The organism is Nonomuraea sp. NPDC049750 (genome assembly GCF_040659625.1).
Taxonomy (GTDB): domain Bacteria; phylum Actinomycetota; class Actinomycetes; order Streptosporangiales; family Streptosporangiaceae; genus Nonomuraea.
Window position 1 is genome coordinate 520622 of sequence record NZ_JBFANB010000001.1, and the last position, 223944, is coordinate 744565.

General features: G+C 69.2%; 226 protein-coding genes, 3 tRNA genes, 4 pseudogenes and 1 riboswitch (2 of these 234 only partly in view). Of the genes and pseudogenes, 107 read left to right on the forward strand and 126 right to left on the reverse strand.

Annotated elements, in window-relative coordinates:
* The 3 genes from AB0J16_RS02435 to AB0J16_RS02445 form a co-directional block, all read right to left on the reverse strand.
* Positions 1-1261, reverse strand: the 5' portion of a protein-coding gene (locus AB0J16_RS02435; protein WP_358533737.1) for a chaplin family protein. Its footprint begins 716 nt before the window's first position; the window shows 1261 of its 1977 coding nt (coding positions 1-1261); its start codon is at positions 1259-1261; its stop codon lies beyond the left edge, outside the window.
* Positions 1262-1455: 194 nt separating this feature from the next.
* Positions 1456-2133, reverse strand: coding sequence for a hypothetical protein (locus AB0J16_RS02440; protein WP_358534818.1), 678 nt, complete (start codon positions 2131-2133; stop codon positions 1456-1458).
* A 123-nt stretch (positions 2134-2256) separates the two neighbouring features.
* Positions 2257-3528 (reverse strand): M20/M25/M40 family metallo-hydrolase, encoded by a 1272-nt coding sequence (locus AB0J16_RS02445; RefSeq protein WP_358533740.1) that lies wholly within the window; start codon positions 3526-3528, stop codon positions 2257-2259.
* A 130-nt stretch (positions 3529-3658) separates the two neighbouring features.
* Here AB0J16_RS02445 and AB0J16_RS02450 point away from each other — a divergent pair.
* Positions 3659-3747: transfer RNA gene (locus tag AB0J16_RS02450), tRNA-Leu, on the forward strand.
* An 84-nt stretch (positions 3748-3831) separates the two neighbouring features.
* Here AB0J16_RS02450 and AB0J16_RS02455 read toward each other — a convergent pair.
* Positions 3832-4059: a hypothetical protein gene (locus AB0J16_RS02455; RefSeq protein WP_358533742.1), complete on the reverse strand. Its 228-nt coding sequence runs from the start codon at positions 4057-4059 to the stop codon at positions 3832-3834.
* 171 nt (positions 4060-4230) lie between these two features.
* Here AB0J16_RS02455 and AB0J16_RS02460 point away from each other — a divergent pair, with 171 nt between their 5' ends.
* Positions 4231-4401: a hypothetical protein gene (locus tag AB0J16_RS02460; protein WP_358533744.1), complete on the forward strand. Its 171-nt coding sequence runs from the start codon at positions 4231-4233 to the stop codon at positions 4399-4401.
* Positions 4402-4432: 31 nt separating this feature from the next.
* Here the strand turns inward: AB0J16_RS02460 and AB0J16_RS02465 are convergent, their stop codons facing one another.
* The 6 genes from AB0J16_RS02465 to AB0J16_RS02490 all read right to left on the reverse strand — a co-directional run bounded on the left by AB0J16_RS02465 (position 4433) and on the right by AB0J16_RS02490 (position 10744).
* Positions 4433-5944 (reverse strand): FAD-dependent monooxygenase, encoded by a 1512-nt coding sequence (locus tag AB0J16_RS02465; RefSeq protein ID WP_358533747.1) that lies wholly within the window; start codon positions 5942-5944, stop codon positions 4433-4435.
* A 171-nt stretch (positions 5945-6115) separates the two neighbouring features.
* Positions 6116-7009 carry an RNA polymerase sigma factor SigJ gene (sigJ, locus tag AB0J16_RS02470; protein ID WP_358533750.1) on the reverse strand — a complete coding sequence of 298 codons (894 nt, stop codon included), beginning with the start codon at positions 7007-7009 and terminating at the stop codon, positions 6116-6118.
* Positions 7006-8205: an FAD-dependent oxidoreductase gene (locus tag AB0J16_RS02475; RefSeq protein ID WP_358533753.1), complete on the reverse strand. Its 1200-nt coding sequence runs from the start codon at positions 8203-8205 to the stop codon at positions 7006-7008. The genes sigJ (AB0J16_RS02470) and AB0J16_RS02475 overlap by 4 nt, the downstream gene beginning before the upstream one ends.
* A 200-nt stretch (positions 8206-8405) precedes the next feature.
* Positions 8406-9257: a universal stress protein gene (locus AB0J16_RS02480; RefSeq protein ID WP_358533756.1), complete on the reverse strand. Its 852-nt coding sequence runs from the start codon at positions 9255-9257 to the stop codon at positions 8406-8408.
* Between the two features lie 243 nt (positions 9258-9500).
* The gene (locus AB0J16_RS02485; protein ID WP_358533759.1) at positions 9501-9833 is read right to left on the reverse strand and encodes a DUF1918 domain-containing protein; all 333 of its coding nucleotides are present in this window, start codon (positions 9831-9833) and stop codon (positions 9501-9503) included.
* Complete coding sequence (locus AB0J16_RS02490; protein WP_358533761.1) at positions 9830-10744, reverse strand: universal stress protein; 915 nt, start codon at positions 10742-10744, stop codon at positions 9830-9832. Before AB0J16_RS02490 ends, AB0J16_RS02485 begins: the two co-directional genes overlap by 4 nt.
* A 297-nt stretch (positions 10745-11041) precedes the next feature.
* Between AB0J16_RS02490 and AB0J16_RS02495 the strand changes: the two genes are divergently transcribed.
* Positions 11042-12193 carry a site-2 protease family protein gene (locus tag AB0J16_RS02495; protein WP_358533764.1) on the forward strand — a complete coding sequence of 384 codons (1152 nt, stop codon included), beginning with the start codon at positions 11042-11044 and terminating at the stop codon, positions 12191-12193.
* A 563-nt stretch (positions 12194-12756) separates the two neighbouring features.
* Here AB0J16_RS02495 and AB0J16_RS02500 read toward each other — a convergent pair.
* Both AB0J16_RS02500 and AB0J16_RS02505 read right to left on the reverse strand, forming a co-directional pair.
* The gene (locus AB0J16_RS02500) at positions 12757-13617 is read right to left on the reverse strand and encodes a universal stress protein (protein WP_358533766.1); all 861 of its coding nucleotides are present in this window, start codon (positions 13615-13617) and stop codon (positions 12757-12759) included.
* Positions 13618-13874: 257 nt separating this feature from the next.
* On the reverse strand, positions 13875-14750 hold the full coding sequence (locus AB0J16_RS02505) for a universal stress protein (RefSeq protein ID WP_358533769.1): 876 nt from the start codon (positions 14748-14750) through the stop codon (positions 13875-13877).
* A gap of 678 nt (positions 14751-15428) precedes the next feature.
* On the opposite strand from AB0J16_RS02505, the gene AB0J16_RS02510 reads away from it, so the two are divergent.
* The 3 genes from AB0J16_RS02510 to AB0J16_RS02520 are packed head-to-tail and all read left to right on the forward strand — an operon-like array spanning position 15429 to position 16893.
* Positions 15429-15827: a metalloregulator ArsR/SmtB family transcription factor gene (locus tag AB0J16_RS02510; protein WP_358533772.1), complete on the forward strand. Its 399-nt coding sequence runs from the start codon at positions 15429-15431 to the stop codon at positions 15825-15827.
* The gene (locus AB0J16_RS02515; RefSeq protein WP_358533775.1) at positions 15824-16546 is read left to right on the forward strand and encodes a cation transporter; all 723 of its coding nucleotides are present in this window, start codon (positions 15824-15826) and stop codon (positions 16544-16546) included. Before AB0J16_RS02510 ends, AB0J16_RS02515 begins: the two co-directional genes overlap by 4 nt.
* Complete coding sequence (locus tag AB0J16_RS02520) at positions 16543-16893, forward strand: DUF3703 domain-containing protein (RefSeq protein ID WP_358533778.1); 351 nt, start codon at positions 16543-16545, stop codon at positions 16891-16893. The genes AB0J16_RS02515 and AB0J16_RS02520 overlap by 4 nt, the downstream gene beginning before the upstream one ends.
* Before the next feature lie 124 nt (positions 16894-17017).
* Here the strand turns inward: AB0J16_RS02520 and AB0J16_RS02525 are convergent, their stop codons facing one another.
* Positions 17018-17524 (reverse strand): hypothetical protein, encoded by a 507-nt coding sequence (locus AB0J16_RS02525; protein WP_358533781.1) that lies wholly within the window; start codon positions 17522-17524, stop codon positions 17018-17020.
* 194 nt (positions 17525-17718) lie between these two features.
* On the opposite strand from AB0J16_RS02525, the gene AB0J16_RS02530 reads away from it, so the two are divergent.
* Positions 17719-18750, forward strand: coding sequence for a cation diffusion facilitator family transporter (locus AB0J16_RS02530; protein ID WP_358533783.1), 1032 nt, complete (start codon positions 17719-17721; stop codon positions 18748-18750).
* A gap of 56 nt (positions 18751-18806) precedes the next feature.
* Here AB0J16_RS02530 and AB0J16_RS02535 read toward each other — a convergent pair whose 3' ends face one another.
* The 5 genes from AB0J16_RS02535 to AB0J16_RS02555 all read right to left on the reverse strand — a co-directional run bounded on the left by AB0J16_RS02535 (position 18807) and on the right by AB0J16_RS02555 (position 21890).
* Complete coding sequence (locus AB0J16_RS02535; protein ID WP_358533786.1) at positions 18807-19067, reverse strand: hypothetical protein; 261 nt, start codon at positions 19065-19067, stop codon at positions 18807-18809.
* A gap of 127 nt (positions 19068-19194) precedes the next feature.
* Complete coding sequence (locus tag AB0J16_RS02540) at positions 19195-19809, reverse strand: vitamin K epoxide reductase family protein (protein WP_358533791.1); 615 nt, start codon at positions 19807-19809, stop codon at positions 19195-19197.
* Positions 19806-20483, reverse strand: a complete 678-nt coding sequence (locus AB0J16_RS02545; RefSeq protein ID WP_358533794.1) for a DsbA family protein — start codon at positions 20481-20483, stop codon at positions 19806-19808. The genes AB0J16_RS02540 and AB0J16_RS02545 overlap by 4 nt, the downstream gene beginning before the upstream one ends.
* A gap of 112 nt (positions 20484-20595) precedes the next feature.
* Complete coding sequence (locus tag AB0J16_RS02550) at positions 20596-21531, reverse strand: M56 family metallopeptidase (protein WP_358533797.1); 936 nt, start codon at positions 21529-21531, stop codon at positions 20596-20598.
* Positions 21528-21890, reverse strand: a complete 363-nt coding sequence (locus AB0J16_RS02555) for a BlaI/MecI/CopY family transcriptional regulator (RefSeq protein WP_357938573.1) — start codon at positions 21888-21890, stop codon at positions 21528-21530. Before AB0J16_RS02555 ends, AB0J16_RS02550 begins: the two co-directional genes overlap by 4 nt.
* Positions 21891-22019: 129 nt before the next feature.
* On the opposite strand from AB0J16_RS02555, the gene AB0J16_RS02560 reads away from it, so the two are divergent.
* Both AB0J16_RS02560 and AB0J16_RS02565 read left to right on the forward strand, forming a co-directional pair.
* Entirely contained in the window at positions 22020-22433 is a 414-nt protein-coding gene (locus AB0J16_RS02560; protein WP_358533800.1) for a metalloregulator ArsR/SmtB family transcription factor, read from the forward strand.
* 201 nt (positions 22434-22634) lie between these two features.
* Entirely contained in the window at positions 22635-24179 is a 1545-nt protein-coding gene (locus AB0J16_RS02565; RefSeq protein ID WP_358533803.1) for a CARDB domain-containing protein, read from the forward strand.
* Between the two features lie 134 nt (positions 24180-24313).
* Here AB0J16_RS02565 and AB0J16_RS02570 read toward each other — a convergent pair whose 3' ends face one another.
* Together AB0J16_RS02570 and AB0J16_RS02575 are read right to left on the reverse strand one after the other, a co-directional pair.
* Positions 24314-25057 (reverse strand): TIGR03943 family protein, encoded by a 744-nt coding sequence (locus AB0J16_RS02570; protein WP_358533806.1) that lies wholly within the window; start codon positions 25055-25057, stop codon positions 24314-24316.
* A complete protein-coding gene (locus tag AB0J16_RS02575; protein WP_358533809.1) occupies positions 25054-26082 on the reverse strand; it encodes a permease in 1029 nt (342 codons plus the stop codon). Before AB0J16_RS02575 ends, AB0J16_RS02570 begins: the two co-directional genes overlap by 4 nt.
* Before the next feature lie 107 nt (positions 26083-26189).
* On the opposite strand from AB0J16_RS02575, the gene AB0J16_RS02580 reads away from it, so the two are divergent.
* On the forward strand, positions 26190-26678 hold the full coding sequence (locus AB0J16_RS02580) for a hypothetical protein (RefSeq protein ID WP_358533812.1): 489 nt from the start codon (positions 26190-26192) through the stop codon (positions 26676-26678).
* Positions 26679-26698: 20 nt separating this feature from the next.
* Here the strand turns inward: AB0J16_RS02580 and AB0J16_RS02585 are convergent, their stop codons facing one another.
* Positions 26699-27862, reverse strand: coding sequence for a tetratricopeptide repeat protein (locus AB0J16_RS02585; RefSeq protein ID WP_358533815.1), 1164 nt, complete (start codon positions 27860-27862; stop codon positions 26699-26701).
* Between the two features lie 293 nt (positions 27863-28155).
* On the opposite strand from AB0J16_RS02585, the gene AB0J16_RS02590 reads away from it, so the two are divergent.
* Positions 28156-28728, forward strand: coding sequence for a helix-turn-helix domain-containing protein (locus tag AB0J16_RS02590; RefSeq protein WP_358533818.1), 573 nt, complete (start codon positions 28156-28158; stop codon positions 28726-28728).
* A gap of 57 nt (positions 28729-28785) precedes the next feature.
* Positions 28786-29808, forward strand: a complete 1023-nt coding sequence (locus AB0J16_RS02595; RefSeq protein WP_358533821.1) for a hypothetical protein — start codon at positions 28786-28788, stop codon at positions 29806-29808.
* 62 nt (positions 29809-29870) lie between these two features.
* On the opposite strand, the gene AB0J16_RS02600 is transcribed toward AB0J16_RS02595, so the two are convergent.
* Positions 29871-30239: a YbaB/EbfC family nucleoid-associated protein gene (locus AB0J16_RS02600; protein WP_358533824.1), complete on the reverse strand. Its 369-nt coding sequence runs from the start codon at positions 30237-30239 to the stop codon at positions 29871-29873.
* A gap of 19 nt (positions 30240-30258) precedes the next feature.
* On the reverse strand, positions 30259-30648 hold the full coding sequence (locus AB0J16_RS02605; protein ID WP_358533827.1) for a YbaB/EbfC family nucleoid-associated protein: 390 nt from the start codon (positions 30646-30648) through the stop codon (positions 30259-30261).
* Between the two features lie 214 nt (positions 30649-30862).
* Here AB0J16_RS02605 and AB0J16_RS02610 point away from each other — a divergent pair, with 214 nt between their 5' ends.
* Genes AB0J16_RS02610 through AB0J16_RS02620 form a run of 3 tightly spaced genes read left to right on the forward strand, consistent with a single transcriptional unit; the run spans position 30863 to position 32934 of the window.
* Positions 30863-31174 (forward strand): hypothetical protein, encoded by a 312-nt coding sequence (locus AB0J16_RS02610; protein ID WP_358533830.1) that lies wholly within the window; start codon positions 30863-30865, stop codon positions 31172-31174.
* Entirely contained in the window at positions 31171-32250 is a 1080-nt protein-coding gene (locus AB0J16_RS02615) for a hypothetical protein (RefSeq protein ID WP_358533833.1), read from the forward strand. The genes AB0J16_RS02610 and AB0J16_RS02615 overlap by 4 nt, the downstream gene beginning before the upstream one ends.
* A gap of 3 nt (positions 32251-32253) precedes the next feature.
* A complete protein-coding gene (locus AB0J16_RS02620) occupies positions 32254-32934 on the forward strand; it encodes a hypothetical protein (RefSeq protein ID WP_358533836.1) in 681 nt (226 codons plus the stop codon).
* Positions 32935-33015: 81 nt separating this feature from the next.
* Here the strand turns inward: AB0J16_RS02620 and AB0J16_RS02625 are convergent, their stop codons facing one another.
* On the reverse strand, positions 33016-34443 hold the full coding sequence (locus AB0J16_RS02625; RefSeq protein WP_358533839.1) for a DHA2 family efflux MFS transporter permease subunit: 1428 nt from the start codon (positions 34441-34443) through the stop codon (positions 33016-33018).
* Positions 34444-34548: 105 nt separating this feature from the next.
* Positions 34549-35145, reverse strand: coding sequence for a TetR family transcriptional regulator (locus AB0J16_RS02630; RefSeq protein WP_358533842.1), 597 nt, complete (start codon positions 35143-35145; stop codon positions 34549-34551).
* A 100-nt stretch (positions 35146-35245) separates the two neighbouring features.
* On the opposite strand from AB0J16_RS02630, the gene AB0J16_RS02635 reads away from it, so the two are divergent.
* A complete protein-coding gene (locus tag AB0J16_RS02635; protein ID WP_358533845.1) occupies positions 35246-35848 on the forward strand; it encodes a DUF2218 domain-containing protein in 603 nt (200 codons plus the stop codon).
* An 18-nt stretch (positions 35849-35866) separates the two neighbouring features.
* On the opposite strand, the gene AB0J16_RS02640 is transcribed toward AB0J16_RS02635, so the two are convergent.
* Positions 35867-36445 (reverse strand): TetR/AcrR family transcriptional regulator, encoded by a 579-nt coding sequence (locus tag AB0J16_RS02640; RefSeq protein ID WP_358533848.1) that lies wholly within the window; start codon positions 36443-36445, stop codon positions 35867-35869.
* A gap of 112 nt (positions 36446-36557) precedes the next feature.
* On the opposite strand from AB0J16_RS02640, the gene AB0J16_RS02645 reads away from it, so the two are divergent.
* Positions 36558-37040 carry a DUF4396 domain-containing protein gene (locus AB0J16_RS02645; RefSeq protein WP_358533851.1) on the forward strand — a complete coding sequence of 161 codons (483 nt, stop codon included), beginning with the start codon at positions 36558-36560 and terminating at the stop codon, positions 37038-37040.
* Positions 37041-37080: 40 nt separating this feature from the next.
* On the opposite strand, the gene AB0J16_RS02650 is transcribed toward AB0J16_RS02645, so the two are convergent.
* The 5 genes from AB0J16_RS02650 to AB0J16_RS02670 all read right to left on the reverse strand — a co-directional run bounded on the left by AB0J16_RS02650 (position 37081) and on the right by AB0J16_RS02670 (position 44093).
* The gene (locus AB0J16_RS02650; RefSeq protein ID WP_358533854.1) at positions 37081-39291 is read right to left on the reverse strand and encodes a heavy metal translocating P-type ATPase; all 2211 of its coding nucleotides are present in this window, start codon (positions 39289-39291) and stop codon (positions 37081-37083) included.
* Between the two features lie 16 nt (positions 39292-39307).
* A complete protein-coding gene (locus AB0J16_RS02655; RefSeq protein WP_358533856.1) occupies positions 39308-40237 on the reverse strand; it encodes a hypothetical protein in 930 nt (309 codons plus the stop codon).
* A gap of 99 nt (positions 40238-40336) precedes the next feature.
* Complete coding sequence (locus tag AB0J16_RS02660; RefSeq protein ID WP_358533859.1) at positions 40337-42622, reverse strand: xanthine dehydrogenase family protein molybdopterin-binding subunit; 2286 nt, start codon at positions 42620-42622, stop codon at positions 40337-40339.
* Positions 42619-43578: a xanthine dehydrogenase family protein subunit M gene (locus tag AB0J16_RS02665; RefSeq protein WP_358533861.1), complete on the reverse strand. Its 960-nt coding sequence runs from the start codon at positions 43576-43578 to the stop codon at positions 42619-42621. The genes AB0J16_RS02660 and AB0J16_RS02665 overlap by 4 nt, the downstream gene beginning before the upstream one ends.
* Positions 43575-44093: a 2Fe-2S iron-sulfur cluster-binding protein gene (locus tag AB0J16_RS02670; protein ID WP_358533864.1), complete on the reverse strand. Its 519-nt coding sequence runs from the start codon at positions 44091-44093 to the stop codon at positions 43575-43577. Before AB0J16_RS02670 ends, AB0J16_RS02665 begins: the two co-directional genes overlap by 4 nt.
* Positions 44094-44249: 156 nt before the next feature.
* On the opposite strand from AB0J16_RS02670, the gene cseB reads away from it, so the two are divergent.
* Positions 44250-44948: a two-component system response regulator CseB gene (gene cseB / locus AB0J16_RS02675; protein WP_358533866.1), complete on the forward strand. Its 699-nt coding sequence runs from the start codon at positions 44250-44252 to the stop codon at positions 44946-44948.
* A gap of 1 nt (position 44949) precedes the next feature.
* Complete coding sequence (locus AB0J16_RS02680; protein WP_358533869.1) at positions 44950-46179, forward strand: HAMP domain-containing sensor histidine kinase; 1230 nt, start codon at positions 44950-44952, stop codon at positions 46177-46179.
* Here AB0J16_RS02680 and AB0J16_RS02685 read toward each other — a convergent pair.
* On the reverse strand, positions 46167-46661 hold the full coding sequence (locus AB0J16_RS02685; RefSeq protein WP_358533872.1) for a carboxymuconolactone decarboxylase family protein: 495 nt from the start codon (positions 46659-46661) through the stop codon (positions 46167-46169). The genes AB0J16_RS02680 and AB0J16_RS02685 overlap by 13 nt on opposite strands.
* Before the next feature lie 30 nt (positions 46662-46691).
* Positions 46692-47045, reverse strand: coding sequence for a DoxX family protein (locus AB0J16_RS02690; RefSeq protein WP_358533875.1), 354 nt, complete (start codon positions 47043-47045; stop codon positions 46692-46694).
* A 200-nt stretch (positions 47046-47245) separates the two neighbouring features.
* Between AB0J16_RS02690 and sigJ (AB0J16_RS02695) the strand changes: the two genes are divergently transcribed.
* The gene (sigJ, locus tag AB0J16_RS02695; RefSeq protein ID WP_358533877.1) at positions 47246-48157 is read left to right on the forward strand and encodes an RNA polymerase sigma factor SigJ; all 912 of its coding nucleotides are present in this window, start codon (positions 47246-47248) and stop codon (positions 48155-48157) included.
* 99 nt (positions 48158-48256) lie between these two features.
* Here sigJ (AB0J16_RS02695) and AB0J16_RS02700 read toward each other — a convergent pair whose 3' ends face one another.
* From AB0J16_RS02700 to AB0J16_RS02710, 3 genes are all read right to left on the reverse strand, one after another.
* Complete coding sequence (locus AB0J16_RS02700; RefSeq protein ID WP_358533880.1) at positions 48257-48877, reverse strand: hypothetical protein; 621 nt, start codon at positions 48875-48877, stop codon at positions 48257-48259.
* Positions 48878-49064: 187 nt separating this feature from the next.
* Positions 49065-51857, reverse strand: coding sequence for an AAA family ATPase (locus AB0J16_RS02705; RefSeq protein WP_358533882.1), 2793 nt, complete (start codon positions 51855-51857; stop codon positions 49065-49067).
* 146 nt (positions 51858-52003) lie between these two features.
* The gene (locus AB0J16_RS02710) at positions 52004-52828 is read right to left on the reverse strand and encodes an NAD(P)H-binding protein (protein WP_358533884.1); all 825 of its coding nucleotides are present in this window, start codon (positions 52826-52828) and stop codon (positions 52004-52006) included.
* Positions 52829-52928: 100 nt separating this feature from the next.
* Here AB0J16_RS02710 and AB0J16_RS02715 point away from each other — a divergent pair, with 100 nt between their 5' ends.
* Positions 52929-53318, forward strand: a complete 390-nt coding sequence (locus tag AB0J16_RS02715; protein WP_358533887.1) for a helix-turn-helix domain-containing protein — start codon at positions 52929-52931, stop codon at positions 53316-53318.
* A gap of 192 nt (positions 53319-53510) precedes the next feature.
* On the opposite strand, the gene AB0J16_RS02720 is transcribed toward AB0J16_RS02715, so the two are convergent.
* Entirely contained in the window at positions 53511-54146 is a 636-nt protein-coding gene (locus AB0J16_RS02720; RefSeq protein ID WP_358533890.1) for a nucleoside deaminase, read from the reverse strand.
* Between the two features lie 41 nt (positions 54147-54187).
* Here AB0J16_RS02720 and AB0J16_RS02725 point away from each other — a divergent pair, with 41 nt between their 5' ends.
* Both AB0J16_RS02725 and AB0J16_RS02730 read left to right on the forward strand, forming a co-directional pair.
* The gene (locus AB0J16_RS02725; protein ID WP_358533892.1) at positions 54188-55156 is read left to right on the forward strand and encodes an antibiotic biosynthesis monooxygenase; all 969 of its coding nucleotides are present in this window, start codon (positions 54188-54190) and stop codon (positions 55154-55156) included.
* Between the two features lie 124 nt (positions 55157-55280).
* On the forward strand, positions 55281-56081 hold the full coding sequence (locus AB0J16_RS02730; protein WP_358533895.1) for an IclR family transcriptional regulator C-terminal domain-containing protein: 801 nt from the start codon (positions 55281-55283) through the stop codon (positions 56079-56081).
* 13 nt (positions 56082-56094) lie between these two features.
* Here AB0J16_RS02730 and AB0J16_RS02735 read toward each other — a convergent pair whose 3' ends face one another.
* From AB0J16_RS02735 to AB0J16_RS02750, 4 genes are all read right to left on the reverse strand, one after another.
* Entirely contained in the window at positions 56095-56454 is a 360-nt protein-coding gene (locus AB0J16_RS02735; RefSeq protein WP_357938508.1) for a hypothetical protein, read from the reverse strand.
* Complete coding sequence (locus AB0J16_RS02740; RefSeq protein ID WP_358533898.1) at positions 56451-57314, reverse strand: extradiol ring-cleavage dioxygenase; 864 nt, start codon at positions 57312-57314, stop codon at positions 56451-56453. The genes AB0J16_RS02735 and AB0J16_RS02740 overlap by 4 nt, the downstream gene beginning before the upstream one ends.
* Positions 57307-58125, reverse strand: coding sequence for a citryl-CoA lyase (locus tag AB0J16_RS02745; protein WP_358533900.1), 819 nt, complete (start codon positions 58123-58125; stop codon positions 57307-57309). Before AB0J16_RS02745 ends, AB0J16_RS02740 begins: the two co-directional genes overlap by 8 nt.
* A 76-nt stretch (positions 58126-58201) precedes the next feature.
* Entirely contained in the window at positions 58202-59341 is a 1140-nt protein-coding gene (locus AB0J16_RS02750; RefSeq protein ID WP_358533903.1) for a CoA transferase, read from the reverse strand.
* 157 nt (positions 59342-59498) lie between these two features.
* Between AB0J16_RS02750 and AB0J16_RS02755 the strand changes: the two genes are divergently transcribed.
* The 7 genes from AB0J16_RS02755 to AB0J16_RS02785 all read left to right on the forward strand — a co-directional run bounded on the left by AB0J16_RS02755 (position 59499) and on the right by AB0J16_RS02785 (position 67748).
* On the forward strand, positions 59499-60935 hold the full coding sequence (locus AB0J16_RS02755) for an amidohydrolase family protein (protein ID WP_358533906.1): 1437 nt from the start codon (positions 59499-59501) through the stop codon (positions 60933-60935).
* 196 nt (positions 60936-61131) lie between these two features.
* Positions 61132-61290 carry a hypothetical protein gene (locus AB0J16_RS02760; protein ID WP_358533909.1) on the forward strand — a complete coding sequence of 53 codons (159 nt, stop codon included), beginning with the start codon at positions 61132-61134 and terminating at the stop codon, positions 61288-61290.
* Positions 61291-61310: 20 nt separating this feature from the next.
* Positions 61311-63344: a B12-binding domain-containing radical SAM protein gene (locus AB0J16_RS02765; RefSeq protein WP_358533912.1), complete on the forward strand. Its 2034-nt coding sequence runs from the start codon at positions 61311-61313 to the stop codon at positions 63342-63344.
* Positions 63341-64360 carry a DUF692 family multinuclear iron-containing protein gene (locus tag AB0J16_RS02770; protein ID WP_358533914.1) on the forward strand — a complete coding sequence of 340 codons (1020 nt, stop codon included), beginning with the start codon at positions 63341-63343 and terminating at the stop codon, positions 64358-64360. Before AB0J16_RS02765 ends, AB0J16_RS02770 begins: the two co-directional genes overlap by 4 nt.
* Entirely contained in the window at positions 64357-65121 is a 765-nt protein-coding gene (locus AB0J16_RS02775) for a hypothetical protein (protein ID WP_358533917.1), read from the forward strand. The genes AB0J16_RS02770 and AB0J16_RS02775 overlap by 4 nt, the downstream gene beginning before the upstream one ends.
* Positions 65122-65160: 39 nt before the next feature.
* Positions 65161-67095: a RiPP maturation radical SAM C-methyltransferase gene (locus AB0J16_RS02780; protein ID WP_358533920.1), complete on the forward strand. Its 1935-nt coding sequence runs from the start codon at positions 65161-65163 to the stop codon at positions 67093-67095.
* Entirely contained in the window at positions 67092-67748 is a 657-nt protein-coding gene (locus AB0J16_RS02785; RefSeq protein WP_358533923.1) for a DUF5825 family protein, read from the forward strand. Before AB0J16_RS02780 ends, AB0J16_RS02785 begins: the two co-directional genes overlap by 4 nt.
* Here AB0J16_RS02785 and AB0J16_RS02790 read toward each other — a convergent pair.
* Both AB0J16_RS02790 and AB0J16_RS02795 read right to left on the reverse strand, forming a co-directional pair.
* Positions 67745-68521: a Stf0 family sulfotransferase gene (locus tag AB0J16_RS02790; protein WP_358533926.1), complete on the reverse strand. Its 777-nt coding sequence runs from the start codon at positions 68519-68521 to the stop codon at positions 67745-67747. The two genes, AB0J16_RS02785 and AB0J16_RS02790, sit on opposite strands and share 4 nt — an antisense overlap.
* A 32-nt stretch (positions 68522-68553) precedes the next feature.
* Complete coding sequence (locus tag AB0J16_RS02795; protein WP_358533928.1) at positions 68554-72144, reverse strand: lantibiotic dehydratase; 3591 nt, start codon at positions 72142-72144, stop codon at positions 68554-68556.
* A gap of 487 nt (positions 72145-72631) precedes the next feature.
* Between AB0J16_RS02795 and AB0J16_RS02800 the strand changes: the two genes are divergently transcribed.
* From AB0J16_RS02800 to hypF, 6 genes are all read left to right on the forward strand, one after another.
* Positions 72632-74011 carry a cytochrome ubiquinol oxidase subunit I gene (locus AB0J16_RS02800; RefSeq protein WP_358533931.1) on the forward strand — a complete coding sequence of 460 codons (1380 nt, stop codon included), beginning with the start codon at positions 72632-72634 and terminating at the stop codon, positions 74009-74011.
* A gap of 12 nt (positions 74012-74023) precedes the next feature.
* Positions 74024-75007: a cytochrome d ubiquinol oxidase subunit II gene (gene cydB / locus AB0J16_RS02805; RefSeq protein ID WP_358533932.1), complete on the forward strand. Its 984-nt coding sequence runs from the start codon at positions 74024-74026 to the stop codon at positions 75005-75007.
* Between the two features lie 140 nt (positions 75008-75147).
* A complete protein-coding gene (locus AB0J16_RS02810) occupies positions 75148-75729 on the forward strand; it encodes an SIS domain-containing protein (RefSeq protein ID WP_358533934.1) in 582 nt (193 codons plus the stop codon).
* Positions 75726-76022, forward strand: coding sequence for a HypC/HybG/HupF family hydrogenase formation chaperone (locus tag AB0J16_RS02815; RefSeq protein WP_358533937.1), 297 nt, complete (start codon positions 75726-75728; stop codon positions 76020-76022). The genes AB0J16_RS02810 and AB0J16_RS02815 overlap by 4 nt, the downstream gene beginning before the upstream one ends.
* A gap of 50 nt (positions 76023-76072) precedes the next feature.
* Complete coding sequence (locus tag AB0J16_RS02820) at positions 76073-76717, forward strand: SIS domain-containing protein (protein ID WP_358533940.1); 645 nt, start codon at positions 76073-76075, stop codon at positions 76715-76717.
* A 15-nt stretch (positions 76718-76732) separates the two neighbouring features.
* Positions 76733-79168 (forward strand): carbamoyltransferase HypF, encoded by a 2436-nt coding sequence (gene hypF, locus AB0J16_RS02825; protein WP_358533945.1) that lies wholly within the window; start codon positions 76733-76735, stop codon positions 79166-79168.
* 15 nt (positions 79169-79183) lie between these two features.
* Here hypF and hypE read toward each other — a convergent pair whose 3' ends face one another.
* The 12 genes from hypE to AB0J16_RS02885 all read right to left on the reverse strand — a co-directional run bounded on the left by hypE (position 79184) and on the right by AB0J16_RS02885 (position 89004).
* On the reverse strand, positions 79184-80257 hold the full coding sequence (hypE, locus tag AB0J16_RS02830) for a hydrogenase expression/formation protein HypE (protein WP_358533947.1): 1074 nt from the start codon (positions 80255-80257) through the stop codon (positions 79184-79186).
* A complete protein-coding gene (gene hypD / locus AB0J16_RS02835) occupies positions 80254-81381 on the reverse strand; it encodes a hydrogenase formation protein HypD (protein ID WP_358533950.1) in 1128 nt (375 codons plus the stop codon). Before hypD ends, hypE begins: the two co-directional genes overlap by 4 nt.
* 21 nt (positions 81382-81402) lie before the next feature.
* On the reverse strand, positions 81403-81675 hold the full coding sequence (locus tag AB0J16_RS02840; protein ID WP_225301603.1) for a HypC/HybG/HupF family hydrogenase formation chaperone: 273 nt from the start codon (positions 81673-81675) through the stop codon (positions 81403-81405).
* The gene (locus AB0J16_RS02845; protein WP_358533952.1) at positions 81653-82048 is read right to left on the reverse strand and encodes a hydrogenase maturation nickel metallochaperone HypA; all 396 of its coding nucleotides are present in this window, start codon (positions 82046-82048) and stop codon (positions 81653-81655) included. The genes AB0J16_RS02840 and AB0J16_RS02845 overlap by 23 nt, the downstream gene beginning before the upstream one ends.
* A gap of 166 nt (positions 82049-82214) precedes the next feature.
* The gene (locus AB0J16_RS02850; RefSeq protein WP_358533954.1) at positions 82215-82997 is read right to left on the reverse strand and encodes a hydrogenase maturation protease; all 783 of its coding nucleotides are present in this window, start codon (positions 82995-82997) and stop codon (positions 82215-82217) included.
* Entirely contained in the window at positions 82981-84009 is a 1029-nt protein-coding gene (locus tag AB0J16_RS02855; protein ID WP_358533957.1) for a hypothetical protein, read from the reverse strand. Before AB0J16_RS02855 ends, AB0J16_RS02850 begins: the two co-directional genes overlap by 17 nt.
* Before the next feature lie 3 nt (positions 84010-84012).
* Positions 84013-84690: a DUF6084 family protein gene (locus AB0J16_RS02860; protein WP_358533960.1), complete on the reverse strand. Its 678-nt coding sequence runs from the start codon at positions 84688-84690 to the stop codon at positions 84013-84015.
* Positions 84687-84899 carry a hypothetical protein gene (locus AB0J16_RS02865; RefSeq protein ID WP_358533963.1) on the reverse strand — a complete coding sequence of 71 codons (213 nt, stop codon included), beginning with the start codon at positions 84897-84899 and terminating at the stop codon, positions 84687-84689. Before AB0J16_RS02865 ends, AB0J16_RS02860 begins: the two co-directional genes overlap by 4 nt.
* Positions 84896-85615: a DUF5947 family protein gene (locus tag AB0J16_RS02870; RefSeq protein WP_358533966.1), complete on the reverse strand. Its 720-nt coding sequence runs from the start codon at positions 85613-85615 to the stop codon at positions 84896-84898. The genes AB0J16_RS02865 and AB0J16_RS02870 overlap by 4 nt, the downstream gene beginning before the upstream one ends.
* An 11-nt stretch (positions 85616-85626) precedes the next feature.
* A complete protein-coding gene (locus AB0J16_RS02875) occupies positions 85627-86142 on the reverse strand; it encodes a NifU family protein (protein WP_358533969.1) in 516 nt (171 codons plus the stop codon).
* 9 nt (positions 86143-86151) lie between these two features.
* Positions 86152-87945: a nickel-dependent hydrogenase large subunit gene (locus AB0J16_RS02880; protein WP_358533972.1), complete on the reverse strand. Its 1794-nt coding sequence runs from the start codon at positions 87943-87945 to the stop codon at positions 86152-86154.
* Positions 87946-87963: 18 nt separating this feature from the next.
* Positions 87964-89004 carry a hydrogenase expression protein HypE gene (locus AB0J16_RS02885; protein ID WP_358533975.1) on the reverse strand — a complete coding sequence of 347 codons (1041 nt, stop codon included), beginning with the start codon at positions 89002-89004 and terminating at the stop codon, positions 87964-87966.
* Positions 89005-89286: 282 nt separating this feature from the next.
* Here AB0J16_RS02885 and AB0J16_RS02890 point away from each other — a divergent pair, with 282 nt between their 5' ends.
* Positions 89287-90192: a hypothetical protein gene (locus tag AB0J16_RS02890; RefSeq protein WP_358533978.1), complete on the forward strand. Its 906-nt coding sequence runs from the start codon at positions 89287-89289 to the stop codon at positions 90190-90192.
* A 20-nt stretch (positions 90193-90212) separates the two neighbouring features.
* Here the strand turns inward: AB0J16_RS02890 and AB0J16_RS02895 are convergent, their stop codons facing one another.
* Both AB0J16_RS02895 and AB0J16_RS02900 read right to left on the reverse strand, forming a co-directional pair.
* Entirely contained in the window at positions 90213-91175 is a 963-nt protein-coding gene (locus AB0J16_RS02895; RefSeq protein WP_358533981.1) for a sulfotransferase, read from the reverse strand.
* A gap of 105 nt (positions 91176-91280) precedes the next feature.
* Entirely contained in the window at positions 91281-92255 is a 975-nt protein-coding gene (locus AB0J16_RS02900) for a Gfo/Idh/MocA family oxidoreductase (RefSeq protein ID WP_358533984.1), read from the reverse strand.
* Between the two features lie 159 nt (positions 92256-92414).
* On the opposite strand from AB0J16_RS02900, the gene AB0J16_RS02905 reads away from it, so the two are divergent.
* Positions 92415-93032 (forward strand): TetR/AcrR family transcriptional regulator, encoded by a 618-nt coding sequence (locus tag AB0J16_RS02905; RefSeq protein ID WP_358533987.1) that lies wholly within the window; start codon positions 92415-92417, stop codon positions 93030-93032.
* 144 nt (positions 93033-93176) lie between these two features.
* On the opposite strand, the gene AB0J16_RS02910 is transcribed toward AB0J16_RS02905, so the two are convergent.
* Complete coding sequence (locus tag AB0J16_RS02910; RefSeq protein ID WP_358533990.1) at positions 93177-93500, reverse strand: hypothetical protein; 324 nt, start codon at positions 93498-93500, stop codon at positions 93177-93179.
* Between the two features lie 586 nt (positions 93501-94086).
* Between AB0J16_RS02910 and AB0J16_RS02915 the strand changes: the two genes are divergently transcribed.
* Positions 94087-95643 (forward strand): hypothetical protein, encoded by a 1557-nt coding sequence (locus AB0J16_RS02915; protein WP_358533993.1) that lies wholly within the window; start codon positions 94087-94089, stop codon positions 95641-95643.
* Here the strand turns inward: AB0J16_RS02915 and AB0J16_RS02920 are convergent.
* Complete coding sequence (locus AB0J16_RS02920) at positions 95640-97775, reverse strand: tetratricopeptide repeat protein (protein WP_358533996.1); 2136 nt, start codon at positions 97773-97775, stop codon at positions 95640-95642. The two genes, AB0J16_RS02915 and AB0J16_RS02920, sit on opposite strands and share 4 nt — an antisense overlap.
* Positions 97776-97856: 81 nt before the next feature.
* On the opposite strand from AB0J16_RS02920, the gene AB0J16_RS02925 reads away from it, so the two are divergent.
* Together AB0J16_RS02925 and asnB are read left to right on the forward strand one after the other, a co-directional pair.
* Entirely contained in the window at positions 97857-98225 is a 369-nt protein-coding gene (locus AB0J16_RS02925; protein WP_357938432.1) for a hypothetical protein, read from the forward strand.
* A 155-nt stretch (positions 98226-98380) separates the two neighbouring features.
* A complete protein-coding gene (asnB, locus tag AB0J16_RS02930) occupies positions 98381-100195 on the forward strand; it encodes an asparagine synthase (glutamine-hydrolyzing) (protein ID WP_358533999.1) in 1815 nt (604 codons plus the stop codon).
* Positions 100196-100207: 12 nt separating this feature from the next.
* Here the strand turns inward: asnB and AB0J16_RS02935 are convergent, their stop codons facing one another.
* From AB0J16_RS02935 to AB0J16_RS02985, 11 genes are all read right to left on the reverse strand, one after another.
* The gene (locus AB0J16_RS02935) at positions 100208-102442 is read right to left on the reverse strand and encodes a polysaccharide lyase 8 family protein (protein WP_358534002.1); all 2235 of its coding nucleotides are present in this window, start codon (positions 102440-102442) and stop codon (positions 100208-100210) included.
* A gap of 7 nt (positions 102443-102449) precedes the next feature.
* Positions 102450-103547 (reverse strand): serine hydrolase domain-containing protein, encoded by a 1098-nt coding sequence (locus AB0J16_RS02940; RefSeq protein WP_358534005.1) that lies wholly within the window; start codon positions 103545-103547, stop codon positions 102450-102452.
* A gap of 110 nt (positions 103548-103657) precedes the next feature.
* Positions 103658-104392: a YcnI family protein gene (locus AB0J16_RS02945; protein WP_358534008.1), complete on the reverse strand. Its 735-nt coding sequence runs from the start codon at positions 104390-104392 to the stop codon at positions 103658-103660.
* 67 nt (positions 104393-104459) lie between these two features.
* The gene (locus AB0J16_RS02950) at positions 104460-105038 is read right to left on the reverse strand and encodes an MFS transporter (protein ID WP_358534011.1); all 579 of its coding nucleotides are present in this window, start codon (positions 105036-105038) and stop codon (positions 104460-104462) included.
* Between the two features lie 2 nt (positions 105039-105040).
* Positions 105041-105562 carry a DUF305 domain-containing protein gene (locus AB0J16_RS02955; RefSeq protein WP_358534014.1) on the reverse strand — a complete coding sequence of 174 codons (522 nt, stop codon included), beginning with the start codon at positions 105560-105562 and terminating at the stop codon, positions 105041-105043.
* Between the two features lie 235 nt (positions 105563-105797).
* Positions 105798-106622: an anti-sigma factor gene (locus AB0J16_RS02960; protein ID WP_358534017.1), complete on the reverse strand. Its 825-nt coding sequence runs from the start codon at positions 106620-106622 to the stop codon at positions 105798-105800.
* Positions 106619-107146 (reverse strand): ECF RNA polymerase sigma factor SigK, encoded by a 528-nt coding sequence (gene sigK, locus AB0J16_RS02965; protein WP_357938417.1) that lies wholly within the window; start codon positions 107144-107146, stop codon positions 106619-106621. Before sigK ends, AB0J16_RS02960 begins: the two co-directional genes overlap by 4 nt.
* Before the next feature lie 411 nt (positions 107147-107557).
* Positions 107558-108373 (reverse strand): SAM-dependent methyltransferase, encoded by an 816-nt coding sequence (locus AB0J16_RS02970; RefSeq protein WP_358534020.1) that lies wholly within the window; start codon positions 108371-108373, stop codon positions 107558-107560.
* Positions 108374-108597: 224 nt separating this feature from the next.
* On the reverse strand, positions 108598-109284 hold the full coding sequence (locus tag AB0J16_RS02975; protein WP_358534023.1) for a PaaI family thioesterase: 687 nt from the start codon (positions 109282-109284) through the stop codon (positions 108598-108600).
* A gap of 248 nt (positions 109285-109532) precedes the next feature.
* On the reverse strand, positions 109533-110255 hold the full coding sequence (locus AB0J16_RS02980; RefSeq protein ID WP_358534026.1) for a glycosyltransferase family 2 protein: 723 nt from the start codon (positions 110253-110255) through the stop codon (positions 109533-109535).
* Entirely contained in the window at positions 110252-110599 is a 348-nt protein-coding gene (locus tag AB0J16_RS02985; protein WP_214635395.1) for an STAS domain-containing protein, read from the reverse strand. The genes AB0J16_RS02980 and AB0J16_RS02985 overlap by 4 nt, the downstream gene beginning before the upstream one ends.
* A gap of 223 nt (positions 110600-110822) precedes the next feature.
* Between AB0J16_RS02985 and AB0J16_RS02990 the strand changes: the two genes are divergently transcribed.
* Positions 110823-111224 carry a hypothetical protein gene (locus tag AB0J16_RS02990; protein ID WP_357938409.1) on the forward strand — a complete coding sequence of 134 codons (402 nt, stop codon included), beginning with the start codon at positions 110823-110825 and terminating at the stop codon, positions 111222-111224.
* Between the two features lie 65 nt (positions 111225-111289).
* Here the strand turns inward: AB0J16_RS02990 and AB0J16_RS02995 are convergent, their stop codons facing one another.
* Both AB0J16_RS02995 and AB0J16_RS03000 read right to left on the reverse strand, forming a co-directional pair.
* Entirely contained in the window at positions 111290-112402 is a 1113-nt protein-coding gene (locus AB0J16_RS02995; protein WP_358534029.1) for a HAMP domain-containing sensor histidine kinase, read from the reverse strand.
* Positions 112399-113151, reverse strand: coding sequence for a response regulator transcription factor (locus AB0J16_RS03000; protein ID WP_358534032.1), 753 nt, complete (start codon positions 113149-113151; stop codon positions 112399-112401). Before AB0J16_RS03000 ends, AB0J16_RS02995 begins: the two co-directional genes overlap by 4 nt.
* A gap of 94 nt (positions 113152-113245) precedes the next feature.
* Here AB0J16_RS03000 and AB0J16_RS03005 point away from each other — a divergent pair, with 94 nt between their 5' ends.
* The 3 genes from AB0J16_RS03005 (at position 113246) to yidC (ending at position 114343) form a co-directional block, all read left to right on the forward strand.
* The gene (locus AB0J16_RS03005; RefSeq protein ID WP_358430709.1) at positions 113246-113419 is read left to right on the forward strand and encodes a hypothetical protein; all 174 of its coding nucleotides are present in this window, start codon (positions 113246-113248) and stop codon (positions 113417-113419) included.
* A complete protein-coding gene (locus AB0J16_RS03010) occupies positions 113416-113637 on the forward strand; it encodes a DUF6412 domain-containing protein (protein WP_357938401.1) in 222 nt (73 codons plus the stop codon). Before AB0J16_RS03005 ends, AB0J16_RS03010 begins: the two co-directional genes overlap by 4 nt.
* A 106-nt stretch (positions 113638-113743) precedes the next feature.
* Positions 113744-114343: a membrane protein insertase YidC gene (gene yidC, locus AB0J16_RS03015; protein ID WP_358534034.1), complete on the forward strand. Its 600-nt coding sequence runs from the start codon at positions 113744-113746 to the stop codon at positions 114341-114343.
* Positions 114344-114346: 3 nt separating this feature from the next.
* On the opposite strand, the gene AB0J16_RS03020 is transcribed toward yidC, so the two are convergent.
* Complete coding sequence (locus AB0J16_RS03020; RefSeq protein ID WP_357938397.1) at positions 114347-114778, reverse strand: ATP-binding protein; 432 nt, start codon at positions 114776-114778, stop codon at positions 114347-114349.
* A 142-nt stretch (positions 114779-114920) separates the two neighbouring features.
* On the reverse strand, positions 114921-116789 hold the full coding sequence (locus tag AB0J16_RS03025; RefSeq protein ID WP_358534037.1) for a PAS domain-containing sensor histidine kinase: 1869 nt from the start codon (positions 116787-116789) through the stop codon (positions 114921-114923).
* Positions 116790-116885: 96 nt separating this feature from the next.
* Between AB0J16_RS03025 and AB0J16_RS03030 the strand changes: the two genes are divergently transcribed.
* Positions 116886-117452 (forward strand): methylated-DNA--[protein]-cysteine S-methyltransferase, encoded by a 567-nt coding sequence (locus tag AB0J16_RS03030; protein ID WP_357938393.1) that lies wholly within the window; start codon positions 116886-116888, stop codon positions 117450-117452.
* Between the two features lie 9 nt (positions 117453-117461).
* On the opposite strand, the gene AB0J16_RS03035 is transcribed toward AB0J16_RS03030, so the two are convergent.
* From AB0J16_RS03035 to AB0J16_RS03045, 3 genes are all read right to left on the reverse strand, one after another.
* Complete coding sequence (locus AB0J16_RS03035) at positions 117462-118805, reverse strand: cytosine permease (RefSeq protein WP_358534042.1); 1344 nt, start codon at positions 118803-118805, stop codon at positions 117462-117464.
* A riboswitch (TPP riboswitch) is annotated at positions 118796-118908 on the reverse strand. (Overlaps the previous gene by 10 nt.)
* A gap of 25 nt (positions 118909-118933) precedes the next feature.
* Entirely contained in the window at positions 118934-119257 is a 324-nt protein-coding gene (locus AB0J16_RS03040) for a rhodanese-like domain-containing protein (RefSeq protein WP_357938389.1), read from the reverse strand.
* 7 nt (positions 119258-119264) lie between these two features.
* The gene (locus AB0J16_RS03045; protein ID WP_358534044.1) at positions 119265-119705 is read right to left on the reverse strand and encodes a helix-turn-helix domain-containing protein; all 441 of its coding nucleotides are present in this window, start codon (positions 119703-119705) and stop codon (positions 119265-119267) included.
* A gap of 75 nt (positions 119706-119780) precedes the next feature.
* Between AB0J16_RS03045 and AB0J16_RS03050 the strand changes: the two genes are divergently transcribed.
* On the forward strand, positions 119781-121202 hold the full coding sequence (locus AB0J16_RS03050; protein WP_358534048.1) for an MFS transporter: 1422 nt from the start codon (positions 119781-119783) through the stop codon (positions 121200-121202).
* Positions 121203-121234: 32 nt separating this feature from the next.
* Here AB0J16_RS03050 and AB0J16_RS03055 read toward each other — a convergent pair whose 3' ends face one another.
* Together AB0J16_RS03055 and AB0J16_RS03060 are read right to left on the reverse strand one after the other, a co-directional pair.
* Positions 121235-122113, reverse strand: a complete 879-nt coding sequence (locus AB0J16_RS03055; RefSeq protein ID WP_358534051.1) for a DNA-formamidopyrimidine glycosylase family protein — start codon at positions 122111-122113, stop codon at positions 121235-121237.
* A 43-nt stretch (positions 122114-122156) separates the two neighbouring features.
* Positions 122157-122762, reverse strand: coding sequence for a transcriptional regulator (locus tag AB0J16_RS03060; protein ID WP_358534054.1), 606 nt, complete (start codon positions 122760-122762; stop codon positions 122157-122159).
* A gap of 211 nt (positions 122763-122973) precedes the next feature.
* Between AB0J16_RS03060 and AB0J16_RS03065 the strand changes: the two genes are divergently transcribed.
* Together AB0J16_RS03065 and AB0J16_RS03070 are read left to right on the forward strand one after the other, a co-directional pair.
* A complete protein-coding gene (locus AB0J16_RS03065; RefSeq protein ID WP_358534057.1) occupies positions 122974-124572 on the forward strand; it encodes a hypothetical protein in 1599 nt (532 codons plus the stop codon).
* Positions 124573-124581: 9 nt separating this feature from the next.
* Complete coding sequence (locus AB0J16_RS03070) at positions 124582-125244, forward strand: GPP34 family phosphoprotein (RefSeq protein WP_358534060.1); 663 nt, start codon at positions 124582-124584, stop codon at positions 125242-125244.
* A gap of 99 nt (positions 125245-125343) precedes the next feature.
* Here AB0J16_RS03070 and AB0J16_RS03075 read toward each other — a convergent pair whose 3' ends face one another.
* Positions 125344-126591, reverse strand: coding sequence for an LCP family protein (locus tag AB0J16_RS03075; protein ID WP_358534063.1), 1248 nt, complete (start codon positions 126589-126591; stop codon positions 125344-125346).
* Positions 126592-126851: 260 nt separating this feature from the next.
* Here AB0J16_RS03075 and AB0J16_RS03080 point away from each other — a divergent pair, with 260 nt between their 5' ends.
* Entirely contained in the window at positions 126852-128198 is a 1347-nt protein-coding gene (locus tag AB0J16_RS03080) for a hemolysin family protein (RefSeq protein ID WP_358534066.1), read from the forward strand.
* The gene (locus AB0J16_RS03085; protein ID WP_358534069.1) at positions 128195-129211 is read left to right on the forward strand and encodes a hemolysin family protein; all 1017 of its coding nucleotides are present in this window, start codon (positions 128195-128197) and stop codon (positions 129209-129211) included. The genes AB0J16_RS03080 and AB0J16_RS03085 overlap by 4 nt, the downstream gene beginning before the upstream one ends.
* A gap of 500 nt (positions 129212-129711) precedes the next feature.
* Here AB0J16_RS03085 and AB0J16_RS03090 read toward each other — a convergent pair.
* Positions 129712-129794 (reverse strand) — tRNA-Leu (locus tag AB0J16_RS03090).
* Positions 129795-129994: 200 nt separating this feature from the next.
* Here AB0J16_RS03090 and AB0J16_RS03095 point away from each other — a divergent pair.
* The 7 genes from AB0J16_RS03095 to pknB all read left to right on the forward strand — a co-directional run bounded on the left by AB0J16_RS03095 (position 129995) and on the right by pknB (position 138785).
* Positions 129995-130735, forward strand: a complete 741-nt coding sequence (locus tag AB0J16_RS03095) for a DUF3662 and FHA domain-containing protein (RefSeq protein WP_214635378.1) — start codon at positions 129995-129997, stop codon at positions 130733-130735.
* Between the two features lie 17 nt (positions 130736-130752).
* Positions 130753-131223, forward strand: a complete 471-nt coding sequence (locus AB0J16_RS03100) for an FHA domain-containing protein (RefSeq protein WP_214635377.1) — start codon at positions 130753-130755, stop codon at positions 131221-131223.
* Entirely contained in the window at positions 131220-132521 is a 1302-nt protein-coding gene (locus tag AB0J16_RS03105) for a Stp1/IreP family PP2C-type Ser/Thr phosphatase (protein ID WP_358534073.1), read from the forward strand. Before AB0J16_RS03100 ends, AB0J16_RS03105 begins: the two co-directional genes overlap by 4 nt.
* Complete coding sequence (locus AB0J16_RS03110) at positions 132522-133910, forward strand: FtsW/RodA/SpoVE family cell cycle protein (protein WP_358534075.1); 1389 nt, start codon at positions 132522-132524, stop codon at positions 133908-133910.
* Positions 133907-135370 (forward strand): penicillin-binding protein 2, encoded by a 1464-nt coding sequence (locus AB0J16_RS03115; protein ID WP_358534077.1) that lies wholly within the window; start codon positions 133907-133909, stop codon positions 135368-135370. Before AB0J16_RS03110 ends, AB0J16_RS03115 begins: the two co-directional genes overlap by 4 nt.
* 21 nt (positions 135371-135391) lie before the next feature.
* Positions 135392-136840, forward strand: a complete 1449-nt coding sequence (locus AB0J16_RS03120; RefSeq protein ID WP_358534080.1) for a serine/threonine-protein kinase — start codon at positions 135392-135394, stop codon at positions 136838-136840.
* An 82-nt stretch (positions 136841-136922) separates the two neighbouring features.
* Complete coding sequence (gene pknB / locus AB0J16_RS03125; protein WP_358534083.1) at positions 136923-138785, forward strand: Stk1 family PASTA domain-containing Ser/Thr kinase; 1863 nt, start codon at positions 136923-136925, stop codon at positions 138783-138785.
* A 260-nt stretch (positions 138786-139045) separates the two neighbouring features.
* Here pknB and AB0J16_RS03130 read toward each other — a convergent pair whose 3' ends face one another.
* The 3 genes from AB0J16_RS03130 to AB0J16_RS03140 are packed head-to-tail and all read right to left on the reverse strand — an operon-like array spanning position 139046 to position 140398.
* A complete protein-coding gene (locus AB0J16_RS03130; RefSeq protein WP_358534086.1) occupies positions 139046-139618 on the reverse strand; it encodes a gamma-glutamyl-gamma-aminobutyrate hydrolase family protein in 573 nt (190 codons plus the stop codon).
* The gene (locus AB0J16_RS03135) at positions 139615-139773 is read right to left on the reverse strand and encodes a hypothetical protein (protein WP_358176611.1); all 159 of its coding nucleotides are present in this window, start codon (positions 139771-139773) and stop codon (positions 139615-139617) included. The genes AB0J16_RS03130 and AB0J16_RS03135 overlap by 4 nt, the downstream gene beginning before the upstream one ends.
* A 1-nt stretch (position 139774) precedes the next feature.
* Entirely contained in the window at positions 139775-140398 is a 624-nt protein-coding gene (locus tag AB0J16_RS03140; RefSeq protein WP_357938357.1) for a class E sortase, read from the reverse strand.
* A 159-nt stretch (positions 140399-140557) separates the two neighbouring features.
* Between AB0J16_RS03140 and AB0J16_RS03145 the strand changes: the two genes are divergently transcribed.
* Positions 140558-140803, forward strand: a complete 246-nt coding sequence (locus AB0J16_RS03145) for a cell division protein CrgA (protein WP_225301770.1) — start codon at positions 140558-140560, stop codon at positions 140801-140803.
* A gap of 33 nt (positions 140804-140836) precedes the next feature.
* Here the strand turns inward: AB0J16_RS03145 and AB0J16_RS03150 are convergent, their stop codons facing one another.
* Positions 140837-141706 (reverse strand): rhomboid family intramembrane serine protease, encoded by an 870-nt coding sequence (locus AB0J16_RS03150; protein ID WP_358534088.1) that lies wholly within the window; start codon positions 141704-141706, stop codon positions 140837-140839.
* A 172-nt stretch (positions 141707-141878) separates the two neighbouring features.
* A complete protein-coding gene (locus AB0J16_RS03155; RefSeq protein WP_358176617.1) occupies positions 141879-142415 on the reverse strand; it encodes a peptidylprolyl isomerase in 537 nt (178 codons plus the stop codon).
* 158 nt (positions 142416-142573) lie between these two features.
* On the opposite strand from AB0J16_RS03155, the gene AB0J16_RS03160 reads away from it, so the two are divergent.
* Both AB0J16_RS03160 and AB0J16_RS03165 read left to right on the forward strand, forming a co-directional pair.
* The gene (locus AB0J16_RS03160; RefSeq protein ID WP_358534090.1) at positions 142574-143074 is read left to right on the forward strand and encodes a YtxH domain-containing protein; all 501 of its coding nucleotides are present in this window, start codon (positions 142574-142576) and stop codon (positions 143072-143074) included.
* A 166-nt stretch (positions 143075-143240) separates the two neighbouring features.
* Complete coding sequence (locus tag AB0J16_RS03165) at positions 143241-144317, forward strand: hypothetical protein (RefSeq protein WP_358534093.1); 1077 nt, start codon at positions 143241-143243, stop codon at positions 144315-144317.
* An 85-nt stretch (positions 144318-144402) separates the two neighbouring features.
* On the opposite strand, the gene AB0J16_RS03170 is transcribed toward AB0J16_RS03165, so the two are convergent.
* Complete coding sequence (locus AB0J16_RS03170; protein ID WP_358534096.1) at positions 144403-144888, reverse strand: hypothetical protein; 486 nt, start codon at positions 144886-144888, stop codon at positions 144403-144405.
* A 123-nt stretch (positions 144889-145011) separates the two neighbouring features.
* On the opposite strand from AB0J16_RS03170, the gene AB0J16_RS03175 reads away from it, so the two are divergent.
* Genes AB0J16_RS03175 through AB0J16_RS03185 form a run of 3 tightly spaced genes read left to right on the forward strand, consistent with a single transcriptional unit; the run spans position 145012 to position 147612 of the window.
* Positions 145012-145683, forward strand: a complete 672-nt coding sequence (locus tag AB0J16_RS03175; protein WP_357938343.1) for a response regulator transcription factor — start codon at positions 145012-145014, stop codon at positions 145681-145683.
* A complete protein-coding gene (locus AB0J16_RS03180) occupies positions 145680-147185 on the forward strand; it encodes a HAMP domain-containing sensor histidine kinase (RefSeq protein WP_358534099.1) in 1506 nt (501 codons plus the stop codon). Before AB0J16_RS03175 ends, AB0J16_RS03180 begins: the two co-directional genes overlap by 4 nt.
* A gap of 37 nt (positions 147186-147222) precedes the next feature.
* Entirely contained in the window at positions 147223-147612 is a 390-nt protein-coding gene (locus tag AB0J16_RS03185) for a Rieske (2Fe-2S) protein (RefSeq protein WP_358534101.1), read from the forward strand.
* A gap of 170 nt (positions 147613-147782) precedes the next feature.
* On the opposite strand, the gene AB0J16_RS03190 is transcribed toward AB0J16_RS03185, so the two are convergent.
* The 3 genes from AB0J16_RS03190 to AB0J16_RS03200 form a co-directional block, all read right to left on the reverse strand.
* On the reverse strand, positions 147783-148160 hold the full coding sequence (locus AB0J16_RS03190) for an SgcJ/EcaC family oxidoreductase (protein ID WP_358534104.1): 378 nt from the start codon (positions 148158-148160) through the stop codon (positions 147783-147785).
* Between the two features lie 111 nt (positions 148161-148271).
* The gene (locus AB0J16_RS03195; RefSeq protein WP_358534106.1) at positions 148272-148871 is read right to left on the reverse strand and encodes a PadR family transcriptional regulator; all 600 of its coding nucleotides are present in this window, start codon (positions 148869-148871) and stop codon (positions 148272-148274) included.
* Between the two features lie 72 nt (positions 148872-148943).
* Positions 148944-149750 carry an MBL fold metallo-hydrolase gene (locus tag AB0J16_RS03200; protein ID WP_358534109.1) on the reverse strand — a complete coding sequence of 269 codons (807 nt, stop codon included), beginning with the start codon at positions 149748-149750 and terminating at the stop codon, positions 148944-148946.
* A 358-nt stretch (positions 149751-150108) separates the two neighbouring features.
* On the opposite strand from AB0J16_RS03200, the gene AB0J16_RS03205 reads away from it, so the two are divergent.
* Complete coding sequence (locus AB0J16_RS03205) at positions 150109-150960, forward strand: glycerophosphodiester phosphodiesterase family protein (RefSeq protein ID WP_358534111.1); 852 nt, start codon at positions 150109-150111, stop codon at positions 150958-150960.
* Between the two features lie 47 nt (positions 150961-151007).
* On the opposite strand, the gene AB0J16_RS03210 is transcribed toward AB0J16_RS03205, so the two are convergent.
* Entirely contained in the window at positions 151008-151946 is a 939-nt protein-coding gene (locus AB0J16_RS03210) for a lysophospholipid acyltransferase family protein (RefSeq protein ID WP_358534114.1), read from the reverse strand.
* Positions 151943-152671: a GNAT family N-acyltransferase gene (locus tag AB0J16_RS03215; protein WP_358534116.1), complete on the reverse strand. Its 729-nt coding sequence runs from the start codon at positions 152669-152671 to the stop codon at positions 151943-151945. Before AB0J16_RS03215 ends, AB0J16_RS03210 begins: the two co-directional genes overlap by 4 nt.
* A 272-nt stretch (positions 152672-152943) precedes the next feature.
* Here AB0J16_RS03215 and AB0J16_RS03220 point away from each other — a divergent pair, with 272 nt between their 5' ends.
* Positions 152944-153198: a hypothetical protein gene (locus AB0J16_RS03220; protein ID WP_358534119.1), complete on the forward strand. Its 255-nt coding sequence runs from the start codon at positions 152944-152946 to the stop codon at positions 153196-153198.
* 29 nt (positions 153199-153227) lie between these two features.
* Here AB0J16_RS03220 and AB0J16_RS03225 read toward each other — a convergent pair whose 3' ends face one another.
* Entirely contained in the window at positions 153228-154085 is an 858-nt protein-coding gene (locus tag AB0J16_RS03225) for a DUF72 domain-containing protein (protein WP_358534122.1), read from the reverse strand.
* Between the two features lie 223 nt (positions 154086-154308).
* On the opposite strand from AB0J16_RS03225, the gene AB0J16_RS03230 reads away from it, so the two are divergent.
* Positions 154309-155208, forward strand: coding sequence for a M23 family metallopeptidase (locus tag AB0J16_RS03230; RefSeq protein WP_358534124.1), 900 nt, complete (start codon positions 154309-154311; stop codon positions 155206-155208).
* 117 nt (positions 155209-155325) lie between these two features.
* On the opposite strand, the gene AB0J16_RS03235 is transcribed toward AB0J16_RS03230, so the two are convergent.
* Together AB0J16_RS03235 and AB0J16_RS03240 are read right to left on the reverse strand one after the other, a co-directional pair.
* Positions 155326-156057: a dienelactone hydrolase family protein gene (locus AB0J16_RS03235; RefSeq protein WP_358534127.1), complete on the reverse strand. Its 732-nt coding sequence runs from the start codon at positions 156055-156057 to the stop codon at positions 155326-155328.
* 127 nt (positions 156058-156184) lie between these two features.
* Positions 156185-156346, reverse strand: a pseudogene (locus tag AB0J16_RS03240) (hypothetical protein); the annotation flags it as partial.
* On the opposite strand from AB0J16_RS03240, the pseudogene AB0J16_RS03245 reads away from it, so the two are divergent.
* The 3 genes and pseudogenes from AB0J16_RS03245 to AB0J16_RS03255 all read left to right on the forward strand — a co-directional run.
* Positions 156316-157119: pseudogene (locus tag AB0J16_RS03245) on the forward strand (CU044_5270 family protein); the annotation flags it as partial. The pseudogenes AB0J16_RS03240 and AB0J16_RS03245 overlap by 31 nt on opposite strands.
* A 77-nt stretch (positions 157120-157196) precedes the next feature.
* Positions 157197-158057: a hypothetical protein gene (locus AB0J16_RS03250; protein ID WP_358534130.1), complete on the forward strand. Its 861-nt coding sequence runs from the start codon at positions 157197-157199 to the stop codon at positions 158055-158057.
* Positions 158058-158233: 176 nt separating this feature from the next.
* Complete coding sequence (locus AB0J16_RS03255; protein WP_358534133.1) at positions 158234-159073, forward strand: integrase; 840 nt, start codon at positions 158234-158236, stop codon at positions 159071-159073.
* 106 nt (positions 159074-159179) lie between these two features.
* Here the strand turns inward: AB0J16_RS03255 and AB0J16_RS03260 are convergent, their stop codons facing one another.
* Positions 159180-159368, reverse strand: coding sequence for a hypothetical protein (locus AB0J16_RS03260; protein ID WP_358534849.1), 189 nt, complete (start codon positions 159366-159368; stop codon positions 159180-159182).
* Between AB0J16_RS03260 and AB0J16_RS03265 the strand changes: the two genes are divergently transcribed.
* A complete protein-coding gene (locus tag AB0J16_RS03265) occupies positions 159336-159494 on the forward strand; it encodes a hypothetical protein (protein WP_358534136.1) in 159 nt (52 codons plus the stop codon). The genes AB0J16_RS03260 and AB0J16_RS03265 overlap by 33 nt on opposite strands.
* A 112-nt stretch (positions 159495-159606) precedes the next feature.
* Here AB0J16_RS03265 and AB0J16_RS03270 read toward each other — a convergent pair whose 3' ends face one another.
* Positions 159607-160059 carry an NUDIX domain-containing protein gene (locus AB0J16_RS03270; protein WP_358534138.1) on the reverse strand — a complete coding sequence of 151 codons (453 nt, stop codon included), beginning with the start codon at positions 160057-160059 and terminating at the stop codon, positions 159607-159609.
* A 675-nt stretch (positions 160060-160734) separates the two neighbouring features.
* Between AB0J16_RS03270 and AB0J16_RS03275 the strand changes: the two genes are divergently transcribed.
* From AB0J16_RS03275 to AB0J16_RS03290, 4 genes are all read left to right on the forward strand, one after another.
* The gene (locus tag AB0J16_RS03275) at positions 160735-160992 is read left to right on the forward strand and encodes a hypothetical protein (protein ID WP_358534141.1); all 258 of its coding nucleotides are present in this window, start codon (positions 160735-160737) and stop codon (positions 160990-160992) included.
* Between the two features lie 110 nt (positions 160993-161102).
* Positions 161103-161450: a YciI family protein gene (locus AB0J16_RS03280; protein ID WP_358534143.1), complete on the forward strand. Its 348-nt coding sequence runs from the start codon at positions 161103-161105 to the stop codon at positions 161448-161450.
* Positions 161444-162631, forward strand: a complete 1188-nt coding sequence (locus AB0J16_RS03285) for a DUF6596 domain-containing protein (RefSeq protein WP_358534146.1) — start codon at positions 161444-161446, stop codon at positions 162629-162631. The genes AB0J16_RS03280 and AB0J16_RS03285 overlap by 7 nt, the downstream gene beginning before the upstream one ends.
* 169 nt (positions 162632-162800) lie before the next feature.
* Entirely contained in the window at positions 162801-163559 is a 759-nt protein-coding gene (locus AB0J16_RS03290) for a class I SAM-dependent methyltransferase (protein WP_358534149.1), read from the forward strand.
* Between the two features lie 37 nt (positions 163560-163596).
* On the opposite strand, the gene AB0J16_RS03295 is transcribed toward AB0J16_RS03290, so the two are convergent.
* Positions 163597-164424: a hypothetical protein gene (locus AB0J16_RS03295; RefSeq protein ID WP_358534152.1), complete on the reverse strand. Its 828-nt coding sequence runs from the start codon at positions 164422-164424 to the stop codon at positions 163597-163599.
* Positions 164425-164739: 315 nt separating this feature from the next.
* Here AB0J16_RS03295 and lgt point away from each other — a divergent pair, with 315 nt between their 5' ends.
* Positions 164740-165687 (forward strand): prolipoprotein diacylglyceryl transferase, encoded by a 948-nt coding sequence (gene lgt, locus AB0J16_RS03300; protein ID WP_358534154.1) that lies wholly within the window; start codon positions 164740-164742, stop codon positions 165685-165687.
* 108 nt (positions 165688-165795) lie between these two features.
* Here lgt and AB0J16_RS03305 read toward each other — a convergent pair whose 3' ends face one another.
* Positions 165796-167049, reverse strand: coding sequence for a cytochrome P450 (locus AB0J16_RS03305; RefSeq protein WP_358534157.1), 1254 nt, complete (start codon positions 167047-167049; stop codon positions 165796-165798).
* Between the two features lie 198 nt (positions 167050-167247).
* On the opposite strand from AB0J16_RS03305, the gene AB0J16_RS03310 reads away from it, so the two are divergent.
* From AB0J16_RS03310 to AB0J16_RS03325, 4 genes and pseudogenes are all read left to right on the forward strand, one after another.
* Positions 167248-167847 (forward strand): TetR/AcrR family transcriptional regulator, encoded by a 600-nt coding sequence (locus tag AB0J16_RS03310; protein ID WP_358534160.1) that lies wholly within the window; start codon positions 167248-167250, stop codon positions 167845-167847.
* A 176-nt stretch (positions 167848-168023) separates the two neighbouring features.
* Positions 168024-168302, forward strand: coding sequence for a hypothetical protein (locus tag AB0J16_RS03315; protein ID WP_358534163.1), 279 nt, complete (start codon positions 168024-168026; stop codon positions 168300-168302).
* A 12-nt stretch (positions 168303-168314) separates the two neighbouring features.
* Positions 168315-169538: pseudogene (locus AB0J16_RS03320) on the forward strand (MFS transporter); the annotation flags it as partial.
* A 207-nt stretch (positions 169539-169745) separates the two neighbouring features.
* Entirely contained in the window at positions 169746-170231 is a 486-nt protein-coding gene (locus AB0J16_RS03325) for a hypothetical protein (protein ID WP_358534166.1), read from the forward strand.
* Positions 170232-170311: 80 nt separating this feature from the next.
* Here the strand turns inward: AB0J16_RS03325 and AB0J16_RS03330 are convergent, their stop codons facing one another.
* The gene (locus AB0J16_RS03330) at positions 170312-171004 is read right to left on the reverse strand and encodes an alpha/beta hydrolase (protein ID WP_358534169.1); all 693 of its coding nucleotides are present in this window, start codon (positions 171002-171004) and stop codon (positions 170312-170314) included.
* 49 nt (positions 171005-171053) lie between these two features.
* Here AB0J16_RS03330 and AB0J16_RS03335 point away from each other — a divergent pair, with 49 nt between their 5' ends.
* Both AB0J16_RS03335 and AB0J16_RS03340 read left to right on the forward strand, forming a co-directional pair.
* Positions 171054-171749, forward strand: a complete 696-nt coding sequence (locus AB0J16_RS03335) for a WYL domain-containing protein (RefSeq protein WP_358534172.1) — start codon at positions 171054-171056, stop codon at positions 171747-171749.
* A 183-nt stretch (positions 171750-171932) separates the two neighbouring features.
* Positions 171933-172466, forward strand: coding sequence for an RICIN domain-containing protein (locus AB0J16_RS03340; protein ID WP_358534175.1), 534 nt, complete (start codon positions 171933-171935; stop codon positions 172464-172466).
* A 149-nt stretch (positions 172467-172615) separates the two neighbouring features.
* On the opposite strand, the gene AB0J16_RS03345 is transcribed toward AB0J16_RS03340, so the two are convergent.
* The 8 genes from AB0J16_RS03345 to AB0J16_RS03380 all read right to left on the reverse strand — a co-directional run bounded on the left by AB0J16_RS03345 (position 172616) and on the right by AB0J16_RS03380 (position 180596).
* The gene (locus tag AB0J16_RS03345; protein ID WP_358534178.1) at positions 172616-172954 is read right to left on the reverse strand and encodes a MiAMP1 family antimicrobial peptide; all 339 of its coding nucleotides are present in this window, start codon (positions 172952-172954) and stop codon (positions 172616-172618) included.
* Positions 172955-173248: 294 nt separating this feature from the next.
* Positions 173249-174247 carry an ABC transporter permease gene (locus AB0J16_RS03350; RefSeq protein WP_358534182.1) on the reverse strand — a complete coding sequence of 333 codons (999 nt, stop codon included), beginning with the start codon at positions 174245-174247 and terminating at the stop codon, positions 173249-173251.
* Positions 174244-175731 carry a sugar ABC transporter ATP-binding protein gene (locus AB0J16_RS03355; protein WP_358534185.1) on the reverse strand — a complete coding sequence of 496 codons (1488 nt, stop codon included), beginning with the start codon at positions 175729-175731 and terminating at the stop codon, positions 174244-174246. The genes AB0J16_RS03350 and AB0J16_RS03355 overlap by 4 nt, the downstream gene beginning before the upstream one ends.
* Complete coding sequence (locus AB0J16_RS03360; RefSeq protein WP_358534188.1) at positions 175728-176699, reverse strand: sugar ABC transporter substrate-binding protein; 972 nt, start codon at positions 176697-176699, stop codon at positions 175728-175730. The genes AB0J16_RS03355 and AB0J16_RS03360 overlap by 4 nt, the downstream gene beginning before the upstream one ends.
* A gap of 14 nt (positions 176700-176713) precedes the next feature.
* The gene (locus tag AB0J16_RS03365) at positions 176714-177085 is read right to left on the reverse strand and encodes an RbsD/FucU domain-containing protein (protein WP_358534191.1); all 372 of its coding nucleotides are present in this window, start codon (positions 177083-177085) and stop codon (positions 176714-176716) included.
* The gene (locus AB0J16_RS03370) at positions 177075-177956 is read right to left on the reverse strand and encodes a ribokinase (protein WP_358534194.1); all 882 of its coding nucleotides are present in this window, start codon (positions 177954-177956) and stop codon (positions 177075-177077) included. The genes AB0J16_RS03365 and AB0J16_RS03370 overlap by 11 nt, the downstream gene beginning before the upstream one ends.
* Positions 177949-178974, reverse strand: a complete 1026-nt coding sequence (locus tag AB0J16_RS03375) for a LacI family DNA-binding transcriptional regulator (protein WP_358534820.1) — start codon at positions 178972-178974, stop codon at positions 177949-177951. The genes AB0J16_RS03370 and AB0J16_RS03375 overlap by 8 nt, the downstream gene beginning before the upstream one ends.
* A gap of 482 nt (positions 178975-179456) precedes the next feature.
* Positions 179457-180596: a serine hydrolase domain-containing protein gene (locus AB0J16_RS03380; RefSeq protein WP_358534822.1), complete on the reverse strand. Its 1140-nt coding sequence runs from the start codon at positions 180594-180596 to the stop codon at positions 179457-179459.
* A gap of 91 nt (positions 180597-180687) precedes the next feature.
* On the opposite strand from AB0J16_RS03380, the gene AB0J16_RS03385 reads away from it, so the two are divergent.
* The 4 genes from AB0J16_RS03385 to AB0J16_RS03400 all read left to right on the forward strand — a co-directional run bounded on the left by AB0J16_RS03385 (position 180688) and on the right by AB0J16_RS03400 (position 184855).
* On the forward strand, positions 180688-181083 hold the full coding sequence (locus AB0J16_RS03385) for a hypothetical protein (protein ID WP_358534197.1): 396 nt from the start codon (positions 180688-180690) through the stop codon (positions 181081-181083).
* Between the two features lie 255 nt (positions 181084-181338).
* Positions 181339-182796, forward strand: coding sequence for a pentapeptide repeat-containing protein (locus tag AB0J16_RS03390; protein ID WP_358534200.1), 1458 nt, complete (start codon positions 181339-181341; stop codon positions 182794-182796).
* A 185-nt stretch (positions 182797-182981) separates the two neighbouring features.
* Positions 182982-184022 (forward strand): ATP-binding cassette domain-containing protein, encoded by a 1041-nt coding sequence (locus AB0J16_RS03395; RefSeq protein WP_358534203.1) that lies wholly within the window; start codon positions 182982-182984, stop codon positions 184020-184022.
* Complete coding sequence (locus tag AB0J16_RS03400; protein WP_358534206.1) at positions 184019-184855, forward strand: ABC transporter permease; 837 nt, start codon at positions 184019-184021, stop codon at positions 184853-184855. Before AB0J16_RS03395 ends, AB0J16_RS03400 begins: the two co-directional genes overlap by 4 nt.
* Before the next feature lie 1689 nt (positions 184856-186544).
* Here AB0J16_RS03400 and AB0J16_RS03405 read toward each other — a convergent pair.
* The 3 genes and pseudogenes from AB0J16_RS03405 to AB0J16_RS03415 form a co-directional block, all read right to left on the reverse strand.
* Positions 186545-188002 (reverse strand): annotated as a pseudogene (locus tag AB0J16_RS03405) (BTAD domain-containing putative transcriptional regulator); the annotation flags it as partial.
* Between the two features lie 195 nt (positions 188003-188197).
* Entirely contained in the window at positions 188198-188716 is a 519-nt protein-coding gene (locus tag AB0J16_RS03410; protein ID WP_358534208.1) for a hypothetical protein, read from the reverse strand.
* 36 nt (positions 188717-188752) lie between these two features.
* The gene (locus tag AB0J16_RS03415; RefSeq protein WP_358534211.1) at positions 188753-189187 is read right to left on the reverse strand and encodes a hypothetical protein; all 435 of its coding nucleotides are present in this window, start codon (positions 189185-189187) and stop codon (positions 188753-188755) included.
* Between the two features lie 348 nt (positions 189188-189535).
* On the opposite strand from AB0J16_RS03415, the gene AB0J16_RS03420 reads away from it, so the two are divergent.
* Complete coding sequence (locus AB0J16_RS03420) at positions 189536-190057, forward strand: hypothetical protein (RefSeq protein WP_358534214.1); 522 nt, start codon at positions 189536-189538, stop codon at positions 190055-190057.
* 331 nt (positions 190058-190388) lie between these two features.
* Here the strand turns inward: AB0J16_RS03420 and AB0J16_RS03425 are convergent, their stop codons facing one another.
* Positions 190389-190706: a helix-turn-helix transcriptional regulator gene (locus AB0J16_RS03425; RefSeq protein ID WP_358534217.1), complete on the reverse strand. Its 318-nt coding sequence runs from the start codon at positions 190704-190706 to the stop codon at positions 190389-190391.
* Between the two features lie 195 nt (positions 190707-190901).
* Between AB0J16_RS03425 and AB0J16_RS03430 the strand changes: the two genes are divergently transcribed.
* The 4 genes from AB0J16_RS03430 to AB0J16_RS03445 all read left to right on the forward strand — a co-directional run bounded on the left by AB0J16_RS03430 (position 190902) and on the right by AB0J16_RS03445 (position 193461).
* Positions 190902-191222 (forward strand): prevent-host-death protein, encoded by a 321-nt coding sequence (locus AB0J16_RS03430; protein WP_358534220.1) that lies wholly within the window; start codon positions 190902-190904, stop codon positions 191220-191222.
* Entirely contained in the window at positions 191219-191641 is a 423-nt protein-coding gene (locus AB0J16_RS03435) for a type II toxin-antitoxin system VapC family toxin (RefSeq protein WP_358534222.1), read from the forward strand. Before AB0J16_RS03430 ends, AB0J16_RS03435 begins: the two co-directional genes overlap by 4 nt.
* A 177-nt stretch (positions 191642-191818) precedes the next feature.
* Complete coding sequence (locus tag AB0J16_RS03440; RefSeq protein WP_358534225.1) at positions 191819-192763, forward strand: ADP-ribosylglycohydrolase family protein; 945 nt, start codon at positions 191819-191821, stop codon at positions 192761-192763.
* Positions 192764-192918: 155 nt separating this feature from the next.
* Complete coding sequence (locus AB0J16_RS03445; protein ID WP_358534228.1) at positions 192919-193461, forward strand: GNAT family N-acetyltransferase; 543 nt, start codon at positions 192919-192921, stop codon at positions 193459-193461.
* Between the two features lie 630 nt (positions 193462-194091).
* Here the strand turns inward: AB0J16_RS03445 and AB0J16_RS03450 are convergent.
* Positions 194092-194529, reverse strand: a complete 438-nt coding sequence (locus AB0J16_RS03450; RefSeq protein ID WP_358534231.1) for a DUF86 domain-containing protein — start codon at positions 194527-194529, stop codon at positions 194092-194094.
* Positions 194519-194815 (reverse strand): nucleotidyltransferase family protein, encoded by a 297-nt coding sequence (locus AB0J16_RS03455; protein ID WP_358534233.1) that lies wholly within the window; start codon positions 194813-194815, stop codon positions 194519-194521. The genes AB0J16_RS03450 and AB0J16_RS03455 overlap by 11 nt, the downstream gene beginning before the upstream one ends.
* A gap of 811 nt (positions 194816-195626) precedes the next feature.
* Between AB0J16_RS03455 and istA the strand changes: the two genes are divergently transcribed.
* The 6 genes from istA to AB0J16_RS03485 all read left to right on the forward strand — a co-directional run bounded on the left by istA (position 195627) and on the right by AB0J16_RS03485 (position 200654).
* Entirely contained in the window at positions 195627-196868 is a 1242-nt protein-coding gene (gene istA / locus AB0J16_RS03460) for an IS21 family transposase (protein WP_358534235.1), read from the forward strand.
* Positions 196868-197746 carry an IS21-like element helper ATPase IstB gene (gene istB / locus AB0J16_RS03465; RefSeq protein WP_358534237.1) on the forward strand — a complete coding sequence of 293 codons (879 nt, stop codon included), beginning with the start codon at positions 196868-196870 and terminating at the stop codon, positions 197744-197746. Before istA ends, istB begins: the two co-directional genes overlap by 1 nt.
* 40 nt (positions 197747-197786) lie before the next feature.
* Complete coding sequence (locus AB0J16_RS03470) at positions 197787-198110, forward strand: hypothetical protein (protein ID WP_358534239.1); 324 nt, start codon at positions 197787-197789, stop codon at positions 198108-198110.
* On the forward strand, positions 198086-199528 hold the full coding sequence (gene proS / locus AB0J16_RS03475) for a proline--tRNA ligase (protein ID WP_358534241.1): 1443 nt from the start codon (positions 198086-198088) through the stop codon (positions 199526-199528). The genes AB0J16_RS03470 and proS overlap by 25 nt, the downstream gene beginning before the upstream one ends.
* Positions 199529-199802: 274 nt before the next feature.
* Entirely contained in the window at positions 199803-200126 is a 324-nt protein-coding gene (locus tag AB0J16_RS03480; RefSeq protein WP_358534243.1) for a tyrosine-type recombinase/integrase, read from the forward strand.
* 294 nt (positions 200127-200420) lie between these two features.
* Positions 200421-200654, forward strand: a complete 234-nt coding sequence (locus AB0J16_RS03485) for a hypothetical protein (protein ID WP_358534245.1) — start codon at positions 200421-200423, stop codon at positions 200652-200654.
* Between the two features lie 553 nt (positions 200655-201207).
* Here AB0J16_RS03485 and AB0J16_RS03490 read toward each other — a convergent pair.
* The 5 genes from AB0J16_RS03490 to AB0J16_RS03510 form a co-directional block, all read right to left on the reverse strand.
* Positions 201208-201280: transfer RNA gene (locus AB0J16_RS03490), tRNA-Ala, on the reverse strand.
* 19 nt (positions 201281-201299) lie between these two features.
* Positions 201300-202028, reverse strand: a complete 729-nt coding sequence (locus AB0J16_RS03495; protein WP_358534247.1) for an HAD-IA family hydrolase — start codon at positions 202026-202028, stop codon at positions 201300-201302.
* Positions 202029-202044: 16 nt separating this feature from the next.
* Positions 202045-202164 (reverse strand): DLW-39 family protein, encoded by a 120-nt coding sequence (locus AB0J16_RS03500; protein ID WP_214635294.1) that lies wholly within the window; start codon positions 202162-202164, stop codon positions 202045-202047.
* 186 nt (positions 202165-202350) lie between these two features.
* The gene (locus AB0J16_RS03505; RefSeq protein WP_358534249.1) at positions 202351-203604 is read right to left on the reverse strand and encodes an MFS transporter; all 1254 of its coding nucleotides are present in this window, start codon (positions 203602-203604) and stop codon (positions 202351-202353) included.
* A gap of 38 nt (positions 203605-203642) precedes the next feature.
* On the reverse strand, positions 203643-204092 hold the full coding sequence (locus AB0J16_RS03510; protein ID WP_358534251.1) for a carboxymuconolactone decarboxylase family protein: 450 nt from the start codon (positions 204090-204092) through the stop codon (positions 203643-203645).
* A gap of 67 nt (positions 204093-204159) precedes the next feature.
* On the opposite strand from AB0J16_RS03510, the gene AB0J16_RS03515 reads away from it, so the two are divergent.
* Positions 204160-205527, forward strand: coding sequence for a PLP-dependent aminotransferase family protein (locus tag AB0J16_RS03515; RefSeq protein ID WP_358534253.1), 1368 nt, complete (start codon positions 204160-204162; stop codon positions 205525-205527).
* 298 nt (positions 205528-205825) lie between these two features.
* Here the strand turns inward: AB0J16_RS03515 and AB0J16_RS03520 are convergent, their stop codons facing one another.
* Positions 205826-206344, reverse strand: coding sequence for a universal stress protein (locus AB0J16_RS03520; protein ID WP_358534255.1), 519 nt, complete (start codon positions 206342-206344; stop codon positions 205826-205828).
* Between the two features lie 113 nt (positions 206345-206457).
* On the opposite strand from AB0J16_RS03520, the gene AB0J16_RS03525 reads away from it, so the two are divergent.
* From AB0J16_RS03525 to AB0J16_RS03535, 3 genes are read left to right on the forward strand one after another with little or no spacing between them, the layout of a single operon-like run.
* Positions 206458-209799 (forward strand): BTAD domain-containing putative transcriptional regulator, encoded by a 3342-nt coding sequence (locus tag AB0J16_RS03525; protein ID WP_358534257.1) that lies wholly within the window; start codon positions 206458-206460, stop codon positions 209797-209799.
* A 59-nt stretch (positions 209800-209858) separates the two neighbouring features.
* Complete coding sequence (locus AB0J16_RS03530; RefSeq protein WP_358430534.1) at positions 209859-210020, forward strand: hypothetical protein; 162 nt, start codon at positions 209859-209861, stop codon at positions 210018-210020.
* 48 nt (positions 210021-210068) lie between these two features.
* Positions 210069-212660, forward strand: coding sequence for a LuxR C-terminal-related transcriptional regulator (locus AB0J16_RS03535; RefSeq protein ID WP_358534259.1), 2592 nt, complete (start codon positions 210069-210071; stop codon positions 212658-212660).
* An 89-nt stretch (positions 212661-212749) separates the two neighbouring features.
* Here AB0J16_RS03535 and AB0J16_RS03540 read toward each other — a convergent pair whose 3' ends face one another.
* The 3 genes from AB0J16_RS03540 to AB0J16_RS03550 form a co-directional block, all read right to left on the reverse strand.
* Entirely contained in the window at positions 212750-213478 is a 729-nt protein-coding gene (locus AB0J16_RS03540) for a hypothetical protein (RefSeq protein WP_358534261.1), read from the reverse strand.
* Between the two features lie 136 nt (positions 213479-213614).
* Positions 213615-213989, reverse strand: coding sequence for a VOC family protein (locus tag AB0J16_RS03545; RefSeq protein ID WP_358534263.1), 375 nt, complete (start codon positions 213987-213989; stop codon positions 213615-213617).
* Positions 213986-214582, reverse strand: coding sequence for a TetR/AcrR family transcriptional regulator (locus AB0J16_RS03550; RefSeq protein WP_358534265.1), 597 nt, complete (start codon positions 214580-214582; stop codon positions 213986-213988). Before AB0J16_RS03550 ends, AB0J16_RS03545 begins: the two co-directional genes overlap by 4 nt.
* 107 nt (positions 214583-214689) lie before the next feature.
* On the opposite strand from AB0J16_RS03550, the gene AB0J16_RS03555 reads away from it, so the two are divergent.
* The 3 genes from AB0J16_RS03555 (at position 214690) to AB0J16_RS03565 (ending at position 216927) form a co-directional block, all read left to right on the forward strand.
* Positions 214690-215232 carry an MFS transporter gene (locus AB0J16_RS03555; protein ID WP_358534267.1) on the forward strand — a complete coding sequence of 181 codons (543 nt, stop codon included), beginning with the start codon at positions 214690-214692 and terminating at the stop codon, positions 215230-215232.
* Positions 215233-215305: 73 nt separating this feature from the next.
* Positions 215306-215833 (forward strand): copper chaperone PCu(A)C, encoded by a 528-nt coding sequence (locus AB0J16_RS03560; RefSeq protein WP_358534269.1) that lies wholly within the window; start codon positions 215306-215308, stop codon positions 215831-215833.
* Positions 215830-216927, forward strand: a complete 1098-nt coding sequence (locus tag AB0J16_RS03565; protein ID WP_358534271.1) for a Dyp-type peroxidase — start codon at positions 215830-215832, stop codon at positions 216925-216927. Before AB0J16_RS03560 ends, AB0J16_RS03565 begins: the two co-directional genes overlap by 4 nt.
* A 33-nt stretch (positions 216928-216960) precedes the next feature.
* On the opposite strand, the gene AB0J16_RS03570 is transcribed toward AB0J16_RS03565, so the two are convergent.
* Positions 216961-217455 carry an MSMEG_6728 family protein gene (locus AB0J16_RS03570; RefSeq protein ID WP_358534273.1) on the reverse strand — a complete coding sequence of 165 codons (495 nt, stop codon included), beginning with the start codon at positions 217453-217455 and terminating at the stop codon, positions 216961-216963.
* Positions 217456-217524: 69 nt separating this feature from the next.
* On the opposite strand from AB0J16_RS03570, the gene AB0J16_RS03575 reads away from it, so the two are divergent.
* The 3 genes from AB0J16_RS03575 (at position 217525) to AB0J16_RS03585 (ending at position 220984) form a co-directional block, all read left to right on the forward strand.
* Entirely contained in the window at positions 217525-217812 is a 288-nt protein-coding gene (locus AB0J16_RS03575) for a hypothetical protein (protein WP_358534275.1), read from the forward strand.
* 116 nt (positions 217813-217928) lie between these two features.
* Entirely contained in the window at positions 217929-220211 is a 2283-nt protein-coding gene (locus AB0J16_RS03580; protein WP_358534277.1) for a xanthine dehydrogenase family protein molybdopterin-binding subunit, read from the forward strand.
* Positions 220208-220984: an SGNH/GDSL hydrolase family protein gene (locus AB0J16_RS03585; RefSeq protein WP_358534279.1), complete on the forward strand. Its 777-nt coding sequence runs from the start codon at positions 220208-220210 to the stop codon at positions 220982-220984. Before AB0J16_RS03580 ends, AB0J16_RS03585 begins: the two co-directional genes overlap by 4 nt.
* Positions 220985-221077: 93 nt before the next feature.
* Here the strand turns inward: AB0J16_RS03585 and AB0J16_RS03590 are convergent, their stop codons facing one another.
* Positions 221078-223876, reverse strand: a complete 2799-nt coding sequence (locus tag AB0J16_RS03590) for a DUF5682 family protein (RefSeq protein ID WP_358534281.1) — start codon at positions 223874-223876, stop codon at positions 221078-221080.
* Positions 223873-223944: the 3' portion of an AAA family ATPase gene (locus tag AB0J16_RS03595; RefSeq protein ID WP_358534283.1), read on the reverse strand. It continues 1041 nt past the right edge of the window; the window shows 72 of its 1113 coding nt (coding positions 1042-1113); its start codon lies beyond the right edge, outside the window; its stop codon occupies positions 223873-223875. The genes AB0J16_RS03590 and AB0J16_RS03595 overlap by 4 nt, the downstream gene beginning before the upstream one ends.

Here is a 223944-nt window from a genome sequence, read left to right on the forward strand (position 1 = left end):
TGCCACCCGCGCCCGAACCGCCGTTCTTGACCACCGAGGCGCCGCCCTTGCAGCGAGCCCCGGACAGCCCGAGCACGGCCACGGCGTTGCCGCAGACGTTGACCGGCGCGGTGATCGGGGCGACCACCTGGTTGCCACCGAGCACGGAGCCCTTGCCCGAGGTGTGGTTGCCCCCGGCGCCGCCCCTGCCACCGTTCTTGACCGAGGCGCCGCCCTTGCAGCCCGCGAACGCCTTGCCGATCACGGCCACAGCGTTGCCGCAGACGTTGACCGGCGCGGTGATCGGCGCGATCACCTGGTTGCCGCCGAGCACGGAACCCTTGCCGGACGTGGTGTTGCCGCCAGGGCCACCCTTGCCGGTGTTCTTGACCGAGGCGCCGCCCTTGCAGCCGGCGTGCGCGTTGCCGACGGCGTTGCCGCAGGCCACGATGGGCAGGCTGATCGGTGCGATGACCTGGTTGCCGCTGCCGACCCCGAAGCGCCCGTCGGTGTCGTTGCCCGTCGAGCCGTGACCGCCCCGGTAGTGGGTGTGCCCGCCGTTCTTGACCGTGGCGCCGCCCTTGCAGCCCGCGAACGCCCTGCCGAGCACGGCCACCGAGTTGCCGCAGATGTTGATCGGGGCGCTGACCGGCGCGATCACCTGGTTGCCGCCGAGCACGGAGCCCTGGCCAGAGGTGTGGTTGCCACCGGCCCCGCCCTTGCCGGCGTTCTTGACCGTGGCGCCGCCCTTGCAGCCCGCGTCGGACTTGCCGATCAGGGACACGGCGTTGCCGCAGGCGTTGATCGGGACGTTGATCGGCGCGTTGACCTGGTTGCCACCAAGGACGCTTCCCTTGCCAGAGGTCTTGTTGGAGCTGCCGGCCCTGCCGGTGTTCTTGACCGAGGCGCCGCCCTTGCAGCCCGCGTCAGACCTGCCGATCACGGCCACCGCGTTGCCACAGGCGTTGATCGGGACGTTGATCGGCGCGTTGACCTGGTTGCCACCAAGGACGCTCCCGTCGCCGGAGGTCCTGTCGGAGGTGCCGCCCTTGCCGGTGTTGACGACCGTGGCGCCGCCCTGGGAGCTCGCCTCGGACTTGCCCAGCACAGCGGCGGAGTTGCCGCTGATGTCGATCGGCAGCGAGACAGGCAGGTTGACCTGGTTGCCACCGCCGACGGAAGAGTCGCCGGAGGTGTCGGCCAGCGCGGTGCCGCTGCCGAAGGACATGACGGCTACAGCTAGAAGAGCCGCGGGGGCCGAAGCCTTCGCCCACGTACGCATGATGAATGCTCCTACTTGGTTCATAGGGGGATACCTGACGGTTCGCGGGCAGCCGAGGGCATGCGAGGTCGCAGTGCGCCGCGCACAGCGGAGACCTCGGGGAATCGCGAACCAAGATGACTGACATGTCACCCGCTGGCGGAGGGGATCTAGCCGCGCTCCGCCGCCGTACTCATCGGAATCTGTGGCGGGGGTCAGTCAGGTGAGAAAGAAGGGTCATCCGCCGCTGTGCGGACGACCGGAGGAAGCACGGACGCCAAGGGGGCGCGCCGAGCCTCGATACGCGGGTCGAAGTAGGACCGCGCGACATCTCCCATGCTTGGCCCGAACGGGCCACTGCCACCGCCGCTGGGCACCAGACCATTGGTGTCCAGGATATCGGTCGCAGGAGAAGCAGGCGGCAGGCCGGGATCGGACTGGCTGTTGAGCCCGTCGACCGTCCGCCCCGCCATCGCCTCGGCATTGTCCGACGCCGAGACCTTTCCGATCATCTCGGCGTTGTCCCACGCCGAGACCTTTCCGATCATCTCGGCGTTGTCCGACGCCGAGACCCTCCCGTCAGCCGTGGGGAAACCGTCCGTGATGGACCCGGTGACGGTGCGAGAGGTGCCGGCCGCTGTGGCCGTCCCTGTCGCCGCGGTGGAATCCGCGGCCGCCGGAGCGGCGAAGAGCAGTCCGAAGAGAACGGCGAGCAGCCATCCCGCGGCCAGCAGGACGCCGGCCGCGACTACTCGTGCGATGACCTGGCGGGCGCCGGCCGCGAACCGCGCCATCCGGGCGGCCCGATCGGCGATCGCATCCTCCGCGAAGATGATCACGGGCACGCGCCGGGAAGCGAGGGCGGGCATTGCCCGCCACCACCGCACCGGCATGCGTGCCACGTGAACCCTCCTTCAGAAGCACCAGGACCGACCTCACAATGTGAGGCCGGTCCGTGGACTCACCCCTCAACGATCCGTAACCGTAGCATCACTCAAGGTTGCCGCAAGGGGTTTTCAGCAGTGATCCAGGAAGCGGTCAAGCACTCGCACCCCAAACCTGAGCGAATCCACCGGCACCCGCTCGTCAACCCCATGGAACATCCCAGAGAAGTCCAGGTCCGCAGGCAACTTGAGTGGCGCGAACCCGTAGCCCCGGATTCCGAGCCTGCTGAACGACTTGAGGTCCGTCCCTCCGGACATCGTGTACGGCACGGCGCGCCCGGCCGGGTCCTCGGCCAGCAGCGCCTCCACCATGGCCGTCACCAGCGGCCCCTCGAAGCCGAACTCCAGCGCCACCTGGTGCTGCACGAACTCCCTCGTGACGTTGGGCCCGAGCAGCTCGTCGACCGTGGCGAAGAACTCCTCCTCGAACCCCGGCAGGAACCGCCCGTCGATGGTCGCCGAGGCCGTCTGCGGCACCACGTTCGCCTTGTAACCGGCCTCCAGCATGGTCGGATTGACCGTGTTGCGCAGCCCCGCGCCCAGCATCCTGGCCACCGGCCCCAGCTTGGCGATCGCGGCCTCGGGATCGCCGCCGCCTATTTCCTCCAGGAACCTGCTCATGGTCGGCGTCAGTCGTACCGGCCACTCATACCGCCCCACACGCGCCACGGCGTCGGCGAGCTCGGTCACGGCGTTGTCCAGGTTGAGCATCGACCCGTGCCCGGCCCGGCCGTTCGCGGTCAACCGCATCCACGCCATGCCCTTCTCCGCGGCCTCGATCAGGTAGAGCCGTTGATCCGCCCCGATCGACACGCTGAACCCGCCGACCTCCCCGATCGCCTCCGTGACCCCCTCGAACAGCTCCGGGTGCTCCTCGACCAGGAACTTCGCCCCGTACTCCCCACCCGCCTCCTCATCGGCGGTGAACATGAGCACCACGTCACGCTCAGGCCGGCGCCCCTCCCTGAGCCGTTGCCGCACGACCGCCAGGATCATCGCGTCCATGTCCTTCATGTCCACGGCCCCGCGCCCCCAGACGCATCCGTCGGCCACTTCCGCCGAGAGCGGATGATGCCGCCAGTCGCCCGCGTCGAACGGCACGACATCGAGATGCCCGTGCAACAGCAGCGCGTCACGGCCCGGATCGGTGCCCTCGATACGCGCGACGACGTTCGCCCGCCGATCGTCGCTCTCCAGGATCGTCACTTCGAGCCCTACCTCGGCCAGCTTCTCCCCGACATACTCGGCCGCCGCCCTCTCCCCGGGCCCCGCGTTGTCGCCGGCGTTGGTCGAATCGATACGGATCAGATCACGGCACAGCTCGACGACCTCGTCCTCGGCCATGAAGGCTCCTTACGATCGGGTACGTATTGCCGTCTCATCCTCCCTCCGGAATCCTGGTATGACGCACCCCTCAGAGTTTGCTAACCTTACGGAGCCGACGCGGGATGACGGTCCCACGTGCAGGCACCAAGTCCGGGTGGCGGAATAGGCAGACGCGCTAGCTTGAGGTGCTAGTGCCCTTTGCGGGGCATGGGGGTTCAAGTCCCCCCTCGGACACCATTTGGTACATGATCGCCTGAGCTGAGCTCTGGCGATCACTGTTTTCTGGCCCGGGTCGTGGGTCGGACGTAGGCCGAGCGGCTCCTACACATCAGCCTTGTCCTGCGGATCCGCGCTGTGGAGCAGTTTTCGAAGGTCGCCGAGCTTCGTAACCATCGCAGCGATCTCCTCCTCGGTGAGTCTTTTAGGAACTTTGGTGATCGCCTGGTCCAGGCGCATCTGCTCGGCCTTTCGCTTGGCCTCTGTCTCGGTGATCCAGCCGGCGACCACCACCGGGTCGATCCCGGCATCAAGAACCGCGCGATAACCCACCAGCTTGCGCTCACACTCGGTGACGGCTTGGCGGGCGGCTTCAACGGCGGCCAGCCGATGGTCACTCGCGAGTTGCGAGTCGGTCAGGGCCTGGATCGTACTGGGCCAAGAGCCAGAAGAAGATCAAACCACCGCTGGATGGCTACACCCTTCGCCTGCTCGCCAAGCAGGATGGTCGCTGTCCACTCTGCGGCGAGCAGCTCCTCACCTCCGATCAGCCGCCACAATCCCCGATGCTTCTTCGGCGTCATCACTGTGGATGTCGAGCCGGAGTTGGCCAAGCTGGACGGTGGCGGCTGGCGGCCACCGCGCCCGGGCGTCACCGACGCGGCGCTGTTGTGATCGGGAGGTGGCTTGTCCGCGCAGAGTCGTGCTAGTCCGGGTTTCGCATGGGCGGCAGGGCGGGCCGGTGGCGTACCTGCGCACCGTGAAGACCAGCTGGGCCGAGCCACGTTGTGAGGGCGGCCCGGAGAGCGTCCAGGTCTGGCTGCTCGCCGGCGCGGGTGACCCAGGCGATGTGTCCGTCGGGACGAATGAGTACGGCGTCCGCACCGAGGTCGGAGCCCTCAGCAGGGCGGGCGCGGGCGAGATCGACTCGGTCCGCCCAGCCGGTCACGACGGCGGCGACCGGCGGGAGACCACCGAGATCCAGCAGAATCGCGCGAGCGCGGTGCAGCAGTTCGTAGACGCGACCGTGTTCGAGGTCGAGATCCGGCATCCGCATGCCGAGGAGGTCGTCCGTCCCCTCCATCGGATACCTGATGTCGGTCGCCGTGATCATGCCGGCCAGACGCAGCCGTACCTCGTCGATGCCGATGAGGTCGCCCAGCACCTCGCGCAGAGCGGAGGTGTGATCGTCCACCCGCCAGAGTGCGGTCTGGGCGCGGGTGTTCTGCAGGACGCGGGCGGCGATCGGGTGGCGTTCGGCCTGGTAGGTGTCGAGCAACAGGTCTGGGGCCTGGCCGCGGACGACGGCGGCGAGCTTCCAGCCGAGGTTGACCGCGTCCTGCACGCCGGTGTTCAAGCCCTGACCGCCCGCCGGGAAGTGGATGTGCGCGGCGTCGCCGGCCAGGAGAACCCGGCCCACGCGATAACGGTCGGCCTGGCGTGCCGCGTCGCCGTGCCGGGAGAGCCATCGCGGTGAGTGCATCCCGTAATCCGTCCCGGCGATCTTGAGCAATGACTTGCGGAGGGTCTCCAGGGTCATCGGTTCGTCCCGGCCGACGACGTGATCGAACTCGTTGGTCAGCACCCGGTACCAGTCCGGACCGTACGACAGCACCGAGAATCTGCCGTGCTCGCGCCGCTCCTGGAAGATGTCGGCCGCGGGCGGCTCGGCGAGCTCGACGTCGCCGAGCATCGCGGTCATCGTGGCCTGGGTGCCGGGGAACTCGATGCCGGCGAGCCCGCGCACGGTGCTGCGGCCCCCATCGCAGCCGACGAGGTAGTCCGCCCGGACACGCGACCCGTCCGCGAGTTCCACCGTGACGCCAGTTTCGTCCTGGGTGAACCCCGTCACCTCGGCGTCGCGGCGCAGCCGTACCCCCAACCGCGCCGCGCGCTCATCCAGCAGTTGTTCCACCTCGGCCTGCAAGATGAGCAGAGCGTACGGATATCGCGTCGTCATATCGGATAGGTCGAGACCGAGCCCGGAGAAGTGCACGTCCTGTCGCGGCCGTCCGCGCTCGAGGAACCCGGCGAGCAGACCCCGCTGATCGAGCATCTCCAGCGTGCGGATGTGCAGGCCTCCGGCCCGCGATTCCACCGTTCGAGGCTCCGGGAGCCGCTCGAGGACGAGCACATCGATCCCGGCAAGCCCCAGTTCGCACGCGAGCATCAGACCGGTCGGCCCTGCCCCAGCGATCACTACCTGTGTATCGGTCATGGTCAGCTCCTTGGTCATCCTTGAATCGAATTGGTCAACACACGCGAAGGGGGGAGGCGCGTTCGTCGATCGCCACAGGACATGTCACCTGCCGCGCCGCATCTGCAGCGGCAACTCCGCTTGCGCGAGACTCGCGCGATCGCGACCTACTGCGCTGTGGCCTGCCGACTCCTACCGGCTGATCTGACGCGGAACCGTCAGCGCGAGGAGTTTGTCCGGGTTGCGGATGACGTAGAAGTTGGTGATCTTCCCGTCGCCGATCTCGAACAGGCAGACGCCTACCAGGTGATCGCCGTCGTAGGCGGCCATCGCGGGCGCGTTGTTGCAGTTGACCATCTCGATCCGCGCGTTCGGCAACCGCCCCACGCGGAACAGTTCCATGACGAGCACGGCCACCTTCTCCGCGCCCACCACCGGCTGGCGCGCCGCGGTGACCTTGCCGCCGCTGTCGGCGGTCCACGTGGCGTCCGGCGCGAGCAGCGAGAGCAGCCCCACCATGTCACCGGTCGCCGCCGCGGACATGAACTGCTCGGTGATCCGCGTGGTCGTCCCAGCGTCGACGGGGTCGAAACGTTTACGCCGCGCCTGTACGTGCCCGCGGGCGCGGTGCGCCATCTGGCGCACCGTCACCACGGACTTGCCCACCGCTGCGGCGATCTCGTCGTGGTCGAATCCGAACACCTCGCGCAGCACGAACACCGCGCGCTCATCGGGGGTGAGCGTTTCGAGCAGCACAAGCATCGCCATCGACACCGACTCGGCGAGCACCACATCGGCCGACGCGTCATTCTCCTCCAGCAGCAGCGGCTCGGGCAGCCAGGAGCCGATGTACTCCTCGCGACGGCGCGTGCTCGCGCGCAAGGCGTTGAGCGCCTGACGGGTCACCAGCCGCGCCAGATACGACTTGGTGTCCCGCACCGCCGCGAGATCCACCTTGGCCCAGCGCAGATAGCTGTCCTGCAGCACGTCGTCGGATTCGGTCGCCGAGCCGAGGATCTCGTACACGATGGTGAACAGCAGCGGCCGCAACACGGTGAATCGCTCGGCATGCTCGTCGGCGCTCACGGGGAGGTGACCGTCCGTGCGGCGGAGGCCGGCTGTTCGGGGCGCGGACCGCCCTTGGGCCAGCCCATGGAACCCGGCTTGCCTGCCTCCAGACGGATCCTCTTCGATACCACGAACTTGCAGGTCACTTCCTTGATTAATGCGCCCATGCGGCCGGGGATGTAGATGTTCACCGCGGTGTCGTCCTTACCGGCGATCTGCCTGATGCCGGCGTGCCGGCCGAGGCTGACGCATGCGCCGGTGAAGGCCAGGTTGATCGCCGCCGGTTCGGTCCCCGCGATGCGGCTCAGCACGGTGTCGGCGGCCTGCGCCCCGAGCGGCCCGGCGGCGTAGCCGCTCATCCGCAGCGGCTGGCCCGACGGTGCGGCGGCGTCGCCGGCCGCGACGATGCGGTCGTCGTCGATGCTGGTCAGCGTCTCGTCGGTGAGCAGCCGGCCGAGCGCGTCGGTGCGCAGCCCGCTGGTCGCCGCCAGCTCCGGCAGGCCGAAACCGGCCGTCCAGATGGTCAGTGCGCTCGGACGCACCACGCTGTCGGCAGAACCGTCAGCGAGGACGACCGCGTCCGCCCGGACCTCGGTCACCGCGCCGCCTTCGAGCACGGAGACACCATGGCGGGTCAGCCATTTGGTGACGTATCGGCGCCCCCCTGCGCTCAGGTAGGGCGCCAGGGTTCGGCCACACACCAGCGTGACCTTGCGCCCTTGTTCGGCCAGTTCGGCGGCCGTCTCGACGCCGGTCAGTCCGCCACCGACCACGGTGACCGGAGCCTCGAGGGGCAACTCCTCCAGCCTGGCGCGCAGCCGCTGCGCGGACTCCAATTCCGCGATGGGCCAAGCGAATTCGGCCGCGCCTGGCACCGAGGGGACCGCGCCGGTGCTGCCGACGGCGTAGATGACATAGTCGTAGTCGAGCGCGCGGCCCGACGCCAGTCGCACGGTGCGGGCAGCGGTGTCGATGCGCGTGACGCTGTCGACGACGAGGCGGATGCCCTCGCCGAGCAACGTGCCGTAATCGATCGTGGCGTCGCCGGTGCCGGCCACAAACTGGTGCAGCCGGATGCGTTCGACGAACTCCGCGCGCGGATTGACCAGAGTGATGTCGACGTCGTCGCGCTTCCGCAGCCGGTTGGCCGCCAGCGTCCCGGCGTAACCGCCGCCGATGACCACGACCTTGTGGGATGTGTTGTGTTCGGTCATGGCCTCAAGACACCGGGGATCGCAGAGACGTGACAGGGCGCGACGTGACGTGCGTCACTCCACTTAAGGGCGCGGAACACGTGCTCGCGGCAGAGCCCTCGGCCCATCATTGATCGTATAACCGGCTCTACGCATCCAACCTGTGATAGGCGGCGCGGCCGGACCGGTGACGTTCGACGGAGCACATGGCTCTTGACCGGTCATCCCTGATCGTCGCCGCTGCCCCGCACCACGACCAGCGGGCAGGGCGAATGATGCAAGAGCGCGTGACTCACCGATCCGAGGACCATCCCGGTGAGCGTTCGGTGTCCGTGTGATCCGACCACGAGTAGATCGGCTCCCATCGCCGCCTGGCGTAGAACCTCGACGGGATGCCCATGCACGACCTCTTCGATCATCTCGACATCCGGGTGCTGTGGATGGTGACCGGCGAGCGTTTCCTTGAGCACGAGCAACTCTTCCTGCTCGCTGGCGACGTCTGCCGGCTCGAAGCCGCCCAGCCGAGGCCAGGCCCACGCGTGTACGGTACGCAACCGCGTTCCCCTCAGCTCCGCCTCGGCGAAAGCGAAGTCCAGCACGGCGTCGAATCTGGGCGAGCCGTCCACACCCACCACGACCTCGCCGCGCGGCAGCGAAGGCAGCGCGCGTACCACGACGACGTCACACGCGGCGTGTCCAGCGACACCATAGGCCACCGATCCAATGAGCATGCCGCGTACGCCTCCGAGTCCATGACTGCCGATCACCAGGAGTTCGGCGTCCTGCGATGCTCGTATCAAGGCCGGACGCGGATCCCCTGGCAGCGCAAGGGTCTCCACCTCGGCCTTCGGCTGCTCACGGACCGCCCGAGACTTGCCCTCGGCAAGCACGGTCGCGCAGCCCTCACGCATCCACTTGGTCGCCTCCGCAAGGCGGCCGTCACGGGTCTCGCAGGCCCATCGGGGCATGGCGTGTGCCACGACGAGCGGCACCTCGCGAAGCGCGGCTTCCCTCGCCGCCCAGCTCACGGCCTCGAGCCCGGCCAGCGATCCATCGACTCCGACTACGATCACGACACACCTCCTGCGTTCCGCTGGAAGCTCGACTTCTACGGTCGAAGCGGCACTTCTGGCACTGGATCTCCCCATAGGGATGATGCGTCTTCGTCTCTTTCAGTTTGGGAAGTGTCCAAGCCAAATGAGCATGGCAAAGGTCCTGACATCCTGGCCATGGTCCCTATTCGGCAGCCTGCTCGCATCTCGGCGCGGAGCGGCCGGACGACGTCCGCGTGCCGTGGCCCGTATGGGCATGCGCGCTCACGGAGGCGGAAGCGATGCCTCCCTCTCCTGTTTGCTCACCACACGAGCGTCCGGCCCCGGGAACACGAGTGTTTCGTGTTCAGAGTCGATCCAGTGCACAACATACGGCGGGGAACCATCATCATGGCGCAACTCCGTGATCACGCCGATCCGCCGGGGCTCATGATTGTAGGTGCCCTCGACGATCAACCGGTCACCTACCGAAGCCTTCATCGCGGTCTTCTCCCCTCGACCGCGGCCGGCGTCCATCTGGGCGCTGGCGCGCGAATCGCTCTGTGGCTCTGGCCGTCCGGCCCTTTGATCGGTCGGGAACCATGGATTCGAGATCATCTCTCCTGAATGGAGAGGGCTTCTTCATCCTTCATCTCCTCGTGCGGCCGGTCAGCGTAGCCGGGGACGACGGCGACGGGGCAGGTGGCATGCTCCGCCATTGCCCTGACCACCGTGCCCAGATGACCGTGATGCCGGGTTCGCTCCGCACCGACAATGAGCAGGCTCGCCTGGCTCGACGCGGTGCGCAGGGCTTCCTTGGCCGGAGCGATGACGACATGCCCCTCCACATGGACCTCCGCATGCCGGTCGCGCCAGGGAGTCAGGCGTTCCTCCATCCGTTTCTGTCCGGCCCGGGTAAGAGCTTCGACGTCGGGTACGGGTGCCATCGCCACTCCCCACGCCATGATCTGCAGATGGACGGCATGCACGACCACCAGCCGAAGCCGGCGCAGAGCGGCCTCGTCGAAGGCGAACTGCAGTGCCGCATCCGGCGTGGTCGGACTCAGACCCAGGACCACAGGGCCCGGATGAGCCGTCACCGGTAGCGGGCCAGGGCCGCGCACGATGACCACCGGAGCCTGCGCGTGGGCCGCGACATAAGCGGTGACCGAGCCGACTACCGACCTGGCCAGGGCGCCCAGGCCCCGCGAACCGACGACGACGAGGTCCGCGCCGACCGATAGCTCAACGATGCGTTCGGCGGGTGAACCCTCGTACAGATCCGCCTTGACATCGGTCAGCGTGCTGGAGGAACGCGCGCAATCGGCGCCATGGTAGAGCACATGCTCGGCGGCGTTGCGCAGATGCAGCTTGACCTCGTCGGCCGCCTCACCGTAGGGCCAACGCCACGCGTGGGTGACGGTCAGCGGCAATCCCCTCAACTCGCACTCGTCGAGCGCCCAGTCCAAGGCCTGCATCGAGAAATCCGAGCCGTCATAACCCACGACCACCCGGTGAAACTCAGCCATGGCTCTCACCTCGCACCCGTCGCCGGAGACGGCGACGCTAGAGGCCAATCGGAACGTCCGCTTTCGTGAAGACCATCCCCCGGATCCCGCAGAGGCTCCCGATGGACCGCTACCCTGGCACAGCGGTGATATCCACTTAGACCCGTGCAGCCTCACGGTTGGCCGTTCCCGCCACGATCCCGACGAGCTGATCAGTCGAGCACGTTCTACGGCCGGTAGGCCCGGCAGACCAAAGTCCTGCCGTTAAGGGCCATATGGCCCTGCTCGGACGGGATGTCACCGCAGGATTATGGCTAAGTGAAGCAGACTCTTCCGCTGGGCAGAGTGGCAGGCATCCCGGTGCGTGCGCACTGGTCGGCGCTCGGTATCGCGGCGCTCATCGTGGTACTGCTCGGCGCTACCGTGCTGCCGCAGGCTGTGCCGGGATACGGCCAGAGGCAGTACTGGCTGGTAGCCGTGATCACGGGCACGCTGTTCATGGCTTCGCTGCTGACCCACGAGATGGCCCATGCGCTGATCGCCCATCGGCACGGGCTCAGGGTCGGCTCCATCACGCTGTGGGTCCTCGGTGGCTACACCGAGTTGCAAGAGGAGGCGAAGGGTCCGCGGATCGAGTTGGCGACGGCGGTGGCGGGCCCGTTGGCCAGCCTGGGCATCGCCGCCGTGACCTTCCTCGCCTACCTCTTCTTGCCCGGATCGGCTCTAGCGGCGTCCGCCGCCGCGTGGCTGTTCACCATGAACCTGATGCTCGGCCTGTTCAACCTGCTTCCTGGCGCTCCTCTGGACGGCGGGCGCGTACTGCACGCGCTGCTGTGGTGGCGGTTCGGCGACGCCATCCGAGCGGATCGAGCGGCAGCACGAGCGGGGCAGATCCTCGGTACGACGCTGATCTCATTCGGTCTCCTAGCTACGTTCCTCTGGAACTGGCTGGGCGGTCTGTGGCTCGCCTTCCTTGGCTGGTACATCGCCGCGAGCGCACGCCAGGAGCTTGCCGTCAAGCTCGCCCGCGCGGGGTTGCGCGGCCTGCTGGTGCGTGAGGTGATGACCCCGGCGCCGGACATGGCGCCTGCCTGGATGAACGTCGAACAACTCGTCGAGAAGGTCGTGCTGAACTCCCGTCAGACGGTCTTCCCGGTGGTGACCCTCACCGGCGCCCCGGCCGGCTTCGTCTCACTGGACACCCTGGCGGCAGTGCCCACGGAGCGCCGGAGCTCCACGCGGGTGGGGACGCTCACAACCATGCAGCCACCGCTGCGAACCATCGCGCCGGACGAGGAGGCCACCTTGCTGTTGGAGCAGGTCGCGCAAGGGCAGCCGATCGCCGCCGTTGTCGTCGACGGTGACCGCTTGGTCGGCATGGTGACCGGTGCCGACCTGAGCCGGGTGTTGGGACAGGCGCTGCTGCGGACCAGCGCGTCACCCCGGCTTGCGGACCACGATCACGTCTAGCTTAACCGCCGCTCTCAACGTCGGCCAGGAAGTGACGCTCGTCTGTTCGAATCATAAGCATTGCTTTCAGCAAGGAGGCTTTGGGATATGGACAGACGATGGCAAGGCGGCAACCTGGCAGGCCGGATCGAAGCCCTGTCCCAGTCGTGCGGCCCACTGCGAGTAACTATGCAGTTGTCTGAGAGAGACCGTGATAGCGGTTCGCACCCGCCATCTCTATGGAGCGTGGATTACCCGTCGATGTCCAGCACCAGCTTGGCTCGCGAACGAATCCGTTGATATCCGTCGCACGTCGCGGTTGCAGCTTTGGGCCGTTGGCGCGTCGACCACGAACCGGAATGTGCTCCGCCTCCGTGATAGCTGAAGGTCCTGAGTAGAGATCTTCAGAGCTGTCCCTGCCGCTTGGACCGAGGACATCATGATTGTGGTGGGAGTTCGACGGCTCGCAGGCCAGCCCGTGCAGCCCCGCAATGAGGTGATCGTCGGCGTCAGCGGGTCGGCCGGCGACCAGGCCGTGATTGGGTACGCTTTGGCCGCTGCCATCCTGGGCATCAGCATCCGAGTCACGCCGGGGTGGGCGCGTCCTGGGCGCGCACCACGGCGACAGTGCAGTGTGCATGGTGCAAGACGCCGCGGCTGACCGAGCCGAGCAGCATCGCGCCCACCGTGCCGTGGCCGTGCGAGCCCACCACCAGCAGGTCGGCTCGGGCGGAGGCGTCGGTGAGTGCTTCCACCGGCTGCGCCGGCTGGACTTCCTCGACGACCGTCACCTGTGGGTACTCCTTCGCGAACGCCCCCACCCGATCCTGGACGATCTGGTGCTGCGCGATGCGGACGTCGTCCATGTCGTACGGCACCCCGGAGGCGAACACGTGCACCGGCTGCCAGGCGTGCACCACCCTCAGCACGGCTCCGCGCAGCTTGGCCTGCCGGAAGGCGTAGGCCAGCGCGGGCTCGCATGCGGGCGAGTCGTCCACGCCGACCACGATCTCCCCGTGGACCGGTTGGTGATCGCCGCGTACGACCACGACGGGGCAGTCCACATGACCCGCCACATGCGTGCTGACCGAACCCAGCAGCGCTCCGGCGAACCCGCCGAGACCGCGGCTGCCGAGCACGATCTCGCTAGCTTCCTTGGCCTGTTCGCGCAGCACCTCAGCGGGCGCGCCCTCGATGTCCCGCGTCGTGACCTCGACATCGGGCTGACGCTCGTTGGCCAGGGCCAACCCTTCGCGCAGGATCCGCTGCCCCTCGCGCAGCAGCGGGTCGGGCAGCGCGGCGTTGGGGAACTTGCCGATCTGGTACGGCGAGCGGTCCACGGCGTGCACGATCCGCAGCGGCTCCTTCATCCGGAGAGCGTCGTTGGCCGCCCACTCCACCGCAGCGCGCGCGGTCGTCGAGCCATCCACACCTACGATGATCATGATCCGTCCTCCTTCGTCATCTCCATTCGACCCGCTCACAGAGCGTTGTCGTAGGGCCGGAAGTCCGTCGGACAGGAACCGAAGGACCCTGTTTTCCCTGGTGACGCGGTGCGTAGCGTCGGTGGTGCGGCACCAGGTCGGCGTCGCTCATCTGGCGGGCGCCCGTACCGGCGCACCGAGGAAGGTCCCCATCGGCGGGTGCCCGGAAGGGAAGCCGTAAGACTCGGGATGATCGGAGATACGGCCGAGCCGCAGTTTCATGGCCTCTCCTGGTGGGGCCGTACGACCGCGACCGGGCAGGTGGCGTGGTGCAGCACGGCGCGGCTGACCGAGCCCAGCACCGCGGAGGCGAAGCCGCCCAGCCCACGCGACCCGACGACGACCAGGTCGGCCGTGGTCGCCGCCTTGATCAGAGCGCCGGCCGGGTGCTCGCACAGTTGCTCGTCGCTGATCTCGATGTCGGGGTACTTCTCGCGCCAGGGGATCACCCGCTCGCCGGCTATCCGGACCTCGTGCTGGAATGCCTTCTCCAGCAGGCTGCCGTAGGCGGCCGCGTACGGGGAGAACATCGGCAGTTGCCAGGCATACAGGACATGCAGCCGCGCGTGGCGAGCGCGGGCCTGCTCGATGGCGTACTCCATGGCGGCTTCCGACTGCTCGGACCCGTCGTAGCCGACGACGATCCGGCCGTGCTCTTCCTGACCGGGCTCTTCCTGGCCGTGCTCTTCCTGGCCGGGCCCGCGGACGATCACCACCGGGCCCCGCGCGTGGCCCGCGACGGCCGTACTGACCGAGCCGAGCAGCAGGCCGCTGAAACCGCCGAGTCCTCTGCTGCCCAGCACCAGGCTGTCGGCCGACGCCGACTCGCCGATCAGCTCGTCGATCACGTTCCCAGCGCACAATTCCGTCGTCACCTCCACGCCGCCTGCCAGCTCACGCGCCCGGTCTGCGGCCGCCTCGAGCGCACCCGCGCAGTACTCCGCGCTGAACGCGGCGAGCCCGTGCGGCCACTGCTCACAGACGTGCACGATCCGCAGAGCCAGTCCCCTGCGCCGCGCGTCGGCGGCGGCCCACCGCACCGCCGCTGTCGCCGGCTCGGACCCGTCCACGCCGACCACGATCCGTCTGGTCATCACGTATCCCCTCCCTGAACGGTCCCATCCCTGAACGGTCCCATCCCTGAACGGTCCCATCCCTGAACGGTCCCATCCCTGAACGGTCCCATCCCTGAACGGTCCCATCCCTGAACGGTTCCATCCCTCAACGGTCCCATTCCCGAACTGGAACACCCCAGCTCCAGCCTCGCGAAACAGGCGGCCGACCACCGGAGGACGAAGTCCCGAATACCAATGCCATTGGTCCCAAAGTCAGCAATTCCGCAAACCGATCGTGGGAGGACACTCCCAATACACGGCTGATCGGACCCACCGACGCCGTCGTGCGCGTGGAGCAGGCATTCGGCTCAAGGAGGAACGCCCCAGAACAGGCGAGCGGCGAGCGATCGGCGTCTGGGCTTGGCATGGATTTGTTGTTGCTGCCCGAGGTGGAGCAGGGGCTCACGTGGGGGTGTCGCCTGGATCGCTGTTGTGGTCCTGGTCGGCATCGTGACGGCGTTGGCGTTGTGCCGGCTCGTGTGGTCGGGCGCGGTGTGGTGGGCGCGCAAGGCGGCATCCCGTCGCCGCCGGGGCGATGGCGCAGGGGGCGAACGGTGAACCAGGGGCAGGAGTTGGCGCCGGGGCGGGGATTGTCGGCCGGACATCCGAAACCAGTCCCCTTGCGCTGGCATGCCTACATCGGGCTATCATCGCCATATGGCGATTGATTCTGAAGGTGGCCGGTGCGTCAGCGCTGACATCGCCGCCGGCATCTCCCCGGCGGCGGCGCTGTTCCACTCCCTTGCCGATGAGACCCGGCTGCGCATCGTGCAGCGGCTCGCGCGCGGCGAGGCCCGCGTCGTGGATCTGACCAGCCGGCTCGGGCTGGCCCAGTCCACGGTGTCCAAGCATCTGGCCTGCCTGCGCGACTGCGGCCTGGTCGACTACCGGGCCGAAGGACGGCAGTCGTTCTACAGCTTGACCCGGCCCGAGCTGATGGATCTGCTGGCCTCGGCCGAGCACCTGCTGGGCGCCACCGGCCACGCCGTGGCGCTGTGCCCGACCTATGGGGTGGAAACCGGCGACGGGGACGCCGAACTGGAACCGATGTCATGAGCGCGGTGAACCTGCCCGGCATCGGCATGGCCCGGCGCGCCGTGCTGCGGCGCCGAATCCGGCTGCTGGTCGCGGCGACCATCACCTACAACGTGATCGAAGCCGTCGTGGCGATCACCGCGGGCACCATCGCCTCCTCCGCCGCGCTCATCGGGTTCGGCCTGGACTCGATCGTGGAGGTCGCCTCGGCTGCCGCGGTGGCCTGGCAGTTCTCCGTCACCGACCACGAGCGGCGGGAGAAGGTGGCTCTGCGGGTCATCGCGGTCTCGTTCTTCGCGCTGGCCGCGTACGTGAGCTTCGACGCCGTCCGGGCGCTGCTCGGCGTCGGCGAGGCCGAGCACTCCACGCCCGGCCTCATCCTGGCCGCGCTCTCTCTGGCGGTCATGCCGTTCCTGTCGTACGCCCAGCGCCGCGCCGGCCGCGAGCTCGGCTCGGCCTCGGCCGTTGCCGACTCCAAGCAGACCCTGCTGTGCACCTACCTGTCCGCGGTGTTGCTCGTGGGGCTGGCGCTCAACAGTCTGTTCGGCTGGTCCTGGGCCGATCCGATCGCCGCTCTGGTCATCGCCGCGGTCGCGGTCAAAGAGGGCCGCGAGGCCTGGCGCGGCGATACCTGCTGCGCCATCCCCGCCACCACCATGCTCACCCCGGCCGCCGACGTCGCCGAGCCCGGCGGCTGCGCCGGTGGCTGCTGCTCGTCTACGCAGGAGGAATCCCGATGATCGGCCGTCCGATGCCCGTCCGCGTGCGGGCCGCCTACCGCGCCGAGATGCGCGCCGCCCGCACCACCACCGACCCCGAAGCCAGGTGGCGGCACTTGGAACGGGCGCACATCGTCTCCCAGCCCTGGCCCTGGCCGCACACGGCCAACCACATCGCCATGTTCGCCCTGGCCGTCCGCCTGCGCGACCGGCGCGAAGCCCTCGGGCAGGTCGCGCGCATCATCGTGGCCGCGCCAGGCTCGGCGCTGGGCCGCTACCCCGAGGGCAACACCGGGCGCGCCACAGTGGGACTGACCCAGCCCATGCCGATGCCCGCCGACCTGGCCGAGCTGCTCCAGAGCGCCTGACCCGGCCGGAGACGCCGATCACGGACACGACGCGGGCACTTCGCCTCCACCGTGGCGGCCTCCCGGCCGGACTGACTCGGCTTCCACCCTGGGCTCCCGTACGTCATGGCGCGCCGTGCGGAAGTCATCGGCTCGGGTTCGCCGGGGCCTCGCCGAGAGCGGTGAGAAGAAGGTGGCGCTGGCGCAGCGTGAGGTCGCCGATGCTGGCATCAGCGTCGATCTTGGCCTGCCGTAGTGTTCGGTCGATCTCGGCGGGCGTGCGCCCGGGCAGAGCGCGCAGCATCGGCTCCAGGTCGGCGCGGATGGTGGTCGCCTCCCTGCGCGACAACAGCGCCTCCAGGCCGAGTCGCCCGGTCGCCAGCGCGGCGCGCAACTGCGCGGTGGTAGTCGGTTCCAGCGAGGTAGAAGGTGAGGGCTTGGCGGGGCGAGGGTGCTGAGTGGGCAGCCGCCCCTGGGCCGCGGCGACGGGTACGGCCGACTGGGGCAGATCGTCGGCGAAAAGCGTTTCGGCCATGACCAGCACGCCTCCGATCGCCACCACGGCGGTGGCGGTGACGATGAAGTGGCGGCGCGAGAGCCGTCGGCTGTCCCTGGCTATCGTCAGCCCGATCACCGCGGTGCGTAGCAGCACGCCGGTGACCATGACCCATGCCGACTTCTACGGAGAGTAGTTGAAACGCTACGAAGTGGTTATACATCTGATGTGATGTTCATATGTAGAAGCGAGACAGTTTGGCGCCCTGACGTATTGACGGGGATCTCTGGAGTCGCAATCATGTGCACATATGAACACTTGGGCAGATGTCAGCACAAGGAGCTCAGCGCATGTCTGATCAACACACGCACGACCGAACCCATGGGCATGGGCATGGGCATGCGGTCAGCGCGCAAGCGGACCGGCGCTATCTGAGCGGTGCGCTCGCCCTGATCGTCGGGTTCATGGCCGTCGAGGTGGTGATCGGCGTGATCGCCGGCTCCCTGGCGCTGATCTCCGATGCCGGTCACATGCTCACCGACGCGATGGCGCTCATGTTCGCGCTGATCGCGATGCGGATCGCGGCCCGCCCACCCCGCGGCGGCTTCACCTACGGCCTCAAGCGCGCCGAGATCGTCTCCGCCCAGGTCAACGGCATCACCCTGCTGCTGCTCGCGGCCTACTTCACCTTCGAGGGCATCCGCCGCCTGATCGAACCGGGCCAGGTCGAGGGCCTGTTCGTGGTGGTCACCGGGCTGGCCGGCATCGCCGTCAACGTGGCAGCCACCTGGCTGCTGTCCAAGGCCAACCGCTCCAGCCTCAATGTCGAGGGCGCCTTCCAGCACATCCTCAACGACCTGTACGCCTTCATCGCCACCACCCTGGCCGGGCTCGTCGTCTGGCTGACCGGCTGGACCCGCGCCGACGCCATCGCCGCCCTGGTGGTCGCCGCCCTGATGCTCAAGGCCGGCTGGGGGCTGGTCCGCGACTCAGGACGGGTGTTCATGGAGGCCGCACCGCCCGAACTCGACCCGGCCGAGGTCGGCCGCCAGATCGTCGCCCTGGACGCCGTGGTCGAGGTCCACGATCTGCACATCTGGGAGGTCACCTCCGGATACCTCTCCCTGTCGGCCCACGTGCTGGTGACGCCGGGAGCCGACTGTCACGCCGCCCGCATGGCCGTCGAGGGCTACCTCAACGACGAGCACGGCATCGAGCACACGACCCTGCAGATCGACCACGCCACACCCGACACCCACGCCTTCGACGACGACGGAGCCCTGCGCCGCCTCGTCGAGCACTGCGCCGACCCGCACGGCCCCACCCACCACAGGCTGACGCCCGGACCGGTGGCGAACGCGGACGGCCACGCCGGTCACTGAAGAACCGGGCACGGTCGGGGCGGCGACGCGATCCCGGCCCTTACCCGGAAGAGAGATCACGTGCCCGAAGCGCGGCTGGAGCCGCTGCCGTCACTGCTCTGGAGCTCGCCGCCCAGTTTCTTGCGCAAGGTCTCCAGCACGGGAGACTCGGCTGTGACGACCCACTGGCGTCCGACGAGATGGGTGCCTTTGTACATCAGCGCATAATCCAGCCAGTCTTTCCGCCCCTTTTCCGTCGTGAAGCTGGTGACCGCGTAGTTCCCGTCGGCCGTCTTGCAGATCCCCTGGCGAAGCTCGGCGGAGTGGTGATAGCGCATTTCAACGGAGCAGACATGACGTAGCCTCCCAAACTGCGATCGATGGGAGATACGTCGAGGGACGATCGCCAGTTCGGCGCCTGAGCATAATTTTCTACAAGCTATAGAAGTTCATGCGTGCACCCTGTCAAAGGCCGCCTGCCCACAGTGTCCAGTACATCCAGAATCGCTGGAGAATGAGCCCGGCGATGACGAGCCCCCAAGCCATCACCACGACCGTGTGATAGCGCGCGGCCGCCGCCGCGAGGTTGTGCATGGCGGAGGGAAGCCGGATCCGGCCCGCCTCGACGTTGGCCAGGCTTATGTACCAGAAGACGACGACTGTGGCCACCCAGACGAGCATGCAGTACGGACACAGCGCGCCGATCCGGTACAGCGATTGGAAGATCAGCCAGTGCACGAAGACGACGCCCGCCCCGGTGCCGAGGTGCAGGCCTTGCCAGAACCAGGCGTGGAAGCGGGCACCGGCCAGGAGGGCCATGCCGACGGCGAGGACCAAGGCGAACGCGGCGATGCCGATCAGCGGGTTGGGGAAGCCGAAGACCGAGGCCTGCTCGGTTCTCATCACCGAGCCGCAGCTGATGATCGGATTGATGCTGCAGGCCGGGACATAGTCGGCGTTCGCCGCCAGTTTGAGCCGCTCGACGGTGAGCAGGAACGCCGCGCCGAATCCCAGCGCCCCGCCCAGGACGAGAACGTACGGCAGCGAGCGCATGACGATCGAGCCGGGAACCGCCGTCATGACGTCAGGGCCGCGTCGATCTTGGCCTTGAGGTTGTCGTAGCTGGGCTCGACATCCAGCGGCGCGCCGTTGAAGAAGATCGTCGGCGTGGCCTGGACGCCGAGCGCGAGTCCGTCACCCTGGTCCTTCTTCACCCGTTCGGCGGTCTTCGCGGCATCGAGGTCGCGCTTGAAGACAGTCATGTCGAGGCCGGCCTGTTTCGCCAGATCGAGGAAGAACGCCTCCTTCGATGCGCTTGCCTCACCCCACTGCGCCTGGGTTTGGAACAGCTTGGCGTACATCACCTCGAGCTTGCCCTGCTGGGCCGCGGCCTCGGCGACGCGTGCCGCCAGTTCGCCATTGCGGTGGCCGGGCATCGGGAAGTAGCGGACGACCAGGTTGATCCGCCCGGCGTACTCGGCACGGATGCGTTCCATGTGCGGAAAGACCGCGCCGCAGGCCTCGCACTCGAAGTCGAGGAACTCGACCAGCGTGACCTTGCCGTCGGGGGCCGTTGAGAGCCGGTGGCTGTCGTCTCGTACCAGGAACCGCGCCGGGACGGTATCCGTACCGGATGCGGACGTCGGTGTGTTGGCGGGCTCGGGACCGAACATCGCGACCGCTCCCACGATCAGGGTCACGATCAAAGCCGTGACCGCGCCCATGCCGAGGGTTACCTTCAGGTTCTTCGTCATCTTCCGCTCTTCGGGACGGTGCGGGTTTCCGCGGCGCCGCGGGCCGCTAGATTCTACGCTTTGTAGAACTTCTACCGTACGTCGAATATAGGGGTCATAAGGCGAGACGCGGTCAGAGCGTGATGCACACCAGCGGCGCGACCAGCACGGTCACCGGGCCGCTGAGCAGGAGGCCGGCGGTCGAGTACGCCGCCGCGGGCACCCAGCGAGGCTGCGCGCGTTCGCCGAGCAGCCGTTGCAGGCGCTCGACGACTCCCGCGTCGGCCAGGGAGAGTGTGGCGAGACCCGGGCCAGATGCGGAGGTGGTCGTCATGCGGACAAGAGCGCGCGCCAGAGGCAGCGCGCCGTGCGCCCGGCACGCGTGATCGTCGGCGATCATCTCCACCAGCACCGCGACCGCTTGCCGCGCCGTCTGGGCGGAGGTCAGCCACGGGAACGCGTGCGCCAGCGCGGCGAAAGGCAGCAGCGCCAGATCGTGGTGGCCTCGGGCATGCGCACGCTCATGCCCGAGAACGGCCTGCAGCTCCTTCGGACTCAGCAGCTCCAGAGTGCCCCGGCTCAGCACGATCCGCCGGTCTCTGCCCGGTACGCAGTAGGCGACATGTTCGGCGACAGGCAGCACATAGACGTCATGCGCCGGTGAATGATCGGCGACCACGTCGACCAGCCGGCGCTGCCGGCCTCGCTCCCGGATCGTCTTGGTGGCGACGCGCACCGTGTGGATGACGAGCCAGCCCATCAGGCCCGCCGACCAGGCCAGGGCCAGCAGATGCACCGGCCCGAGCCCGTCGAGGCCATGCCCGCTGACGATCTGGCTGACCAGGGTGTGCGCTCCGTGCGGAAACACCGCGGCCAGCGGCGCGACGGCGCCGACCAATCCGAGACCGACCGCGCCCAGACCGGCGGCCAGCCCGATCGCCTGCCACAGCGCCAGCGCCGCGCGGGGGCAGCGGTGCGTCCACGCCGCCCCGGCCAGCCTGCGCGCGGCCCGGTCGCCGAGCGCCACCGGCAGCAGCGCGATCCCGGCCGCGACCAGCCAGGCGATCATCGCGCCGATCCGCCCCGCTCGCCCAGGGCCGCACGCAAGGCGGCGGCCACCTCCGGCGTCACCGTTCCGACGAAGCGCTGCACGGCTGCCGCGACGTCGCCGGCCTCGTTCAGGGCGGCGCGCATGGCCTCGGCGACGAAGGCGTCCTTGTCCGCGGTAGCCCTGTACAGGTGCGCTCGTCCGATGCGCTCGCGGGAGACCATGCCCTTGTTCGAGAGCCGCATCAAGACGGTCAACACCGTCGTGGTGGCGGGCCGGGACGGTAGCTCCGCGGCGAGGACGTGGGCGAACATGCCCTCGGGATGCTCCCACAGGGCTTCCATGACCGATCGCTCCAGGTTGCCGAGCTGCACCGTCACCCCTCCTGCCCGTGTTCTACTCAAAGTAGAAGAGTACCGGCACTGCTCTTCACGGCCGCGCTGTGCGACATATGCCGACAAAGACCGCACGCTTGACATGCCGTCCAGGCGACGCCCTATCTTGCTCATATGAATGCTTCTTCAGATGATGGTGTGATGGCGGTGGACGGTTGTGCCGCCAAAGTGGTCGACGCCGATCGCGTAGCCGCCGTCTGTGAGCGGATGCCGGCCGCCGAGGATCTCACCGACACCGCCGACATCTTCGGGCTGCTGTCGGACCCGAACCGGCTGCGGCTCCTGGTCGCCTTGCTGGACGGCGAACTGTGCGTGTGCGACCTGGCCGCCGTGACCGGCCAGAGCGAGTCCGCCGTCTCCCACGCCCTGCGGCTGCTGCGCGCCCACCGCATCGTCGCCGCGCGCCGCTCCGGCCGGATGGCCTACTACCGTCTGGAAGACCCGCACGTACGCATGCTGCTCGACCTGGCGCTCGCCCACACCGAGCACACCGACGCCATCCATCCCGAACGCGGCGGGAACACTTGATGGGCGCGTGACCCGCCCCAGGCGCCCAGCGGCGCCGAGGGTCGTGTACGCGCTGAACAAGATCAAGCCAACTGTTGGTGCGACCGTACGTGTCGCGTGCCGCCGCGTGCCCTCGTCGGGCGAGGCTGCCATCCGGCGCCGGTGCCGGTTTCCCCGGCCCGGTGGATGAAGGCAGTGCTCTGCGACGAGAGGAACATCACGATGAGGCGCATCCGAGGGATGTGTTACCCGGTCGCCGCCCTCGCGGCGGCGGCCCTTCCGCTGACTCTGTTCGGTGCGGTCCCGGCCGAGGCCGCACCTGCCGTCACCGCCCCGGCGCTTTCGCGGGTCGCGCCGGATCCCGCCTCATGCCCCGACCAGGTGTCGCTGGTCAACGGCGGTTTCGAGCAGCCGGTCGTCAGCCGCGGGACGTGGGCCTCGTTCCCCGACGCCTCGCAGACCGGAGCGCCGAACCACGTGCCCGGCTGGCTCACCACCGCCACCGACCACATGATCGAGCTGTGGGCCAGCCCGCCGAACCCGGCCAACACCCCGCCCAAGGAGGGCAGGCAGCTCGCCGAGCTGAACGCCAACCAGGTCTCGACCCTGTACCAGGAGCACGCGACCACCCCGGGGGCGAAGCTGTACTGGCGGCTGTCCCACCGCGGCCGGCTGGGGGTCGACACGATGGCCTTGGACATCGGCGATCCGGCGTCCCCGGTGCAACAGAAGGTCATGTCGGACGGCACCGGGAGCTGGGGCACCTACTCCGGCATCTACATCGTGCCCGCGGGCCAGACGACCACCAGGTTCGCCTTCCGTTCCGTCTCGGCGGCCGGAGGGAACGCTACCTTCGGCAACCTGCTCGACGACATCTCCTTCGCGACCGCGCCGTGCGTCGTCGTCAGCAAATCCGCGAGCCCGCAGGGGCCGGTCGACGTCGGCGACGTGATCACCTACCGGCTCACCGCGGTCAACAGGGGCGGCGCCCCGGCGGAGAACGTGCGCCTCACCGACACCGTCCCGCCGGGGACCACTTACGTGCCCGGCTCGCTCCGGGTGGTCGACGGCCCCGGCAGCGGGGACAAGACCGATCAGGCGGGCGACGACCAGGGCGACTTCAACGCCGCGGCCGGCAAGGTCTCCTTCGCCCTCGGGAACGGCGCCACCGCCGCGGGCGGCGGCTCGCTGCCCAACGCCGCGAGCCTACCCGGCGGCACCACCGTGGAGTTCAAGGTCAAGGTCGGCCGGGACGCCGCGGGCGGGGAGGTGACCAACCAGGGAACGGTCGGCTACGAGAACCGGCTCGGCCCGGAGCCGGAGCTGCTGACCTCCACCAGCGGCGACGCCGTTACCAAGGTCAACCCGGCCGTGGACCTGAGTGTGGTCAAGTCCGCCGATTCGACCAAGGTGACCGTGGGCCAGACCGTCACCTACCGCGTCACCGTACGCAACGCCGGCCCGAACGACGCGACGGGGGTCACGGTCAAGGACATGCTGCCGGCCAACCTCACCTTCGTGTCCGCCATGGCCTCCAACGGGACCTACGCGCCGGCGAGCGGGATGTGGACCGTCGGCACGCTGGCCAGCGGCGCCTCGGCCACGTTGACCATCCAGGCCAAGGCCACAGCGGTCGGAGAGACGACCAATGCGGCCACGGCCGACGGCAAGGAACTGGATCTCGATCCCGCCAACGACTCCGACAGCGTCAAGGTCTGCGTCGACCCTGAACCCTTCTGCCCGTACTGCGTCAAGGCGAAGAGCTAGCGGCAGGACGCCGGTCGACGCATTCGACCGGAAAGCGTCCCTGCCACCGATCGCCTCGTGGCAGGGACGCGGTCGCCCAGGCCGGGCATCGGTGACTCTGGCGTTCCCGAGGTCGCTCCTGCGCGGCCGCCGGTTCACTCGTACGGCTCGGCCGGTTGGTCGATCTTCGTGACGTCAGTAACGGTCATGGCGGGGATCACGTAGCCGTTGGGGATCTTGCCCTTCCACGGGATCCAGGTGCCGGTGACCTCCACCCAGCTGTTCTCCCTGGGGGCGGGCACGCCTTCGACGGCCACCTTCAGGGCGAGCGCGTCGGCGGCGCAGCAGCTCATCTGCATCCTGGCGACGTACCAGCGTTTCTTCTTCGCCGAAGTCACCACGAAGCCGGTCAGTTTGACCTTCTGGCCGGCCAGCGAGGTGTCGGACGGGTCGTAGGCGCGCCCGATGAACTCGCCCATCGCCAGCGGGGCCACCCCGCCGGCGGCCAGCGGGCGGTAGGGAACGGCCTTGGCCGGGGGCGGCGCGGACGGGGAGTCCTCGCGCCCGGCCGCGAACGATCCCAGTGCGGGCGGCGCGATCGTCACTATCGCGAACACCGGCACGGCCAGCAACCACGCCACCCGCGGCCCACGCCCGTGATCATGCCCGCCCTCGTCCTCGTGCGCGGCTTCGTGTGCGTGATCGTGGGTTGTGGCGCGCCCGCGCACCGCCCGGACGAGCGACACCAGGGCCAGCACCACCAGGACCGCGCCGGCCCCGATGAGCAGCGGCCGGAAGCCCGGCTTGACGTAGTTGACGTAATCCGTGGAAAAGGCGGAGATGTTCAGCAGCGCCCCGCCGAGTATCAGCAGGAGCAGGCTCTGCGTCTGGCGGTTCACAGCAGCACCCATCCGGTGACGAAGCTGACCCCGATGGCCAGCGTCAGCGTGAGTGGCACGAAGCGCAAGGTGAACGCCCGCCCGAACGTTCCGGTCTGCAAGGCGATCAGTTTCAGGTCCACCATGGGCCCCACCACGAGGAACGCCAGCTTGGCCGTCGGTGAGAACGCCGTCAGCGACGCCGCCACGAACGCGTCCGCCTCCGAGCAGATCGACAGCAACACCGCCAGCAGCGCCAGCACCAGCACCGACACGACCGGCACCCCCGCCACAGTCGTCAGCCAGGGCTTGGGCACCAGCACGTTCAGCGCCGCCGCGGCCAGCGCGCCAACGACCAGGAAGCCGCCGGCGTGCAACAGATCGTGGCACATCGCGTCCACGAACGCGCTCCACCGGCCCTGCCCCGGCGAGCTCGTACGGCGAGGCGTCCGCAACCACTCCCCGCGCCCGAACCGCGCCCACACCCAGCCCACCAGCACCGCCACCGCCAGCGAGGCGCCGAACCGGGCCAGCACCATCTCAGGATTGGCGGAAAAGGCCACCGCGGTCGCCACCATCACCACCGGGTTGATGGCGGGTGAGGCCAGCAGGAACGCCAGCGCCGCGGCCGGCGGCACACCCCGCGACATAAGCCCCGAAGCCACCGGCACCGACGCGCACTCACACCCCGGCAGCACCGCTCCGGCCACCCCGGCCACCGGCACCGCGGCGTACGTACGCCGCGGCAGTGCCCTCGTCCAGAACGAGGCGGGCACGAACGCGGTGATCGCCGCCGACAACGCCACCCCGAACACCAGGAACGGCAACGCCTGCACGCACACCGCCACGAACACGGTCGCCCACGTCTGCAACGCCGGAGCCGTCAGGTACGGCGCCAGCAGGAACCGCCCCGCCACCAACAGCCCGACCAAGACGATGAACGCCCACGGAAACGGAGAGTCGGCCGACTGTCTACGCCCCCAGGTATCGGGGGGAAGCTCGTCCTCCTGGCGGCCCGGCCAGTTCGTTGCGGTTGGCTGCGTCATGGCTCATTTCGACCGGTTCTTAGGCAAGTCTGCCGCAGCACAGTACCCGAGTCACGAAGGAACGGCGTGGAACGCCTAAAGGGCAAGACTGCCTTTCAGGGGGATCCATGCGCATCTCAAGACCGCGTCTCTTCACCGTCGCCGCGATCGTCTCACTCACGGCCATGCTCGGCATCCCAACCCCAGCCTCCGCCGACGCCGCCACGGACTCCAGGATTCTGTCGCTCACATCGAGCTCACTCTTCGCGCGAGGGGCGTTCGGCAGCCCGTGGAAGGTCGGGGACTGCCATCTGGAGTTTCCCAGTTACGTCTATATCGAGAGCGGCACTACTCGTGTGCACGTGCACGCCGTGAGCGATACCGACTTCACCAGGCACGCCGACGTCTGGCACAGCCAGCTCGTCTTCATGGACGCCCAGCAGCGGGTGGTGGCCAGCGTGGGCAGCACGGGCACGAGCCCCCTGGACTCGCCCGACATGGTGCCCGCCTCAGGCGACGAGGGACCGAGCGTCGTCTACGAATGGGACCACGTCGTGGTGGTGCCGAACGGCATCCCGTCCAGGGCCGTGTCCGTCAGATGGCTCTCAGCCTGCTGACCACCACGCATCCAGGAACCTCAATGGCCTGAGTTGTCCTTTGTGCGCTGCGCCCTCAGCGTCGCGAGTCGCTCCCGTGTGGCCACGGTGTACGGGTGAGCCTCCCCGAGGAGGCTCGTCCTGCTCGCCAGAACCGCTTCGTACTCGGCCTCCGCCTCCTCGATCTGCCCCAGGTCACGCATGACGTTGGCGAGGTTGTCCCGGCTGATCAGGGTGTCGGGATGCCGGGGCCCGAGGAGGCGAGTACGCTCCGCGATCACCGCGCGGTGCTCAGCGGCGGCTTGTTCAGGCTGCCCGAGTTTGCGCAGCGCGCGGGCGACGTTGTTGCGTCGTGTAAGCGTGTCGGCGGGGGTTTCTCCGGCTAGGGCGCCCGCAGCCCGCCAGCCGGCCACCGCGATGTCGAATCGGCCCCGGTTGTAGGCGGTGATGGCGATGGCGTCCGCATCGGAGGGTCCACAGTGAGGCAGCGCGGCCGGCAAGACGTCGGCGTCGACCTCGCGTCCGGGGCGGGCGTCACGCTGTACGACGTCGACGAGGTAGTCGAAGACCTCGACATGTTCACCTCCGATTGGCTGCAGCAGCGCGGTGGTGGCGCGGCGCGGCTGTGTCGCCCACTCCCAGGCATCCTGAAGGGGATCGGGACGCAACCGTGTTCCTCCTCTGATCGACAGGTGGTGCCCGTGGAGCTGATCGAGCAGGGTGCATGGGACCACGGCGGAGTGCCCGGCACGTCGCAAGTCGATCGCCGCGGTGATGAGGGCCGCAGCCCACGGGTGGCTTGGAGCTCTGGGATCGGTATTGGGACTCCAGGCGTTCTGCCAGTCCCGGAGGAGCTCCGGTCCGGCGGCCAGGTATTCCGCTATGCCGTAGTCGGCGGCATGGTCGAGAGCGTCGGCGATGCGCCGGTCCCAGGCCCTGACGCGGGCGCGCTCCTGTTCTGAACCACTGAACATGCGGCGGAGATAGATCCTGCGCGCCTGCGCGAGGGTCTCGGTGACGTCTTTGACGGCCTGGCGGCCTTCCTCTGTGGTTCGTGCCGTCAGGCGCGCCTCCTCGGCCGCACGCAGAGTGGCGATGACGACGCGGTGGTGATCCTTTCCGTTGATCAACCGCAGCACATCGTTGCGGCGGAGCCCGCCGCTGCCAAGATGGGTCTCGGCGTCGTCGAGCCACAGGACGCACATCGCGGGGAATGTAGACCGGGACCGGTTGCCGCGGTTCCTGCCCGCGACCGTCCGGCTCGCTCGCCCTGATGTTCCTGTCGCGAGCGTAAGGGCCTACCTGTCGCCATCGAGCCGCTCCCTGTCCCCGCTCCATGCCGACCAGCCCATCGTCGATACTCCGGACTTCTGGTTACAGTCGCGGCGTTCTCATAGGTCGTCAAGACCGCGACCGCGGGACCGGACTTCACCCTTTGCCATGCCCGCGCCAACAACCTACGCTACTCCGTAATAATGGAATAACGTAGGAGAGCCCGATGAGCGAGGACAGACTCGCCGCACTCGAACGCCGGATCGCCCACCTGGAGAGTCGGCTCGACACCACAGGCCCATCGCGACGCTCGCCGGAGTCGCCGTCACTCAGCGCGGCGGCCACTGGCATGCTTCGCCAGGCGAAGAAAGAGGACAAGCTCGGGACAGTGGGCTACATCGGAGCCTCACGGCTGGCCGCCGGCGAAACTCTCTGGGACCGGCAGCTCTCCCTCGCCGATTTGCTGTCGGCCGATTGGGCGCCGGTGGCCCACATCCTGGAGACCCTCGGCAGTCAGCCGCGGCTGGCCCTGCTCGCCGCGCTCCTAAGACAGGGGCGGCGGACCAGCACCGATCTCCAAGAGTCCCTTGCCGGAAACGGTGAGCAGACCACCAGTGGCCAGCTCTATCACCACCTCCGCGCGCTGCAGAGCGCCAGGCTGATCACGCAACGGCGGCGCGGCGAGTACGAGCTGGCGCCTCAGGCCATGCCTCAGGTCGTCAGCATCCTCGCCGCCGCGTTCGACCTGGCCAACGACCCCCCGCTCTTCCCACCTATCGATCTCCCCAGCATGGAATGATCCGGGTTTGCCTGACGGTCGCGGGGTGCTCTCAGCGTCGATCGTTACCCTGCGATCATGTCGTTCATTTATCGATCATCCGGCGCGCTCGCGCTCGCGGCCGCCGCCGCACTGGCCACCACCACGACCTCCATCGCGCAGGCGCAAGCGGCGCCCACGGCCGCGGCCGACCGGGTCCTGCGCGTCTACAACAACAACATCGAGAACCTGGTGCGGAACAACGCCGACGGCTCCTGCACCCGGATCTCCGGGCCGGACCACCTCACGTCGATGCTGGTCGACGACAACGGCAAGACGGGCACCTCCGGCGTGCAGGCTCCCGATCTCCTGATCGTGCAGCAGGTACGCGGCACCGGACAGGCCACGGCCTACGCCGACCAGCTCTCGGCCAAGTTCGGATATCCGGCGGGCACCTACAAGGCGATCGTGGCCTGGGACGACCCCGAGGTGTGGGGCTCCACGCACAAGTGCTCGCAGCAGGCGCTGGGCGACCTGAAGAAGAAGCAGACCAACGGCATCGTCTACAACACCAGAACGCTGAGCCTGGCGACGGGCGACACTTCCGCGTATTGGAGTGCGGGCTGGTTAAAGCCCGGGACATCGTACGGTGGCGGAGCCGGATGCACGCTGTACAAGCCGCCGAGCAACGACGACGGCAGCACCAACGCCTACAAATGGAAGCGTACGAGCGCCATCGCGGCGAAGTTCACGATCAAGGAAACGGGCACCACGGTTTTCGCCGCGACCATGCACCTTCCGGAACAGAACGGAGCGAACGCCTGCGCGGGCGCCGGCGACACGGGCATCGCCAACTCCGGCATCCACGTCGGCGCGGACGCCACCAGTCTGATGAACGCCTCGACGATCCGGGTGATCGGGATCGACGCGAATCGTACGAACATCGCCCCCACGACGCTCAGCGGCTTCGGCATGACCGGCTATGGGGCGAAGGTGACGTCCGGCTCCAGAAAGATCGACTATCTGTTCGTCAAGGGCGCCGTGCAGCCGTCGAGCATCGATCACACGGTGAGCGGCACGAAGTCGAACCATATGGCGCTGTACGGATTCATCACCTACTGAACCCACAGAGTGTGGGCGGCCTGACCCCGCTCGTGTCGAGGTCACGCCGCCGGCGTCGTAGGTCAGCGCCAGTCGCCGATGACGCGCCGGAGGTCGGCGGCGGCCTGCTCCAGGTCGTACCCGGGAAGGGTGTCGCGCAGGAGGGCGTCGGCCTGGCGCTGGGCGTCGGCGCCCGCCAGGTCGAGGGTCGCCATGACCTCCTCCGCCAGATCCTGGCTGCCCATGCGCAGAGCGCGGGGGCCGAAGGAGACGTTCAGCACGCGGCCTTCGGGGTTCACGGATGCCTCGACGTGGCCCGACCGGCTCTTGGCCGTACCGACGATCTTGTCGAGGTCCTCCTGGGCCGCCTCCAGGGCGGCCATCATCCGCGCGCCCTCGCGGGCGGGCCCGTCCACGTCCCGGACGCCGAAGTCGTTCTCCGGAAAGTACACGCTGTGCCTCCTGGATGAGCTACATGAGATCACGGATGGCCTGCTCGCCCCGTGCGCGGACGAAGGTCTCGTCGAGCGGCTCCGGCAGGGCGTCGGCACGGCTCGACGCCTTGTCCACGACCTCCCGCGCCTGCCGCGCGGCGTCGTTCTGGGCCGCCTGGAGCACCTCGGTCACCTCGCGGCCGAGCTCCCGCTCGTTCTTTCGCAGCGCCCGCGGGTTGATGCTCAGCCGTGTCACCCGGCCCTGGCCGTCAGCGGTCGCCCACACCAGACCGTCGGCGCTCTCCGCCTGGCCTTCGAGCCGTCCGATAGCCGTCTGCGCGGCGTACAGGCCACGAATGACCTCCCGGCAGCGGTCCACGTACTCGGCCAGGAACGCCGCGTCCTGCTCTGGGGTGGGTACAGACACGTCGACTCCGTGCGGGTTCGGTGAAGGGGCCCGCCGCGATGGCACAAAGCGCGGGCACTCGGTTATCGCTTTCCTAACTGGTCGTGACCGACGTCGGAGAATATTAAGAGATCGCTCTTCCGTTTTTCTTCCGCTCTTCTTCCGTACCGATGACCGATGAAAACTTTCAGCGCCGCGCGCATTTGGGAAAAATGTCGAGGTATGGTCATCCGGCATGACGGGATTGGAGATCAGCCTGGGGGCAGTGGGACAAGACGCTTCCCGGCTCAGAACCCACGCAGAAGAGCACGATGCCGCGCTCAACCCTCTCGTACAGCGAGGGGACGGCGTTTCGTCCTGGGGGGACGACGGCATGTTCGGCATGTTCGCCGGCATTTACGCCGATGCCCGCGAGACCTCGATGGCCGCGCTCACCGCCCTGTCCACGGCGCTCGGCGAAACCGGCGACGGACTCCACCGCGTGGTCAGGAACAACTCCGAAGCCGAGGCCGCGAACGCGCGGAACGCCGGTGACATATGGCGGTGATGCTCGACCCGGCCGCCGCCGGGATGATGCAGATGATCGGCCACTGGCCGAACATCAACGAAGACGAGATGCGGGCCGAGGCCAACGCCATGCGCGGCACCGCCGCGACCGCGCTCACATCGGCGACAAAGGCGGAGACAGCGGTCCGCGGCGCGCAGCAGAACTACCACGGCGGCTCCGCCGAAGCCATGCAGACCCAGTGGAACAGGCTCGGCGTCAACGGCGGATCCCTCGCGCAGGCCAGTCAGGCCTTATCCGTGGCGCCCGCGACCCTGGACGGCGCCGCCTCCGTGGTCTCGGCGGTGAAGGTCGTCTCAGGCATGCAGGCGGCGGCCACGGCGGTCACCGTGGCGAAGCTGCTGGCGGTCGGGGGCGTGACCGGAGTCTCGTTGGCCCTGGTACGGATGAGACTGGCCCGGGCCCAGCTCAGGAGAGCCCAGGCCGAGGGCATGGAAATCACGGGCAAGCGAGTGGGGGAGGTGGTCATCAGGAGGCTGAAGGAGCCGATGCGCCGCATCCTGGACGATCTCCCGCGCCGCGGCGGCGGGTCCGGCGGGCGCCTGGCCTTGGCCGGCCCGCGCGGCGGAGTGCCCGTGCGGCCCGCCGGCATGAGGGCGTCGTCCGGCCCCCGCTCGGCCGAGAACGGCATCGCCCGGATGTCCCCCCGCAACAACAATCGAGGGAACGGGGGCAACCGAGGTAGAGGCCGCGGCTTTCTCGGCAGAGGAAGAAGCAACAAGAGCTACCGCGTGGAGAGAGACGGAAGAATCCATGAGGAGACCCCGACCAGCGCCAGGGGCATGACAGAGGCGGAGGCGAGGAAGGCCCTGTCCGAGATGAAGAGAAGCGTCAATGTCAGAAAGAAAGAAGAGGAGGTCAAGGGTTATGAGGTCGGGCACGCGCAGCGAATCGAAAGGGAAGAAAAAAATATCAAGAAATTAGAGGAGAGCATCCAACGGCGGGAGTTCCACCAGGATTCCGGGAGCGGACCCAGCGCCGGGGGGAGCCCGGATGCCAGCGAGTTCGAGAGAACTATGGGCCGGAAGCCGTACTGGAACGGCGAATACTGGGAGTAGTCGATGCAGACGCAAACAGGCGACGATCTGATCGAGCGTATTCGTACGCATCCGGCCGACGACGAGATCATGGGCGAGGCCGCCAATGACCTGCTGAGCGAGTTGTACGCGGGATACCCCGTCGAGAACCTCGCAAGGCTCCTTCACAGCGGCGAAGAGGTGGTCGTCGGCGTGGCCTCCTGGCTGCTCTCCGAGCTGGCCGAGCTCGCGGCCCCGATGATGGACGAGCTCCCGGCCCTGCTGTCCAGCCCGGTCCGCAACACCCGGTACAACGCGATCACCGTCGCGCTGGCGAGCACTGACGGGCGGCACGGGCCCATCCTCGCGCAGGTCATCAACCTGAGCCTCGACCCCGATCGCGCCATCCGCTGGAAGATCCTCGAGTTCCTGACCGAGGCCTCGATCGAGCAGCTTGAGGCAGGGGCGTCATGTCTGCCCCCGGGTCAGCTCAAGGAACTGGTGGAGTGGCTGATCCTCCAGGACGAAGAGGAGTCTGACCGGACCGGCATCGTCATCCGAATGGAAGAAGGCGACCCGCTGACCCGGCTGTTCGCCGGGGCGGCCGCCGCGAGCCTGTCCCACAAGGACGACACGGACCTCCTGGCGCACGCGGCCATGGCCAGGGATGAGGCGATCCGCTCGTTCGCCCAGACTCGGCTGGAGCGGCTCCGCGAGGACGATTAGCGGCCCTCGGGGTTCATCAGGCCCGCGAGCTGGGCGCCGGCCTCGACGGCCTGGCCCCCCGGCCCACGCGCGTCGTACCCGTCAGTGGCCGTGTCCGTGGCCGTGGCCGACGAACGCCGCCGCGGGCTTGCCCGGCGGCACCAGCCACAGCGCGATGGCCGCCGCGGCGCCCGCGGCGACGACGCACAGCGTGAGCCCCGAGACGAAGCCGCCGATGCCCGCCGTCGAGCCGGGTACGAGGCTGGACGCGGCGACCGTGGAGACGACAGCCACCCCGATCGAGCCGCCGAGTTCGTGGAAGGTGTTGATGACGCCGGAGGCGACGCCGTTCTCGCCGGGCGGGATGTTCGCCATGGTCGTGGTGGTGGCCGTCACGAACGCCGGCCCGATCCCCAAAGCGGCCAGCACGAAGCCGGGTAGCAGCGTGGTGTACGCGCTCGCGTCGGGCGAGATGCGGGTCATCAGCGCCGCCCCGGCCGCCGTCACCACGAAGGACGCCACCGCCACCGGCCGGCCGCCGATCCGGCCGATGAGATGCCCGCCGAGCTGTGCGCCGATCGTGATCGCGATGGCCACGGGCAGGAACAGCAGCCCGGTCTCCAGCGCGCTGAACCGCAGCACGTTCTGGAGGTAGAGCGAGCTGAGGAAGAACAATCCCAGCATCAGCCCGGTGGCCATCAGCATGACGAACGTCCCCGAGATCACCGGCCGCCTGGCCAGGGTCTCGGCGCGCATGAGCGGTGCGCGTACCGACCGCTCGACGACCACGAACAGCGCGTACAGCAGCACGGCCCCCACCAGCGGCAGCACCGTGCCCACCGCGCCCCAGCCCGCGTCGCCCGCTGTCACCAGCCCGTAGATCAGCAGTGCCGTCGCCAGTGTGACGACCAGGGCGCCGGGTACGTCGACCCGCTCGCTCCGCCCGGGCGTGGGCGGTACGACGGCGGGCACGGTGGCGAGCACCACCAGCCCGATCGGTACGTTGACGATGAACACCCAGGTCCAGCCCGGCCCGGCGGTCAGCACGCCGCCGAGCAGCACGCCCAGGGCCGCCCCCGTACCGCCGATGGCCGCCCAGACGCCGAGCGCCCGGCCGCGCCGTTCGCCCTGGTAGGTGCTGGTGATGACGGCCAGGGCCGCCGGGGAGAGCAGCGCCGCTCCGATGCCCTGGAGCGCCCGCCCGGCGATGAGCATCACGCCGCTCCCGGCCAGCCCGCACACCAGCGAGGCCGCCGTGAACAGTCCCAGCCCCATCATGAGCGTGCGACGGGCGCCCCACGCGTCGGCGAGCCGCCCGCCGAGCACCATGAGGCCGCCGAAGCAGAGCGTGTACGTGGTCACCACCCAGGTCAGCGACTCGCGGTCGAGCGCGAGGTCCGTACCGATGGTGGGCAGCGCCACCTGCACCACCGTGATGTCGACGATCAACATGAACTGGGCCAGGCACAGCAGCACGAGCAGGCCCCACCCGCTCGTGCGTGTCTGGGCGGAAGGCGTGCCAAGACTCATCCGAAGTCTCCTTAACTCGAACACTGATGTTCAAGTTAGCACCCGTGAACCATACACAGGTAGGGTTTTTTTTCGGGACGCGGAGCCTGCGGAGGCAGGCCGGGGTCAGGCGGGCTTGGAGAGCAGCGCCAGCATCGTCTTGATCAGCACCGGCTCGACCTCCTCGGCCGCCAGCCGCCCGGTCTCACGCTCCTGCGCCGCGCTGTGGATGATCGAGAAGAACGTCGTCACCAACCAGGCCAGCGGCAGGTCGGTGCGGAAGTCGCCCGCGCGCTGACCGCGCGCGATGAGCCGCTCCACCCGCTGCAGCGGCCGGTCGTGGTGCTCCCTGATCCGCTCCGTGGCCAGTGTCCGGTCGGCGGCCAGGAACAGGCGGCGGTGCCGTTCGAGGATCTCCCAGGACGACCGCAGGAGCTTGGCCATGGCCTCGGGCGCGGGTGCCGTGTCGATCGAATCGTCCGCCAGCACCGCCTCCGCCACGCCGACCGCGTGGTCGAGCACCGCGTCCACCAGCGCCTCCCGCGACGGGAAGTGGCCGTAAAGGGTGACTCTGCCCACCCCGGCGGCCTTGGCGATGTCGGCCACGCTGGCCGTGTGGTCGGCGCTGAGCAGCCGGGTGCCCGCTTGGAGGATCGCGGCGATGTTGCGCTCGGCGTCCGCACGCCGGGCGGGTACCGGCTGCCGTGCTGCGGTCTTCACCATACGACCAGCCTACGACCCGCCGTTCCGCGCTCCTCACGATTTTTCGAGACATAGTGTATATATCATAGGCATGCTGTACTGAAACCTTGAAAGGACAGCCATGCAACGCGCCGACGCTCACATCACGACCGATCGCGCCAGTCGCTACCTCGTCCAGCTCTGCCGCCATGCCGACCAGATGAGCCGCGGCTTGCCCACCGGCCCCGGCCACGGCCCGCACATAGGCGGCGAAAGACCCAAAAGCGTCAAAGCAGACTGGTCCGAGACAGACGGCACCATCAACCTCGACTGGGGCACCTGCACCCTGCGGGCCACCCCGGAAGGATTGACGGTGCGTGTCGAAGCCGTGGACGAGGACCGGTTACAGCGTGTGCAAGCCCTTCTCACCAGGAACATCACCAGGATGGGCAGGCGTGACCACCTGAGCGTGGACTGGCGCCGCCCTGACGGAACCACGAGCCCCGTCCCGGCCACGGCCCCGCCGCGCCGGAGCCGTTACCTGACGCTCGGCCTCACGCTGGCCGCCGTCCTGGCCGTGGCCGTGCACGTGGGGCTGGCCGCCGGAGTGCTGGCGATCCCGCAGTGGGCGGGACTGGGTTCGGACGCCGTCCTGGGGATCATCCTGGTGATGGCTCTGGCGAAAGCCGTCCTGATCATCGGCCATCTCCGGCGCCGCCGCCGGTCTTCCGCAGGCCCTCACTGAATCCCGCTGAAGGCAAGCTCAGCGCGGTCGCAGCCCGGTCAAGGTAAGGGAGACGAGGCGCTTGACCGCGGCCTCCGAGGACAGGTCGACGGCTGCCTGCAGCGCGTGGGTGCAGAAGGCGGCGAGCTCGTCCGCCGCCATGTCGTCACGTACGTCACCGGCCCGCGCGGCGGCTGTCAGCGCGTCGCGCAGCATGTCATGCAGCCGCCGCTGGGCGCGGCCGGCGTCCTCGGACCGGTGCAGGAGCATGACGAGATCGGGGCTGAAGCCATGCCGCGCCATTCGCCGATGCATCAGGGCGTACGTCTCCAGCATGGCTTCGAGCCGCAGCCGGGCGTCGCCCTCGCGCTCCACCGCCTGGGCGAGGTGCTCCAGATGCCCGGCGACCATGCGGCCGTGCCAGGCCAGCAGGATGGTCTGGACGTCGGGAAAGTATTTGTAGAGCGTCGCGCGGCCGATGCCGGTTTTCTCGGCGATCTGCGACATCGTCACCGCCAGGAGCCCGCGCTCCCGCACCAGCTCGACAGTGGCGTCCAGGATCGCGTCATGCACGGTACGGCGGTGCGTCTCGATCGTCTCGTTCCACAGCTTCGGCACCCGGCCAGTTTACGAATCGGCGAGCTGGATACACGCCGCCGTACCCGACAAATGCGGCGAGATACCCCCTATGAGTATGCTCAAGGCTCGACGCCGGCTAAGGAGCAACATCATGGACCACAGCGATCACCCGGCTACTGGTCACCACGCCCCGCCCGCGGCCACGTGGACGGTGGCCGCGCAGGCGACCCTGCACTGCCTGACCGGATGCGCCATCGGCGAGGTGCTGGGCATGGTCATCGGCACCGCCGCCGGCCTGTCCAACTTCACCACCGTGGTGCTGTCGGTGGTGTTGGCCTTCGTGTTCGGCTACGGGCTGACCATGCGTGGCGTGCTGCGGGCCGGACTCGGCTTTCGCGACGCGTTGAAGGTGGCGCTGGCCGCGGACACCGTCTCCATCGTGGTGATGGAGATCATGGACAACGCGGTGGTCGTGGCCGTGCCCGGTGCCATGGACGCGGGTCTGACCAGCTGGCTGTTCTGGGCGTCGCTGGCCGGGTCGTTGGTGGTGGCCTTCGTGGTGACGACGCCGGTGAACAAGTGGCTGATCTCCCGGGGCAAGGGCCATGCGGTGGTGCACCAGTACCACCACTGAGTGGCCGAAGGCGGTGAGCGCCTTCGGCCACGCGAATGGATTACTTGAAGCGGCGCAGGCGCAGGCTGTTGCTCACCACGAACACGCTGGAGAACGCCATCGCGGCTCCGGCGATCATCGGGTTGAGCAGGCCGATCGCGGCCAGCGGCAGGGCGGCCACGTTGTAGGCGAACGCCCAGAACAGGTTGCCCTTGATGGTCGACAGCGTGCGGCGGGACAGGCGCAGCGCGTCGGCCGCCACCCGCAGATCGCCCCTGACCAGGGTCAGGTCGGACGCCTCGATGGCCGCGTCGGTGCCGGTGCCCATCGCCAGGCCCAGGTCGGCCTGGGCGAGCGCGGCGGCGTCGTTGACCCCGTCACCCACCATGGCCACGACCTTGCCCTCGGCCTGCAGCTTCTTGACCGCGTCGACCTTGTCGGCGGGCAGCACCTCGGCTATGACTTCGTCGATGCCCACCTCGGCCGCCACCGTACGGGCCACGGCCTCGTTGTCGCCGGTCAGCAGCACCGGCGTCAGGCCGAGTGCCCGCAGGTCGGCGATGGCTTGCTTGCTGGTCGGCTTGACCACGTCGGCCACCACCAGCACCGCGCGGGCCTGGCCGTCCCAGCCGACCGCGACCGCGGTGCGACCCTTGGCCTGCTCGTCGGCGAGCTCGCGTTCCAGGTCGACGGGCAGGTGCTGGGACCACTCCGCCAGCAGCCGGGGACGGCCTACCAGCACCGCGTGGCCGTCGACGATGCCCTGTACGCCGAGCCCTTCGACGTTGGCGAAGTCCTCCACCGTGGCGTCGGATCGGGCCTCGCGGGCGATGGCCTGGGCGATCGGGTGCTCGGAGGCGTGCTCCAGCGCGCCGGCCAGCCTGAGGACCTCTTCGCGGTTCTCCCCCTCGGCGAGGTGGACGGCGACCAGGGTCATCTTGCCCTCGGTGACCGTGCCGGTCTTGTCCAGCACGATCGTGTCGACCTTGCGGGTCGACTCCAGCACTTCCGGGCCCTTGATCAGGATGCCCAGCTGTGCGCCCCGCCCGGTGCCGACCAGCAGCGCGGTCGGCGTGGCCAGGCCCAGCGCGCAGGGGCAGGCGATGATCAGCACGGCGACCGCCGCGGTGAACGCCGCCGCCGCGCCGTTGCCCGTGCCGAGCCAGTATCCGAGTGTCCCGACCGCCAACGCGATCACGATCGGTACGAAGATCCCGGAGATGCGGTCGGCCAGCCGCTGCACCTGCGCCTTGCCGGTCTGCGCCTCCTCGACCAGTCTGGCCATCTGCGCCAGCTGGGTGTCCGCGCCCACTCGGGTGGCCTTGACGATCAGGCGGCCGCCCGCGTTCACCGTCGCGCCGGTGACCGCGTCGCCGGGCTTCACCTCGACGGGCACGGATTCGCCGGTCAGCATCGAGGCGTCCACCGCGGAGCTGCCCTCGGTGATCACGCCGTCCGTGGCGATCTTCTCGCCCGGCCGGACGACGAAGGTGTCGCCGACCTGCAGTTGCTCGGTGGGGATGCGGCGGCCGTCGGCCAGTTCGACCTCTTTGGCGCCCAGTTCCAGCAGCGCCTTCAGTGCCGCGCCGGCGCGGCGTTTGGCGCGGGCCTCGAAGTAGCGACCGGCCAGGATGAACGCGGTCACCGCCGCCGCCGTCTCGAGGTAGATGTTGCCCGAACCGTCGGAGCGCTCGATGGTGAACGTGAAGGGATGCGTCATGCCGGGCGTGCCGGCGGTGCCGAAGAACAGGGCCCACAGCGACCAGCCGAGCGCGGCCAGCGTGCCCAGCGAGATCAACGTGTCCATGGTCGCGGCGCCGTGCCGGAGGTTGGTCCAGGCGGCCTTGTGGAAGGGCCAGCCCGCGTACACCACCACCGGCGCGGCCAGCACCAGCGACAGCCACTGCCAGTTGGCGAACTGCAGCGCCGGGACCATCGCCATCGCCACCACCGGCACGCTCAGCACCAACGAGGTGCGCAGGCGCTGACGCAGCGGCCGCAGCTCGTCCTCCGGCTCCTCCTGCCGCTGCGCCTCCGTCTTGGGCGGGGCGGGCAGGGCGGCGGTGTAGCCCACCTTCTCCACCTCAGTGATCAACTGCTGCGGATCAATGCCCTCGGGGAAGGTGACCTTCGCCTTCTCCGTCGCGTAGTTGACGGTCGCGGTCACGCCTTCAAGCTTGTTCAGTTTGCGTTCGATGCGGTTGGCGCAGGATGCGCACGTCATGCCGCCGATGGTGAGTTCGACAGCTCTGCCTTCGGTGAGGGAAGACATCACTCCCCCTTTCTGCTCAGTGCTTGTGGTCGTCGCCGTGGGACGGGCTGACACTCGGCTCCGCCGCGGGCTTGGGCTGTCCGGCCCCTGCTCGGGCGGTGAAATCGGCGGTGCGTACCTTGCCGGCGTGCTGGAAGTCCAGGAACAGCCGGTAGTCGCCGCCGCTGGGCACTTCGGCGTAGAAGGTGATCTCGGGCCCGGCCTTGTCGCTTTCTTCCGGATGTACGTGGAGGTAGGCCAGGTCACCGGCCCGCAACGCCACCAGGTGGCCGTACGCCCCCAGGTATGGCTGCAGATCCGTCACCGGCTTGCCGTCCTTGCTCACGCTCAGCGTGAGCTTGCTCGCCTGGCCGGGAACCAGGTCGCCCGTCAGGGTAACCGTGTAGCCGTCCACCTGCGCCGTACGACTGACCGCAGGCAGGGCCCGCGGCGCGTAGTCGCCCGCGACCGGCACATCCATACCAAGTGTCAGGCCACTTCCGCCCGCGGGGGCGAAGTCGGCGAAGGCCCGGTAGGCGCCAGGGGCGTCCAGCGTCAGCTTCACCGACCACACCCCGTCGCCGGCCTGTTCGGGGTGCAGGTGCTGGAACGTCGCCAGGTCACGAGAGACCACGATGAAATGGAGCTTCTTGTCATGCTGAACCTGATAGTCGGTCACCGGCTTGCCATCGGGCCCTGTCACAGTGAACCGGAAATCGGTGGGCTCGCCGGTCTTGACAGTGGTCAACGGATTGAGGGTGTAGCCGTTCTGGGACACCTGCAGCCCCCCGGGGGTATCGTCCTGCGGTTTTGCGCCGGCCTGAGTGGGAGTGGTGTGGGCGCTCCCATGGCTCGGGGGCGCCGGTGCGGGGGTGCCCTCCCCGAACGCGTTTCCGACGCCCAGGGCGCCGCCGAAGACGACGGCCAGCCCCACAGCGTAGGCACCTAGCTTGCTCGCGGTGTTCATGTCGTACCGCCTCCTCGGCGAGGTCATCGGGAACGCGTGGGTCGCGCGATCTTTCGACTTCCTCAACGTACTATACCCCCCTACCGTATTCCAATCCGGCTACATGAGTTTGTCCGGAGTGATGGGGAGGGAGCGGACGCGTTCGCCGGTCGCGTGATAGACGGCGTTCGCGATGGCGGCGGCCACGCCCACGATGCCGAGCTCGCCGATGCCCTTGGCACCCAGCGGGGTCTGCGGGTCGGGCTGGTCGACGAAGTGGATGTCGATGTCGGGCACGTCGGCGTGCGTGGGCACGTGGTACTCGGCCAGGCCGCGGTTGACGATGAGGCCGGTGCGCTCGTCGAGCAGTGTCTCCTCGGTCAGTGCCATGCCGATGCCCATGATGATGCCGCCGCGCATCTGACTGGTGGCCTGCTTGGGGTTGACGATCCTGCCGCCGTCGAACGCGCCGACCCAGCGCGTGACGCGCGCCTCGCCGGTCTCCTCGTCGACCCGCACCTCGCAGAAGTGCGCGCCGTAGGAGTAGGTGCCCCGCTTGACGGTCTGGTACGGCAGCGCCGACTTCCCCGCCACCTCCACGGCCTCCGTCTCGGCCCTGGCCAGAATGCGCTCATAGCTCTCACCCCCACGGGGCCCGAACAGGCCACCGTCGCGGGTCTCCACCTCCTCGAACGACCGTCCAGCCAGCGGTGAGTCGGTGTCGCGCACCAGCTTCAGCAGCTCGCGGACGAGGTTGTCGCGGGCGGACCAGACGGCCGAGGCGAGCGTCGTGGTCGCGGCCGAGGCACCGGGGATGCGGGTCCTGGCCACGTTGGAATCGCCCTGCTCGAAGCGGATCCGGTCGAGAGGCAGCCCAAGACGGTCGGCCGTGACCTGGCTCTGCGCGGTCGAGGTGCCGGCGCCCAGTTCGTTGGTGCTGCTGCGGATGGTGACGGTGCCGTCGGCGGACAGGCGCAGCTTGACTCCGGCGATGAGCACGGCGTCGGGGTTGATCGCCGCGGCCATCCCATACCCGATGAGCCAGCGGCCGTCCCGCGTCGCGCGGGGCGCGGGCGGGCGCCGGGACCAGCCGAACGCCTCGGCGCCCAGGGCGTACGCCTCGCGCAGGTGGCGGCTGGTGAAGCTGATTCCGCTCATCGGGTCCCGCTCCGGTTCGTTGCGCAGGCGCAGCTCAAGAGGGTCGAGGCCGAGCCGCCAGGCCAGCTCGTCCATGGCGGATTCCAGCGCGAAGGATCCGGGGGCGACGCCTGGGCCACGGAAGAAGGCGTTCTGGATGCGGTCCAGGCGGACCACCTGCTGGACGACATGGACGTTGGGGCAGGCGTACAGATGGCGGGAGGCGACGACGGCGGCCTCGGCGAACTCGTCGCTCGTGCACGGGGCCAGGGCGTCGTGTTCGAGCGCGGTGAGCCGCCCCGTGGCGTCGGCGCCGAGCGCGACGCGGCTGCGGGTCGGGGCCCGGCCGCCGGTCATGGCGAACACGTCGGCCCGCGAGAGCACGAGCTTGACGGGACGGCCGGAGAGTTTGGCCGCCGCCACCGTGAGCCAGACGTGCGGCCAGGCCGGCGTCTTGCCGCCGAAGCCGCCGCCGATGAACGGCGCCAGCACGCGGACGTTCTCCTCGGCGAGTGAGAACTTCTTGGCCAGCATCTCCTTGACGCCATAGGGGTACTGCGCGGTGTCGTAGACGGTGAGGCGGTCGCCCTCCCAGTCGGCCACGGTGGCGTGCGGTTCCATGGCGTTGTGGTGTTCGAGCGGCGTGGTGTACTCGGCCTCGACCGTGGCCGCCGCCGCGCCGAGCGCCGTGCGGACATCGCCGCGCCTGGTCACGGGCTCCTCCAGCACGGCGTGGGCGGGCGTGTACGGTTTCCCGTCGGCCATCGACAGCCTGGCGGGCCACGGCTCGTAGTCGGCGTGGATCAGCGACGCCGCGTAACGGGCCTGTTCCAGGGACTCGGCCACGACGACCGCGATGGGCTGGCCGTACCAGAAGATCTCGTCGGTGTTGAGCACCGGCAGGCTCATCGCGGCGGCGCCGAGCGGGCCCTTCATGGTGGCGTACGCGGGGGTGCGCTTCATCGCGGGCGCGTTGTCGTGGGTCATCACGAGCAGCACACCGGGCGCCCGCGGAACGTGGACGGCGGTGACCCGGCCCCTGGCGATTGTGCTGCCCACCACGACCGCGTAGGCGAGGCCGGGAAGTCGCCGCTCGGCCGTGTAACGGATGGCGCCGGTGACCTTGGCGCGGCCGTCCAGCCGGTCGGCGGGCCTGCCGAGCTCGGCGCGGCGGTGGGCCAGGGGATCGGGCCTGCCGTCGGGCAGGAGTCTGGCCAGCCTGGTCAGTGCCTTGCTGGCGAGGGTGAAGCCGCGGGCGGCGAGATTCATGACCTGACTCCTTGCAATGCTCGCCGGATCAGGCGCCGGGCCAGCTCGGCCTTGAACGCGTTGTGCGCGCGTGGACGGGCGCCGGCCAGCGCCTGTTCGGCCGCCTGGTGGATGAGCTCGTCGTCGAGAGTGGTGCCGGTCAGGAGCCGTTCGGCTTCGTACGCGCGCCACGGTTTGGCGGCGACCCCGCCCAGCGCGATGCGTACGCCGGTGGCGCGGCCCGCTTCCATACGGACGACGGCGGCCACGCTGACCAGCGCGAAGGCGTAACTGGCCCGATCGCGCACCTTGAGATACACCGAGCGGCCCAGCTGGGCAGGCGGCAGGTCGATGGAGGTCACCAGCTCCCCCGGCGCGAGCGCCGTCTCCAGGTGCGGCGTGTCTCCGGGCAGGCGGTGGAAGTCCACCAGCGGTACGGGGTCGCGGCCCGCGATGTTGACCACGGCATCCAGGGCGGCCAGGGCCACGCACATGTCCGACGGATGTACGGCGACGCAGCTCTCGCTCGTGCCGAGGATGGCGTGCGTGCGGTTGAACCCGTCGAGAGCGTCGCAGCCGGCGCCCGGATCGCGTTTGCCGCAGGCCGAGTGCCGGTCGTAGAAGTAGCCGCAGCGGGTGCGCTGCATCAGGTTGCCGCCCACGGTGGCGCGGTTGCGCAGTTGAGGGGAGGCGCCGTTCAGGATGGCTTGGGCGAGCACCGGGTAGCGATCGCGGATCCGCTCGTCGGTGGCCACCCGCGTGTTGCGGGTCAGGGCCCCGATCCGCAGGCCGCCCGCGTGCTCCTCGATGTCGGCCAGCGGCAGCCGGGTGATGTCCACGAGCTCGTGCGGCGTCTCGATGCCCTGGCGCATCAGGTCGACGAGATTGGTGCCGCCTGCCAGGTATTTCGCCCCTTCTGCGGCGCGGGCGACGGCTGAGGAGGTGTCGGTGGCCGGTACGTAGGAGAACGGGTTCACCGGACGACCTCCCGCACCGCCGCGAGGATCCCGTTGTACGCGCCGCACCGGCACAGGTTGCCCGCCAGCCGTTCCCTGATCTCGGCGTCCGTCAGACCGGCGCCACCTACGGCACTGGGCACCCCGGCCTCGCCCACGGCGCTCGGCACCCCGGCCTCGTACTCGGTGAGCATGGCCACGGCCGAGCAGACCTGGCCCGGGGTGCAGTAGCCGCACTGCAGGCCGTCGTTGCGGACGAACGCCTCCTGCATCGCCCGGCCGACCTCCGACGAGGCCAGCCCCTCGATGGTCGTGATCGCCGCGTCCGCGCATTGCGCGGCGAGCACGAGGCAGGAGTTGACCCGCTCACCGTCCAGCAGCACCGTGCAGGCGCCGCAGGCCCCTTGGTCGCAGCCCTTCTTGGTACCGGTCAGGCCGAGGTGCTCGCGCAGGCAGTCGAGCAGGCTGACCCGGGTTTCCAGCTCCAGCTCGTGCTCGCGGCCGTTCACCGAGAGCCGCACTTGTATGGATGGCATCCGCATTCCCCACTATCTCGTACATCCATGTACGGGTTGTAGAGTGCGGACTATACCCCTCCTCCGTATGAAGGTTGATTCGTGGCTGATACACGGCTGAGGCGTCGCGGATGTCGGCGGCTTGTATCGTCTGTTGCCTCAGGCCTTTGGGGAGAAATGTCGCTTTCGGTGTCGGCTCCGGTGACCGTGCTGCTCGTCGAGGACGACGAGGTGATCCGCAAGACCGTCGGGATGGTGCTGGAGCGCTACGGCTATCGCGTGGGCACGGCGGGCGACGGTCTGACCGGCCTCGAACTGTTCAGGGAGCAGCGGCACGACGTGCTGCTGCTGGACGTGATGCTGCCAGGACTGGACGGCATCGGGTTGTGCCGGCAGGTCAGGGAGTGGAGCCTGGTGCCGATCCTGATGATGTCCGCGCGGGGTGACGCTCTCGACGTGGTGTCGGGGCTGGAGGCGGGGGCCGACGACTACGTGGTCAAGCCGGTCGACACCTCCGTGCTGGTGGCCAGGATCCGTTCCCTGCTGCGCCGGGCCTCCTTCGCTCCGGGTCCGGAACACCTCCAGGAGGCCACTGGCCTGGTCTTCGGGGACCTGACCATTGATCCGCAGGGGCTGGAAGTGCGCCGCGCCGGGGAGCCGGTCGAGCTGGCTCCCACCGAGTTGCGGCTGCTGCTGGAGTTCGCCGCGAATCCGGGGATCGTGCTGGACCGGCAGACACTGCTGCGCAACGTCTGGGACTACGGCTGGGACGGGGACAGCCGCGTCGTCGACCTGTGCGTGCAGCGGCTGCGTAAGAAGATCGGCGCCGACCGGATCGAGACGGTCCGCGGCTTCGGTTACAAGCTGCGGCGCTGACGTGGGAAAGGCCGCACGCGGACTACTGAACTGGCGGTCACTACGCTGGAAGATCGCCGCGCTGGTGGCCGTGACGTCCTGCGCGGTCGCGCTGGCCGTCGGGGTGCTGGTCCACCGGAGTGCCTTCGACCGGTCCATGAGCCTGGGCAGGGACAGGGCTTTCAGCGCGCTGCTGGCCGAGGTGGACGCCTACCGGCGTACGGGCGAGGCGCCGCAGACCGCTCAGGTCCCGCCCGCGCTGCTCCAACAGGCCAGGAGCACAGGCGAGTTCAGCACCTGGTACGACGACCGCCGACCGGACATCCCCTGGATGTGGGCGGCGCAGCTGATCGACGGCCAGGTGCTCGCCGTGCAGATCGACATGGGCTCGGAGATACGCGGTCTATGGGCCCTGGACCGGAACATCCTGAAAGCGTCGCTGGTCGCGCTCGCGGTCGTCGTACCTCTGGCCGTGCTGGCCGCCGAGACGTCCAACCGGCGGCTGAGGCGGGTGGCCCGCACCGCGCGGCGGATCGCGGACGGCGACCTAGAGGCCAGGAGCAGGATGGGCGGCCGGGGCGGCGACGAGATCACCGACATCTCGGCCACCATCGATTCGATGGCCGACAGCCTGCGGGACCGGCTGTTTAGCGAGCAGCGCTTCACCGCCGATGTGGCCCACGAGCTGCGTACCCCGCTGATGGGACTGGTCGTCTCGGCCGAACTGCTCCCGGAGAGCGAGGCCACCGACCTGGTACGTGACCGGGTGCGGGTGCTGCGGGCGCTGGTGGAGGACCTGCTGGAGATCTCCCGGCTGGACGCGGGCGCGGAGTGGGCCGACCGCCGTCCGGTGCCGCTGGGCCGGGTCGTCGAGGAGTGCGTGGCCCGGACGAAGCTCGCGGTCCGGCTGACGGTGACCGGTGAGCCGGTGGTCGACACCGATCCGCGGCGCATTGACCGGATCATCACGAACCTGGTCATCAACGCCCACCGCCACGGGCGCGCTCCGGTCGAGGTCGCCGTGAACGACACGACGATCGTCGTACGCGACCACGGCCCCGGATTCCCGGACGGGTTGCTGGCGGAGGGACCCCAGCGGTTCCGTACGGGCGGGGCCGAGCGTGGCCATGGCCATGGTCTGGGCCTGGCCATCGCCGCCGGACAGGCACGGGTGATCGGCGCCGATCTCGCCTTCGCCAACGCCCCGGACGGCGGCGCGACGGCCACGCTTCGCCTTCATCACCCGGTGTAGTTCTTCCCAGGGGGCTTACCGGGGATCGGCTTGCCGATGAGGGCGACGGGGATGAAGAAGAAGATCTGGCTGATCGCCAGGGTGAGCGTCCAGAGCGCCTTGTCGTCGTAGTGGGCGGACGCCTTGGCGTACAGCTCATCGGGGACGCGCTCCCCGGACGGGTTCGGGGTGAGGACGGCCTCCACGAGCTCCAGCGCGACCCGTTCGGCGTCGGTGAAGTAGGGGGCGTCCTGCCACGACGCCACCGCCGTGATGCGCTCCTCCGTTTCCCCGGCCTTGCGGAGCAGGCCGGTCTGCCGGACGGTGTGGTAGGTGCTGCCGACGATCTGACCGGCGCGGAGTTGCAGCAGGTTGACGGTGGTCTGCGGAATCGCGCCGTTCAGGGTGGCCTTGAGCATGGCTCCGGCGATCTGGCCGAGCTCGGGGAAGAACTGGGCGGGGTCGGGCAGGCGTGACTGCTCGGTCGTGGTGGGTGTGGACATGGCGAGGTTTCCCTTCTCGATCTCTACGGGTCACGACCAGTGGTAGGCCAGGTTCACGGCCAGTGCGGCCACCGCGGTGAGGAAGAATCCGCCCCAGTTCACGAGCTTGCGGGAACCCACCCGCAGGTGTGCGAGGAGCGCGCCGACGAAGTACAGCACGAGGCTGTAGGCGGCGAGTGTCCCCAGCATCGGCACGGCGAACCCGCCCAGCAGCCCCAAAGAGCCCGCCGCCAGCATCATGCCCAGGACCGGTACCCACGACCGTGGCAGGCGCTTCATGTCCGCCTGGGCCTTGGGAAATTCGTGGCCGATCAGGTAGACGACGGCGGCGCTGCCGAACAGGAGCGCGGCGAAGATGGTGACCGCGACATAAGCGGCGAACATAAGCTTTCCTTTGTGGTTGTCAGCTGCGAGAACTTCCGTCGAGGAAGCCGGCCCGTGCATCGTTGATCACTGCGATCCGGGTCCCAGCAGTCCGACGAAACAACCGCGGAAAATGTCAGGCGACGCGCCGACCTCACAGTCCCGTGGGCTGTCTCGTCGAACGGGTGAGGGCAGCCGCGAGCAAGGGAGCCATCGACACCATGACCACCCCATCCGATCCGGGCCTGAGCGCGATCATGAGTGAGCGGCGTCAGCTGATCAACCTCGCCTATCGTCTCCTCGGCTCCCTGGCCGACGCGGAGGATGTCGTACAGGAGACCTACGCCCGCTGGTACGCCATGACCCGGCAGCAGCAGGACGCCATCGAAGTCCCCGGCGCCTGGCTGACCACGGTCGCCAGTCGCATCTGCCTGGACCTGCTCGGCTCGGCACGGACCCGGCGCGAGAGCTACGTCGGCGAATGGATCCCCGAGCCGCTGCCCGACCCCACGGAGTGGATCACCGGGCGGCCGGTCGACCCGGTGGACCGCGTCACCCTCGACGAGTCGATCACCATGGCCTTTCTCGTCGTGCTCGATTCGATGACCCCCGCCGAGCGCGTCGCGCTCGTCCTGCATGATGTCTTCCGCTTCTCCTTCGCCGAGGTGGCCGAGATCGTCGGCCGTACGCCGGGGGCCTGTCGCCAGCTGGCCTCCTCGGCCCGCCGCCGTCTCGGTGCCGCGCAGGCGCCGGCAACTCCGGCGGCGCGGCAGTCCGGCATCGTCAGGGACTTCAAGCAGGCATGGGAAGCCAAGGACATCGACGCCCTCATCGGTCTTCTCGACCCCGACGCCACGGCGATCATCGACGGCGGCGGCCTGGTCAGCGCCGGACTCCACCCGATCGAAGGCAGCGAGCGGATCGCCCGCTACATCCTCGCCCTCGCCGGCAAGGCACCCGACCTGACCATCCTGGAGCGTACGGTCAACGGTCAGCCGGGTCTGGTGGCTCAGCAGAACGACGTCGCCGTGACGGTGGCCGCGTTCGACGTCGAAGACGGCCGGATCAAGCGCATCTGGGCGGTACGCAACCCCGAGAAGCTCCGGCCATGGACGGCGGCCACCTCGCGGTAGCGTGACGCGGCGATCCGGGGCTACCTGGACGGGTGATCGCGCGACGTGACGCCCGGAGGGGTGGCGCGAGCGTGTCGTCGCGCCACCCCGGGGTTCCGGTCAGGGATCGTTCGGCTTGGGGTTGTGCGGGCTACCGCCGCCACCTCCACCGCTGCTGCCGTTGTTGCCGGCGAACTGGATGGGCTGGTAGTTGGGCAGGACCACGGTGTTGGCCGAGGCGTCGGAGCCGTCGGTGCTGAGCGTTTTGTACACGGTCCAGATGAACTTGGCGAAGCCGAGGACCTGACCCCAGTCGATGCCGTTGTTCCAGTGCACGATCGACACCGCGTACGTCTGCTCGGCGATGTCCGGTGCGACCTGCCCGGACCAGTTCTCCGTACGCTTGGAGTAGCCCAAGGCGGTGCCGTTGACACCCCAGCAGTCGCCGCCGACCTCGCCGATGACCATGCCGTCGATGTTGAGGAGCAGGGCCTTGGCGCACAGCCGGACGCCGGTGAGGTAGACGCCCGACTCGACCGTCGAGACCCCGTAGACGTTGCCGCTGGCGTAGACCTTGACCGTGGTGTCGATGGTCTTGTTCTGGTTGTTGGCGTGCCAGGAGTGAAGCGACGCCTCGGCGACCAGTCTGTCGGCGCTGGCTGGCGGTGAGGCGACGACGAAGCCGGTCAAGGCGATGAGGGCGGTGAGTAACGCGGTGATCAGTCTTCTGGGGGTGCCCATGGAGGCCTTTCCGTTCGTGGTGCTCGGATGATCCGTCCGAATTCTCACCACGTGGCCATTCACCGGCGAAGAGCCACCGACCCGTAATCAGGAAGGTCCGTCGTTTCACGGATGCCGCCCTGCCAGAGGGTACGTCGTTCAACGGATCCCACGGCCGGGCCCGCCGATCCACCATGTCCAGGTGACCTCACGCCTGGCCTGCCGACCGGCGGACCAGGGCCGCGCGGGTGTTGACGCCGAGCTTGCGGAAGACCCGCGCCAGGTGCGTCTCGACCGTGCGCGGGCTCAGGTACAGCCGCTCGCCGATCTGCCGGTTCGTCAGACCCTCACCGACCAGCTCGACGATCTCGCGTTCGCGCTCCGACAGCCGCCCGCCCGCCCCATGGGCCGCGGCGCCGCGCTGCCTGCGCCCGGCCTGCGCCGCCGGCCAAGGCGCGCCGACGCGCGTGAACAGGGCCTTGGCCTGGCCGAGCTGCTCCTGCGCCGTGCGGACGTCGCCCGCGTCCGCGCTCACCTCCGCCAGCAGCATCCGGGCGAAGCCTTCGCCGACGGGCAGTCTGGCCGTGACGAGACACGCCACGGCCGCGCGCGCCGACGCGTCCGCCTCGTGCGGCCGGTCCGCGGCCATCGCCAGCGCCGCGCGGGCCGCCTCGACGTCGGCGGACCGGGCGGGCGGCGCTCCCGACGCCACGACCGCGACGGCCCGCTCGTACCACTGCCCGGCCGCCGTCAAGTCGCCGCAGGCCGCCTCCGCCCGCGCGCGGCGGGCGAAGACACTCGCCGCGCCGGGCCCGAGCCCCGACGGATCGCCGCCGACGCGGGCGGCCAGGAACCGCCGGCAGTCCTCCGTACGGCCGACCGCCATCAGCACCTCCGACACCACGTCGTCGGCGATGGTCCGCCACCACGCCGAGCGCATTCCCGGACCGTGCAGCACCCCCTCCACCAGCGGCACGGCGGCCTCAGGACCCGCCTGCCACAGCAGCGGCCGGGACTTGACCACGTGCGCGAACGCGAGCATCTCGGCGCTGCCGAGATGACGGGCGATCTCCTCCGCCTCCTCGGCGTCGGCCAGCGCCGCCTCGATCTCGCCCAGCGCGGAACGGACCATGGCCCGCGCCGCGTGCAACAGGGGGACGACATTGTCGCGGCCGTGGTCACGGGCGACCTGCAACCCGCGAGCCAGGTGCCGCAGCGCGTCGTCGTGGTGGTCGACGATGAACTCGCCCCACGCCAGAGGTGCCACGAAGCCGAGGTCGTCGCACAGCTCGCGGTCGGTCAGGGCGTCCATGAGCGTCTTGGCGCGGGCGAGCAGGCGATATCCGTCGGGGAAGTGGCAGCGGTACAGCTCGGCGACCGCGAGCAGCGTGACGGCCGAGGCCGATGTTCCAGACCTTGCTTGGTTCGACTGATCCAGGGCCTGGGCGGCGTTGTCCGCCGCCGAGTCCCACTGGCCCTGCAAGAGGTCGATCGCCGCCAGCTCCACCAGGAGGGGCGGCCTGCCCGCGGAGTCGTCCACCCGGGCCAGCTCGCCGGTCAGCAGCGCCCTGGCCTCTTCCAGCCGGCCCAGCGACCGTTGCATCGCGGACAGCAGCCCCACCGCCCGGTCCCTGCTGCCGTCGCCTTCCCGTACGAGCTCGTCCAGCAGCCCCCGGGCCTCCTCCAACCGCCCGGACACGGCGAGCGCCGCGGCGAGCGACATCCGCAGCTCCGGCGTCGCGTCAGCGGGCGACGCCTCCAGCGCGGCGCGGAACCATCGCGCCGCCGTCGCGGGCGCGTTGACCGACACCGCTCCCGCCGCCGAGACGAGGAGCGCGGCCCCATCCGCGTCGCCCACGCCTATTGCGTGCTCCATGTGCACCGCGCGGCGGACGTCCGAGGCACCCCGCGAGAGCAGGTGCTCCGCCGCCCGGCGATGCGCCGCCCTCCTCCAGGAGGGCCCGGCCAGCTGGTAGGCGGCCGCGCGAACCAGCGGATGCCTGAACACCAGCGCCCGCCCGGCCGTGCCGAGCACCCTGCGGCGCACCAGTTCGTCCAGCGCCGACTCGACGGTACGGGGATCCAGCCCGGACACGGCCGCCACGAACGCCACATCCACGTCATCACCGGCGACGGCCGCCGCCTGGGCCACCAGCTGCCGGTCCGGGTCCAGCCCGGCGAGTTCGGCCACGATCAACCGGTCAAGGGCATCGGTCCTGGTGACCTCCGTGAGAGCACCGGTGACCTCCGCGAGGTCGGCGGCCTGGATGTCCGGCAAGGTGGCCAGGATCTCCAGGAACAGCGGGTTGCCGCCGCTGCGCTCGTACAGCCGCCGCCTTCCCGGACGGGACAGTTGCCGCTTTCCCGGACGGGACGGCTGCCCGGCCAGCATGGTGTCGGCCTCAGCGGCCGGCAGCGGGCCGAGCGACAGGTTGACGACGTTCGCCGAGGTCAGCGAGCGGACCAGCCCCCTGGGCAGCTCGCCGGTACGGCAGGCGAGCACGATCACGGCGCTCGTGTTCGGCGGATGTCTGATGTGATAGTCGATCACCTCCACCGAGGCGTCGTCGGCCCACTGCACGTCGTCCATCAGGACCACCAGCGTGCTCGACTCGCCCATTCGCTCCACGCCCTGACGCATCTCGCGGAAGCGGCGGTGACGGTCCAGACCGGCCAGGTCACCCGTCCCGCTCTCCCGCGACAGCAGCGCGCGCAGCCCATCGAGGTGTCCGGCGAGGTCAGGATGCTGGTGGGCGTCGGCGAGCGCGTCCTGCACGATCCCGTACGGCGCGCTGCGCTCGAACTCGGTGGCCCGTCCGGCGATGGCCATGATGCCCCGTTCGCGCGCGAGGTCGGCGAACGCGCCCAGCATCCGGGTCTTGCCGATGCCCGGCTCACCGGTCAGCAACACGAAGACCCACTGCCTCCGGGCGTCCAGGAGACCCGACAGGTGGGCCAGTTCGGCGGTTCTGCCGACCAGTGGACGCCGGCTCTCGAACACCTGCTGCCTCCCACGGACACGCCACTCTCGGCCGGGAGGATCGCCCGGACGTGATCCATGTCTATCCCACGCGAATCCCCGTCAATGCGCCAGCCGCCTCAAGTCCGCTGCGGTAGTCCGGCCGGACGAGCACCGACCCGGATCTGCTATTTGAAGGCCGCGACGTTGCGCTCCGCCCACTCGGCGAAGGTGCGGGGCGGGCGCCCGAGGAGCCGCGCGACGTCGGGGCTGACGCGCTGCTCGGCGGCGGACGGGGCGCCGAGGGCGCCGAGGGTGGCCTCCACGACTGGCTCGGGCATGTACTCCAGCATCTGGTTCCGCGCTTCCGCGCGGCTCTGCTCAACGAACCGTACCGACTCGCCGAGAGCGGCCCCGATCGCCGCGGCCTGCTGCCGGGGTGAGATCGGTGCCGGTCCGGTCAGCGTGTAGACCTTGCCCTCGTGGCCTGGCCCGCGCAGTGTGACGGCAGCGACCTCGGCGATGTCGGCCGGGTCGATGGCCGGCACCGCGACGTCGCCGAACGGCGCCGTGACCACCCGTCGCGTACGGACCGAGCCGGCCCATTGGGCCGTGTTGGAGGCGAAGTTGCCCGGCCGCAGCATCGTCCACTCCAGGCCCGACTGCTTGACGGCGTCTTCCAGGTGCGATGGGTGGCGTTGGGTGCCCACGCCGTGGGAGGACAGCAACACGACCCGTGGGACGTCGGCCGCTCGTACGACGTTCATGACGTCACTGAGATCACCGTTCGCCATGAAGTCGGGGGAGGTCAGCAGGAACAGCGCTTCGGCTCCATGCAGGGCGGGCTTGAGGCTCTCCGGTTCGGCCAGGTCGGCTCGCTGATGCCGTACCCCCTCCGGCATGTCCAGCTCTGAGATCCCACGTGAGACCGCCGTCACCTGCTCGCCATACGCGACGAGCGCCCGCACGAGCGGCTGCCCGACGTTGCCCGTGGCCCCAGTCACCACAATCATGTTCACTCCCGTTGATCGATGTCCTCTGTGGACTCGATGGAAGCTACTAGCGCTGTGATAGTAGGTACCTAGAGGAAAGTATTGGCGAGGAAGGCTCATTGTGACCAACAGCACACCTTGGCCGCCTCCTGCCGACGTCCCTCCGGAGCAGGCGTGCCCGATCACCCCGGTGGTCGACATCGTCTTCAGCCGCTGGACCACGCCGATCCTGTGGGTGCTCAACGAATTCGGGCGGCATCGGTTCGTGGAGCTGCAACGCCGCATCACGACCATCACCCCCAAGGTGCTGACCGAACGACTGCGGCAACTGGAGCGCGACGGACTCGTGGTGCGGACCTACCACCCCGAGGTTCCGCCGCGGGTGGAGTACGAGATCAGCGAGCTGGGACGCAGCCTGGCACCCCTGTTCGAGACTCTCGCCGAGTGGTCGGTCAACTTGGACAAGGTCGAGCAGGCCCGGCTGGACTACGACGCCAGGAAGTCAGCCTGACCCGAAGGCCGCGGAAAATCGCGTCGTCAGCGATCCGATCCGCCAGCAGGTCGTAGGTCGCGGAATTGCCACGCGCTTCCATGGCCGCGAAGCGCCGGTAACTGCGCCGCTGTGTCCACCGTCTCCCCCTCCGTCATAGCGATCTTGACGGAGGAAGAGGGCGCCGGGAAGGGCGGCCTGCCGATATGGCGGTCAGTACGGGTGCCGGTCGGGCTTGTTCATCCACGCCGCACAGGCCTGGGCGCCGAGTTCGGGCTGAGCCTGCTGGATCAGGATCCTTCGCTCGTCGAGAGGCCGGGTGAAGTCCTGGTACTGGAACTCGTCGTCGAAGCCGATCTTCTTCGTCGCCGCCAGGTCGAAGGCGAAGTAGACCCTGTCGATACGTGACCAGTAGATGGCGCTCATGCACATCGGGCAGGGGGCGCCACTGCTGTAGAGCGTGTATCCCATGAGCATCCGGGCCCGCTCCGGCATGAGATCGGGGGATCCCTCAGGGCGTGGCACGAGCTCCAGGGTCGATTCGTTCTGCTGGCTCTCCGGTATGGAGGGGGCCCGGGAATTCAAGATCTGAATGGCCTTGCGGATGGTCTCCACTTCGGCATGGGCGGTGGGGTCGCCGGTGAGAAGGACGCGATTCTGCCCGCGGGCGATGATTTCTCCGTCGTTGGTGAGGACCGCACCGAAAGGGCCGCCCCAACCGTTCTCTACGGACTCGATAGCGAGCCGCACCGCTTCCGCCATGAAATCCTTGGAGTCCATTCCGAACCCTCCGATCCGTAAAAGGCGGTTGAAGTTTCGGCCCTTCGCCGACCTGGTCAATCGCCGCATCCTGCTCCTTACCCGGGCGCTGCTGCACTACACTCGGCCTTATGAAGCCTGGTGGTGGCCACAGTCCCGACAGTCAGGGCGCGACCGTGGTTATTTCCTCGATAGTTCGCCAAGGCCGCGACAATGATTATGAGCGGTGGCAGGAAAAGACGACCGAGATAGCCCGCGGTTTTCCTGGGTTCGAGGGCACCGAGCTTTATCCGCCGATCGCCGGCGAGCAGAATTCATGGGTGGTCGTATTTCGCTTCTCCAGCATCGGGCAATTGACCGCGTGGCTTGATTCCGAGGTGCGGCGGAAACTGCTCGACGAGGTTCGCCCGATGCTGGAGGAGCCCGCGTCGCAGGAGGTTCTCGCCGGGGGGCCGGCGGTCCGGGAAGCCGTCACGGCGGTGATCTCGCACAATGTGCGGCCGGGGCGCGAGGCCGAGTTCGCGCGCTGGCAGGAGAAGGTCCGAAAAGCGCAGGAGAGGTTCACGGGCTTCATGGGCACCGAGGAGTTCGAGCCCGTGAGTGGTGTCCAGGATCGCTGGGTGGTGCTGCTTCGCTACGACACGCGTGAGCATCTGGACGAATGGCTCGGGTCCGACAGCCGCGCGAAACTGCTGGCGGAGGGTCGCGACTACTTCGTCGACTATGACGTGCGGAAGGTCCAGTCGGCGTTCAGCGGCTGGTTCCAGTTCGGCCGCGACGCGGGAGACGGCGCCCCGCCGAGCTGGAAACAGGCCATGACCGTGCTGCTCGTTCTCTATCCCACGGTGATGATCCTCAACCTGACGGCGGGCCGTGGGTTCGCGATGGCGCACCTGCCCGGATATCTCGCCATGTTCCTCAGCAACGTGTTGAGTGTCGCTGTCCTGACGTGGCTGGCCATGCCGCTGGTGAACAGGGTCTTCGCGGCATGGCTCGTACCCGGCCGGACGGCCTCCGCCCGCGCGAACGTGGTGGGCGCCGTCGTGATCGCGCTCTGCTACGCGGTCTCCATCGCCGTCTTCGGGATGATCGGCGGCTAGAACCAGTCTTCTCGGACAACTGTCCGACTGGCGGTCGCCCGCTGGTATAATCAGGCGATTCGCCGCAGGTGCCACGGCCGGGACGCCGCCGCCATGCGGACAACCGAGCAGAGGAAGACCTCCCATGGCGCGCGCCGAGACCGGACCCGATTTCATCGAGGCGCTGGCCCGTGGCCTCGATGTCATCAGAGTGTTCCAGCCGGGACGGGCGAGCATGTCGCTGACCGAGGTGGCCACCGCGGCCGGGCTGGCCCGTCCGACGGCCCGGCGCATCCTGCTGACCCTGCAAGAGCTGGGATACGCGCGGGCCGAGCAGGGCGGCTTCGCGCTCACCCCGCGCGTGCTGGAGCTCGGCATGTCGTACGTGCGCTCGATGGGTCTGTGGGAGGTCGCCCGGCCGCATATGGAGCGGCTGGTCGAGCAGACCAACGAATCCTCCTCGATCGCCCAGCTCGACGGGTCGGACATCGTGTACGTCGCCCGGGTGGCCGTGCCGAAGATCGTCGCCCTTCGGGTGCAGATCGGGACGCGGTTCCCGGCCCTGCAGACCTCGCTCGGCAAGGTGCTGCTCGCCGCGCTGCCGCCCGCCGAGGTGAGCCGGGTCCTGGCCGAGCCGAGCCGCTCGGGCATCCAGCCGCGCTGGGAGCCGGACGCGGAGGAGCGCGACGCGGCGCTGCGGGTGGTGCGGGCCAAGGGCTGGGCGCTGACGGACGAGGAGCTCTCGCTGGGCATCAGGTCGGTGGCCGCTCCTCTGCGCAACGGGCTCGGCGAGGTCATCGCGTCCGTCAACGTCAACGTGCACGCCGCCGAGACCTCCGTACGGAAGCTGACCCAGGAATACCTGCCGCTGCTGCTCACCACGGCCGGCGCGATCAGCGCCGACTGGGTGCGGTATGAGACGGTGCCCGAGGTCACCGCCTCATGATCATCGCAGCGGCTCAGGTGGCGATGTCGGGATAGGGCATGGCGAAGTGCGCGAGCCGCTGGGCGTACTCAAGCTGGAATCCCAGAGGCTCGTGGTCCCGCTCGAACATCGCGATGAACAGCGTGAGCGTGAGGAAGGGGTGCGCCCCCAGCCCGAACAGCGCCGGATAGTCGTGCGTGGCCAGCGCCTCGCGCTCGACGTCGTCGAACCGCAGCCAGGTGGAGGACTCGCCGTCGTGGCAGTTGAGGATGCGGTTGGCGTAGTCGGTCTCCCACATCGCCACCGTGCCGCGCGGGTCCTCGCGGTAGCGCTCGACGAGTTCGGGATCGCGGTCGACGGTGAACAGGAACTTGTCGAGCAGGTACTTGCTCATGAGCCGCCTCCGTTGGGATACCAGGTGAAGTAGGCCTCCATGGTGTGGAACAGGTCGTACGTGTCGACGTAGTCGGCCTTCCTGCCCTCGCCCGCGACGCCCATCATCAACATGAAGTCCATGAACCCGTGGGTGGCGTTGCCCGGCGTCCACAGGCTGTCCAGTGTGACCTCGGCCAGGCAGCCCTCGATGTCCCCGGACGCGATCCAGCCGACGGCCTTCTGGTCGAACTCCGGGTCCGGCCCATGCGGGCCGAACTGGCGGGGCCCGCCGAGTTCGAGCGACAGGTGCCCGGTGCCGATGACCGCGACCCTCTTGTCGGCCGGCCACGCTTCGACCAGTTGCCGGATCGTCCGCCCGAGCTGGACGAACCTGGAGGGGCGCGGTAACGGCGGCGCGAAGATGTTGGTGTAGATCGGCACGATCGGCAGGTCGTTCTGCGGCCGGAGCGTGATGATCGGGCACGTGATCGAGTGGTCGATCCGCAGCTCGTTGGAGAAGGCCAGGTCGAAGCCGGCGTCCATGCCTTCGCGCAGCACGTACGCCGACAGGTCCTCCTGGCCCTTGAACAGCATTCTCGGCAGGCCGAACTCGCGCTCCTCGTTGTAGAAGTTCGCGTCGTAGAAGGGGGCCTTGCCGACCAGGAACTGCGGCATGTTGTCCAGCCACAGCTGGTGGAAGTGGTCCGAGCCGACCATCACCAGCACGTCCGGGCGGGCCCGGGTCAGCGTCTCCCGGAACGCCTCGACCTTGCGTACCCACTCGTCCGCGAACGGCGGGCGGTCCTCGCCTGTGGCGGTGCTGGCCCGGTAGAAGAAGGGATGGTGGGTGGACGCGATCACCGCGACCAGTTCAGCCATGCGAACCTCCTGGGGGATGTGGCTCGGGTACGACGGAGCGGTGGTTCAGGTCGACCGACAGGAAGATCTCGTTGGCCACCGGGTGACGCAGCTCCTCGGCCAGCTGCCCGATCAGCCCCGCCGTCCTGGCCAGCAACGCGAACCCGCGCAGCAGCTCCAGCGGCAGGCCCAGGTCGGCGAGCGCCGCGCCGCAGACCCCGGCCCCGTTGAGCGGCAGCGTGCGGCCGAGCACTCGCGGATGGACGCGGCCGATCGCGGCGAACAGCGACAGGTGCGGCCCGAGGAGCCCCTCCTCTTCGGCGATCTGGAACAGCCGCGGCGTCCGGGGGTCGACCTCCTTGTGCACGTGGTGGCCGAGGCCGGGGATGCGCCGCGCCGCCGTACGCTGGGCCGACACGACGTCCAGGGCGACGGCGTCCCACCCCGCGTCGTCGTCGGGCGGCGGGCCGTCGAGCGAGGTCAGCACGTCGTGCAGGAACCGGCCGCTGTCCTCGGTGACCCCGAGAAAACGGGACCCGCCGCCGAGCAGCCCGGCCGCCAGCGCGCCCTGTACGGAGTCAGGCGCGGACAAGTACGTCAGCCGGGTCACGATCGCCGTGGGCGTGAACCCGTGGTCGGCCAGCGCGGCGAGCACGGCTTCGAACACGCGGGTCTCGCCCGGCGTCGGCCGCCGCTGGGTGGCCAGCCAGAAGGCCAGCTCGCCGAAGCCGACCTTGCCCATCACCTCGTCGGCCAGGTCCTGGCCGAGCAGGGTGATCGACGTCGGCGTCGACGCGCCGAGCGCCGTTGGGTAACCATTCACGTCAGTCATGCGCGCGGCTCCAACGTCGGTAACCGTTCACGAGGTCAGTCATGCGCGCGGCTCCTCGCCGTGGGGTAACCGCCGTTCACGGAGTCAGCCATGCGCGCAGCTCCTCGCCGTGTTCGTCGAGGTCGGGCGGCGGCAGCCGGTAGCTCACCGGGGTCTCGGAGAACCTGATCGGATGCCGTGTCGTCGGCATCGCGCGCTCACCCTCCCCGGCGGCCACGACCGGGTCCAGCCCGAAGCGCTCGGCCATCGCGAAGCCCCCGTCGATCGTGTTGATCGGCCCGCTCGGCACCCCTGCCTCGACGAGCAGCTGGAACCACTCGACCGCGCCGCGCTTGACCAGCCGCTCGACGAGGATGGGCCGCAACTCCTCGCGGTGCGCCACCCGATCGACGTTGCGCGCGAATCGTGGGTCGCTCGGGACGTCCGGGATGCCGAGGACCTCGCAGAGCCGGCGGAACGACCCGTCGTTGGGCGCCGCGATGATCAGGTCGTTGTCCGCGGTCGGCAGCGGCTCGTACGGGAACACGCTCGGGTGCGCGTTGCCCATCCGGTACGGCACGGTGCCGCCCGCCACGTACGCCGAGCTGTGGTTGACCAGCCCGGTGAGCGCCGACGACAGCAGGTTGACCTCGACCAGCTGCCCCTGCCCCACGGCGTCGCGGTGCCGCAGCGCGGCCAGGATGCCGATGACGGCGTGGTTACCCGCCATGACGTCGAAGACCGAGATCCCGGCCCGGTACGGCGGCCCGTCCGCGTCGCCAGTGAGGCTCATCAGGCCGGAGATGGCCTGGACCATCAGGTCGTAGCCTGGCACGTCGCGCCCGGCGCCCGAGCCGAACCCGGTGATCGAGGCGTACACGACGCCCGGGTTGGCGGCCCGTACGGACGCGAAGTCGAGGCCGAACTTGGCCAGCCCGCCCGGCTTGAAGTTCTCGATCAGCACGTCGGCGCGGCGGGCCAGCTCCCTGGCCACCGCCGCGTCGGCCGGGTCACGCAGGTCTAGCGCGATCGACCGTTTGCCGCGGTTGACGCCGAGATAGTACGTCGACACGCCCTCGCGCACCGGCGGCATCCACGTACGCGTGTCGTCCCCCTGCGGGCCCTCGACCTTGACCACGTCGGCGCCCATGTCCGCGAGCAGCATCGTGGCGTACGGGCCGGCCAGGATCCGGGAGAAGTCGGCCACCAGAACACCTGACAGCGGCCCATCACTCATTGACTCACCCTCCGTCGTCCGTTCAACGGACATTGGTCCGTTGCACTCTAACCGGGAAACCCTCTGCTTGACATCCACTCCCGCGCTTCTAGAGTTGCGCTGACCGTACAGCGGACACTCGTTCGCCAATGCGGCGCGAAGCGGTAAGGAGAGGGCGATGGAGTCGATGGACGGACGGCCCGTGGTGCTGCGCGGCGGCACCGTGCTCCCGATGGACGAAGGGCGGCAGGTGCTCCCCCGCACGGACGTCCTCGTCGCCGGCGACCGGATCGCGGCCGTGGGGCCCGATCTCCAGGCGCCGGAGGACGCCGTCGAGATCGACGCGAGCGACGGCATCGTCATGCCCGGGATGATCGACACCCATCGGCACATGTGGCAGACCGCCATGCGCGGTTACGGCGCGGACTGGACCCTGACGCAGTACTTCGTCTGGTACTACCTGGAGCACGGGAAGCTGTTCCGGCCCGAGGACGTGCACGCGGGCAACCTGCTGGCCGCGCTCGAAGCCGTCGACGCCGGGGTAACGACCGTCGTCGACTGGTCGCACGGTCTCCAGACGGTCGACCACGCCGACGCGGCCGTGGACGCGCTCCAGTCGGCGCCCGGCCGGTACGTCCTCGCGTACGGCAACATCCAGCAGCCGCCCGCGGCCTGGACGGGCACACCGGAGTTCCGCGACTTCGTGCGGCGCCGGATCACCGGGGACGACCTGCTCGGCTTCCAGCTCGCCTTCGACGTCCTGGGCGACCCCGCCTTCCCCGAGCGGCCGGCCTTCGAGGTCGCCCGCGACCTCGGCGCCCCGGTCACCACGCACGCCGGAGTGTGGGGTGCCACCGGCGACGACGGCATCCGGCTCATGCACGAGCACGGCTTCATGACGCCCGAGACCGTGTACGTGCACGCCGCGTCGCTGTCGGCCGACTCCTACCACCGCATCGCCGCCACCGGCGGCTCCATCTCGGTCTCCACCGAGAGTGAGCAGAGCGCGGGCCAGGGCTACCCGCCCACCTGGGCCATCCGCGCCCATGGCATCCCGGTGTCGCTGTCGATGGACACCAGCGTCTGGTGGAGCGGCGACCTGTTCTCCGCCATGCGCGCCACCCTCGGCGCCGACCGCTCTCGCCAGCACCTGGAGGCGCACGCCAGGGGCGACACGGTCACGCACTGCAGTCTGCGCGCCGACCAGGTCGTCGAGTGGGCCACCCGCGGCGGCGCCCGCGCCCTCGGCCGCGACGATCTCGGCGTCATCGCCGCCGGGAAGAAGGCCGACCTGGTGCTCATCAAGAACGAGGCTTCGCCGGTGTCGTTCCCGTTGCTCAACCCGTATGGGCACGTCGCGTTCCAGGCTCAGCGCGGGGACGTGCACACGGTTCTGGTCAACGGCCGGGTGGTGAAGCACGAGCACCGCCTGGTCGGCGTCGACCTCGCCGCGGCCCGCCGCGCCGCCGATCGGACGATCGAGTATCTGCGCTCGACCATGGGCGAGGAGGCGTGGCAGAAGGGGATGAACCCCGACATTCCCGAGACGACCATCCTCGATAATCCGTATACCTATACCGACTACCACAGCGCCTCGACCCACACCGCCGGGTGACGAATACTTATCTCCGAAGCGGTTCGCCCGATTTAATGTACGGCCGGAATAGCTGTATCACCTCGGCTGCTTTTCGACGGCTATTGACGTGCGGAATGACGTGACTATCGTTGAACAGGTTAAGAAGGGTGCGGTCCATGCGCTGACTGCCGCCGGGACCGCCAGACTGCCTGGCAGATTCCCACAAGGAGGCACCGTGGTCGCGGTGAGACCCGAAATGGTCATCGACGACGAATTCACCGAGCTGGACCAGCTTGAGGTGATCGAATCCAGCGAGCTCAAGCTCAGCGGGTCGTACCACTCCTACACCTACAAGGCGGCGGAGGACACCGGCGACCTACCCGCCAAGGGCTGACGAGGCTGTCGGCCGGTCCGGTGGAATCGCGCGACGCCGACGTGCTGCTCCTGTTTCCGCCGCAGACCGAAGCCAGGTTCTTTCCCTATTTGAGCCTGCCTTATCTCACCGGTCACCTACGGCGGCACGGGCGGCGGGTCCACCAGGCCGATCTGAACATCGCTCTCTTGCACGACCTGCTGGAGCATCCGGAACTGCTGGGCGACATGGTGCGCGAGCAGCCGGACGACGGGGCGGGTACCTGGTACCGAGGGGCGATGGCCGACGTCGTGGCCCGATACGTCGACGAGCTCCGTGCGCATGTCCTGCGGAAGGAGCCGGCCGGAGAGCTGGGCCCCGCTCGTGCGGTCAGGCTCGCCCATCACGCGATCGAGCTGCTGGTGCGCGATTCGTTCCTGATCCGGACGTGGCAGGATCTGGCCCAGCTCGACGACGCGGTGCGGCGGTCCGCCCGGTTGCCGCCCGCCGCGTCGGGGATACCGCTCGATCGGCTGCACCTCATGGTCGAGGCGCTGCTGGCCCGGCACCGGCCGCGCGTGGTCGGCCTGTCCGTGGCGTTCTTCAGCCAGCTCGCCCCCGCGCTGCTCATCGCCGCCTGGATCAGGCGGCTGCGGCCGGACGCCAAGATCTGCCTCGGTGGCCAGCAGGTGATGCTCCGGCACGAGGAACTGGCGCGGCTGCCCGGCGTACAGGCGGCGGTGGACGCGCTGTGCTGGACCGCCGGCGAACAGCCGCTCGAACGCTGGCTGGACGCGCTGGACGGGAACATCCCGGCGGACGCGGTCCCCGGCATGACCTGGCTGCCGCACGGCGCACCCGCCCACCGCGCCCAGCAGCCGGTCACACTGCGCTTCCACGACCTCGGGCCGCCCGACTTCGCCGGGCTGCCGGTCCGGTCGTACCTCAACGAGACCATGGAGGTCGCGATCATCTCGTGCGTCGGCTGCTACTGGGGGCGGTGCGCGTTCTGCTCGTACGGCAATCGGTCCCTCGCGCCGGGCGCCTACCAGCAGGGTACGGTGCGCCAGATCGCCGACGCCGTGGAGAGCGTGGTCCGCGACACGGGCGCGGCCTTCGTGTCGATCTCCGATGAGAACACCAACCTGCGGCTGATCGTGAAGGCGATGCGCGAGGTACGCGAGCGCGGCGTCAACGTGGGGTTCGGCGTACGCAGCAGGCTGGACGCCACCCTGGCCGACCCGGACTTCTGCCGGAGCCTCGCCGAGGTGGGATGCGAGCTGATGTCGGTCGGCTACGAGGGGACCTCCCAGCGGCTGCTCGACCTGATGGACCGGGGCGTGCGGGCGGCCGACTACCAGCGGATCGTCGAGAACGTCGCGGCGGCGGGCATCGTCCTGCGGTTCTCGGTGATGGGGTACGTCTTCGACGAGACGCCCGCCGAGTTCGAGGAGTCCCTGCGCTTCCTCGCGGCGAACCAGGAGCGCATCGGCATCGACGCGCTGGAGCTCATGGTGTCCGAGCCCGGCAGCAGGCTGGCGCGGGACCCGGACGGCTTCGGCCTGTCGCTGGACACCTCGGGCGCGCTCGCCGGCAATCCGGAGCTGAGCTACCTTTCCGGGCGGGTCGGGCATCCCCTGACGGTGCCCGGCGGACCCACTCGGGCGGAAGCGCTCGACCGCCTGGTGCGCGTCTTCCACACGGTCAAGCCGGGCAAGGTGAGCGCGATCCTGCCCCGCCGCGCCGGGGCCCGAGCCACTGTCGCGGCTGTCAGGCCGTATCCATGGGTACGGACGGTGCCGGCGGGCGTCGACGCGGCCGGGTTTGCGGGGGCGAAGCGCGAAGCGGACCCGTACGGCCGGATTCTGGTGGCTGATCTGGTCTGGGAGCGGTTCTACGCGCTGCCGCGGAGAGACGTCGAGCAGCGCGGCGACGGCGTGCTCTTGGCGCGCACCTCCCAGGGAGGGCGGTTGCTGGCCCGCCTGGTCGAGGCGACGGCAGGCACAGAGCACACGGATGAGGAACGCGCGGATGAGGACCATCGGGAGGCGCCGCCGATGGTCGCGGGCGGCGAGCCCGTGAGGAGGCCGACATGACGACCGATATCACGACCGGGACCATGCGGGCCGGCGAGACCGGCCCAGCCAGGCTGGGGTTCGGTCTCCTCATGGACATGCCGTGGGGCGGCGGGTCGCTCGGCCGGCGGGGCGTCGGGTTCGTGGAGACGGACGACGGCGGGGACATCACGCCACGGGTACGCGCCTTCGCCGAGCGCCATGGCGACGACTTCGCGTACGCCGCCTTCGCCTACCAGCCCCGCTCACGCGCGACCCCGCGAGCGGCCGACTACGTCCGCACCTACGACCGCTTCTTCCAGGCGCTGCCCGCCGGACTCGGCCGGGCCTTCCATCAGACCGAGTTCAACATGGGCACGCCCGAGCGCTACGACCGGCGACCCGCGGCCGAGTTCACCAACGAACTCGCTGCTCGCTACGGTTTTCGCTGGGTGGTCGAGGACCTGGGCATCTGGAACCTCCGGGGCTATCCGCTGCCGTACCCGCTGCCGCCGCCGCTGACCGAGCCGGGCCTGGAGATCGCCACGCGGAACGTGGCCGAGACGGCCCGCCTCCTGGAGTTGCCGCTGCACGTCGAGTTCCCCGGGTTCACCGAAGGCGGGTCGTTCGTTCTCGGGCACCTCGACGCTTTCGCGTACTTCGCGCGGCTGGCCGACGACGCGGACGCGCACGTCACGCTGGACGTGGGCCACCTGCTCAGCTACCAGTGGCTGCGCGGACGGACCGGCCGCCACATGGTCGACGACATCGAGGCGCTGCCGCTCGAACGCTGCCGCGAGCTGCACCTGTCCGGCTGCCAGATCGTGAAGGGCAAGTTCCGCGACCTGCATCACGGGGTGCTGCTGGACGAGCAGCTCGAACTCACCGAGTACCTGCTGCCGCGCTGCCCCAACCTGCTCGGCGTGACCTACGAGGACCCGATGTTCCGCGACGACGGCCGGCTGGTCGAGAAGTCGCGGCGGAACTACGGCCGCCTGAAGGCGCTGGTGGGCGCGTGGCGAGACGGCACCGCCCAGCGGGATGGGGCGGCGCGATGAGTGCCCCGGTCGTGCGGTCACTCGACGGTGAGCAGCTCGCCGACCTGATCATGCGGCTGCTGCTCGACAGCCGGCTGCGGGAGCGGCTCGCCGCCGGCGGCGCCGCGGCCGTGGCGGCGGACGCGGGCGAGCTGGAGTGCCTGGAGACCATCGACCTGGACGAGCTCGACGCCGCCGCCCGACGGTTCCGCTCGACCATCTGGCGGCTCGGTGCGGGAGGCAGCCTGGCGTCGGCGTTCCCGCGCAGCGTGTCCGCTTTGGCCGCGGCCGGCATCGGCGATGCCGAGTTGCTTGACGGCTTCCTCGGGTCGCCGCGTTTCAGCAGGTTCCGGCTGATCCCGTACTCGGGGGCCGGGGTGTCGGTGGAGGAGGCGTTCGCCGCGTTCCTGCTCGACCTGACAGAGGAGCGGGTCGCTGACGCCGCGATCCTGCGGGAGACCGTGGGCCACGAGCTGATGATCGCCCTGTTCGCGGCGCTGGCGTGCGAGCAGCCGCTGTCGTTCGTCATCGAGAGCGAGGGGATCGTCGAGACCGGCCGCGGTCACGCCGCCCTGCGCCGGTACGCGCCGGCCTCCCTCGTTTCCTGGGGCGAGGCCACACCGGGCGCCGGCCAAGCAAGCGTGCCGTACGCGTACTTCGCCACGCCGGCCGGGGTCACTCGCGGCGTGATCTCCGAGCGTGTGGCCACGGCGTTCGCGGCCGAACCGACGGCCGAGAGCGACGCGGCACGTCGCGCGCTGTCCCGGCGCGGCCTGTGGTGACCCGGTAGGACGTACGACCTGGAGATGAGGGACAAACCCATGCACATCGTGTTGGTGGACATGCCGTGGTCGTCGATCGACGCGCCGTCGCTCTCGCTCGGCGTGCTCAAGCGCCGGGTCCTCGACGTGTTCCCGGACGCCGAGGTGGACGTCGTCCATGCCAAGCTCGACTACATCGACTGGGTGGACGAGCACGTGGGCTTCACCTTCGAGGAGTACGACACCTTCGTGAGCTCCTACTTCTCCGGTCACAGCGAGTGGATCTTCTCGGCGGCGCTGAACGAGCGGCCTCGGTGGAAGGTGACGGAGTTCGCCGAGTTCCTCGGGGGCAGCGTGCCGGAGCCGATGCTCGCCAAGGCGACGCGACTCCACGAGCTCGCGCCGCTGTTCATCGAGGAGACCGCCGCCCGGATCGCGGCCATGACACCGGACGTGGTCGGCTTCACCGCCACCTTCGCGCAGAACGCCGCGGCCCTCGCGGCGGCGCGCGCGGTCAAGAGACAGGCGCCGGATGCCGTCACGGTGTTCGGGGGCGCGAACTGCGAGGGTCCGCAGGGCGCGGCGATGCACCGCAATTTCCCGTTCATCGATTTCGTCGTACGCGGCGAGGGCGAGCTGGCCTTCCCGCAACTGCTCTCCGCGATCGGCGCCGACGGCGGGGACGGAGGCGACGTGAGCGAGATCGCCGGACTGTGCTGGCGCGGGCCGAGCGGCGAGTCCGTCGTGAACGCGGTGGAGGCGCGGCCGCTACCGCCCGACGCGCTGGTCCCGCCCGACTTCGGCGACTACTTCGAACAGCACGCCAGGTCCCTGGCGGGCACCTGGGTGGAACCGCGGCTCACCGTCGAAGGCTCGCGCGGCTGCTGGTGGGGCGAGAAACACCACTGTACGTTCTGCGGGCTGAACGGCTCGCTCATGCAGTTCCGCAGCAAGGACCCCGGCCGGTTCGTGGCGGAGATCCTCAGCCTGGTCGAACGGCATCGGGTCCTCGACGTGTGGGTGACCGACAACATCCTCGACATGGCCTACCTGACGTCGATGGCGCCGCGCCTCCAGGAGTCCGGCTACGACCTGCGGATCGGCTACGAGATCAAGTCGAACCTGCGCCGCGACCAGCTGGAGATCCTGCGCGCGGCCGGCATCGACTACATGCAGCCCGGAATCGAGAACCTCAGCAGCCGGGTGCTCACCCTGATGGACAAGGGAGTGACCGGCTGTCTGAACGTCCGGCTGCTGCGTGACGCGGAGACCGTCGGCATCAACCTGAACTGGAACTACCTCTACGGCTTCCCGGAAGAGTCCGAGGCCGACTACGACAGCGTGATCGACCAGGTGCCCGCCCTGGTCCACCTCATGCCGCCGTCGAACGCCACCCGGCTGAAGGTCGAGCGCTTCAGCCCGTACTTCGACCGGCCCGAGCTGGGTTTCGGGGAGCTCCGCCCGGCCGCGCAGTACCGGCACATCTACGATCTGCCCGAAGCCGAGCTCGCCGACCTCGTCTACGTCTTCGACTCCCCGCGCCGTGGCATCGACGCGGACTGCCTCGACCGCCTGCGCGCGGCCGTCGCCGCCTGGACGGACGCCTACCCGCGCAGCCGCCTGACCCACTGCGACCTGGGCGACCACATCGTGCTCGTCGACACCCGGCCCGGCTTCTCCTGGCACCTGCTCGACCTCGCCGAACCGCTGGAGCTGACGGTGTTCCGCCTGCTCGACACACCGCACAGCCCGGCGGCGCTCGTACGCAAGGCCGCGGCCCGGCACGACGACGTGACCAAGGAACGGATCGACGAGCTGCTCGCGCGCTGGCGCGAACTCGGCCTGATCTTCTGCGACGCCGGCCAGGCGGTCCACGTCGCGCCGGCCGTCGCCAACCAGGACCTGATGCGGCTCGACGGCGAGAATCTCAGTCGCGGCGAACCGCTCGTACCGGCACTCTCGGAGACTGCGGTACCGGTGGGGACGCCTCTATGAGCGCCGTCGCCGGGCTCCCGGCTCACGTACCGATGACGCTGTGGAAGGATCGCGACCCGGCGGCCATGCGCGTCCGGGGGATGTACGCGGGCCGCGTGAACGTCACCGGCGATCCCCTCGCGACCGTGTCCCGGCTGGCGGCGGACGGGGTCCAGCTCGCCCAGCTGGACGACATGGTCGATCTGGACGACCCGGGCGGCGCGGCGGCGGTGGCCGCCCTCGCCGTCATCCGCGAGCTGACCAGCCACGGCATCGCGGTCGACTGGACCCTCCGCATGTCGGTCGGCTCGGCGGGATGGCGGCCGCTCAGCCACCTGCACCCTCCGGCGGCCGTGTACGCGGGGGCCGCCGGGGACGGCATCGCGGCCGAGTGGCGCGACACCTTCCACATCGCGAAGTGCGGCTACCGGCTCGGTCCCGGCTTCATCGAGATCCGCGACCGCCGGACGGGCTCGTTCAGGCGCCTCGTCATTCGCAACCCGAACCGCGAGGAGGCGATCGCGCCGCTGCTGCGGGGCGTACGGGCGGCGAGCCTGGCGCCGACGGTGACGGAGCGGTATCTGCGGGCGGACCTGCTGCATCAGGTGGGGCGGTACGTGTGGTGGACGCCGTACCGGATCAGACGCTGGCCGCTCAGCTCGACGATCCCTTAATAGTCGGCACTCACCCGTGCTTCGTGGGCGCTGTCTCGCTCGAACATCTCCAGCCACCGTTCGGTGACCGCACCCGCCTGGCGCTTGATGCCGGGCTCGGGAAGGGAATCGGGCGGATCGACGCCCAGGTGCCGCAGGCAGCCGAGGACGGTTCCCGGGTAGTCGGCGAGCATGTCCTCGTAGTAGACGACGTGCGGGACGCGTTCGCGGCGGTCGAAATACCGCTGCCACGCCCTCGTCTCGTCATCGAGGTGTTGCAGGTGGCGGCGGATCTCGGCGTAGTCGTAGTGGGGCTCGGACCGCGCCCGGCTGGTCGACAGGTAGATCCCGTCCACGATCCAGACGCCGGTCTGCTTCGCCAGGACGTACGAGATGGCCTGCCGGATCCGGTCCCTGCGCCTTAGCCAGATGTATTGGGGCGACATGAGAAGCTCGTCCAGATCGACTTCGAGTCCCTGTAGGTGCTCGCCATGCACCTTGATGCCGAAAACTCCGTTCGGACTGGTCCGGCAGGTCATTAATCGGCTTATATAGCCTTTTACCCGGCCTTCCGGATCGGCGGTGTCGAACCCCCAGCGCTCGAAATAGTCGAGAACATGGGTGTCCGCCAGATAACCGTCGGCGAAACCGGCCCGCCCGGTGTGCCAGAGCGTACGAACGAGCATGTTGCTGCCGGAACGCGGCGCCGCGGCCAGGACATAGCGAGTCGGCGGGAGTCCGGCGAACGGCGGGAAGTCGAATTCCGGGCTGTTGGTCCGGAAAAAAGGGGCCACAGTCCATACCTACCACCGCACCAGGCGATCAGTCAGTGACCGATGCCAGGTGGTGGGGTGTCGTCGCGGGCGGCGAAGGTCAGCGCGACGGCGCGGGCCAACTTACGGCACCGGCGTTCGACATCGCGGTCGATCCCGAGCGCCCGTATGTGGTGCATGTGCAGGAATGACGCCACCACCGATGATTCGGTCAGATGCGGCGCACCGAGTGCAAGGCGGTCCAGGTAGGCGGCCACGGCTCGCCGCCGCTCCTCCCACGCCCTGACGATCCGCGAGCCGCCGGGGAGAGCCGCGAGCGTCGCCCGATCCCCGCCTGGGAGAGCCGCCGACGCGGCCCGGCCCCCGCTTGGGAGAGCCGCCGGCGCGGCCCAGTCCCCGCTCGGGAGAGCCGCCGGCGCTGCCCAGTCCCCGCTCGGGTCCGCCAGGCCGACCGCTTGGCGGACGACCTCGCGGCCATTCGGGGCAACGCGCCCGGCCGGAGGGTGCTCGATCTGCCAACGCGCCCCCGCCGCCCGGCCTCTCATCAGGGCGGCCGTCAGATCGACCAGGCTTGCCGCGGTGAGCGCGTGCGGGTGTACGTGGCGAGCCGCCGACAGCGCCGCCAGCTGGGCGACCACCGCGGCGGAGTCAGCCGCGAAGACGGCCTCCGCCCCGGCCATGACCTCTCCCGACCCATACCGCGCGGTTTCCGGGTGGTACGTATCCAGGACCAGGTCACCCACGAGGCCACGACCACGCAACTCGGCGACCCACGCCCCGACCCGGGCGGCGGACGGGCCGTAGTCGTGTTCGCCGACCAGGTGCAGCCGCAGCCGCAAATGCGGACGAGGGTCGCGGTAACGCACGAACCACCACATCGGCGGCTCGTCCCAGCTCTCAAGCAGTTCGGGCAGGTGCCTGGCGAGGATCGTGTCGACCACCCCGGGATCCCCGTACAGCTTGGCGTACAGGACACGCGCCCCAGGTAGAACCCCGTCCTCCCGCCCGACCAGCGGCAGCTGCCCCGGCACCGTCACGGCGGCGGGAGCACGGGCAGGCGGCGCGGTGGCGGCCAGCGAGACGACGACCTCGTGCGCGCGGCGGCCGAACCAACCGTGATCCGCCGGTCCCGCCGCCTCCGACACGACGGCGGCCTCACCGGCGCCGTCCAGGTGAGCGCGGAGCAGCGCCAGGCTCATGGGCTCGTCCAGGTCCAGGCGCAGTCGGCGGTCCGCCGTACCCACGGACACGGCGGCGGGCAGCCGCAGGCGGGCGCGCAGTTCTGTCATGGCCCGCACCCACTCCGGCCACGCGGCGTCCGGCCTGGGCAGGACGCCGGTGGGGATACGCCACCTAGCGGGCGCGAGCACACTGCGGCCGTAGCGGACTCGCGGCAGGAACGGCAGACACGCCGCCGTCCCCCAGGAGAACGGCGACACCACAGCCGCCCGAGCACGCGGAATCTCGAACAGCAGGCGCGCGATCGGCGGCATCGCATGCCGCGCCACGGCACTGCTCAGCACCGGCTCCACCACCTGCCGCCGCGACTGCGACAGCAGGTACAGCCGGTCGTTGTCCGCCGTAACCGCCAGATCCCGCCAGGAGATCCGCCCATCGGGGCTGGCACGGTGCTCGGCCAGGGTGACCAGTTCCGGCAGCAGGAGTGGGGTACGGGCGACGTCCTGGGCGCGCGGGTGCCGGGCAGGGAACGACAACTGCACGGGCACGGCACCGTCGACGGCGACGGGCAGCCGACTGTAGAGGCCGACCATCTGGCTCCGGTCACCGTCCTTCCAGCCGCTGCCCTGCCGGTCGCGGTCGCGTGGGAGGCCATCCTGCCGGTCGCCATCCTGTCGGAGGCCGTCACGTGGGAGGCCGTCACGTGGGAGGCCGTCGTCACGTGGGAGGCCGTCACGTGGGAGGCCATCGCGTGGGAGGCCGTCCTGCGGCGGGTCGTCCCGCAGGTCGCCGTCTTGCTCGTCACTCAGGAGGTCGGTGAATCGGCCCGCCAGGCCGGCCGCTGTGCCGTCGACGGCGAGGACCGTCATGGTGAAGGCTCCGGCGGCCAGCGCGTCTGCGGTGGGCGCGCAGACTTCGGCGACCAGCTCCATGTACGGAACCGGTCGCGCCCCGTACATCCCGTCCGCGGCCAGAGCCTCGATCGCGGCGTCGTCCAGCACGATCTCCCGTGCGCCGTCCAGGGCCGCCTGCTGCGCCAGGGCCAGCAGGCGCTGATCCCTGCGCGACAGGGGCGCGGGGTCGGCCGGCCCGTCGTAATGGCCGGGGAACCCCAGCCCCGCTGTGGGATCGACGAGTTCCTCGATCGGTACGACGCCGCCGACCCCGTACCGGTCCAGGAACATGACGTGGTACTCCCGCCAGGCCGGATGCCCGGCCGGGTCCGGCGTCAGCCGCCATAACGCCCCGGCGGCGGACTCTGCCTCGGCAGCCACCTCGCGAGGAAGTACGACGGTGCCGCCCAGCCGCAGGTCCACCGTGAGCGGCTGGGCGACCTCGACCGGCACCACGTCCCGCATCCGCTCCCCGACCGCTCGCCTGGCCCGTACGGCGGCCTCGCCGGTCGCGCGGTCGGCCGCCCGCAGCCCCGCGCGGATCACCCTCAGTTCCCGAACCAGCCGAGCCACCTCGGACCTCTGGCCCAGCGAGCCAACCTCGGCATCCCGGCCCAGCAGGGCGGCCTCTCGTAGCCGGTCCTGCGGGACCTCTTGTACCTGGTCCTGTGGGTCGGCCTCTTGTACCTGGTCCTGTGGGTCGGCCTCTTGTACCTGGCCCTGCGGGGTGGCGGCGCCGGGCGAGTTCGCCGCGTCCCGCAGCCGGTCGAGCACGTACGCGAGCCCGTCGACGCTGGTCGAAGGCGGACGCAGGCTGGTGATCAGCACCCCGCACGTGACCAGCTCCGCGACCATCGCCTCGATCGCCGGGACCCTGGCACCGGGGAACGCGGCGGCCAGCCCGTCGACCAGGTCGCCGGCCCGAACGGGTGTCTGGGCCAGCTCCATGACCGTGCGGACGGCCGCGCTGTGCCGTACCGACAGCTGCACCAGCTCGCTGCGCGCCGGGTCGCCCGCGTGCGGCTGCCAGGGCACCACGAGGCGTTCCCCTCGTACGAACGCGAGATCGTTCACCATGACCGGGAGGCGGCGCCGCAGCTCCGGGTCCGATTCCAGGCGGGCGATCACCGAGGCCAGCCACACGCCGTCCGCGGTCGTCCGCGTACGCGGGGCTCCAGCCAGGTACTCCGGTGCCGCGCCGAAGCGGAGCGGGGCTACGCCCGCGAACGTCCCGAAAGGGGTGGCTCGGCCGTGCATCCGTACCAGATACCGGGCCAGCGACAGCGCCATGCGGCGGAGGCGACCGGGCCGGGGTCGGCGCCCCGCGCAGACTGCCTCGATCTGGGCCGCCAGGACCGGGCTGGCCAGCGAGACGGCCGCCGCCACGGATTCCCGGGCCCAGACCTGTACAAGCCACTCGCACCACCGCTCGACGTCGGCCGCCTCGTCATCCGTCTCGCGTGCCAGCGGGACATACGGTTCGGGCCATGGCGGAAGGTCCGGTTCGCCCGCATGGGCAGTGGCGCGGATCAGCGCGGCGTCAAAGTGCCGGTACGGCTGCGAACGCTGCACGGCTGCTGCCTCCCACGTCCAACTGCCGCCGCCGGGACGGCTCGGCGGACGGTGTCACACGGAGTGTCACACCGAGTGTCGCACGCGTGTGGAGCCCGTTTGTGTCGCGAAGACGATCACCCACGAGCTCGCGGGTGACCGCAGGTGACCACAAGGGCCGCCGGATGGTTCGTCACACGACCGTCTCAATCCCGGTGACGGTCCGTCGTGGCTGGGGTTCTGGGAGGAGTACCCCCTTCGGGGGAGCGGAAGAACGGATACCCGGCGAACGTTCGGGGATACCGCACAAGCCGGAGCGCTGCGGATCAACTACTCCCGAAAGGGTTCGGACGAAGGCTGACGTATGACGGCGGCGATCACCCCGTCAGGGCTTCGTCAGCGCAGGTAGCCGCCACGACGAACACACAGCCTGACCCGGCGAGTGCGCTGCTTCCGGCCCAGTGTGTCATGACACGCTGAGCTTGGTCAGATACGTACAGTAGTGGCCATGAACGCCTTGGATCTCGCGCGTTGGCAGTTCGGGGTCACTACGGTGTACCACTTCCTGTTCGTGCCAGTCACGATAGGGATGTCACTGCTGGTGGCGATCCTGAACACGGCCTGGGTGTGGACCGGCAAGGCGGCCTACCTTCGCGCCACCAAGTTCTTCGGGACGCTCTTCCTGATCAACTTCGCCATGGGCGTGGTGACGGGGATCGTGCAGGAATTCCAGTTCGGGATGAACTGGAGTAGCTATTCAAGGTTCGTCGGCGACATCTTCGGGGCGCCACTCGCGCTGGAGGCGCTGCTGGCGTTCTTTCTGGAGTCGACGTTTCTCGGGCTGTGGCTCTTCGGTTGGGAGCGGCTGCCGCAGAAGGTGCATCTCGCGTGTATCTGGATTGTCGCGTTCGGCACGGTATTGTCCGCCTACTTCATTCTGGCCGCCAACTCGTTCATGCAGTGGCCGGTGGGCTTCCGGCTCGACGGGCGGGCTGAACTGGTCGACTTCGGGGCCGTGTTGAGCAACAAGGTGCTGCTGGTCACCTTTCCGCACACGATCTTCGGGTGCTGGCTGGCCGGTGGGGTGATCTTCATGGCGGTTTCCGCCTGGCATCTGGCTAGAAAGCGGGATATTGACATCTTTCGTCCGTCGCTTCGGCTGGGCATCGTGGCGGTGCTGCTGGGCGCGCTCGGCACCCTCGTCTCCGGGGACCTGCTCGGCAAGATCATGACGCAGACCCAGCCGATGAAGATGGCCGCCGCCGAGGCGCTCTACGAGACGCGGCAGCCCGCGCCGTTCTCCCTGTTCACCATCGGGACGCTGGACGGCACCAAGCCGATCTACCAGCTGGAGATCCCGGGCCTGCTGTCCCAGCTGGCCACCGGCTCGTTCAGCGGCAAGGTCGAGGGCGTCAACAACGTCCAGGCGGACTACGAGCGCAGGTTCGGACCGGGCGACTACCGTCCCTACATCCCGGTCGCCTACTGGGGTTTCCGGCTGATGATCGGCTTCGGCATGCTCGCCGCGCTGGTGGCGCTCCTCCTGCTCTGGATGACCCGTGGACGACGGATCCACGGCAAGGACTGGATCTGGAAGGCCGCCGTCTGGTCGGTCGTGCTGCCCTTCCTCGCGAACAGCTTCGGGTGGATCTTCACCGAGATGGCCAGGCAGCCGTGGATCGTCTTCAGCCAGATGAAGACCGCCCGTGGCGTCTCACCGAGCGTCGGCGCGGGGACCGTACTCACCTCGCTGATCGTCTTCACCGCCCTGTACGGCGCGCTGGCCCTGGTGGAGGTCGGCCTCATGGTCAAGTACGGCAGAGCGGCCCCGCCGCCCGCCGACGGTGCCGAACCGCAGGACGGCGGCGAGACGTCCTTCGCCTACTAGGGGGATCGGGTAGTGGAGCTCACCGAGATCTGGTTCGTGGCCATAGCCATCCTGTGGGTCGGCTACTTCGTCCTGGAGGGGTTTGACTTCGGCGTCGGCATGCTGCTGCACGTCATGGGACGGAACGACGCGGAACGCCAGGCGATGCTCGACACGATCGGCCCCGTCTGGGACGGCAACGAGGTGTGGCTGATCACCGCCGGCGCCGCCACGTTCGCCGCCTTCCCCGAGTGGTACGCCTCGCTGTTCAGCGGGTTCTACGTCCCGCTGCTGCTCATCCTGCTGGCGCTGATCGTGCGCGGGGTGGCCATCGAGTATCGCGGCAAGCGGAGGTCCGTGACGTGGCGGCGGTGGTGCGACACGGGCATCGCGATCGGCTCGTTCGTGCCCGCGCTGCTGTGGGGGGTCGCGTTCGCGAACATCGTGCGGGGCGTGAAGCTCAATTCCCATCACGACTACGTGGGTACGGTCGGGGATCTGCTCAACCCGTACGCGCTGCTCGGCGGGCTGACCACGCTGTTTCTGTTCTTCACGCACGGCGCCGTCTTCGTGGCGTTGAAGACCAGCGGCGAGATCAGCCGGCGCGCGACCACAGTGGCACTGCGGAGCGGCGGCGTCGCGGCCGTGCTCGCGGTGATCTTCCTGGTCTGGACGCAGTTCCGCGGCGGCGGGCCCGGCACGGTGATCCTGGCCGCTCTCGCCGCTCTTTCCTTCGTGGCCGCGCTCGGCGCCATCGCCAAGGGCCGTCAGGGGTGGGCCTTCCTGCTGTCCGCGGTCGCCGTCGGCGTGACCGTGATCTGCCTGTTCGCGGTCTTGTATCCCGATGTCCTGCCTTCGACGGTCAACCCGGCCTACAGCCTGACCCTCCAGAACGCGGCCTCGACGCCGAAGACGCTCGGCATCATGACCAGGGTCGCGGCGATTTTCCTGCCGCTGGTGGTGCTCTACCAGAGTTGGACTTATTGGGTTTTCCGCCACCGAATCAGCGCCGGTTGAGGTCTTTTCTCTGCACCAGCACGACCATTTTTATACTTTGTCGCCGCTAAAGGGAAACGAAACTCCAACCTCCTGTAAAACGCGATTGCCAGCCTTTTTTCCTGGGCACTGAGAATCGAGAGCCGAGGAAAGGATCATCCATGACGCTCGTTCTCGGCACGTCTCTCCAGGAACGGGACGAAGCCGGCCGCGCGCTGGCGGAGGATGCCGAGCTGATCGCTCGCGCGTGTCATGCCGTGGCCCTGCGCTTCCATCTGGGAGGCCGGTTGCTGAGCTTCGGCACCGGTCAGTCCGCGGCCGACGCGGCGCATCTCGCGGTGGAGTTCGTTCATCCGGTGATCGTGGGGAAGCGCGCCCTGCCGGCCATGTCGCTGGCCAATGACGCGTCGGCGATGAGTGGGCTCGCCCGCGCGGGAGTGTTCGCGACCCAGCTGCGGCTGCTCGGGCGTACCGGGGACATCGCGGTGGGCATCACGATCGACGACGACTGTGACGAGGTGGCGGCGGGGCTCGCCGTGGCGCGTGAGATGGGCATGACGACGCTGGCGCTGACCAAGGCGGGCGGGCTCGACAGCGCGGTGGTGGATCACCTTCTCACGGCACGCAGCCGTGATCCGCGGGTCGCCCGCGAGCTCCATATGACGACATATCACGTGCTGTGGGAGTTGGTGCATGTGTTCTTGAACGACCCTCTGCTCACGGCGACGGAGGTCTCCCGATGACCTCGCCGGAAGATCCGGACCAGTCGAGTCCGGTGACTTCGCCAGGAGATTCGGGCCGGTCGAGTGCGGAGTGTCCCGATGAGGTGTGTCTGACCTGCTCGGACACGGCCGTACCCGTTCGGATCGTCGCCCTGCTGCCCGGCCACCTCGCACTGGCCGACACCGCCGTCGGTGCGGAGGAGATCAGCGTGCGGCTGGTCGACGCGCGGGCCGGTGACGTGGTCCTGGTGCACGCGAAAGAGGCCATCGCGGTGCTGGAGAGAACAGCGCCCGAAAGAGCGGTGCCGGAGTGAGCGGTGCTGGAAAGAGCGGTGCCGGAGTGAGCGGCTCTGGGGAGAAGGCTGTGAGCGACGCGCTCTATCCCTTCCTGTCCGCTGCGGCGGGCGATGTCGACTCGCTGCTGGCCACGGTGACCCGTTCCACGGCGGAGAAGGCCAGGGAGATCGTCGCGCTGCGGCGGGAGGTGCTCACCCTGCTCGGCCCCCGGATCGCCGCGTGCGCCGGGGCGCTCGCCGCGGCATTCGCCGGCGGCGGTCGACTCTTCACCTTCGGGAACGGGGGCAGCAGCACCGACGCGCAGGCCGTGGCCCACCTGTTCCTCGCTCCCGGCCACGGACACAGAGGGCTACCGGCGATGTCGCTGACGGCCGATGTCGCGCTGCTGACCGCGCTCACCAACGACATCGGCTTCGACGCGGTCTTCGCCCGGCAGCTCGCCGCCCTGGGCACCGGTACGGACATCGCGATGGGCATCTCGACGAGCGGCGGCTCGCTGAACGTCGTGCGCGGGCTCCAGGAGGCCGAACGCCTCGGCATGGTGACGGTCGGGCTCGCGGGCTCGGGAGGCGGCCAGCTGGCCGAGTGCGGTGCCGTCGATCATCTGCTGGTCATCCCGTCCTCATCCGTACATCGGATCCAGGAGGCGCAGGCCACCGTGTGCCATGTGCTGTGGGAGTCGGTTCGGCGGGCACTGGACGAGGCGGACTGACCGTTGGACCCGATCGTGCGCTCCCGGATCCGGGTCGAGGGCATCGTCCAGGGCGTGGGGTTCCGGCCGTTCGTCCACGGCCTGGCCGTCCAGTACGGCCTGTCGGGCACGGTCGGCAACGACGGCTTCGGGGTGTTCATCGAGGTCGAGGGTCCAGCGGAGGCCGTGAACGCGCTGGTCGAGGCGGTCCGATGGAACGCGCCCGCGTTGGCGGTCGTGGACCGGGTGAGCGTGGAATCAGTGCCTCCCACGGGCGCCCGCGGCTTTCGCATCGTCCCAAGCGAGACGGGCGGACCTAGAGAGACGGGCAGACCGAGCGAAACGGGTAGATCAGGCGGGACGTGCGTACCGAGCGAGATGGGTAGACCAGGCGGGACGTGCGTACCGAGCGAGACGGGTAGACCAGGCGGGACGTGCGTACCGAGCGAGATGAGCGTCCGCAACGAGACCGGCGGACCAGGTGTGATCGGCGGCGCCCCGCGCGCGCACGTGTCGCCGGACGCGGCGACCTGTGACGACTGCCTGGCCGAGCTGTTCGACCCGGCCGACCGCCGCTACCGCTACCCCTTCGTCAACTGCACCAACTGCGGCCCCAGATTCACGATCATCACGGCCATCCCGTACGACCGGGCCGCGACCACCATGCGGACCTTCGCCATGTGTACGGCATGCGCGGCGGAGTATCGCGATCCCCGCGATCGTCGCTTCCACGCCCAGCCGGTGTGCTGCCCCGCCTGCGGTCCCACCCTCGTCCTGCACACGTCCGACGGCACGATGGTCGCGGGCGATCCGGTGTCCGAGGCGGCGGCGCTGCTCCGCGGTGGTTCCATCCTCGCGGTGAAGGGACTCGGCGGCCATCATCTCGCCGTGGACGCCGCCGACGAGGACGCGGTGGCGGCGCTGCGGGCCCGCAAGCACCGTGGCGACAAGGCGTTCGCCGTGATGGCGCCGGACCTGGCCACCGTACGCGAGCTGTGTGAACTGGACGGTGAGGCGAGCGGGGTGGTCGCCGCCCTCACCGGCGCGCGCCGCCCGATCGTGCTGCTGCCACGACGCCCCGGCTCGCCCATCGCCGTCTCGGTGGCGCCCGGCAACCGGGACATCGGCGTGCTCCTGCCGTACACGCCCCTGCACCACTTGCTGGCCCGCGAACTGGGCCGCCCCTTCGTACTGACCAGCGGGAACCTGTCGGGCGAGCCCATCGCGCACCGCGACGAGGACGCGCGGCGGCTGGCCGCCGACGCCTTCCTCACCCACGATCGGCCGATTCACGCGGGCCTTGACGACTCGGTGGTCCGGGTCTTCCGCGACACGGAGGTTCCGGTACGGCGAGCCCGTGGGCACGCTCCCGCGCCGCTCGCGCTGCCCTGGACGTTCCCCCGCCCGGTTCTCGCCTGCGGAGCGCAGCTCAAGAGCACCTTCTGCCTGGCGACGGGCAGCCACGCGTTCGTCTCCCAGCACCTGGGCGACCTGGAGAACTACGCGACGATGCAGGCCTTCGCCGGCGGCGTCGCCCACTTCCGGCGGCTGTTCGGGATCGAGCCGGAGGTGGTGGCGCACGACCTCCACCCGGAATACCTGTCCACCAAGTACGCCCTCACCCTCGACGGCGTCCAGCCGCTCGGCGTACAGCACCACCACGCCCACATCGCCTCCTGCCTGGCCGACAACGGCGAGAGCGGCCCGGTCGTCGGCGTGGCCCTGGACGGCACGGGGTACGGCACGGACGGCACGATCTGGGGCGGCGAGCTGCTCGTGGCCGACCTGGCGGGCTTCGAGCGGGCCGGGCACCTGGAGCCGGTGCCGATGCCCGGCGGCGTGACGGCGATCAGGCAGCCCTGGCGGATGGCCGCGGCCTTCCTGCACAGCGCGTACGGCCCCAAGGACTTCGACGACCTCGACGTGGTCCGCCGCAACCAGGACCGGTGGCCGGCCGTGGCGGCGCTCGTGGCGAACGGCCCGGCGCAGCGGGTGACGTCGAGCGCCGGGCGGCTGTTCGACGCGGTGTCCGCGCTGCTCGGGATCCGGGACACGGTCACCTACGACGGACAGGCGGCGGTGGAGCTGGAGCAGCGGGCCGACCCGGGCGTCCGCGGCGGCTATCCGGTCGACGTCGCCGGAACGGTCATCCGCAGCACCGACCTGATCCGCGCGGTCGTCGGCGACCTTCGCCGGGGCGAGGCGTCAGAGGTGATCGCGGCGCGCTTCCACCACGGGCTGGCCGAGGCGGTGGTGACGGCCACGACGCGGGTCGCGGCCACCAACGGGCTGGAGGTGGTGGCGTTGTCCGGCGGGGTGTTCTGCAACACCCTCCTCCTCGGCGCCGTGGTCGACGGGCTGCGCCGCCACGGCCTGCGCGTCCTGCTGCACCGGCGCATCCCCTGCAACGACGGCGGCATCAGTCTCGGGCAGGCCGTGGTGGCGGGCGCTCGGGATCGAGCGACCCGCTGAACACGACACCGGGTGTCAGCAGATGCGCGGCAGCGGGTCGCCGACCAGCAGGTCCACGATGCGGGTGCCGCCGAAGGCGGTCCTCAGCAGCACCAGTCCGGGCGGATCCTCCCCGACCCACCCGATGATCGCGGCCCCGGCGCCGACCGGATGGCCGCGCATGATGTCCACCGCCCGCTCGGCGTGCTCGCCGTCGACGACGGCGACCAGCCGCCCTTCGCAGGCGACGTACAGCGGGTCGATCCCGAGCAATTCGCACATCCCGGTGACGGCGGGCTGGACCGGTACGGACTCCTCGTCCATCACCACGGAGACGCCCGAGGCGCCCGCCACCTCGTTCAGCACAGTGGCCACCCCGCCACGGGTGGCGTCCCGCAACGTCCGCACCTGGGTGGGGAGGGCGTCCAGCAGCTCGGCCACCAGGCCGTTCAACGGGGCGGTGTCCGAGACCGTGTCCGCCTCGATGCCGAGCTCGCCACGGGCCAGCATGATGGCGACGCCGTGCTCGCCGATCGGCCCGGACACGATGACCGCGTCACCGGGCCGGGCGGCGGAGATGGACGGCGTGGCCGGGCGTTCGACGACGCCGACCCCGGCGGTGGTGATGTAGCAGCCGTCGGCCTTGCCCCGCTGGACGACCTTGGTGTCGCCGGTGACGATCGTGACGCCCGCCGCCTCCGCCGCGGCCGCCATCGAGGCGACGATCCGCCGCAGGTCGCCGACCGGGAACCCCTCTTCGAGAATGAACCCGGCGGACAGGTACAGCGGACGGGCCCCGCACACCGCGAGGTCGTTCACGGTGCCGTTGACCGCCAGGTCGCCGATGTCGCCGCCGGGGAAGAACAGCGGGGAGACCACGAACGCGTCGGTGGTGAACACCGCGCGGGAGCCGTTCAGCGCCAGCGTGGCCCCGTCCTCCAGCGGGGCGAGCAGCGGATTGCGGAACGCCTCCAGGAAGACCGCGTCGATCAGGGTCCGGGTCGCCTTGCCGCCGGAGCCGTGCGCCAGGGTGATGCGTTCCTCCCGGACCACCGCGCGGCGGCGCCGTACGCGCTCGATCCGGTCGAGGACCTGCTTCTCGGTGGTCATGCCCGGGTCGCCTCCCGCACTCGTTCCCGGCTGAACCGGCCGAAGTTGTAGTACGCCGCGCACGCTCCCTCCGACGAGACCATGCAGGTCCCGATCGGCGTCTCCGGGGTGCACGCGGTGCCGAACACCTTGCACTCCCACGGCTTGAGCACTCCCTTGAGCACTTCGCCGCACTGGCACGCCATGGGATCGGCGATGCGCGTACCGGGGATGTCGAAGATCCGCTCCGCGTCGAAGGCGGCGTACTCCTCGGCCATCCCCAGCGCCGAGTGCGAGATGAAGCCGAGCCCCCGCCACTCGAAGTGCGGGCGCACGCGCATGACCGTCCCGATCGCCTCCATGGCGATCCGGTTGCCCTCCCACGGGACCACCCGCGCGTACTGGTTCTCCACCTCGCCACGGCCCTCGGCCAGCTGGCCGAGCAGCAGGTCGACCGCGTGGAGGATGTCGAGCGGCTCGAACCCGGCGACCACGAACGGCTGCCGGTAGTCGCGCGCGATGAACTCGTACGGCCGGCAGCCGATGACCGTCGAGACGTGGCCGGGCCCGATGAAGCCGTCGAGCCGCAGGTCGGGCGAGTCGAGGATCGCCTTGACGGCCGGGATGATCAGGACGTGGTTGCAGAAGACGGAGAAGTTGTCGATGCCCTCCTCGGCCGCCCGCAGCACGGTCACCGCCGTCGACGGCGCCGTGGTCTCGAAGCCGATCGCCATGAACACGACCCGCCGGTCCGGATTGTCCCGGGCGATCTTGAGCGCGTCGAGCGGCGAATAGACCATCCGGATGTCGGCGCCCTGGGCCTTGGCATCCAGGAACGTGGCCGCTCCCCCGGGCACCCGCATCATGTCGCCGAACGACGTCATGATCACATCGGGTTGCCGGGCGATGTGGACGGCGTCGTCCACCCGGCCCATGGGGATGACGCAGACGGGACAGCCCGGCCCGTGCACGAGCGTCACGGCCTCCGGCAGGTAGTCCTCGATGCCGTGCTTGTAGATGGTGTGCGTGTGTCCGCCGCACACCTCCATGAACTTGTACCGGCGTCCCGGCTCGCACCGGGCGGCTATCCGCGCGGCCAGCGCGCGGGCCGCGTCGGCGTCGCGGAACTCATCGACGAAGCGCATCGCGCTCCTTGCAGAGGAGGGTCATGAGATGTCCGATTCCTTGAGCGCGTCGATCTCGTCGGTGTAGGCCTGCCCGAGGCCGTGCAGCATGTCCATCACGGCCTTGGCCTCGGACTCGGAGATCTTCGACAGGGCGAAGCCCACGTGGACGAGCACCCAGTCGCCGGGCTTGAGGTGGTCGTCGGCGAGCAGCCCCATGTTGATGCGGCGGCGTACCCCGCTGACGTCCACCATGGCGAGGTCGGTGTGCTCCTCGACGTCGCCCACCAGCTCACCGGGGATCCCGAGGCACATCGGCTTCCTCCTCGAACCGGTCTGATTCCAGGGCCGACCCGTCCTTGAACTGGACCGATTCCAGGACCAGCTCGTCGCCGCCGCGGACGTCCACGTCGTCGTCGCCGCATCGCGCGCAGACCGCGAGCACGTCGACGGACTCCGACTGGTGACCGCAGGCCCCGCAGTCCACGGTGACGGGCGTGACGACGAGGTCGAGCGCCGCCCCCTCGGCGGCGCTGCCCTCGGCGGCGAGCGCGAAGGCATGGTCGAACGCCTCGCCCACGACCGCGTGGCGGGCGCCGATCCGGACCCGCAGCCCGGTGACCCGCCGGCCGTCCGCCTGCTGCCGGACCAGGTCGACCAGGCCCTCGCACATTCCTAGCTCATGCATGAAGTGCCTACATCCTTCTCATGTTCAGGTAGCGCTTGATCTCCGGCCATTGCGCGGCGATCATCGCGACGGCCGCGCACAGCGTCACCAGAGCCACCACAGGCCCCTTCCTCATCCGTTTCCACCTCCTCGGTTTTCGGTAACCCCGCTCCATCGATGGCTTCGATCAAGTCTCGACAAGGGATCGGACCGTCTTGAGTGCCGGGCCGAGGGCGGCGCGTACCGGCTCACTCAGCTCGACCAGCACGTCTTCGTCCGGCGCCCCGGTCATCACGGTCTCCGGTTCGCAGGCGACGACGAGCACCCGGCGCGGTATCCGGCCCAGCTCGGCGGCCAGCCGGAGCACGCGTACCGGGTCCATGCCGTGGGTCTCCATGGGCACGCCCGCCTCCGGCTCGGCCGGTTCGAGCACGGTCAGCGTCCCGGGAGCCTCCCCACGGGGCGCGGCGTCCACGAAGATCACCGTGTCGTAGTCGCGTTGCAGCGCGTAGGCCAGGTCCATGCCGCGGATCCCGAAGTCCACGACGTCCACTCCGGGAGGCAGGTCCTCGGCCGCCAGCAGCCGCGCCACCTCGACGCCGAAACCGTCGTCGCCCAGGAAGATGTTGCCGATGCCCGCGACCAGGACGCGGGCGGGCTGGCTCTCCGCGACGATCGGCTCCACCTCCTCGGCGGAGTAGAAGAACCGGTGTCCGGGCAGTTTCGCCTCTCCCAGGTCGCGGCCGGGATCCTCCTCAAGGGTGACGGCCAGGTGGAGGGCGCCCGCCTCGTCCTGTTCGACGCTCTCGACGACGGCCACCCGGCCGCCGAGCGCGAGGTCGAAGACGTCGGCGCGCGAACGTGGGCGCAGCCGCACCCGGCTGCCCGCGCCGAGCGTCACGCCGTCCACGATCACCGTGTCCGGGCCCCGTCGTTCCATCCGGGCCCAGAAGTCATCCGTCGCGGTCATGTACCGGCTCCTGTTCGATCAGCGGACGGATCTCGCGTACCGTGCCGTGCAACCGCATGAGCCGCTCGGGTGTGAGCGAGGCGCATCGGTCGAGGATCTCCCTGGCCCGGGGATCGCCGTCGCGGATCTCCCGCCGCTCCTCCTCGGTCAGGGCGAGCACGCTCAGGGTGAGCAACTGGTCGATCTCGGTGGCGTCGAAGAGGTCACCCGGGCTCTCCGGCGCGATCCGGGGGTAGTCGTACAGGATGATCGGCGCCGACAGCATGGTGTGCCGCTCGCCCTCCTCACCCACCAGAACCGGCCAGGCGCCGGCGTTGTCGCAGCCTTCCGCGAGCGGCCGCAGCTCCTCCGGCGGGTCGGTCAGGGAGACGAACCCGCCGCGCGGCGCGTGCAGGACCGTGTGCGCGGAGAGGAACGCCTGTTTCAGCCCTTCGGTACGGCTGCCGCCCGCCCAGCCGGTCGTGTTGGCGACCTCGACGGTGATCCGGAAGAGGCCGGGCGCCGGGCGCTCCGCGCTGATCTCGACCCGCCCGCGCAGCCCCCGCCAGCTGCGCGAAAGCGCCCCGACCCCGCGCCCGTCCGGGCCGATCAGCCATTCGACGTCCCCGCCCTCGGGTATGTCGATGTCCACCACGGCGGCCCGCCGGACGAGACCCGCGAGGTCGAGCCCGAGCGCGGCGACCTCCCGCTCGGTCGCCTCGTCCCTGGCCACGTGGCGCTCGCCCCCGGCCGTCAGCTCCGCGACCGGCACGAGCTCCTCGCCGGTGCCGCGCGCGACCTGGCGGGCGACGGAGTGCAGGAAGCACACATGGACGTCGACGGTGTCGGCCGGGTCCGCCTCGATCAGCACCTGGGTGCGCATCAGCGAGGAGTCGCCCGTCTCGGCGCACCGCTCCGGGTAGACGCCGCCCAGGGTCCAGCGCTGCGCGTTCTTGAGCGCCGAGGGGCGGTAGGGCCACAGCAGGTAGCCCTCGTACAGCACCGCGCGCGCGACCTTTGTCACCTGGTCCATCGGTCAGCCCTCGCCCTGTCCACGTGCCAAAAGCGCCGTCACGACGTCGTCCCAGGTCGCCAGCGTGTGCCGGACCTTGTAGTCGTACAGCCGGTCGAAGGCGTCGCGGTCCAGCCGGAGCCAGGCGCCGCGCGGGAAGTAGTGCTCCATGACGTCCTTCCAGACCTGGACCGGCATCCGGAACGCGACGTCGGTGTCCCACGGGATCCGGGCCGCCCGCAGCAGGCCGGCGTCAAGGTAGAAGATCGTCCCGCTGAACAGGAAGGTCAGCGGGACCTCACCGTCCGGCAGGCAGTGGAAGTACTTGGCGACCGCTACCTCGAAGTCATACGTGCAGGCCACGTCGATGCTCGCCACCGTGTGCCCGTCGAAGCCGGGCACCTGCGTCACCGTCCGCGCCCACAGCAGGCTCCTCGACGTCCGGCCCCAATCCTCGGGCGCGCCGAACAGGTCGGTGAGCCGCCGCCGGGTGGGCGGGTCGTACTGGCGCCGAGCGGCGTCGATGCGGATGTGGGTGTCCAGCGCGACGGTGCGGATCGGCGACGGGCCGGCGCCGTCGATCCGCAGCGTGAACCGCACCGTCGGCACCGCGGCGAACTCCACCGCCTCGGCGCTCTCGATCACGAACCTGAGCGCCGGCGGCGCGTCCTCCCGCGTGGCGAAGGCGGAGTCCGGCCTCATGCCGGGGACAGGTTGGGCATGGCCGGGTCGATCGGGTCGTGGTCCTTCGGGTTGATCCCGGTGGATCGCGCCGCCGTCGAGCGGCCGTCGGGAAGGTGACCCGGTTGCTGCTCGTAGTTGCCGACCGAGTTGCCCTCGTGGACGCCCTTCAGGTGCGCGGTCATGTCGGGCCGCGCTTGGGGGCGGCCCACCTTGATGGAGCCGGTCATCGTGGAACTCCTTTCGACACGCCCATGGGCATGGGCTTGGCTCGGCGCCGCAGCTCGGTGAAGAAGGCGCCGACCTCGTTCCAGACGGCCTGGCCGCCGGCCAGGCCCTTCCAGTGAGACCTGAGCACGGCGACGAGGGCGAAGCAGTCGTCGATCGGCACCAGCCAGTGGTCTCGCGCGTCGCGCGTCCGGTTGACCAGCAGCGCCTCCACGTCGGGGGCCAGCCGCCGCAGCACGGGGTTGGCCTCCTCCACCGCGGCCCAGGCGGCCGGCTCGACCGCGGCCTCGACCGCGCCGGCCGGGCCGGGGTATCGGATCACGGTCCGGCCCTCGGCCGAGTCGTGACAGGCGAAGGCCATCTGGACGGGAATGTCCAGGGCCGCCCAGGTGGCGTCGTCGAGGACGAAGTCCGGCAGGTACCACCGGCGGTCGGGCACCAGGCGGTAGCGGTCCCCGTCGGCCGGTGGATGCTCGAAGAGCAGCGCGCACGGGCGGCAGGCACAGCGCGGTTCGCGGACCGCCGGTTCGAGCAGGTGCCGGTGGTCGGCGGGGATGGGCGCGGCACACAGCTCGCACCGGCAGAGGCTGTCGTCGTGGTCGGCCGCAGACTGGTCGGCCGCGGACTGGTCAGCCGCAGGCCGGTCGGCCGCGGACCGGCCGGCCGCATGTCGCTCGGCCGTCCGGTCGATGAGGCCGCGCAGACCCCCTCGTGCCATGTCGCGCTCCCTCACCACGTCCGCGCGCCGGGGTCGCGGCGCAAGGCGTCGATGGAGATCAAGACGGGTGGCGGGCCGATCTCCTCGATCTCCACCCGGTCAAGCTCCGGGGCCGCGTTGCGGATCGCCTCCTCCAGCAGAGCCGCCCGATCGGCAGTGCCGCAGCCGCCGCGACCGCGCAGGAGTCGTACGCTCGCCACACCGTCCGCCACGGCCACCGTCTCCACGGCCGCGCCGCCGAGCCGGGGCCGTACACCGCTCACGGCCTTCTCGACCCGGGCGGACACGTCCAGCGGGTGCAGGTCGTGCAGCACCAGCAGGTAGGAGACCAGTTCGTCCTGCGCGAGCGCCGGCCCGAGCCGTTCCCCGCCGATCGCGACGATCCGGGCGAGCGCCTCGCCGTACAGGTCGAGCAGCGCCTGGAGCACCTCGATGGTGGACTCCGGGTCGGGCAGCGACTCGACGCCGTCCAGCAGGGCGTCCACCCGGGCCAGCCGGTCGGCCACCTCACGGTCGGTCAGTGACATCGTCCGCCCCTAACCGGAGAAGCTCGTGCCCAGCGTCGGGGAGTGCACCTGCTTGAGCACCTTCCCGTCGCCGAGGTACATGTGGACGCCGCACGGCAGGCAGGGGTCGAAGCTGCGGACCGTACGCATGATGTCGATGCCCTTGAAGTTCTCCGGGCCGTTCTCCTCGAAGATGTGCATGCCCTGGACCGCGTCCTCGTACGGACCGGGAGTGCCGTAGACGTCCCGTGGGCTGGCGTTCCACGGTGTGGGCGGGTACGGGTGGTAGTTGGCGATCTTGCCGTCGCGAATCACCATGTGGTGGGACAGAACCCCGCGCACCGCCTCGTGGAACCCGCAGCCGATCGCGTCATCGGGCACGTCGAAGTCGGCGAAGACCCGCGTCCGGCCGGCGCGTACCTCGGCCATCGCCTGGTCCAGGAAGTGGAAGGCCATCGCGGCGGAGTAGGCGACGAAGTAGATGCGGGCCCGGTTGCGCTCGATCGTGTTTGACCATTTGGGGATCTTCCACTCGAACCGCATCTCCGGCAGGACCGCGCTCTTGGGCAGGTTGATCTCCACGCTGCTGCCGGTCGCCCGGACGCCTCCGGTGTCGACGATGCCGGCCAGCGCCGTCGTCCAGAGCCGCGCGAGGGCCCCGCCCCCGGTGTCGAGCGCGAGGTGATCGCCCGTGCGGTCGTCGTACCAGCGGGGGCTCATGACCCAGCTGTAGTTGCCGCCCGCCAGGTCGCGCTTCTGCGGCTTCGGCAGTGTGGTCTGGTTCCACGGATGACGCCGGTCCACCGGGTTGCCCAGCGGGTCGTGGGTGACGAAGACCTCCTCGTTCACCCAGTCGTCGTAGAACGAGCTGCCCAGCAGGATCCGCATGCCGAGGTTGATGTCCACCAGGCTCGTGGTGCGCAGCTCGCCGTCCAGGACGATGCCCGGAGTGACGAACATGCCCCGGCCCCACTCGCCCATGTTGCGGTAGTCGTAGTCGACCACGGCCGGGTCCTGGAACGAACCCCAGCAGCCCAGCATCGTCCGCCGCCTGCCGACCTCCTCGTAGCCGGGCAGCGCCTCGTAGAAGAAGTCGAACAGGTCGTCGTTGACCGGGACGACCTTCTTCACGAAGTCGAGCACCCTGAGCAGCCGGGACAGGTAGTCGGTGAACAGCTGGGGTGTCGCCACCGTGCCCACGCCACCCGGGTAGATCGTCGAGGGGTGTACGTGCCGCCCCTCCATCAGGCAGAACATCTCCCGGGTGACCCGGCTGACCTGCAGCGCCTCGCGGTACATCGCGCCGGTGAACGGGTTGAACGCCCGCATGATGTCGGCGATCGTCCGGTACCCGTGGATGTCGCCGTGCGGTGCCTCGGTGGTCTCCGCCCTGCGCAGCAGGGTGGGGTTGGTCTCCTTGACGATCTGCTCGCAGTAGTCGACGAAGACCAGATTGTCCTGGAACAGGGTGTGGTCGAACATGTACTCGGCCGCCTCGCCGAGATTGATGATCCACTCGCCCAGCGGCGGCGTCTTGACGCCGTAGGCCATGTTCTGGGCGTAGACCGAGCAGGTCGCGTGGTTGTCGCCGCAGATGCCGCAGATGCGGCTGGTGATGAAGTGCGAGTCCCGCGGGTCCTTCCCGCGCATGAACACGCTGTAGCCCCGGAACAACGAGGAGGTGCTCTTGCACTCGACGACTTCCTTGTTGTTGAAGTCGATCTTCGTGTAGATCCCCAGGTTGCCGATGATGCGGGTGATCGGGTCCCAGGACATCTCGACCAGCTGCCGAGTCTCCTGAGCCTCCTTGGATCGGATGGTCACCGCGACGTTCCCTCTCCCCTAGCTGTGGTCCGGTTGGTAGCCGCTGGTCAGCTCAGGCCGGTTGTGGCGCCACTTCGGCTCCTTGTTGACCGTCCTGTTGGTGATGCCGCGCAGCTTGCGGATGAACGACCCGTACGCCCCGGTGGCGGTGGAGGAGACCAGCGCGCCGGGTGGCTGGTCCATGAACGGCATGAACTTGTCCGGGAAGCCGGGCATCGTGCAGCCGATGCAGATGCCGCCCACATTGGGGCAGCCGCCGATCCCGCCCATCCAGCCGCGCTTGGGGACGTTGCAGTTGACCACCGGCCCCCAGCAGCCGACCTTGACCTGGCATTTGGGGGAGTTGTAGTCCTTGGCGAAGTCGCCCTGCTCGTAGTAGCCGGCGCGGTCGCACCCCTCGTGCACCGTCTTGCCGAACAACCAGGTCGGTCGCAACTCCTTGTCCAGGGGGATCATGGGAGCCAGCCCCGCGGCCTGGTACAGCAGCCAGGTCAGGGTCTCCATGAAGTTGTCGGGCTGCACCGGGCAGCCCGGCACGTTGATGATGGGCAGCCCGCCCGCCGAGCGGAAGTCGTGGCCCAGGTAGTCGCCGAGTCCCATGCTGCCCGTCGGGTTGCCCGCCATGGCGTGGATGCCGCCGTACGTCGCGCAGGTGCCGATCGCGACCACCGCCCACGCCTGCGGCGCGAGCCGGTCGATCCACTGGTTGACGGTGATCGGCTGTCCGGTGACCGGGTCGTTCCCCATGGACGTCCAGTAACCGTCGCCGTTGATCTGCTCGTTGGGGATCGACCCCTCGACCACGAAGACGAACGGCCGTAGCTGGCCCTCCGCGGCCTGGTGGAAGGGTGCCATGAAGTCCTTGCCCGTCTCCGCCGCCAGCACCTTGTTGTGCAGACGCACCTTCGGCAGTCCGGGCACCAGGCCGAGAAGGACCGCTTCGAGGCTCGGATTGGAGGCCGCCGTCACCGAGACCGTGTCGCCGTCGCAGCTCATGCCCTCCGAGGTCCACAGCACGTGAACCTCGTCCACAGCGGTTTTCGTCGTGGTTTCGCTCATGTACCCGGCCCTCGTCTCGGCAGCTGGGGGAATGCCGTAGGTATCGCCCCTAATGACAACGAGTAAGCGTTCGATGCACATAGTGACCACGTCGATGGAGAAATGCGGACGACCAGGTCACTTCCCTTACCGATTCCTGCACATTCGGGGGCCCGGTCCGCATGATGCGCCCGCGTGGACCAGGAGCATGTATTATCCATACTATTTAGGTAGGAATAAGGGAATGCAAAGGGTCGGTGAGCAGCGGTGTCCCACTCCACGTCGTCGCCTAGCCTCGACTCCATGTCGAACCCCACGGACGTTCCCGCTGCCCTGCTCCCCGACCCTGACCGCGCGACCGTCGCGATCGCGCCGCCGATCGCGGGCGAAGGGCACTGGGCGGGGGGTCCCAGCGCGGTCGCGGCGGACGGGCTGATCTACCTCGCCTACCGGATGCGCCGCCCCGTGGGGGAGGGACGCGGGTACGCGGTGGTGGTGGCCCGTTCAGTGGACGGCGAGCGGTTCGAGACCCTGACGACGATCACCCGCGAGGAGATGGCCGCCGAGTCCCTGGAACGGCCCACCCTGGTACGCACCGAGGACGGGCGCTGGCGGCTGTACCTGAGCTGCGCCACTCCGGGCACCAAGCACTGGCGGGTGGAGGTGCTGGAGAGCGACGACCCCGCCGGATTCGACCCGCGCTCGCGCGAGACCGTCCTGCCCGGCGACCCCAAGACCGGCGTGAAGGATTCGGTGATCGTCCGGCGCGACGGGAAGTGGCACCTGTGGGCCTCCTGCCATCCGCTGGCCGACTCCGACGAGGCCGACCGGATGGTGACCGACTACGCCACCAGCGCCGACGGCCTGGAGTGGACGTGGCACGGCACGGCGCTGAGCGGGCGGCCGAGGCTGTGGGACGGGCGGGGCGTACGGATCAGCTCGGTGCGTTTCGACGGCGACCGGGTGCTGGCCTTCTACGACGGCCGGGCCAGCGCGGCCGAGAACTACGAGGAGCGCACCGGGATCGCCATAGGGACCGACCCCGGCGAGCTGACCCCGGTGGGGACCGCCCCGGCGGCCATGTCGCCGCACGCGGGCGGCGGCCTGCGTTACCTCGACATCGTCGACCTGCCGGACGGCCGGATCCGGCTGTACTACGAGTACACCCGCGCCGACGGAGCCCACGAGCTGCGCACCGAGCTGCGCTGAGTTTTTTGGACCGCTGATCGTCAGGACGGGTGCGGGCGCCCGTTCCTGGACTGCCGCTGGCCGGGCGGCCGGCTGCCGACCAGGCCGCCCGAACGCTCCCTGGGCCTGAGCCAGTCGCTGAAATCCTCGCCGGTGACCCGCTGAAGGAGCCGGATGTCCTCGATGAAGTACGGAATGAGCTGCCGCCGCTGCTCCCAGGTCAGCGGGCGGCGCGGGGCGGCCCGCCGCTGAAGCAGCTGCTCGACGGGATCGGCCAGAGTGCCGGGCAGGAGTCGCCGGACCGAGGACAGCACCGCGTGCCGCGGGCTCGCGGCGGGATGCGCCGTCACGTTCTCCCTCGGCATCTCGGTCAGCAGCCCCCGCTCCACCCCGAGGAAGCCGCAGATCCGGTCGAGCGTGTCGGCCGGCCGGTCGACGAGGTCCCGGTAGCGGAAGAGCAGCACCTGCTCGCGCGGGAACAGCTCGTACAGGGCGGCCAGTTGCTCGCCGTACCTGCCGAGTCCCACGTAGTGCCAGAAGTGCGCCCACCCGGCCGCGATCCGTTTGCCCTCCGCCTCGCAGGCGCGCACCACGTCGCCGATCGGTTCGAGCCCGGCCGACCACAGGTGGGTCCAGTTGGAATGGGCGCGCTCGACCGGGTCCCGCACGATCACGATGAGCCTGGCCTGCGGGATGGCCGCCTTGATGCGCCGCTGCGCGTCCCGGTCGTACAGGTAGAAGGGCGTGCACTCGCCGGCCAGCGTCCCGGCGGGCGCCGCGGCGAACAGCGCCTCGTAGTCCGTACGGCGCCAGACGTGCTCTCGGTACGTCTCCACGTCGCCGGGCCCGCCCCCGGCCGGTGGCGGGCCGTCGGTGAGGAAGTACTTGGGCTCCTTCACCTGTGGCAGGAAGAGCTGCGGATGCCGCTGGAGAGCGGCGTGCAGGGCCGTCGTTCCCGCCTTCGGGACCCCTACGACCAGGAAGTTCGGCATATCCACGGTCATCCCTCCAAATCCCGGCGCTTAACATCCAATTTCCTACCAGTTATATAGGATGTTCAAGTAGGCAATCGGACAGGGGATGCTCACCGTGTGAGGACCCGGGGCCGGTTACTGGATGCCGCGGAGGGGAAGTCCCGCCTTGCGATAGATGTCGTCGATGACCGTCATGTTGGCGACGGAGTCCGCCGGCGGGGTAAGCGGCGGAGTGCCCTGCTCCACCGCCGCCACGAAGGCACGCAGCTGGCAGGTGTACGTCGCCTCGCCCGCGACGCGCTCGCGGCGCCGCCGGCCGTCGACGGTCACGGTCATCCGGTGGAAGAGCTGCGGGGCGATGAAGTTCGTGATGCGCAGCGACCCGCGTTCGCCGTCGACCCGCGCGGCGATCTTGAGCAGGTTTCCCGACCACATGGAGGCGTGGATCCGCCCGGTCGCGCCGGTGGGGAAGCGCAGGTCGGCGGCCATCGCCCGATCGACGCCCGGCGATCGCAGCAGGGCCGCCGCGCTCACGACCGAGGGCTCGCCCGGCCCGAGCGTACGCAGGCAGTGCACCGCGTAGCAGCCCGCGTCCATGAGCGCGCCACCGCCGAGCTCCAGCGAGTAGCGGATGTCGGAGAAATTGGGGAGTGGAAAGCACATCCATGTCTCGACATGCCGGACCTCGCCGAGTTCGGTGGCGACGATCTCCAGAGCCCGTTCCATCAGCGGGTGATACCGGTAGTGGAAGGCCTCCATGACCACCACGCCGGACTTCGCGGCGGCGTCCGCGACGGACCGCGCCTCGGCGGCGTTGGAGGTGAACGGCTTCTCGGCGAGCACGTGCTTGCCCGCCTCGATCGCCTTGAGCGTCCACTCGGCGTGCAGGGCGTTCGGCAGCGGGTTGTAGATGGCGTCCAGGGAGGAGTCGGCGATCACTTGCTCGTAGGAGTCGTGGACGAGCGGGATGCCGTGCTTGGCCGCGAACTTCCCGGCCCGCGACCGATCCCGGGCGGCCACCGCCGCCACCTCGACCTCGGGCACGGCGCGGGCGGGCTTGACGAGCGCCATGGGGGTGATGCGAGCTGCGCCGAGCGTCCCGATTCGCATGATCGCATGATGCCAGACCGGCGGGCCGTGTGTCGCTTTGCCCGGGCTTGACAGCCGATCTGTTGGAGTGGACGGGGTTACCTCGCGCGTGGAGGAGCGAGGCGCGTTCGTTCAGGACACAGGACGTTCAGGACACAGGGCGTTCAGGAAAGGAGCGGCGTGGAAAGGATCATCTCGGCCGCGACGCGGTTGTTCGCGGCCCTCGGATACGACGCGACGACGATGGGGCAGATCGCCGAGGCCGCCGACCTGGACATCGATACCGTCATGGAACTCGCCGGTTCGAAGCGGGAGCTCTATCTGGCGGTGATGGGGCGCGGGTACACCGCGCAGAAGACCCTGTTGGAGCACGCACTCGCACGTTTGGACGAGTCGGGAGCGCCGCAGCTGGCGGCGAGTGTCCACGCCCTGGTCGACGACTACCTGAACTTCTGCCTCGACAACCCCGACATCTCCGCGCTGCTGATGCACCGCTGGCTGGGCGACGCAGCCGATCTGCAGAACCTGGAGCAGATCTACAACGAGCCGTTGGTCCATGCGGTCTACAGCAAGTTCAACAGCGCCGCCGAGGCGGGCCTCATGGACTCCGAGGCCGACGTGGAGCTCTGTGTGCGAGCGATCGCCTGGTCCGTCATCATTTTCGTGCGCTACGCCACGATGAGCACGCCTCTTTCCAGCTTCTCCGAAGGCCAAAGGAGCGTGGACCGCTTCCGCACCCACCTGCACCGGATCACCACCCGGATGCTCGGCTTGTCGCCCCCGAGCACGACTTCCTGACTCCCCATCAGGGGCCTGGTTCCGGCCGACGCGAGATTCCGGAATCACCACCAAGCGCGCCGAAGAATGCGCCTTACATGGGGGATCGCTCCGCGCGATGATGCCGCGCGGAGCGACCGTTGTGCGTGGGTCGGTGCCGGTGGGTCAGTGGTTGTTGTGATCCCACCAACCGTTGTCGTGGTGGTGATCCCACCAATGGCCGTGACCGTGACCGCCCATGCCGCCACCGCCGCCGCCGCTCTTGCACCACTGCTTGGACCAGTGGCCGTGGCTCCAGCAGTACTTGCACCAGTTGTGGTGGCTGTCCCACTTCCACTTGCACTTCTTGGCCACACTCTGCGGCGTGCCCACGAGCTGGGCGGTGGGCGGGCAGGCGCTCGCGGCGCTGGCGGCCTGCGTGGTGGCCGTTCCGGTGACGATGACGGTGGACGCCGCCAGGGCGGCGCTGAGAAGCAGACGCTTGAGCACCAGAGATCACTCCCTGAATGACGATCGTTCCCCCGATGATGATGGGGATCGGATGAGAGCGCCGGATTCGGTTTCCCCGGGATACGCCGATACGGCATGAACATATCCCACCATAATCGCGGCGAGCGGTCCGGTCTCCCGGCGACAGGCAAAACCTCATTTCACAACATGCCTCTACATAATACGAATGCGCCAGATATGTCGGGAAATTCGGCATTGCGTGCGGGGAGGCACCTCAAAGCATCGCGCCGGGAATTCATCGTCTTCACTGGAGAGGCGGTCGGCGCTTCCCCTGGCTCTTCAACGACACACCAGGAAAATGGTAAATGACGGAAAAGGTGATTGCCTGGCGCTCGCCCACGAGCGGTTCTCCCAGACCGGCCGCCCGCGCCACCGCATCGACGGGACCTCCCGGGGAGTGGGCGTCCGCGTACCATGTACGACGGGTTCGCGGCATATGGTGGGCTTTTACTGCGGAATCGGGCCGGTCGGAGTGGTGGTGAGCGGCGAGGGTTGGCTTCGTGTACCGATCGGCTCCGGGTCTCGTCGTTGGCGCACGGTCGGCACCAGCCGGAACATCCTCGCGGTGGCGCGTACGGTCACCTCGGCGAGCCGGCTGCTGGACGTGCTGCCGCTGTTCCGTTCGGACCCTCGTGTCCAGGTGCTGTTCACCGTCGCCGCGGGTTCGGCGTTCGACGACGGGATCGGCGACTATCTGCGGGACGTCGAGGCACGTGTCGTCTCCTGGGCGCAGGCCGTGGACACGCCGTTCGACCTGGCCGTCTCCGCCAGCGCCAACGGCGACCTGCACCGGCTGAGGGCCCCGCTGCTGCTGGTCCCGCACGGCGCCGGGCACAACCGGCTGCTCCCGTCCGCGGGCGGCGTCTCGGGTCTCGCCCGGCGCCAGCTGGTGCACGACGGCCGGCTCGTACCGGCGGCCATCGCCCTGCCGCACCACGAGCAGCTGACCCGGTTGGCGGGCGAATGCCCGGAGGCGGTGCCTCTGGCCGTGGTGACCGGCGATCCGTGCTTCGACCGGATCCTGGCGAACGCCGCGCGGCGCGACCGCTACCGGCGCGCCCTCAGCACCGGTGACCGCAAGCTGGTGCTGATCAGCTCCACCTGGGGCGAACACTCCCTGCTCGGCGCCAACGACGACCTGGTCGCGCGCCTGACGGCCGAGCTGCCGGTGGACGAGTATCAGGTGGTCCTGGCCGCGCATCCGAACGTCTGGTACGGCCACGGCGGTCTGCAGGTCCGGCTGTGGCTGGGGGACGCCCTCGACACCGGCCTGGTGCTGCTCCCTCCCCGGCAGGGCTGGCAGGCGGCGCTCCTGGCGGCGGACGTGGTCGTGGGCGATCACGGGTCGGTCACCTTCTATGGCGCCGCGCTGGGCCGCCCGACCCTTCTGGCCTCGTCCGGTCGCGAGGCCGAGGAGCTCGATCCGGCCTCCCCCACGGCCGCGCTGTCCCGGGCGCTGCCCCGCCTCGACCCGCGGCGGGATCTGCTGGGGCAGATCGAGCGGATCATGGAGACGTACCGGCCGGGTGCCTATGACGAGATCACCGAGCGGACGCTGGGCGAGTCCGGCCGGGCGGGCACGTTGTTACGGCACGTCGCGTACCGGCTGATGGACCTCGAACCCGGACCCGAGCCCGCCGCCACCGCGCTGCCCGATCCCTTGGGGGAGCGTGGCGAGGTGCTCTCGTTCCTGGTCGAAGCCGAGGTCCAGGACGGCACCGTGTCCCTGCGCCGCTTCCCCGTGACCGGCGCGGACCTTGTGACCGGCGAGGGAGACCGCGTACGAGATCCGCATCTCGTCGTGGACGCCGAGGAGCCGGACCGGCGGCGGCTGGAGACCGCGGCCATCATCGTCCGAGGCGACCCGGCCGACGGCTGGGCGGCGGAGACCCTGCGGCGCTACCCCGGCTGTCTCATGGCGGCCGAGGTGGCCGGTGCGCGGCGGGTCCGCCTGGCGCTACGAGACGGGCGGCGGCTCGACGTCACCGCATCCGCCGGAGCGCGCGGCGACCTCGACCCCCGGTGCCTGCCGTCCGCGGTGTACGGCTGGCTGGTCAACGGCGACGGCCCCTTGACCACTGTCCGGGTCGGCGACCGGGAAGCGGCCATCGACCTCGCTTAACCGCCGCCCAGGCGGGCGCGGAGTTCCTCGGCCTTGGGCAGGTTGCCGGAGGCGAGGCAGACCGCGATGGCCTGCCGCAGATAGACCTCGGCGTCCCTGTGATCGAGGTCGGCCAGCAGCTCCAGGGCACGCGTCTGCTTGGTCGGAATGCGGCGCTCGCGCATGATGTCCGCGGCGATCCGCGCCGAGTGCAGCGCCTGCGCGGAGTGGCCGAGCTCGCGGTGGGCCGCACCCAGAACGAGGTGGATCTTCCCCTGGCTGAGCTCGTCACCAGCCGAGATCATGAGAGCCAAGGCCGGATCGAAGGCGGCGATCGCCGCTTCGTGCCGACCAGCGCGGCTGTGGACCAGGCCGAGATGGTAGCTCTGCAGGCCGATCCCCCGGGTGTTGCCCAGCCCCTCGTGGATGGCCAGCGCGGCGGCGAAGTGGGCGGCGGCATCCTCCATCAGCTCCCGGGCCTGACCGAGCGGCTCGAGGGCGGCCGCTTGGGCCAGGGCGGCCTGGCCGAGCGACTCCAGGACGACCGCCTCCATCCTCGGGTCATCCGCCTCGCGGGCCGCCTGATGCGCGTGGACCAGCTCGGCCTGGGCCTGGTCGGTCTCGCCGAGCTCCAGGTGGGCGCGGGCCACCTGATTCCGCATCCTGGCCTCCACGGCGCGGTCGCCGACACGCAGCGCCGCGGCCACGCCCAGCCGGTTGGTCTCGATCCAGTCCGCGTAGTGCTTGCGCTCGTGATAGAGCGGCCACAGGGCCTCGGCCAGCTGCCAGACCAGCTCGTCCCATTCACCCGCCGCAACCGCGCGCAGCAGCGCGAGCACGTTGGGGCGCTCCTTCTCCAGCCAGTCGAGGGCCGCGCCGGGCGTGGCGAACGGCAGGCCGACGGCCGACAACCGCTCCCGATGGTCGGCCAGGCGCAGCCGGGGACCCATGGCGGCGTCGGCGGCGGCCACCTGCCCCAGGTACCACTCCGCCACTCGCCGCAGCGCGGCTTCCCGCGCCTCGGGCGGGTCCTCGCGCCGCGCGCACCGGGCCGCGTGCAGCCGGACCAGGTCATGGAAGCGGTAGGTGTCGTCGTCGAGCTCTTCGACGAGACTCGCGTCGAGCAGCAGGTCCAGCGCGTGGTCTGGCTCGCTCTCCAGGACGGCCCGCGCCACCCCGGCCGAGAAGCCGGGGCCGGGCAGCGTGCCCAGCAGGCGGTAGAGCCGGGCCGCCTGCTCCGGCAGCCCGGTGTACGCGGAGTCGAAAACCGCTTCGACGATCGCTCTGCCCTCCGTCATCAGGTGGTCCAGCCGTCGTTCGGCGTCCCGCAGCTCGCCGACCAGCCGGTCGACCGTCCACGTAGGCCGTTGGACCAGCCGCGCCCCGGCCACCCGCAGGGCGATCGGCAGGCCGCCGCACAGCCGTACGAGCTCGCTCACCCGCTCCCGCTCGGCGGCGACCCGGTCCTCGCCGAGCATGCCCGAGAGGAGTCGTACCCCCTCCTCGTCCTGGAGCGGCGCGACCCTGACCGGCCGCGCCCCCGCGACCAGCAGCTCGCCGAGCTGGTGGTGGCTGGTCACGACGACCGCGCTCGCGGCGGAGGCGGGGAACAGCGGCGTCACCTCGGCGGCGTGCTCGGCGTCGTCCAGCAGCACGAGCAGCCGCAGGTCGGCCGTCATGGAGCGGAACATGGCCGCCCGTTCCGGCAGCTCCGCCGGGATCCACTCCTCGTGGACGCCGAACGCGCGCAGGAACCCGCCGAGGACGTCGCTGACCTCGGTGCCGCCCCGGTGCCGCAGCGCGCCGAAGTCGGCGTACAGCTGGCCGTCACTGAACCGCTCGTGGACCTGGTGCGCCCAGCGGCGGCTGACCGCGCTCTTGCCGACTCCCTTGAGGCCGCTGACCACCGCGATCGCGGGCCCCTCCTCAAGGAGAAGCAGGCAGTCGAGCAGCGCCAGCTCCGTGGTCCGGTTGACGAAGCCGGGTGGCGCGGCGGGCAGCTGCCGGGGGATCCGTACGGGCGGCGGAGGCGTGGCGCCTATGGTCACGGACCCTATGTCCCTGGCCTGCACCACCCCGCCGGACACCTGTCCGGACACCTCGTTGCGTATATCAGCGTCGTTCGCCTGCCCAGCGCTCTCCGGCCCAGCCACGGTTCAGTAGTGTTCCGGCCGCACTGGATCGTGGCAAGCGGAGCGCTAGTCTGAAAGAACGTCCTGACGAAAAGAGCTGCGATGGATCCGAGCGTCATTCCCGCGCTGGCGGCGGTCATCTCCGCAATAGTCGGCGGCGCCGCGGGCGAAGCCGGCAAGAATGCCTGGACCTCTTTGACGGGCCTCGTACGCCGACGTTTCGGCGACGACGCCGTGGCCGCCATCGAAACAGCGCAGACCCCGGAGGAAACCGCCAAAAGCCTGGTCGAACGCGCCCAGGAAGACGCTGAATTCGGACAGAACCTCACGTCGTGGACCACGGAGACGGCCCGGCTCGTCCAGACCAAGCACGACGTGTCCAACACGATCAGCGGCGACGCCCGGATCACCGGCCCAGTGCTCCAAGCGGGTGACATTTTCGGGTCGATCAATTTCGGCAAATCCAGTTAAGGCTGAAAGGTCCGCCCGATACCGCCATTCCAGCGGTTAAGTGCCTGATTTGTACGAGTCCTTCCGTTCCCGTCCATAGACCAACCGCCTACGCGCGGATACGTTGCACGTATCCCGATATGACGACACCCCCAAACCCTTGGGAGGACTCTCGCATGTGCGGAATCGCCGGATGGGTGGACTTCAGCCGCGACCTGGCCAGTGAACACGGCACCGCCCAGGCCATGACCGAGACCATGAGCTGCCGCGGCCCGGACGATCGGGGCCTGTGGCTGTCACCGCACGCCATACTCGGCAACCGGCGGCTCGCGGTCATCGACGTCGAGGGCGGCCACATGCCCATGACGGCCGAGGGCCCGGTCGTCATCACCTACAGCGGGGAGATCTACAACTTCGTCGAGCTGCGGGCCGAACTGGCGGCCAAGGGGCACCGCTTCCGCACCAGGAGCGACACCGAGGTCGTGCTCCACGGCTATCTCGAATGGGGCGCGGGCGTCGCCGACCGGCTCAACGGCATGTACGCCTTCGCCATCTGGGACGACCACGCCCAGGAGCTCCTGCTGGTGCGCGACCGCCTGGGCGTCAAACCGCTCTACTATTACCCGCTGCGCGACGGCGTACTGTTCGGCTCCGAGCCGAAGGCGATCCTCGCCAACCCGCTGGTCGAGCCGGTGGTGGACACCGACGGCCTGCGCGAGCTGCTCACCTTGGGCAGGAGCCCGGAGCGGGCCGTCTTCAAGGGCATGCGCGAGCTGCGCCCCGGCCACCTGCTGCGGGTACGCCGGGAAGGGCCGGCCATCCGCCGCTACTGGGCACTGGAGCCGCGCGAGCACACCGACGACCTCGACGTCACCGTCAGCACGATTCGCGCCCTGCTCGAGGACATCGTGGGCCGCCAGCTCATCTCGGACGTGCCCTTGTGCAGCCTGCTGTCGGGCGGCCTGGACTCCAGCACGATCACCGCGATGGCCCGAAAGCACGGGCAGATCCGGTCCTTCGCCGTGGACTTCGCCGGATACGCCGAGCAGTTCCAGCCCGACGAGCTGCGCGGTGATCCGGACGCGCCGTTCGTACAGGAGCTCGCGCGCTACGTCGAATCCGACCACACCGACATCATGCTCGACACCGCGGAGCTGACCGACCCGCGCCTGCGCTCGTCGGTGGTGCGTGCCTTCGACATCCCGAACTTCCTCGGTGACATGAACGGCTCCCTGTACATGCTGTTCAGGGCGATCCGCGAGCACTCCACCGTGGCCCTGTCCGGAGAGTCGGCCGATGAGCTGTTCGGTGGCTACGCGTGGTTCCACCTGCCACAGGCGGTCGAGGCCGACACCTTCCCGTGGCTCGCGATGGTCATGCGTGACCACGATCCGGCCGATCTGCTCGACAAGGCGCTGTTCGACCGGCTCGACCTGCCGTCGTACACCGCCGACACTTACCGGAGCGCGCTGGCCGAGGTGCCGTACCTTCCTGGTCAGAACGCCCTCGAACGGCGGATGCGGGAGGTCTGCTACCTGCACCTGACCCGGTTCCTGCCGGTCCTGCTGGACCGCAAGGACCGGTTGAGCATGGCGGTCGGCCTGGAGGTCCGCGTGCCGTTCTGCGACCACCGGCTGGTCGAGTACGTCTTCAACACGCCGTGGGCGATGAAGACCTTCGACGGCCGGGAGAAGAGCCTGCTCCGCGCCGCCGCCGGCGACCTGGTGCCCGAGTCGATCCTGCGGCGGGTCAAGAGCCCTTACCCGGCGACCCAGGACGTCGCCTACGAGCAGGCGCTCCGCGACACGTTGAGCGACCTCGTCCGCGCCGGGAAGGCGCCGGTCCTGCCGCTGCTCGACGCGGCGGGCGTCAGGGAGCTCACCGTGGCCCCGGTCGGCAAGACGACCACGACGATGTCGAGGATGAGCCTGGAGCTGGCCCTGGACCTGAACGTCTGGCTCGAGTCCTACGGCGTCCGCCTTGACCTGTAGCCCGGCTCGCCTCTAGCCCAGCCGTACGGTGATCGTCTTCGAGCTGCCGCCCCGGTCCGACAGCCGCCCCCAGCGGAGGGTGAGCCGCGCGCCCGTCGTGGCGCTCACCAGGAGCGGATGGGCGCGCAGCACCCGGGTCACCGGCCGGTCCCAGGTCACGGTCAGCTCGCTCAGGTCGCGCCGGGGATCCGACACGGTCAGCGTGGCCGTGCCGTCGCCGCGCTCCTTGACGAGGACCGCGCACGGAGCGGAGGCGGTCAGGCCGCCGACCGCTCCGGCGTTCCAGAAGTTGACGGCGGTCAGGCCGAGCGACGGCACCTGGACCCCCTGCTGGCGCGCGGTGTTGGCCAGGACGCGTAACCAGGTCGGGTCGGTGGCGCGGGCGCGGGTCCGCGCCGGGGTCGCGCCCGGGAGGAGCACGTAGAAGTAACCGGCCGCGTCCGGGTCTGTCCCGTGGTCGAGCCAGAGGGTCACATAGCTCCGGGTCACCGAGCCGGCGGCGCGGTTGTCGCGCAGCGTGCGCAGGAGGCCGTGGAAGACGTAGCCGCCGTGGCCCGCCAGGTGCGCCCAGCCCGCCTTCTGGTCGAGGGTGAGGAGCGCGCCGGTCCGGCGGTTGTCCACGATGGTCTCGACCGGCACACCGTCCCGCCCGGTGATCCCGGCTCCCAGGCAGATCACGGCGTCGTCGAGGAAGAACCACGACTTGAACGCCTCCATCGTGCTCTGGAGGCCGTTCAGGTGCTGGCCGACCGTCGCGTACCTGCCGTCGGTGGCGCCGCCCACCCAGCGGCCCGGCGGGCAGGTGTCACCCCACGCCGCGCCGGCGCCGTCGGCCAGCCGCTTGGTGGAGACGGTCGTGCCCGGCAGCCGGTAGGGGTCGACGGTGGCCCAGAAGGAGTCGGAGTACTGGTCGCCGTGGCCCTTGGCCCACCAGTAGAGCATTCCCGAGCCGGTGTGCCAGCCGCGTAGGTTCTCGCCGTTGCCGTGCTCGTAGTGGCCGATCCGGTAGGAGGCCATGCTGAGCCCCGCGCACCAGCCCGGCCCCCGGTGGACGGCGCGGGCGCTCATCGGCAGCAGCCTGTGCCCAGCCGGTTCCGGCGCGGCGGGGATCGTCTCGTCGTCCAGGATCGCGGCCAGGCGGGCGTGGAACCCGAGGTCGGCCTCTTCGAGCATCGGCTGGACCGTGTCACGTACCGCCCAGCCCTTGACCATGCCCTGCCAGCGGGTCCGGGTCGCGACGGGCGCCGAGTCCCCGAGCAGCAGGATCGCCGAGGCGATCAGCCGCCCCCTCCTGTGGTCGCCGTACGGATCCCGGCCGATCCCCCGCCCGCTGACCAGGTCCATGCAGAAGCCGTCATGGACGAACGGCGCGAATGACCGCTCGACCATGTCGAAGAGATTCGGGGCGGCGAGCTCCCACGGAGTGCCGCGCAGCACCGCGAACAGCGTCGCGAGGCCGGACAGCATCACCATTCCGTATCCGCCCTGGTAGGGGATGGTGGTGTGCTGGATGAACGAGCCGTCCCGGTAGAAGCCGTCGCCCTCGGTGACGTACGGGAAGATCGGGTCCAGCGCCGAGACGGCCAGCGCGGCCTTGTCCGCGTCGGATCTGAGGATGGCCCGCAGCAGCGTCACCGTGCACAGGTCGACCCGGTTGGCTCCGGTGCTGTTGCCGCTGTAGTCCTCCAGGCGCCATTCGGGCACGAAGTGGTCCACGGCCTCGCTCAGCGCCCGGCTCTGCTGGTCCGTCAGGTGCGGGCCGATCAGCAGGGCCACGTCGAGGAGCCGCTTCGGGGTGCCGATCTGCCAGGGCCACCAGTTGCCGACCGGGCGGGCGCCCGCCGCGTACACCTGCCGCCGGTAGTGGTCGAGGCCGGTGGCGACGGCCGCGGCCAGGCTCGCGTCGCCGGTCAGGCCGGTCCCGGGTAAGGCGTACGCGCGGGCCATGGCCTGCAGCCGCACCGGGGTCTGGACGAAGGACGGAAATGCCAGGCCGGGCCAGAGCGACGTGCCGGTCGGCGCCATGGTGTCCCGGTAGCCGGCCGCCGTGCTGCCCAGTAGTAAGAGCCTGGTCCGGTACGGCTCCGCGGTCGCGTCGAACCCCGCGCCCGCCGTCACGTCGCGCCACCGGCGGCGCAGGAGGGCGAAGTCCGCCGGGTCGGCTGATCCCCGCGCGGCGGGGACCAGCCCACCGGCCACGGCGGCACCGCCGAGCCGCAGGAACAACCGCCTGGAGTACTCGTTCACGCAGGGATCAGTGGCCCGAGACGATCTGGATGAGCTGGGTGGCGGCGGAGAAGTCGGCGGTCAGCCGGTTCTTGGTCACCGCGAACGCGAGGCCGCCGGCTGTGTCCCCGTACGCGAAGCTCCCGCCCGCACCGCCCATCCCGAACGCGCTCATGACCGGCTCTTCAACCCCCGGCAGGCCGATGGAGAACCCCAGCCCCCACGAGGAATGATTACCGAAGACCTGGTCGACGCCCTCGGCCGTGACAGCCGTGACCTCGCGCAGCCGCTCCGGAGAGATCAGCCGCACACCGGGGACGTCGCCCATGAGCGCGGCGTACACGCGCGCGATGGCGCGGGCCGAGGTCTTGCCACCCGCCGGGATGTCGGCCGCCAGAATGTCGGCCCGGTTGCCCAGAGCGGCTGAGGGGAACGTGGCCGGCGGGCCCGCCCTGAACATCGGCGAGTCCGCCGGCATCCCCGCCATCATGTCCGCGGCGCCCTCCTGGTCCTCCAGCACGGCCAGGCGGCCGTGCTCGGCGGCCGGCATGCCGAAGTAGAGCTCGTCGGCCACGCCCAGCGGCCCGGTGACCTCCTCCCGCAGCACCTGCGAGATGGGCTTGCCGGTCGCCCGGCGAACGATCTCACCGATGAGGTAGCCGAAGGTGTAGCCGTGATAACCGACCGCGGTGCCCGGCTCCCACCACGGCTCGGCGTCGGCGAGCGCCGCGCACATCTTGTCCCAGTCGCACAGGTCCGCCACCGTGGTGTCCGCGGGCAGGCCCGGCACACCGGCCGCGTGGGTCAGCACGTGCCGGACGGTCACCGTGCCCTTCCCGTGCGCGGCGAACTCCGGCCACAGCTCGGCCACGCGCGTGTCGTACGAGAAGGCGCCGCGCTCGGCGAGCACGTGTGCCACCGTCGCGGTCGCCGCCTTCCCGATCGAATAGTTGTAGAACACGGTGCCCGGCGTCACCTGCCGTCCGGTCGCCGGATCGGCCACTCCGGCGACCGCGTCCACCAGCTGCTCGCCGTGCAGGTAGACGGCCACCTGCACGCCACGCTCCGCCCCGGACTCGACCATCCGGTCGATGGCCCGCTGGACCTGCTGCTGGATGTCGCTCATCACCGCGCCCCTCCCCTGCTGCTCTCGCTGTCGCGGGTGTAGACAGGCTAGCGGCCGGAAACTCATCGGGAAGGGCGACAACGGCTTGTCAGGCGGCCGGCGAGCGGCTGTCAGGCGGCCGGGGCGCGCCGCCTGAGGCTCACCAGACCCAGGCCGCCGCCCAGGAGCCCGACGATGATGCCCGCCACGCCCATGACCCGGGCGGTGCCGTCGGACGCTGGCGACGAGGCGGACTGCTTCATCACGGATACCGTCTGCTGCGCGGCGGGCGGAGCCGCCGTGGTCATGGCCATCCCGGCGTGTTCCCCGCCGGACGCCGCCGCCACCAGTTTGAGCGTGGGCAGCGGGTGCTCCGCCTCCTTGCCGTCGCTCTTGGGCGCGTCCGCCCACTTGACGACCTCGCCGCCGGTGTAGGTCTGCTCGGTCGGGAAGGCGATCTCGTCCACGTCCTTGGGCAGGGGCCCGACCGACACCTCGAACTCCTGGAACTGTCCCGGCTCGATCTTGCCGCCGGTCCACGTGACCTTCAGGACGGATTCGGTGACCTTGTCCCCGTCGTCGGCGACCACGGGCTCGGGTAGCTTGCCCTCGGTCATCTCGGCCTTCCAGCCGGGCACCGGCTTGACCGAGACGAAGGGCAGGGGGTGGTCGGTGGGGAAGGTGACGACGAGTTTGGTGGTCGAGGCATCGTCACGCTCGTTGGGCACCCGGAAGGCGAGCTTGGTCCAGCCGCCCTTCTCCGCGGTCCCGGGGTTGATCGTGACATGGGCGAGGGCGGGGATCGCGAGGCCCACCGTGAGGGCCAGGGCTGCCGCGGCTACTGTGCCGATTCGGCGGTAAATCATGGGAGTCTCCACTTCGTTTTCGGAAATGCCGGACACGACGCGCTCGACTGCTCGCGTCGTTGGGGGGTCAGGCAGAACGAAGTGGTGGGCCGCGCCGTACGACCGCGTACCGCAACATGCGCTCGCGCGGCCGGTCGAGAACGAGATCCGCGGCCACGGGGGCGGCGGGCGGCCAGAGAGGGCCGGCGACAGGCGTGAGGATCCGTACGGCGCGCGAGGCGAGCCGGCGCAGCAACGACCAGAGGGCGGCCTCACCGCCGGCCAGCCACCACGCGGTCAGCAGCGTGGCGACGGCGTGACACAGGAACATACCGGGCCAGGTGCTCTGGCCATGAACACCGGTCAGGTGCGGGGACTCGCCCGTCGAGGCGAACAGCACGTGCAGGCCCACCTGCGCCGTGCCGAGCAGCCCGACGATCAGCGGCTGGGATCGCTCCCGGCCGGCCATCGCGGTGGCCGCGACCAGCACGACGGCGCCCGCGCCCGCGACCATGCCCGGCCCTGGGGCGTTGCCGCCCGCCAGCCAGTGCCCGATGGCGGACAGGGCCACGCAGACGACCGTGAACGAGGCCGACCGCGCAAGACGCATCGGCAGCCTGGCGCGCGTCGCGCCCACCTGCCGCCGCGAGTCCTGTGTACGGGTCACGATCAGGCCTGGTGCTCCTTGATCTCCGCGATCTGGGCGGTCTGCTCGGAGACGAGCCGGGTCGCCATCTCGATCGTGGGACCGTGCTTCCCGCCGCTCTGGGCGGACGTGGCCATCATGACGCCGTGGTCGAGGTGCTGCGAGATCAGCGACAGCCAGAGCTTGTCGAAGGCCTTACCGGACTTCGGCGTCAGCTGGGCGACCTGGTCGGCGACGCCCTTGGCGTCCTCGGCCGGTACGGCCACCTGCCAGGACTTCAGCCACGACGACATCTTCTCGATGTCGGCCTTCTCGTTGGTCTCCAGCTTCTGGCTCAGTTCGCGTACGTACGGCGTGTCCGTGCGCTTCGCGACCAGCTCGGCCAGCTGGATGGTCTGCCGGTGATGAGTGATCATCTCCTGGCTGAAGGTGACGTCCTGCTGGTCGTAGGCGGCCATGGCGGCGGGCGCTCCCGCCGCCGACGCGGCACACCCACCGGCCAGTGTCGCGCAGAGCAGGGCGCCGACGATCGTGGTCCAACGCATGCTTCCCCTTGGGGGTGTGGGGATGGGTCACGTGGAGATACGCGGTGCGCCGGATAACAGTTCAACAACAGGCCGGTCGGCGCGTCACTCACGAGATGGCCTGGAGTGACGCGCTCGCCGGCGCTGCCGTACCAGGTATTCGCAGCCGACCTCCGGATGGATGGGCGACGGTGGACGGGTGGCGATCGTCAGGTAGTGGGCACCGCGCGGTGACCGTGCCGCGCGGTGTCGGGGGTCAGGTGGCGGGCAGGTTCACCAGGAACAACGGCCGGGTGGTCGGCTGGGCGGAGCCGCCGGCCGGTTCGACGGTGACGCCGAGCTTGGCCACCCCGGGTCCCGGCGCGGCGATCACCGGCTGCGTGCGGCCGGCGGCGTCGGCGCTGAGCAGCCCGGCCGACCTGATCCGCCCAGGGGCCAGCTGCCAGAGCTGATAGACCTGGCCTTCCGGCAGATCGGCCAGCCCGGCGGCCAGGAACACCATCTTGCCCCGCGAGCGTGACACGACCACCGTGCCGCGACCGCCCTGCTTGGCCGCGGCCGTGGCGATGCGGGAGTCCGGCGCGGTCAGCACCGCGGCGACCTCCTGGTTCATCCGACGTACCTGGTCCAGCTCGTCACGGGCCTGCAAGGTGCCGACACCGAACACGACGGCCGCCGCCAGGCAGGCCGCGACGCCCACGCCCGCCACCAGCGGCCGCCACCGCAGCCACGGCCGAGGCCGCCGGGACCGCCCCTGGGGGCGACGCCCAGCTCCATGCTCGGAGCGCCGCGGTGTCCCCCAGCTGTCTTCCTGGGCGGGTACGGCGACGGTCGGCGGGACCTGCCGGACCTGGTCGATCTGGGCGAATACCCGCTCCTTGAGGCCGGGCGGCGGCTCGACGGCCACGGCGGAACCCAGCCGGGCCGCGGTCTCGGCGAACGCGGCGACCTCCAGCGCGCACTCGGCGCACCCGGTCAGATGGTCCTCGAAGTGACGCCGCTCCAGCTCGTCGTCGACGGCGTCCAGCGCGTACGCGCCGACCAGCGTGTGCGGATCGGGCCCGCCGGTCATGCCTCTCATCGCTCCACCCCCAGGCAGTCGCGCAGCCGGATCAGCCCGTCGCGCATCCTGGTCTTCACCGTCGCGAGCGGGACTTTCACCAGCTCAGCGACCTCACGATAGGAATATCCGCCGTAATAGGCGATGGTGACCGACTCGCGCTGCAACGCGGTCAGGCCCTGCAGGCAGCGGCGCAGGCGCTCGCGTTCGAGCCGGGTCTCAACGGATTCGGCGACCTCGTCGAAGGGCCGGTGCACGTCCATCCGGGCGGCCCGCTCCTCGCGATCCATGCTCGCCTGAGCCGAACGGACCCGGTCGATCGCCCGGCGATGCGCGATCGTCAGCACCCAGGCCATCCCCGAGCCCCGGCCCGACTGGAAGCGCGCGGCGTTGCGCCACACCTCCACCAGGACCTCCTGAGCCACCTCCTCGCTCTGGGCCCGGTCCCGGAGCACCCGCAGCACGAGCCCGAACACGCGCGGCGCCACGACCTCGTACAGCCGCTCGAACGCCGCCCTGTCCCCCCGCGCGACGTCCTCCAGCAACTCCTCGACCCCGGGGACCCGCTCACCTCCCCAGCCCGGCTCACGTCGCGTTTCGACGCGACCCGAGGCACGTCCTGTCTCGCCACGGCCCGAGGTACGCCCCGTCTCGCCGCGGCCCGGCGACGCGCGCCGGGCGTCAAAACCGCCCGACCCACTTCCCGCCTCACCAGGACCCGACGACCCATACCGGGCCTCGAAATTCCCCGGCCCGCGGCCCTCGCCGCGACTCGATGGCCCATACCGGGCTTCGAACCCTCCCGACGCACGTCCCGGTTCGATGCGGCCCGACGTGGGTCCCGGTTCGATGCGGCCCGGTTCGCGTCCCGCTTCCATGCACCCTCCCGCCGTGGCCGACGTAGCGGCGGCCACAGGTGGTTCGGATCAGAGAGCGCGATGGATGTCCTGGAGCTCCTACGGCTTTCGCGCGACCCCGCACACCGCGCTCACCAGCTTGGACGGCTCGTCCCACGCGTCGCTGGGTCGCCGCCACTGAGGAGTGGGTACGACGCCGGGCTCGACAAGCTCAAGCCCCTCGAAGAAGGTGGCCATCTGGGCGGGACTGCGCAGGTGATAGGAGTTGGCGGCCGCCTTGTTGTAGGCGCTGACGGCGTCCATCAGGGCCGGGTTGGTGTTGGTGCCGTCGCTGAGCACGAGGTAGCTGCCCGGCGATAACGCGGCCATCAGCCGGTCGACGATCCCCCACGGGTCGTCCTCGTCGGGCACCTGCCCGGCGATGCTCAGCATCACCAGGGCGATCGGCTGACTGAAGTCAAGAGTCTTGGCCGCGCCTTGGAGGATGACGTCGGGGTTGCGTACGTCGGCGTCGATGTACGCGGTGACGCCCGGCTCGGTGCTGGTCAGCAGGGCACGGGCGTGGACGAGCACGATGGGATCGTTGTCGACGTAGACGACCCGGGTCTCGGGAGCGGTGCGCTGGGCGACCTCGTGGATGTTGTTGGCCGTCGGCAATCCGGTCCCGATGTCCAGAAATTGCCGGACTCCGACCTCTTCCACCAGGTACGTGACCGCGCGGATGAGGAACTCCCGCTGCAGCCGCGCAACTTCGGCGAAGTCAGGAAATGTCCGAAGCAGCAGCTCACCGGCCTCGCGGTCGGGCGCGAAGTGGTCCTTGCCGCCCAGCAGATAGTTCCACACGCGGGCTGAATGGGGGATGGTCGTGTCAATGCGTTCCCATGCGGACTGGCCGGTGGGGCTGTCATCGCTCATGACACTCCATTCCTGAGGTTGACCGCGGCCCCCGGCCACGCTCGTCCAAGAGCCACTTTAGTGGTCTCTTCGGGCATAACGCGTACGAGATTTCGGCCAGCAACCGCCTCGACCACACGAGGTCCATATCCCCCTCAGTCCCGGCGGGTCTGGAGGGGGGTGGTCGCGGTCGCCACGGCTTAGTCTCTGCGGGTCTGGAGGGGGGCGGTCGCGGTCGCCACGGCTTAGTCTCTGCGGGTCTGGAGGTGGGCGGTCGCGGTCGCCACGGCCACGGTCTTGCCGTCGGGCGCGATGAGCTCGCCGGACAGGAAACACACCTCCCTGCCGCGCCGCACCACCCGCCCCCGGCCGATGAGCCGCCCCGGCCGCGCCGGGCGAAGGTATTGGACGTGCAGGTCGAGGGTGACCGCGAACTGGTCTTCCGGCAGCGTCGCGACCAGCGCCGGCCCCAGTGTGTCGTCGAGCATCGCGGCGAGAAAACCGCCCTGGATCACCCCGACGGGATTGACGAACCGCTCGCTCGCCTCGAACGCCACCTCGATGGTCCCCCGCTCGGGATCCACCTCGATCAGCTGCCAGCCCAGAGTCTCGGCCGCGGCCGGCGGCGGGACCCGCCCGGCCAGCACATCCCAGAACGGCCCGCGCCTGCGCGGTTCGGTGTCCATGAACACAGTGAACAGACCCGCACCGACAGTTCCGCCGCTGTTCTGCCACAGTCCCATGGTCGGCAGCTCGAACAAGCCATCCGACACCCCGAACAGGCTGTCCGGCAGCTCGAACAAACCATCCGACACCCCGAACAGGCTGTCCGGCAGCTCGAACGAACCGTCCGACACCTCGAACAAGCCGTCCGGCAGCTTGAAAGCAGCGCGCATCACGCCGTGGGCGACTACCGGCACGTCGCCGGTCACGGGCTGCCCTCGGTCACGGCGCCGGTGGCCGCGGTCGGCAGCCCGAAAGCAGCGCACATCACGCCATCAGCGGCTGCCACCAGCACGTCGTCGATCATGGTGCTGCCGTCGGCGAAGTGGGCGCAACGCAAGCCCGATGCCCACAACCGATGCCCCCAAGCACCGATGCCCACAAACCGGGAAAACCGCCCATTTCCCGGCCGATCAGGAAAGTTGGGGAAGTTTGCCAGGTAAGGGAGCGGAGGGGGTTAGCGCTTTGGGCGGATTTTGTCGAGGTTTTGGGTGATTAGCGGCTCCCGAGTGGCGAGCGCGCGTGCCACATCCCGTAGCTGCTTGGCCCGATGCACCTGGGCCCGCCAGTCCGTGCCCGAGGCCCGATGGGCCATCTCCACCTCGACCTCCTCCACCCGATAGCCCTTGCGCAGCAGGTCGATCGTCAGCGCAGTCTCCACGCCGAACCCGTGCGCCAGCGGCCGGGCGGCCTCGAAGGCGTCTCTGGTGATGCAGCGCTGGCCGTTGAGCGGCTGAGCGGGCTCGAAGCCGGTGGCCCTGCGGATGCCGTCCCTGGACAGGCGGACGACCAGGCCGTGGCCGCCCAGCTTGACGCGGGTGACGAAGACCGCGATGGTCATGTCGGCCTTGCCGGCACGCACCGGTTCGATCAGCGGAGAGGCGGCCCGGGCGGTGTCGCCCAGGTCGGCGTCCAGGAAGAGTAAGTGGTGCGGCGTCTCACCGTCGAGCAGGCGCACGGCTTCGGCGCCCGACTCCATGGCCGCCGCCTTGCCGCGGTTGCGGCTGTGCCGGACCACCCTGGCCCCCGCCGCCCGCGCCACCCGGCCGGTCTGGTCGGTCGAGCCGTCGTCGACGACCACGACCAGATCGACGCCGGGCAGCGCGAGGGCCGCTGTGACCGTGGCACCGATGCGGTCGGCCTCGTCCTTGGCCGGGACGATGACCGCCGTATCCTTCATGACCCCTCGGAGATGAGGAACTCCTGCGGCACCTCGTCATGCACGGTGAAGACCGAATCGAGACCGGTGACCTGCAGAATCTTGCGTACGGCCGGCCGTGGGGCGGCGACGTCGAGCGCCCCGCCCTGCTCCTTGACGCGTTTCAGCGCGGACAGCAAGACGTTCATCCCCGTGGAGTCGCAGAAATCCACGCCGGACATGTCGATGACCACGCGGCTGGGCCCGTCCTGCAGCAGCCGAGCGAACTCCGCCTGCAGGTGGGGTGCCGTATAGAGGTCGATTTCACCGGTGATGGCGACTAGCGCATGGCCGGCATGTGATCGAGTCGAGACCTTGAGCTCCACATGGGCAGGCTAGCGGCGCGGAGGCTTCCGGTCACGTTGTCACGCCGATAGGGCAACCTCAGGATTTTGTCCTCCGTTTGGACTCCATGAAAACAGAGAGTACGCGAAGCTTGACTGTGTGACACCGGCATGGCCGGAGAGGGGGGCGGCCCGGCACCTCGCTTCTGGTCACTACTTCACTTGAGAAGGAGGGGCCGGGCGAGACCCACGGGCCCGAGCATTCATGAGAACAGAGAAACCCGAAGACCCGCACCGACGACGGCTCCGCGAACGACTGGAAGCCATCCTCATCCGCACAGAGAAGGCCACCTCGTGGCATGACAGAGTGGGGCGCCTGCGTAGCCTGATCAATCACGAAGGCTTCGTCCCCGTACACACGAAACTCGCCGGCGAAGACCTCGACTTCCTCGCCGACGCCCGCGACGACCTGCTCAGATTCTCCGAGCTCGGGCTGCGGCTGTTCGACCTCCACCAGCCGCGCGACGCGGGCGGCATCACGAGCGACGCCGAGCACCCCATCCTGCGGTGCCGGAGTTGCATGTGGCGCTGGCCGTGCCCGACGTTCCGCGCGATGTCGGAGTCGTTCGGCGCCGGCCACGACAGCGCGCTCCCGGAGTCCGGTTGAGGTCCCGACCTGAGCCGTTCCGGAGTCCGGTTGAATAACCCGACCTGAGCGACCTGACGGGCGCGCTATCCCGAGACCAGCGGCAGCCGGATCTCGAAGCGGCAGCCCGGCCCGTCGTTGACCACACCGATCACCCCGTCGTGCGCCTCCACGATGCCCTGCGCGATCGCCAGGCCGAGCCCGGCCCCGCCGTCTTTGGTCGGGGTCCGGGCCGCCTCGCCCCTGAAGGCCACCTCGAACACCCGGTGCAGGTCCTCGTCGGGGATCCCCCCACAGCAGTCGCTGACCGACAGGCACGCCATGCCCGAGTCGACCGCCGCCCGCAACACGACCGTGCGGTCCGACGGCGTGTGCCTGATCGCGTTCACGACGAGGTTGCCCAGCGCCCGGCTCAGCGCGTTCGGGTCCGCCCGCACGGGGACCGCCTCGGCCGCCTCGGCGGTCAGTCGCACCCCCTTGGCGCGGGCCAGTGGCTCGGCCCCGGCGAGCGTGTCGGCGACCAGGTCGGCGAGCCCGATCCGGGCAGGGGTGAGCCGCAACGCCCCGGCGTGGATCCGCGACAGCTCGAACAGGTCGTCGACCATCGCCGACAGCCGCTCCACCTCCAGCTTGATCTGGCCGTGATAGCGCGCGACGGTCCAGCGGTCGGACACCACGCCGTCTTCGAGCGCCTCGGCCATCGCCCGCAGCCCGGCGAGCGGGGTACGCAGGTCGTGGCTCACCCAGGCGACCAGCTCCCGCCGTGCCCCTTCCAGGGCGCGCTCCCGCTCGTACGCCTCCTCCAGCGTGTTCGCGATCGTCTGCAGCTCCGACGGCAGCCCCTTGGGCGCGGTGAACGGCAGGTCGCGTACGGCCGCCACCAGCCGCCTGCTCTCCCCCACGACCCGCCTGGCCAGCACGAACGCCACCCCCAGCCCGACCAGCCCGCCGACGGCCACCACGCTGAGCACGATGTCCCTGACCGCACCCTCGATGATCATCTTGTACGTGATCGCCACCACGCCGGCCAGCGTCGCCGCGATCGCGACCACCATGACGACGGCCAGCATGACCCCGATCGAGCGGGTACGCAGCCACCACATGGCGGACACGCCGAGGATCCCCACCAGCAGCCCCAGCCCCGCCGTGACCGCCACGATCATCCCCAGATCGCTCATCACCGCGGGATGGGGAGTCATGGCGCACCGTCGAGTGGCTCATCCCCATGTGGGTCGCTAGCGATATGCGGGTCACCGGTGGGTTCGAGCGGTTCGTACCGGTACCCCACGCCCCAGACCGTGACGATCCGCCGCGGCGCGGTCGGATCCGGCTCGATCTTCTCCCGTAGCCGCCGGACGTGCACGGTCACCGTGGAGGAGTCCCCGAACGACCATCCCCACACCTGGTTGAGCAGCGCCGACCGGCTGAACGCCTGCCGGGGATTGCGCACGAGGTAGGCCAGCAGGTCGAACTCGCGGGCGGTGAGCAGCACCTCGGCCCCGCCCAGCCGTACCTCATGGGCCCCGACGTCGACCACCAGGTCGCCGTCACGCAGCACGCCCGTGCCGCCCGTGACCGAGGCGCCGCGGGCGCGGCGCAGCACCGACTGGACGCGCAGCGCCAGCTCACGCGGGCTGAAGGGCTTGGTCACGTAGTCGTCGGCGCCGGTTTCGAGCCCGACCACGCGGTCGATCTCCTCGCCGAGCGCGGTCAGCATGATCACCGGGACCGGCCAGCGCTCCCTGAGCTTCCTGCACACCTGCAGCCCGTCGATCTTCGGCAGCATCAGGTCGAGCACCATCAGATCCGGCGGGCTGGCCAGCGCCCGCCGCAGCGCCTCGGCGCCGTCGCCCACGCACTCGACCTCGTGCCCGTCGCGCTCCAGATATCGCGCCACCACTTCGGCCACGGTCGGGTCGTCGTCGACCACCAGGATGCGCGTGTTCACCCTTTCACCGTACGGCGGGAGCGTGCCGAATCGACACTTACGTCATTGCTTCGTAAGCCTCGCGGATCATGCTCGCAGGACGTACGGTGGGCGCATGAGTCGCGTCGTCATGCTCGTACTGGGGGCCCTCCTGGCCCTCTTCGTGCTGTTCAATTTCGTGATCCCCATGATCATGGGCCTGCTCAAGGTCGCCCTCATCATCGGTGTGGTCGCCCTTCTGGTGTTCATCGCCGTCACCTTGGTCGGGAAGTCGTCCTCGTCACGGTGACGCTTTTCCTGTTCGATCCCTGGCTCATCGGCGTGACCATGGTGGCGATTCTGCTGCTCGCCACCTGGGCCGCCCGGCTGTTGCCCGCCATCGGCGGCGACGCGCCCGGCTTTCCGCTGATGTACGCCCGGCGCACGGCCTTCCAGCGCCAGCGCCATCCCGCGGCGGCAGGCCGGCCACGGCCACGAGCTCCGTCATCGCGCCCCGCTTCCGGCTGAGCGGGGCTCTCTTCAGTGAGCCCTGATCCATCTCTCTTTGATTGAAGGGCTCATGTTCGACTCTTTCGTGTCATTTCTGCTGGCCGTGTCCGGTGACAACGCCGCCGTGGCCATCGTGCTGTTCACCGTGGCCGTGCGCCTCCTGCTGCTGCCGCTCGGCATCCGTCAGGCCCGCGCCGCACAGGTCCAGAAGCGCCTGGCGCCCAAGCTGGCCGAGGTGCGGAAGCGGTGGTCGCGCAACCCCGAGCGGCTGGCCAAGGAGACCACCAAGCTGTACGCGAAGGAAGGCACCTCGCCTTTCGCCACGATCCTCCCGGGATTGGGGCAGCTTCCGTTCATCTGGCTGATGTATCGGGTCGCCACGCACCCGACCGCCTTCCTGGGCCATGACCTGCTGGGCGCCCCTTTGGGGCAGCATGTGGCGGGAATCGTCACCAATTACGGTCTGGTTAGCGGGCCATTTTTGGTCTTTGCCGTGGTCATCGCGCTGATCGCGGTCGTGGCGTGGATTTCGGCTCGCAAAGTCAGCGCCACACTGCCCGACGATCAGCCCGCGCTGATCCGCAGGATCATGCCGCTGATGCCGTTCGGCACGGTGCTGGCCGCCGCGGTGATGCCACTGGCCGCGGCACTCTACCTGCTGATCTCCTCGGCGTGGGTCGTGGGAGAGCGCGCGATCCTGGCCGGCCGGCCACTGAGCGCGTAGCCGCTATCCAGCCTCTCGCAGTGCGTGGACCTGCCCGTTCATCAATCCGTTGGGGGCGTGCAAGATCGCCCACACCGTCGTGATGTCACCGTCGTGGCGGACTCCCCAGCTCTCCGCGACGTACTCGACGATGCCGAGCCCCCTGCCCCCGAGCGACGACAGAGTCGGCCGGCCGGCACGGGGCTCGGTGGCCGCGCCGCCATCGCTCACAGCGACCTCGATGTGTTCGTCGCTCCGCAGCCAGGCCACCCTGACCATGCCCGACGGCAGCGGATGCGCATGCCGTAGCGCGTTGCTCAGCAGCTCGCTCACCACGAGGACGGCATCGTCGATCGCGGTGGCGAAAACACCGCGATCCTGCAGGTCAGTGCTCAGACGCTGGCGGGCGACGGCGACACTGGACGGCGCGTACGGCAGTAGCACCACGCTTGACACACCCACCTCCCCGCTCCCAGTGCCCCCCACGGGAACACTCCCCGGTACGACCGAAATGCCCCGTTACTCGATCCCAGAAACCGCATCTCGATCACAGCTTGTACACATCGGACGATAGATCAGCGTAACCGTTACCACCTCGTTACCGCATCGGTGTGTCGGATCGGATAGAGGAAGCGTTGCCCAACACGAGCCGCATTCGAGTGCCTCCACCGGGTCGCGGATGAGCACTCACATCGCCGCCCTGAGCCCTGGCCAGACTGCGCACAATGTAGAGCCCGAGGCCGACTCCGCCGAACCTGCGGCGGTCACCGCTGTCGACCTGGACGAACCGCTCGAAGACCCGCTCCCGGTCCGGCGCGGCGATGCCCACGCCCTCATCGTCCACCACCACGACCACGGCGTCGTCCTCGGGCCAGGCGCCCACACTGATCAGGCCGCCCATCGGCGAGTACTTGAAGGCGTTCTCCAGCAGCTGGCCGAGGATGATGTCGGTGGCGAGCGCGTCGCCTCTGACGTACGGCAGCGCGTCGGGGATGGCCACCTCCACCCGGTGCCTGTCGGACAGCACGGGCAGCCCGAGCGTGGCCGCGTGGATCCGCTCGGCCAGATCGAACGCCTCGATGCGCACCGGCGGCTCGTCGGCGCCCGCCCTGGCGCCGAGCAGGAGGTGGTCCATGAGCTGGCCGAGCGACCTGGCCCGCTCGGCGATCGTGTGGACGGCGGAGCGCCGCTCGGTGTCGTTCAGCTTGTCCCAGCGCGCGTCGAGCGTGCTGGCGAACCCGCGCACGATCGTGATGGGCGTGCGCAGCTCATGACTGGTCGTGGCCAGGAACAGGTCCTTGGCCTCCTCCAGCTCCTTGGCCGTGGTCACGTCGCGGAAGTCGACGACCACCTCTCCGGTCTCCTCGATCTTGGCGCTGACCACGTCCAGCCAGCGCCCGCTCTCCAGCTGGTAGGTGAGCTTCTCTCCCGGGCTGGGCAGCGGGAAGGGCGGCGGCCCGCCGATGACGGCCTCTCCCGGCGTCGCGGTGAGCTCGGCGGCGGCCGGGTTCCACTGGCTGACCCGCCCGGCGCGGTCGAGCACGGCGATGCCGTCGGCGCTGGCGTCGAACACCGCCCGCTCGTGCGCCCGCTGACGTACGGCCTCCTGATAGGCCACCGCGTTGCCGACCGCGATGCCGGCGTGCCCGGCCAGCAGTTCCAGGAGTTCGAGCTCCAGATGACCGGGCTTGCGGTCGGCGAACAGCGCGTACAGGGCCCCGTAGGGACGGCCACCCACCGCGGCCAGGCCGAGCGCGATCGTGTGCAGCCCGTCGAGCTCGGCCCACACCAGGTCGCCGAGCCCCTGCGACTCCAGCATCACCGTCTTCCCGGTGCGTAAGAGCTTGCCGACCAGGCTGGTACGCAGCTCGGCCGTCACGTCCTTGAGCGAGTCGGGCAACTGGTGCGCGCTCACCAGCCGCAGCCGCTCGCCCTCGATGAGCACGAACCCGCCCGCGTCGGCGCCGGTCAACTCGGTCAGGCTGGCCGCGATGCGGTCGAGCACCGTGGACAGCTCCAGCTCGGCGTTGATGTCGCCGACCACGTCGGTGAGCCGGCGCACCAGCCGGGCCCGCCGCGCCATGCGGTTCCTGGCGGCCTCGTCGGCCTCAGTCAGATGGTGCACGAAGACGTAGCCCGCCACGGCGCTGCCCGTGAGCAGCGCGCTCGTGTCGACCCTCAGGTCGAGCACGGTGCCGTCCCTGCGCAACCGCTTGGTACGCAGCGACACCTGGCCGCCCGTACGCACCCGTTCGAGCACCGCGTTGTGCTCCGCTGTCAGCTCCCCCGGCACGATCGGCGCCCTGCGGCCCAGCATCTCCTCGGCCGACCAGCCGAAGAGCCGCTCCGCCGCCCGGTTCCAGACGAGTACGGTCTGGTCCCTGTCGAGCGCGACCACGGCGTTGGGCGAGCTGGCGAGCACCGCGCGAGCGATCTCATCGTCACTGCCTGCTCTGTCGTCACCCACACCTCCATAGTGCCTGTGGCGTGCGGCGTTCGTCGGGCGATCCGTCCGATACGCTGCGGGCACGGCCTTTCAGGGCGGCGGAAGAGGGTGACGGGTATGTCCAGTGGAGACCTCGATGCCCTGCTGCGGGTGACTTCCGCCACCTATCGCGGCGAGGTTCCGCCCGATGTGGCGTTCGGCACCTATGACGGCGCGGTCGGCCGGCTGGTGCTGGCGGTGAGCGGCAAGGGCATCGTGGCGTGCAGCTTCGAGTCGGAGGACACCGTCTTCGAGTTGGTCGTCCGGCATGTGGGCGCGTTCGTCGGGCCCGACCCCGGGCGGCTCGACCCGGTGCGCAGGGAGCTCGACGCCTACTTCTCCGGCCGCCTGCGGGCCTTCGCCACACCGGTGGACCTGTCCATCGCCACGACGTTCGCCCGTACGGTGCTGCAGAAGACCATGGCCGTGCCCTACGGCGAGACGGCGACCCTCGACGAGATCGGCGAGAGCATCGGCCGCCCGCGCGCGCTGCGCGCGGTCGGCAACGCGCTCAACGCCAACCCCGTCTGTGTGGTCGTGCCGTGCCACCGGATCGTGCCGGGCGACGGCGAGCTCGGCGACTACGCGGGCGGCCAGGCCGCCAAGCGTCATCTCCTCAACATCGAGAAACGCTCACGGGCCTGAGGTACGTACTCAACGACTCGTGATCGAGGCGCGCCTGGTCGCCCAGCCGATCGCCAGCGTCACCAGAGCCGCCACCAGAGCCGCGCCCAGGGCCCCGTTCATCCACGGCTGCCTGGTGAACCCGGTGGCCTCGCGTACGGCCGCCCAGAGGCCGTCCCACTGCGCGACCGTCGGCGTGGAGGTGGTCAGCCAGTAGGCCACGAAGCCGAGCGCCCAGGGCACCAGCATGGACCAGCGGGCGGGCGCGTCCTCGTCGGTGTTCCACCCCGAGGATCCGCCGAGCACGAAGTAGTCGACCGCCAGCACCGCGAACATCGGCACGAACACCGCCCCGATCACCCCCAGGAACGCCCCGTAGGAGTTCACGTCGACCACCAGCGCAATGGCGGTGGTCAGCACGCCGATGGCGATCGAGAAGACCCGCCGGTCGACGCGCGGCATGAGGTTCTGCAGGGACATGGTCGTGGAGTAGACGTTCGCGAACGACTGGTCGGCCTCCCGCAACACCAGGATCGCGAAGAACAGCGCGCCCAACGGCACCGCGACGAACGCCCCGAACACGGCCGTGCCGTCGGCGGCCACCGCCGCGGACCCGGCGATGGCCACCGCGTAGACGCCCAGCCCCAGGCAGGCGACCTGGGCCAGCGTGTAGCCGCCGACCACGCCCGCGAAGGCGGCCCGGCTCGACCTGGAGTGCCGGGCGAAGTCCGCCGCGATCGGCACCCACGAGACCGACAGCGCGATGACGTAGTCGACCGCGGGCGCGAACGCCGTCCACGACCCGCCGCCCTGCGGCGGAGCCTTCGACAGGAACGCCACCGCGAACCAGACCAGCGAGATGATCACTCCGATCGTGACGTAGCGCCGCAGCAGCCGGATCGACCCGAGCGGCCAGATGGTCAGCGACGTGGTCAGCGCCCCCGCCACCACCACCCACACCTGGTACGGCACCACGGCCCCGAAGATGGCCATCGCGCCCTTGGCGATCACCCACAGCTCGAAGGCGCCCCACCCGATCATCTGGACGATGTTGAGCACGGTCGGGATGTAGGACAGCCGCGCCCCGAACAACCCGCGCAGCAGCACCATCGCCGGCCGCCCGGTCTGCGTGCCCGGAATGGCCGACAGCCCCACCATGGCCGTGCCGACCAGGCTGCCGACGAGCGCGGCGAGCAGGGCCGCGCTCAGGCTGAGCGGGCTGCCACCGAGCGGGTCGAGCAGGAACAGCGCACCGCTGAACCCCAGCAGGCTCACGGCCAGGTTCGCCCACAGGGCCCCCTGGTCGAGCAGCCCGAGCGTCTTGGGGGGCGTCCCTTCGAGGGTCAGCGGGACTTCGTCGACGACATGCGTCATCTCACACTCCCTACGCCGGCATTACCCGGACAGGTTCATGCGGTCGGCGACAGGTCAGTCGCCCTCTCAGCCCGGTGCACCCCGAGCTCCCGCGGTTTGTGTAGTTGTCGAGCGGATTATGCCATCCGTCAGGCGACGAACGGCGGGCGCCCCGTCTCACTGACCATCGGGCGGCGCGCGCCCGCCCACGACTGCATGCCGCCGTCGACGTTGACCGCCTCGCGCCCGAGCTGGTTGAGCCAGGCCGCGACCTGGAACGACCGGCCGCCGACCCGGCAGACCACGTAGACGGTCCGGTCGCCCGGCACCTCCTCGACCCGCCCCTGGATCTGCGTCATCGGGATGTGCACCGCCTCGGGCGCGTGCCCGGCCACCCATTCGTCCTGTTCACGCACGTCGAGCAGGTAGGCGTCGGCGGGAACGTCGCTGGCCGGGATCTCTGGAACCGTCATGCCTCCATCATCTCGCGTCGCTGGTCATCTCGCGTCGCTGGTCATACGCGGCACGCGCCGTGGCGATCTCCTGCCGATGCTCCTCGGTCCAGGTGACCAGGCTCTTGATCGTCTGGTGCAGGGTCCGGCCGAGCGGCGTGAGCGCGTAGTCGACCCGCGGGGGCACGACGGGGTGGACCGTGCGGCTGACCAGGCCGTCGCGCTCCAGGTGGCGCAGGGTCACGCTGAGCATCCGCTGGCTGACCCCGTCGATCTCGCGGCGCAGCTGGGTGAAGCGCAGGCTCTGGCAGTCGAGCAGCGCGATGACCAGCAGCGACCACTTGTCGGCGACCCGGTCGAGTATCTGCCGGACCTCGCAGTCCTCCCTGGTGTCCCACTGCCACACGTCGTAGTCGTCGTCCACGGTGCTCTCGCAGTAACCGGGTGACTTAGAAGTGCCGTCTTCCATGACATTTCATACTGCCGGATGATTTGGACGGTTACCAGAGATAACCGAATGCCGATAAGTAACCGGGAGTTGACCATGTCCAAACGCGCTTGGGGCATGTTGATCGTGCTGTGCGGGGCCATCTTCATCGAGGGCACCGACGTGGCCATGCTGAACGTGGCCCTGCCGTCGATCAGGGCGGATCTGGGGCTGTCCACGGGCATGCTGAGCGGGGTGGTGAGCGCCTACGTCCTGGGCTGTGGCGGTTTCATCCTGCTCGGCGGCCGGGCGGCCGACCTGCTGGGCCGGCGCAGGATGTTCCTGCTCTGGCTCGGGGTGTTCGTGGTGTTCTCCGGGCTGGGCGGGTTCGCGACCGAGGGGTGGGTGCTGCTGGTCGCCAGGTTCCTCACCGGGGTCGCGGCCGCGTTCATGATGCCCGCCGGGCTGTCGCTGATCACCACGAGCTTCCCCGAGGGCAGGCAGCGCAACCGCGCGCTGCTGGTGTACGCGGGGACGGGGGCCGCCGGGTTCGCGCTCGGGCTGGTGATCGGTGGTCTGCTGAGCTCGATCGGCTGGCGCTGGGTCTTCTTCGCGCCCGTCCTCTTCTCGCTGGCGATCCTGATCGCCGCCGTCCCGCTGCTGAAGGAGCAGCCGACGCCCCGGCCCGCCGGCGGCGTCGACCTGGCCGGGGCCGCGACCATCACCGGCGCGATGACGCTGCTGGTCTACGGCCTGGTACGGCTGGAGCGCCCCGCCGACGGCCCGGCCTGGACCATCGGCGTGTTCGCGGGCGGAGTGGCGCTGCTGGCGGCGTTCGTGGCGATCGAGCGGCGGTCGGCCACGCCGCTCGTCCGCCTGGGCATCCTGCGCTCCGCGCCACTGGTGCGCGCCAACCTGGCGGCGCTGCTGCTCACCGCGTCGTTCTTCGGCTTCCAGTTCCTGGTCACGCTGTACCTACAGGAGTTGCGCGGCTGGTCCACCGTCCAGACCGGCCTGGCCCTGCTCGCCGCCGCCGCCGACGTGGTGCTCGCGCCGACGCTGACCCCGTGGCTGGTGCAGAGGTACGGGAACGCCCGGGTGATCTTCGGCGGCCTGCTGTCAGGGCTCGCGGCCTACGGCCTGTTCGTGGGGGTCGGGATGGACTGGTCGTACGCGGCCATGCTGCCGTCGATGCTGCTGATCGGGCTGATGTTCGCCTTCGTGTACGGCCCGCTCACGATCGTCGCCACGGAGGGCATCGCGGAGGACGAGCAGGGCTTGGCCGGTGGACTGCTGAACTCGGCCTTCCAGTTCGGCGCGGCGCTCGGGCTGTCCATGGTCACGGCGGTCAGCGTGGCGGCACTCGGCGACGCGACCTCCGCCGAGGCCGGACTGGCGGCCATCAGGACGGCGCTCCTGGTACCGCTGGCCGCCACGGCCGTCGCCGCGCTCATCATGGCCACCGGCCTACGCCGACGCCCGCCCACCCCTACGCACGAGGCCGACAGGTCAGGGGAGCCCGAGAAGCTCAAAGCGTGACCACCGGCGCGGAGGCGTGACGTCAGCAGGCGTTACTTCAGCAGGCGGGACAGACGGCGGTCGGCCAGCGGCTTGCCGCCCGTCTGGCAGGTGGGGCAGTACTGGAGCGAGGAATCCGCGAAGGACACCTCGCGGATCGTGTCGCCGCATACATCGCACGGCTGACCGGCGCGGTTGTGGACACGAAGGCCGGACTTCTTCTCCGCCTTGAGGTCCTTGGCGGCCAAGCCGTGCGCCCGCTCGACCGCCTCGCGCAGCGTGGTGACGATGGCCTCGTGCAGGTCGGCGATCTGGGCGTCGGTGAGGGTCGAGGCGATCTTGAACGGTGACATCTTAGCCGCGTGCAGCACCTCGTCGGAGTAGGCGTTGCCGATGCCCGCGATCACCTTCTGGTCGCGCAGCAGGCCCTTCACCTGGGTGCGGCTGCCGTTCAGGATGGCCTTGAGCGTGTCCACGGTGAAGGCGTCGTCGAGGGGGTCGGGGCCGAGGGCGGCGACCCCCGGCACGTCATTTGGATTTTTCGTGACATAGACGGCGAGGCGCTTCTGCGTTCCCGCCTCGGTCAGCTCGAACCCGGGCGCCAGGCCCTCGTCGTCGGGCGCCAGGCGTACCCGTACCGCCAACGGACCCTTGCCCGGACGGACCGGCTTCGCGCCCGAGAGATCCTCGCGCCAGCGCAGCCATCCCGCGCGGGCCAGGTGGATGACCAGGTGGAGGCCATCGCAGTCGAAGTCGAGGAACTTGCCATGCCTGGCCACGCCCGTGATGGTCAGCCCGCCGAGCGCGGTGACCGGCGGGTCGAACGTCTTGAGCGCCGAGAAGGCGACCACGTCGACGCCCAGGAGCGTGCGACCGACCGCCCGCTCGCGCAGGAAACCGGCGAGCGATTCCACTTCGGGGAGTTCAGGCATGCCACCAGGGTACGACGCACCTTCGTCCACAGCCTGTGGATAACTATGGGACATCCCAGAACGCCAGCTCGTGCGCCATCCCCTCACGGAACAGCGCCTCCGCCCGCGCGGGCTCGGGATCGGCCTGATCGATCATCTCGGCGATCCGCACGGTCAGCGCCGCGAAGCCGGGATCGGCGTAGGTCTCCACCCACCGCCGATAGCGCGGCTCGGCGGGCGAGTCCTCCGCCAACAGCCGGCCGAGCGTCGAATATCCCCACATGCACGGATAAAGCGCGGCCAGCCCTTCGCCATAGTCAGCAGCCGACTCCAGCAGGAACGCCGTGTAGGCCGCGCACGCCGGCCCCTTCCGCGCGCCTTCCAAGGTCGCCCCGAACGAGGCCGACAGCTCCCGGTGCAGGCTCAGCTCGTCATGGAAGGTCGTGTGCGCCAGGTCCACCAGATCGCCCAGATGCGCGGCCGGCGCCTGCCAGGCCAGCCGCGCGAACACCCGCACATAGTCCAGCAGGAACAGGTAGTCCTGCTCCAGCCACGACCGGAACACCGGCTCCGCCAGATCACCGCGCCCGATGCCGACGACCGTGGGATGCGCGAGCTGCGCGTCGAGGAGGGGGCGCCCGGCCGCGTGCAACTTCTCGGAGATACCCATGAGCGGCAGGGTACGAACGGTCCTTCGCATTCGCTAGGGAAACCTGAGGTTCTTGGCGCGGGGTTGGGTGGTGGGCTGAGGGGGCGATGGTGTCCGGCGAATGGGTCTCGCTCGCATGTTCTATTCAGCACGGCAAACTCTTGGCAGCGTTGTCGTTACACATAGTGCGGGTGGGGGTGGCGGGGATGCCGATCGTGCGGGACACGCATCGATGCCACCTCGCGTCGATGTCGTCTGGCGGCGGGGGCGGCGGGTGAGTGCGCTCACCGCGACCGCGACCTGCACCGCTCATGCCGCCACAGTCGAGGCGACCGGTGAGGTCGTCGCTCAGCCGCTCCTGGCACAGCGGGTCGCCTGGCTGAGCGGCCTGGTCCGTGATGTCACTGCCCGTATCGTCGCCAGCCGGTGGAGTGTGGCTGATCTGGATGCCTTGGCGTCCGGGCGGGGATTGGAGGGGCGGGTGTTGCCGTCGAAGGGCTGGACGGCTGTCCGCCGGCTGGGCTGGGGTGTGGGCCCGCGGCCGGGGGTGTATGTGTGCGATCGGGTGCTGCGCTGTGCGCAGGAGCAGGCCGCTCGCCTGTTGCGGCTGGCGGTGCACCGGCGCGCGGTGGTGGCGGCGATCGTGGCGACCTGGCCGCAGGATGCGGATACGCGCACCAACACCGAATGGGCGGCGTTGCGCGCTGTGCTGCCCGGCGGGGTGAGCGCAGCGGAGGTCCGTAACCGGACCCGGCAGGTCCGTGCCTACCTCGACGCGCATGCGGTGTTCCCGGCCGATCTGACCGAGTTGGAGGAGCCGCCGAAGGTGGCGGCGCAGGTGGTGCTGGCGGCGGCTGACCGGCAACTGCTCACCCTGCAGCGCACCGGCGAGCGCGACGCCCGGCTGCGGGTGAAACTGCCCCTGGCCGAGTCACCCACCTGCCGCGGGGACTGGGCCTGGCATGTGCTGCCGCTGGCGTTGCCGTCGACCGTCGCGCCGGAGGCGGCGTTGTGCACGCCCACTGTGCGGGTGAGCAAGGGCCGGGTGCGCATCGATCTGCCGTTCCAGATCCCGATCACTGTCGCGCCCGCCACCGGCCATACGGTCGGGTGCGGCTTTGACTGGGGCCTCAACACCCTGCTGACCGGAACGGTAGGGGAGCTGGGGCATTGCCCGGCCCCCGACCGGCTCACCGAGAAGGGCTGGGCCTGGGCGTACTGCCCGGCCTGCGGCCTGTCGTGTGACCGGGACCGGGCGGCGGCCGAGCGGATCGTCTCGCGTGGCCTGCTCGGCCAGAACGTCACCCGCACCCACCGCTCCACCGGCGCCCGCACCCTCGCCACCGTCGTGGAAGGCAACGTGGCCCGCGCCCGCCGACCGCGCAAACCCACCCGCGCCGCTCGTCGCGCCCGCCGCACCCGAACTGACCTGCACCCCCGACCAGCCGCACGCGACCGATCCAAGAACTGCCCCACCCCGAAACGCCCAACCCACACCCCCAACAACCCGATCAACAATTTGGCCGGCCGCTCAGCGAGCAACCCGGCCGACCAAGCAATGACCTCCAGCCGTGTGCCCGACAGGCGCACGGTGCCCGCCCCACCCCCTCCAGGGAGTGGACAGCGTCCGGCGGGCCATGCACCCGAGCCGGGACGGCACCAGCCGTACCGGACAGGGCATGTCAGGAACTGTCACCACCGGACCGGCTTCCACCACGCCAAAGCCACCCCCGTGCTCACACTCACCGAGCACCGGGACAGCCCACAGCAGACCACGCCCGTCCGGGTTGCCCGATTTCTTCAGACAACCACAGAGAATTCAAGACGCTAGTGTCAGGGAATGAGTGTGACGATCGCGGAAGAACTCCTCTTGCTCGCCTACAGCGAGAAGGAGGGCAAGCAGCTCATCAGCGCCAGCCAACTGGATCCGGCGCTCGGCGGCGCGATCCTCGCCGAGCTGGCGATCACCGAGCGGGTGGCCCTGACCGGCAAGAAGGTGTCCGTCGAGGACACCACGCCGCTGGGCGACGACGAACTCGACGCCGCGCTGGCCCGCATCGCGGAGGAGCGCAAGGAGCGCAAGCCCGACTGGTGGGTCCAGCGGTTCCACTCCACCAAGCTGCGCCGGCGCCTGCTCGTCCGGCTCGCCGAGACGGGCGTGCTGGCCGAGGAGCGCGGCAAGGTGCTCGGTATCTTCCCCACCACCCGCTGGCCGGAGGCCGACGGCAGCGTCGAGGCGGAGGTCAGGCAGCGCGTGAGCGGCGTCCTGGCGGGCGCCGAGCCCGACGGGCGCACGGCGGTGCTCATCGCCGTCATGCACGCCGCCAAGCTCGACCGCAAGGCGTTCCCCGGCGCGAACAAGGCCCGCATCAAGGAGATCTCCGAGGGCGACTGGGCGGGCGACGCGGTGGCCAAGACGATCGCCGCGATCAACTCGGTCATAGTGATCGCCGCCACCACCGCCGCCATCGGCGCCAGCACCGGCGCCACCTCAGGAAGCTAGCTCCAGCAAGAGTCGGCGGCCCCTCGTGACAGGACTCTCCCCCGAAGAAATTCCACCTTCGGGGGAGAGGAAGAACAGCGAGAAGACCAGAAGATGGGATCAGCCGGCGTCGAGGATCTCCTTCGGCACCGGCTTGTCCTCCTTGATCGCGTTGAACAGGGCGGTGGCCTTCTCCCTGTCCCACTTGACCGCGCTGCCGCCGCCCGCGATCTCGTTGCCGCCGAACGGCACGACCGTGGTCACCGGGCTGTCGCCCATGGCCAGGCCCAGCGAGAGCATGTCGAACGCGCCCGTGCTCGAATCGACCGCCACCGCGTCGGTGGCACTCATGGCCAGCGGGATCGAGGTGAACGGATTGATCAGTGTGCCGGGGCTGGCCGCCTTCTTCACGACCGCGCCGAGGAACTGGCGCTGGCGCTTGGTCCGTTCGAAGTCGGGCAGCGCGCCACCCTTGCGGGTACGGACGTAACCGAGCGCTTGGGCGCCCGTCAGCATCTGAACGCCCTTCTTGAGCTTCAGCCCGGCCTTGGGGTCGTCGACCGCGGCGCGGACGTTGATCTCGACGCCACCGACCGCGTCGACGATGTCCACGAACCCGGCGAAACCGATCTCCATGTAGTTGTCGATGCGCACCCCGGTGACGGACTCGATCGTCTGGGCGAGCAGCTTGGGGCCGCCGATGGCGTACGCGGCGTTGAGCTTGTTGCGGCCCTTGCCGGGGATGGTGACCGCCGAGTCGCGCGGCAGGCTGATGAGAGTCGGCTTGTCACTGCCCGCCGGGATGTGCAGCAGCATCATCGAGTCGGTGCGCTGGCCGGCCGCCTTGCCGGTGGCGAGCTTCTTGCGGTCGGCCGCCGACAGGCCCTTGCGGCTGTCGGAGCCGACGAGCAGCCAGTTGGTGCCCGGGGTGTCGGCGGGGTGGCCCTCACCGTCGAGCACGCCGGGGATCCCGGTCAGCCGAGAGTCGATCCAGAAGAACAGCCCCACGGCCGCCACGATCAGCAGTGCCACCACGGCGGCGACGATCTTCAGGACGGTGCGGCCCTTGATCCGCCTGCGCGGCGGCTTCGGTCCCGACGGGGTCGGCTCCGCCTTGGGCGTGAACGGCTTCATCGGGCCGCCGCCTGAGCGCTCGCGACCGTACACGCGCGAACTACCGGCGCGCGGCGCGTCGGAGGGCGACTGGTTCGTCGGCGGCGCCTGTTGAGCCGGCGGAGGGACCTGCTGCGTCGACGGAATGCGATGCGCGGGGGCACCACCCGACCGCGGCCCGTCGCCGTTCCTGCCCGGCAGCGGGCGACCATCGCCCGGCGAGCGCATGGCTCTCGTCCGGTCTTCCTCAGACACTTGGCCTCTTTCCCCTTCGGTTGTCATAGACGCTACGTCCAACCCCCCACCAGTGAAGACGTCTCGCCAAGGTTTTCCCACGGAAAAGTACGCAGAACTAGCGGAGCGTCACGTCGGAAACATTGCTGCCATCTGCATCGTTACGGTTTATGGACTTCCGCCATCGAAAGGATGATCGTGTCCGCCCCGGACCCTTGGAATATTCGCCCGTGCGGACGCACGGGATCCCCTGATCGCTCACCTCTTCGGAGCTCGTCCCGGTGAGCGCGTACCTCGGGCTCATCGCCCTCTTCCTGCTCACCGCCGCGACAGGTTACTTCGTCGCGCAGGAGTTCGCCTTCGTGGCCGCTGACCGGGGCCTCCTGCGCGAGCAGGCCGCCGCCGGCGACCAGGCCGCGGAGAAGGCCCTCCAGGTGACCTCCCGCCTGTCCTTCATGCTCTCCGGCGCGCAGCTCGGCATCACCGTCACCGCGCTGCTGGTCGGCTTCCTGGCCGAGCCCGCCATAGCGACGATCGTTCGTCCGTGGTTGACGGACACCGGCATGCCCGACGGCCTCATCACCGGCCTGTCCGTGGCCATCGGTGTGTTCGTCGCGACCATCGTCCAGATGGTCCTCGGCGAGTTGGCGCCCAAGAATCTCGGCATCGCCAGGCCGGAGGCCGTCGCCAAGTTCCTCGCCGGATCGACGCTGGTCTACCTGGCCGTGGTCGGCCCGGTGGTCCGCCTGTTCGACTCGGCGGCCACGGGACTGCTCAGGCGCATCGGCATCGAGCCCGTCGAGGAGGTGGAGCACGGCGCGACCCCCGAGGAGCTCTCGCGGATCATCGCCGAGTCCACCCTGGCGGGCGAGCTGCCGCCGCGGCTGTCGGAGCTGCTGGAGCGGGCGCTGGAGTTCGGCGATCGCAACGCGGAGGAGATCATGGTCCCGCGCCCGCGCGTGGTCGTGCTCCGCGACGCCCAGCCGATCTCCGACCTCGTGGAGGTCATACGCGAGTGCGGCCACTCCCGCTACCCGGTGCTCGGCGCCGACGGCGACGTGGTGGGTGTGACGGGCGTACGCGAGCTGATCACCTCCGGTCTCGAAGACGGCCCGATCATCGGCATCACCCGGCCCGCGGTGCTGGTGCCCGACTCGCTGCCGCTGCCGGCCGTACTGAACCAGATGCGCTCGGCCAAGGACGACTTGGTATGCGTGATCGACGAGTACGGCGACCTCGCCGGCGTCATCACCGTCGAGGACCTGGCGGAGGAGCTGGTCGGCGAGCTCATCGACGAGAACGACCCGGAGCCGGACGGCGCGGTCGCGCAGCCGGACGGCATCTGGGAGGTGCCGGGCCGGTTCAGGCTCGACGAGGTCGAGCGGGCCACCGGCGTCTCGCTGCCCGAGAGCGACGACTACGACACGCTCGCCGGGCTGGTCCTCGCCAGGCTGGGGCGCATGCCGGAGCCCGGTGACACCGTGACCGTCCCCGTCATTCCGGAGACGGATCCGTTCGCCGAGGACGAACAAGAGCACCAGGCCGAACTCACCGTCCTGTCCCTCAACCGCCGCGTCCCCGAATGGGTACGGCTGGCACCGGTCCAGCACGCGGAGGCCGTCCGATGACGATGATCCTGATCAGCCTGGCCCTACTACTGCTCAACGCGCTGTTCGTGGCGGCCGAGTTCGCCTTCGTCTCCGCCAAGCGGCACCGCCTGGAGGAGATGGCCGCCAACGGCAACCGCCTGGTGCGGATCACCGCGAAGTCGGCGGTGGGCGGCGGCCGGCGACTGTCCCTGATGCTGGCCGGCGCCCAGCTCGGCATCACGCTCTGCACGCTGGGCCTGGGCCAGGTCACCGAGCCCGCGATCGAGCACTACCTGGAACCGGTCTTCGCCGCCGTCGGCGTCCCCGAGTCGATGCGGATGCCGATCGCGCTGACCATCGCGCTGGCGTTGGTGACGTTCCTGCACATGGTGGTGGGCGAGATGGCGCCCAAGTCCTGGGCGCTGACCCACCCCGAGCGGGCCGCCCTGCTGCTGACGCTGCCCTTCCGCGGCTTCACGTCGCTGATGAGCCCGCTTCTGTCGGCGCTCAACGGCCTGACCAACGTGATCCTGCGCCTGTTCGGCGTGGTCCCACGTGACGAACTGGCCACCACCAGAACCCCACGCCAGCTCGCCATGCTCGTAGGAGAGTCGGGCCGGATGGGCCTCCTGGACAGAGAGGAGCATGACCTGCTCACCAGAGCCCTCCGCCTCCAGGCAGAGGGCATCGAGCGCCTCATGGTCCCCATCGACCAGGTGGTCACCGTGCCGGCGTCGGCCAACGCCGCGCGTATCAAGCAGGCGGCGGCGGAGAGCGGCCACCTACGCCTCCTGGTGGGCGCTCCAGAGGACGTACAGGGCGTGCTGCATGCCCGAGACGCCCTGATCAATCCCAACCGCGCAGCGGGCGACCTGGCCCGCCCGGTCCCCAAACTGCCGTGCGTCACTCAAGTCCCGGAGGCGGTGACAGCGCTCCAGGAGGCCCACGCCCACCTGGCCCTGGTCACGGACCAGGGCGGCACGATCATCGGAATGGTCAGCCTGACCGACCTGGTAGGCGAACTCCTCGACACCCGAGCAATGGCCGCCTAACCCCACGAGAACCCCACAAGTGTGGGCAACAACACACGCCCGGCCGGAAAGCCATCCGAAAGCGATCTGCAACCGGCCGGGCATACATTCCGACCGCGGCCCACAAGGTTCCCAAAAACAGGAGCCCCCGCCCCTTGCGATCCGGCCCCTCTTTCGCCACTGTGGGTCTGCCGCGTACAGCCAAAGACCCAGGACCGCTAGGGGCGATTTAACGCAGGAACGGCCCGTAACACAGGCATTAACGCAAGGAACCGCCCGAAGAGCACCACGGACGGTTTAAGGCAAGGATCCGACCGAAGAGCACCACAAGCGGGTTAACGCAAGGGATCGACCGAAGAGCACTACAAGCGGGCTAACGCAAGGGATCGACCGAAGAGCAACCACCAGCGGGTTTCCTGCTGGGGGTCCGGGGGTCGCCCCCCGGTGTAAACGACGAGGGGACCCGAGGGAAGCAAGCCCCCCGAAGGGGGGCTTGCTTCCCTCGGGTCCCCGTCAACGAGTGGGCGAGGAGGGATTTGAACCCTCACGTCCTTTCGGACACACGGACCTGAACCGTGCGCGTCTGCCGTTCCGCCACCCGCCCTTGTGGGTGCGGAGAAACAGTAGCACGGAACAGCCGCTGGTACTGAACCCGGATACGATCGCATAAGACACGGGAGCGGAGGAGCTGGGCGCGACAGCCGACGAGCGCCGGGAACCACCCGCGACGTGGGAGGAGCGGCGGCCAGGCGCGGTGCGCGTTTGGTGGCCGCGATCATATGCACGGAGGAAGGGAGGTACCCGGTGGGAGTCCTTCAGCGCTTCGAGCGAAGGCTCGAAGGCTTGGTTGAGGGGGCCTTTGCGCGGGCGTTCAAATCTGACCTTCAGCCGGTCGAGGTCGCCAGCGCGGTTCAGCGGGAGATGGATGAGCGTGCGGCGATCGTCGCTCAAGGTCGGACGCTCGTGCCCAACGACTTCGTGGTTGAACTGTCCACGACCGACAGCGAGCGGCTTGAGGTCTATGCCGACAGCATCAGCCACGAGCTGGCCAACCTCGCCAGGGAGTACGCCAAAGAACAGGGCTACTCCTTCGTGGGACCGGTCCGGGTTCGTTTCGAAACCGCCGCCGACCTGGCAGTGGGGTTGTTCCGCATCAGGTCGGGAGTCATCCGCGGCGCGACGGTGGAGCAGGACGAGATTCGCCAGCCGGCGAGTGATCTGCCACCATCCAGGCCCAACGCGTTCAACGGGCGGCCCCGGCTGCTCGTGTCCACTCAGGACGATCCGCAGGGCGACCGCTCCTACGAGCTCACCACTCCGGTGACCTTGCTGGGCAGGGGCACCGACTGCGATCTTCGTCTCGTCGACCCCGGCGTCTCTCGCCACCACGCGGAGTTGCGCGTCGAGGGTCAGCTAGTCGCCCTAGTCGATCTCGGATCGACGAACGGCACGTTCGTCAATGGCCAGCCGGTACGCAGAGTCGAGCTCCAGAACGGCACGCGAGTGACCCTGGGGCGTACGACACTGGTGTTCCGGCGCGATTAGGGGTAGACAGACGGTCCATGTCCGAGCTCACGCTGCTGCTGATCCGGCTCGCCTTCCTGGCTGTGCTGTGGTTCTTCGTCATTGCCGCAGTCGGCGTGATCCGGACAGACTTGTTCGGATCACGTACGGCCCCCGCGGGTCCACGCAAGGGCATCAAGCCCACCAAACCGGCGGCTAAGCCGAAGAATAAGAAGGGCGAGCCACGCCAGCTCGTTGTGACGGGTGGCCCGCTGCAAGGCACCACCATTAATCTCACGGAGACGCCCATCACCATTGGCCGGGCGAACGACGCCACGCTGGTAGTCACCGACGACTACGCTTCCAGCCGGCATGCCCGGCTCTTCCCTCAGGACGGTCAGTGGATCGTGGAAGATCTCGGTTCGACCAACGGCACATATCTCGACCGCTCAAAAGTCACCCGCCCGACCCCGGTGCCGCTCGGTGTTCCGATCCGCGTCGGCAAGACAGTCATTGAATTGCGCAAATGACCATCGCACTCCGCTACGCCGCCCGCTCGGACGTCGGCCTCCTCCGCGAAGGAAACGAGGACTCGGCGTACGCAAGCGGCCGTCTGCTAGCCGTCGCAGACGGTATGGGCGGACACGCACACGGTGAGGTGGCGAGTTCTGTCGCCATCGCCGCAATGGCCTCTCTCGACGAGGCCCAACAGGGTGGTGACCTGCTCAACGCCATCGAGGCAGCGGTACGCGACGCCAACCGCAAGCTGCACGAGATGGTGGGCCGGGATCCCAGCCTCAAGGGCATGGGCACCACGCTGACCGCCATGCTCTGGAACGGCACCTCGGTGGCCCTGGTGCACGTCGGCGACTCGCGCGCCTACCTGCTCAGACGCGGGGAGCTCTACCAGATCACCCACGACCACACGCTGGTGCAGCAGTTGGTCGACGACGGGCGCATCACGCCTGAGGAGGCCGCGACACACCCGCAGCGCTCGATCCTGCTGCGGGCACTCGACGGGAGCGGCGAGGTCGATCCCGACCTCACGTTGCGCGAGGCGCAGGTGGGCGACCGTTATCTCCTCTGCTCCGACGGCCTGTCCGGAGTGGTGAGCGCGGAGACCCTGCATGCCACGCTGACCAACATCGACGACCCGGAAGAGGTCGTTCGCCAGCTGATCGACCTGGCCAACCGGGGCGGTGGGCCCGACAACATCACCTGCGTCCTGGCCGACGTGCTGGAGCTCACTGAAGGGCAGCAGGCGCCCACCACCGAGTCGGCGACCGTCGGGGCGGCGGGCATGACCCGCCTGCGGTTCGAAGCGCACGACACCTCGCCGGGCCGGCCGGGCGCGGTGACCGCGCCCCAGCCGGTGCTCACCGACGACGACTTCGACGAGCCGGGCCCGCAGGCGGCCCGGCGGCCGGTCAAGCGGCGCCGGGCCTGGCCCATGCTGGTCTCGGTCCTGGGTGTGGCCGTCGTCGCCATTGGCGCCGGCGGCTATTTCGGCTGGCAGTGGACCCAGGACCAGTTCTTCGTCGGAGCCAAGGGCGACGAGGTGGTGGTGTTCCGGGGCATCCGCCAGGAGGTGGGGCCGTTCGAGTTCTTCTCGGTCGCCCAGCACACCGGCAAGCCGCTCTCCCAGCTCTCCGAGCCCGACCAGGCGCTGATCAAGGGCGGCATCGAGGTCAAGACCCTGGCGGAAGGCATGACGAAGATCAACGGTTTCAAGACCACCGCGGAGCCGACCGACCAGAAGGCCGCCACCCCGACCGCGACCGCCTCGCCCAGCGCGAGCGCGACGAAGACGAAGGCGAAACCGCAGTAGATGAGTGAAGTGGCGGAAGCCCCCGTCCTCATGCCGGCCAAGCGGCGTGGGGCCCAGCTGGCCATGCTCGGGTTCGCGGTCGTGATCGTCATGGGCGCCTATGCCAACGTCGGGCTGGCGCTCGACGGCGCGATCCCCTCGGGCATGCTGACCTACGGCCTGGGGCTGGGCGGGTTCATGCTGGCCGCCTATCTGGTGCTCGCCAAGTTCGCGCCATGGGCCGACCCCTTGATCCTCCCGCTGGTCACGGTGGTCAACGGCATCGGCCTGGTGATGATCTACCGAATCGAGGCCTCGGGCGCGAGAGGCACCGGCGGCGCGTCCGCCACCAACCAGCTGATCATGACCGGCGCGGGCGTGGTCCTGTTCGCCATCACGCTGGTCGTGCTGCGCGACCACCGCACGCTGCAGCGCCTGACCTACACCGCGGGCTTCGCCGGGCTGTTCCTGCTGATCTCCCCGCTGATTCCCGGGCTGGGCAAGAGCGTCAACGGCGCCACCATCTGGATCGGTTTCGGCCCCGCCATCATCCAGCCCGCGGAGCTGGCCAAGATCGCTCTGGTCATCTTCTTCGCCGGCTACCTCGTGGCCAAGCGCGACGTGCTGGCCCTGGCCGGACGCCGGCTGCTCTTCATCGATCTGCCCCGCGCCCGCGACCTCGGACCGGTGCTCATCACCTGGGCGGTCAGCCTGGGTGTGCTCGTGCTGCAGAAGGACCTGGGCTCCTCGCTGCTGCTGTTCGGCACGTTCATCGTGATGCTGTACGTCGCCACCCAGCGCACCTCCTGGGTGCTGATCGGCATCCTGCTGTTCGTCGGCGGCGCGTTCCTCGCCAGCCAGATCTTCGACCACGTGCACGCCCGCATCGAGGTCTGGCTCGACCCGGGAAACGACGAGTTCTTCAACCGCGAGCTCGGCGGCAGCGCGCAGCTCATGCAAGGCCTGTTCGCGATGGGCGCGGGCGGCATCCTCGGCACCGGCCTCGGCCAGGGCCACCCCTACCTCATCCCGCTGTCGTTCTCCGACTTCATCTTCACCGCGACCGGCGAGGAACTCGGTCTGACCGGCCTGATGGCGCTGCTCATGGTCTACGCGCTGATCGTGCAGCGAGGGCTGCGCACCGCGCTCGCGGCCCGCGACCCCTACTCCAAGCTGCTGGCCGGCGGCCTGTCGTTCATCCTGGCCTGGCAGGTCTTCATCATCGTCGGCGGCGTGACGAACCTCATCCCCCTGACCGGCCTGGTCACCCCGTTCATGTCTCAGGGTGGCTCGGCATTGCTCGCTAACTGGATCCTTATCGCGCTATTGGTACGCATGTCAGACTCGGCACGGCGACCTCCGCCCCAGGCGATCCAGAACGAGGGAATGACGCAGGTGTTCCAGCGATGAACGGCACTCTGAAGCGTGCGGCCGTGGCCTGCCTGGTCATGTTCGCGCTTCTGATGATCAACGTGAACGTTGTGCAGGCCGTACGGGTGGAGCAATACAGCAAAGACCCCCGCAACCAGCGCAACTACTACGCGCGCTACGCCGTGGAACGCGGTCGCATCACCGCCGGCGGCAAGGTGATCCTGGCGCAGTCGGTGGAGAAGAAGGACGGCGACTTCCGCTTCCTCAGGAAATACCCCGACGGCAAGCTCTACGCGCACGTCACCGGCTTCTTCTCGCCGGAGAGCGAGTCCAACATCGAGCGCTCCGAGAACAAATGGCTCGACGGCTCCAGCCCCGACCTGCTGCTGCGCCGGAGCATCGACCTGTTCACCGGTGAACCCACCAGGGGCGCCAACGTCGACGTGACGATCAACCCCAAGGCCCAGCAGGCGGCCTACGACGCACTGCGCGAGAGCGGCAAGCGGGGCGCGGTCGTCGCGCTCGACCCGAAGACCGGGGCGATCCTGGCGATGGTGTCGCTGCCCACCTACGACCCGGCCGAGCTCTCGGGCACCAACAAGGGCGAGGTGTTCCCCCTCTACGACAAGCTGGCCAAGGACAAGGGCCAGCCGCTGCTCAACCGCAACATCGACCGCACCTACCCGCCCGGCTCCACGTTCAAGGTGGTGACCGCGGCGGCCTACCTCGAAGACGACTCCAGCCGCGGCCCCCAGACGGTCGTGGACGCCCCGCAGCGCCTCCCGCTGCCCGGCACCAACATCAGCCTGCCCAACTACGGCGGCGCGGCCTGCGGAGCCGGGAAGGTCCCGCTGGTCTACGCGCTGGAGAAGTCCTGCAACACGCCGTTCGGCCAGATCGGCATGGACCTCGGCTACGACAAGATGCAGAAGCAGGCGGAGAAGTTCGGCATGGGGACGCAGATCGGCATTCCGATGTCGGTGGCCCAGAGCTCCTTCGGCCCCAAGGAGGACAAGGCGGCCATCGCCATGTCCTCCATCGGCCAGCGCAGCAACCAGATGACGCCGCTGCAGATGGCCATGATCGCCGCGGGCATCGCCAACGACGGCAAGGTCATGAAGCCGTACCTGGTCAACAAGATCACTGACTCCAAGGGCGACTCGGTCGAGGACGCCAAGCCCGAGGAGCTGTCGGAGGCGGTCAGCTCCGAGACGGCGGGCAAGCTGCGCGAGATGATGGTCAGCGTCGTCAACAACGGCACCGCCAACCTGGCGCAGATCCCCGGCGTCGACGTGGCGGGCAAGACCGGCACCGCTGAGACGTCCAACGGCCAGCCGCCGCACGCCTGGTTCATCAGTTTCGCGCCGGCCAACGACCCGAAGGTCGCGGTCGCGATCATCGTCGAGTCGGGCGCGGCCAACGTCGGCGCCGAGGCGACGGGCGGCCACACCGCCGCGCCGATCGGCAAAGCCGTGATGGAGGCGGTGCTGAACAAGTGATGACCGCTACTCTGCTGGATCATGCGGCTCGGTAACCGCTACCTCTTGCTCTCCCGCATCGCCTCGGGCGGTATGGGGGATGTCTGGCGTGCTCGTGACGAGTTGCTGGGCCGTGAGGTCGCGGTCAAGGTGCTGCGCAGTCACATCCAGGACGACCAGTCCTTCCGCGGCCGCTTCCGCAACGAGGCCAGGATCACGGCCGCCCTGGCCGACCCCGGCATCGCGCAGATCTTCGACTACGGCGAGCAGCGCGACCTGGCCTACCTGGTGATGGAGCTGGTGCACGGCGAGCCGCTGTCCGCCATCCTGACCCGCAACGGCTCGCTCATGCCCGAAGTGGCGCTCGACGTCGTGCACCAGACGGCCAAGGCGCTGCACGCCGCCCACTCGGCGGGGGTCATCCACCGCGACATCAAGCCCGGCAACCTGCTCGTCACGCCCGAGGGCACCATCAAGGTGACCGACTTCGGCATCGCCCGCGCCATGGAGTCGGCTCCGGTGACGCTGACGGGCACCGTGCTCGGCACGGCCCAATACGTCAGCCCGGAGCAGGCACAGGGTCTGCCTCTCACCCCGTCGACCGACCTCTACTCGCTTGGCGTGGTGGCCTACGAGTGCCTGTCGGGGCGCACGCCGTTCCAGGCAGAAGGGCCGGTGGCGATCGCGCTCATGCACCTCAACGACCCGCCGCCACCGCTCGGCGTCGACGTGCCCGCGGCGGTGCGCGAGCTGGTCATGGTGCTGCTGTCCAAGGACCCGCGGCAGCGGCCCACGTCGGCCATGGAGGTCGCCGACCGCTCCCAGCGGCTGGGCCAGTCGCTGGCCGCCAACAAGTCGGGTGCCGAGCTCAGCATGCTCACCGATCCGGCGGGCTTCCGCGTACGCCAGCAGGAAGAGGGCGCCCGGGGCCGGCAGGGGCAGGAGGGCTTCCAAGAGTGGCGGCGGCAGGGAGAGGGCTCTGTCACCGACGACCTCGCCGCGCCGACTGCCACGACGCTGCGCTCACCGTCCCCCGGCTCGATCGCCGGGCGGCCCGGTGCGGCGCCCGCCCCACCCCGGCGCCGCAGGGGCAGGCTGACGCTGGCGCTGTTCGCCAGCGCGGGCTGCGCCGCCGCAGTCGGGCTCAGCGCCTTCACTTTCATGGACCGCGAGGCGGTGCCCAGCCAGCCCAGCATCGCCGACCCGTCGGAGTCGGTGAGCGTGACTCCGGTATGGAAGCCGTCCAAGACCAAGACTCACACTCGACGACCTCCCGTCGTTACGGTGAAGTCGAAGAGGCCGGTACCCTCACGGTCGGCTACGGTAAGCGTGTCGGCAACTCCATCCAGGAAGCCAACCCCCAAGTCCACCCCGACAACCCGTACCCCGACTCCCACACCGACCCCCAGGCCCACCACTACACCGACAACTCCGACACCAAGTGCTTCGCCTGACCCGGGTGTCACAAACCCGCCGAAGGAGGAGACGTGATGCGCCACGGGGTCGATGATGGACACCGGCGGCCCGCGAGCAGGCCGGTACCCAAGATGAACGGTAAGGGACAGTGCAGGAAATGACTCAGCCTCGGCGACTCGGAGGTCGTTACGAGCTCGACGGCGTCGTCGGGCGCGGCGGCATGGCCGAGGTCTATCGCGCCCGAGACATCCGGCTGGACCGCGTAGTCGCGATCAAGACCCTCCGCTCTGACTTGGCGCGCGATCACACCTTCCAGGCGCGGTTCCGCCGTGAGGCGCAGTCCGCGGCCTCGCTGAACCACCCGGCGGTCGTCGCGGTCTACGACACCGGCGAGGACGTCAGCGAGGGCGCCCCGGTGCCCTACATCGTGATGGAGTACGTCGACGGCAGGACGCTGCGCGACCTGCTGCGGGCCGACCGGCGGCTGTTGCCGGAGCGGGCGGCCGAGCTGGTCGACGGCATCCTGCGGGCGCTGGACTACAGCCACCGCGGCGGCATCGTGCACCGCGACATCAAACCGGCCAACGTCATGATCACTCGCAATGGCGACGTCAAGGTGATGGACTTCGGCATCGCCCGCGCGATGGCCGACTCGGCCGCGACGATGACGCAGACGGCGCAGGTGATAGGGACCGCCCAATACCTGTCGCCCGAGCAGGCGCGCGGTGAGCGGGTCGACGCCCGCAGCGACATCTACTCCACCGGGTGCGTGTTCTACGAGCTGCTCACCGGCCAGCCGCCGTTCACCGGCGACTCCCCCGTGGCGATCGCCTACCAGCACGTACGCGAGGAGCCCATCCCGCCGTCGCAGATCGACCCCGAGATCCCCGCGTGGTGCGACGCGATCGTCCTGAAGGCCATGGCCAAGGACCCCGCGCATCGCTACCAGAACGCGGGCGAGATGCGGGCCGACATCCAGCGGGCGATGTCCGGCATGCCGGTCGACGCCCAGACGATGGCGATGACCAGCAACTACGGTGCGGGCACCCGCATGATGACGGCCACCCAGTCCGCCACCGGCCCGGCCACTCAGGGCACCCGCGCGGTGCCCCCCTACGAGTACGACGACGGCGGGCACGGCGGCCGGGGCGGCCGGCGGCGCGCCAACAGCGGCGGCGGCAACACCGCGCTCAAGACCGCGGCCTGGATCGTCATCCCTCTCCTGATCATCGGCGCGTTCATCGGCGTCGGTTACGCGGTGTTCAGCAGCGGCGGCGACAAGCCCACGGGCGAGATCAAGGTCCCCTCGCTCGCCGCGCAGCGCCTGCAGGCCGCCCAGGCCCAGCTCACCACTTTGGGGCTGAAGGCCGAGGTGGTGAAGGAGGCCAGCGCCGAGTACGACAAAGACACCGTGATCAGGACCGAGCCCGCCGAAGGCACCAGTGTGGCGAAGGACTCCACGGTCAAGCTGGTCGTGTCCAAGGGCCCGCCGAAGGTGAAGGTCCCCGACGGGCTGATCGGCGCCACGACCGCGGAGGCCAACGACATCCTTGAGAAGGCCGGGCTGACCGGCACGGTCAAGACCAAGGTCTCCAGCAAGCCGCAGGGCAAGGTCATCGAGACCGATCCCAAGGCCGGCGAGGAGGTCGAGAAGGATGGCACCGTCACGCTTTACGTGCCCAAGGAGCAGATCGCCATCCCCAGCGTGATCGGCCTGACCCAGCAGGACGCCACCAAGACGCTCAGGGCGTCAGGCTTCAAGGTCAGAGCGGTCCAGCAGGCGAATGAGCAGCCTGAGGGCACTGTCATCCAGCAGAACCCCGAGGCGGGCACACCGCAGAACCCCGGCACCACCATAACGATCGTGGTCTCCACGGGTCCGGAGCAGCAGCCGACCGACCAGCCGACGGACCAGCCGCAGCCGACCGATCAGCCGACGGACGGCCAGCCGACCGATCAACCGACGGACGACCAGCCGACCGACGACTCACCGATCGACGACGGCAGCATCGAAGGCTGACCCGCGAGGCGTTGAGCAGAGCCCGGCGCCAGGGCCGCCCTCCCACACCGGGAGGGCGGCTCTGGCACATCGGGCACGAAAGAGTCGGCGCGATCCGATGGCGCGGCACGCGCTGCCCGATGGCGGGGCGTCAACGGCGCAAACACCGGCGGAAGCGCGGCGCGAGCCCCAGCGCGAGAACGGCGCGAAAAAAGCGCCCCCGCCGCTCGGGGGCAACGGCGGGGACGCTCATCTGTCTGTCGTCCGGCGGCGGCCGAGTGTTACACGATCCCGCGCAGCCAGTTGCCGAGCAGCCGGTGCCCGTGCTCCGACAGCACCGACTCGGGATGGAACTGGATGCCCTCGACGGGCGCCGTGCGGTGCCGTAGCCCCATGATGACGCCGTCCTCGGTACGGGCGGTCACGTCGAGCTCGGCGGGCACCGTGTCGGGCCGTACGGCCAGCGAGTGGTAGCGGGTCATCCGCACCGGCGAGGGGATCCCGGCGAACACCCCGAGCCCGTCGTGCGACACCGCGCTGGTCCGCCCGTGTACGAGCTCGGGCGCCCGCGACACGGTGGCACCGTAGGCCAGGCCGATCGCCTGGTGCCCGAGGCAGACGCCGAGCAGCGGCAGGCCGCGCAGGGCCGCGTGGCGCACCAGGGGGACGCTCACGCCCGCCGCCTCCGGCGTGCCGGGCCCCGGGCTCACCAGGACGCCGTCGAAGCCGTCGGCGTCGCTCACGCGCACGTCGTCGCGCGGGCGCACGTCGCACGTGGCGCCCAGCTCACGCAGATATTGGACGATGGTGTGGACGAAGCTGTCGTGGTTGTCCACGACCAGCACGCGGGTCATTTCCGTACGGTCACCTCGTCGAGCGTCACCGCGGGTTCGAGAAGCGGGAACACGGCATACCAGAGTACGACGCCCGCCACGGCGACCAGCACGGTGGCCGCCAGCAGCTTGGTGCCCGTGCCGCCCGGCAGCCTGTCCCAGAGCCATCCGTACATGTCATTCCATCCTGAGCTCGGTCTTCTTCAGCACGCCGAACACGATGAGCCGCTGGGCGGCGGAGTATTCGGGATGGCAGGTCGACAGCGTGATGTAGGCCCTGATGGGCTTGGTGTCGGGCTTGCCGGGCACCGAGGCGATCACGTCGACCTCGTCGGGGTACACGACGTCCTGCGAGGTCACCCGGTAGGTGTAGCGGGCTTCGGGGGCGTCGACGATGATCTCGTCGCCGCGCTGGAGCTCGTCGATCCGGTTGAACGGCGCCAGGTACGTGGTCCGGTGACCCGATACGACGAAATTTCCGATCTGTCCGGGGAGGGCGGTCCCGGGGTAGTGGCCCGGGCCCTTCTTCAGGTGCTCCGCGTCCACGCCCTCGACCACGGCGTAGTGGTAGTCGCGCCCGAGCCTCGGGATGCGCAGCATGGCCACGGCCCGGCCCAGCTCGATCTTCCGGAGCTTGGCCGGCTCCGGGCGCGCGTGTTCCTCCACCAGCTCCTGCTGCAGTTGCAGCTGCATGCGCTGGGTATAGACGCCCGTCCCCCACAGCAGGTAGGCGCAGAACAACAACAGGATCAGGCCCGCGGTGATGCTCGATTCCCCCGCGGCCCGCAGCACGGCCCTCACTCACTCAGCGTAAGCGCGACTCATCCGGAGGCCGGGGATCGCCATCTCGTGCGCGTGGCGACTATCCTGGGCACGCTTCCACTACGCTCAAAGCAATTACGCTCAAAACTAATAGCCTGTGGACAACCCGGATGCCCAGGCGCCCAGCAGGAGTTTCCAGTGCCCAAGTCCAAGGCTCGCAAGAAGGCGGTCTACACGCCGCCGCAGAAGTCCCAGCAGGTCACGGTCAGCCCGCGCTGGCTGGCTCCCACGATGGTGGTGTCGTGGATCATCGGCATCCTGTGGATCGCCGTCTACTACGTGGCGCCCAGCGCACCCTTCATCGGCGATCTCCACAACTGGAATCTGCTGATCGGGTTCGTCTTCATCATCTTCGGAGTAGTGCTCTCCACCCGCTGGCGTTAGTTTTTTCCACAGTTTTTCCACACCCTGGGGAAGTCAGCCCGCGCCGCCCAGGAGGGCCGAGGATCTGACGGCCACGAGCACGACCAGGATGGCCAGCGCTCCCACGACCGTCAGCACTTGCCAGAGGGTCCTGTTGCTCTTGGGAGCGTAGGCCAGGGCCCCGGCAAGGGCCGATCCCGTGATCAGGCCGCCGATGTGGCCGGTCCAGCTGATGCCGGAGACCAGGAAGGTTATCGCCAGGTTGATCGCGATCAGCACGGCGATGCCGCGTACGTCCATGTTCAGCTTGCGCCCCACCACGAACACGGCGCCGAACAGGCCGAAGATGGCTCCGGACGCCCCGACCGTGTACTGGCCGAGCGGGTCGAGCCAGTAGCCGAGCACCGAGCCGCCCAGCGCGCTGACCAGGTATACGGCCAGGTAGCGGGTGTGCCCGAAGGCCCGCTCCAGGTAGGGGCCGATGACGTAGAGCGCCCAGCAGTTGAACAGGATGTGGAACGGCCCGTCGTGCACGAACGCCGACGTGAGCAGCCGGTAATACTCATGCCCGGCGACGACGTTGTACGGCCGCATGGCCAGTTGTTCGGTGACCGCGTTGCCCGTCAGATATTGGGCGCCGAAGACGAGCACGTTGAGCGCCAGGGTCACCCAGGTGACGTATGGCGTGGTGACCACGGCGCCGCCGAACGCCGATCGCGCCTGGCGTACCCCTCGATTGCCCTCGCTCACGCACTCGGGGCACTGGAAGCCCACGGCGGCGTCGCGCATGCAGTCGGGGCAGATGGGGCGCTCGCAACGCTGGCAGCGGACCCAGGTCTCTTTGTCGGGGTGCCGGTAGCACGTCGGCACGGCCTCCGCGGGCTGCTCGGGCTGCGGGGGCGGGCTGGGCGGCTGGCTGGTCATGACCGCAGCCTATGGCCTGCGCGGCATCGCCGCGCTGGCGTGTTCAGCCCGCCCCGTGCGCCTTGGGCGGCCTCGGACGGTTCGCCTGGGTCAACCCGGGATGTGTGCCTAGGTCAACCCTGGATGGTACGTCTGGTCAGCCCACGTAGGTCAGCCCGGACGATGCGTCTGGTCAGCCCTGGACGCGGTCGATCGTGACCGACTCCAGGACCACCGCGTCGACCGGCTTGTCGCGCTGGCCGGTCGGCGTCTTGGCGATCGCGTCGACGACGTCCTGGCCCTCGATCACCTCGCCGAAGATGGTGTGCTTGCCGTTGAGATGCGGCGTGGGCACGACCGTGACGAAGAACTGCGAGCCGTTGGTGCCCTTGCCGAACCGGATGCCGGCGTTGGCCATGGCCAGGAGGTAAGGGCGGTTGAAGTAGAGATCCGGGTGGATCTCGTCGTCGAAGTCGTAACCCGGGCCGCCGATGCCCTCGCCCAGCGGGTCACCGCCCTGGATCATGAAGCCGGGGATCACCCGGTGGAAGATCGTGCCGTCGTAGTAACGGCCGGTGCTCGTCTCCCCGGTGCCCGGGTGGGTCCACTCACGGCCGCCTTCGGCGAGCTCGACGAAGTTGCGGACCGTCTTGGGCGCCTTGTTGGGGAAGAGTTCTATCTTGATATTTCCGCGATTTGTCTGCAGGTTTGCGATCAGCTTCTCGGCCACGAGACAGCTGCCCCCCTCTATGTACAAGGTTGGTTTTGTGGATTTTGATGACCACGGTCGTTAGGCCGCGAAAGCCATCCTGCCACGGACCGCCATGATTGAGCCGCTTCGCTACGGGAAGGTCAGGCTCGGGGCCCCATCAAGCAGGGGAGGTTGTTGTGTCCCTGACACTGAAAAATCGCCGCGTGGTCATCGTAGTCCCAACCACGTGGATGGGCCGTATGAAGGCCCGGGCCATGAGAACTGGCCGGCAAATGACGCCGATGGCGGATCAGGCCAAGGTGGTCGCCGCGCATCGCATCGAGGACGCCCGCTACTGGGCGGCCCCGAGGCTGGAAGAGGCCGCGCATCGGGTCGAGGATGAGCTCGCCCCCAAGGTCAGCGCCATGCTGATCAACGCCGCCGAGCGGATCGACCCGACCCCGCGCAGGTCGCGGGGGATGCCGGTGATGATCCTTCTGACCGGTATCGCTGTGGGCGCGCTCGGTTATCTGTTCTACCGGCGTAACGCCCGGCAGTGGACCGAGCACATGAAGGACTCGGCCTCGGACGCGTCGCAGTGGGCCGGCGACAAGGCGGACAAGACCGCGGATGCCACCGAGAGGATGGCGTCCGAGATGTCCGACAAGGCGGATGAGGCATCGCGCAAGATGACGTGATCCGCGCGAAAGCGCGCCCCCCACTCGATCGAGTGGGGGGCGCGCTTTCGCGTTGAGGGACTTCGCGGTCTCTGGAGGCGCGCCGTTCGGCGACTCCGTGTTTCGGGGGCGTGTTTCCGCCCGTAGGCGTTGACGCCCATACCAAGCGCTTGCTACAACCGGCGGCATGACGCTGTCCCCGCTCGACGACTACCCCATCCACCAGGCGGCTCAGGTCATGCGGCACGTGGCGACCTCGGACCGCAATTTCTACGACCGCTACTACTTCAACTGCCACCCCGGCACCGACGAGCTCATGCTGATCGTCGGCGCCGGCCAGTATCCCAACCTGGGCGTCACCGACGCCTTCGCCTGCGTCCGCTACGGGAACCTGCACCAGGTCGTCCGCGCCTCACGCGAGCTCGGCACCGACCGGATGAACACCGAGATCGGCCCGTTCCAGGTGAAGGTCATCGAAGGGCTCAAACGGCTCCAGATCATCCTGGAGCCCAACGAGCATGGCCTGTCCTTCGACCTCACCTGGGAGGGCACGATCCCGGCGACGCTCGAGCCACGGCACTTCGTCCGCTGGCAGGAGCGGGTCATCTTCGACTCCGTACGGCTGGCGCAGACCGGGCTCTGGTCCGGCCACATCCGCATCGGGGACGACGAGATATCCGTCACCCCTGACCGATGGCAGGGCACCCGCGACCGATCCTGGGGCATCAGGCCCGTCGGCGAGCCCGAACCGCCGGGCATCCAGGCGAAGAACGCGGGCAGCTTCTACTGGCTGTACACGCCCATGCGGTTCGACGACCACGCGATCCTCTGCATCATCCAGGAGGACGAGAAGGGCCGCCGCGTCCTGGAGGAGGCCACCAGGGTCTGGTCCGACGGGCGCGAGGAGGAGTATCTGGGCCGGCCCGAGTACCACCCCGTCTACGCGCCCGGCACCCGGGACGTCGTCGAGGCCACGATCACGTTCTCACCTCCCGGCGGCAAGGCGTTCGACGTGCGGTGCACCCCTGTGCTGCCGGTCCACCTCATGGTCGGCACCGGTTATGGCCTGGAGCCGGACTGGAAGCACGGGATGTACCAGGGCGCGGAGCCGGTCGTGCAAGGCGTGACGTACACGCTGCCCGACGACGCGTCCAAGATGTGGGGGATGGTCGACGCCGTGGGGCGCTTCGAGTACGACGGGCTCGTGGGTCATGGCCTGTTCGAGTACTGGGCCCTGGGGCCGCACCCGTCGCTCCCGGAGTGAGTGAACGCGCCCCCGTGGATGCGCACCCGTCAGGTCCGGGTGAGCGCGCCCGCCGCACACCCCCGGTGCTACGGCGGGCGCGGCCTCACTTACTCGGCTCGCACTTGACGGCGAGGGACTTGGCGAAGTCCTTGGTCGGTAGGCCGCCGTCCGCCGTCGGCCGGGCGATGCCCAGCTTCACGGCGTCGTCGGCGAGCTCGTCGCGTTGGGTGGTGAGCTCCTCACCCTTGACAGCGAGCTCGCCGCGTTCGGTGGTGAGCTCCTCACCCTTGACGGCGGGCTTGGCCGGGAGGGCCTTCGTGACCGCCCCCTCCGGGAGCGACTCGATCTCGATCGTCTTGTCGTCCCGGAGGCGCACGGCCACACCCCCCTCGGGCGCCTTCTCGCCCGGCTTGGCGGCGAGGGGACGCGCCGGTTCGGCGAAGGCGATGGTCTTGCCGTCGCTCGTCGTACACGTCACCTTGACACCCGGGACGGGCGGCTGAGCCTCGTCGGCCATCGCGGATCCGCCCAGGCCCGTGAGCACGAGCACGCCCACCGCGCCGAGGACCGCGAGACGTCGCTTGAACATGGAATCTCCTTGCTGGAAACGATCGGACGCCCCGAGCCTGGCCCGCCGTACCTGAAGTGATCCTGAAGGCGCCCTAAATGATCTTCAGGTTGGCTTTAGGTTGGGTGCGGGACCCTGTTCGGTGTGCGAGTGCTACTGGTGGAGGACGAGCAGCGGCTGGCCGATCTGGTCAAGGGCGGCCTGGCGGGTGAGGGGTTCGCCGTCGACGTGGCCTATGACGGGCGCGACGGGCTCTGGATGGCCTCGGAGAACACCTACGACGTGATCGTGCTCGACGTGATGCTGCCCAGGCTGAACGGCTACACCGTGTGCTCCCGGCTGCGCGAGGCCGGCAACTGGACACCGATCATGATGCTCACCGCCAAGGATGGCATCTACGACGAGGCCGAGGCGCTCGACACGGGCGCCGACGACTATCTGGCCAAGCCGTTCTCGTACGTGGTCCTGCTGGCCAGGCTGCGTGCTCTCGTACGGAGGGGCGGGCACGAGCGGCCGGTGACGATCACGGTCGGGGACCTGGTCGTGGATCCGGCCGGGCTGCGCTGCCGCCGGGGGGAGGTGCAGATCGCGCTGACGCCGAAGGAGTTCGCGGTGCTCCACGGGCTGGCGCGACGGGCCGGCGAGGTGGTCTCCAAGAGCGAACTGCTGGCGCAGGCATGGGACTTCTCCTACGACGGGGACCCGAACATCGTGGAGGTGTACATCAGCGCGCTGCGCCGCAAGATCGACCAACCGTTCGGCAGGACGACCTTGGTGACGGTGCGCGGCGCCGGGTACCGACTGGAGGCGGCATGACCTGGTGGCGCAGACACCTGACCTTGGGACGGCTGCCCGTAGGGATGGCGTCCGTACGGCTGCGCGCGACCGCGGCGGCGACACTGGTGGTGGCCGTGGCACTCGGGCTGGCGGCGGTCGTGCTGGTGCTGGCGCTGCGGGGCAGCCTGCAGAGCAGCGCGGGCGCGGAGGCGGCCAGGAAGGCCGTGGCCGCGGCTCCGTACGCGGAGACCGTCGACCTGACCACCCTGCTCAGCCGGCCCACGACTGCCCAGACGCCCGCCTCCGGGGAGCGGGCCACAACCGGACGGGCACCTACCTCAAGCGACGCGCCGACGGCAGCCGAACGGGCGCGCACCTCGTCGGCGGGAGAGCCGACGACAATCGATTGGGCGCGCACGTCCAGTGACGCGCCGACGGCGGAGCCCACCGCGGGCGGACGGGCGCGCCCCGCCGATGACGCAGTGGCCGGGTTGGTGGTTCAGCCGGCGCTCGCGATGCGGATCGTCGATTCGGACGTATTGCTCACGAAAGCGGGCGCCCCGGCGGCGGCGAACTGGGCGCAGGGCAGTGACTTCGCGGTCGCGCGCATGCCCGTGTCCACGTCCAGCGGATCGGCGGAGATCTGGGCCAGGGCCTCGCTCGTCGGTGCCGACCAGGCGCTGGAGACGCTCAACGGCGCCCTCCTTCCGGGCGTGCCCGCGCTGCTGCTCGTGGTGGCGGGCATGACCTGGTTCTCGGTCGGCCGCACGCTCGCCCCGGTCGCGGCCATCAGGGCCAAGGTGGCCGACATCACGGCCCGCGACCTGCACCAGCGGGTGCCCGTACCCAGCTCGGGCGACGAGATCGCCGCCCTGGCGACCACCGTGAACGGCACGCTCGACCGGCTGGAGACGGCCGTCGAGACGCACAAACGGTTTGTCGCGGACGCGGCCCACGAGCTGCGCAGCCCCATCGCCACCCTGCGGGCCCGGCTGGAGCTGGCCGAGCCGAGCGAGCTGACCGCCGAGGCGCTCGCCGACGTGGAGCGCCTCCAGTCGCTGGCCGCCGACCTGCTCCTGCTGGCCAAGCTCGACGCGGGTGAGCCGCTGCGTACGAGCGACCTCGACCTCGGCCAGGTGGCGGCGGAGGAGTCGCTGCGCATCAAGCGGCGGCCCGAGCTGCGGATGGAGCTGGACGTCGAGCCCGACGTCGTCTTCCAGGGCTCGCGGGCGCACCTGGCCCGCCTGGTGACCAACCTGGTCGACAACGCGGTACGGCACGCCGCGGCGGTCGTACGGGTGCGGGTACGCCAGGAGGACGGCCAGGCCGTGCTCCAGGTGCTCGACGACGGGCCGGGGATTCCGGTGGGGCAGCGTGAGGCGGTGTTCGACCGGTTCACCAGGCTGGACGAGGCGCGGGCCAGGGATGTCGGCGGGGCCGGGCTCGGATTGCCGATCGCGCGGGACATCGCGCTGCTGCACGGCGGCACGCTGCTCGCCGAAGAAGGTGGATTTATCGCGAGATTTCCCCTGAACCACTAGCCACTTCTCATCGTGTGGTTAGTTGAAGGAGGCAATCATGCTCACACGCCGTGCACTGATCACCCGAGGTGGCGCCGCCGCAGGCGCAGCAGGAGCCGTTTTCCTGTGGGCGCGACCCGCCGAGGCCGAAGAGGAGGCCGCCGGTCCGGTCCTGGCCAGCGCCAAGAGCATCCCGGTCGGCAAAGGCAAGATCGTTAGTGGCAAGTACGTGATCACCCATCCGTCGAAGGGCGTCTTCAAGTGCTTCAGCGCCATCTGCACCCATCAGGGCTGCACGGTGGCGAGCGTAAGCGGTGGCAAGATCCACTGTCCGTGCCACGGCAGCCAGTTCAGCGCCCTGACGGGTGCGGTGGTGCGCGGTCCGGCCAAGCGTCCGCTCGCCAAGAAGAAGATCAAGCTGGTGAAGGGCAAGATCAGGCTGGCGTGATCGGCAGCGAGTACATCGTGGCGCGCCGGTAGATCTCGAACCCGGCTCTGGCGTAGACGCCGACGGCTCCCGTGGGGTCGTCGGCGTCGACGCTCAGGTGGGCCGCAGCCTAAGTGAGGTGCACGGAGCACCCCAAGTCCTCTCCTACACCTCGACGAGCAGGGACTTCCTCATGGCGTGCGCACCCGGGTGTTCTGGAACGAGGCGAAGCGCCAGCCGCCGGGGGTGCTGACGGCGGTGAAGGTGACGATCGAGTCGCGGCTCGGATCGGGCCGCCCGTCTACGGTCGAACCGCCACCGGAGATCACCAGCGCGACGCCGTCGCCCAGCGGCTTGACGATGGGCTCGCCGCCACCTCCGGTCAGCTTGATCGGGCTCTGGAAGAGCTGCCGGTGGGCGACCTCGATGGCCTCCCGGCCCTGAAGGTGCAGGCCGAAGAAGGTGATGTAGTCGGCGTCCTCGGTGAACAGCGCGGCGTAGGCCGCCGCGTCGCCGGAGTTCCAGGCTGCGGTGAGCCTGGTGAGGAGGTCTCTGATCTCAGTGGACATGGCACTGCTCCTGTTGTCGCGGCGCCTATCCTGAGACTGCGAGTCCTGGACAGGGCAGGCGCCTTGTTCGGATTTCCGGCCGCTGGGGTGTTGGCGCACCCCGGCGGCCACTCAACTTTCCAGCACTTGCTCCATCAGCGACTGCTTGACCGTGCCCGACCAGTCGAGCGCGCCCTTGTCCAGCCGGTCGAGCACGCTGCGCAACCAGGCCAGCTCGGCCGTGTAGAGAGCCTGCTCGCACTCCATCTCGAGCATGAGGAGCTCCGGCAGGCCGCTTTCCGTCATCGCCCGCCGGTGCGCCTCGATGCCGCTGATCGTCCCCTCGATGGAGGCCGTACGCGTGCGCAGCGCCCGCTTGGCGTCGGGCACCTGCAACGCGCCGATCAGGGAGACTGCGGCCACCAGCGTGCGCCGGTCGGCATCCGGCTGCTCCAGCGTCCTGCGCAGCCTCGTCGCCAGCTCCTGGCGGCCCTCCTCGGTGATCTCGTAGACCGTCCGCTCGGGCCGGCGGCCTTCGCGGTCGGTCTTCGCCGGCACGATCAGCTCGTCCTTCGCCAGCCGTTCGACCGCGTGGTAGAGGCTGCGCGGCAGCCCGGTCACGTAGTCCTTGTGCGTGTCGACGATGAAGCGGTGCAGCTCGTAGGGGTGGCTGGCACGTACCGAGAGCATGGCGAGCACGGTCAGCCCGACCAGGTCGTGGCGTCGTGCCATGATGCCTCCTTCTATATTGCAATATGCACTATAGAAAACGACAGTACGGCTGTCCAGCCTGGTGCGCGGCGGTCAGGCCAGTTGGCTGTCGAGCTGCAGGAAGGCCCGTTCGATGGCCTGCCTGGCGACGTCCTCCGGGTAGGGGAACCGGGTGATCAGGTCACGCAGGCCCTCCACGTGCGCCCGCGTGGCGAGCTCCGCCACGGCGACCAGCTCGGCCTGCTGGGCGATGGCGAAGGCGCGGTCGACCACCGCGCCGTGTCCCGGCACGATCACCCGCTCGGGCAGCTCGGTCAGCATCGTGGCGACCGTGGCGGGCCAGTCGAGCGGGTAGGAGTCGCCGAAGGCCGGCGGGGCGCCCTCTTCGATCAGGTCTCCGGCGAACACCACCCCGGCGTCGGGTACGTGCGCGACGATGTCGTTGCTGCTGTGGCCGAGGCCGAAGTGATTCAGGTGGACGATCCGGCCGCCAATGTCGAGCGTGGCCGTCGAGGTGAACGTGTGGTCGGGCGCCACGATCTCCACCTCTTCCAGCTCCGCCCGCCGGTCGTCGGGCAGGCGCTCGATCCACTTGGCCCGCTGCTGCTCGCCGTACAGCTCGATCTCCTCGGCGCACCTGGAGTGACCCCAGATCTCGCCCGGCAGGAACAGCGCGTTGCCGAAGTAGTGGTCGAAGTGGGAGTGGGTGTTGACGACCGTCCACGGGCTGGTGGTTATCCGCCTGATCGCCTCGATCAGGTCGGCGGCCTCCCGGTGGGACACGCGGGTGTCGAGCACCAGGCAGTGGTCGTCACCGACGATCAGGCCGACGTTCATGTCGAAGGACTCATGGCGCCGGACATAGACCCGGTCGCCGATTTCCCGCCACTGCTCGTTCATCGCTCGATCCTGAATCTCCCGTGGGACCCTGCGAGAACTCTACTTACGATCGCAACAGGCCATATGGGTTTCAGGTCGTGATCTACACCGAAGATCCGCACCGGCTCGGGGATAGTACGGCCGCGCGTGGCGGGCCGTTGAACGGGGAACGCTTCGTTACGACACGTGCTCGACCGATGACATAGGGCGATCAGCGGAGCGTCAGGAACGCGTCGTGGGCGGGGGCGGCTGACCGGACAGCCGGTGCCCTCAATGCTCATCTGCCTGGCATCAGTGGGTTGCTCTCCCCTCAACTCCGCGTCACACGTGGTTGTCAAGTTCGGTTTGTCGGCTGCCTTCCCAAGCCAGAGGAGCCCCCATGTTCCCCCGACTCGGAGCCATCATCGCCACGTCCCTCGCCGCCCTCGCCACCGTAGCCCCCACAGCGACCGCCACCCCGTCATCGGCGATCTACTTCGAAGCCCCCCAGGTCACGGTCGTCGCGCATCGCGGAGCCTCCGCGGACGCGCCCGAGAACACCATCACCGCGTTCCAGCTGGCCGACAAGCTGGGCGCAGACGCGTTCGAGCTCGACGTACAGGAGACCAAGGACCACAAGCTCATCCTGATGCACGACACGACACTGTCCCGCACCACGGACGTCGAGAAGGTCTTCCCCGACCGGGCGCCCTGGCGGGTCGGCGACTTCACGCTCGCGGAGATCAAGCGGCTGGACGCGGGCTCGTGGTTCGCCGCCAAGTACGACGGCGAGCCCGTACCGACCCTCGGAGAGACCCTGAGCGAGATGGACGGCAGCGGTCTCAGTCTGCTCCTGGAGATCAAGGCGCCGGAGCTCTACCCGGGCATCGAGAAGCGAGTGGCCGACGAGCTGCGGGGCGACGCCTCGTGGCTGAGCTCCGGTCGGCTGGTCGTGCAGTCGTTCAACTGGGCCTCGATGCGTACGTTCCACCGCGCCATGCCCCAGGTGCCCATCGGCCTGCTCGGCACGCCGGCTATGGCGGACCTGCCGAAGGTGGCGGCGTACGCCACCCACATCAACCCGCCGTACGGCAACATCACCGAGCAGTACGTGCGGCGCGTCCACAGCCTGGGGATGGCGGTCTTCGCCTGGACGGTGGACGACCCCGACGTCATGCGTCGGCTGATCGGCTATGAAGTGGACGGCATCATCACCAACAAGCCGGACACGCTCATGTCTCTGGCTCGATAGGACGCTCCGGGTTGCCCGTCGTCCTGTGACGACGGGCAACTCTGGCTTCATGGCTGCTCGACGACGCCGACGCGTACCTGGGCCTCGGCGATCCTCGCCAGCGTGGCGCGCGCCTCGTGCCGCCGCTGCCCGGTGTGAGCGAGCCGTATGGGAGCGAAGAGGGTGACCTCGGCGACCAGGTGGCGGGTCGCGGTCACCCGCAGGAGGGAGGCTAGAAGCGAGTCGTCTCCGACGAAGCAGCCGCGGGTCGACGTCGAGTCTCCCTCGCGGTAGCGCAGTGTGGCCGGGCGTACGGCGGAGCCCGCGTCGATCGCCGCCTGGAACACGGCCGGCCGGAACTCCCCCATCCCACGCCCGCACCACGTCGTGCCCTCGGGGAACGCGATCACGGTGTCGCCCGCTCTGAGGGCGTTCGCGACCGTGGCGACGGCCGATGGCAGGGCGGAGAGCCGTTCCCTGTCGATGAACAGCGCGCCCGAGCCCGCGGCCAGCGTACGGATGAGCGCCCATTGGCCGATCTCCCGCTTCGCCAGCGGCCGTGACGGCACCGTGGCCGCCATGACCAGCGGGTCGAGCCAGGAGACATGGTTGGCCACGAGAAGCGCGCCCCCCTCGCCCATGACGGTTGGCGCGCTTGGTGCGGTCGGCGCGCTTGGTGCGGTCGGCGCGCTTGGTGTGGTTGGCGTGGGCTGTGGTTCGGTGTAGAAGGCGACGCCGACCATGGTTCTGACTCTGATGCCGAGCGCCCGCAGCAGCAGTCGCGCCCACGTCTTCGTGATCTCCGCCCGCCAGGCCGTACCGGCTCGGCGAGTCGCCAGGGCGATCGAAAGGCCCGCGAGCAGCACGAGGACGGCCGCGAGGAGCCGCGCCACGCGATGGACGGGACCGGCGAGCGCGGCCGGGGGCTCCACACAGGCGTCGGGAGTGCACGGGCCCATGCGGAGCCACGGGTTGATCTCCACCGGGCCGGCCGCGCTGATGGTCACTGCGGCTCTCCCAGGAAGTGCCGCAAGTAGCGGGCGTTGACGTTGGTCATCGAGAGCAGGACGAAGAAGTCGGCGGTGCCGAAGTCACGGTCATGCGCGGGCGCCCCGCATACCCAGGAGCCCAGCCGCAGGTAGCCGCGGAGCAGCGCAGGCGGTACGAACCGGTCGGAACGGGCGGCGCCCTTGATCCGCCACGGGTCGCGCGGCGTTACGCGGTACTCCGCCGGGCCCAGCGGCACCCGCTCGACGACACCGGCCGCGACCGCGCCCCCGTCGTCGAGGGGTACCGAGCAGCAACCCGCCAGCCACCTGTGGCCGCCGTTCACCATGTAGCGCGCGATGCCCGCCCACATCAGGCCGATCACCGTGCCGACGCGGTGATCGGGATGTACGCAGGTGCGGCCCGCTTCGACCAGGTCCCGCCTGAGGACGGCCAGGTTGCGGAGATCGAATTCGGCGTCGGAGTACAGCCGGTCCGTACGTCCCGGAGGGAGCAACCGGTAGGTGCCGACCACTTTGTCGTCGTAGCGGACCAGGAGGTGGTCGCAGTACGCGTCGAACCTGTCCGCGTCGAGACCGGAGATCGGGCTGTCGAGCCGCGCCCCCATCTCCTCGACGAAGACCTCGTGGCGAAGCCGTTGCGCGGCCTGTACGTCGGCAGCGCTCGTGGCCATGCCGACTGTGTAGCGGCCGGTTGTGGGGCGGCCGGTGAGAGAGATCGTCATGGGCGGGCGTCCTTCCCTGAAAGCGTCTCGCGACCATGTCGACATGCCGAAATGACGGATGCGTCTCCCATCGGGGGCAGCGAGGCGTCCGCGTGGTGAACCTCGTAGACGACCACGGTCGAGGGGTCAGGACTCCGGCGGTCGAGAGCGGGGAGTCGGCAGGTCGGCCGCCCGCTGTGCTGCCCCGTCAAAAGGCAAAGCTTACGTGCGAGCTGGGCGAACCCCCCGTGTGGACTCCGTGGGAGGCGGCGGCCGCATCCTAAGATCAATCCGTGCTAGAAACGGTGATTTCTCTCATCTTCGCCGGACTCTTTCTCAGCTTCCTCATCTATTGGGTCTTGCAGCTGGTCAAGGTCATGCGGCAGCGGCGCATACACAAGTACACAGACCCGATGAGGGCCATGGACATCACTGGTCGCGTGCGCCAGCTCAAGGTGCGTGGCGACGAGGACGAAGCGGTACGTCTCGTGCAGGACGAGCTCGCGATGCCCATGGCCAAGGCTCGTTCGTGGGTGAAATCCATATAGGTTTGCCATCGGGACAGATGGGGTCGCGCTCAGAACAGGGTCAGTGGCTCGCTCGGCATGGGTTCGGGGAGCGGCTCGACCTCGGGCACCCTGGCCCGTACCTCGTCGTGAAACCGGCGGGCGAGAGTCAGCGCGTCGGCGTTGTCGGGGGTGTGCACGAACACCGTCGGCGAGCGGCCTTCCCGCAGCCATTCGGCGACCGTGGCGACCCACTCCTGCCAGCCCTCGACCGTACGTTCGGTGGCATCCCGGCCGAGGTAACGCACGATCGGACGGTCGGTGAGAGCCGTCGACCGGCGCGGCACGCGCGGCTTCTTCGTCCAGGCGTCTCGTTCGGCGTCGCTGGTCGGAGGGCTGTGGAAAAGGGTGGTGGTGTCGAACGGCACCCATTCGGCACCGGCGCGGGCGAGCACGCCTTCGAGCAGCCGTACTGACCGCGCGTCATCGAAGAACGCCCGGTGACGCACTTCGACGGCGTATCTGTACGAAGGAGGCAGGCCACGGAGAAAGCCCGCCAGGGTGCCCAGGTCGGTGGGTGCGAATGACCCCGGCAATTGGACCCAGAGGGCGTGGGCCCGCGATTCGAGCGGCTCGATCGCCGTCAGAAATGCGCGCAACTCCTCGTCGGCGCCTGGGCCGGTAAGGCGGCGCTCGTGCGTGATCGACTTGGGCAGCTTGACCACGAAGCGGAAGTCGGGGTCGGTCTGCCGGGCCCACGACTCCACGGTGGTGCGCGCCGGTGTCGCGTAGAACGTCGTGTTGCCCTCCACCGCGTTGCACCAAGTGGCGTAGGCCCGCAGGCGTTCGCCCGGAGGAAGCGGGTGAGGCAGGAAGCGCCCCTGCCAGGACACGTGCGTCCACATCGCGCATCCCACATGAAGCCGCATGGCCTCGACGCTACCCGGGGGCGGCTGCGTCGCCTAAATCGAATGCGCCACCTCAAGCGGAACAGCCGCAAAATTTCATGTCGCAGAGATTGATGAAAAGAACTTTCAGAGTTATCTTCATGATCGACCCTCCCGACGCAGCTCTGTCACCACGAGGCTCACCGACATCAGGACCTGGGCGCCTAACCGTATCCCCCCATACGACTCGTTCAGAGAGGCAAGCATGCCCACAACTGGCAAGCCGACCTGGCCCAAGACCCTCAGAACCACGATCACCGCCCTGACGCTCACTCTCGCGACAGCGCTGATTCCCCAAGCCGCCTCAGCGCAGGACAGCAGTGTCATGGCCGTGTCCCACAAGAGCCCGTTCAACTGTGGGAAGACCTTCTACGCCAACAACTGGACCCCCACCCACAACCCATCGGGCTCCATCGACTGGCAGGACTACGGCGGCGACGACATCAACGGTGAGACCGTACGCGCCACCGCCGCGGGCACCGCGTACTTCTACGACGCGGGAAGCACGAGTTATGGCAAGTGGATAGAGATCCAGCACAGTGACGGCACCAGAACCCGGTACGCCCACCTCGCGACCATGGTGAAGGCGGCCGGCAGCTCACTGAGCGTCGGCCAGGGCACCACGATCGGGACCGTCGGCTCGACGGGCGGCGCCAACGCTCCCCACCTGCACTATGAACAGCGAACCTCCAGCGGCGCGATGGACACCAGCCCGACCGTGGACGGCGTGACCGTGTCCTTGGGCCAGAAGAAGGCCGTCACGAGCACCAACGCCTGCGGTGGCAACCCCTACACCGCCGAGGAGGTCTGCGGCAGCGGCTACTCGGTCATCGACTCCGCCGCTCTCACTGGCGGTCGCACCTACCTGCTCTACAACTCAGGTAACGGCTACAACTGCGTCGCGACGTTGAAGACGACGAGCCTCGGCACGGCGTCGGCGGTGTCGGCCTTCCTGGAACCGGAAGGGGAAAGCCGGACGACCGACTCGGGCAGCTACGACTATTACGCGGGACCGGTCAAACGCAGCGCGCCCGGAAAGTGCGTCAAGTGGGGCGGCTCGGTCGGCAGCAGCTCGTACACCAGCGGCTTCGAGCACTGCGATTAGCCCTTAGAACAGTGCGATAAAGAAGCACGACCTCGAAGGCCACCACCCACTCATGGGTGGTGGCCTTTGCCGTCAAATGGTGCCAACCGGGCGCTTCTCTTCTTTAGCGATTTCGAGCTATTCGCCAGCCACGTGTTGGTTGAAGAAGTCGAACGTACGCTGCCACGCGTCGTCCGCCGCTGAGCGGACGAGACCATGACGCAATGGAAACAGCGCGAGTTTCGCGATGGGATGATGACCGTCGGTCATGAAGGAATGCCCGGCGGCCGGATGGATCTCGACGTCGTGCTTGATGCCGAGCGCCGCCATATGCTCCTGCAGCCGCCTGCCGTGCGACCGAAACCCTTGGTCGCGGCCACCGTAGGACCCCACGACCGGACACACCGACCGCAGCTCCTCCTGATGCCGGGGAACCGCCCCATAATTCACCGATGCGGCCCGCACACCGGGCGGCGCGCCCGCCGCATACGCCAGAGCGAACCCGCCCCCCATGCAGAACCCGATCACACCCAGCCGAGCACCGTCGACGTCTTCACGACCGGCCAGCCACCGCCGGGTCGCGTCAATGTCGGCCGTCGGCCGACCGGGCTTACCGGTCGCGAGCTGGTGCATAGCCCGCGCCAGGCACCCGACCCTGGTCCCGTGGCTGTACAGATCAGGCAGGACCGCCGCGTACCCACGCTCGGCGAACAGGTCCACCACCTCAAGCATGTCCGGTTCGACACCGTAGATTTCGTGCACGACCACCACCCCCGGCCATCCGGCCACGGGCGCGGTCCCCTCGGGCAGCGCCACCGTCGCCGCCAGTGAGTCGCCGTCGGGCAACGGAATGCGCGCGTTTTGTCTCATGAGTACTCCTTGGAGAGCGCCACGATGGAGTGCCCGGGCGTACGTAGAGCACCCCGTCGCCGGGCAGAATGGGGCTGATCTCCTCGGTGAACATATCCTCATCGTCCGTTCGGACGGCCGAGACAACGGAGCTGCCGAGCTCGTGACGCCAGCGCGGCTCACCGGTGCGCACGTCGTGGGCGCTCACCTCGCCTTCGGGCGTCACAAGGTAGATCAGCTCGCCCGCGAGCACCGGACCCGCTATCGGGTTCCGGTCGAGGGGTCGCGGGGTCTCTGGTCGCGGCGCCACCCGCCGACGCCAAGGCGCTGCTCAACCTGGCCGCGCGGGCCGCCGCCGACCAGCCTGACATGCTGCCGCCCCGCGGCCAGTACGTCCACACCAAGATCCTGGCCCAGCGCAGCCTGTACACCAAGGACCGATCGGGGAAGACGCAGTACACCAAGGTGCTGGTCAACGAGGAGCGCTGGGAGGCGGCCGACGTGGGCAAGCCCTGGCTGAGCCGTACGCAGGGCCTGTCGGCCACGGGTCCGGCGCCCCGGAATTACTGGGACCACGGCGTCACGGACATCGTGTACGAGCCAGGGGCCTGTCCCGGCCAGCCGGAGTACGCGCGGCTGGGCACCTGGCCGACGGACCCCGCCCAGGTACGCGCGAAGATCGTGGCCGACACTGGCGAGGAGCCGCTGCGCATCTGGCGCTCCCTCCAGGAGTTGGTCCGCGAGTCCGTGGTACGGCCCAGCCTGGGCGCCGCGCTGTACCAGGTCGCCGCTGGACTGGGCGGCATCGTGCTCATCGGCGACGCCGTGGACGCCGCCGGCCGCCCCGGCCTGGCCGTCGCCATGGACGAGGGCAACGGCACCCGGTCCGAGCTGATCTTCGACCGGGAAACCTATAGCTACCTGGGCGAACGCACGGTCAACACCAGGGACAGAAAGGTGCCCACCGACGAGATCACCGAAAGGAAGGGCGCGACGCAAGGCACCGCCGTGCTCGCCGCCGATCTCGTACGCGGGCTGCCCGAGGTGTCGCCGAAGGCGTCCCACATGAAGATCCCCTGCTGAGACTTTCCCCCCGATCCGGCCTTTTCGGCCGGAAGTTCTGTTTCGCATGTCCTCATATCAAGCAAGGAGAACAACCCGTGCTCATCGCCAAGGCCATCGCGGCCACCGTGCTCGTCGGCTCGTTCGGCACGCTCACATCACCGCCTTCGGGGGCCGATGCCGCGTACGAGCTGCAGACCAAAGTGGAGGCGAAGCGTGTCGCCTGCATGACGGAGAAGGGCTTCGACTACCTGGCCATCCCGATGCCCAAGCACAAGTGGCAGCCCGGGGAGTGGGAGCGGCTTCAGGGTGACCTCAAGGCGCTGCGGACGTATCGGGCCAAATACGGCTTCGGCGTCTGGGCCGAGAACGCCTTCCCGAAGGACGAGGTGGTCAACCCCACCTTCCCCGACAACCCGAACAACAAGACGATGATGTCGCTCTCGGCCGACGGGCTGAAGAAGTGGCGCGCCGCCGACGACGCCTGCTTCTCCGAGGCGGCCAAGGAGGTGCTGGGCAAGACCGTCACCTCCCAGGACGACTACTGGAATCAGCTCGAAGCCACGCTGAAGAAGGAGCTGAGCGTCCTCGACAAGGACATGCGGCTCGCGCAGCTGGGCAAGCAGTTCGCCAAGTGCCTGGGAGTCAGCGAGACCAGGCCGACCGCACTGAACGGTCTGGGCCGCAGGACGTACTGGCAGCAGGTCACGGAGTTCGCCAAGAAGACCTGGAAGGACCCGCTGCCCAAGGTGCCCAAGGGCAAGACCCTCGTCCTGAAGCCGAAGCTCAAGCCGGAGGAGGCCAAGCCGTACCTGGACAAGGAGATCAAGGCGGCACTGAAGGACCTGGCGTGCGGAAAGGAGTTCTACCCCGCTTACTCCCCCAAGGCCCAGGAGATCAACTCACGGATCACTCTGGAGTTCGGCCGGGAGGGGATCGGCCGGGAGGGGACCGTCTGACGGGGAGCTCTTGACGGCGCTTCCGACGGGGGCCGCGCCGTCTGAAGCAGGCCATAGCCGTCTGAGCAAGCCGTAACGGAGCAGGTGCCGCTCGCGACGCGCGAGCGGCACCTGCTGTCGTCGCCGTACGCTGAGTCGGCAAGTCCGCCGCACCGACATGAGGAGAGCTGACCAGCGTGAGCCTGGCCTTCGCCACTGAGGTGGGTGGTCTCAACCGGGAGAACGAAGACTTCGTCGGCGCGACCCCTGACGCGGTGGTCGTTCTGGACGGCGCCGGCTATCCCGCACGCCTGCCGACCGGATGCGTCCACACCGTGGCCTGGTACACGCGCATGCTCGGCTCGTCCTTACTCTCCACGCTGACGACGCTCTCCACGCTGACGTCCGACGACCGCCCGTTGGCCGAGGTGTTGGCCAACGGCATCGAGACCGTCTCCTCTCTGCACTCCTCGACCTGCGACCTCGCCCATCCCGGATCACCCGCGGCAACCGTGCTCTTACTCCGCCGGACAACGGAGTCCCTGGACTGGCTGGTGCTGGCGGACTCCATCCTCGTCCTGGACCTGAACGCCACCGCGGAACCCATGGTGGTCAGCGATGATCGTCTGGCTGATGTCACGGCGACCCTGCGAACGCACCTGGACACCCTGCCCACCGGCTCCACGGAGCACGAGCAGGCACGCCTTGGTTCGGTGGAAGCCCAGCTCCAGCACCGCAACCGGGACGGAGGCTACTGGGTCGCCTCCACCGACCCCCTGGCCGCCGAACACTCTCTCACCGGCAGCGTTCCCACGGACGCGGTACGAGCTGCCGCGCTGCTCAGCGATGGGGCATCGCGCCTGGTCGACTGCTTCGAGCTCGCCAGCTGGCGACGCCTCCTGAACATCCTGGAAGACGACGGTCCCGCCGGACTCATCAACCAGGTCCGTACGGCCGAACGCACCGACCCCCACGGCGCCCGCTGGCCACGCGGCAAGGCACACGACGACGCCACCGCCGTCTACTGGCGACTCTGACCTTCGGAACGGTTCGTCCGGGAGGCAGCAAACGCGCCGGGCGATGCGCGCGCTCACCCAGGCCGCGTGCGCCTACCCAGTTGAGCAAGGTCTTCTTCGCTCAGCCTCAGCGTGCCGGGCACCACATGCTCGCGCGGCCTGAGACTCGATCGAGCAGCCAGAAACTCGCTGAATCCACCCACGGAAAAACTGCCTCCTTCAAGGGTTCGATGATTTTGCGAACATCCCATTCCTGCAGGACGAGCTCGCCGAGGGCGACGTGGTGCGCTTCATCACCGACGACGACGGTCGTCACTGGTCCTGTGAGCGGGTAGAAGCGTCGGGCAATTGCACAGTTCGGGTCCTGCCGATACCCGAGAGGAATCCTGTATCTCCGACGCCTGGCGAAGCGCTTAACGATCGGTCTTTTCAGGGCACTTGATCGCAGACATTGTCCGCGCCATTGGCCGGCGATAGCAGGTGAGCGCGGCCATGAAGAGCCGAAGTGATCGGCCGAGTCCATTGCGACTGCGGGGACTACGCAATTCGGCAAGTCACTCATGAGGCTGCGACGCCCCCAGTAGGTGAACACCGTCATGGCTGCGGATAGCCGGCGCTTGGTCGTGACGCATGGCGTCGAGAACGCGGATGGCGAATGCCTCGGATGCGAGTTCTTGAACCTCGTCCGCGGTGACCCAGCGGAAGGCGCGGGTCTCGTCCGTCTCGGTGAGCCGGCCGCCGATGACCTTGCAGCGAAAGACCAGGGCGACGATGCCACGCGTCATGTTCTTGTAGACGCCGGTCAGGGTTACAGGCTCGACCCGCAGGCCAGTCTCTTCATAGATCTCCCGGAGCAGGCCACTGGTGACATCCTCGTCGCGCTCCAGGACTCCGCCGGGTGCTTCCCAGCGGCCGTTGTCTCTGCGCTGGGTAAGAAGTGCGCGGCCATGGTCGTCGATGATCACGCCTGCCACGCTGACGGAGTGCTGCGCGTTGTAATGATCCATCGGATTATCGAGACCCACTCATTACAACTAGCATGTGAATAGGACAAATTGGTCGAAATCGACTGAAGGCGAGGTTATCAATTCGTGAGTGATCGCCACGCATGGAACCAAGTTTGCGTGGTAATTACTTTTCGTTGTCCCATGTGGGACAACGACACCCCAGGGGGGAGTGTTATGTCTGGGGTCTGGTCAACTATCACGAGCATCGCCACCCGTCATCCGCTCATGGCTTCTCTTCTCATCGCAATGATCATTCTAGTGGCCAGTGTGATCATTATGATGATCGTGAGGGCGGTCCACGGGGCGCATGCGCAAGATCAGTACGTTCACCAGGTTCCAGCGGACATTGCGCGGGGACCCTGGACTCATGCGGTGCGCTACGAGTCGACCACTGTGAAGCTCAGGGAGGTCCGTGTCGAGACGTATCGGGAAGGGAACGTCACACGGGAAATTAGGCAAGAGCGAGAGTTCGAGGGCCCGGCTTACGCTCTCCCGCAGGCGAGCAATATGCTCTCTTCTCGGCAAAACTATGCATTGCCGAGCGGCTCCTATCCTTGTGCGAAGTGCGGATATGACACCCTGCCTGCGGCGAATGGGCTGCGGTATTGTTCAAATCCTCTTTGTGCAGAAAGTTAAAAGCTCGAGCCACAGCACTGCGCCCATGGTCGGCGGTCCGTGCCGTGGTTCTCGCCCGGTACGGCGCGCGGGGTCGCGGTGGGCAGGAGATCGGCCAGCGCCCGCGCCCCGGCGATCAGCCACGGCATGGTGCCGGTGCCGTGCATCGCCGAGATCAGGAAACACTGGCACACCGGTCACCGATGGCCCGCCGACATCGAGTCGCTGCGCGTCATCCACCCCGGACTGCGTACCCTCACCGACCGGCTCTCCGAATCCGGCGCCGCCGCCATCCGCGCCCACCTCACCACTCCCTGACCCCGACGCCTGATCACGGTCGCGTCAGATTTCCAGTGCCGACCTGTCGATTTCGTGACTCGCCGTTCGTCTTACTGCGCGACCAACCTGGTAGCAACGAGGAGGAAACGATGAAGTACGTCATGCTGATCTTTCAGGGCACCGCGCTTGAGGGACAGGCCGCGTTGTCCGAGGAGGAGCAGAAGCAGGTCTACGCCGACTACCAAGGGTTCAATCGGACGCCGGGCGTCACCCCCGGGGTGCCGATGGGCCTGCCCGAGAACGCGACCACCGTGCGGGTCGAAGGCGGCAAGCCTCTGACAACGGACGGCCCGTTCGTCGGGATGAAGGAGGCCGTCGGCGGCTGGTTCATCCTGGAGGCCGACAACCTCGACGCGGCTATCGAGGTGGCCGCCCGCCACCCCGCAGCGCGCTACGGTGGCGCCATCGAGATCCGCCCCTCGGAGGTGTATTGGTAGCCACGCTCGAACAGGTCTTCCGCGAGGAGTGGGGCCGCGTCCTGGCCACCTTGATCGGCTTTCTCGGCGACTTCGACATCGCCGAGGAGGCCGCGCAGGAGGCGTTCGCCGTCGCCGCCGACCGGTGGCCACGCGACGGCGTCCCCAGCAACCCGCGCGCCTGGCTGATGACGACGGCTCGGAACCGAGCGACGGACCGCATCCGCCGCGACCGGGCCCTCACCACCAAATTCGGCCTGCTCGTCGCCGGCGATCGTGCGGAGATGCCGATGGACGCCACGACGTTTCCCGACGAGCGCCTGGAACTCATCTTCACCTGCTGTCACCCGGCGCTCGCCATCGAGGCGCAGGTAGCGCTCACCCTGCGCACCCTCGGCGGGCTCACCACCGACGAGATCGCCCGCGCCTTCCTCGTACCGGAGCGCACCATGGCGCAGCGGCTGGTGCGGGCCAAACGCAAAATCAAAGCAGCGGGGATCCCGTTTCGCGTGCCACCGGTTCACCTGCTCCGCGAGCGTCTCGACGCCGTTCTCGCCGTCGTCTACCTGGTCTTCAACGAGGGCTATGGTGGCCGCGACGAGCTCGCGGCGGAGGCGATCTGGTTGGGGCGCGCGCTGGCCGAACTACTTCCGGACGACCCCGAGGTTCACGGGCTGCTGGCGATGATGCTCTTGCACGACTCCCGTCGCGAGGCGCGGTTCCGCGACGGCGAGCTCGTACTGCTCGGCGATCAGGACCGGTCACGGTGGAACATCGAGCAGCTCGCCGCTGGACGCGCCGAGCTCGACCGGGCGCTCGCCCTACGCGGCCGCGGGCCCTATGTCCTGCAGGCCGCCATCGCCTCGTTGCACGCCGAGACGCCGTGCGACTGGGCGCAGATCGCGGCCCTGTACGGCCGGCTCGCCCGCGTGACCGGCTCGCCCATCGTGGAGCTCAACCGCGCCATCGCCGTCGCCGAGACCGAAGGCCCCGAGGCCGGTCTGCGCGTCGTCGACCAACTGGGGCTCGACGACTTCCGCTACCTGCACTCGACCAGGGCCGAACTCTTGCGACGCCTCGGGCGTACCGACGAGGCGCGTGACGCCTATCGACGTGCGAGACAACTCACCGATGACGGCGCCGAACGGCGCTTCCTCGAACGCCGGCTCACGGAACTGGCAGGCGGGACAGGCTCGGGTTAGTCCCCAGTCGAGAACAGTCCACATCCCAGCCGGCTTCGCCGGGCGAAGCCTGTGCCTGACCGTCATGCCCCCACTTGTGGCATGACGCGACACCGCATATCGTGCCGATGTATCCACTCGATATATCGGGTCGATGGTTCGCCGTGGCCCGGCTGACGCGGGAGCGGCGATGAGGCGGATCGACTACGACACCGAGCAGTACCAGGACTACGCGCGTGGCCGTGCGCTTACCGAGCGGCAGCAGCAGACATGGATCAGTGCCTTCGCAGCGGTGCTGCCCGAGGGGCGTCCGCTGGTGGGGCTGGACGTCGGCGCGGGGACCGGCAGGTTCACCCCCGCGCTGGCGCGAGCGTTCGGGCCGGTCACTGGCGTCGAGCCGTCGGTCCGCATGCGCGAGATAGCACAGGCGCAGTCTCCGCATCCCGACGTGCGATATCTGGCGGGCTCCGCCGAGGACATGCCGGTGCCGTCCGCCAGTGCCGACTACGTTCTCATGTTCTTGTCCTGGCATCACGTCCAGGACAAACCGCAGGCGGCCCGGGAACTGGCCAGGGTGCTCAGGCCGGGCGGGCGGCTGCTACTGCGCGCGAATTTCAGCGACCACCATCCCAGGCCGTGGTGGCTGGAGCACTTCCCCTGCGGCTTCGCGGCGGACGCCGCGCTGTTTCAGCCGCTGCACGAGGTCATCGAGATGTTCACGTCGGACGGCTGGCGCGTTGCCAGCTTCGGCACGGTTACCGAGCCGTCCGTCGGCACCCTCGGTGACATGCTTCAACGGCTGCGCCTGCGCACCCTTTCGTTCTTCGCTCAACTCAGTCCGGACGAGCTGGAGGCCGGCTTCCGCCGCCTGGAGGAGGCGGTTGCCGCGAATCCCGACGCACCAGCACCGGTGTTCGCTGAGCCGCTGCTCACGCTCGAACGGCGCTAGTTACGGCGCTAGTTACGGCGCTGGTTACGGCGCTGATTTAGAAGGGACCGCTCTCTGGATAGCCAGCCTTTATGGCGGCCTTGCGGGTCTTCGTGTTGAGCTTCTTCTCGCTGATGACCTTGCCGGCCGCCGGTGCGGTGATCTTCACCTTGGCGCCCCAGCCCGAATACTTGGTATCGGTGTGGAAGACCATCTGGTCGTAGGCCGTGCTGTCGTCGTCCGGGTAGGCCGTCGTGTCGACGACCGTGCGGGTGAGCAGGTTGTGTTGATCGAAGTACAGGTGGAACTCGACGTTGCCTTCCCCGGCGGACTTGTCGTGCCGGAAGTCAGTGAGTTTGGCGGTGCCCTGATATTCGCCGGTCGCCACTTCTGATGCGTTTTTCACCATGTACTGAAGTTCTGCTGAGGTGACGCCCATGCCGAGGACGGAATTTTCCTGCCCGCTGGCCTTCGACTGGATCCAGGAACGGCCGGAAGGCAGCGCCTTGGCGATGCCGGCGTTGGTCACGTAGGCGTTTCTGCCCTCAGCGATGACCCGGTAGGGAGGGTTGGGCCCTTGCTGGCGTGAGGACATACGGACACGGAGGTCGGCAGCCGCTACATTGCCCTTGCCGAAAGCCAGGGTGCCGGCCGTGCGGGTGTTCACCCGTACCTGCATAGCCTGGTCGTTGGTGGTGAAATCAACGGTAATGCTGCTTGATTCGGTGATTTTTACGCCCTTGCCCGGGGCCAGCTGGGCCTTCAGGGCTTTCACCGGGTCCACTGGAGCGGCCTGCACGGATGCGACGGATGCCGCCTGAGCGGGTGCGGCCACCGCGCACACGGTCGCTGCCGTTGCCACGAGGCCTGCGAATAAGAGCTTCATCAGTGTCCTTGCTTGGGAGGATATAGCAGGGAAAAGAGTAAGAGGGTGGCGTTGGCGATATAAGGGATTCCCTGTAACGATCCTGTGTAGACCGGTGAACCCAAGTGGTGGCGATAGCCCTCGATAAAGGCGGGCGAGGTAGGCCTTGCGCCCGCTCCCGTACTTGCGAGTCAGGGCTGCCGGACCTCTCCAGGACGGCAGCGCGCTGGTGAGGCCCCGCGATGGCCGAGCGAGCGCGAAGCGCTCATGCCGTAGCAATGCACAATCAGGTCACGTATGCGGCCAAGTGAGCTCAAATCCGCTAGCGTCACCGGCATGCCTCTCGCCTTGATTCCCAGCCCTTCTCAAGGGGTCTGGCATCTTGGATTCATTCCGATCCGGGCCTACGCATTGTGCTTCATTGTCGGAATCGCCGTCGGCGTCTGGCTGAGCGAGCGCCGCTGGCGTGCCCGGGGCGGCGAGAAAGGCACGATCAGCGATATCGCGGTTCCTGCGGTGATCTTCGGCCTGATCGGCGGCCGCCTCTACCACGTCATCGTCGACTGGCAGATCTACTTCGGCCCGCGCGCGATCAAAGAGCCCTACCAGGCGCTGTTCATCTGGGAAGGCGGGCTGGGCATCTGGGGCGCGGTCGCTCTGGGAGGCGTGGGCGTGTGGCTGGCCTGCCGCCGCCGGGGGCTGTCCCTCGGCGCCGTGGGCGACACGATCGCGCCCGGCATCGCGTTCGGGCAGGCGATCGCCCGCTGGGGCAACTGGTTCAACCAGGAGCTGTACGGCAGTCCGACCACGTTGCCGTGGGGCCTGGAGATCGACCAGGCGCACGGCGGCCGGCCGGGCGTGCTCTACCACCCGACATTCCTGTACGAGTCGCTGTGGGACGTGGCGCTCGGCTTCGGGCTGATCCTGGCCGGCAGACGGTTCACACTCCGCCATGGCCGCCTGTTCGCCCTCTACGTCGCCGGCTACACGTTGGGGCGGTTCTGGATCGAGGGGCTGCGGATCGACCCGGTTGGGGGGGTGGACCACGCGGTGACGTTCCTGGGGCTGCGGATCAACCAGTGGACGTCGATCGTGCTGTTCCTCGGGGCGCTGGTCTATCTCTGGGTGACTCGTAACAAGGACACCGAAGAGATCGTGGTGCCGGCCTCGTACGAGCAGGACGGCTCGTACGAGCAGGACGGCGGGGAGGCCGCCGAGCCGGCGCACCCGACCGATCAGGCCGACGCGGCGGCGGACACTCGCCGAGCTCCAGGAAGTTCTTGACGGCGCGGAGCCTGGGTCACCGCCGCTTCTTGCGGCTTGCACCAGCGCTTGGGTGGCACCACGTGGACCTTGGCCGAAGATGGCTCGGCCTCCCCTACGGCGCGGTCCTCACCTCGTCACCCCCGCGTGGGAGATGAGAAGCTCACTGACGCCGCGGAGGTTGATGTGGTCCCGATAGGGCGGCGGGTCGACGAGGAGCCCGGGCTCCCGGACACGCCGGGCGAACGCGGTCAGCGCCAGCCGGCCTTCGAGTCTGGCCAGCGGCGCGCCGAGGCAGAAGTGCGGGCCCAAGCTGAAGCCCAGATGCCGCACCTGCTCGCGAGCCGGGTCGAACCGGTCCGGGTTCGGGTTCGCCTCCGGGTCCCGGTGCGCCGCAGCCAGCAGGAGGATGACCAGGCCGCCCGCGGGCAGCTTCGCCTGCCCGACGCTTAGGTCCTGGCCGGCGACCCTGGCGGTGAGCTGAACGGGCGGGTCATAGCGCACGATCTCCTCCACGACCGCGGACGCCGTGCCGGGGTCGGCACGCAGGGTGGCGAGGTGGTTGGGGTGCCGCAGCAGGGCGAGCACGCCGTTGGCGATCAGGTTGACCGTCGTCTCGTGCCCCGCCACCAGCAGCAGCACGATCGTGGAGACCAGCTCGTCATGGCTCAGCACGTCACCGCCGTCCTCTGCGGCGAGCAACTCGGAGATCAGGTCATCCTGTCGCGGGCTCCGTCGCCGGTCGGCGACGAGCTCGTTGACGTAGCGGTGCATGTCGACCATGCCATGGACCCACTCAGGGGTCTCGCCGTTCTGGTCGTCGGGGGTGGGGAAGCCGTCGACCAGCCGGGTGAGATGGGCGGACCACTGGTGGAACAGCCGCTCGTCGGCCAGCGGGACACCGAGCATGCGGCAGATGACCGTCATCGGCAGGGAGTAGGCGAGGCCCGACACCACGTCGAACGTCTCCCGCTCGGCCGCGCGGTCGAGGCACTCGTCGACCAGTCGCGCGATGGAGTCCTCCATCCGGGCGATGGTCCGGGCGGTGAACGCGCTGCTGACCAGACGCCGCAGCCGGGTGTGGTCGGGAGGGTCCAAGGAGAGGAACCATGGCCGCCGGACCGAGGACGGAGCGTCCGGGGGATACGGGTCGGCTGCCTGATCGGGCTGAAAGAAGCGCCGACGTTCGGCGCTGAGCCGTGGGTCGCGCAGCAGCGTCTCGCAGTCGCGGTAGCTCGTCACCACCAACGCGGACATCTCCTCGATCCATACCGGCCCACGGGCGCGGAACTCGGCGTAGATCGGGTACGGGTCGGCCCTCGACGCGGGGTCGAAAAGCTTGCTGACCAGATGGAGGCCGGACGTCTCATTGTCCGTTGCCATGGGCATCTGCACTCCTTGGCGTGGTTGCTATTGACTTCGGGTCATTAATAGTGACCCCAGGTCAATATGTCAAGGATCGTGGGAGACAGGTCGGCGTACCCGACCCGCTGGGCTTGGGGCATATTCGTGGGCGCGACCCCTGCTCGCGGCCGGAAGTGGGCATCTGATGCGCCCCTGACGGTCGGTTACCCTGGTGCGATGGTCACCTCCAGGAGTCGGCGCCGCCTCTCTCCCGAGGCCAGGCGCGGTGAACTCATCGATGCCGCCATCCGGCTCCTGAACTCCGGCCAGGACGTGACCAATTGGGTGCAAGCCGTCACCGCCGAAGCCGACGCCGCGAAGGGTACGTTCTACGTCTACTTCTCCTCCTGGGAGGAGATGCTCGTCGCGGTACGCAACCGCGTGCTGCAGGACTACGTGGACCGGTTCCAAGGGCTCGCCGAATCCACTGAGCCGATCGACTGGTGGGCTACCCTCGACGCCGAATGCGCGGCGGCCGTCGAGTCCATCGCCCGGCAGGGTGGGCTCCATACCGCGGTCTTCCACACCAACTCAGCGCTCGGACCCATGAACGAAGGGCAGCAGGCCACCATCGCCGCCATCGCCAAGGCGTTGCACCGAGGCATGGACGAGGGCGCATTCCGCCCGATAGACCCGCATGTCGCGGCCACGATCCTGTTCACCGTCCTCCACAGCGCCGCGGACGCGATCGCCGCCGGAGAGCAGCCACAACGCTGGTTGGCGGTCGTACATGACCTCACCCGCCGCTGGCTCGCGCGACCGCCGAGCGAGCAGTAACAACAGGCACCCATAAGCCTCGCGGATCCGTCCGTGGGGCAGCGAGTCATGCGCGCGTAGCCGCGCTCGCATCATGCGCTTTGCGTTTGCCACCCGCCATTGCTGGCCGTTGACATATTGACCTCGGGTCAGTAGTAATGACCTGAGGTCAATAGAACGCTTCCCAAGGAGTGCGGATGCCTGTGACAACGGACAATGAGACGTCACCCCTCGCGCTGAAGCCCCGGCACGAGCGGGTCGCCGGCAACCCGGGCGGCCGGCCGGGGCTCACCCTGGCCGCGGTGGCCGTCGTGCAGTTCATGGTGTCGCTGGACCTGTCGGTCGTGAACGTCGGACTCCCGCAGATCGCTGCCGGACTCGGCTTCAGCGCAGTGGGCCTGACCTGGGTGATCCACGCCTACGCGCTCACCTTCGGCGGGCTGCTCCTGCTGGGCGGCAAGGCCGCCGACCGCTAAGGTCGCAAGCGTGTCCTGCTGCTCGGGCTCGCCGTGTTCGGCCTCGCCTCGCTCGTCGGTGGCTTCGCCCAGGACCCCGGCCAGCTTGTCGCCGCTCGTGCCGTCCAGGGCATCGGGGCCGCCGCAGTAGCTCCGGCCGCGCTGGCGCTGCTGACCTCCACGTTTCCCACGGGCAAGGCCCGCGTCCGGGCTTTCGGCGTATGGTCCGCGGTGAACGCCGCAGGTGGCGCCCTCGGTGTCCTGATCGGCGGCGTACTCACCCAGTACGCCAGCTGGCGCTGGGTGATGTTCGTCAGCGTCCCCATGGCGGCCGGCGCGCTGGCCCTGGCCTGGCGGGCTGTCGCCGCCGACCCGCCCCCGATTCGCAACGGCCGCCCGGACGTGTTGGGCGCCATCCTGGCCACGGCGGGCATAGCCCTGCTGGTGCTCGGCGTCGTCCGCACCGACCAGTATCCGTGGACCTCCCCGATCACCCTGACGACTCTGGCGGGCGCCGCCGCGCTGCTGGCCGCCTTCGTCTACGTCGAGCGGACCACCACCCGCGACCCGCTGATCCGGCTCGGCCTGTTCGCCAACCGCTCGGTCGCCGGCGCGAACGCCTACAACCTCCTCGTCGGCGGGGCCATGGCCTCGGCGTTCTATTTCATGTCGCTGTACCTTCAGCTCGTGCTCGGCACCGGGCCGGCTCTGAGCGGGCTCGAGTTCCTGCCGTTCGCCCTCGGCGTGGTCGCCGGCTCGATACTCGCCATCAAACTCGGCTACCGTCTCGCACCGCGGACCCTCCTGATCAGCGGCGGACTGCTGACCGCGGCCGGGTTCGCCTGGTTCGGCCTGATCAGCCCCGACGGCACCTTCATCACCGACGTCCTGGGCCCGTCGATCGTCGCCAGCGTCGGATTCGGGCTCTGCCTCGGACCGATCGTCTCCATCGCCACCGCAGGTGTCGCACCCCACGAGACGGGCGCCGCCTCGGGCCTGCTCAACAGCTCACGCCAGATCGGCTCCTCACTCGGACTGGCCGCCCTCGGCACCGTCGCGCACAACCGCACCGGCCAGGCTGTCACGCCCATCGCCCTCAACAACGGATACGCGCTCGGCCTGACGCTCAGCGCCGCACTCCTGGTCGCCGCCGCCCTCATCGCCCTAACTGTCCTGCGCCGGACCAGTCCACCGGCACGCTCAGCGAGTAACGATCACACCGGTCCAGCCGTCTCCGACCGCGTCTCGGTGGAATGAAACTTTCACTCGTCACGTCGGTATTACGGCTCCGCAGGCTAATCCCCGACCTGGTGGCACGCCTGGTTCACTCTCGCGAGAGCCGCCATGACGCAAGTTAATGCCGGCCGAATCAGTGGCTCCCGATCGTCTCTCTGGACACCTGGAGGCCCCGAAAATAGTCTCCGTGCGCGCTCCGCCGACATCATGCGAGAGATGAGGTTGGAATTGACACGTTCCAAAGTACGTCGTGCGGCCAGCTCTGTCGCCGTCGCCATCGCAACACTCGCGGCAATCCTGGTGCCCGTCACTCCCGCGCACGCCGCCTACGGTCCAGACCAGGCCGTATCCCTCACGGTGACCTCGAACGCCGGCCCGTCGATCATGCTCGCCCAGCTGACCGGCACGCTGGCGTTCGACGACGGGAACACGAAGTTCAGGTACGCGCTCCGGCTGTGCTGGGGGAGCGGGTCCTACCCCATGCCGAACTTCTACGTCTCCGTCAACGGCGGCACCATTTTCTACCCGAGCCAGACGGGCACGGCGGCCGCTCCCCCTGGCTGCCAGTTGTACCTATACCTCTACGACGGTGAATACACCCACTCCACTACCCTCACGAATGTCACCTTGTACGTGACGGGCGGCTGGTTCTATCCCGGCCAGACTTACAACAGTCGCACCAAATCCGTGACCTACGACAATCCCTACAACTGAGTCGGCAGAAAAGCTGCTTCATTGGAGCTGTGCTAAAAGGGCCACTCCCAACTATGGGGTGGCCCTCGTACACCTCTCGGTCAACTGGGTCTGTCGGCGAGGAAGTTCGTGATTCGCCGGGCGAGAGCGTCGGGCGCTTCGAGCATCGGCAGGTGTCCGCTGTCGAGGGATTCGTTCCAGCTCGTGTCGAGGTTGCGCGCGAATCGCTGTTGCAGTCCGATCGGGAGCTCAGCGTCTTGGCTGGTGGAGAGGTAGCCTCGACGTTCGGGAAAAACGCCGTCTTGCGGCGTGTCCCGGTAGAGACGCACAGACTCGGGGCGGAACTCCGCCACGATGCGATCGGCCGTCTTCGTGTCGACGCGGCTGGCCACGCCGCGCCGGATAGCGGCATCGGGCGGTCGGGTGCCGGCCAGCCGCATCGCCAGGCTCAGCACGAGCCGATTCGGCATCGGCATCGACGCGACGAAGCTGCGTCCCGGCTTCGGCACGACAGCAGTGACCGCCAGGAACGCGCCCACCCGGTCAGGCGCGAGGGTCATGATTTCCGTCGCGACAGTCCCGCCGCTGGAGTGCGCGACGACCGCGAATCGCTCCCACGGTGCCGAATCCAGCGCCGCGGCGGCGTACTCCGTGAGCGAAGCGCGATCATGACGCGGTCGCTCAGCGACCGCCGTCTGGTGCGATGCGGCCAGTTCTTCGCGCACCTGATCCCAGATCCAGACGGGAAGACCGGCACCGCTCAGCAACAGGATGGGTTCTCGCGACTTCGTCATGCTCCGATTCTGAAGGTGCTGGATGTCACCGTTATGGCACCATTTATGGATGAACCGCACCGATCGGCTCTACGCGATCCGCGAAGATCTCCGCCGTGCGGGTCCGCGAGGCCGCACCGCCCAACAGCTCGCCGCCGCATTCGAGATCAGTGTCCGCACCGTCAAGCGCGACATCTCCGCTCTGCAACAGGGCGGGTTTCCAGTCTGGGCACGTACGGGCCGGCTCGGTGGATATGTCGTCGATCGTGCCGCCACCCTGCCGCCGGTGAACTTCACCGCCACCGAAGCCTGCGCGCTCGCCGCGGCGATCGCGGCACACCGTGGACAACCATTCGACAGGCAGGCCCGAGCCGCCCTGGTGAAGGTATTGGCGGTGATGGACCCGCAGGCGCGACGGCACGCGGACGACTTGACCGAGCGCATCTGGATCGACCACACCACGACCGAGGCAGCTGATCCGCGCCGACGCGACGTGATCGAGCATGCCCTTGAGGAACGCAAGGTCCTCTCGCTGCACTACCGCGATAGTCATGGAACGCCGACAACGCGCCGGGTGGACCCTCAGCTGCTCGCGTTCACGGCCGGGCACTGGTTCCTCATTGCGCACTGCCGGCGCCGCGAGGCCATCCGATGGTTCCGCCTCGATCGGATCGAACGCGCGAGTCTCACCACTCAGCGCGCCATCGACGTACCCGTCGAAGAGCTAGGGACGCCTCCCTCGACGGCGGCCTCCGTCCGGGTGTGACGGGCGATGTGATCCAGTCTGTACGTTCTGGATCATCCTGAACCGCAATCGCGGATGCCCGAAGCTTCGCCTCTGGCGGGCAGCACATCGCGACGCACGGAGCTTTGTGCGGACGGTGATTGATCAACTACTTTCAGTTGTGACATGGTGCTGGAGTCTTGATCAACTCTTCTGGAGGCACCCATGCTTGCTCGCCATCTGCTGGCCGCCGCCGTCATCTCCACCACCATGAGCGCGGTCACCGCTCCGCCTGCGGTGGCCGCCGGGCAAGGGGCCGCCAACCGCGCCATCCCGCTCGGGACCGCGATGTGCGTCGACGTCAGCAACTACCGCGGCAACGGCGTCTTGATGTACCAGTGGCAGTGCGACCCCAACAACACCAACCAGAAGCTCGTCGTCGAGGACGGCCTCATCAAGGTGGAAGACACCATCGGCACGAGCCAGATGATGTGCCTGGACTCCTCCAACGGCCGAACCAACGGCACCCGGGTCTACCAGTGGCAGTGCCTGGGTAACGCTAACCAGCTCTGGGTCATCCAGGGCGGCCAGATCATCCTCAAGTCCACCCTGAACTCAGCCAACCGCCTATGCCTGGACGCCACCAACGGCCGCGGCAACGGCATCCAGGTGTACCTGTGGCAGTGCGACCCCAACAACACCAACCAGAAGTTCGTCGTCGAGGATGGCCAGATCGCGGTCAAGGACACCTTGTCCTGATCCCGAACGTCCTGATCCCGAACGTCCTGATCCCGAACGTCCTGATCCCGAACGTCCTGATCTCTGGTCGCGCCCGGCAGTTCCGATGTACCCCAGGGCATCAACGACACCGATCCCCGGGGTGAGGCCGCCACGTCAAGGGGTGGGTGTCAGCACACCACGAAGATGCTCTTCCAGCCGACGCCCGTCCCCTGCTTCGCGTTGCCGTTGGTGGGCAGCGTGAAGTGCACCGGCCCTCTGTTGTTGATCTCGTTGTGCATCCGGCCGGACTGGCCGGAGCCGAACCACTTGTACGACCCGCGGTAGCGGAGGTTGGTCGTGCCGCACCTGTCGATGACCTGTGTCTGGCCGGTGAAGCCCGGCCCTTCGTAGGCCACGTACGTCGAGCCGGTGTCCGCGGGCATTGAGGCGTTGGCGGCACCGCCCATGACCGCGACCAGGGAGGCAGAGATGGCGGAGACGAGGGCGATTCTCTTGATGCTCTTCACAGCGATCCTCCGGATGCGTCTCGACTGATTGCCTGAGGAAAGAAGTCCCATGACACTCACCACTCGCGTGGGCAGAGAGCCCGAACGCCGCAGCCGTAGACCGGCTCGGTAGCGGACGACGAGCTTGGACTCGCCGTAGGAGCGGGGCAAGGGTCCGTCCTTTTCATAGGTTTTCCTAACGAGAAGAACATATGGATCAGCTCTTGATCGTCACTTGCACCCCACCTACACCGCACGTGACAACTGGCCGTAAAGCCACGGCGGTCTCATGCGAAGGCGCCGCCTCGGATGTGGTCAGGAGGGGATCGTCGCCGGCGTGAGTGCCTGCGCGGGTTGGGTGACAGCCAGCTTGCGGGCCAGGCGGAGCCGGTACGCGTCCAGCACCACGGCGACCAGGATCACCAGCCCGGTGATGATCTGCCGTTCGAAGTCGGAGACGCCCATGAGCAGCAGCCCGTTGGTGAGCACGCCGAGCAGACATGCCCCGAGGAACGTGCCGACCATGGAGCCGCGCCCGCCCATCAGACTGGCTCCGCCGATGACCACGGCGGCGATCGCGTTGAGCTCGTAGCCCTGGCCCAGGATCGGGCTGGCGATGTTGAGCCTGGCCATGTACAGGATGGCCGCGATGCCCACGGTCAAACCGGCGATCATGAAGGCGGCGATCTTGATGCGGGAGGTCTTGTGGCCGGACAGGCGGACGGCTTCCTCGTTGTTGCCGGTGGCGTAGATCAGCCGCCCGAAGACGGTGCGCGACAGCACGAACCAGCCGGCCCCTGCCAGCAGCAGCGCCACCCAGAACACCGCGGGGATGCCCATCAGCGTGAGGGTGCCGAAGTCGTTGAGCGCGGCAGGCAGGTTGTAGATGGTGGCCGCGTTGGTATACCGTTCGGCGCCGCCGCGCGCGATGTTGAGCATGGCCAGGGTGACGATGAACGACGGCACCCGCCACTGTTCTGACACGAACCCGTTGACCCAGCCGACCACGCCGCCGACGAGCATGCTCACCAGGATCCCGCCTACCAGCGTCAAGGCGGAGCCGGATCCGGCCATCATGGTGCCCGACACGACCGCGCACAGCGCCATCGCCGAGCCGACCGACAGGTCGATGCCGCCGACCAGGATCACGAACGTCATGCCCACGGCGAGCACGGTGTTCAGCGTGATCTGGGTCATGATGTTGCGCAGGTTCTGCTCGGTCGCGAAGTTCGGTGCGAGGATGACGAAGAAGCCCGCGAGCACTACCAAGGCGACGCCGATGCCGGCTTCGCCGAGCACGAGCCTTTTGATCATTGTGTTTCACCGTTCTTGAGGTAGCCCGAGTAGGCCAGCGTGAGGATGCGCTCGGCGTCGAAGTCCGCCCGGGTGACCTCTCCGGCGATCTTGCCCCGGGAGAAGACCAGGACGCGGTCGCAGATGCCCATCAGCTCCGGCAGGTCCGAGGAGACGACGAGCAGGGCCTTGCCCTCTGCGACCAGGCCGAGCAGTAGCTCGTGGATCTCGTACTTGGCGCCGACGTCGATGCCGCGGGTGGGCTCGTCCACGATCAGGATGTCGGATCCGGCGTTGAGCCACTTGGCCAGCACGACCTTCTGCTGGTTGCCGCCCGACAGGGTACGTACGTGCTGGCCGACGCCCGAGGAGCGCAGGTGCAGGCGCCGCCCGAGGGCCTCGGCGAGCGAGCGTTCCTGACCGAAGCGCACCAGGAGTCCACGCAGCTTGGCGAGGGTGACGTTGGCGCTGATCGGCAGGTCGAGGACCAGACCCTGCGACTTGCGGTCCTCGGTGAGCAAGCTGATGCCGTGCCGTACGGCGTCCTTGGGATGCCGGATGTGTACCTTCTCGCCGTAAAGCTCGATTTTTCCGGACAAGGCGGGGTCGGCGCCGAAGATCGCGCGCATCGCCTCGGTACGGCCGGAGCCGACCAGCCCGGCGAGGCCCACGACCTCGCCGCGCCGTACCGAGAAGGAGAGCGGCCCTTCGAAGCCCGCGACCTTGAGATCGCGCACCTTCAGCGCCACCTCGCCCAGCGCCGTCGGCGGCTTGGCCGGGTACTCCTGCGACAGGTCGCGCCCCACCATCAGCCTGACCAGGTCGGGCGCGGTCACGTCGGCCATCTCGCGGGTCTCGATGCTGCGTCCGTTGCGCAGCACGGTGACCCGGTCGGCCAGCTCCAGCACCTCCTGCAGGTGGTGGGAGATGTAGACGATGGCCACGCCGCGTTCGCGCAATGCCCGCAGGATGTCGAACAGGCGTCCCGCCTCGCGCGAGGTGAGCGTGGCGGTCGGCTCGTCCATGATCAGCAGCTTGCTGTCGGTGGAGATCGCCTTCGCGATCTCCACCAGCTGCATCTGCGCGATGCCGAGCCGCTCGACCAGGGTGTCGGGCGAGACATCCAGCCCGATCTCGGTCAACAGCCGCGCGGCGTCCATGCGCAGCCGCTTCCTGTCGACGACGCCCGCCGTGCGCGGCAGTTCGCGCAGGAACAGGTTCTCCGCCACGGTGAGGTAGGGCAGCAGCGCCAGCTCCTGGTGGACCACCGAGATCCCGGCGGCCAGACCGTCGGCCGCATTGGCGGGGGTGTAGGGCGCACCGTCGAAGGTCATCGTGCCGCCGTCCGGCGCGTGGATCCCGGCCAGGGCCTTGACCAGCGTGGATTTGCCCGCGCCGTTCTCGCCCACGAGGGCGTGGATCTCGCCTGCGCGGATGTCGAGGTCGACCCCGTCGAGCGCCACCACACCGGGGAAGCGCTTGACGAGGCCGCTGACCGTCATCATCCGACGTTGTCCTTGGTGATGAGCTTGATCTCGGTCTTCTGCCAGCCGCCGAAGTTCTCGCCGGCGATCATCTTCATGGCGTAGTCGATGCCGTTGGAGGCCTGCTGCGCGCCGTACTGGTCGAGGGTGGACACGACGGAGCCGTCCTTGACGTACTGGGCGATGGCCGGGATGTTGTCGAACGCGGCGACCTTGATCTGGCCCTTCTTGCCCTGCTCCTCGATCGCCTTCAACGCGCCGAGCGCCATGTTGTCGTTGCCGGCCAGCACGCCCTTGATGTTCGGGTGCGCGCTGAGCATGTTGCCGAAGACGGTGTGCGCTTCGTCGGTCTCCCAATGCGCGGTCTTGGCGTCGACGAGCTTGAGCCCGCCCTCCTTGATCGCGTCCTCGAAGCCGGCCTTGCGCTGGGTGGCGTTGGCCGCGCCGGGGTTGCCTTCCAGGATGACGACCTCGGCGTCCTTGCCGACGGCCTTGACCAGCTCCATGCCCGACTGCTTGGCGCCCTCGCGGTTGTCGGGGCCGACGAAGGGCACCTTGTCGCCGATGCCGGCGGCCTTCATCGCACCCTCGTCGAGCTGGACGTCGATGTTGACGACCTTCACACCCGCGTCGACGGCGCGCTTGATCGGCGCGACCAGCGCGCGGGAGTCCGCAGGAGCGATGACGACCGCCTTGGCCTGCTGGGTGACGCACTTCTCGACGGCGGCGACCTGGTTGTCGATGTCGGTCTCGTTCTGGATGCCGACGACGCTGAGCGTGAGGTCGCCGCGCTTGGCGGCGTGCTCCTCGGCGCCCTTCTGCATCTGCTGGAAGAACTCGTTGGCCAGCGACTTCATCACCAGGCAGATGCCCGGCTTCTCGCCCGGCTTGGGGGCGGCGGCGGTCTGGCCGGTGGTGGTGCCGCCCTCCTTGCCGCAGGCGGTCAGCGCGAGGGCCAGACCGGCCACGGCGACGATCTTCTTGTTCATTCGGTGTTTCTCCTTCAGAAGGGAACGCCCGCTTGGAGGACGACGTTCGCGTACGGCGTCGCCTCGCCGGTCCGCACGACTGCGCGGGCCCGGCCGGTGAGCTCTTTGAGCTGGGTGTGAGGAATGCGTTCTGTTCTTGTCAGCAGGCCGTCGAGGAAGCCGGGCGGCGACTCCTCGGCGACATAGGCGGTCTCGACGACGAGCTCGCCGAGCACCGCTTCGAGTACGGGTAGGAAGGCGGGCTCGCCCCTGCGCCAGACGAGGTCGACCGTCTCGACGCCGGGCGGGACGGGCAGGCCGGGGTCGGCCACCACGATGAGGTCGGTGTGTCCCGCCGCGGACAGGATCTGCAGCAGGCGGGGATGCCAGAGGCCGTCATGACGCACGGGCGAGCAGCCTTTCCACTTGATCGCCGGTGGGCATGGGGGCTTGGGCCCCGTGGCCGGTGGTGGCCAGCGCGCCGGCCGCGCAGGCCCGCCGTACAGCCTGGTCGAGGGGCAGGCCGGCCGCGTGGGCGAGCGCGAGTTGCGCGCAGAAGGTGTCCCCGGCGCCGACCGCGTCCACCGCGGGCACCGGGAAGGAGGGCACCTGGCAGGCGCCGGAGGCGTCCTGGCCGCGCGCCCCGTGCTCGCCCAACGTCACCACCGCGGCGCGCGGCCCGAGTGCGAGCAGCGCGGCGGGGTCGGTGTCGCCGCACAGGGCGGCGGCCTCGCCCTCGTTGACGATCAGCAGGTCCACCTGGGTGAGCAGCTCCTCAAGACCCTGCGTGTACGGCGCGGCGTTGAGGATCACCGGCACGCCGTGCGCCCTGGCTTGACGGGCGGCGGCGAGGCAGGCGGCCACCGGGATCTCCAACTGCAGCAGGAGCGCGTCGGCGCCGGTGAGATCGAGGTCCGTGAGGCGGAGCAGCCCGTTGGCGCCCCTGGCGACGGTGATCATGTTCTCGCCGCCGTCCTCGACCACGATCATCGCCAGCCCGGTGGCGGCGGGCGCCTGCCGTACGCCCGAGACGTCCACGCCCTCGCGCGCCACGGCGGCGAGCAGCTCGCGGCCCAGCGCGTCGTCGCCGACCAGGCCCACCAGGCGGACCCGCGCGCCCAGCCGGGCGGCGGCCACCGCCTGGTTGGCGCCCTTGCCTCCGGCGGCCCGCACCGCGGCGGCGCCCGCGACCGTCTCGCCCCTGCCGGGCAGGCGCGTCACCGGAACCGTGAGATCCATGTTGAGACTGCCGGCGACGACCAGCTCCAGCTCACGCATCGTCGAGCCCGCCGACCGGGTCAGGGCAGCCGCATGAGCCGCGCCTGATCAGCATGGCGGACAGGACGACACGTTCGCCTCCCGATGAGTCACCGATCTGTGCCATCAGCAGCTCCACCGCGCGCCTGGCCATTACCTCGATCGGCTGGCGCATTGTGGTGAGCGCGGGCACGGTGTAGGAGGAGGCGGCGACGCCGTCGAACGAGCACAGCGCGACGTCGCCGGGCACGCTCAGCCCCAGCTCGGCTGCGGCGCGCATGACGCCGATCGCCTGCTCGTCGCTGGTCACGAAGAGCGCGGTGGGCCGGTCCTCCTGCGACAGAAGGCGGCGGCCGCTGAGATAACCCTGCCGCCGCCCGAACGGACCATGGGCCAGCGGCATCGAGGCCGGGTCGAGGCCGGCTTCGGTCAGCGCCCGCGACCAGCCGGCGACACGGTCGACGGTCGGATGGATGTTCTCCGGCCCCGCCACGCAGCCGATACGCCGCTGCCCGTGCGCGAGCAGGTGGCCGGTCGCCTCGTACGCACCGCCCTCGTTGTCGAGAAGCAGGTGGCTGGCCGGGGCGTCGTCGAGCGCGCGGTCGAGCACGATGCACGGCACCTTGGAGGCGGCCAGCTGGGACCGCCAGGCGTGCGGGCCGTGGGCGGGAATCAGGATCAGCCCGTCGACCTGGCGGTCGATCAGGGTCCGCACGTAGGCGGCCTCGCGATCGTCGTCGTCCATCGCGTTGCCGAGCAGCAGCGTCAGGCCGTGCTCGAAGGCGACGTCCTCGATCTCGCGGGCCAGCTCGGCGAAGAAGGGGTTGGCGTTGTCGGGGACGACGAGCCCGATGGTGTGCGTGCGGCTGGTACGCAACGAGCGGGCGACGGCGTTCGGCCGGTAGCCGAGCTCGTCGATCGCGCGCAGCACCCGTTCGCGGGTGTGCGGGGCGACATTCCTCGGCCCGTTGTTGAGCACGTAGCTGACGACGGCGTCTGAGGTGCCGGCCAGCCGCGCCACATCGCGGCGTGTGACCACTAGCAAGTCCCATCTACTCGTGTTGATGCAGTATTCGGTCAGAGAATCCGCAGGAGCAACTCGTGTAGATGAGTCGTTACTAATCTGTTATCGCCAGGTTTCAGGATGGCCACAAACAGCGGTCTGAGGTTGTGCGCCGACCTGCTGATTTCGTACATTGCATCTTTTTCGTACGGCAGCGCGCGGAGTCTGCGCAGGTCAGGCGGTTCTGGAAGCTACGCGGTGGGCGCACGATTCTGCTCGGAGGAGGGAGTCGGCGCGGCCAAGGCGTACCGGATCAAGGGAGCCGCCTGAAGAGTCCAGGCATGCGGGATGCCCGCATGCCTGGGTACTGCCGTCGGCGCCCGGCCGGACGGCCGGCCATCGAATTCAGCCGCCGCGCCTGGCCTGGCTGGGCGATCCGGCCTTTGTCGAACTTCGGACAGATGCCCGGGCGGGTAGGAGATGCACCCGGAGTGAGATAGTCGTCGACGCGAAGAGCCTCAACCCGTCGGGCACAGGACGGCTTGGCCGGCTTTGATCATTTCGGGGATGATGGCGTCGTCGGTGGTGCTCCGCGTGACGGAGATCTCGAACTGCCGTCGGCCATCGGTCGAGTAAAGGATCAGTGTGGTGTAGCCGAGTCCCGAGCCGCCCTGCATGTTCAGATTTTCTTCGCACTTCTCCGTGCCCTGCCGCGCGCTGCCGCTGCCATCGCCGTCGGCTGACCCACCGGCAGAGCCACCGGCGAGGACCTTCCGCAGCGACGGTGGCAGCAGCCTGCCCTGGTCGAAGGCCCGCTGGAAGATGCTGACGTCACGCGTGGTCGAGACGACATTGCCGGCGCCAAAGCCCCAGCTGGCGTTGGCGCGGTGCATGTCGCGCAGAGTGCCGGTGGAGTCAGCGTAATAGCCGTGCCCGTGCGGGCCCTTGATGCCCTCCGGGGGCTTGGTGAGCGCGTAGGTCCGGGTCATGCCGAGCGGGCGGAACAGGCGCCGGTCGAGTTCGTCGGCCAGGGTGTGACCTGTCACCTGCTCGATGAGCATGCCGATGAGGGTGTAGTTGGTGTTGGAGTAGGTGAACTTCTCACCCGGCTCGCCGGTGCGCGGCAAGCCGCGCGTCGTCTCCACGATGTCGATGGGCCGGTAGTAGGTGGTGAAGTCGAAGACGTCGAACGCCGGTTCGGTCGAGCCGCTCCGGGACCACCAGTCGGGGATGCCGGAGGTGTGCTGGATCAGTTGCTGGACGGTGATCTCGCCGGCTCGTTCCACCAGCCCGTCGGCGGCCACCTCCGGCAGCCGGTCAGCGAGTTTGTCGTCCAGGCCGAGCTTGCCCTTCTCGACGAGTTGGAGGAGCACGGTGGCCACCATCGCCTTGGTCTGTGAGCCGATGTAGAAGCGGGAGTCGGCCGGGATCGTGCCGCCTTCGCCGTTGAGCAGCCGCGACCCGGCGGTGCCCTGGCCGGCGGCCTTGCCGTCCACGTACGCGCCGCCGATCGCGCCCACGACGCCGGGCGTCTTGGCGAGGTTCTCCATGGCCTGCTGGGCGTCGCCGACCGCGGCGGCGCCGGCGGCGCTGGCGGCCGTCGCGGGCGAGGCGGTGGCCAGCAGCAGGGCTGCCGCGGTCGCGGCGGCAACAGACATGCGCTTCAAGACAACAACTCCTTCGAGGTGACGACAAGGGGTCAACAAGGCGCGGGCGGATCACGCGATGACCTGTCGTGCCGTCTCGCCGATGGACGCCACGGAGGCGTCGGAGATGCCAGGGATCACCATCAACAACACGCGTGACACGCCGCCGGGTCTCGCAGCACACTCGGCAACTCGCCCGCCGGTCAACCGCGATCCACTGTCGACCAGCCGTGTCGCCATCTTGTCCGCGCCGTGTCATGGTCAAGTCACGGTCGCAGTTGCGCCGGCCACCACCCTTCAGTTTCATGCGCCTGACGCGACCTGGGTGTCCGACGACTGGCCGCCATTCCGGCTCGTACTGAAGTCCGGCTTCGTCGACCGCGCCAACCAGGCCACGCTCAGAGCGGTGCTGGCCACCACCACGGACAGGCGGCCCGCAGGCGTGTACGACGAGGTGCGCACCACCCTCTACCAGGGTCGACAGATCCTCCAGCGATGACCGGTACTACACCATCGTGGATTACCTCCGCCTGTCGAACTGGGGGATGAAGGCGCGTGTCCCGGCTCGCTGATCCCGAGGCATGGGAAGATCCATGACCTGCGCTGCCCCAGATAAGTGAGACAGTCCGACAGCGAGCTTGTCTCATCGATCATGAGGCAAGTCGTCAGAATGCTTGTGCGAGACCTGGATCTTTCGGTGATAGCGATCTGGGGGTTCAGTAACGCGCGAGGGTCTTTCGGCTGATATGGCGGTATGCGCCTGCCTCAGACGTTTCGCCGCCGCGGCGGTACCACCAGAGTGCCCGCGCTGCGGGAACCGCGCCCGGCCGCATGGTGGATCGCCCCGGCCGCGCTGGTCGTAGTCGGCACGGTGTACACGGTGGCATGGTGGCTGCTGGCCGGGCTGCCCGCGGTGCCGACACCGCAGCAGGCGGCCGAGACGGCCGCGCGCAGCGAGATCATCCGTACCGCGCTGGCGGCCGGCGCCGGTGTGGGCGCGGCCATCACGCTGATGCTGGCCTTCCGCCGCCAGCGCCACCAAGAGATGTCCGCGCACGTCACCGCTTACGACGCGACCGAGCGGCGGGTGACCGAGCTGTACACCAAGGCCGCCGAGCAGCTCGGCCACGACAAGGCCGCAGTCCGGCTGGCCGGGCTGTACGCGCTGGAACGACTGGCCCAGGACAACCCCGGCCACCGGCAGACCATCGTCAACGTGATCTGCGCCTACCTGCGGATGCCCTACACCCCACCCGAGCCGCCCGACCCCGAGCAGGCCCGCCGCCAGACGCTGCGGGACGCCGCCCGCCGCTACCGCGCCGCCGACCGCACCACCATCGGCACGGCGCCGGTTTCCCCCGGCGCCGATCCGGAAAACGAGCGCCAGGTGCGCCTCACCGCGCAGCGCATCCTCCCCGACCACCTCCGCGACAACCGCTCACCCCATGAGCGAGCGACCACCGCCCCGCCTGAACAGTTCTGGCACGACATCCGCATCGACTTGACCGGGGCGCTGCTGATCGACTTCGACTTCGCCTACTGTCGCACCGCGCAGGCGGTGTTCCATCGGGCGACCTTCTTCGGGGACGCCAAGTTCCTTGGGGCGACCTTTTTCGGGGGTGCACGGTTTGCCGGGGCAACCTTCTCCATGAACGCCAACTTCGGCGGGGCGACCTTCATCGGGACCGCCGGGTTCGGTGGGGTGACCTTCGCCGGGGGCGCCAGATTCGCCGGGGCGAACCTTGGCATCGCCGAGTTCGCCGGGGCGACCTTCTCCATGAACGCCAACTTCGCCCAGGCGGACTTCTCCAGCGGGGCCGGGTTCGTCGGGACGACGTTCTCCGGGGACGCCGGGTTTGCCCAGGTGACCTTCAACGGGGGCGCCGAGTTCGCCCAGGCGACCTTTTCCGGGGGCGCCCGGTTTACCGGGGCGACCTTCTCCATGAACGCCGACTTCGGTGGGGCGACCTTCTCCGGGGGCGCCGAGTTCGGCGGGGCGACCTTCTTCACGGACGCCAACTTCGGCGGGGCGGCCTTCAAGGAAGGGGTTGATCTTGCCGGGGCGCAGGTGGCGCAGGCGCCGGGCGCGCAATTGGTCTGGCCAGCGGGCTGGCGGGTGGCGTCCGGCGCGGACGGCGTCAGGGTGCTGGAGCGAAAGGGCGAGCCGCCGCCAGCCGCTGAGACGGTGCCACTGGAGAAACCGCACGACTGATCGGACGCGCGAGAAGTTGCGGCATTGAACGACTTATGAGCCTTCGTGCCGCAGCCCGTGCTGCCGCGCAAGTGGCCCGTCACGCAACGTTGGCCGGGTGACTGGCCCAGCTTCGGACGCCGCTCCCGGCAACCGGTGAAACCGGCCGAGGGTGCCGTGAAACCGGCGCCCCCGAGAGTGAAGCCATGAGCATCACAGAACTCGGACGTACCGGGGGCGGCCCGGCCTCCGGCGGAGGAACCGATCTGGCCGTACGTGCGCAAGGGCTTGCCAAGACGTTCGGCGAGCACCGCGCCGTCGACGGGATCGACCTGAACGTACGCCCCGGTGAGATCTTCGGCGTCCTCGGCCCGAACGGCGCCGGCAAGACCACCATGCTGCGGATGCTGGCCACCTTGTTGAAGATCGACGCGGGCCGTGCCGAGATCTTCGGGGTCGACGTGGCCGGCAACCCGCACATGATCCGCCAGCTGGTCGGCGTCACCGGACAGTACGCATCGGTCGACGAGAACCTGACCGCCCGCGAGAACCTCTGGCTCTTCAGCCGCCTGCAGGGCATCGCCGCGCCGCGCGCCCGGCGCATCGCCGTCGAATTGCTGGGCCAGTTCGGCCTGGAGGAGGCCGCCGACAGACCGATCGCGCAGTTCTCCGGTGGCATGCGCCGGCGCCTCGACCTGGCGGCCAGCCTGATCACCAGGCCACCGCTGATCTTCCTCGACGAGCCGACCACCGGTCTCGATCCGCGCACTCGCGGCCAGATGTGGGACACCATCCGCGGTCTGGTCGCTGAGGGCTGCACAGTACTGCTGACCACGCAATATCTGGACGAGGCCGATCAGCTCGCCGATCGTGTCGCCGTCATCGACCATGGCCGCAAAGTCGCCGAGGGCACGCCCGACGAGCTGAAGACCGCGGTCGGCAACTCCACACTCCAGTTGCTGCTCGCCGAGCCGGGCGAGGTACCCGCCGCGGTGGAGGTCGTACGGCGCGTCCTCGGCTCCGACCCGGTACTCAGCCCGGAGCAGGGCCGCCTCAACGTCGCCCTCGACCAGGCCGACCTGGCCGCGGACGTACTGATCGCACTGCGTACCGCCGGGGTGTCGATCTCCTCGGTGAGCGTGGCCAAGCCCAGCCTGGACGAGGTGTTCCTCGCCCTCACCGGCCACAAGACGGACAGCGACGACCGGACAGGAACGGACGAGACCGGCACGAAGGAGAACCGATGAGCACCATGACCGCACCCGCCCGCGAGGCGGTCCGGGCCGCCGACCGCGTGGCGGCCGCCCGGCGGCGCGTCTCCACGGGGGAGACGATCGTCCAGACCCTGACGATGGCGTGGCGGGCGCTCAAGAAGATGCGCCGCAACCCGGAGCAGTTCTTCGACGTGGCGCTGCAGCCCATCCTGTTCACCGCGATGTTCGCCTTCATCTTCGGTGGCGCCATCGCCGGCGACGTGGAGAGCTATCTCCCCCTGATGATCCCCGGCATCCTCGCCCAGACCGTACTGACGACGTGCATGGCCACGGGCACGCAACTCCGCGAGGACATGGAGAAGGGCGTCTTCGACCGGTTCAAGTCGTTGCCGATCGCCCGGATCGCGCCGCTCGCCGGCCCCATGGTGGCCGACCTGCTGCGCTACACGATCGCGGCCACTCTGACCTTTGGCATGGGCCTGGTGATGGGCTACCGCCCAGGCGGCGGAGTGGGCGGCGTGCTCGCCGCGATCCTGCTGGCGATCATCACGGGCTGGTCGCTGGCCTGGGTCTTCACGTGGGTAGGCACGATCGCCCGGAGCGCCCAGGCCGTCCAGAGCATCTCCATGATGATCTTGTTCCCGCTGACGTTCCTGTCGAACGCGTTCGTCCCCGTCGAGACCCTGCCCGGCTGGCTGGCCGCGTTCGTCCGGATCAACCCGGTCTCACACCTGGTCACGGCCGCCCGCGACCTCGCCAACAGCGCCCTCGTCAGCGCAGAGGTGGCCTGGACGCTCCTGGCGTGCGTGATCGTCATCGCGATCTTCGCGCCGCTGTCGGTACGCAGCTACAAGCGGCACATGTGACCCGCCCCCGTCACGACCGGAGACCCGCTCGACGAGACCGCGCGCCTCGTCGAGCAGGTCGGAGCCGCGCCGATCGCCGTATTCGGCCCGCAAGGAGGCAATCATCCCGGGCGCGGCCCGCTCCGCGTACGGTTCGATCCGCTCGAAGCTCATGCAGGGCATGTTGCCGCTGTACGCAAACCGCTCGGCCAGCACCAGCAACCTGATCGCGTCGCGGGGGGCCATGGCTCCCCGCAGCAGCCCCCAGGCGCCGAGCCCGAACAGCATCGAGCCGCACATCGGGTAGTCGAGGATGGGGTTTTCCGCGGCCAGCAGGTCGTAGCCCCGGGCGGTGGCGAACAACTCCTCGCCGTACCGGACGTCCTCCGGCGAGGCGTGGTACGCGTACGCCGTCAGGGTGACCGCCTCCGCCATCATCGTCCACGGCATGAGTTCCGTCTGCGCCACACCGGGCAGGCGCAGGTCGCGCGCCCGCTGGACGGCCAGGCGGTATTCCGCGAGCGCGGCGGCCGTCTCACCGCGAGCGAGGGCGAGCTCGGCCGCGCACAACGAGACGATCGCCACCCCGCCGAGCACTGCCTCGTTGTCGTTGATCCGGGTGATCTCGGCGAGCTCGGCCGCCGCGGTGTCGAGGTCGCCGTCGGCGAGCGCGGAGACCAGGAGCAGCGAGCGGAGCTGGCTCTCATCGTCTGTGGTGCCGAGCCGGCTCAGCACCGGGATGGCGATCCGCGCGTGTCCGACCGCCCGCCGGCGATCGCCGAGTTGCATGACCAGGTGGGCCAGCAGGGCGTGCATGATCGCGGCGAACCACGGCCCCTCGTCCTCGCGGAGCATCGTCAGGGTTCGCTCGGCGGCCTCGATCGCCCCGGTCACGTCTCCCGAGTTCTCCAAGACGTGGACGCTCGTCTGCATCGCCGCCAAGGCCACGTCACGGTCGACACTCCGGCACAACTCCGCCAGTCGGCGGCGCACGTCGGCGCCATCGGGCGCGTCGCACGCGAGCACCACCATGGCCATCGCCGCCAGGCGGGGATCCGTCGTGTCACTGGTGGGCAGCGTACGGAGGAGATCGCGCAGCGGATCGCCGCTGCGGTCGGTGACGATCATGATGTTCGCGAGTGTGATCAGCATGGCGCCCCTGGTCACCTCGACGAGGTACGGCGGCGGCACCCAGCCGGTGATCACCTGGGCGATCGCGTCCCGGTGAACGAACACCCGGGAGTGGTCACCACGGATCGACCACAGCCCGCCGACGCCTGCCAGCAACTGGACCATCGTGACGGGATCGGGCTCGCCGAGAGCCTGCCGGAGCAGTTCGGCGAGGTTGCCCTCCTCGGCGTGCAACGCGTCGGCCGCCGCGAACTGCGCCGGGCTGAACAGGGCGGAGGCGTGTTCGAGGGCGTACGCTGTCGCCCAGGCCCGCTGCGCCGCCCGGGCGGGCGCCTCCTCACCGGCCTCCTTCAGCCGCATCCGCCCGAACTCCCTGACGGTCTCCAGCATCCGGTAGCGGAGGCCGTACGTCGTCTCGTGGACGCTCAGCATCGACTGCTCGGTCAGCGCGTCAACGGCGCACAGGGCGTCCGGGCCGAGTACATGCTCGGCCGTCGCCAGCGTGAAACCATCACCGAACACCGACAACCACCGCAATGCCCGCCGTTCTGGCTCCTCCAGCAGATTCCATGACCAGTCGATTACCGCGAGCAGCGTCTGGTGCCGGTCGGGGGCCGTACGGTTCCCTCCACGCAGTAGGGCGAACCGGTCCGCCAGGCGCCGCGCGATCTCCTCCACCGACATCACCCGCACTTTGGCCGCGGCCAGCTCGATCGCGAGCGGCAACCCGTCGAGGCGGGCGACGACCTCCTCGACCACTCCCTCGTCGATCCGCACACCCGGTCGGGCGGCCGTGGCGCGCTGGCGGAACAACTCCACCGCGTCGCCCGTGGGCAGCTCACCGAGCAGGTAGACGCGTTCGGCGGGGATCGACAAGGGGGCGCGCGAGGTGATGAGCACCCGCAGGTCGCGGGTCGTCACGGTCAGGAACGCCACCAGGTCGGCGACGGCCTCGATCACGTGCTCGCAGTTGTCCAGGATCAGCAGCGCCGGGGCCTGATCGAGATGTTGGGCGATCCGGGCGCGAACGTCTGAGCGCTGCTCAGCGGTCAGGACCCGACGCCCGCTGACCGAATCCCGAACCCCGAGCGCCGAACCAACCTCACCCACCACGCCCTCCGGCGAGGACACGCCGACGAGCTCGACGAAGTGAGCGACGGGCTGCGCGACGTCTCTGCCGACGACATGAGCCAGCCGCGTCTTGCCCAGCCCACCAGGGCCGACGATGGAGACCACCCGGTTGGTCTGTAGCAGGGCGTGCACCGCACGGATGTCGCCGTCGCGGCCGAGCAACGAGGAGCCGTCGAAAAGGATGCCGGCACGCACCGGCCGATCCGCGATGAGGAGTTCGGCGTACACGCGGGCGAGCTCAGGCCCTGGTCCGGTGCCGAGCCGCGCCACCAGGCCCGTGCGATACCGCTCGTAGCGCTCCAGAGCAGCGGCGGCACCTCGTACGGCGGCCTCGCTCCGCAGCAGGCAGACCAGCAGCTCCTCGTCGTGCGGCCAATCGACCGCGGCCTCCTCCAGCAGCGACAGCGCGGCCTCGTGAGCGCCGCTCCGGCCCCGCGCGATCGCCGCCACCCGCCGCGCCTCAGCCACCCACTTCGCCGCCATGCCCCTCAGCTCGGCTAGCGCGCCCGTGGCACCATCCGAGCCCCTCAGCTCGGCAAGCCCGCCCATGACACCATCCGAGCCCCTCAGCTCGGCAAGCCCGCCCATGACACCATCCGAGCCGCCGGCCACGAGAGCCATGGCCTCTTCGGAGCGGCGACGCGCGAGCGCCACGTCGTCCTCGCCCAGTGCGGCCCGCGCCTCCTTCACCAGCGCGCCGACCAGCAGCGCGTCCACCTGATCGGCGGCCAGCCCAAGCCGGTAGCCGCGCGACATCCGCACCACGACATCGGCATGGGTCGCCGCCCTGGTCCGCGAGACGACCACCTGCAGCGCCTTCGTCGGATTGGCCGGCACCTCGTCGGGCCACAGCTCCTCGACCAGGCGCTCGTCACTGACCCCCGCACGCCCATGCATGGCGAGCATGGACAGCAGGGTCTGCGCACGATCGCCGATTACGGGCACACCCTGCCAGCGGACGCCGTCGAGCAGGACCAGAGCGGGGGACACACCCTCAGCTTACGGACGAGTTAGACGTGGGCGGCGTGACCGCGAGTATCTCCACGTCCTGTACTCGAGGCCGCGTGCTACGGCTTCACCGTCGAACTCCTGGGATGTCTTTCATGAGCCCTCCCACCACGGCTCCACGCCCTCCTCGGCAATGAACTCGAAGAAGTCCATGTTGGCGATCTCCAGGTTGCACGCGATCGACCCGACCATGCGGCAAGGGACGACGGCAGGTTGCCCTGGGGTGTCGTACAGGTCGACGACGGTCAGCGGTCGGCCGGACTCGGCGAAGGTCCGGGCGTCAGCGAGCGCGATCAGCGTGGGGTTCTCCTCAGGCGGCATCAGCGCCGGGACCTGACCGGGCTGAAGTCCCTCGAAGGTCCGGTCGTCGACGACCAGCGCCTCCCACGGGTAGTGATCCGCGTCGACCTCATCCGTGTCGTCCGTGTCATCCGTCTCGTCCGTCTCGTCCGTCTCATCCGCGTACAGGTCCGCGCCGAGCCAGCCGTCCTTGTCCAGCCCGCCCAATTCGTCCAGCAGCACGCGCCAACCCTCCTCGTCGTCGAAGGAGGTGCGGACCAGCATGGCCGCGTCGGTGGAGGGCAGAGCGGGGAAGGACCTGTACGGCGGCACCGTCAGCACGGGGAAGGCCAGCCGGCCGCCGTCCCCTTAGTACATTCCGTACCTGTCCATGTCGCGCACTAGGTCGTCAAACGCGAGCGCGCTGCCCAGCAGGGCGGCCAGGATCTCGCCGAGCCGGGCCGGCGGAACACGTACGCCGCGCCCGGGTACCGTCGCCAAGTCCACCAGCAGGGGCCCATCCCCGCCGTACACCACCGGGGTGTCCGCCAAGACGACGACCGGCGGCACGGGGCCACCGTGCAGGATGAGCGCCGGAACGTTACCGCCGTGCAGGTCATCCCATCCAGGATCCTCGACCAGGCGGAGTCGCATCCCGCTGCCTCCGAGAACGAGCACGTCGCCTTCTTGATGGCCCCCGATCTCGTTGAGCAGCCCGCCCCACGAGGCCTTGCCGTGCTCGTAGCGCGTGGCGACCAACAGCACATCACCGGGCGCCGGCTGGGGAAGCTCGGGACGGGACATGATTCCTCCGAAGGAACGACGCGAAGATCAGGACATTACCGTGGAGGAGGATCCAGACCACCTCGGGAGACGTAGGGCAAGGACGGGATGAGCAGGCTTCCATCTCTGCCACCGTCGCTGCGGCCCCACAAGGCCACATCATCGTCTGCTTCGACCATGACATCGCCGTACTCACCGCAACCCGATCGAGCTGACCATGGCATGGTTCGACAGGACTGTAGCGACCCTCTGTACCGGGCCCTCGACCTCCTTGCCGAGCATGGCCTCAAGCCCTGATCATGTAGGTCCGCCAAGCCGGACACACCGACCCCGAAGGTAAGCACTGGCCGCCGCTCTGGAAGGAACGACATGATTCGAGCCATCACCCGCGGCCACAGCCTGCCGACGGTGTTGATCGCGGGCGCGTACACGGCGGCTGTGCTCACGCTGACATGGCTGACCACAGGCGGTTACCTCGGTGACAGACTCTACGGAAGCCTGTTCATGGCCATGATCGCCTTTCCTCTCTCCCTCGTCGCGAGCCCTCTGAGCGAGGCGCTGAAGGGCGCAGTTCTTGGCCCGAACGATAGTCCTGCTTATTGGGAATACAGCGATGACCTGGAATACGCCTTGATGAGTTGGCCGGGAATCGTCACCGCTGTGGTCCTCGTTCTCTTGCTGACGCGGCGGAGTACCCGTCTGGTGGGGCTGGGCGCAGGCTGGGTGCTGAATGCTGCAGTGATCTTGGCGGGAGTGTCGACTGCCTACGATCAGTGGGCGCCCCGCCGACCTTACGGCTGGCCCTTTCTCGTGTTCGGGCTGATCATGGCCATTGGACTGATCACCGCACATCTGTCCGCGCCGAGAGAGGCTGTTGCCGAAAAGGTATAAGGTCCTCCGGTCATAATGAGACGGAGGCAATCGCCGGATACCGCGGCTGACCGCCCTTAATGGCAGGCCATAGACATCCTCGACTATCGGGGACCTTCTGATCTCATCCATAAGGTTCGCAAGGCCGAGCAGCCCGACCCGAACGGTTCCCGCTGGCCGCTCCTGGGCTCCACTTGCACCAGCTGCGTGCAGCGTGCCCGCTCCCAGCGTGCCGAACACAGTGCGGCGCCACCGACGGCTAGCGAGGCCGGCTCGTCGGCGCGTATCGCACCAGCCTGTTTCGCGTCACACAGCAACTGCGGGACCATGAACCGGGTATCTCACTGAAACCTCAGGCAATGGCGGCGATGTCACCGTCGTCGAAGTAGATCGACTGATGGAGCCGGTCGCCGAGCGCAGTGGCGTAGCGGGCGAGAACATCCTGCCCAGAGATCTTTCCTTGCTCGATCTGCGAGACGCGTCCTTTGGTAACCCCCATGCGCTGCGCGATGTCTTGTTGGGTCAGCCCGCGGCCGCGACGGATCTCAGCGAGCCGGTGTCCTTGCACCTTGGCGAGGAGTTCCTGCTTGCCAGCCTCCACGGTTTCCTCACCGCCGGCACGTTCGACGTGCTCGGCACGAATGTCCTTCCAACGCACATATCCCGTCATGATCTGCCCTCCTCCGCCTGACGTTCCTTCAGATAGGTCTCATAGCGTTGCTCAGCGAGCGGGATGGCCTGCCTGTACCAGGCGCTGGCCCGTGGTGTCCTGTCGCTCCCATCAGTTACAACTCCTTTAGGCTTGCTATGTATCCAGGCGTGTCACCTTGCAGCACCGGATGGCACAACGCCGTAGACTGCAGATGTGAGCGCTCCTGAGCCTGACCATTCCCATGAGATCTCTCAACGTGACCTGCGCAATCGGTCAGCGGAGATCATGGATGGCCTGGAGCGTGGGGAGCGATACGCCGTTACCCGTAATGGCCATCACATCGGCGATCTGGTCCCTCTCCGCCGCCGACGCCGGGCCGTGTCACGCGCCGAATTCGCCGCTGTGTCGTGTGGCATGCCACGACTGGACGACGCTAAATATCGCGAGGACATGGACCACCACGCCAACGACGATCTCTACGACCCTTACGATCGCGCATACGGCAGACGGGAATTCGCAGAGGACGAGGAATGACCCACGCTCTGGGGCTGCTCGACACCAACATCCTCATCTTGCGCGCCGGCCTCGATCCCGACGAGCTCCCCGATGAGATGATGATCAGTGCCATCACCACCGCGGAGCTCTCGGTCGGCGTCCTGGTGGCGGCAGGACCGCAGGAGCTCGCCCAGCGAATGAAGATCCTTCAGACCGCCGAAGCCGAATTCGATCCACTTCCCTTCGACGACACCGCAGCCCGCGAGTACGGCCAGTTGTGGACGGCAGTCATTACCTCAGGGCGCAAACCACGCCCCCGCACCGCAGACCTGATGATCGCCTGTGTGGCGATCGCGAACCGGCTTCCTCTGTACACCTGCAATCCCAGGGATTTCAAAGGACTTGATCATCTGCTTACCGTGGTCCCAGTGACCCGTCCGCAGTGGGCCAGGGCATGAATAGAAAGCGCTCGCGATGCGGCAGTTAACAGCTTGACCTGTGGCCGTCACTACATGCAGCCACAGAGCCTTTCGGGTGAGGTGATGTTGCTGTACACGTCACTCTGTCCAGCAATCTGACCCGTCCTGATTTGCGATGTTCGTCCTCTCCTTCGATCAGCTCGGTAGCTTGCTGGAGTGAATCTTGTGCAGCGTGCCGTTGGCGCGGTCGTCGGCTCGGCTGTGGGCGACGCGCTGGGTGCTCCATTCGAGTTCGGCCCGGCGGGAGCGTTCTCCTCCCGCTTCCCGCTACCGGATGCCGGCGGCGAGATGAGTGGAGGCGGCGGCTGGGACGCGGGCGAGGCCACCGACGATACGCAGATGGCCGTTCACGTAGCTGAGTCGCTGTTGGAGCATGGCGGCCTGGACCTGCCGGATATCTTCGCCCGCTTCCAGCGGTGGGCGTCCGATGATCCCAAGGACATCGGACTACAGACCGAAGACGTACTGACCCGCGGACTGCCCTGGGACCAGGCCGCCACCGCCCACTACCGAAGCAGCCACCGAGCCGCGGGTAACGGCGCGCTGATGCGGGCCACCCCATCGGCGGTGTACTTCGCCCGCGACGGACAGCAGGCCACCATGGACGCCACCCGGCACATCGCCGCCCTCACCCACGGCGACCCGGCGGCATGGGAAGGCACCGCGATCTATCACGACTTGATACGTGTCGCCCTGGACGGTGCGAACCCCTTGAACCAACTCTCCCAGACCCTCACCGCTGCCCACCCCGACCATCGTCAACGCTATGCCACCGTCCTCGCCCCCAGCTGGCATCCCGACCAGGCCACCGAATTCAACGGCGCCGTCTGGCCATGCCTCGGCTCAGCCGTCTGGGCGCTGCGCACCACCCGCAGCTATGAGGATGCCCTCCGGGCCGCGATCGACCTGGGCGGCGACACCGACACCGTTGCCGCAGTCACCGGCGGCCTGGCCGGCGCCATATACGGACCGGCAGCAATTCCAACCACCTGGACCGAGCCCTTACACGTCCCGCTATCCGGCAGCGGCGGCCGGACCCTGCGCCTGCCCCACCTGCTCGACCTCGCTCGTGACCTCGCAGAGCGTCCGGCTTCAGACTAACGGCGGCTTGGCCTGGGACGACTGCGGCGGGAAGATCCGGTCCACTTCAGCCACCTACGACCTCGCCGGCGCTTGGTGAGGATCCCGAAGCCGGAGTCTCCCGCCGGAGCTGATCCTTTCTCCGTCCTGTCGGAGCGGTCTGCCAGGCTGTGGCCATGCCGCATGAGGGAGTCACAGAGTTTCTCCAGGTCACCAGCCCGTACGAGATGCCGCCCGAACTGCGGCGGGAGCTGGTCGAGTGCTGGGTCACGGTGACCAACGCCGGGGGCGCGGCCGGTTTCCCGTTTCCACCTGTCACCTTCAATCAGGTGGCGGAAGTGGCTGATCAGCTCATCGCCGGCCTCGACTCAGACCGCAGCCGCTTCCTCTTGGCTCTCGTCGACGGGATGCTCGCTGGCTGGCTGAACGTGCGCAGAGACACCAACCCATTGATCGCCCACTGGGGGACAGTCCATCACGTCCAAACCCACACCGACTTCCGCGGCAGGGGGATCGGAGCAGCACTGATGCACCGCGTGTGCCATCTGGCCCGCGAAGAAATGGGACTCGAACAGCTCCACCTCGCCGCCCGTGGTGGAGTTGGGCTCGAAGACTTCTATGGGCGGCAAGGCTGGAAAGAGGTCGGCCGTTGGCCTGGCGCGCTGCGGCTCGCGCGCGGCGATGATCGCGACGAAATCCTGATGGTGCTCGATCTCTGACTGTTCCGACCTGAACGGCATCCGCTGGCCGCGCGGCGAGACCGTCGACAACGCGACGGCCCTCTACTGCCGGTTCCGAGGAAGCTTGCTCAGAGCGTAGAAGTTGCGGTGCAGCGCTCTCGTCCCTGCTGAGACCTGGCCGGTTAGGGGTGCGCAGGCGAAGCCTGCGCTCCGGAAGGGTGTCCGAGCGGAGCGAGAGCCTGCAGGGGTCGGGGCTCCGGCCCGACTGAAGGCACGCCTGAGCCCCTAAAGCGCGAAGCGCCTCCTTGTGAAGACCTTGTGTGCCGAAGGCGCGCCCCAGGAAGAACAGCCCGAGCGATAGCGAGGACCGCTCGGGGCGGGCTTCCACGATCAACCACCCAGATGGGCAACGGGTGGGCGGCACCCGGCCCACCTACCCAAAGAAATGGTGGAGCCTAGGAGATTCGAACTCCTGACTTCCTGTTTGCAAACGGGAGCCAGCCACGATGCAGAGGGCCCCTCACCATGATCACGGGGCGTATGCGGTCTGGTGGCGTGTGATCGTGCGAGGTGGTGTTGCTGTAGGCCGACGCTGTACACGCCCCCACGCAGTGTCCCGCCCCACCATCCGACGGCCTTCTGTGGGTTTCTCTACCGCGCGGGGAGAAGTCAGTGAAGATCCGAACTGGTTGAGGGCTCGGTGTGCTCATCGTCGGAGGAATCGGCAAAGGCGCGTGATTCCTCATGCTCCAGGCGCCTGAAGAGATCCGGATAGGCATGCTGAAGCAGATCTCGCACTTGCCGTTCCAAATCGGGAACGTTCACCGTGGCAGCGCTGTGCACGATCTTCCAGTCGACGCTGAAGTATCGGTGGACCACGTTATTGCGCAGCCCTCTGATGAGCTTCCACGGGATCTCGGGGGTGGAAGCTCGAGTCTCGTCCGAGATCCCTCCGACAGCCTCACCGATAATGGAAAGCTGCCATATAACCGCGTCGCGGCGCATCGAGTCAGCAGCCCACACCTCAGCTGAGACGCCTTCGAGGTATGAGGCGATCTTCCTGGCAGCTTCCACGATGTCCACCAGATACAGGCCCTCACGCTGCATACAGCACCCGGGCGTCGGTAAGAATCTGGTCGCGGATGACCCAGTGGAGACCTTCCTTGGAGACCACATCGACCTTACGGCCCAGCAGATCTTCCAGTTCCTCCTGGAACGCGAAGAACTCAAGCCCGATGTTGCTGTCAGGCTTCAGAACATAGAGGAGGTCGATGTCACTGCCGTCTCCGTCCTCGCCACGAGCAACCGAGCCAAAAACAGCCAACTCGGCAATCCCGTACCTCTCGCACAGCTTGACCAACTGCGCGTAGACGGTCGTGAAGTCAACACTCATGGCACCTCCTGGTTCCCAGGATGCCACCTCAACTGCGATGCCGCACGATTCGGCCCCATCTTCCCCCACACCAGTCGGGCGTCACCACTACACAGCTGGGTCGTGACCGATCGCTTCGGGTGCGGTACGACGGGGGCGCCCAGCGAAGGGTGGAAGCCACGCTAGGCATCGGGCCGTCACTGCTTCCGCCTGCGAAATGCCCCTTCTCGGCTGGGGGAGCGGCGTGGCCGTGGGAAGTCGCAGGGCCAGCAGGAACTTTCCAGCGAACCCCAGATTAACGGCCACGTAGAAGGCGCAGGCGAAGCCTGCACTCAAGAAGACAAAGCGTCTGAGCGGAGCGAAGTCCTCCAGGGGTCGGGGCTTCGGCCCGACTGGAAGGAGCGCCTGAGCCCCCTGCGCGAAGCGCCCCATTGCGAAGACCGTCGCTTCCATGCGAGGCGTGCACCCGCCCGCCTGATCATCCCATCTGCCATCGACCCATCCGCATAGGGAGCGAGCGAGGGCTACAGGTCCAGGCGGAGCGCCCCACCGAACGGACGACAAGTCATGACTCCCGGGCGCCGATCGTCCGGCGGCACGGTGGTGACGCCTGAGCCGAAGACCGGACTCGACATCCAGCAGAGGTCTATCCTGACGATTACGCGCTCCGGAATCCGCCGCCAGCGACACGAGGACGCCAGCCGCCCGACACAGGGCTTTTGACCTGCGGTTCCAAGGTGGATAAGGGTTCAGTTGTATCGGTGTCGACGACGGGTGAAAACTGACCCCGTGGCGACGGCCGAAAACTGACCCCCTTCAGTCACTCTGGAGGGTGATCAAGGTGGAAGACTGGGCAGAGATCCGCCGGTTGCACCGGGCCGAGCAGATGCCGATCAAGGCGATCGCTCGGCGGCTGGGCATCTCGAAGAACACCGTGAAGCGGGTGTTGGCGGCCGATCAGCCGCCGGCGTATCGGCGGGCGGGCGGCGGTTCGATCGTGGACGCGGTAGAACCGCGGATCCGGGCGCTGCTGGCCGAGTTCCCGGACATGCCGGCGACGGTGATCGCGGAACGGATCGGCTGGCAACGGTCGATGACCGTGCTCAAGGAGCGTGTCCGGCAGCTGAGGCCGCTCTATCGGCCGGTCGATCCCGCGTCGCGGACGACGTATCAGCCCGGTGAGCTGGCGCAGTGCGATCTGTGGTTCCCGCCGGTCAAGGTGCCGGTCGGTGCCGGACAGCAGGCCGGCCTGCCGGTGCTGGTGATGGTGTCGGGCTACTCGCGGTGGATGCTGGCGCGCATGATCCCCTCACGCGCGGGCGGCGATCTGTTCGCCGGGATGTGGATGCTGCTGCGCATGCTGGGCGCGGCGCCCAAGACGCTGGTATGGGACAACGAGAGCGCGATCGGCCAGTGGAGAGGCGGCCGGCCCCAGCTCACCGCCGAAGCCAGCACGTTCCGCGGCACCCTCGGCGTTCAGATCGTGCAGTGCCGTCCCGGCGACCCCGAGGCCAAGGGCCTGGTCGAGCGGGCCAACGGCTATCTGGAAACGTCGTTTCTGCCGGGCCGCTCGTTCACCGGCCCCGACGACTTCAACGCCCAATTGGAGGGCTGGCTGGGCCACCGGGCCAATACGCGCCATCATCGGCGAATCGAGTGCCGGCCGGCCGACCGGCTGGTCACCGACCGGGCTGCCATGGTCGCGTTGCCGCCGGTGGCTCCCCTCGTCGGCTGGCGTTCGTCGACCCGGCTGGCTCGCGACCACTACGTGCGCATCGCCTCCAACGACTACTCGGTCCACCCGTCGGCGATCGGCCGGCTGGTCGAGGTCGTCGCCGACCTGCAGCAGGTGAGCATCACCTGCGGCGGGCACAGCGTCGCGACACACCCACGATGCTGGGCCGCCCACCAAACCATCACCGACCCGGCACACGCCCAGGCCGCCGCGGTGATGCGCCGCTCCCACCGCCTCCAACTCGCCACCCCCGCGGCCGACACCCCGGTCGAGCAGCGCCCGCTCAGCGACTACGACACCGCGCTCGGCATCGAGGTCGGCCAGGGCGTGGTGGCGTGATGGCGGGCACGCGCACCCCGGATGCCGCAACCCCCACCAGCGGCCGCAACCTCCAGGCAGAACTGGCCTACCTGTCTCGGGCCCTGAAGGCACCATCGCTGCACGCCGCCATCGAGCGGCTGGCCGAGCGAGCCCGGGCCGAGTCCTGGACCCACGAGGAGTTCCTGGCCGCCTGCCTGCAACGCGAAGTCGCCGCCCGCGAGTCCCACGGCGGTGAGGCCCGCATCCGCTCAGCCCGTTTCCCGGGCCGCAAAGCCTTGGAGGACTTCGACTTCGATCACCAACGCTCCCTGAAACGCGAGGTCATCGCTCATCTGGGAACGCTGGACTTCGTCGCCGCCCGCGAGAACATCATCTTCCTCGGCCCGCCCGGCACCGGCAAAACCCACCTGTCGATCGGCCTGGGCATCCGGGCCTGCCAGGCCGGACACCGGGTCGCCTTCGCCACCGCCGCCGCCTGGGTCGACCGCCTGGCCGACGCCCACGCCACCGCCACCCTGCAGCAGGAACTCACCAAGCTGTCGCGCATCCCGCTGCTCATCGTGGACGAGGTGGGCTACATCCCCTTCGAGCCCGAAGCCGCCAACCTGTTCTTCCAACTCGTCAGCAGCCGCTACGAACGAGCCAGCCTGATCGTCACCAGCAACAAGCCGTTCGGGCGCTGGGGAGAGGTGTTCGGCGACGACGTCGTCGCAGCAGCGATGATCGACCGCCTCGTCCACCACGCCGAGGTCATCAGCCTGAAGGGAGACAGCTACCGCCTCAAAAACCGCGACCTTGGCCGTGTCCCCACAGCCGGCCACACCAACGACCAATCAAGCACATCAAGGGGTCAAAATTCAGGCGACGCCAGGGGGTCAGGATTCAGCCGTCGTTGACAATCGGTAGCGTGGAGGTGTAACAGCTTGGAGGTCAACGATGTCCACCCGGCATCAAGACAGCGAGTCGCTGATCCCTCAGCCGCCACTGACCACCGCCCCCCTCAGGGCAGCAGTTGCCCAGATCGCTCCGGCCTACCTCAGCCAGTTTGTCGACCACCTCGACCAGGCGACAGAGCAGGCGGCACGACAGAGCACGGTGGCACCTCTGCAGAACGTCTTGCAGCAATGGGGTGAGTTCGTGGCGATTCAGCGCCATCCCCCCGTCCCCTACGGGCACTGTCGCGAGGCCTTCCTCGACGAGCCACGAGGACATGCCATGAGCGATATTCTCCGTGCATGGGACGTGATGAACGTGGTGTGACTCCTCAGAATGAGGACTTCTCGGCCTGGTACAACGAGCTGGTTGCCAAGGCGCAGCTCGTTGACAGGGGACCCGCCAAGGGCACCATGGTCATCCGACCGTACGGTTATCGCCTGTGGGAGCTCATCCAGGGGGAACTTGATCGCCGGATCAAGGACACCGGTCATGAGAATGCTTACTTCCCTCTGCTGATCCCGGAGAGCTACCTCCGGCGAGAGGCCGATCACGTCGAGGGATTCTCCCCTGAGCTCGCCGTTGTCACTCACGCTGGCGGTAAGGAGCTTGAAGAGCCGCTGGTCGTTCGGCCCACGTCAGAGACGATCATCGGCGAGATGATGGCCAAGTGGGTCTCATCCCATCGAGACCTTCCGCTCCTGCTGAATCAGTGGGCCAACGTCGTGCGCTGGGAATTGCGGCCCCGCATGTTCCTGCGCACGACGGAATTCCTCTGGCAAGAGGGTCACACAGCACACGCCGACGAGGCGGACGCCATGCGCGAGACGATGCTGGCGCTCGATCTCTACACAGAGGTTGCGCGGGACATCGCGGCGATCCCCGTAGTACCTGGTGAGAAGACAGCCGGGGAGCGGTTCGCCGGCGCCGTCCGCACCTTCACCATCGAGGGCATGATGAGGGACGGAAAGGCGCTCCAAGCTGGAACCTCCCACTACATGGGCACGAATTTCGCCAAAGCCTTCGACATTCAGTACACCTCCGAAGCTGGTCGTCTCGAACTGTGTCACACCACCTCATGGGGCATGTCAACGAGAATGATCGGCGGGGTCATCATGACCCACGGCGATGACAAGGGCCTGGTCCTCCCACCCAGACTTGCCCCCTATCAAGTGGTAATCGTGCCGATTGGACGTGGCGATCAGGGCGCGCAGACCTCGGCCGCGGCGCTGGAGCTTGCAGGGCGGCTTAAGGCGGCCGGTATACGCACCCATGTCGATGATCGCGCACAGCTTTCGCCTGGCTTCCGGTTCAATGAGTGGGAGCTGCGCGGCGTTCCCATCCGGCTGGAACTCGGTCCGCGTGATCTTGAGTCTGGCACTGTGGTGATGGCCAAGAGGCTTGGCGACGAGGGCAAACAGAGCATCTCGCTGTCTTCTGCGCCGGAGCTCATTCCTGGCGTACTGGAAGATTTCCAAGCCTTCCTTCTTCAGCGGGCTACCGAATACCGCGACAGTCACACCATGAGGGTGGACACCTGGGACTCCTTCACGGAGGCCGTAGCGTCGGGATGGGCGTTGGTGTTGCACTGCGGCAGTCCCGCGTGTGAGGACGACATCAAGGCCAAGGTCGCAGCAACTCCGCGCTGCATTCCGCTCGACGGTGCTTCAGAGACCGGATGGTGCGTGCATTGCGGTGAAGCATCTGCGTATGGCAAGCGTGTCATCTTTGGGCGGGCTTACTGATCACGGCTACCACGATGCTCCGTGAGCCGGGGCTGAGGAACGAAGTCCCGGATCGGCGATCGCCCCCGACCCCGTACGCTGGCTGGCCACAGCCAGGCGATCGTAGTGCTGCATTTGGGCGGCGGCGCGTCCATGGTCGGCGGGTGAGGCATGGTGCGGCGAGCGCTGTGTACGGCGGGCGGCCCTGAGTCCCGCCGCCGTTCGGGACCGGCGCCCACGCCGCACGCCCGGACGGCGGGCGGCGGGCCGTGCGGTGGCGCGGAGGGCCGCCGCCTTGATCTTCGCGGGTCCCGATGACGGCCCGATCCGCAACACCAACTTCAACCGTCGCGTCTGGGCAAAGGCGCTCCAGAACGCGGGCGCGCCGAAGATCCACTTTCACGACCTGCGGCATACGGGCAACACGCTGGCGGCCAACGCGGGCGTGTCCATCCGAGACCTGATGACCCGCATGAGCCACTCCAGCACCCGCGCCGCGATCATCTACCAGCACTCCACCGATGAGCGCCAACGAGAGGTGGCCCAGAAGCTCAACGACCTTGCACGCGGCGCACTCGACAAGCCAACGGGCACGCAACGGGCACGGGACCAGAAATAGCCCTCAGAAAGATCAGAAGCCCAGGCCGCCGACCTGGGCTTTTGTAAGAAGCGAAAGATCGGCTAGGAGTGTCAAGCGTCAAGTGAGACCAGACAAGGGCTGGCTGCATGGTGATCTTTCTTAGGCCGCCTTGATCGCCTCTCTTGATGTGTGCTCCATCCCCGTAGAGGATGCGGTTGGGGTGAGCGTCTAAGGCGACACGGGGAGCGCATCATCAACGTAGTTGAGATCTTGGTGTCATTCGCTTGGGTTGTGCCTGCCGCGATAATGGTCTGGCTCGTGGGGTCCGGTCGAATGATCAGCGAAAAGGGCCGCTTGAGACGACCTGATCCGGATCGGATCGCTGATGTGGCTGTTCCCATCGACGTGCAGCATGTTGTTCGCACGCTGATCGTGTCGGGGCAACGTATTGCCGCCATCAAAGAGATCCGCCGAGCGACTGGGCTCCCTCTCGAGCCTGCCATGGATGTGGTCGAGGCGCTTCGTCGTGGAATTGAGTTGCCCCCAGCGGCTGACCACAGTGATTGACCACATCAGCGTCCGACAACCGCTGACGCAGTGAAGATGGCCGCTAAGTACTCAAGATGAAAGGGCTCAACGTATGTCCGCCTTCTGAGGCATCACTTTCCGCGTCAGTGCTACGCCGACAAGCACGATGGCCATCCCAGCTATGACCGGGATGGTGAGAGGTTCGTGCAGGACGGCTGCTCCCAGGATGACGACCACGACCGGGGAGCAGGTACGTGACGACGGATGCCGTTGTGCCTTCGTCGGCGAGCAGGCGGTAATTGAGGACGTAGGCGATGCCAGTGCCAAGGATTCCCAGGACGATGATTGCGGCCAGCACATCACATCTGGGTGCATTTGCTTGGAAGCCGCCCATAAAAGGCGCAGTGAGCACGAGCGCCGCGATCATCTACCAGCACTCCACTGACGAACGTCAGCGTGAGGTGGCCCAGAAGCTCGACGACCTCGCACGCGGGGCGCGTGACAAGCCATCGGGCACGCAACGGGCACGGGACCCTGAATAGCCCTTAGAAAGATCGAAAGCCCATGCAGTTGACCTGGGCTTTCGTATGAGTGGAGCCTAGGAGATTCGAACTCCTGACTTCCTGCTTGCAAAGCAGGCGCTCTGCCAACTGAGCTAAGGCCCCTCGACGTGACGAAGATAGCTTACCGGCCCCCGACACCCATCTGCTGCCTACTCGGGTCTTCGCTCAAGATCAAGCCTGGGAAGTCGGCGATCGAGTCCAGGATGTGTGTGGCGCCTCCCTTGAGGAGTCGCTCCCGGCTGTGGACGCCGGTCATCACGCCGGCCACGATCGAGGCGCCGGCTCGGCGGCCGCAGAGCATGTCGCTTTCCGAGTCGCCGATGACCGCCACCTGTCGTACGTCCTCGATGCCGAGGCGGAGTATGGCGTGCAGGACCATGTCGGGCCAGGGGCGGCCACGGCCGCCGGCGTCTTCGGGGCAGATGGCGAGGTCGATCTTGTCGTGCCAGCCGAGGACGCTGAGGACGCGGCTCAGGGTGACGCGGCTGAAGCCGGTGATCAGGGCCAGTTTCAGGCCGGAGCCGCGGAGCTTGTCGAGGACCTCGATGACTCCGGGCATGGGAACGAGACCTGCTCGGTCGAGCGCACCCTCGTATGAGCGCTCGAACGTCAGGTTCGCCGCCTGAGCCTGGGCCTCGTTGCCGGGGAAGATCCCTCGGAAGACATCGATCTTGGGACAGCCCCGGGACCGGTGCACGTGCACCATGGCACGCGCGTACGCGCCGGTCCCGGGGACGATGCCCTGAGTGGCTATCGCCTCGGCGAAAGCCCGCTCGACCATGGCGATGTCACCGACTGTTGTGCCGGCCAGGTCCAGGCACGCCAGCTTTATCTGGACGACGTCATTCATCGCCTCGCCAGGTCGGTTAGTTCTCGCTGCCGGTGGCCTCGGTCCAGAGATCGAGCTCGGCGCGGTCGGCCTGCACCTTGCGCCAGACCAGCAGCCCCCCAAGGGCGATCAGCGCCAGAACGACAAGCTTCTTCACGGTGTGACCCCACTTCTTCGACGGCCTCACCTGCCGGGGTGAGACCCAACGGTTGACATGCAGCCTAGCAAGGGATGGCTGCGGTCCTTGTGTTGTGCACGAACCAGATGTACCGGATGTGCAAAGAACGAATGAACAACCCCAGGTGGGGCCGGTTATCCCGTCCCATCTCGGACACCAGGTAGATCATGTCAAACCGTAGCGGTTGCGGGTGGCCCAGCTCACGGCCGGGCCCATCGCGGCGCCGGCCGCCACGAACAGGCCGCCGACCAGCAGCCACCCCAGCGTGCCCCCGCCGATGACGAGGGTGGTGAGAACGACCGGGCCGAGCATCCTGGCCACCGCCATCCCGGTCCCGAAGAAGCCCTGGTACTGGCCCTGCTTGTCCGCCGGTGCCAGGGCGAAGCCGATCTCCCAGGCGCCCGCCCCGAGCAGCATCTCGCCGTACGCCTGGAGCCCAGACGCGGCGAGCAGGATCAGCCCGGCGAGCCAGGCCGACGAGCCGATGGCCGACATCGCGAACACCGCGCAGGCCGCCAGCATGACCAGGCCCGCGTACCGCACCGATCGGGAGGCGTCGGCCAGGCCCCTGACCCGACGCGCGATCCGTACCTGGAAGAGCAGCACGCTCACCGTGTTGACCAGGAGCAGGGCCGAGACCAGCCAGGTCGGTGCCGTGGTGCGCTGGACGATCCAGAGGGGGACGATCAGGCTGAGCAGCGGCATGTAGAAGAGCATGATCGCGTTGATCAGCGTGATCACCGCGTACGGCCGGTCCCTTAGCACGGCCAGCTTCGGCCCGGCAGCGGCGGGGACCGGGGCGACGGCGGGCAGCCGGAGCAGAAGGAGGGCGGCGGCCAGGAAGCTGACCGCGTCCACCGCGAACACGGCCAGGTACGCCTCCCGGGTGTCCACGTGCAGCGCGAATCCGCCCAAAGCGGCGCCGATCGCGAGGCCGCCGTTGATCGTGGACTGGAGTACGGCCCGGACCTCGGTGCGTTTGCCCGGCTCGATCAGTCCCGCCAGCAGCGCCTGGCGGGCCGCGGACAGGCCGGTCTGCGCGGTGCCGTATAGGCAGGCGGCCAGGACGAACAGCGCGAACGACCGCACGAACAGGAACGACATGACCGCGACGGCGGTCGACAGGGCCAGGAGGACGGCCACTCCGCGCGGCCCGCGGCGGTCGGCCAGGTGGCCGAGGGGGACGCCCGCGACGGTGCCGACGGCCCAGCCCAGCGTGAGCCCTAAGCCGATCTCCGTCGCCGACAGGCCGACGATCCTGGCGAAATAGAGCGCCGAGGTGACCAGGTAGGCACCGTCGCCGATCGAGTTCGCCAGCTGCGCCTGTACGAGGAGCCCTCTGCTCGACCCCCAGCTCGACCGTCTGCTCGCTGTTATGGGTCCCGTCGTGGGTTCCGGAGTGGGTCCCGTCGTAGTCATCGTCGCAGGTCCCGTCGCGGTAAGAGTGGCACCGGTGGTCAGCCCTTGTAGGACTCGGGGGTCATGCGGGTGGCCACGCCCATCCGGTTCCAGGCGTTGATCGTGGCGACGGCCACCACCAGGGCGGCGAGTTCCTGGTCGTCGAAGTGTTCGGCGGCCCGCTGCCAGATCTCATCGGTGATGTCGTCGGTCGAGAGCCTGGTGGCGGCCTCGGTGAAGGCCAGGGCGGCGCGTTCCTGGTCGGTGAAGAAGGGGGCCTCCTGCCACACGGCCACGGCGTGCAGCCTGGCGTCGCTCTCGCCCGCCTGCTTGGCGTCGCCGCTGTGCATGTCCACGCAGTAGACGCAGCCGTTGATCTGGCTGGCGCGCAGGCGTACCAGCTCCAGCAAGGGTGCGGGCAGGGTGCTGTGCCGGACGTACCGGTCTAGGCCGGCCATGGCTTTGTAGGCTTCTCCGGCGAGTTCGCCGAGGTTCATGCGCTCTGTCATGGCTCCAACCTAAGACTCATCTTGTCCCGATATAAGCTCCAATTTTCGGGTAAATGATTGGGCCAAGATGGATGTCCATGTAAGCCTTCATGGCCGGGGTGACCTGGCCGCACAGGTCTACCGGCAGCTGCTGGACGCGATCCTCGACGGCCGGCTCAGATCGGGCGAACGCCTGCCGCCGACCCGCGAGCTGGCCAGACGGCTGGAGATCTCCCGGAACACGGTCGCGGTCGCCTACGACCGGCTGGTGGCCGACGGCTTCCTCGTCGGCCGGGCGGGCGCGGGCACGTTCGTCTCGGCGGAGCGGGTACGCACCAGGGCGGCGCCCCAGGGGGTCGTACGGCCCCGCGCCATCTGGCGGTCCGTGGCCGCCGACTCACCAGCCGCCGGTCACGAGTACGACTTCCGCGTGGGCGTGCCCGATCCCCGGCTGTTCCCGATGGAGACGTGGCGCAGGCTGGTGGCCCGTGAGCTCCGTACCAGCCTCGCCGGATATGCCGACCCCTCCGGCCACGAAGCCCTAAGGGACGCTATAGCCCGACATATTGGCATCAGCCGCTCCGTACGAGCCGGCGCCGACGACGTCCTGATCACCAACGGCGCCCAGCAGGCGCTCGACCTCGTCGGCCGGGTGCTCATCGACCCCGGCGCCTGCGTGGCGGTCGAGGAGCCGGGCTACCCGCCCGCGCGCCGGCTGTTCCGCTCGCTGGGCGCCCGCGTCGTCGGAGTCCCGGTGGACGGCGAGGGCATCGACGTGACCGCCATCCCCAACGCCGCCCGGCTGGTGTATGTCACCCCGTCCCACCAGTTCCCGCTCGGCACTCCGATGTCGCTGGCTCGGCGCGCCGCGCTGCTGGCCTGGGCGGAGCGGCGGCGTGGCGTGATCGTCGAGGACGATTACGACAGTGAGTTCCGCTTCGGCGACCGGCCGCTGGAGCCGCTCCAGAGCCTGGACCGGGCGGGGCGGGTCATCTACATCGGCTCCTTCTCCAAGACGCTGCTGCCCATGCTGCGCCTCGGCTTCCTGGTGGCCCCCGCTTCGCTCATGCCCGCGCTGCGCGCCGCCAGGCAGCTGAGCGACTGCCACGGCGAGCTGTCCACGCAGGCCGCGCTGGCCCGCTTCATCGACGAGGGCCTGCTGGCCAGACACATCAGGAAGGCCACCCGCGAGTACGCCGCCCGCCACGCCCTCGTCGTCGACGCCCTCGCCGGTGACGACCGCCTGCGTCTGGTCCCCTCGGTCGCGGGGCTGCACCTGTGCGCCCGCTTCTCCCCCGGAGTGTCCGTACGCCCGGTTCCCCGGCTGGCCCTGGAACGGCTTGACGCCTACTGCGGTGAGAGCCCCGCCCAGCAGGGCCTGGTTCTGGGGTACGGCGCGATCCAGCAAGCCGAGATCCCCTCGGGCCTGAGCGTCCTGAAGGAAGCCCTGGGCTAACGACCGTCTCGATCCCTGTGACGGTCTGTGGGGGCTGGGGTCCTTATTGGGAGATACCCCCTTCGGGGGACCGGGGGACCCAGGAGGTCGGGGACCCAGGGGACCCGAGGGGGTCGGTCCGGGGGTCGGAGGGATCGGGGACCCGGGGGAACCGGGGTCGACGGACCTGGGGGTCCGGGGGTCCGAACGGTCCGGGGGTCCGGGAGCCGGAGGTCCGGGAGTCGGAGGTCCGGGAGTCGGAGGTCCGGGAGTCGGAGGTCCGGGAGTCGGAGAGAGGAGAAACGGACACCCGACCCAGCTAGATGTGCTTGCGGCTCCAGAACCGTCGCGTGCGCTCCCCCGGCAGGTGCGGCTCGTCCGGCGGTGTCGGCTGCCGGACGATCACGACCGTCGTCTTGGCGTGCCGAGCGCAGTACATGCTCGTCGAAGGCAGGAACAACCGGCTGATCATCCCCCGCTTCCCCCGCCCCAGCACCAGTAGATCGCCCTCACGGGCCAGGTCGACGAGGTGATAGCCGGGGTCACCGACCCGGCCGACCACCGCCGTGGTGAGGTCAGCGGGCAGCCCACCGGCCACGTCGTCGAACACGCCCGCGATCACCTCGTTGCACCGCGCCTCCTCCCCCGCCTTCATGGCGTGCTGCACGGGCAGCGCCTCGGGGAAGGGGTGTACCGGGGCCCGGCTGACGTGGACGGCGATCAGCGCCATCCGATGCAGCCGCGCGGCCCCGATGGCCCACGCCAGTGCCCAGCGCGAGGCCGGGGACTCGTCCACCCCCACGATCAGCCTCGCTCCGCCGGGCAGGTCCTGATCCACCGCGACCCTCCTCGAAGAGGTACTCGACCATAGTGCGCCTCCGGCCCGGTTACCGGGAGGTGGCACTTTGCGAACTCTGGAGTCGTTCGCGATCCCCGGCGTAGCATGCGTGGGTGGAACGTGGGTGGGTGCAACCCCGTCCCGCCCTCGACCGGCGGCTCGACGGGGCGCTGACGCACAGGCTCACCACTTTGGTGGCCACCACGGGCTACGGCAAGTCGATCGCGCTGACGAGTTGGAGTGAGGCGGTCGGCGCGGTGCTCCACCGACTGGGGCCCGCCGATCGCGACCTCACCACGCTGGCCGGCGCGCTGGTCGCGGCCCTCGCGGAGGTGGTTCCGGACCTACCCGCCGAGCTCGCCGCCGCCGCCGAGTCCCCGCTCGGGCCGGACGCCGACGAGTTGTCCAGGGCGGCGGCGCTGGCGGGCGCGCTGGCCGAGGCGCTGGCGGGGCGGCTGCGACGGGGGCTCGCCTTAGTCTTCGACGGCATCGAGACGATCATCGGCGCGGCCGGCTCCGTACGCTATGTCGAGACCCTGGTCCGGGCCGCCCCGCGTCACCTGCACGTGGTCACCGCCTCGCGGGCGCCGCTGCCGTTCCCCACCGCCCGCCTTCGCCAGGACCATGAGGTGCTCGACCTCGACGCGACCGACCTCGCGCTCACGATCGGCGAGACCACGGCCTGGGCGCGCGAGCGGCTGGGCGAGCCTGGGGCGGCGATCGCCGCCACGCTGCATGACGCCTGCGGCGGCTGGCCCGCCGCCGTGCGGGCCGCGCTCGACGCGCTCGCCCGCACCGATCCGGCCGCCTGGCCGGGTACGGCCGCGGGCCTGGCCGCCACCTCCGCCACGCTGGAGCGGCTCACGCTGTCGGCGTTCAATGACCTGCCCGCGGCGATGCGCGAGCTGCTGCGGGCGGCGACCGTGCTGCCCGTGCTCACCGACGACCTCGCCGCCGCGCTCGGCGCCCCGCCCGACACGCTGGCCTCGCTGACCAGCCGGGGCCTGTTCCTGGAGGCCGGCCACGACGGACACCGGTCCGGGGCCGCCTCGACGGGCACCCACCGCGCGGCCGACGGACACCAGCCGGCCGGGACAGGCAACCACCCCACGGTCGGCGAGCACCGGCCGACCCTGCCCACCGGCGCGCACCGGCCGACTCTCCCCAGCGGATACCGGCTGACCGCCACCAGCGCCCACGTACTGGCCGCGCACGCGCCGCTCGACCGGCACGAGGCCCACGACACGGCCGCCGTCGCCGCCCGCTGGTACGTCGAGCACGACCAGCCCGAGCTGGCCCTGCGCGCCGCGGTCGCCACCCGGCACAGCACGCTCGTCACCTCGCTGCTCGGCACGCACGGCCTGCGCCTGGCCGAGCGCGGCGATGACGTGGTGGCGGCGCTCGCCCTGCTGCCCGAGCCGATCCGGCAGTCGCCGGCGATGCAGCGGCTCGCGGGCATCGCCGAGCAGAATCGCGGCGACTGGACCCGAGCGCGCGACCTGCTCGCCCGCGCGGCGGCGACCTCGGTGTTCGACGCGTTCCTGGCCAGGCGGCTCGGCCTCATCGACCACCTGCGTGGCGACCTCGACTCGGCCATCGCCATCTACACCAAGGGCTTCGAGTACGGGCTGCCGCCGGCCGACGCGGCGATGTGCGCGGCCTCCACCGCGTCGGTGCTCTGGCTGAAGGGCGACCGGGCGGGCTGCGCCGAGCTGGCGGACCGGGCGCTGGAGCTGGCCAGCGCGCTGGGCGATCCGGGAGCCCTGGCCGCGGCCAACACCGTGCAGGCCATGCTCGCCTCGCTCGACGGCGATCGGCGGGCCAACGACGCCTATTACCTGCGCGCGCTGGAGTACGCCGAGCGGGCCGGGGACGTCGTCCAGCTCATCCGCATCCGCGCCAATCGCGCCTCCTGTCACCTCGACGAGGCCGCCTACACCAGGGCGCTGGCGGAGGTCGAGATCGCGGCCAGGCTGTCGGATCTGGTGTCGTTCGCCCCGTACGCCGCGCTGAACATCGCCAACCGGGCCAAGGCGCTGATCGGGCTCGGCCGGCTGGAGGAGGCGGCGATCGACGCCGCGGACGCGGCGGCCAGGTGGGAGGCGATGGGGTCGCGGTTCGTCGGCTATGGGCTGATCCGGCTGGCCGACATCCAGGTGCTGCGCGGCGACCGCAGGTCGGCGATGGCCATCTACCGGCGGATCATCGCGGACGCCGGCGCGTCCGGCGAGGTTCAGGAGCTGTCCAACGCCCTGAACAAACTGGCCGTCCTGCTCACGGACGACGATCCCGATGAGGCGGCCCGCGTGGCCGCGCGGGCGCTGAAGCACGCGGAAGGCATCGCCGGGGTGGACGCCAGGCTGGTCGCGGCCCGTGTCGCGCTGGCCGCCGGGCGGTACGACGAGGCCAGGGTGCTGCTGTCGGAGGCCGAGTCCGTCGCCGTGCGGCGCAGGGATCACGCGGCGCGGGCCGCGATGGTGGAGCTGCGCGCCGAGCTCGACGGCGACTCCCGGCTGGCCGACGAGGCGGTGCGTCAGTGGTCGGCGCTCGGCGATCCGATCGGCCGGGCCAGGGCCGAGCTGGTCAGGGCCGCGCTGGGCGACGCGGTGCCCGGCAGGGAGATCGCGCATCAGGTCAGGAGCCGCATGCACGCGATCGGCTGCCGGGCGCTCGATGCCCGGATCGACGCGCTGGTCGGCCGGTTCACGCCGGTGGCGGAGGCGCGCGTGCGGGTCGAGACCATGGGAACGTTCCGAGTCCTGCGCGGCGCGGTGCCCGTCGCCCGCACCGCCTGGCAGTCGCGCAAGGCCCGCGATCTGCTGAAGATCCTGGTCAGCCGCCGGGGCGCGGCGATCGGCAGGGAGCGGCTGGTGGAGATCCTCTGGCCGGAGCAGCAGGGCGACGCGGTCGGGCTGAAGCGGCTGAACGTGATGGTGTCGACGCTGCGAGCGGTGCTCGATCCGGATCATGTACGTCCGGCGGACGAGTTCGTCGTCTCCGACGAGGGCGCGCTACGGCTCGATCTGGCCAACGTGGACGTCGATGTGGAGGGCTTCCTCGATCTGGTGGGCTCGGCCGGGCAACTGGATCAGGCGGGCCGGGCGGCGGAGGCGCTGGCGCGGTGGGCGGAGGCCGAGGCGTCCTACGGGGGCGACTTCTGCGAGGAGGATCCGTACGCCGACTGGGCCGTGGGGCTGCGGGAGGAGGCGAGGCTGGCGTACGTGCGGGCGGCGGCCAGGCTCGCGACGGCACGGGCGGGCGAGGGGCGGCACGACGAGGCGGCTCGCTACTGGCTGCGCCTGCTCGAACGCGACCGCTACGACGAGCGCGCCCACCTCGGCCTGGTGCGGGTGCTGGACTCGGCGGGCCGGCGCGGCGACGCGCGGCGGCGCTACGCCCTGTACGCCGAGCGGATGCGCGAGCTGGAGGTCGAGCCCGCGCCCTACCCCACCTGAGCGGCCCCTCTCCAACCCACCTGAACCTGGCCTGAACCGGTCGGGGAGATGGTGCCGAAATGAGGACGGTCATCGTACGGCTGGTCGAGCCTGAGCAGTCCGGCGGCCAGCTCCGCGGGCTGCTCGAAGAAGTCGGTGGCGAACCGGTGCCGTTCAGCGGGAGCGAGGCGATCGTCGACCTGCTGCTCTCCGCCGCCGGTTTGACCCGAGATCAGCCCTGAACCTCCCGCGAACCTCGCTCACCATCATCGAGGGTGAGAGGAGGCACGATGAGCGAGCAGCTGGGGAGCAGATGGCCGTTCGTCGGGCGAGGGGGCCAGCTGGCGACCATACGGGGGGCACTGCGGTCGCGGGCGGGCGTGATGATCGCCGGAGACGCGGGGGTGGGCAAGAGCAGGCTGGCGGCGCAGGCGCTGTCCGGCCTGGAGGGGTACGGGGTGGTTCGGGCGCTGGGTACGGAGACGGCGGCGGCGATCCCGTTCGGCGCGTTCGCCCACGCGCTGACCGAACCGCCCAGCAGCGGGGAGAACCTGCTGCGCTGGGCCGCGCGACACTTGGGCATCAGCGCGGGACGGGACGAGCTGCTGGTGAGCGTGGACGACGCGCACCGACTCGACGCCGCCTCGGCGGCGCTGGTGCACCACCTGGCGGAGAGCGGCGCCGCGAGGTTACTGGTCACGGTGCGCAGCGGTGAGCCGCTGCCCGCGCCGGTCGCCGCGCTGTGGAAGGACGAGCTGCTCCGCCGGGTCGAGCTGCCGCCCCTGACCGTGGCCGAGGTCGGGGAGGTGCTGGAGGGGGCGCTCGGCGGGGAGGTGGCCGGACAGACCGTCAGGCACCTGGCCAGGGTCAGCGAGGGGAACGTGCTCTACCTGCGCGAGGTCGTGCACGCCGGCCGTACCTCGGGATGTCTGACCGAGACCGACGGGCAGTGGCGCTGGCAGGGCGAGCTGTCGATGACCACCCGGCTGCGCGAGCTGGTCGACGCCAGGATCGGGCACCTCGATCAGGAGGAGCGGGAGGTGCTGGAGCTGGTGGCGTTCGGCGAGCCGCTCGGCACCGATCTGCTGGTCTCGCTCACCTCACCGATCGCGGTGGAGCGAGTCGAGGACCGCGGGCTGATCGTGGCCGTACGCGACGTGCAGCGGGAGCATCTGCGGCTCGGCCACCCCCTCTATGGCGAGGTGGTACGCGGCGGCTGCGGCACGCTGCGGACCCGGCGGCGGCTGCGGATGCTCGCCGAGGCGCTGGAGGCGAGCGGGCTGCGGCGGCGCGAGGACGTGCTGCGCGCGGCGGTGTGGCGGCTCGACAGCGGCTCGACCACCGATCCGGACATGCTGCTCGTCGCCGCGCGGCTGGCCTGGGCCAGGCAGGATCCCCGTCTGGCCGCGCGGCTGGCCAGGGCGGCGATGGACGCGGGACCGAGCGTGGCCGCGGTCGCGCTGCTCGGCGAGTCGCTCATGGTGCTCGGCGACGCCGACGCCGCGCTGACGGCGCTGCGGCAGACGGCACCGGCGGTGGTCACCGAGAGCGAGCGCGCGCAGCACGCCATCAGCCTGGGTCTCAACCACGCCTGGGCGGGCTCGCTCACCGAGGCGTGCCGGGTGCTCGGCGAGGCGGCTCGTACACTCACCGACTCGGCCTGGCAGCAGGAGGCGCACATCTACCTCGGCGTGGCCGAGTTCTGGGCGGGGCGCACCACCCGAGCCGTCGAGTCGCTCGAACGGGCTCGCGCGTGCACGCCGATCACCGTGCGCGGCGCGGCGCACCTGGCCGCGCTCGACTCGTGGACCAGCGCCTACTCGGGACGGACCGAGCACACCATCGCGGTCGTCGAGCAGGCCCTGGCCGGGGTGGACGGCTGGGGGGACGAGACGCCGCACGCGCTGCCGACGATGCTCGACGCGCGCTGCGCGGCCGAGACGTTCGCCGGGCGGCTGGACGCGGCGGAGCGCACCGCCGATTACGGCATGGAGCTGGCCGCCGCCGAGCTGTCGGTCTCCGGGTTCGGGGCGTTCCGCGCGCTGGTCAGCAGGCTGCGGGGCGACGCCGAGGGCGCCGTGCGCTGGAGCCGCGACGACGCCGCCGGGCTGTACGACCGCTCGCCGTACCGGGGGCGGTGCCTGGCCGAGCAGGCGCACGCTTTGGCGCTGCTGGGCAGGACGGCGGAGGCGCGCGACCTGCAGGCCGAGGCCGAGGAGCTGGCCTCCCGATGGGCGTTCACCCGCTATCCGACGCTGCAGGCCGCGGTGTGGGTGGCGGCGGCCAGCGGGGACCTGGACGAGGCGGTACGCCTGTGCCTGACGGCGGCCGACGCCGCGGAGAAGCACGAGCAGTCGGGGCATCTGATGTTCGCGCTGCACGATCTGGTGCGGCTGGGGGTTCCCGCGCTGGCCGCTGACCGCCTGTCCGCGCTGGCCGAACGGGTGGACGGGCACCTCGCCGGGCTCCTGGCCCGGCACGCGCGGGCCACCGGCGACCCCGACGAGCTGCGTGCGGTGGCGGCCGGGTTCGAGCGGCTCGGGATGATCCTGTACGCCGCCGAGGCCACCGCCCAGGAGTCCGCCGCCTACCGCGCGATGGGCAGGGGCGCTCTGGCCAAGGGGGCGCAGACCAGGGCGTGGTCGCTGGCCAGGCGCTGCCCGGGGGTGTCGACGCCCGCGCTGGTCGAGCTGGCCACGCCCGAGCTGACGCCGCGCCAGCGGGAGATCGTCCAGCTCGCGGCGGCCGGCCTGACGAACCGGCAGATCGCCGCCCGGCTCACCGTCTCCACCCGGACGGCCGCGAACCACCTGCAGGCCGTGTACGAGAAGCTCGGCGTCAACGACCGTGCGGAGGTGGGCCGGTTGCTCGCCTCTCTCTGAGCGGGCGTTACTCGCCGCCCTCTGAGTGGGCGTTGCCCGGCTCGCTCGGAGCGGTGTTGCCCGGCTCGCTCTGAGCGGGCCGGGGCTCGCTAGACCAGTGCCAGCAGGCCGTCGTGGAACAGCGCGCGCTCGTGCTCAGTGATCGCGCCGTACGGCTCGGCGGCCCGCCGGTTGGTCTCCCGTTCGATCCGGTCGCGCAGCGGCCCCGGCCCGAGCACGATGATCTCGGCGGCGGTGAGGCCGGCGGCCCGCCAGGCGGCGGCGTGCGAGTCGGCGCGGTGGTAGCGCAGCGCGGCGAGCCGGTTGAACAGCAGCACACCCGTCGGCGTGCCCACCGGTTCGTACGGCGGCGCCATCGCGGCGAAGGCGCCCAGATCCGTCGTGGCGCCCTGCGCGTCACCAGGATCCGCTCCAGCCGCGCCGATCACCCGTCCGGCAAGGTCGGCGAGCGTCTTGAGGTCGCGGCCCGCCCAGATCCGCTCGGTGGTGGCGGCGTGCACGGCGTAGAGGCCGTCGATGAACGCCAGCGCCTTGGCCGTCGCCCGCAGCGCGCCGTCACCGTCCTCCTCCAGCATGCCCAGGTCCAGGTGGTCCTGGATCTCGGCGTCGAGCTCGGCCGCGTCGCCGTACCGGTAGATCGTGGCGAGCGAGCGGCGGCTCAGCGGGCGGAGGGGGAGCGTGAAACGCAGGTCGATCAGGAAGCCGGGCAGCAGTCCCGCGTCCTGCGCGCGAGCCGAGGCATGCACGTTCACGTGGACCGCGCCGATGACGGGACCCATGGTCGCCGCATAATCCGCCAGGTCATGTAATTTCGGCATTGAGCGCCATTATGCCGGGGAAGAAGCGGTCGTGTCGGCCGATGGCGCGGCCAGTGGCTCCGCATCGGTCGGCGTGGCCCCGAGTCGGTCGGCGGCGCACGCCGCCGGTTGCTTCGCGTTGATCGGCGAGGCGCGCTCACTCACGCGACATGATCTCGTAGAGGTTGCGGACCGCGTCGGTGAAGAACAGCCCGCGCGGGCAGAGCGGGTGGTCGATCCGTCCGTTGTCGGGGGTCGCGGGGTGGTTCCCGTACGGCACGCCGCGCTCCTGGATGCGGGCCAGGATCGCGTCGAACGTGGCCGGATCGACGTCGAACCCGAAGTGATGCCCCTCAGGATTCTCGACGGTCATGTAGTCGAGCGTGAGCCGCTCATCGACCCGCACGGGGGCGAAGTGCCCGCGGGCCCCTGTGGGTGGCAGACGCTCGAGCCCCATGATGTCGGCGAAGAAGTCGGCTTCCCGGTTGTTGTCGGCGGCGGAGACGATCGTGTGATTGAGGGACACGGTCATGCCGACTCCTTCTCCTCGATGGCTCCGTGCAGGAACACCTCGACCAACTGGCCGGTGGACAGGACGGCCGACCGGGCGAACAGCAGGCCCAGGAAGATCTTGCTCACCTGCGCGGCGGGCAGCCGCAGCGCCGCCTCGTCCGGTTCGAGCAAGTCGGCGATCGAGTCCCCGATCAGCTCCATGGACGCCTCCCGGCTGCCCGGCTGCGGGCGGCCGCGCCGCTCGCCGCTCCGGTGGCCGCTGGAATGCAGGGCTCCGGCCACGGCGCCCATCCGCTCCAGGTGGGCGCGGAGCGCGTCGGCCGCATCGGTGAGCCGGTCGGCCAGCGGCTGGTCGAGCGGGATGGAGGCGAGCTCCGTGACCACGCGGTCGGTCCGCATCGCCTCGACCATGCAGGCGTCGAGCAACTCGTCCTTGTCGGCGAACACACGGAAGACGGTGGCCTCACCGATGCCCGCCGCTCTGGCGATCTTGCTGGTGGTGACGGCGGTGCCGTACTCGGCCACCAGAGGGAGGGCGGCGGCGATGATCATCGCGCGGCGCTCCTCCGGGCTCATTCCCGGCGCCCTGCGCCGGACTGGTTTCTCACTCATGCGGACCACGGTACGGAGTGAATACTCACTCCGTCAAGAGCGGAGTGAGTATTCACTCCGATGCTTGATCGCGGGGCGGCCAACGGCCGTGGCATGATGACGGCACTGTGACCGCCGGTCTGCCCTTCCGCCTCGCCCGCACCTCGGCCTTCGCCGCGGTGTGCCTCGGGCTGGGCGTCGCGGCGCACGCGTTCGGCGGCGGCACTGTCGGAGCGCCGGCCATGGGCATCGCGCTGGGGCTGTCGTTCGCGGCGGCCTTCCCGCTGTCGGGGCGCGAGCGCACCGTAGGCGCGATCCTGCCGCTGCTCGGCGGCCTCCAGGTGGTCATGCACCTGCTGTTCTCACTGGCCCACGCCGTCTCGCCGATCGCGGCGATCGGTCACGCGCACTCGGGCCTGGTGCCGGGTCTTGGCATGCTGGTCGCGCACGGCTGGGCGATCGGGCTGACCGCCCTGTGGCTGGCGCGCGGCGAGGCCCTGCTCTGGGGGCTGCTGCGCCATCTGGCCGTACGGCTGCTGGTCGTGCTGCTGCCCGTCATCCGGGCGCCGTTCCAAGCTCCGTGTACGGCGGAGCCACCGGTCTTCCGCTCGGCCGTGCTGCGGCACGTGGTCTCCGGGCGGGGTCCGCCGATGGTCGTCGAAACCAGCTAACCCCCGTTTCGATGACCACGCCCGGCAGGGCGCGCTTCGGCGTGCCGTACCGGGTGGAGAAAGGCATTCCCTCATGTTCTCTCGCCATGCCCTGCTGCTCGCCGCCGCCACTGCCTTCGCGCTCACGGGCTGCGGCTCCGCGCAGGTCGCCGCCGTACCGGCCAAGCAGTCCCCCGCTGCCGCCGAGCAGTCCCCCGCCGTGGCCCTCACCATCACCGACCCCTGGGTGAAGACCGCGAAGAAGGGGATGAGCGCCGCCTTCGGCACGCTGGTCAACAACACCGACGCCGAGGTGACAATCGTCTCCGGCGCCTCGCCGCTGTCCCCGAAGATCGAGCTGCACGAGGTCGTGGAGTCCGGCGGCAAGATGATCATGCGGCCAAAGGAGGGCGGCTTCGTCATCCCCGCGCACGGCACGCACGAGCTGCGGCCCGGCGGCGACCACATCATGCTGATGGGCGTCGCGCAGGAGGTGCTGCCGGGCGCCCGGATCCCGTTCACGCTCACCGTCAAGGGCGGCGAGCAGCTGGAGTTCACCGCGATCGGCAAGGACTTCGCCGGTGGCAAGGAGGACTACCAGCCCGGCATGGGCCACAAGTGATCAGCCGCCGGGGTCTCATCGCCGGAGGGGCTCTGACGGCCGTCGGTGCCCTGACCGCAGCCCCCGCGCAAGCCACTGTCGAGCCCTTTCATGGGCCCCACCAGGCCGGGATCGCGACGCCTCCGCAGGCGTACGCCGTCTTCGTCGGCCTCGACCTGTCGCCGGACAGCGACAAGGAGGCCGTCGTACGGCTCCTCCAGCTGCTGACCGACGACGCGCGCCGCCTCACCCAGGGGCGGCCCGCGCTGGCCGACACCGAGCCCGAGCTGGCCGCGACGGCCGCCCGGCTGACGATCACGTTCGGCTTCGGTCCGGGGCTGTTCGCGGCGGTGAAGGCGGAGTCGCCGGTGGCTCCGCTGCCGTCGTTCACGATCGACAAGCTGGACAAGCGGTGGAGCGGCGGCGACCTGATGGTGCAGATCTGCGCGGACGACGGGGTCACCGTCGCCCACGCGTTGCGGATGATCGTCAAGGACGCCCGCGCGTTCGCCAAGGTCCGCTGGATCCAGCGCGGCTTCCAGAGCGCGACGCGGCGCAACCTGATGGGCCAGGTCGACGGCACGATCCAGCCCGCCGACCTGGACCGGGCCGTGTGGATCTCCCAAGGACCCGCGTGGCTGCGCGGCGGCACCACCCTGGTGCTGCGGCGCATCCGCATGAGCCTGGAGTCATGGGACGCGGCCGACCGGGTGGCCAGGGAGTTCACGATCGGCCGCCGTCTCGACACGGGCGCCCCGCTGACCGGCCGGGCGGAACGCGACGAGGCGGACTACCGCCAGGTGAACAAGCTCGGCTTCCCGATCATCTCCGAGTACGCCCACATCAGGCGGGCGCACGTCACGGACCCGGGACTGCGTATCCTGCGCCGTCCCTACAACTATGACGAAGGGCTCACTCCGGACGGCGAATCGGACTCCGGGCTGCTGTTCGCTTCCTACCAGGCGGACATCGACCGGCAGTTCGTTCCCATCCAGCGCAACCTGGCCAAGGGCGACCTGCTGAACGAGTGGATCACACCCGTCGGCTCGGCTGTCTTCGCCATCCCACCGGGCTGCGCACCCGAGGGCTGGATCGGAGACAGCCTGCTCAGCTGAGCTCCCGGCCTGCTCAACCGAACTCGGGCGGACTCAGCCGAACTCCCGGCCGGGCAGGCACGAGGGCGGGCGGCCCGAGGCGGGCCAGACGTAGTCCAGGTCGTCGGGCTCGTCGCCGAACAGCGGCCGGTAGAAGCCGGGCGCCTTGCGCAGCAGGGCGGAGCGGTGGCTGAGATGGAAACCGGCGTCGCCCAGCCACGGCGGCAGCTCGCCGTCCGCCTCCAGGCATACCTGGGAGCGGACGGCGGTGCTGCCGCAGCGCTCGGCCAACTCCCTGGTCAGAGTGTCGGCACAGGTGTCGGCGCGGCCGGTGGCGCACCACCGGCCGCACACGTCGATCCCGTATCGCACCAGCGCCTCCTCGTAACCCGCCCACATGCGCACCGCCGGGTGGTGCCGCCAGCCGTAGCCGGGGATCGTCAGGGCGCGCAGGATCTGCAGGGCCTCGACCCGCTGCTTACCCAGCCGCAGCGGGTCGAGGACCGCCGCGGTGCGCGCGAAGTCGGGATAAGGCAGGAACGTCTGCACGGCTGCCCCGTGGTCGCCTCATGCCCACCGGCTACCCATGGCGGCTCGCGATCAACCTAGAGTGGAGCCGTGCTTCCCGACCTGATCAAGCAGCTCGCCGAGTCGGACCTGCCGCGCCACCACTGGCGCGGCGACGACGAGCGCGGCGGCCTATGGCTGTTCGAGACCGTCGAGGGCGAAGGCGAGCACTGGGCGGTCAGGCAGATCGAGATCGGACCCGACCGCGCCGCGCACCGCTACTGGTGGCGGCATCTCCAGGACGAGCACGGCTTCCTCACCGAGCAGGCCGTGGAGATCTGGGAGCTGACCGAGATCACCGGAGCCGCCTTCGAGGCCGTGTGGGAGGCGGCCGGGTAACACCCGTGCCGGACGGCAACCGGATGACGCAAGAGGCGGCCGGGTGACACAAGAGGTAGCCGAGTGACACCCGTGTGTCGATGGACCGGCCGCCCGCCCACGCTCACAATCGGGCTATGCCTGAAGGTTATGTGGGTGCCAGGACGCCCCGCCGCGAGGATGCCCGGCTGCTGACCGGCCGCGCCCGCTACGTCGCGAACGTACGGCTGCCCGGCATGGCGTACGCGGTCGTCGTCCGCAGCCCCATCGCCCACGGGCGGCTGGTGAGCTGGGACGCCAAGGAGGCGTGGACGATCGACGGGATGCTCGACGTCATCACGCCGGGCGATGCCGCCGCGGTCCGGCTGCCCTGCGTCACCCTGAGCCCCGGCCAGCCCGTCACCTCCTACCTGGCGCTCGACGAGGCGATCCGCTACGTGGGCCAGCCGCTCGCCGTGGTGGTCGCCCGGACGCCGGAGGCCGCCAGGGACGCGGCCGACCTGCTCGACCTCGGCTACGAGGCGCTGCCCCCGGTGATCGGGATCGAGCGGGCGCTGGCCGATGACGCCCCGCTGCTGTACCCGGACTGGGGCGGCAACGTGCTGACCGACTTCACGCTCGGCGACCAGGACTGCGACGCGGTCATCGCGGGGGCCGCGCACGTGGTGGAGATGACGTTCACGTTCGGCCGGGCCACGCCGTACCCGCTGGAGCCGCGCGGCATCGTCGCCGACTTCGCCGACGGCGAGCTGACCGTGCGGACCTCGACGCAGGCCCCGCACCACGTACGCGAGCAGGCCGCGGACGCGCTCGGGCTCACCCACGACCGGGTACGCGTGGTGACCGGCGACGCCGGTGGGGGTTTCGGGGGAAAGGAGCACCTGTATCCGGATGAAGTGCTCATCTGCCTGGCCGCCATGCGCCTGGGCCGCCCGGTGAGCTGGACGGAGTCGCCCACCGACCGCCTCGCCGCGACCCTGCCCTCGCGGGCCGCCGTACACCGGGCCCGCTTGGCGCTCGACGCGGACGGGCGCTTCGTCGCGCTGCACGCCGACGTCGTCGGCGACCTCGGCGGCCACCCATCGAACGTCGGCATCTCGCCGTTCGCGGTGACCGCCACGCTGCTGCCCGGCCCCTACCGCTTCGACCGGGCGGGGGTACGGCTGCGCGCCGTCGTCACGACGACCACCCCGACCGGCTCCTACCGCGGCTTCGGTCAGCCGGAGGCCACCTGGACCAGGGAGCGGCTGATCGACGAGGCGGCCAGACGGCTCGGCGCCGACCCGGTGGAGCTGCGGCTGCGCAACATGCTCGGCCCCGACGAGCTCCCCTGTACGTCCCGGACCGGGCAGGCGTACGACTCCGGCGACTATCCCCGAGCCCTGCGTACCCTGCGCGACCTGGTCACTCCCCCGGCCCGTGACGACGGGCGCAGGCGCGGCGTCGGCTACTCCTGCCATGTGGAGGGCACCGGGCTCGGCTCGTCGATGGGCATGAAGGCCATGGGCATGCTGGCCGGGGGCTTCGAGACCGCGATCCTGCGCATGGAGCAGGACGCCTCGGTCGTCGTCTCGTCGGGTGTGTCGGGGGTCGGGCAGGGCATCGAGACGGCGCTGTCCCAGATCGCGGCGGACCGGGTGGGGGTGCCGCTCGACCGGGTACGCGTGGTGCTGGGCGACACCTCGGCCACGCCGTACTCCTCGATCGGGTCGATCGCCAGCCGCTCGCTCGCGGTGGGCGGCGGCGCGCTGGCCCTGGCCGGGGACCGGCTGCGGGAGAAGATCGTGGCCATCGCCGCCCATCGGCTGGAGGCGGCGCCGGCCGACCTGGAGATCGTCGACTCCGTCGTACGCGTCAAGGGGGATCCGCAGGCGTCGCTGACGTTGCGGGAGATCGCCACGTCGGCGTGGCGGGGCTGGGACCTGCCCGAGGGGGCCGCGCCCGGGCTGGAGGAGCGGGTCTCCTACGATCCGGCCGACATGACCTACGCCTACGGGGCGCACGCGGCGGCGGTCGCGGTCGATCCGGAGACGGGAGCGGTCGAGGTCGAGGGTTACTGGGCGGTCAACGACTCCGGTGTGCTGGTCAACCCGGCGATCGTGGAGGGCCAGGTTCTCGGCGGGATCGCGCAGGGGATCGGCATGGCGCTGACGGAGGAGATCGTCTACACCGAGGAGGGACAGCCGATCGCCGAGTACCTGCTGCCGACCACCCGGGAGATCCCCGACATCCAGCTCGCGACGCTGGAGGTGCCCTCGCCGCGCACGCCGGGCGGCATGAAGGGCGCCGGGGAGTCGGGGACGATCGGCCCGCCGGCGGCCATCGGCAACGCGGTCGCCGCCGCGCTTCCGGAGATCGCCGGCCGCGTCACCGGAACGCCGTTGACCCCGGCCGTCTTGTGGGCTCTACTCTCTGGATGACCTACGCCCGATATGTCGCCCTCGGTGACAGCCAGACGGAGGGCCTCGGCGACGGTGACGACGTCCGGGGCCACCGCGGCTGGGCCGATCGGCTCGCCGAGCAGCTGGCCGCCGCGAACCCCGACGTCCAGTACGCCAATCTGGGCGTTCGCGGGCGCCTGGCCGGGCAGATCCGCGACGAGCAGCTCGGCCCGGCACTGCGGCTGCGGCCCGACCTGGCCACGGTGATGGCCGGGATGAACGACCTCGTCCGGCCCGGCTTCGACGCCGCCGCGGTCGCCTCGGCGCTGGAGGAGATGTTCGAGCGGCTCACCGCGTCCGGCGCGTGTGTGGTGACCGTGACCTTCCCCGACATCGGCAAGATCGCCCCGCTGGCCCGGCGGCTGGTCCCCCGCGTGCTCGACATCAATGACCGGATCAAGGCCGCCGCCGCCCGCCACGGTGTCATCGTCGTCGACACCTTCCCGCACTCCTTCACCACCGACGCCAGGATGTGGAGCAGCGACCGGCTGCACGCCAGTCCGCTGGGTCATGCCAGGATCGCCGCCGCCATCGCTCACGCCATCGGGCTGCCCGGCAGCGACGACACCTGGTCTGTCCCGCTCACCCCGCTCCCCCCGGCCGCGCGCTGGCGGGTGGCCGGGGCCGAGGTGCGCTGGGTCGCCAGCTTCGCCGGGCCCTGGATCTACCGGCGCCTGCGCGGCCGGTCCTCGGGGGACGGGCGCGTCGCCAAACGCCCCGAGCTCGGCCCGGTGCCGCCACCTCCCATGTGACCCGCCGCGACCGGGGCACCTGGGAGCAGGGCGGGGCCGCCGAACCCTGCAGACCGGCGCCTACCGGTGAATCGGTAGGCGCCGGTCCCCGACTCACACGCTGACGAGCACCGCCGTCACGGCGTCGGCGGTCTCGGGGTGACGGGCCAGGAGTGCGCCCGCCTCCCCGCTGGACGAGCCGCTGGACGTGCCGCCGGACGGGCCGTCGGCGGCCTGCTGCCAGCCGCCCTCGCAGCCGAGCAGCGCGGCCACGGCGTCGGTCGCGGCCGGATGTCCCGCCAGCAGGTCGGTCACCGGGCCCGCCTGCGCGGGCGCCGCCGCACCTACCGCCTTCTTGGCGGGCTTCGCCGACCAGGGCGGCGTCCACTGGTCGAGCGCGGCCAGGCCGCCGGGGAACGTACGGCCCGCCTCGCGCACCAGTACGGGCACCAGCTCACCGGCCTGCTCGCGCAGAGTCAGGATCAGGCCGGGCAGCCACGGCAGCAGGATGGAGTCGGGCAACCGGCCGAAGGCCTTCGACATCAGCTCGACCACGAACGACGCCAGCGCGGGAGCCGGCTCCATCGCCTGCGCGAACCCGCTCATGTACTCCGGGAACGCCGGGATCACGAGCGGGTTGGCGAGCAGCTCGTCGCAGCGCGCCCGCAGCTCGGCCAGCGGCAACGTGCCGAGCAGGTACTGGGCCGACCACAGGAGAGCCACCTTGGCGGGCGCCTCCGGGTGCGACTGCCGTACCGCGATCTCCAGCTGGGCCCGCTCGCAGCCCAGCGCCAGCGCCAGGCTCTCCATCGTGAACAGGAACCCGAGCATGGCCGACACCTGCCGGACCCCGGTGTACTCGTCCACGAAGGCGGTCGGCAGCAGCGTGCAGTAATGCGCGAACCCCGCCGTGACGAACGCCTCGCACCAGGCCGGCAGCTCCGGCTCGGTCGCGCGGTAGTGGGCCAGCAGCCGCCTGATCCGGCGCAGCACCTCCGGCGCGTCGTCCACGGACCGCTCGGCGGCCAGCAGCTCCACGGCCCGCGCCCCGAGCTCGTCGGTGAACCGCCTGCTGCGCAGGTAGAGGATCGAGTCCTCGACGGCCGCGAGCGCCACGGCCGCGGTCGCCTTAGGGTCCCACACCTTGCGCCGCAGCCGCTGCTCCAGCACCTGCTCGACGGTGATGCCCTCGTAGCCCAGCTCGATGATCGAGCGCTGGTGCTTGCCGATCGTCAGGTCCCAGCTCTCCTGGATCGCCCGCTCGCCCAGTCGCCGCGCGCCCATGATGGGCCGTACGGCGTCGTCGGGCAGCAGGTGACGCAGGATCCACAGCAGGTCGGAGCAGGGCACCAGGTGCGGGTCCGCCTTGAGGTCCATGAGCGCCCGCTGTACCGTGCGCTTGCTCAGGTCCAGTCCCAGCGGCCGCAGCCGGTCGAACACGTCCTGGGCCAGCGGCGGCATGGCGTGGTAGCCCACCTGGCCGATCCGGTCGCCGCCGAGCAGGATCTCGCACAGGCGGCGCACGTCCCGGCGGCCCGGCACCGTGTCCTTCTCGATGCAGGTGACGGCGGCGTCCTGGAAGTCGTACGGCGTGGGACGTCCCCGGCCACGCAGCCCGGCGAGCAGGATCGACGTCTCGAACACGGCGATGGCGTCGGCGGTGCTGGACTGGTAGCCGTTGCGCCGGGCCAGCCGGACGATGTCGACGGACCAGCCGAGCAGCTCGGCCTCGTCCAGGCCGTCCAGCACCGGCGGCTTGGCCAGGAAGCCGGACAACCGGTCGGTGACCGGCTGCGGCGGGACGGGCGCCACCGGCTTCCGTGGCTTCTTGGCCGGCTTCTTCTGACCCGCCAGCTGGTACGGCTTGACGCCGTCGCGCTGCAGCGCCTTCTCCCAGGTGGCCGCGGCGATCGAGACCGAGCCGGAGGCCAGGCCGAACTGGGCCTCGATGGCCGAGTGGCTCGACGGGATGAGCCCGTACAGCCATTGGGTGGCCGTACGCGGGGTGATCTCGAAGGGCGCGTCCGATGCCAGCCCGAACTGCTCCACCCGGCTGGCCGCGTGGAAGGCGCCGCAGACGTACAGGCACTCGGCCGGGTCGGCGCCCGTCGCGGCGAGGTGCTCGCGCATCCGCGTCCACATGTAGCGCTCGCGGTCCTCGTCGCGGTCCGTCCGCCGGTCGCCCTCGGGGCGCAGGCGGCGGAACAGGCTGCCGATCAGGACCATGACCTGCCGGTAGGACTCGTAGTCCGCGCCGGTCAGCGGCTGCTCGACGTACTGGTCCCACCACTCCGACCAGTGCCGGACCTTGCCGTGGTGCAGCAGGTGCTCTTCCAGCTCGGCGAAGCGCGGCCGCAGGTCGCCGATCTCGACGCCCACGGCGTCGCCGTGCAGGCCCGCGTCGTCGTCCCCGCCCTGCTTGGGCTCGGCCGGATCGGCCGGGTCGCGGGGCAGCCACTGGAAGACGTGGTCCGTCGAGCGGTCCACCAGCACCAGCTCGACGTCCGGCGTGTTGAGCGCGTACGAGATGGCCTGGTACTCGGCCGACACCTCCGTGATGGGCGCCACCACGCTGAGCGGCTCCCAGCTGGCCGGGAAGCCGTCGACGTCGGAGGCGAAGGCCTGCAGCGCCACCGGCAGGCGGCAGTTGCGCAGCTCGTCGAGCAGCGGCCGCAGGTCCTCGCACAGCTCCAGATAGATGACCTTGGGCTGCTTCTCACGCAGGCGCCGCACCATGGCCAGCGCCGAGGCCGGCGAGTGGTGACACACCGGGAAGATCTCGAGCTGCTCGCTCAGTGCCCGGTCGACGTCGTCGACCAGGCCCGACAGGATCCCGGCCAGGGTGTCCGGCTCGCCGGCGAACGCGGCGGCGGCGTCCAGCAGCTGCTCGCGGAGTGCGCCGAACGGGCTCATGAGAGCGTCTTGATGGCCTGGCGGCCACCTTCGAGGAAGTCCGTCCACGGCCCGCCGTCCTTCTTGCT

What these genes read in the sequence shown, in the direction of transcription:
- AB0J16_RS03425 (WP_358534217.1), bottom strand. Translation starts at nt 190,706, where the DNA reads ATGACGGGATATGTGCGTTGGAAGGACATTCGTGCCGAGCACGTCGAA.
- AB0J16_RS02690 (WP_358533875.1), bottom strand. Translation starts at nt 47,045, where the DNA reads ATGTTCGCCGCTTATGTCGCGGTCACCATCTTCGCCGCGCTCCTGTTC.
- asnB (WP_358533999.1), top strand. Translation starts at nt 98,381, where the DNA reads ATGTGCGGAATCGCCGGATGGGTGGACTTCAGCCGCGACCTGGCCAGT.
- AB0J16_RS02660 (WP_358533859.1), bottom strand. Translation starts at nt 42,622, where the DNA reads ATGAATCTCGCCGCCCGCGGCTTCACCCTCGCCAGCAAGGCACTGACC.
- AB0J16_RS03415 (WP_358534211.1), bottom strand. Translation starts at nt 189,187, where the DNA reads ATGTCCCGTCCCGAGCTTCCCCAGCCGGCGCCCGGTGATGTGCTGTTG.
- AB0J16_RS03590 (WP_358534281.1), bottom strand. Translation starts at nt 223,876, where the DNA reads ATGAGCCCGTTCGGCGCACTCCGCGAGCAGCTGCTGGACGCCGCCGCC.
- AB0J16_RS02855 (WP_358533957.1), bottom strand. Translation starts at nt 84,009, where the DNA reads ATGGACCAGGTGACAAAGGTCGCGCGCGCGGTGCTGTACGAGGGCTAC.
- AB0J16_RS03280 (WP_358534143.1), top strand. Translation starts at nt 161,103, where the DNA reads ATGAAGTACGTCATGCTGATCTTTCAGGGCACCGCGCTTGAGGGACAG.
- AB0J16_RS03035 (WP_358534042.1), bottom strand. Translation starts at nt 118,805, where the DNA reads ATGACGCATGTCGTCGACGAAGTCCCGCTGACCCTCGAAGGGACGCCC.
- AB0J16_RS02850 (WP_358533954.1), bottom strand. Translation starts at nt 82,997, where the DNA reads ATGACCGCGACGGATGACTTCTGGGCCCGGATGGAACGACGGGGCCCG.
- AB0J16_RS02990 (WP_357938409.1), top strand. Translation starts at nt 110,823, where the DNA reads ATGAGAACAGAGAAACCCGAAGACCCGCACCGACGACGGCTCCGCGAA.
- AB0J16_RS02515 (WP_358533775.1), top strand. Translation starts at nt 15,824, where the DNA reads ATGAGCGCGGTGAACCTGCCCGGCATCGGCATGGCCCGGCGCGCCGTG.
- AB0J16_RS03335 (WP_358534172.1), top strand. Translation starts at nt 171,054, where the DNA reads ATGAACCGCACCGATCGGCTCTACGCGATCCGCGAAGATCTCCGCCGT.
- AB0J16_RS03560 (WP_358534269.1), top strand. Translation starts at nt 215,306, where the DNA reads ATGTTCTCTCGCCATGCCCTGCTGCTCGCCGCCGCCACTGCCTTCGCG.
- AB0J16_RS03470 (WP_358534239.1), top strand. Translation starts at nt 197,787, where the DNA reads ATGTCCACCCGGCATCAAGACAGCGAGTCGCTGATCCCTCAGCCGCCA.
- AB0J16_RS02940 (WP_358534005.1), bottom strand. Translation starts at nt 103,547, where the DNA reads ATGAGCGACATCCAGCAGCAGGTCCAGCGGGCCATCGACCGGATGGTC.
- AB0J16_RS03050 (WP_358534048.1), top strand. Translation starts at nt 119,781, where the DNA reads ATGTCCAAACGCGCTTGGGGCATGTTGATCGTGCTGTGCGGGGCCATC.
- AB0J16_RS02610 (WP_358533830.1), top strand. Translation starts at nt 30,863, where the DNA reads ATGACGGGATTGGAGATCAGCCTGGGGGCAGTGGGACAAGACGCTTCC.
- AB0J16_RS03120 (WP_358534080.1), top strand. Translation starts at nt 135,392, where the DNA reads ATGCGGCTCGGTAACCGCTACCTCTTGCTCTCCCGCATCGCCTCGGGC.
- AB0J16_RS03380 (WP_358534822.1), bottom strand. Translation starts at nt 180,596, where the DNA reads ATGTCTGTTGCCGCCGCGACCGCGGCAGCCCTGCTGCTGGCCACCGCC.
- AB0J16_RS02725 (WP_358533892.1), top strand. Translation starts at nt 54,188, where the DNA reads ATGAAGCCTGGTGGTGGCCACAGTCCCGACAGTCAGGGCGCGACCGTG.
- lgt (WP_358534154.1), top strand. Translation starts at nt 164,740, where the DNA reads ATGCCTCTCGCCTTGATTCCCAGCCCTTCTCAAGGGGTCTGGCATCTT.
- AB0J16_RS03045 (WP_358534044.1), bottom strand. Translation starts at nt 119,705, where the DNA reads ATGGAAGACGGCACTTCTAAGTCACCCGGTTACTGCGAGAGCACCGTG.
- istB (WP_358534237.1), top strand. Translation starts at nt 196,868, where the DNA reads ATGGCGGGCACGCGCACCCCGGATGCCGCAACCCCCACCAGCGGCCGC.
- AB0J16_RS02485 (WP_358533759.1), bottom strand. Translation starts at nt 9,833, where the DNA reads ATGATCTCGAATCCATGGTTCCCGACCGATCAAAGGGCCGGACGGCCA.
- AB0J16_RS02770 (WP_358533914.1), top strand. Translation starts at nt 63,341, where the DNA reads ATGACGACCGATATCACGACCGGGACCATGCGGGCCGGCGAGACCGGC.
- AB0J16_RS03085 (WP_358534069.1), top strand. Translation starts at nt 128,195, where the DNA reads ATGACGATGATCCTGATCAGCCTGGCCCTACTACTGCTCAACGCGCTG.
- AB0J16_RS02800 (WP_358533931.1), top strand. Translation starts at nt 72,632, where the DNA reads ATGAACGCCTTGGATCTCGCGCGTTGGCAGTTCGGGGTCACTACGGTG.
- AB0J16_RS02865 (WP_358533963.1), bottom strand. Translation starts at nt 84,899, where the DNA reads ATGACCGGCTCCATCAAGGTGGGCCGCCCCCAAGCGCGGCCCGACATG.
- AB0J16_RS03360 (WP_358534188.1), bottom strand. Translation starts at nt 176,699, where the DNA reads ATGAACAAGAAGATCGTCGCCGTGGCCGGTCTGGCCCTCGCGCTGACC.
- AB0J16_RS02465 (WP_358533747.1), bottom strand. Translation starts at nt 5,944, where the DNA reads ATGACCGATACACAGGTAGTGATCGCTGGGGCAGGGCCGACCGGTCTG.
- AB0J16_RS02735 (WP_357938508.1), bottom strand. Translation starts at nt 56,454, where the DNA reads ATGAGCAAGTACCTGCTCGACAAGTTCCTGTTCACCGTCGACCGCGAT.
- AB0J16_RS03150 (WP_358534088.1), bottom strand. Translation starts at nt 141,706, where the DNA reads ATGACCAGCCAGCCGCCCAGCCCGCCCCCGCAGCCCGAGCAGCCCGCG.
- hypE (WP_358533947.1), bottom strand. Translation starts at nt 80,257, where the DNA reads ATGACCACCGAGAAGCAGGTCCTCGACCGGATCGAGCGCGTACGGCGC.
- AB0J16_RS03130 (WP_358534086.1), bottom strand. Translation starts at nt 139,618, where the DNA reads ATGACCCGCGTGCTGGTCGTGGACAACCACGACAGCTTCGTCCACACC.
- AB0J16_RS03040 (WP_357938389.1), bottom strand. Translation starts at nt 119,257, where the DNA reads ATGACGGTTCCAGAGATCCCGGCCAGCGACGTTCCCGCCGACGCCTAC.
- AB0J16_RS02630 (WP_358533842.1), bottom strand. Translation starts at nt 35,145, where the DNA reads ATGGTGAAGACCGCAGCACGGCAGCCGGTACCCGCCCGGCGTGCGGAC.
- AB0J16_RS02745 (WP_358533900.1), bottom strand. Translation starts at nt 58,125, where the DNA reads ATGACTGACGTGAATGGTTACCCAACGGCGCTCGGCGCGTCGACGCCG.
- AB0J16_RS03060 (WP_358534054.1), bottom strand. Translation starts at nt 122,762, where the DNA reads ATGGGTATCTCCGAGAAGTTGCACGCGGCCGGGCGCCCCCTCCTCGAC.
- AB0J16_RS02870 (WP_358533966.1), bottom strand. Translation starts at nt 85,615, where the DNA reads ATGGCACGAGGGGGTCTGCGCGGCCTCATCGACCGGACGGCCGAGCGA.
- AB0J16_RS03420 (WP_358534214.1), top strand. Translation starts at nt 189,536, where the DNA reads ATGATTCGAGCCATCACCCGCGGCCACAGCCTGCCGACGGTGTTGATC.
- AB0J16_RS03185 (WP_358534101.1), top strand. Translation starts at nt 147,223, where the DNA reads ATGCTCACACGCCGTGCACTGATCACCCGAGGTGGCGCCGCCGCAGGC.
- AB0J16_RS03580 (WP_358534277.1), top strand. Translation starts at nt 217,929, where the DNA reads ATGCCTGAAGGTTATGTGGGTGCCAGGACGCCCCGCCGCGAGGATGCC.
- AB0J16_RS02775 (WP_358533917.1), top strand. Translation starts at nt 64,357, where the DNA reads ATGAGTGCCCCGGTCGTGCGGTCACTCGACGGTGAGCAGCTCGCCGAC.
- AB0J16_RS02945 (WP_358534008.1), bottom strand. Translation starts at nt 104,392, where the DNA reads ATGATTTACCGCCGAATCGGCACAGTAGCCGCGGCAGCCCTGGCCCTC.
- AB0J16_RS03100 (WP_214635377.1), top strand. Translation starts at nt 130,753, where the DNA reads ATGTCCGAGCTCACGCTGCTGCTGATCCGGCTCGCCTTCCTGGCTGTG.
- AB0J16_RS02590 (WP_358533818.1), top strand. Translation starts at nt 28,156, where the DNA reads ATGAGCGAGGACAGACTCGCCGCACTCGAACGCCGGATCGCCCACCTG.
- AB0J16_RS03390 (WP_358534200.1), top strand. Translation starts at nt 181,339, where the DNA reads ATGCGCCTGCCTCAGACGTTTCGCCGCCGCGGCGGTACCACCAGAGTG.
- cseB (WP_358533866.1), top strand. Translation starts at nt 44,250, where the DNA reads ATGTCGCTTTCGGTGTCGGCTCCGGTGACCGTGCTGCTCGTCGAGGAC.
- AB0J16_RS03540 (WP_358534261.1), bottom strand. Translation starts at nt 213,478, where the DNA reads ATGCCGAAATTACATGACCTGGCGGATTATGCGGCGACCATGGGTCCC.
- AB0J16_RS02840 (WP_225301603.1), bottom strand. Translation starts at nt 81,675, where the DNA reads ATGTGCCTCGGGATCCCCGGTGAGCTGGTGGGCGACGTCGAGGAGCAC.
- AB0J16_RS03235 (WP_358534127.1), bottom strand. Translation starts at nt 156,057, where the DNA reads ATGAGACAAAACGCGCGCATTCCGTTGCCCGACGGCGACTCACTGGCG.
- AB0J16_RS02585 (WP_358533815.1), bottom strand. Translation starts at nt 27,862, where the DNA reads ATGTGCGTCCTGTGGCTCGACGACGCCGAGACCCATCTTGGCAGCGGC.
- AB0J16_RS02670 (WP_358533864.1), bottom strand. Translation starts at nt 44,093, where the DNA reads ATGCCATCCATACAAGTGCGGCTCTCGGTGAACGGCCGCGAGCACGAG.
- AB0J16_RS02580 (WP_358533812.1), top strand. Translation starts at nt 26,190, where the DNA reads ATGCGCATCTCAAGACCGCGTCTCTTCACCGTCGCCGCGATCGTCTCA.
- AB0J16_RS02700 (WP_358533880.1), bottom strand. Translation starts at nt 48,877, where the DNA reads ATGGGCACCCCCAGAAGACTGATCACCGCGTTACTCACCGCCCTCATC.
- AB0J16_RS03340 (WP_358534175.1), top strand. Translation starts at nt 171,933, where the DNA reads ATGCTTGCTCGCCATCTGCTGGCCGCCGCCGTCATCTCCACCACCATG.
- AB0J16_RS02955 (WP_358534014.1), bottom strand. Translation starts at nt 105,562, where the DNA reads ATGCGTTGGACCACGATCGTCGGCGCCCTGCTCTGCGCGACACTGGCC.
- AB0J16_RS02530 (WP_358533783.1), top strand. Translation starts at nt 17,719, where the DNA reads ATGTCTGATCAACACACGCACGACCGAACCCATGGGCATGGGCATGGG.
- AB0J16_RS03545 (WP_358534263.1), bottom strand. Translation starts at nt 213,989, where the DNA reads ATGACCGTGTCCCTCAATCACACGATCGTCTCCGCCGCCGACAACAAC.
- AB0J16_RS03005 (WP_358430709.1), top strand. Translation starts at nt 113,246, where the DNA reads ATGAGTCGCGTCGTCATGCTCGTACTGGGGGCCCTCCTGGCCCTCTTC.
- AB0J16_RS03495 (WP_358534247.1), bottom strand. Translation starts at nt 202,028, where the DNA reads ATGAATGACGTCGTCCAGATAAAGCTGGCGTGCCTGGACCTGGCCGGC.
- AB0J16_RS03310 (WP_358534160.1), top strand. Translation starts at nt 167,248, where the DNA reads ATGGTCACCTCCAGGAGTCGGCGCCGCCTCTCTCCCGAGGCCAGGCGC.
- AB0J16_RS02575 (WP_358533809.1), bottom strand. Translation starts at nt 26,082, where the DNA reads ATGACGCAGCCAACCGCAACGAACTGGCCGGGCCGCCAGGAGGACGAG.
- AB0J16_RS03400 (WP_358534206.1), top strand. Translation starts at nt 184,019, where the DNA reads ATGAGCACCATGACCGCACCCGCCCGCGAGGCGGTCCGGGCCGCCGAC.
- AB0J16_RS03190 (WP_358534104.1), bottom strand. Translation starts at nt 148,160, where the DNA reads ATGTCCACTGAGATCAGAGACCTCCTCACCAGGCTCACCGCAGCCTGG.
- AB0J16_RS03115 (WP_358534077.1), top strand. Translation starts at nt 133,907, where the DNA reads ATGAACGGCACTCTGAAGCGTGCGGCCGTGGCCTGCCTGGTCATGTTC.
- AB0J16_RS02895 (WP_358533981.1), bottom strand. Translation starts at nt 91,175, where the DNA reads ATGACCGTGGATATGCCGAACTTCCTGGTCGTAGGGGTCCCGAAGGCG.
- AB0J16_RS03355 (WP_358534185.1), bottom strand. Translation starts at nt 175,731, where the DNA reads ATGATGACGGTCAGCGGCCTCGTCAAGCGCTTCCCCGGTGTGGTGGCG.
- AB0J16_RS03330 (WP_358534169.1), bottom strand. Translation starts at nt 171,004, where the DNA reads ATGACGAAGTCGCGAGAACCCATCCTGTTGCTGAGCGGTGCCGGTCTT.
- AB0J16_RS03215 (WP_358534116.1), bottom strand. Translation starts at nt 152,671, where the DNA reads ATGACGATCTCTCTCACCGGCCGCCCCACAACCGGCCGCTACACAGTC.
- AB0J16_RS02810 (WP_358533934.1), top strand. Translation starts at nt 75,148, where the DNA reads ATGACGCTCGTTCTCGGCACGTCTCTCCAGGAACGGGACGAAGCCGGC.
- AB0J16_RS03070 (WP_358534060.1), top strand. Translation starts at nt 124,582, where the DNA reads ATGAGTGTGACGATCGCGGAAGAACTCCTCTTGCTCGCCTACAGCGAG.
- AB0J16_RS03205 (WP_358534111.1), top strand. Translation starts at nt 150,109, where the DNA reads ATGTTCCCCCGACTCGGAGCCATCATCGCCACGTCCCTCGCCGCCCTC.
- AB0J16_RS03585 (WP_358534279.1), top strand. Translation starts at nt 220,208, where the DNA reads ATGACCTACGCCCGATATGTCGCCCTCGGTGACAGCCAGACGGAGGGC.
- AB0J16_RS03225 (WP_358534122.1), bottom strand. Translation starts at nt 154,085, where the DNA reads ATGCGGCTTCATGTGGGATGCGCGATGTGGACGCACGTGTCCTGGCAG.
- AB0J16_RS02780 (WP_358533920.1), top strand. Translation starts at nt 65,161, where the DNA reads ATGCACATCGTGTTGGTGGACATGCCGTGGTCGTCGATCGACGCGCCG.
- AB0J16_RS03110 (WP_358534075.1), top strand. Translation starts at nt 132,522, where the DNA reads ATGAGTGAAGTGGCGGAAGCCCCCGTCCTCATGCCGGCCAAGCGGCGT.
- sigJ (WP_358533877.1), top strand. Translation starts at nt 47,246, where the DNA reads ATGACCACCCCATCCGATCCGGGCCTGAGCGCGATCATGAGTGAGCGG.
- AB0J16_RS03105 (WP_358534073.1), top strand. Translation starts at nt 131,220, where the DNA reads ATGACCATCGCACTCCGCTACGCCGCCCGCTCGGACGTCGGCCTCCTC.
- AB0J16_RS02625 (WP_358533839.1), bottom strand. Translation starts at nt 34,443, where the DNA reads ATGAGTCTTGGCACGCCTTCCGCCCAGACACGCACGAGCGGGTGGGGC.
- AB0J16_RS02535 (WP_358533786.1), bottom strand. Translation starts at nt 19,067, where the DNA reads ATGCGCTATCACCACTCCGCCGAGCTTCGCCAGGGGATCTGCAAGACG.
- AB0J16_RS03230 (WP_358534124.1), top strand. Translation starts at nt 154,309, where the DNA reads ATGCCCACAACTGGCAAGCCGACCTGGCCCAAGACCCTCAGAACCACG.
- AB0J16_RS03445 (WP_358534228.1), top strand. Translation starts at nt 192,919, where the DNA reads ATGCCGCATGAGGGAGTCACAGAGTTTCTCCAGGTCACCAGCCCGTAC.
- AB0J16_RS03030 (WP_357938393.1), top strand. Translation starts at nt 116,886, where the DNA reads ATGTCCAGTGGAGACCTCGATGCCCTGCTGCGGGTGACTTCCGCCACC.
- AB0J16_RS02845 (WP_358533952.1), bottom strand. Translation starts at nt 82,048, where the DNA reads ATGCATGAGCTAGGAATGTGCGAGGGCCTGGTCGACCTGGTCCGGCAG.
- AB0J16_RS02520 (WP_358533778.1), top strand. Translation starts at nt 16,543, where the DNA reads ATGATCGGCCGTCCGATGCCCGTCCGCGTGCGGGCCGCCTACCGCGCC.
- AB0J16_RS03295 (WP_358534152.1), bottom strand. Translation starts at nt 164,424, where the DNA reads ATGAAGCTCTTATTCGCAGGCCTCGTGGCAACGGCAGCGACCGTGTGC.
- AB0J16_RS02635 (WP_358533845.1), top strand. Translation starts at nt 35,246, where the DNA reads ATGCAACGCGCCGACGCTCACATCACGACCGATCGCGCCAGTCGCTAC.
- AB0J16_RS03055 (WP_358534051.1), bottom strand. Translation starts at nt 122,113, where the DNA reads ATGCCTGAACTCCCCGAAGTGGAATCGCTCGCCGGTTTCCTGCGCGAG.
- AB0J16_RS03065 (WP_358534057.1), top strand. Translation starts at nt 122,974, where the DNA reads ATGCCACCTCGCGTCGATGTCGTCTGGCGGCGGGGGCGGCGGGTGAGT.
- AB0J16_RS02740 (WP_358533898.1), bottom strand. Translation starts at nt 57,314, where the DNA reads ATGGCTGAACTGGTCGCGGTGATCGCGTCCACCCACCATCCCTTCTTC.
- AB0J16_RS03350 (WP_358534182.1), bottom strand. Translation starts at nt 174,247, where the DNA reads ATGATCAAAAGGCTCGTGCTCGGCGAAGCCGGCATCGGCGTCGCCTTG.
- AB0J16_RS02885 (WP_358533975.1), bottom strand. Translation starts at nt 89,004, where the DNA reads ATGAGCGAAACCACGACGAAAACCGCTGTGGACGAGGTTCACGTGCTG.
- AB0J16_RS03200 (WP_358534109.1), bottom strand. Translation starts at nt 149,750, where the DNA reads ATGAACGAGCAGTGGCGGGAAATCGGCGACCGGGTCTATGTCCGGCGC.
- proS (WP_358534241.1), top strand. Translation starts at nt 198,086, where the DNA reads ATGGGACGTGATGAACGTGGTGTGACTCCTCAGAATGAGGACTTCTCG.
- AB0J16_RS02510 (WP_358533772.1), top strand. Translation starts at nt 15,429, where the DNA reads ATGGCGATTGATTCTGAAGGTGGCCGGTGCGTCAGCGCTGACATCGCC.
- AB0J16_RS02995 (WP_358534029.1), bottom strand. Translation starts at nt 112,402, where the DNA reads ATGACTCCCCATCCCGCGGTGATGAGCGATCTGGGGATGATCGTGGCG.
- pknB (WP_358534083.1), top strand. Translation starts at nt 136,923, where the DNA reads ATGACTCAGCCTCGGCGACTCGGAGGTCGTTACGAGCTCGACGGCGTC.
- AB0J16_RS02980 (WP_358534026.1), bottom strand. Translation starts at nt 110,255, where the DNA reads ATGAAGGATACGGCGGTCATCGTCCCGGCCAAGGACGAGGCCGACCGC.
- AB0J16_RS02550 (WP_358533797.1), bottom strand. Translation starts at nt 21,531, where the DNA reads ATGATCGCCTGGCTGGTCGCGGCCGGGATCGCGCTGCTGCCGGTGGCG.
- AB0J16_RS03505 (WP_358534249.1), bottom strand. Translation starts at nt 203,604, where the DNA reads ATGACTACGACGGGACCCACTCCGGAACCCACGACGGGACCCATAACA.
- AB0J16_RS03530 (WP_358430534.1), top strand. Translation starts at nt 209,859, where the DNA reads ATGAGGACGGTCATCGTACGGCTGGTCGAGCCTGAGCAGTCCGGCGGC.
- AB0J16_RS02645 (WP_358533851.1), top strand. Translation starts at nt 36,558, where the DNA reads ATGGACCACAGCGATCACCCGGCTACTGGTCACCACGCCCCGCCCGCG.
- AB0J16_RS02560 (WP_358533800.1), top strand. Translation starts at nt 22,020, where the DNA reads ATGAATGCTTCTTCAGATGATGGTGTGATGGCGGTGGACGGTTGTGCC.
- AB0J16_RS03550 (WP_358534265.1), bottom strand. Translation starts at nt 214,582, where the DNA reads ATGAGTGAGAAACCAGTCCGGCGCAGGGCGCCGGGAATGAGCCCGGAG.
- AB0J16_RS02720 (WP_358533890.1), bottom strand. Translation starts at nt 54,146, where the DNA reads ATGCGGCGATTGACCAGGTCGGCGAAGGGCCGAAACTTCAACCGCCTT.
- AB0J16_RS02970 (WP_358534020.1), bottom strand. Translation starts at nt 108,373, where the DNA reads ATGAGCGATGACAGCCCCACCGGCCAGTCCGCATGGGAACGCATTGAC.
- AB0J16_RS02925 (WP_357938432.1), top strand. Translation starts at nt 97,857, where the DNA reads ATGGATCCGAGCGTCATTCCCGCGCTGGCGGCGGTCATCTCCGCAATA.
- AB0J16_RS02860 (WP_358533960.1), bottom strand. Translation starts at nt 84,690, where the DNA reads ATGAGGCCGGACTCCGCCTTCGCCACGCGGGAGGACGCGCCGCCGGCG.
- AB0J16_RS03195 (WP_358534106.1), bottom strand. Translation starts at nt 148,871, where the DNA reads ATGGCACGACGCCACGACCTGGTCGGGCTGACCGTGCTCGCCATGCTC.
- AB0J16_RS03170 (WP_358534096.1), bottom strand. Translation starts at nt 144,888, where the DNA reads ATGTTCAAGCGACGTCTCGCGGTCCTCGGCGCGGTGGGCGTGCTCGTG.
- AB0J16_RS02710 (WP_358533884.1), bottom strand. Translation starts at nt 52,828, where the DNA reads ATGATTGTGGTGACTGGGGCCACGGGCAACGTCGGGCAGCCGCTCGTG.
- AB0J16_RS03135 (WP_358176611.1), bottom strand. Translation starts at nt 139,773, where the DNA reads ATGTACGGATGGCTCTGGGACAGGCTGCCGGGCGGCACGGGCACCAAG.
- AB0J16_RS03315 (WP_358534163.1), top strand. Translation starts at nt 168,024, where the DNA reads ATGCCTGTGACAACGGACAATGAGACGTCACCCCTCGCGCTGAAGCCC.
- AB0J16_RS02490 (WP_358533761.1), bottom strand. Translation starts at nt 10,744, where the DNA reads ATGGCTGAGTTTCACCGGGTGGTCGTGGGTTATGACGGCTCGGATTTC.
- AB0J16_RS02565 (WP_358533803.1), top strand. Translation starts at nt 22,635, where the DNA reads ATGAGGCGCATCCGAGGGATGTGTTACCCGGTCGCCGCCCTCGCGGCG.
- AB0J16_RS02650 (WP_358533854.1), bottom strand. Translation starts at nt 39,291, where the DNA reads ATGTCTTCCCTCACCGAAGGCAGAGCTGTCGAACTCACCATCGGCGGC.
- AB0J16_RS02540 (WP_358533791.1), bottom strand. Translation starts at nt 19,809, where the DNA reads ATGACGGCGGTTCCCGGCTCGATCGTCATGCGCTCGCTGCCGTACGTT.
- AB0J16_RS03270 (WP_358534138.1), bottom strand. Translation starts at nt 160,059, where the DNA reads ATGGATCATTACAACGCGCAGCACTCCGTCAGCGTGGCAGGCGTGATC.
- AB0J16_RS02460 (WP_358533744.1), top strand. Translation starts at nt 4,231, where the DNA reads ATGGTCGCTGTCCACTCTGCGGCGAGCAGCTCCTCACCTCCGATCAGC.
- AB0J16_RS02815 (WP_358533937.1), top strand. Translation starts at nt 75,726, where the DNA reads ATGACCTCGCCGGAAGATCCGGACCAGTCGAGTCCGGTGACTTCGCCA.
- AB0J16_RS02750 (WP_358533903.1), bottom strand. Translation starts at nt 59,341, where the DNA reads ATGAGTGATGGGCCGCTGTCAGGTGTTCTGGTGGCCGACTTCTCCCGG.
- AB0J16_RS02620 (WP_358533836.1), top strand. Translation starts at nt 32,254, where the DNA reads ATGCAGACGCAAACAGGCGACGATCTGATCGAGCGTATTCGTACGCAT.
- AB0J16_RS03370 (WP_358534194.1), bottom strand. Translation starts at nt 177,956, where the DNA reads ATGCGTGAGCTGGAGCTGGTCGTCGCCGGCAGTCTCAACATGGATCTC.
- AB0J16_RS02960 (WP_358534017.1), bottom strand. Translation starts at nt 106,622, where the DNA reads ATGAGAGGCATGACCGGCGGGCCCGATCCGCACACGCTGGTCGGCGCG.
- AB0J16_RS02730 (WP_358533895.1), top strand. Translation starts at nt 55,281, where the DNA reads ATGGCGCGCGCCGAGACCGGACCCGATTTCATCGAGGCGCTGGCCCGT.
- AB0J16_RS03435 (WP_358534222.1), top strand. Translation starts at nt 191,219, where the DNA reads ATGACCCACGCTCTGGGGCTGCTCGACACCAACATCCTCATCTTGCGC.
- AB0J16_RS03450 (WP_358534231.1), bottom strand. Translation starts at nt 194,529, where the DNA reads ATGCAGCGTGAGGGCCTGTATCTGGTGGACATCGTGGAAGCTGCCAGG.
- AB0J16_RS03305 (WP_358534157.1), bottom strand. Translation starts at nt 167,049, where the DNA reads ATGGCAACGGACAATGAGACGTCCGGCCTCCATCTGGTCAGCAAGCTT.
- AB0J16_RS03535 (WP_358534259.1), top strand. Translation starts at nt 210,069, where the DNA reads ATGAGCGAGCAGCTGGGGAGCAGATGGCCGTTCGTCGGGCGAGGGGGC.
- AB0J16_RS02685 (WP_358533872.1), bottom strand. Translation starts at nt 46,661, where the DNA reads ATGTCCACACCCACCACGACCGAGCAGTCACGCCTGCCCGACCCCGCC.
- AB0J16_RS02545 (WP_358533794.1), bottom strand. Translation starts at nt 20,483, where the DNA reads ATGACGAAGAACCTGAAGGTAACCCTCGGCATGGGCGCGGTCACGGCT.
- AB0J16_RS02440 (WP_358534818.1), bottom strand. Translation starts at nt 2,133, where the DNA reads ATGCCGGTGCGGTGGTGGCGGGCAATGCCCGCCCTCGCTTCCCGGCGC.
- AB0J16_RS02785 (WP_358533923.1), top strand. Translation starts at nt 67,092, where the DNA reads ATGAGCGCCGTCGCCGGGCTCCCGGCTCACGTACCGATGACGCTGTGG.
- AB0J16_RS02595 (WP_358533821.1), top strand. Translation starts at nt 28,786, where the DNA reads ATGTCGTTCATTTATCGATCATCCGGCGCGCTCGCGCTCGCGGCCGCC.
- AB0J16_RS02875 (WP_358533969.1), bottom strand. Translation starts at nt 86,142, where the DNA reads ATGTCACTGACCGACCGTGAGGTGGCCGACCGGCTGGCCCGGGTGGAC.
- AB0J16_RS02445 (WP_358533740.1), bottom strand. Translation starts at nt 3,528, where the DNA reads ATGGCCGAGGACGAGGTCGTCGAGCTGTGCCGTGATCTGATCCGTATC.
- AB0J16_RS02505 (WP_358533769.1), bottom strand. Translation starts at nt 14,750, where the DNA reads ATGACCAGACGGATCGTGGTCGGCGTGGACGGGTCCGAGCCGGCGACA.
- AB0J16_RS03385 (WP_358534197.1), top strand. Translation starts at nt 180,688, where the DNA reads ATGGACGCCACGGAGGCGTCGGAGATGCCAGGGATCACCATCAACAAC.
- AB0J16_RS02475 (WP_358533753.1), bottom strand. Translation starts at nt 8,205, where the DNA reads ATGACCGAACACAACACATCCCACAAGGTCGTGGTCATCGGCGGCGGT.
- AB0J16_RS02755 (WP_358533906.1), top strand. Translation starts at nt 59,499, where the DNA reads ATGGAGTCGATGGACGGACGGCCCGTGGTGCTGCGCGGCGGCACCGTG.
- AB0J16_RS02890 (WP_358533978.1), top strand. Translation starts at nt 89,287, where the DNA reads ATGTCGAACCCCACGGACGTTCCCGCTGCCCTGCTCCCCGACCCTGAC.
- AB0J16_RS03290 (WP_358534149.1), top strand. Translation starts at nt 162,801, where the DNA reads ATGAGGCGGATCGACTACGACACCGAGCAGTACCAGGACTACGCGCGT.
- hypD (WP_358533950.1), bottom strand. Translation starts at nt 81,381, where the DNA reads ATGCGCTTCGTCGATGAGTTCCGCGACGCCGACGCGGCCCGCGCGCTG.
- AB0J16_RS02500 (WP_358533766.1), bottom strand. Translation starts at nt 13,617, where the DNA reads ATGATCATCGTAGGTGTGGATGGCTCGACGACCGCGCGCGCTGCGGTG.
- AB0J16_RS02900 (WP_358533984.1), bottom strand. Translation starts at nt 92,255, where the DNA reads ATGCGAATCGGGACGCTCGGCGCAGCTCGCATCACCCCCATGGCGCTC.
- AB0J16_RS03515 (WP_358534253.1), top strand. Translation starts at nt 204,160, where the DNA reads ATGGATGTCCATGTAAGCCTTCATGGCCGGGGTGACCTGGCCGCACAG.
- AB0J16_RS02655 (WP_358533856.1), bottom strand. Translation starts at nt 40,237, where the DNA reads ATGAACACCGCGAGCAAGCTAGGTGCCTACGCTGTGGGGCTGGCCGTC.
- AB0J16_RS03395 (WP_358534203.1), top strand. Translation starts at nt 182,982, where the DNA reads ATGAGCATCACAGAACTCGGACGTACCGGGGGCGGCCCGGCCTCCGGC.
- AB0J16_RS03180 (WP_358534099.1), top strand. Translation starts at nt 145,680, where the DNA reads ATGACCTGGTGGCGCAGACACCTGACCTTGGGACGGCTGCCCGTAGGG.
- AB0J16_RS03165 (WP_358534093.1), top strand. Translation starts at nt 143,241, where the DNA reads ATGACGCTGTCCCCGCTCGACGACTACCCCATCCACCAGGCGGCTCAG.
- AB0J16_RS03455 (WP_358534233.1), bottom strand. Translation starts at nt 194,815, where the DNA reads ATGAGTGTTGACTTCACGACCGTCTACGCGCAGTTGGTCAAGCTGTGC.
- AB0J16_RS03485 (WP_358534245.1), top strand. Translation starts at nt 200,421, where the DNA reads ATGATCAGCGAAAAGGGCCGCTTGAGACGACCTGATCCGGATCGGATC.
- AB0J16_RS03510 (WP_358534251.1), bottom strand. Translation starts at nt 204,092, where the DNA reads ATGACAGAGCGCATGAACCTCGGCGAACTCGCCGGAGAAGCCTACAAA.